Below are 230,686 nucleotides of genomic sequence, written 5' to 3' on the forward strand. Positions count from 1 at the left end.
TTCAACAGGTAGTTCTGTACTTTCAATGCACTTACGCCTTCAGCTGTAACACGCAGACGCTCACCCAGATTTTGAGTTACTGGAGTAACGCCACCAGCTACATAGCCTGTACCGTTAGTTGCTGGAGTACCTGTCAACTTAGCATCGATGTCTGTTGCAGAGAAGTTAGCAGCAGCACGTGGTGCCAGTGTAGTGATCTGGCCCCAACCACCGTAGGAACCATCAGAGTGGATCAACTGACCGTAGATCGTCGCTGTATTGGTTTCACTTGGGTTGATCAAGCGGATGTAAGATGCAAAGCCACTGTTGTTTTTAGAAGTAGCGTAGTTACGAACGTCCACTTTCACGCCACCGACCAGACCTGCCAATGGTTTTGTGCATGAGTTGTTTTGTTCGTTCAGGTATGTTGTTGTACCTGGTGCTTTTGTCAGAGTCGCAGTAGCAGAGAATGTCGATACTGGGATTACTGAAGTACCTGGTACTGTGTAGAACACATACAGAGGTGCAGACAATTCAGCGGTTGTCAGCGTTGTGTTGCTGAAAGTGATCGTGTTGCCAGTAGCAGCAGTGACTGCTGGAGACAGGATCGCGCCAGATACTGGTGCTGTGTATGTATCACGAGTTGTGGACAGACCAACAGTCGAACCAACTGCAAAACCTTGGCTTGCAGTGATAGCGATATCGTAGGATTTCAACTCGATCGCACCAGTTGTTTTTGTCGCTGCACTTGCAACGAAGCTTACACCGCCAGTTGCCAGAGCATACGCTGTGTTAGAACCAGAGTCAGAGCCCAGTGCGTCTTGGTTAACTTTGATGTAACCCAACTGAGCAACTGTAGTAGAACGGAAACCGTTCAGTGTTGCGTCAGATACGGATGCTGCTGCAGTACCTTTGAACAATGTGTTGCCTGTTGATGGATCAACACGAGCCAGGTTAACAGTAGAAGCTGTCAGACCGATAGACAAGTTCGTTGGGAAAGAGAACAGGATACCGTCGTTAGTGCTGCCCACGCGTGTGTGTTCATTCGCTGCGTTAGGATTCAACACGTCAGTTGCTTGTGTGGAAGCGGAAACGTTTGCGAAGTGCTTAACAGATACGCCCAGTGTAGGAACGTTGTTTGTACATGGCTGAACTGCACCAACAACTGTGTACAGGCCAGTTACAGTAGCAGCAACACCTGCTGTACCTGTACTTGTAGGACCTGCAGGAGCAGCGTTAGACACTGTATCGTTGAAACGAACAGCTGGTGTAACGAAAGTAGAACCAGCTGCTTGTGGGAAAGAGATGTTAACAAACAATACTTTACCGTCTGCGCTCAGAGTTGGAGTACCAACTGTGTATTTAGCTACAGGAATCAGGTTACCAGAGTTGTCAACCATAGTGATTGCATCTTTAGTACCAGCTGTTTTGAATGTACCGTTAGTCAGTACCAGTTGGATCTGGAAAGACTGAGCAACCAGAGTCGCGTCGATATCACCAGCGAAACGATAAGAAACTGGAGGAGCGGAAACAGCTTGTGCGTCGTTAACGATAACTTCGTGAGCGATAGCAGAAGATGAAGATTGGATTTGACCTGCGGAAGCTACGTTAGCAGCGAAAGCAGCAACCAGGCTAGCCGCCAGGATACTTAATTGTTTTTGTTTCATTTGAATAGCCTCTCTAGAAAAGACATTAAATTGTTACGTAATAAATGTACAACGTACGTTTGCTACAAGTACTTGTCATACGAGTACTCATATGACTAGCCGATGAAGATTAAAACATGTTTTTTCAATTGCAGCAAGTTCCCATGTGCAGTTATGTCGAAAATATAACTTTCTCTTCTCTCGCCAGGCATATTCCTAAGATCGACAACGATATAATACGTAGCGGCGTGATTCTGCGCTGTGTTTCTTACGTTTGTACACAAGTGTGTTGTGTATAGGATACACTTCCGGACATTAAGTTTGATTCATTCCGGATTTTGGCTTGCTTTCTCATTCTTTTTCAAAATGCGGGAGGCGGTGAAGCGACTTTGACTGAGCGGATATCAGTGTTTCACTATTGTTGTATTCCGTTGTCTTATACAATCCGTGCACGTCTCCTGCGCCATGCCTTGTCAGCCTGGAACGGTTTTTTTTCGCTATATATATATACTGAGTTTTTAATTTCCCCTTATGCCGGAATTTCGTTATCAAGCTACTGACGCGCAAGGTGCGGTGGTGAAAGGCGTGCTGACTGTAGAAGATCAGGCGGAGGCGATGATGCAATTGCAACGTCGCGGTTTAATGGTATTTGACATGCAGGAAGCCGCAGCTTCCCGCCGCAGCCGCATCGCGCAGCCCAAGCGCGCCGGTCGCGATGCCATATTAGTGGTGCTGCAGGAACTCGCTACTTTACTGGATGCAGGTGTGACACTGGCAGACGCAGTAGAAAATGTTGCCAGAGGGTATCAGGATTCGCCACTGGGTCTTGCCTTTAATAAAATCTATTCACAGCTGCGTGGTGGTATTGCTTTTTCTAAGGCCTTAGTCGATGCAGATTTGCGCCTGCCTAATTATGTGGTCGAGCTTTGCCGCGCCGGTGAATCCACTGGTAAATTGGCGGGTTCTCTGCGTTCTGCGGCAGAGCAGCTGGAATTAGAACAAAACTTCCAGCGCGAGGCACGTAACGCACTGATTTATCCTATGGTGCTGATAGTTAGTGGTTTTTTGGCAACATTGCTGGTGTTTGTTTTTGTGGTGCCGAAGTTCGCCAATATTCTGAGTAACCCAAAAGCGGATATTCCTGCGGTTTCGCTGTGGGTACTGGCGACGGGGATGTGGCTGACAAAAAATAAACTGTTGCTCGGTGCCTTGTTGGCAGGTATCGCTGGCAGCGCATTCGCTTTGTTGCGGCAGGAAAAAGTGCAGCAAAATTTATGGAACTGGGCAGCAGGTTTGCCGGTCATCGGTAGCTGGATTATGCATACGGAAATGGCGCGCTGGAGTTCTATGTTCAGTGTGTTGTTGCAAAACCATGTTTCGATACTGGAGGCGCTGGCGCATGCGCAGAATGCCTTGCGCGGTGACGTGTGGCGGCAAAAAGCAGCATTGATTCTGAGTGATGTCCGCGGTGGTAAGACGCTGGCGGAATCTTTGCAGTTGCATCAGTTTATTGATGCAACCGGTGTAAATCTTGTGCGGGTGGGCGAACGTTCTGGTGCTCTGGGTAAGACGACTGCTTCACTGGCGCAGATGCATCGCATGCACAGTCAGCAGCAGATGCGCCAGTTTTTAATTTTGCTGGAGCCTGTCACTATTTTGCTGGTGTCGGTGGTATTGGGCGGCATTATGATTTCGGTCATGCTGGCGATCACCAGCCTGACGAATGTGATTTAAGGCAAAGGCCGGCATCGTCCGCCCTGACCGGGGCAGATCGCTGTCATGTACTCAGTCACTTATATTGATTTTATTTTTTAATACGAAGATTACTTTGAAAGGTTGTGCTATGTATCGCAAGCAACAATTACAAACAGGGCTGCTGAAGAAACACGCAGGTTTTACGTTGCTGGAAATGCTGGTGGTGATGGTCATCATCGGCTTGCTGGCGGGTCTTGTCGGGCCGCGTATTTTTGGTAAGGTCGATACTTCCAAGGTGCAGACCGCACAAACGCAGATCAAGATGTTGGAAAGCGCTCTGAATATCATGCGTCTGGATGTGGGGCAGACGCCGCCGCAGGATCAGGGCCTGCAATGGCTGGTGACTGCACCTCAGGACCCAACGCTGCAATCCTTGTGGAAAGGCCCGTATATTGAGGGTTCCGTGCCGGTTGATCCGTGGGGAAATCCTTATCAGTACAAAACTCCTGGCGTTGATAACAAGGCATTTTCAGTCTATTCGTTTGGCGCTGATGGCAAAGCTGGTGGCGAGGGTCTGAATGCGGATATCGGTTTAGGGGCGAATGCCGCACCGGCGACGAAATAAGCGATATCGTTACTCTGAAGCGCTGCGCCAGTTTATTTTGTTGCTGATTTTGTTGAATCCTTTGTACTCTCTATTCCGTATGTACGGGCGATTCGCTCGCCGCCTATTACTCCCTCCGCAAACGGTGGCGCGAATGTTACGTCCGGCAGCGGCGCGTGAACATGGTTTTACGCTGATAGAAATGATGGCGGTACTGACGCTGGCGGCATTGATGGCGGGTGTTGCTATACCAGCCATGCAGCGTTGGTTTGAGTCTGTCTCTGAGCGGGCGCAACTGACGGAAGTATCGATACAGTTCCAGCGTCTGGCCTCGAGAGCGGCTTTATTATCGCAAACCGTGAAACTCGATAAACAGAGCTGGAATACTAAGTTGAATGACGGCGAACCTGCATTGAGTCTGCCCGAGGGCTGGACTGTCAGCAGCGACAAGAGCGTTATTTTTTATCACAGCGGTGTTTGTGCCGGCGGCGAAGTTGATCTGACTGCGCCGCAAAAACGCCAATTGCGACTTATGATTGCGCCGGTGTCCTGTGATGTCAGTATTGTCAAACGCTAATCCATGAAGAGTCTCCGTTTTCAGCGTCATCATTTATCTGCCGGACAGCAAGGGTTCAGCTTGCTGGAGATGATTGCTGCGCTGACGATTCTCACGATAGGTTCTGTCGTGTTGTTTAGCTGGCTGGGACAGACGATGGGACAACTGACACGGTTTCAATTGCAGGAAACCGAGTCCATGGCGCGCATACAGGCGGTGCAGTTCTTGTCAAATCAGAATCCGGCAACGGCGCCTTCGGGTAAGCAGTTATTTGATCAGTTTTATCTGGAGTGGACTTCGTCACCCATATCTGAAACGCGTGATTCGGTCTCTCCGCAAGAGGGGCTGGGTTTGTATCAGATCACTTTATATAACGTACAGTCCAGGGCATTTCACCATGATGGACGTGAGTGGTTTGCTTTTTCGGTCAGGCTGGCGGGTTATAAGCAGGTTCGTAAACCAGCAACAGAAAAGCCGTTTTAATTGTGAAAATGATTTTCCCTGAGTCTTTATTCAGAATGACATCCCGAGCCGGTTTGCAGAGGCAGGCAGGGTTGACGCTGATTGAATTATTAGTCAGTCTGGTGATTTTGGGTTTTGTAGTTACCATCATGTCGGGCGCTTTTTCCCAGATGGCACAGGTAGTTAGAATTGCCGAAAACGTCAATGGCAATTTTCAGGGTCAATGGGTCAGACTCAATGCGCTCAGGGATTTGGTGGCAAATTTAACTTTGCCTAAAAATATCGAAAAACCGTTTTCCGGTAATGACACTGGCTTTGAAGCCTACACTCTGGCGATGCCTCAGGGAGACTGGGGGCAAGTAACCCAGGCAACGGCGACGCTGAAACCGAATGCGGATGGTGGTACTGACTTGTCCGTCAGTGCTGAAAATATGCAGCCGCTGATAGTCGCTTCCTGGAAAATGCCGGTGGTGATGGAATATCAGACGATACAGGGTACGACCGAATCTATCTGGCCACCGATGTCGGGCAAGGCAGAGGATGTTTTGCCGAGAGCGGTTGTGATTCGCGCAAAATCAGGTGAGCAGCGTGTACAGATGTTAGCGGTGTACGAAGGAAACCGTAAACCTGAAGCAGACGGAACAAAGGATCTGGAACGCTTGTTGGGAATAGGATCAAAATGATCGCGTATCGCATACGTTCAACGATGGAGCAAGGTTTTGCGCTGGCTGCCGTGTTGTGGCTGCTGGCAGGCTTTACGATACTGGCAGCGATGATCAGTCAGTCTAATCAGATACTGGCTGAACGCCAGGCAAAGCTGAAGCAGCGGGCCGATGCGGAGCAGGCATTTTTGTCCAGCCGCAGCGAGGCGTTGTTCTGGATATCCACCAGCCGCGCCACGAAGGATGGGTTTGGCTGGCCGGGAACATATTTGCAAGTGGATGGGCGTGGCTATGCGGGTGCTGAAAAAAGTACAATACAGTTGCAGGATATTAAAGGCTTGCTGTCTTTTAACCGGCCAGACCGGGTGAAGCTGGCGCGCTTACTGGTGGCATGTGGCGCTGCGGAAGCAGATACCGATGCACTGATTGATGCGCTGGAAGATTATCAGGAACCTGGCAAGCTCAAGCGTGTCAATGGTGCGAAGGATTTTGAGTATGCTGCAGCGGGTATGCCACCACCACGGGGTGCACCATTACTGGCGGAGCCTGAAATCTGGCGCGTCTTTGGCTGGGCAGCACTGGAAAAAAGCTGGACTGAACGGGGCTGCTTCGAGGATGTCACGGTATTCGGTGACAAGTCTTTCAATCCGACCACCGCGTCGCCGCGTGCACTGGCTGCGTACGGCCTTACCGCAGAGCAGGTATCCGAGGTTGAACAAGAGCGCGTCAAAAATGAATCGACTTTAATCAACCGGATACAGCAGGCAAATGATGCCGGTGGATTTATGGGCTTCGCGACGAGCAGGGCGCCATCCAGGACTTTGCGGATCACGCATACCGCGCCGGATATGCCGTGGGCTCTGAGATATGAATTAAAAATAGCAACAAATGCAGAGGGCGTGCCGTGGTACATTTTTTCACCACGCAGATTGCCTCTGGCATCGGTTATGATACCGGCTGGTCGCGCCGAATGGCCGAGAATTGACCAAATATCTGAAACGGACAAGAATGCAATTACGCAACCGATTTTACCTTTCTGACATTGCTGAACCAAAAGCAAAAGAAATTATTGCAAAGCAGAATGCGCGAACTGCCTGGTTCAAGCCGCTTTGGATTCTGCCAAGATCATGGTGTGTGACGACTTCGCTGCAGGCGAAGGGCGTGCCCTCTCACAAAACGCAAGCTTTTGTCCAATTACATTTGCATCGTCTGGCTCCTTTTGCTGACAGCGGTGTGTATGCCTGCCGTTCCGGTGACTGGGTACATTTATGGTTTTGGGAAAACCGTAAGGTCAGGGAGATCTGCGAGAAGCATGGCCTTGATATCAATCATATGCAGTTTGCACCGGAAAGCGTCTGTTTCCCTAAGCGCAAAGACGGTGCTGTACTGATTCAGTGTCAGCAAGGTGTGGAAGCACAGTTATGGCATCAGGGTTTATTAGTTGACAGCGCCTGGTGGCCGGAGCGTGTCAGCAACGATGAGTGGCAGGCTTGGCGTCCGGGCTCTGCGGCAATGACAGGCGCACTCGCGCAGATAGCATCGTGGCCGGAACAGGTGCCGGCGCATGTGCAGTTATCCGAATCCAGTCTGAAAGATCCGGTCTATCGTCTGGCGGAGCCATGGGCACGCAATCTTCTGGGCGTGCAATGGTGGCATGCGCTGAAAAATTTCCGTGGTGATGTGCTGGCGGTGATCGCTGTGGTGATACTGGCTTCGTATGGTGCTTATCTCGGAGCGCAATGGTGGTCAATTGATTCGCAACTGAAATCGACCGATCAGGAGATCGAATCTTTGTCTGCCAAAGTCGAACCTATCAATACTGCCCGTAGTCAGGCAATGGCCTTACAGCAGTGGACCACGAAACTGGCGGCCTTGCGCAGTCGCGATGAAGTCAGGGCGTTGCTGAAAAACCTGCGTCCATTATTGCAGAAAGAGGATGCTGCTCTGCGCGAGTTTGAATATCAGGATGGCGAGGTGCGTCTGATGCTGGTTCCGGTGAACACAGAGCTGAATATCGTCGGTGTGACGCAGGACCTGGAGTCGATGAAATTGCTCAGCAATATACGTCTGTTGTCGGATAGCGATGCCCGGCTGATGAAAGTATCGGCCAAAATGGCGCCGAAAATCGTGAAGCCGGAGAGCATTGCGAGCGAAACGCCACAAGCAAAAACAATGGCGACGCCGGCAGCACCTAAATCAACAGAGCAGAAAAAAACAGAACAGATGGATTCTTCGGTAATACCGCGCAGCGGCAAGCGGGAAAAGGGCGAATAAGATGCAAACAGGTGAACGTTTCTGGCAATTGGTTGGTGCTGCCATCTTCATACTCTGCGCCTACAGTCTGGCAGAATTATTCGATAGTAATGCTGCCCGCCAAAAGCAACTGGCGAATCAGCAGCAGTTGTTAGTGCGTCAGCAGGCGGCGTTAAAAGAGAGTCGCTGGGATCAGAAGCTGAAGGACGCTGAGCGTATTCAGAAAGCCTGGCTTGCGTATCTGCCGGCTGAAAAATCTGCGACTTTTGCCAAAGCACGTTTATTGAGTGACGTGCGGAAACTGGCTAAAGACGCGGGCATTGTCGGCGTGACCGTGTCAGCGCAGGATGCAGAAGGCGGTGAGAAGACCGACGCGGCGTTGACCAGTTATGGTACTAAGAGTGCTCAGGATAAGACAAAGAGCAGCCTGCCATCGGGTGTACAGATGATTAAAGTGACCCTGATCGGCCGTTTTGATCCTACGCCTTTCGGGCGTTTGCTCGATACGCTCGAAGATCAGCAGAAATTTACAGTTGTAGAACGCGTGCTGGTACGCGGAACGCAACTGGAAGTGAATATACGCTGCTACTGGCACCTGGATGCGGGAGCGGATCAGTCAGTTGCAGCCACGACAGATGCCGCGCCGCTTGCGAAAGGTATCTGAGCCATGAATATGAAGTTTAATTTCAAAAAAATATCGAGGCAGCAGTTGCTTGCTGCGGGCGTGATTCTGGTCGGTGTTATAGCGGGGGCTGTTGCCGGTTTTTTCTCAATTTCTACTGCCAATATGGTGCAGCAAAACAGCGCAGATGAGACGGCCCAGAAAGATGCCCCGTTTGTCTTGCCCGCTGCCCCGCCGGAAAAAAAAGCAATTGTTCCTGTGAACGAGGATGCGACACCGCAGGCAGCGAAGAGCGCGCAAAAAGCAGAAGAGGAATTAGCGGATCAGCGTATGTGGGAAGTCACGGCGAAGCAGCCATTGCCACCGCGTAAAGAACCTATGACGCCGCCACGCTGGCGTGTGGTCGGTATCACCTCGGTAGGATCAGTAAAAAGCGTATTGCTATTGTTCGAAAATCAGCCAGTTACAGAGGCGAGAGGAATCGGAGATAAGCTTCCTGGTGGCGCAAAAATTGTCGACATCGCTCAAGACCATTTGAAGATTGTGCTCAATGGTCAAACTATGAAATTGAATTTACGTAAGCAATGAAAAAATTTCCTTTTGGCCGTCAAGGCAATAAATCTTTGTACGGTGCCTTGCCCGTCTCTGCACTGGGGCTGATGCTGGCACTGAGCGGATGCGTGGACACGAAACTGGTTGTTCCTAAACGCATCGACTTTGAGCGCAGTCCTCAGACGGATACTGCTTCGTTGCTTGGCGATCAGCAGATGAAACGCACCTATTCTGAGACAGACACACCGAAAATGCCGGCGACGATCAGCGGTGAAAAACGGGCTGCACAGGATCAGCCTGCTCCTGCTGGTGGCAAAGCGGATCTGACGGTTTCATTCGATCAGATGCCTTTACCTACTTTCATTCAGGCAGTCTACGGCAGTGTGCTGAAGGCAAATTATTCTATGGACGGGGCAGTGGCGGCGCGTACCGACCTGGTGACTTTCCATATTCCACAGCCAACGACGAATGCTGAATTATCGCGTTTATCACGCATGCTGCTCAAGAGTTACGGCGTGGCTGTCCAGGATTTTGGTGGTGTGATTCGCATGGTTCCGGATAATGCTTCCAGTAGTTATTCGCCAGCGATACGACGCGGTCGTGCCAGCCCGGAAACGCCGCAGAGCCTGCGCCCTGTCTTTCATTATGTTGAGCTCGATGCGGTACGGGTCAATGATTTCAGCAGCTTGCTCAAAACCATGTTCGGCGCCAAAATTCAGGCGACCGACGATCTGGGTAAGAATGCGATCCTGATCAGTGGCCAGCCAGACGATGTGGCCGCGGCAATGGAAGTGATACAGGTATTTGATCAGCCTGCTATGCGCGGTCAGCGCACCAAGCGCGTCAGTCCAGTCTTCTGGACCGCTGAAGAATTCAGTAAGCGCCTGGTGGAAGTGCTCAGTGCGGAGGGGTATGCCGCCAGCACCAGTGTCAATTCCGGTTCGCCAATTCTGATATTACCGATTCCTCCTATCAACAGCGTGATTATTTTCTCTTCGTCTGAAAAGATATTAAATCACGTTTTGCAGTGGTCCAAAGAACTGGATAAGCCTTCTGAGAGTCAGGCCGGGGGTGCCTTTTTTACCTACCCGGTAAAATATGCTGACGCTCAGGCACTGGCTAAAACCTTGTCTGAACTGATAGGTGGATCAACTTCATCCACGCTGCCGGCAGCGACCGGCCCCGGCGCGAATGCAGCGGCAGCGGCGACCGTGACAGGCAGCCGTGGTGGTTCCAAAATTGTTGTCAACAATGCGACTAACAGCCTGATTATTCAGGGTGGTGGGGCTGATCAGTATCGTCAGTGGATGTCATTATTGGCAGAACTGGATAAACCGACTAAATCGGCATTAATTGACGTGATGGTTGCTGAGGTGACAGCAGGAACCGCGAATACGCTCGGCGTGGACTGGAATTTCCGCAATGCTAAAACCGCGGCTGGCGGCGTATCAGGGACCGTTACCTCTGGCAATGCTGGTTCAGGTTCTGGTGGTCTCACGTTCAGTTTCCTGAATTCTGCAGGATTGATGCGTGCTGATATTTCTGCTCTGGCGTCAAAAAATGATGCTCAGATTTTATCTAGTCCTAAGTTGGTGGCGCGTAATGGTGAGACAGCGACGATACAAGTAGCAGATGAAGTACCTATTCTGACCAGCACAACAACTACACCGGGCTCAATCATTTCAGGTGCGACAACAACGAATACAATTCAGTACCGCACTGCCGGTATGATTTTAAGAGTCAGACCGGTCATTAATTCCGGTAACCGGATTGATCTCGACATTTCTCAGGAAGTGAGTAATGTGAAATCCCTGAGTAGTGGCGCGATCACCTCACCGACGATAGGCACACGTAAAGTCGATACCAAACTGACTTTGCGGGATGGCAGTACGGTCATGCTTGCAGGTCTGATTTCTAATGACAACAGTTCTTCCGATGCGGGCGTTCCTTTACTCAAGGATATTCCGGGCGTCGGAAGCCTGTTTAAAACAGAAACGACTAATAAGAATAAAAAAGAGCTGATTATTCTGATTACGCCATACATCATCAATGATGATTTCGAAGCTGAGTCGATCAGTAATGCGTTTCAGAGTTCGCTTGGTGACTGGGCTAAGGACTTGAAAGAACGCACTGATCTGAATGCACTCAAGCGCGCACCGGTTAATCCGGAAAACGCAAAGCCCGGGACTGAAATTTCTGCTCCGGTACGTGAGCCGAAACTGGTAAGACCGGTCAAGGAAGTGACATCGGCACCGGAACAGCAGGAGCCTGCGCCTGCGACATCTGCGGAGCCGTCTGCCGCGATGCCGGAGGCACCGGCCAAGGATGCACCGAAGAAATCCGATACGGAAGAGCTGGGAGGTGTGATTATGAGCAAACCTGTGCCCGCCCCTGTACAAAATCCTGCTTCGGCGACAAGTGCTGCGGGGCAGGACAAGTCCGCTACGAAACCTGCAGCCAAATCTGCACCGGTGAATAAGCCATCCAACACAGTGATGCCACCGATTCCGGGTGCAAAGGTGGTTGACGATCCTGATCTGTTGGAAGAGCTGCGTCGCGCTGCAGGCTTACCAAAGCGCTGATGTAACGATCGGGCGTGAAGCACGCATGTAAAAAAAGGATGCTGATGGCATCCTTTTTTATTCCTGACGGTTGGTAACGTAAGTCAATCAGAATCAGATCGCTCCGTAACGCTGGCGGTAAGCGGCAACGGCGTCTTTGTGCTGAGCCAGCTGAGCGTCAGCGCCTGCCGCGGAAAGGTAGTCAAACAAATCATTCAGGTTACCAATAGAGACGACAGGCATGTTGTAAGTCTGACTGACTTCCTGCACTGCGGACTGTGCAGAGAGGGCATCATCCTTGCCGGAGCGTTCCATGCGGTCAAGCGCGATCAGCACAGCACATGGCGTTGCACCTGCTGCGCGTATCATTTCCACTGACTCGCGTACGGAGGTACCCGCAGAAATCACGTCGTCGATGATAACGACCTTGCCTTTCAGCTCGGCACCAACGATGGTTCCGCCTTCGCCGTGGTCTTTGGCTTCCTTGCGATTGTAAGCAAACGGTACGTTACGCCCCCGCGCCGCCAGCGCTACGGCGGTTGCGCTGGCCAGCGTGATGCCTTTGTAGGCGGGGCCGAACAGCATGTCAAATTCGACGCCGGAATTAATCAGGGTGTCCGCATAAAATGCGGCCAGTTTGCCCAGATTCGCGCCATCATTGAATAAACCGGCATTAAAAAAATACGGAGAATTACGTCCGGCTTTGGTGACAAAATCACCGAAGCGGATAACGCCGGCCTTGACTGAAAATGCAATAAATTCTTGTCTTAAATTGCTCAAAATAATCTCACTTGATAAAACGGGGATAGAGCGTGCGATCAGCCCGCCAGTTTTTTCTTCAGCAATTCATTCACTTGTGCCGGATTGCCTTTACCCTTGGTTGCCTTCATCGCCTGACCGACCAGCGAGTTGAACGCTTTCTCTTTACCGGCGCGGTATTCATCCACCGATTGCTGATTCGCTGCCATCACTTCATCGATAATTTTTTCGAGCGCACCGACATCGGAAATTTGTTTCAGGCCTTTTGCTTCAATGACCTGATCTGCCAGATTGACGTCTGCCGATGGTGCCTGCCACATTGCGGCAAACACTTCTTTAGCGATTTTGTTCGAGATGGTGCCGTCCGCAATACGCTGCAACAGGACTGCCAGTTGCGCTGCGCTGACAGGAATGGCGCTGATCTCAACACCTTCGCGATTGAGTGTGGATGCCACATCGCCCATCATCAGGTTCGCAGCCGGTTTTGCCTGAGCAACACCTGCCGCTTGTACGATCGCTTCAAAATAAGTTGCGATCCCTTTTGATTGGGTCAGGATGGTGGCATCGTATTCAGGCAGGCCCAATTGCTCAATGAAACGCTGACGCATTGCTGATGGCAGCTCTGGCATGGTGGCACGTACTTGTTCGACCCACTCACGGCTGATTTTCAGTGGTGGTAAATCAGGATCGGGGAAATAGCGATAATCCTGAGAGTCTTCCTTGCTGCGCATAGAGCGTGTTTCTTTGCGATCAGGATCATATAAACGGGTTTCCTGCACTACGGTACCGCCGTCTTCGATCAGTTCGATCTGACGACGGACTTCGATGTTGATCGCTTCTTCGAGAAAGCGGAACGAATTCAGATTTTTGATTTCGCAACGTGTGCCGAATTCTTTCTGGCCGACCGGACGTACGGAAACGTTGGCATCGCAACGGAAAGATCCTTCCTGCATATTGCCGTCACAGATATCGAGCCACATCACCAGCGAGTGCAATGCTTTTGCATAAGCGACTGCTTCCGCAGCGCTGCGCATGACCGGTTCAGTGACGATTTCCAGCAAAGGTGTTCCGGCGCGATTGAGATCGATACCGGTCATACCCTGATAATCTTCGTGCAGGGATTTGCCTGCATCTTCTTCCAGATGCGCGCGGGTCAGTTGGATTACTTTGACTTCGGACTTCCCATCTTTTTCAACGACGCATGAAACTGAGCCACCCTGAACGACCGGGATTTCAAACTGACTGATCTGATATCCTTTGGGCAGGTCAGGATAGAAATAGTTTTTGCGGGCGAAAATTGATTCCGGCGCGACGACCGCACCGACAGCGAGACCAAACTGGATCGCTTTTTCTACCGCACCTTTGTTCATCACCGGCAGCACGCCCGGCAATGCCAGATCAACAGGGCTGGCCTGGGTATTGGGTTCTGCGCCAAATTGTATTGAAGAACCACTGAATATCTTGGAGTTTGTTTTGAGTTGCGCGTGCGTCTCAAAACCAATAACGACTTCCCATTGCATAATCATTCCTTGTTTCGTTGTTGCATGTGGTGTCAGCAAATGCGCGACACACTTCATCCATCAATCGGATGCTGCCGTTGGGGCTGGTTGATGTACCAGCGGCAGCAATGTTTGCCTATTACTTTTATGCCGCTTATTCCGGTGCGCGCTGATGCCAGTCAGTGACTTGCTGATACTGATGCGCGATATTCAATAAACGTGCTTCATCAAAGTAATTGCCTATCAGTTGCAAGCCGACCGGACGTTTTGCATTTTTGTCGCCCTGACCGAAACCGCAAGGGATGGACATGCCGGGCAAACCGGCCAGACTGGTCGATAAAGTAAAAATATCGGCCAGATAGTTAGCGACCGGATCATCGGATTTGGAACCCAGATCCCATGCCACAGTTGGCGCCACCGGTCCCATAATGACATCGCATTGTTCAAATGCAGCAGCAAAATCCTGTGCGATCAGGCGACGGATTTTTTGCGCCTGCAAATAGTAAGCATCGTAATAGCCATGCGATAACACATAGGCACCAACCAGAATACGACGTTTTACTTCTTCACCAAAACCTTCGGTACGCGATTTTTTGTACATATCGTTGAGGTCTTTGTAATCAGCTGCGCGGTGACCGTAACGCACACCATCAAAACGACTCAGGTTTGAAGATGCTTCTGCCGGAGCGATAACGTAATACACAGGAATTGAAAGCTCGGTTTTTGGCAGGGAAATATCCACTAAAGTCGCGCCGAGTTTTTCATATTCGGAGAGCGCCGCACGTACCGCCTGTTCCACATCCGGCGCCAGACCCGCGCCGAAAAATTCTTTCGGCACACCAATGCGCAGACCCTGAATTGATTTGTTCAGGTCGCGATTGAAATCTTCCGGTTTGCGATCCAGCGAGGTGGAATCTTTTTCGTCAAAGCCGACCATGGCATTGAGCAGCAGGCCACAGTCTTCGGCTGTCTGGGCCATTGGCCCACCTTGGTCGAGAGATGAGGCAAACGCGATCATGCCGTAACGGGAAACGCTGCTGTATGTGGGTTTGATGCCGGTGATGCCACAAAATGCGGCGGGCTGGCGAATCGAGCCGCCGGTATCTGTGCCCGTGGCTGCGGGTGTCAGCCGCGCTGCGATCGCGGCAGCAGAACCGCCGGACGAGCCGCCCGGAACGGCGGTTTTATCCCATGGATTTTTGACTGCGCCGAAATACGAATTTTCATTCGCCGAACCCATCGCGAATTCATCGCAATTCAGTTTGCCCAATGTGACCATGCCTGCTTCAGCCAGTTTTGTGACAACCGTTGCATCGAACGGACTGACATAGTTCTCCAGCATACGCGAGCCTGCAGTCGAGCGCAGATCTTTTGTGACAAAAATATCTTTATGAGCAATGGGGACGCCGGTCAGTGCTGTCGCATCGCCTTTAGCAAGACGCGCATCGGCAGCGGCAGCCTGTTGCAGCGTCAGTGCGGTATCAACGTGCAGAAATGCATTCAGATCACTGGCCGCGATACGTTGCAGAAAGTGCTGTGCGAGTTCAGTCGCAGAAATCTGCTTGCTGTGCAGCAGTGCGGATAATTGGGCAAGAGTTTTGGTATGCATAGAATCTTTTCCGTGAAGCTTATTCAATGACCTTAGGCACCAGATACAGACCATCCTGCGTTGCCGGTGCTGGCTTTTGGTATTCGTCGCGATGATTGGTTTCCGTAACCACATCCTCACGCAGACGCAGTGCGAGTTCGGGCAGCAGGGCGCCGATAGGGTGGCTCAGTGGTGCGACGCCAGTGGTATCAACGGCTTTTAATTGTTCCGCCAGTAAAAAAATACCATTCAGCTTATCAAGCGTGGAGTTCGCTTCGGAATCGGAAACTTCAAGCTTTGCCAGATTCGCGATGCGGGTAACATCATTAAGTGTCAGTGACATGATTTAAGGGCGCGGCAAGGCGCAAAAGGGTGTCAGAAATAATGCAAAAAAATACAATTTCCGATACTGTATTTTTAGGTGTTGGTATCGGGTAAATTTAAGAAGATTATAAGGTAGAATGGCGGGTTAATGCCCTATAAGGTGCGCTAAATCCCCGAAGTTACCGCGGTCTGGCCTTGAATATGAGGATCAGCTTGATGCAGACAGGGTCAAATTTTGATGAAATTCAGTGGAACAGCGATCTGCTTGAGACGCTGTACACATAATTGTTAAATACAGGACAATACATGTTTGGTTTTTTACGTAGCTATTTTTCAAATGATCTGGCGATCGATCTCGGTACTGCAAATACCTTAATTTATGTCCGTAGTCAGGGCATCGTGCTGGATGAGCCTTCGGTAGTGGCGATACGTCAGGAAGGCGGCCCTAACGGTAAGAAAACCATCCAGGCTGTCGGTAAAGAGGCGAAGCAGATGCTGGGCAAAGTGCCTGGCAATATCGAAGCAATCCGTCCGATGAAAGATGGCGTGATTGCTGACTTTACGGTGACTGAGCAAATGCTCAAGCAATTTATCCGTATGGTGCATGACACCAAATTCTTTAAACCTTCCCCGCGCATCATCATTTGCGTACCGTGCGGTTCGACACAGGTAGAGCGCCGTGCGATCCGTGAATCCGCACTCGGCGCGGGCGCTTCTCAGGTATTTCTGATCGAAGAACCGATGGCAGCGGCAATCGGTGCCGGTCTGCCGGTTTCTGAAGCGACTGGTTCCATGGTGGTGGATATCGGTGGCGGTACGACTGAAGTTGGCATTATTTCGCTCGGTGGTATGGTGTACAAAGGTTCTGTACGTGTCGGTGGCGATAAATTCGACGAAGCGATTGTCAACTACATTCGTCGTAACTACGGCATGCTGATCGGTGAGCAGACTGCGGAAGCGATCAAAAAAGCGATAGGCTCTGCTTTCCCAGGTTCCGAAGTCAAGGAAATGGAAGTGAAAGGGCGTAATCTTTCCGAGGGTATTCCGCGTTCTTTCACTATTTCCAGCAACGAAATTCTGGAAGCGCTGACCGATCCGCTGAACAATATCGTTTCTGCCGTGAAAAACGCACTCGAACAGACACCGCCAGAACTCGGTGCGGATATTGCAGAAAAAGGCATGATGCTGACCGGTGGTGGCGCCTTACTGCGTGATCTCGATCGTTTGCTGATGGAAGAAACGGGTCTGCCGGTGATCGTTGCCGAAGACCCGCTGACTTGCGTGGTGCGCGGTTCGGGTATGGCGCTGGAGCGCATGGATAAGCTGGGTTCCATTTTTTCCTACGAATAAAATGAGGTGCGACGGGGATGACATGTCACTCCGTCTGTACAACCCAGAGTATGAGCAATATGATCCGGCAAGACGTGAGAACACAATGTCTGTGAATGTAATGCACTGCCTTGTCGGGGATAAGCATCAGTTCTGCAGGTAGCAGAGTCGGCATTTATGTCGGCTTTTTGTTTTTTGAGCGCATGCGCACAGTTTTGGCTGGTGCTGCGGATAGGTCACCGGTTTCTGACGATTGATATAGTATGGATTACAGTCCGCCACCCCTCTTCAAACAAGGTGCATCTGCACGTGTCAGAGCCATTTTTTTTACCGTTTTTGCGATTTTCCTGCTGGTTGTTGATTCCCGTCTGAATACCTTGACGTTTGCCCGTCAGGTTGTAGGAACGGTGTTGTACCCGGCGCAAATGCTGGCTGCAATGCCAGCGGACATTGCGCGGCAGGTGTCACATTATTTTGTGACGATCGCTGATCTCGAAAAAGAAAATTCCCGCCTGAGACGCCAGCATATTATTAATGCTGATTCTTTGCAGAAAACCGCACAGTTACAGTCGGAAAATAATCATTTGCGTAACCTCCTCGGTGCGCGTGAACGTCTGCCGGTGAAATCAGTTATGGCTGAAATCATTTATGACGCCCGCGATGCCTCGACTAAAAAAGTTATCGTTGACCGCGGTATTAAGGATGGTATCGCGCTGGGACAACCGGTCATTGATGACCTTGGTGTGGTTGGACAGGTGACGCGGGTATTTCCGCTCACTGCGGAAGTGACCTTGCTGTCGGATAAGAATCAGGCGATTCCGGTACAGATACTCAGGAATGGTCTGCGCAGTGTGGCGTATGGCCGGGGTAAGTCCTCCTATCTTGATATGCGTCTGACTTCGAATGCGGATGTGAAAGTCGGCGATCAGCTTGTGACATCCGGTATTGATGGCATTTATCCTGCCGGACTGGCGGTCGCGAATGTCGTACAGGTAGAAAACAAGGCGACAACGACACTCGAAAACATTTTATGCGCGCCAGTTGCAGGTATCGATAAAAATAAGCAGCTACTGATTCTGCAAGTATCGACGACGAATCTGCCGCGCCCCGATACTGAAGATATCCGTGCAAAAAAAGAAAAAATCAATCGCAAAGTAACGCGTGATACCGCTCCGCAGGGTACCGACATGAAACCGGTCGATCATCCGGCCACCACCCGGACAGAGACTAAAGAGCCGGCGAAGGAAGAAAAACCGGAAGATAAAAAGGATGCTGCGAAATGAATCAGCCCCACTACATTTTGTTGCCAGTCAATTCGCTGTTTATTGCCTTCAGTTTTATTGTGGCTTTTTTTCTGAATTTCTTACCCTGGGGCGGTATGGCCGGTGTGCCGGATTTTGTCGCACTGGTTCTGGTTTTCTGGAGTATTCATCAGCCGCTCAAGGTTGGTATCGGCGTTGCTTTTGCGATGGGACTGGTGATGGATGTGCATGATGCGATCTATCTCGGTGAAAATGCTCTGGCTTATACCTTATTGTCGTATTTTGCGATCACCATACACCGGCGCGTATTATGGTTTCACCCTGTGACGCAGTGTCTGCATGTATTTCCTTTGTTTTTATTTGTACAGGGACTACAGATGGGTGTCCGTCTGCTGATCGCACCGGAGGCGCACTTTCCGGGCTGGCTGTATTTTTCCCAGAGTCTGGTGACAACTTTATTGTGGCCGGTTGCGACACTGATTTTGCTGGCGCCACAACGAAGAGCCATCGATAAAGACCATAACCGTCCTATCTGAAACGCTGATGCAGCGCGTCAACAGTGTGCCGCATGATGCTGAGTAAATGAAATAAATCATGACTGAACTCAAGAATACCGAGCGCGAGCTTTATCTTTTTCGCCTGCGGCTGATTTTTCTCGGCATATTTGTGCTCGCCTGTTTTTCCGCGTTGATCACACGTTTTGTCTGGTTACAGATAATCAAGCATGATGATTACGTTTTACTGGCGGATGAAAACCGTATCGACGTTGTACCCGTGGTGCCTAACCGTGGTCTCATCTTAGACCGTAACGGCGTCATTCTTGCCAGAAATTATTCAGCTTACACTCTGGAAATTACCGCTTCCAAGATTAATCAGGACATGGATGTGCTGATCGACGAGTTGTCTGCACTGGTTGATATTCAGCCCAAACATCGTAAGCGTTTCCGTAAATTACTGGAAGATTCGAAGAGCTTTGAAAGCGTACCTATCCGCACTCGCTTAACTGATGAAGAAGTCGCCAGGTTCACCGCACAGCGTTTTCGCTTTCCCGGCGTGGACATACAAGCCCGCCTGTTCCGCCAGTATCCTCAGGGAGATGTGGCTTCGCATGTGATCGGTTACATTGGCAGGATCAGTACTAAAGATGCTGAAATGATTGATGGTATGGAAGACAGTGCGAATTACAACGGGACAGACTATATCGGTAAGGAAGGGCTGGAAAAGAGTTACGAAAAAATTTTACACGGAAGCACCGGGTTTGAAGAGGTCGAAGTATCTGCCGGTGGTCGTGCCGTGCGTACCTTATCGCGCACACCGCCGACCTCCGGTAAGAACCTGATTTTGTCGGTCGATATTGAGCTGCAGAAAGTCATTGAAGAAGCCTTTGGCGATCGTCGCGGCGCACTCGTGGCAATTGAACCAGCGACCGGCGACGTGCTGGCATTTGTATCAAAGCCGACCTATGACCCAAATTTATTTGTCGAAGGAATCGATCAGCAAAGCTGGAATGAACTCAATACTTCCGAAGACAAACCACTGTTAAACCGGCCACTGACCGGAGCTTACCCGCCCGGCTCAACCTACAAGCCATTTATGGCGTTGGCGGCACTGGAACTGGGCAAACGAACCCCGACACAAGCGATTGCTGATCCGGGCTTCTTCGCCTTCGGCAATCATATTTTCAAAGACGATAAACCTGGTGGTCACGGTATGGTGGACATGTACCGCTCGATCGTGCAATCGTGCGATACCTATTACTACATGCTGGCTAACGACATGGGTGTCGATGTGATGCATGACTTTATGAAGCCTTTTGGTTTCGGACAAAAAACGGGTATTGATCTTGAACATGAGCGTACCGGTTTGCTACCGTCGACGGCATGGAAACGTGCTGCATTTAAAAAACCTGCGCAGCAACGCTGGATTCCCGGTGACACGATTTCACTGGGCATAGGACAAGGTCAGAATACGTTTACACCTTTACAGATGGCACATGCGATTGCCACTCTGGCGAATAACGGCGTTGTGATGAAGCCGCATCTGGTGAAGATGACGGAAGACCCACAAACCCGCGCCCGTACGCTGACAGTGCCAAAAGAGAGTTTCCGTATTCCGTTGAAGCAGGAAAATATTGATTTCATTAAAAATGCGATGGTCGGGGTGGTGAAAGAGGGAACTTCCGCGCGTGCGTTTGCTAATGCGGAATATGTCTCAGGTGGTAAGACCGGAACAGCGCAGGTGATCAGTATCAAGAAAAACGAGAAGTACGATGCTAAGCGGATGGCTGTCAGACATCTGGATCACTCGTTGTATACCGCCTTCGCACCGGCTGATCAGCCTAAAATTGCATTGGCCATTATCGTCGAGAATGGCGGGTTTGGTTCTGAGGCTGCGGCACCGATTGTGCGTAAGGCACTCGATTACTATTTGCTGGGTAAACGACCTGAGGTCAAGGAAAACAAAGAACCTTCCATGCCGGTGCCGAAAGCGCAAAGCGATATGGCGCTGTACCGCTCTGATGCCGAGGTGAAAAATCCGCCCGAGCCTACACCCGGCCCTAAACCCGGCGGTGAAACAATTGGGAATAAGGACTGATCATGCATAATTTTGGTGTCTACTGGCGTTCCTTACGTTCGCGCATCATGGTATTTGATGCACCGCTGGCCATCATCATTTTTCTGATTTTATCCTGCGGCGTGGTCACGCTGTATTCCGCTGGTATCGATTTTCCCGGCAGACTGGAAGATCAGTTGCGCAATATCGTCGTGTCGTTTGTCATTATGTGGATAGTGGCGAATATCCCGCCGCGGACGCTGATGCGTTTTGCGATTCCGATCTACACATTCGGCGTGGCTTTACTGATTGCTGTTGCAGTGTTTGGTATGGTGAAAAAGGGTTCACGTCGCTGGATCAATGTCGGTATTGTGATCCAGCCTTCCGAAATGATGAAAATTGCGACACCGCTGATGCTGGCCTGGTACTTTCAGAAAAAAGAAGGTGCCCTGCATTTCAAGGATTTTGTCATCGCGACGGTGATACTCGGGGTACCGGTTGGCCTGATTGCAAAGCAGCCCGATCTGGGGACCGCTTTACTGGTGGTAGCAGCCGGATTTACCGTGATTTTTCTGGCCGGATTGTCGTGGAAGGTTTTATTGTCGATCATCGCTTTTGTTGCCGTAGTGACGCCGACAGTGATCTGGCCATATCTGCTGCATGATTACCAGAAAGACCGGGTACTGACGATGCTGGACCCGACGCGCGACCCTTTAGGCAAGGGCTTTCATATTATTCAATCGACGATTGCCGTTGGTTCAGGAGGGCTGACTGGTAAAGGTTTACTTAAAGGAACGCAAGCCCACCTGGAGTTCATTCCGGAACGGACAACGGATTTTATTTTCGCCGTTTTTTCCGAAGAGTTCGGCTTTATCGGTAATGCGATTCTGGTTACTTTGTATTTTTTACTGATTGTTCGCTGCCTGATGATTGCAGCGAATGCGCCCACGATGTTTTCCCGTTTGCTGGCAGGTTCTGTGTCTATGATATTCTTCACTTATGCGTTCGTGAATATGGGCATGGTGAGCGGCATTTTACCGGTGGTCGGCGTTCCTCTGCCTTTCCTCAGTTACGGCGGGACTGCGTTGGTGACCCTGGGAATGGCGGCAGGAATTATGATGAGTGTGCAGCGTAATCGTAAGCTGGTGCAGACATGAAAATCTTCTTTTCTCATACAGGCAGTGTCAGACCACCGGGCTGGTTACTTGCTTCGCTATCCTCTGCATTGCTGGTCGCCTGCGGCTCTGCACCTAAGCAATCCATCATCATTGCTGAACATCCCCGCCCTGCATCAACAAATAAATCTGCCACGACGGCCGCTCCTGTTTTGCCAAAAGCCAATTCGGGTAAGGGCGGCTATTATAAAGACGATGGTCCCGGCGATAACCCACCGGAAGGACTGGAGTTTACGGTCGATCCGATTCCAGTCGTCGAAGATTTTGCGCGGGGAGCTAACAAGCCTTACGTGGTTTTCGGAAAAACCTATACGCCTATTGTCGATACGACCATACCGTATGTGCAGCGTGGTATCGGCAGCTGGTATGGCAAGAAATTTCACGGGCAGAAAACATCGTCCGGTGAGTTGTACGATATGTACAAAATCACGGCGGCACATCCGACCCTACCTATTCCGTCGTATGCCAGAGTGACTAATCTGTCGAATGGCAAGCAGATTATTGTGCGCATCAATGACCGTGGACCATTTCATTCCAGCCGCATCATTGATCTGTCGTATACCGCGGCGCTGAAACTCGACATTCTTGGTAAAGGCAGCACTCAGATTGAAGTGGAGCGCCTGCTTCCCGCCGACATCGAGCGCATGGCGGAAAACCGCAAAAATCAGTCGCAGACAACGACAGTGGCTGTAGTAAGTAATGACAGCATGGTCAGACCTGCAACTGTGGTTCAGGCGAATTCCGCTCCGGCCAGCAATCAGATCACGATAGAAGAATTGCTGGCGGCACAGGATAATCGTCCGGCAGAAAAGCTCACACCGCAGGTGCCGGCAGGCAGCGCTTATTATCTGCAATTTGGCGCTTACGCGATCCGTTCGAATGCTGAATCCATTATGGCGCATCTGAAAAGCCGCGCCGAAGCCCGTTTGCCAGGCTTTGATATTGTGCAGCAAGGCAGTCTGTATCGCCTCGTCAGCGGTCCTTTCAGCAGCCGATCCGAGGCAATGTCGGCGATTGCACAAGCGGGTGATCTGGGTGTCGGACGCCCGCTGGTTGTACAGCGTTAGTCTTCGGCTTTCATTTCCAACGCCAGCTGGTACAGGGTATTTTTTTTCAGTCCGGTCAGTTGTGCCGCTAATCCGGCTGCCTGTTTGACTGAGCACTCTTTCAGCAAAATACTGAGTACACGGCGTGCTTCGCTATCGTCGTTTCCTTCTGCGACTACCTTGGCATCGACCAAAATCACATATTCGCCTTTTTCGCGGTGGCTGTCGGCTCTCAACCATGCCGGAGCCTCATTCAGGGCGCAGCGGTGGATTTCTTCAAATAGTTTGGTGAGTTCGCGCGCCAGTACGATTTGTCGCTCACCACCAAACACCGCGAGCATCGCTTGAACTGTCTCAGTAATACGATGCGGTGCTTCGTAAAAAATCAGCGTTGCATCCGTGTTTTCAAGTTTGTGCAGCATGCTGTCGCGTTGTCCGGCTTTTGCCGGTAAAAAGCCGACGAAATAAAAGCGCTCATGTAACAGTCCGCTGGCGGACAAAGCACTGATGGCGGCCGATGCGCCAGGTAAGGGCGTGACATGAACTCCGGATTGCTGCAGCACTTCGATGATTTTTGCGCCGGGATCAGAAATTCCCGGCGTGCCGGCATCAGACACCAGAGCGATACGTTCGCCGGCTTGCAGACGTGTCAGTATTTTTTCAGCGACTTCGCGCTCGTTATGCTGATGCGCTGCAATCAGCGGCTTGTTGATACCATAGCGCGAGAATAATTGCGCTGTATTTCGTGTATCTTCACAGGCAACGGCATCGACCAGAGACAGCAGATGCAGAGCCCGTAAAGAAATATCGGCGATATTTCCAATCGGTGTTGCGACTACATATAATGTGCCGGCCGGATATTGTTGCCGGGTGACGGCTTCAATAATAGTGTTGCTCGTGAACAGTGTGGATTCTGTGTTATTCATTCCTGTTCATTCCCGTTTAATCAAAACCAGATTGTACGACAATGAAACGTGCGCCGACGCAGTCAGATGCTGACCAGGATAAACGTACCAGTCGCCGCCGTGCCGGTGATGATGGTGAAATGCAGGCGCTGCGGTACCTCGAGCAAGCGGGTCTGCACTTGATACAAAAAAATTTTTTGTGCAAAGGCGGTGAGATTGATCTCATTATGCGCGATGGCAGCAGCGTCGTATTTATCGAAGTCAGAACGCGCACTTCCATGCAGTTTGGCGGCGCGCTTGCGAGCGTCACTCCAGCCAAGCAAAAGAAAATGTGGCATGCTGCCGAGGTTTTTCTGCTTCAGCACGGTGGGCAGCCTGCATGTCGTTTTGATGTCGTTGCGATTGATGCAGGTAAAATCCATTGGTTACAAAACGTAATTCTAGGCTAGTCCCTGCCTTATAATCTGACACACTATGACAAACCAACTAAACCAACGTATTTTGGCGCACTTTCAAGAAAGTGCTGAATTAAAAAACCAGGCGGCCAGTGAACTGGCTGTACCGATTTCACAGGCAGTGGAACTCATGTTTCTGGCACTGTCTAACGGTAACAAAATCCTGGCATGTGGTAACGGCGGCTCGGCTGCAGATTGTCAGCATTTTGCGGCCGAGTTAGTTGGGCGGTTTGAGCGTGAACGTTTGCCGTTGCCGGCGATGGCACTGACAACAGATACTTCCATCATGACGGCGGTTGCGAATGATTACAGTTTTCAGGAAGTATTTTCCAAACAGGTGCAGGCGTTTGGTCAGTCCGGTGATATTTTGCTGGCGATTTCCACGTCCGGCAATTCAGCCAGCGTGGTGAATGCGATCAACGCTGCCCTTGAGCGAGATATGCGTATTATTGCCCTGACCGGAAAAGGCGGTGGTGAGATGAAGAAGTTATTAAGCGAGGCAGATGTACATATCTGTGTTCCGCATGACCGTACCGCGCGGATTCAGGAAGTGCATTTGTTAACGATACATTGTATTTGCGATGGCATTGATGCCGCGCTATTTGGAGGTGATGCTGATGATTAAAAAAAACTGGAACGGAGCAAGTCGGACTCTCGCCACTGTCAGTCTGTGCTGCGCAGCAGCGATGAGCTTGCAAGGCTGTGTTGAACTGGTCGTTGGCAGCGCGGTGATGGGAACTTTTGCCGCAAGTGACCGTCGGACATTCGGCGCACAGACTGAAGATAAAGCGATCGTCATCAAAGGTGAAACACGCCTGGCCCGTTCTCTTGGCGATACTGCGCATGTGAATGTGAATTCTTTTAATCGCCGCGTTTTGCTGACAGGCGAAGTCGCTGATGAGCAAACGAAAGCTGCCGCCGAGCGCGAGTTGCGCGGAGTCGAAGGTGTGCTGTCGGTGATGAATGAAATTCAGATCTCCGGTATTTCCAATTTCTCGGCGCGTTCAAACGATGCCCTGATTACGACCAAAGTAAAAGCGTCTCTGGTTGATACCAAAGATTTATATGCGAATGCATTTAAAGTCGTTACTGAGGGTAGCGTGGTGTATCTGCTCGGTCGCGTGACTCAGCGTGAAGGCAATCAGGCGGCCGAGGTTGCTGCCAGTGTCAGCGGTGTCCGTAAAGTAGTGAAAGTGCTGGAATATATCAGTGAAGATGAGCTCAAAGCGATGACAGTTCAGCCGAATAAAGACGGACAGAACAGAGTTGACTGATGAAGTGAGACAGACCGGCGGATTTTCGCTGGTTTTTTATTTTTATCCGGAGAAATTATGATTGCTTTGCTCGTTTTGCTGGTTATTATTGCGGTTCTCGTCTTCTGGGTGATCGGCGTGTACAACCGTCTGGTCAGTCTGCGTAACCGTTTTAAAAATGCATTTGCGCAGATTGATGTGCAACTCAAACGCCGCTACGATCTGATCCCGAATCTGGTCGAAGTCGCTAAAGGATACATGAAGCATGAGCGGGAGACGCTGGAAGCCGTGATTGCTGCGCGCAATCAGGCAGTGACTGCAAATAGTAAAGCGGTGGTGGATCCATCAGATGCTGCGTCAGTACAGCAACTCGCTGCAGCGGAAGGGACGCTGACTGCCTCGCTCGGAAAAATGTTTGCCTTGTCAGAAGCCTATCCTGATCTCAAAGCGAATGAGAACATGATACAACTGACGGAAGAGCTGACCAGCACGGAAAATAAAATCGCGTTCGCCCGTCAGGCCTATAACGACAGCGTCATGCAATACAACACCGGCATAGAGCAGTTTCCCGGTTCCGTGATTGCAAATTCATTCGGCTTTAAAGCCGGTGAATTATTGCAGGCAACCGAATCCGCAGAAGAGCGTAAAGCGGTCAAAGTTTCTTTTTAATTTCATATCGCCCGGCTCGCAACGGATATGGATTTTTTTGAGCAGCAGGACCAGGCACACCGCCAGACCAGAAAATTACTGTTTCTGTTTTTACTGGCGGTGATTGCTATCGTTATTACTGTTAATGTCAGTCTGGCGCTGATCTGGTCATGGGGTTTTGGCGGAGCGCAAGGCTCGGCTGCTCCGGCATATCCACGTGGTTTTTTTCTCGTCAACACCTTTGTGACCTTGCTGTTTATCGCCGGGGGAACCTTGTTTGAAACCTGGCGCCTGCGCGACGGCGGCGATGCGGTTGCAAAAATGGCTGGCGGCAGATTGGTGATGCCATCGTCGACCGATGTACGGGAACGCCGGTTGCTGAACATCGTTGAAGAAATGGCATTGGCATCAGGCATCGCCTGTCCGCGAGTGTACATTCTGGATAACGAAGACGCGATCAACGCGTTCGCCGCTGGCTATCACCAGAATGAAGCGGTCGTTGCTGTGACGCAGGGGACCTTATCCCGCCTTAGCAGGGATGAGCTGCAAGGCGTCATAGGACATGAGTTCAGCCACATTCTGAATGGCGATATGCGCATGAATGTCAAACTGATCGGTATTCTGTTCGGCATACAGATGATTGCTGGTCTGGGGCAGGAATTGTTGTATTGGGGCGCGCGCTTCGGCAGTTCCCGTAGCCGCAACGATAAAGGTCCGCCGCTGCAAATCATCATGCTGGCGGTGGGCGCTGCACTGTTTGTAATCGGTTACGTCGGTATTTTTTTTGGACGCCTGATTAAATCTGCGGTATCACGCCAGCGTGAATTTCTGGCCGATGCAAGTGCAGTGCAGTTCACGCGTAACCCCGAGGGTATAGGCGGCGCCCTGCGCAAGATAGGTGGGCTGACGGCTGTCAATCAATGCGGTTCGCGCATTGATAATCCTCATGCGGAACAGCTGTCGCATCTGTTTCTTGGGGCAGCAAGACCGCAGTTATTATCCGGCTGGTTTGCAACGCACCCGCCTCTGGAAGAGCGTTTAAGACGTCTCTATGGCAGGAACGTCACCTTTCTTGATGCCAGCGCGAGATCAGAAGATATTGATACTCAGGCAGAGTTACCGCAGGGCGTATTTGGTTTTGGTGCTCGCAACGTCGAGGCGATGCGGCAGTCGGAAAAGTCACCACAGGCAAAAACAAATATAAACGGCACTCAGCAGTCCGGCATTTTCTCTGCACAGACTGATGAGCGGCCTAAGATGAACTTCAGCCCTGTCTTGCTGCAGGCCGCACGTGACAGCCAGTCTGCCAGCGCTCTTGTGTATGCGATGTTGCTTGATCGCAATCAGCCTGAAGCTTTTGCGATTCAACAGAATCTGATCCGTCAGGTCGCGACTTCCCAGGAAAACCTGGCGCAGCAATATCTGCTTGAAATCGAAGCGATGAAAAACAGCGTTCGTCTGCCTTTGCTGGATCTCGCGATGCCGGCATTAAAACTGCTGACGACGCCGGAAAGAGCGCAGCTGTTGTCAGTCGCGGCCAAGCTGATCGCTGCCGATCAGCGTATGACGCAGGCAGAGTTTGTCGTGCTGGCTGTACTGGAGCGTCGCCTCGGGCCGCAGGCCGGGCGCTCAGTGCCGGTGCGCTATACGAATGTTGCCGCGTTGCGTTCTGAGGTGCGTTTGTTGTTATCGCTGGTGGCTCACAGCCACGGCACGCAAAGTGTCGCGGAAACAGCGTTTTTGCGTGCCGCCGCAATGTTGCCTGAGCTGGAATTCAATGCAGCGGACTTACTGGTCACGGCCTCTTTGGATTTCTTTGATGTCAGACAGGCACTCGAAAAAATACATCAGCTTGCCCCACTCGCCAAACCCTTCCTGATACGCGCGATGCTGGCTGCTGCGGCGCGTGCGCCGGATGTGCATATAGAAGCCGGAATTGCGGATTTATTGCGCGGTGTCTGTGCTGCGATTGATGCACCTGTGCCGGAAGCGGTGGTGAATGCCGGTGGTACTTTTCACTGATAGATAAAAAAGCCGGTCAACGTGCTCAGGCAACATTGACCGGCTATTCCGTCTTGGTGTAAACGCTTAATGCGATGACTAATGCGATGACTTCAGGTGCGTCCGACGATCGACGCCGTCGCCATTAATTCATCGATCAGCGACAGCAGCATTTTGCCTGACATACCGTGGGGATCTAGCACGGGCAGCGGAGAATATTTCAGCAGAATGGATGGGTTAATTTTGCTCATATTCGCCTGTCCCATCGTCCAGCCGGCATAACGACGCTCTGTGATTTCTTCGTAATCGAGCAACATCACATCTTTGTGGCGAGGATCGCGCAGGATATGCCCGTACAAGCTGTTGACAGCTTCACGCCCGCCTTCCAGTACTTGCATGAACACTTGGTCAGTATGGCACAGCACACCGGTGATGCCGTTCGCCGGATTATGCTGTCGTGACTGTTGCATAATCAGTTGGACGGTATCGCAAGTTTTTTCATCAACAGCGCGGCTGGCGTATAGCAGGCGGACTAACATAATCTTTCCTGTCTGGATTAACGTTTAATGAGAGATAAAAATTCGCGGCGCAGATTCGGGTCTTTCAGAAACGAGCCGTGCATGACGCTGTTGATCATCTTTGCCTCGGTGTCTTTCACACCGCGCCAGTGCATGCAGAAATGATCTGCTTCCATCACGACCGCCAGTCCGTCCGGCTGCATTTTTTCTTGCAGCGCATCCGCCAGTTGTACAACAGCTTCTTCCTGAATTTGCGGGCGACTCATGATCCATTCTGCAATCCGTGCATACTTGGATAAGCCGATCAGATTGGAGTGCTCATTTGGCATGACCCCTATCCAGACTTTACCCATAATCGGACACAAATGATGTGAGCACGCGCTGCGTACGGTAATCGGACCGATGATCATCAGCTCATTCAAATGCGATGCATTCGGAAATTCAGTCACCGAAGGCATGGGAACGTAACGACCACCAAACACCTCATTGATAAACATCTTGGCGACACGGCGACCGGTGTCCTGAGTATTGTGGTCACTTTCGGTATCGATCACCAGACTCTGTAAGACCGCTCGCATTTTTTCCTCAACTTCCGCCTGCAATTCCGCAAGCTCGCCGGGTTCAATAAAGCTGGCGATATTATCGTTGGCATGAAAACGCGTTTTGCTCGCCTGTATCCGTTCACGGATGCGTTGCGAGACCGGGATATTGACCGCCTTGTAAGCGATGGACGTATCGTTAGACATTGCAGTATTCCTATCAGGAAGGCTGATTACTGGAGCGCATATGGTAACTGAATTCATCCAAGCTTGTTTTTTCGCTGCAATTTCCGCTTTCCATAGCGGCAGACATTCTGGGCATAAACAACTGGCGTCGGCAGGAATTGTGCCACCCGGAAAATGAGAGAAATCAAGCGGTGGTAAGGCTGTGCACCAGCATTCCTGTCCTGTGTTGTCGGCAAGCGCGCAGGTGAATTCGCGGTGACAACGTTGGCAAATGCTCATGGTGATTTTCCTTTTAACAATGGATCTGTTGGCAAAGTCGTATATTCAGGGCTGAATTGGCCATCGGTTTGCCTGCATAATCCTGTAAAATTCCGGCTGACCGAATAAACTTTCATGACCTCCAGGATACCGTCATTATGAGCGATTTGAACGCAAACCCAGCAGCAGAAACAGAAGATAAATTAGCCGGTGTCGAGCCAGTGATCAAAGCCGAAATTCTGGCTGAGGCGTTGCCTTATATCCGTAAGTTTCATGGCAAAACCATCGTCGTGAAATACGGCGGCAATGCGATGACAGAGGAACGTCTGAAACATGGTTTTGCCCGCGACGTGATTTTATTGAAACTGGTTGGCATGAATCCTGTGGTGGTGCATGGTGGTGGTCCGCAAATTGACAACGCCCTGAAAAAAATGGGTAAGCAGGGTACCTTTATTCAGGGTATGCGGATTACTGATGATGAGACGATGGAAGTGGTCGAGTGGGTACTCGGCGGTGAAGTGCAGCAGGATATCGTCATGCTGATTAATCATTACGGTGGTCAGGCTGTGGGGCTGACCGGTAAAGACGGTGGCCTGATCCGTGCCCGCAAAATGATGATGGCGGATCGCGAAAATCCGGGTGAAATGCTGGATATCGGCTTTGTCGGCGAAATCGAGGCGATCAATCCAGCGGTTGTTAAAGCCCTGCAGGACGATGCCTTCATCCCGATTATTTCTCCTATCGGTTTTGGTGACGATGGTCAGGCATACAATATCAATGCGGATCTGGTTGCTGGCAAGATCGCTGAAATTCTGAAAGCAGAAAAGCTGATCATGATGACCAATATTCCTGGCGTACTCGATAAGCAAGGGAATCTGGTGACCGATTTGTCGGCTCGCGAGATCGATGAAATGTTTGCGGACGGCACCATTTCCGGCGGTATGTTGCCAAAAATTTCTTCTGCGCTCGATGCCGCCAAATCCGGCGTGAATACAGTGCATATTATCGATGGCCGTATCGAACACTCATTGTTACTGGAAGTGCTGACTGAACAGGCGTTCGGTACCATGATCCGCAGCCATTAATAAAATGACGGTATTGATTCTGACTGGTCTCCGGCTGTGCACATGAAGAAACACGCATCAGACCGGGTCTGGTTGTTTGATCTGGATAACACACTGCACAATGCTTCGCATGCGATTTTCCCGCAGATTAATCTGAACATGAATGCCTACATTGCCCGTTTGCTGGGTGATGCAGGCGAACAGGCGGACGAGGCGACCGTCAATGCCCTGCGGCTGGATTATTATCAGCGTTACGGTGTGACGATGATGGGACTGGTCAGACATCATGGTGTGCGGGCAGAAGAGTTTTTGCAGCACGCACATACTTTCCATGATTTGCCCTCGATGATCCGCTCACAGCGGGGGCTGGCCAGACGTTTGCGTACTCTTCCTGGTAAGAAAATTCTGCTGACCAACGCCCCGGCGCATTACTCCAGCCGGGTATTGATGCATCTGAATTTACACCGGCAGTTCATACAGCGTATTCCTGTCGAGCAGATGCGCGTTCATGGCAAACTGCAGCCTAAGCCATCACGTCCTTTTTTGCGAAAATTTCTGGCAAAAAACCGCCTGCGGGCGTCTCAGTGTATTTTGGTTGAAGACAGTATTGATAATCTGCGGGCCGCCAAAAAGGAAGGATTGCAGACAGTCTGGTTACACGGCTATATACCTTCGCGCCAGCGTAAAATCGCACATTTACGACCACGCGCGGCCTGTATCGACGTGCAATTGCGTTCGGTTTCCCAATTATTGAAATGCCGGCAGTTGCGGGCATAGACATGGCAGTCATGTTGCGGCACTGTGTTTCCGGTTCAGTCTGATCAGGCGGTATGACCGGTTTTTTTATAAGAGCTCGTTGACGCAGATCTATCACTGCAAGTGTAAACGAGACCGGCCGCTGCCACTGAGTGATGGACAAAAAGCTGTACAAAAAGTCAGTTGTCAAGAGTATTTGAGAAATTAAAGTTTCCAAGATTGCTTCACATGAGCAGCGGGTTTCACATAGAATCTGACTCCCGCTGTCGTTCATCGGCAGCGCATAAGTAAGCACGCAAGATCATGCATCTGCACGGTGCATTTTGTACTTTTGTACCTTTCATTCAGATCAGAGAAAAATGGCTAGTACCAAACCGGGCGAGCGTAAGCACCAAATTTTGCAGACGCTGGCAGCAATGCTGGAAAATCCTAAAGGCGAGAAAATCACCACTGCAGCACTGGCGGCAAAGGTGGAGGTGTCTGAGGCTGCTTTGTATCGTCATTTCGCCAGCAAAGCACAGATGTTTGAAGGCCTGATCGAGTTTATCGAGTCATCGATTTTTGGTCTGATCAATCAGATCAGCGAGCAGCAGGAAGATGGTTTGCTGCAGGTGCAGGCGATTGCTCAGATGCTGTTAAATTTTGCAGAACGGAATCCCGGTATGACACGGGTACTCACTGGTGATGCACTCGTCAACGAGGATGAGCGCTTGCAGTTGCGCATGAATCAGCTTGCCGAACGTATAGAAATGGCGTTTCGCCAGTCTTTCCGTCTGGCTGCCAGCCAGGGCAATGCGATTGAGACGGAAGCGCAGGCGCGTGCCAGCCTGTTATGTAGTTTTATTCTCGGGCGCTGGCTGCGTTTCGCAAAAACAGGATTCAAAAATTTACCCACCGAGCAGGCGGCACTGCAGATCGCCATGATATTGCATTAATTCTATCGCTCTTGGTATTCCACAGATTTCCAAAGTATGATGCTGTACGCAGACAGCGCAACAGATGCTGACTGCTGACAACATCATATAAAAATCGACAAAGCATATGCTGACCTCCCGGAATCTCTTTCCGAGGAGGTGAGCGAAATGACGAATATCTGGAGACAACATGGAACAAACCCAAACGCACGCCAAGCGCCGGCAAGTGGACATCTTGCTGGCCAAATATGCCGAAAGTCATTTGCATCCGGTGAATGAAATCATTCATTGTATTTGCGTACCTGCTATCGTATTTTCTTTCCTCGGACTGATTTGGGCCGGGCACCCGCTGGCGGCATATGCTGCGGTGATGACCAGCCTGATTTACTACTTCTTTTTATCACCGCGATTTGCGCTCGGCATGTTGCTGATGTCGGCGCTGATACTGGCAGTTTTACAGTATTTGCCACAGGACCGAATCTGGCAGATTTCTCTGGTTGTTTTCATTGTCGCCTGGATAGGCCAGTTCATTGGTCATAAGATCGAAGGTAAAAAACCCTCATTTTTTGACGACATCCGTTTTTTATTGATAGGTCCTTTGTTTGTGCTGGGTTTTCTGTACCGGCGTATCGGCATCCGCTATTGATTTCTGCCGGCGGAATATTCATTCACATTCACTGAAGATTACCGTTGCGGCTCTGTGATGAATCAGAATGCATGTTCTGCCCGTCGTTTTTCTTTATTGACCTTCTGATGTGAGCGATAGCTGAGCGGGCTATCGTTGACTGCCATGATCCGGCAAGTTCGTGACATCTGCAAGACGGCTCATCTGCGGTTAAACTGCGACTCTGTTCTATGTTGAAGTCTGACCGTGTCTGATATTTTCCCACCCAATTTTTCTTTATCCCAGCTGTTGCATTCCGCTCAGCCCTTTGCATTACTCGATGATGCCCAAGCGGATGCGGCACAGTCGCGCCTGTATTATGGTTTACAACGAGTAGCGGTGTGCAGAGAGTTATCGGACTGGCCAGGTTTTATTCATACGCTTGAAACAGCGTTGCGGGACGGGTATTACGGCGTGGCTTTACTTTCGTATGAGACTGGCGCGCAGTTACAGGACATTACACCGCACGATGGTGCTGCAGTTTCCAGAGTGGCGATTTTCCGGCATTGTCTGAAGCTGAACAGTACACAGGTAGCACAGCTGTTAAGAGAAATTCCGGCATCTGTGGCTGGCATCGCAGATATCCGTCCTGACATAGATGAGTCTGCATTTTGTGAGGCGATAAAAAAAATACAGACCTATATCGCTGCCGGTGACACGTATCAGGTGAATTACACGTATCGCCTGCACTTCGATGCCTATGGTGACCCGCTTGCTTTATACCGGCGTTTGCGCGAGCGCCAGCCTGTGCCCTACGGTGCGCTGATATGCATGCCCGAGGGTGATATCGTGATTTCCATGTCGCCGGAACTGTTCATCCGCCATCAGCAAGGCAACTTATACGCTAAACCCATGAAGGGAACGGCTGCCGCCACGGGCGACACGCTGCGTGATCAGCAACTGGCTGCCGGGCTCGCAGCAGATACCAAGAACCGTGCCGAAAACCTGATGATCGTCGATTTGCTGCGCAATGATCTTGGCCGTATTGCTGAGACGGGCTCGGTACAAGTGCCGCAATTATTTGAAGTGAATCGTTTTTCCAGTGTGCTGCAGATGACCTCGACGATACATGCGCGTCTGCGTGCTGATCTGGGGCTGGTTGACATACTCAATGCGCTGTTTCCCTGCGGTTCTATCACCGGTGCACCTAAACGCAGAACCATGGAAATTATCCGCGAGATTGAACCTGCAGCACGTGATTTATATACCGGTGCGATAGGCTGGTTCGATCCACCACAGCATACCAATATGCCGGGTGATTTCTGTTTGTCGGTACCTATCCGTACTATGCAATTGCAGGTACCGGACACGGATGCCGGGCCAAGTACCTCTGTACGTAAGGGCGTCATGGGGGTAGGTGCCGGGATAGTGTATGACAGCCGCGCCGATGAAGAATTTGCCGAATGTCAGTTGAAGGCAAAATTTCTGACTGGATTACCGGCACAATTTGAATTGTTCGAAACCATGTATGCCACGCGCGAACTGGGTTGTCGTTACTGGACACGCCATTTGCACCGTTTACGCGGGTCTGCACAGTATTTCGGTTTTGTCTGGAATGAAGCAGAGATCATCGGCGCAGTCCAAGGCTTCTGTGCCAATTTGCCTCCATACACCGCATACCGCTTACGTTTGGCAGTGAATACGCAAGGTCAGGTGGCGATGACGTCGGGTGTGCTGACGCCGCTTAGTGCCGATCCTCGTGCCATGCTGGCGCAACAGACGACATCCAGTGACGAATTATTTTTGCGGCATAAATCAAGCATCCGGCAAAGCTACGACGAAGCCTGGAAGGCGGCGGAAGCTCACGGTGCTTTTGATATGCTGTTTTTCAACGAGCAAGGCTATCTGACCGAAGGTGGCCGCAGCAACGTTCTGATTCAGAAAGACGGTATCTGGCTGACTCCGCCCTTATCCGACGGTGTGTTGCCAGGAGTAATGCGTTCCGTATTGCTGGAAGAGCCTGAGTTTCAACAGCAATACAATGTGCGTGAACAATCGCTGACCCGTGCTGATCTCGACAACGCCGATCAGATCATGTTGTGCAATGCCTTGCGCGGCGCATTTACAGTCAGACTCTTACAACGATAGTGCCTGCAATATTGCCTGTTGAAATCATTACGGGTTGTGCCGCAGGTCGCTGACGGGTTACACTCGGAACGGTGGCAGCAAGTATATGCTGATCAATTCTAACGACAAACAAGAAACAGAAAAGATCATTTGCATGATCTCAACAGGAGATGACCGATGAAAAAACACCACGTTCTCGCAGCTTTGCCCGCATTGATTGCCCTCATGTTCAGCGCCAATGTCGCAGCCCAGATTAAAGTCGGCGTGAATGTTTCCGCTACGGGTGCCGGTGCCTCCATGGGCATACCGGAAAAAAATACTTTTGCTTTGCTGCCGAAAGAAATTGCTGGCAAAAAAGTCGAGTACATTATTCTTGATGATGCCTCCGACTCGACGACCGCAGTCAAAAATGCGCGCAAGCTGGTATCCGAAGATAAGGTGGATTTGCTGATAGGTTCGACCATAGTGCCGACTTCTCTGGCGATGATTGATGTGGCGGCAGAGACTGAAACGCCGATGATATCGATGGCTGCCGCCGCTTCTATTATTTCGCCAGCCGATGCAAAACGTCATTGGATATTTAAAACGCCGCAAAACGATTCGCACATGTCAACCGCGGTCATCAGTCATATGGCCGATGCCGGCATCAAGACCGTAGGGTTTATCGGTTTCAGTGATGCGTATGGTGAGGGCTGGTACAAAGAATTTTCCAAGCTGGCGGAATTACGCAAAATAAAAATTGTGGCAAACGAACGATTTGCCCGCCCGGATACGTCGGTTACCGGACAAATCCTGAAAATTATCGCCAGCAATCCCGACGCGGTGTTCATTGCTGGTGCCGGTACACCTGCTGCCTTGCCGCAAAAGACCTTAAAAGAGCGTGGTTACAAAGGGAAGATTTATCAGACACATGGCATCGCCAACAATGACTTCCTGCGCGTTTGCGGCAAAGATTGTGAAGGTACCTGGTTACCCGCGGGTCCATTACTGGTTGCGGAACAGTTGCCGGCAGATAATCCGGTAAAAAAATCTGCTTTACGTTATAGCACCGTCTATGAAAAAGCATACGGAGCAGGTTCAGTGTCAACTTTTGGCGGCCATGCCTGGGACGCCGGATTATTGCTGGAAAACGCAGTGCCAACCGCATTGAAAAAAGCCCAGCCGGGAACTAAAGAATTCAGAGCAGCGTTACGTACGGCGATAGAAAACACCACGAATTTGGCCGTTTCTCATGGCATCGTCAATATGAATAGCGGCGATCATGTTGGCCTGGATCAGCGTTCCCGCGTGATGGTGCAGATCGCCGGTGGCAAATGGAAACTCGCAGGGCAGGCGAAGTAAGCCTCAGTGTTCATCATACAAGGGAGCTGCGGCTCCCTTTTGCATGGTATTCCGGTTGTCTTAGAAATTTTTATGTAAGTCAGTGACGGTAGTTCAGTTTGTTTCAGCGAGAAAGTTTTTCCATGGATTTTTCGATTGCCGCCATCCTCGCGCAGGATGGCATCACCAGTGGTGCGATATATGCGCTACTGGCTCTGGCGCTGGTGCTGGTGTTTTCCGTTACCCGCATCATTTTTATTCCTCAAGGTGAATTTGTCGCTTTTGGCGCACTGAGTCTGGCGGCGATACAGTCAGGGCAATTTCCACATTCAGTCACATTGTTGCTGGGCTTGGGAACATTGTGTCTGCTCAAAGAAATTTATCAGCATCTGCGCGCGTCGCAGCGAAGCAAAAATGTTTTACGTGCATTGTTTCCGGCAATAGCAAAGCTGTTGCTGTTGCCTTTGCTGCTCTGGGTGTTGATGCGCTATCTGCCATTGCAGCAATTACCCATGCTGGTGCAGGTTATGCTGACCTTGTTGGTGGTGATTCCTATGGGGCCGATGATGTACCGGCTCGCCTATCAGCCGCTGGCGGAAGCTAGTACGCTGGTGCTGCTGATTGTTTCTGTCGGGCTGCATCTGGCGCTGACGGGGCTGGGTCTGGTGATGTTCGGCGCTGAGGGCTCAAGAACTGCTGCTTTCAGTGACGCACAATTACAGCTGGGTTCACTGATGATCTCAGGACAGAGTCTGGTGGTGATTGCCGTTTCTGTCACGCTGATGATCGCTTTGTATGTCTATTTTGAGCGCAGTTTGTCTGGTAAAGCGTTGCGGGCAACCGCCGTCAATCGTCTTGGTGCGCAACTGGTCGGTATAGGCACGACGCAGGCTGGCCGTCTGGTTTTCACGCTGACGGCAGCCTTAGGTGCCTTGTGCGGCGTCTTGATTGCGCCAATGACGACGGTGTATTACGACAGCGGTTTTCTGATCGGGCTGAAAGGCTTTGTCGGTGCGATTGTCGGCGGTTTGTTCAGCTATCCGGTGGCTGCCGCTGGTGCCTTACTGGTTGGTTTGCTTGAATCGTATTCTTCGTTCTGGGCCAGCGCTTATAAAGAGGTGATCGTGTTTACGCTGATTATCCCGGTACTGCTGTGGCGTTCTCTCAGCAGTAAACACAATGACGAGGAGGAATCATGAGTCACCTCCTGCGTTATGGAAAATACGTATTGCTGGCGCTGGTGTTCATTTTTCCGGCATTACCGATTCCCGAATTCTGGATCACTTTATCGAATTACATAGGCTTGTATGCGATCGTCGCGCTGGGTCTGGTTTTGCTGACCGGTGTCGGTGGTCTGACCTCGTTCGGGCAGGCGGCGTTTGTCGGTATCGGCGCGTATGCTACTGCTTATCTGAGTACGACGGCGGGCTTATCACCGTGGCTGGGTTTGCTTGCCGGTTTGCTAATCACTGTTGTGGCAGCTCTGGCAATCGGGATGATTACGATGAGCTTATCCGGCCACTATCTGCCACTGGGGACGATCGCCTGGGGCTTGTCCCTGTTTTTCCTGTTCGGCAATCTCGAATTTCTGGGGAAATACGATGGCATCAACGGCATTCCGTCGATTGCGATCTTCGGCATCAGGCTTGATAGCGGCCGCAGCATGTATCTGCTGATCTGGGCCATATTGTTGCTGGCAACGCTGGCGCTACAGCATCTGTTGCAGTCGCGTCCCGGTCGTGCGATACGTGCGCTCAAAGGGGGCGGTGTGATGGCGGAAGCGATGGGGGTGAATACCGCTCGCATGAAAGTCATCGTTTTCGTGCTGGCAGCCATGCTGGCGAGTATTTCCGGCTGGTTGTACGCCCATTTACAGCGCTCCGTGAACCCGACACCATTTGGCCTGAATGCCGGTATCGAATATTTGTTTATGGCCGTGGTGGGTGGCGCCGCACATGTGTGGGGCGCTTTGCTGGGCTCGGCATTGCTGACCATCCTGAAAGATAAACTGCAAGCGATACTACCCGCGTTGTTAGGCAGTAATGGTAATTTTGAAGTAATCGTTTTTGGCATCCTGCTGATACTGTTACTGCAAACAGCGCGCGACGGTGTATGGCCCTATCTCAGCCGTGCTGCGAAAAATATATTCCAGCCGTGGTTAGCGACAGAACCGGCTATCGTGATCAACATTCATAGTGCGCCACTCGCTAGCCGTATTAAGCCAGCCAGTGGTAACGTGATTTTAGAGATCGTGCAGGCGCGCAAAGAGTTTGGTGGTCTGGTTGCTGTGAATGACATGCAGTTCAGTGTCAGCGCAGGGCAGATTGTTGGCCTGATAGGGCCGAATGGTGCCGGTAAATCGACGATGTTCAATCTGGTGACGGGAGTATTGCCGCTGACCAGTGGTGCAGTCCGTTTTTATAGCGATGGCCAGTTACAGGACATTACCGGTTTTGCGTCGCGCGACATTGTCAGACTCGGTATCGCCCGCACGTTTCAGCATGTACGTTTGCTGGCGAATATGAGTGTGCTGGAAAACGTGGCGATAGGCGCGCACCTGCGACATAAGCAGGGTGATGTCAGCGAAGTGTTCGCCAGTATTTTGCGTCGCGATCGTAACATCGAAGACAGTTTGCTGGCCGAAGCAGCACACCAGATTGAACGGGTTGGCCTGGCACATCTGATGCATGAAGATGCGGGCAATCTGGCGCTGGGTCAGCAACGTATTTTAGAAATTGCACGTGCACTGTGCTGTGACCCTGTTTTGCTGTTACTCGACGAGCCTGCTGCTGGCTTGCGTTATAAGGAAAAACAGGAACTCGCAGAATTGTTGCGAAAATTGCGCGCCGAAGGGATGAGTATTTTGCTGGTGGAACACGATATGGATTTCGTGATGAATCTGACCGATCATCTGGTCGTGATGGAATTCGGCAGCAAAATAGCCGAAGGTTTGCCGCAAGAAATTCAACAACATCCGGCGGTATTGGAAGCGTATTTAGGTGGAATAGACTGATGACACAAGAAAATTCTCAGGCAAATTCACAAGCGCTGCTGTTCACCGATCAATTGCAGGTGTTGTACGGCAAGGTCGAAGCCTTGCAGACGACGAATATCCGGGTGGAGCGTGGACAGATCGTCACCGTTATCGGCCCGAATGGTGCCGGTAAATCAACGATGCTCAACGGCATCGCTGGTGCTTTGCCTGCCAGCGGTAGCCAGCGTGGGCAGGTCCTTTTTAACGGGCAGGATTTACGCGGCATCAGCATAGAAAAACGCGTTTCTATGGGAATGTCGCTGGTGCCGGAAAAACGTGAATTGTTTGCCAGCATGAAAGTGGAAGACAATCTTTTGTTAGGCAGTTATCGGCGTTATCAGGCAGGGGAAAAAAACTATGCCGATCAGCTCAGCGTGGTGTTTGATTTATTTCCGCGTCTGAAGGAGCGGCGTCATCAGGAAGCGGGCACCTTGTCCGGCGGCGAGCGACAGATGCTTGCGCTGGGGCGTGCACTGATGGCAAAACCGCAGTTGCTGATGCTCGATGAACCTAGTCTTGGTCTGGCGCCATTGATCGTCAAAGAAATTTTTCACATCATTCAGCGGCTCAGGCAAACCGGCGTCGCCATATTGCTGGTTGAACAGAATGCGCGTGCTGCTTTACAGGTGGCCGACTATGCGTATGTGCTGGAAACCGGCGCGATCGCACTGCAAGGCAATGCCGCGGAACTCGCCCATGATCAGCGCGTGATTGATACCTATCTGGGGCTGATGAAGAAATCTCACTGAATGTGGCATAAGCATAATGAGGGAACGCGATGCTATCTCATGTATTTATTGGCGTGAATGATTTTCAGCGCGCTTTTCACTTCTATTCTGGAGTGATGACTGAACTGGCATTGCAACTTAAATTTTCAGAAGAAGATAAGGCGTGGGCAGGCTGGGTTGCAGCAGATCAGCCGCGCCCTCTATTTTTGATCGGCAGACCATTTAATGGAGCGCCAGCCTCGGCAGGAAATGGGCAGATGATTGCGTTGCTGGCGTCTGATCGGGCGATGGTCAGACGGGTGTATGCAAAGGCAATACAACTGGGGGCGAACTGCGAAGGTGTTCCGGGACTGCGACCGCAATACCATGCAGATTACTACGGTGCCTATTTCCGGGATCCGGATGGCAATAAATTATGCGTCTGTTGTCATACGCCGGAGTGACAACAGACTGACAACAGACTGACAACAGACAGGCATCACTGCCTATCCTGCATCCAGGCTTTTAACCCGTTAACCCATTTCGCTGCCGGCAATTTCATACTGAGTCTGATCTCCGTTGCCCGCTCATACAGCACATCAAAATCGACTACCGGTGCCTGTTTGAAGGCGATCGCGACGGTGTTCGCGTCATGCACCATCGGTAGCCAGACGACCGCATCAAAGGCTGCGTTCAAGGCATCCAGATTCGCATTGCAATTAGCTTCGTAGTGTTCAGGATCCCCGAATAAATTGACCGTCAGCATGCCGTCATCAGTCAGACAATCGGCGCAAGCCTGATAAAACTCCGGGCTGCTGAGTGCCGGTGCTTCGGCGGCGGCATCGTACAGATCGACCTGCATCACGTCGGCTTTGCCATGATGCGCGGTATCGGTCACATAGGTCATTGCGTCCATAGCGACGACATGCAGCCTGTCGTCGTTGGGGGGCAGGCGAAAATGCTGATAGCAGGCCGCGATCACATTCGGATTCAGCTCGATCGCAGTGACTTGCGTATCTGAGAACTGACGGTAACAGAATTTGGTCAGCGCTGCGGCCCCCAGTCCCAGCTGGATGATATGTTGCGGTGTTTTCTTGAACAGGAGCCACATTATCATTTGCTGCACGTATTCCAGTTCAATCTGATCCGGCATGGCCAATCGCATTGAGCCTTGTATGGCGTCCGATGACAAATGCAGGGAGCGCACACCGTTAAACTCGGAAATACTGACTTGCGGATAAGCGGCAATCTGGGTCGCAGTGTACAAACCGACCGGATTACTCATGCTGTCTTATCCTCAGGCCAGATATCGACGCCTTCTATTTCCATCATTTTTTTCCAGCTCGGGCGATTCGTAATCAGTTGCACCAGATGATTCAGTGCCGGCCATTCCGTTGCCGGATGTGGCATCTTGCGCGACCAGCGCATCAGCACTGTCAGATAGAGATCTGCGACCGAAAATTGCGAACCGAGAAGATAAGGACCGTGCGTGCTCAGACGCTGATCTAACTGATCCCATATTTTTTCTATACGCGCCTGCAAGGCATGGCGTACTTCATCGGGATGTGTTGCGTAACCGAGTTCAGAAGGATAAAACCAGAAACGATAGGTGGCCTGCAGATTGTGACTCAGATAAACCATCCACTGACGCCATTCATCGTATTGTTCCGGCGTGCCGGCCAGACCTGCCGCCGGATGGCGTTCTGCGAGCAGCATCAGTAAAGCAGCCGTTTCTATATATGGCTTGCCATCGCACATGAGCGTCGGCACGACCCCGTTCGGATTCAGACGCAGGTAAGCGGGATCTTTCTGCTGGTTTTTTTCAAAATCGACCAGTTGCAGTTCATAAGGCGCAGCGGTTTCCAGTAAAGCGAGATGTACCGCCATGCTGGCGGTCGAAGGGGAGTAATAGAGTGTGTACATGATTTTCTGGTGAAAATAGGGAGACAACACTTGTCGCTAAAAATTAATCGGGCGAGGAAATATGTGTGCTACCGCATACAGGACAACGCGGATTTTTTTTCATGCCTATCGTTGTCCATTCCATGTTCATCGCATCCAGTAGCAGCAAACGTCCTTGCAGAGATTGTCCCGTTTGCATGATCAGCTTCAAGGCTTCGGCTGCCTGCATGGTGCCGATGATACCGACCAGTGGCGCAAAGACACCCATACTGGAGCACCGGACTTCCTCGAATTTCTGATCCGGTGGAAACAGACATGCGTAGCAAGGCGATTCAGCATGCCGCGCATCGAAGACGCTGATCTGACCGTCAAATGCAATGGCTGCACCGGACACCAACGGTATCTGATATCTGACACAGGCAGCGTTGACTGCATGGCGCGTGCTGAAATTGTCACAGCAATCCAGCACAATATCCGCCTCTTGTATCAGGTCTTCCAGCCTTTGCCCCTGAACCCGTTCCTGCAGGGCGATGATTTGAACATCAGGGTTGATCTGTTGCAGCGCAGCCCGGCCAGAGAATACCTTTGCCATGCCGATACGCTCAGTCGTATGCAGGATTTGTCTTTGCAGATTCGTCAGATCGACGTTGTCGTTATCGACCAGAGTGAGGTTGCCGACACCGGCGCTGGCCAGATACATCGCAGCGGGGGAACCGAGACCACCGGCTCCTACGATCAGAACTTTGGCTTCAGTAATTTTTTGCTGGCCTTCTATGCCTATCTGCTCAAGCAGAATATGGCGCGAATAGCGCAGGAGTTGATTGTCGTTCATGAGATAAAAAAGGCCGCTGTGCAGCGGCCTTGTGAAGGTCAGATTATTTTTTCTTGTGATCAGATTTGCCGTCTTTGTCGGTTTTTTCTGATTTTTCCGCACCATCTTTTGCTGCGTCTTTCGTTTCTTTCACTTCTTTTGGTTCAGTCACTTTGACTGGCAAGCCTTTCAGATGATTCAGCGCTTGCGCTAACTGGAAATCTTCTTTGCTGCCGTATTCCAATGGTTTGCTTTTCTTGGCCAGGGCCAGCAGGCGTTGCTCTTCTTCGAGTTCATCGACTTTCGGGCGGACAACTTCTTTTTCTTTATCGTTCGTGAGATGCTTTTGTAAATCTGCTTCACGTGCGCGGAAACTGTTGAAACCATCACCTTCGGCTGTTTCTTCGACATTCAGATCTGGCACGATGCCTTTTGCCTGTATTGAGCGGCCGTTCGGCGTGTAATAGCGCGCAGTCGTCAGTTTGACTGCTGTATCAGCAGAAATCTGGCGTATGGTCTGTACAGAACCTTTACCGAAACTCTGGGTGCCGATCACCGTTGCACGTTTGTAATCCTGCAAAGCACCGGCGACGATTTCCGATGCGGAAGCCGAGCCGGTATTGATTAACACGACCATAGGCACGGTTTTAATGGCTTCCGGCAATTTAGCCAGCGGGTCACCCATTGCGCGGCCTGCGTAATATTCGCGTTTGGCATAAAAGGTGGCTTTTGAGTCCGGCAACTGACCATTGGTGGAAACCACCGGTACATCCTTAGGCAAAAATGCAGCGGAAACGCCGACTGCGCCTGGCAGTACGCCGCCCGGATCATTACGCAAATCCAGTACCAGACCTTTGATGGCAGGGTCCTGCGCATACAAAGCCTGAATTTTCTTCGCCATATCTTCGACAGTCGGCTCCTGGAACTGCGAGATACGCAGCCATGCATAACCGGGTTCAACAATCTTCGCTTTGACACTTTGCTGTTTAATCAGTTCGCGTGTGATCGTGACGATGATTGGTTTATCTTCTGTTTTACGGGCAATCGTCAGCGTGATTTTTGTGTTCGGTTCACCGCGCATTTTTTTGACAGCTTCATCAAGCGTCATGCCTTTGACTGGCAACGAATCGAGACGCGTGATCAGATCGCCGGGTTTCAAGCCGGCACGGTATGCAGGGGAATCTTCTATCGGGGATACGATTTTGACATAGCCGTCTTCCATACCGACTTCAATACCGAGGCCAACGAATTTACCTTGTGTGCCTTCCTTCAATTCTTTGAAGGACTTTTTATCCAGATAGGCAGAGTGCGGGTCCAGCGATGCCACCATGCCAGAGATCGCCTCTGTCAGCAGCTTGTTATCATCGACAGGTTCAACATAATCTGATTTGATCAGACCGAAGACATCCGCTAACTGACGCAACTCTTCCACAGGCAGGGGGCTGCCGGCATTTTTTTGCGCAAGAGCGGAAAACTGCATGGAAACCGCCACACCGGCGACCATGCCTAAGCCGATTAAACCGAAATTCTTAAATTTACTGCCCATGATTCACCTAAAGCCTATTTAACGACGATCCAGTTCAGTGGATCAAATGCCCGTCCCTGATGACGGATTTCAAAGTATAAACCTGATTCTTCGTTGCCGCCGCTGTTGCCCGCACTGGCAATAATGTCGCCCGCTTTGACGCTGTCGCCGACATGTTTCAATACTGCCTGATTATTGCCATAGATGCTCATGTATTGATCACCATGACCAACAATAATCATATTTCCGTAACCTTTATACCAATCTGCAAAAATGACCTTGCCTGGGGCAATGGCTTTAATTTCACTGCCTTCACTGGCTTTGATGAACAAACCTTTCCAGCTCGGACCATCACCGCGCTTGCTGCCAAACTTTGCCAGAATCTCGCCTTTGACCGGCAACCTTAGCTGTCCCTTGAGACGATCAAATTCTCCGGGGGGCGGTGCTTCCGATTTTGCCTGTTTTGGGGGCGGTTCATCTGCATCAATCGCATTCGGGTTAGGTTTTTTACCGGCTTTCTTGTCCAGCGCTGCTTGCTTCGCTCTTTCCTTCTGCGCTGCAATTCTTTCCTGTCGCTGTTTCTCTTCCTGTTCCGCGCGCAGTTTATCGGCTTTCAACTGCTCTTCTATCAGTTGGTTCAGACGTGAGACAAGATTACTCAGCCTTTGTTCATCTTTTTGCAGATTATCTGCCTGTTTTTTTTGTGCGTAGAGTTTGTTTGATAACTGTCCGACCAGTGCCGCGTGCTTTTTCTTTTCTTTTTCTAACGCGATCTTGTGATCTTTTTCTTCCTCGGCAATTTCATCAAGTTCGGCTTTGGCTTCTTGTGCATCCTGCGTATTTTTTTCTGCGGCTTTCAGGCTGCTGCGCAGACTTTCTATCATTTTTGCCTGCGTCTGCGAGACATAGCCCATGTATTGCAGGTCGCGGTTAATTCGGTTCGGATTGTCGCCAGACAGCAGCAGCTTGATACGATCACTGTCGCCGTGCATGTATTGCCGGCGCAGGAAGGTTGACAGTTGTTTCTTTTGTTTTTCTATCTGAGCGCTTAAAGCTTGTTGTTGCTCGGTCAGCTGCCGGAGTTTTTCTTCAGTCTGCGCTTGTTCGTTCTGCAAATCGCGTAAAGACCGGTTTGCTTCCGAAATCGCTTTTTCAGACTCGGCGAGCGCATCGCTGGCCTGATCTTTGGCACTCTCGGTCTTGTTGATGTCTGTTTTCAGTGCTTTGAGTTTTTGCTGTAACTCTGCGCGCTCAGCTTCTGCTTTGCTTTTTTGCAGGGCGCGCGAGTTACTGGCGGCAAAACCGGATACTGCTGTGCTTGTGATAGACAGGCACAGCAGGCTGGAAAGCAAAAAGCGTGTGTGTTTTTGCATCTAGAATTACTTGGATTTACCCTGGCTGGCAACGGCTTTCAGCGCGGCTTCAATCGCCGACTGATCGCCGAGGTAATAATGTCTGATCGGTTTCAGATCGGCATCCAGTTCATAGACCAAAGGCTGACCGTTAGGAATATTCAGATTGACGATATCATCGTCACTGATGCCATCGAGCATTTTGATCAGCGCACGCAGACTGTTGCCGTGTGCTGAGATCAGGATGCGTTTGCCAGAGCGGATCGCCGGGGCTATGCTGTCTTCCCACGCCGGTACGACACGCGCGACGGTGTCTTTCAGGCATTCTGTCAGCGGGATCTGTTTGCGGTCCAGACCGGCATAACGCGGATCATTGAAGGATGTACGCTCATCGTCTTCTGCCAGTGGATTCGGTGGTGTGTCATAGCTGCGACGCCAGATCAGTACCTGATCATCGCCGTATTTTGCTGCAGTTTCTGCTTTGTTGAGCCCTTGCAGTGCGCCATAGTGGCGTTCGTTCAGACGCCAGTCGTGCACGACCGGTAGCCACATCAGATCCATTTCATCAAGTGTGCCCCACAGCGTGCGGATCGCACGTTTCAGAACAGAGGTATAGGCCAGATCAAATGTCAGACCGGCTTCTTTGAGCAATTTACCTGCCTGCGTTGCCTCTGCGACGCCTTTCGGGGTCAGGTCAACGTCGGTCCAGCCGGTGAAGCGGTTATCGAGATTCCAGGTGGATTCACCATGCCGCATTAATACGATTTTGTACATAATGGTCAGTTTAAGTCGTGGTTAGTATGCATTTAAATATGTTCGCTGCATCTATTTTATAATGACGGGCTTCTGATAACCATTTTTACTACTGGAAACCTGTGAAATTCATTCTTGATAATATTTTTCTGATCGGTATTGCGTTGATTTCTGGTGGTGCTTTGTTACTGCCTTTGTTGCAACGCCGTGGTGCCAAAGTATCGCAATTACAGGCGACACAGTACATCAATCAGGGTAAAACCCTGATACTGGATGTGCGCAGCGCGGACGAATTTGCGACGGGTCATTTGCCGAATGCAAAAAATATCCCGTTGCCGGAAATAAATAATCGCTTGAAAGAAATCGAAAAGTCCAAAAATGCAGTGGTGATCACTGTCTGTGCGACGGGCGTGCGTTCATCGAATGCTGTTTCTGTCTTGAATAAAGCCGGATTTGCGCAGGTATTCAGTCTCGAAGGTGGCACCGAAGCCTGGAAAACCCAGGGTATGCCGATTGTTAAGTAAGCTGTAAAGTAGCAGGAGAAGTCTATGAAACCGCAAGTTCGTATGTATAGCACGGCTGTTTGCCCGTATTGCACGATGGCTGAACGCTTGTTGAAATCCAAGGGTGTCGAGGAAATCGATAAAGTGCGCATTGATCTTGATCCTGCCCAGCGCGAAACGATGATGCAAAAGACCGGGCGCCGCACCGTACCACAGATTTACATCGGTGAGACTCATGTCGGCGGCTTTGACGATCTGTCCGCACTTGACCGTGCCGGTAAGCTCGACGCTTTGCTGAACCCCTGAGCAGAAAATCCGGCTTTAACCGGATTTTCTACGGGCTGGCGATGAAGTGTTTGCATAAGTGCCTGTGAAGTTGTGATTTTTGCAGTCTCCTTGCTACAATAAGGCGGCGCGATCTTGAAATGGCCGGAATTGGCCCTATTTGCTCATCTCGCTGTTCATTATTAATCTTTTAGAATTTTAGAAAGTCTCACATGTCTGACGAAAATCTGCAGCCCGTATTCCAAATCCAACGCGTATATCTGAAAGATTTGTCGCTTGAACAGCCAAATTCTCCGGCGATTTTCCTGGAGCAAGAAGCCCCTGGCATCGAAGTGTCTGTTGATGTCGGTAATGAAAAACTGGCCGATGGCATTTTTGAATCCACAGTGACAGTCACTGTGACAGCGAAAATCGGCGATAAAGTCGCTTTCCTGGTGGAAGGTAAGCAAGCCGGTATTTTTGAAGCGCGCAATATCCCCGAAGATCAGCTTGATCCATTGCTGGGTATCGGTTGCCCGAACATCATCTATCCATATCTGCGTTCTAACGTAGCGGATGCGATCACCCGCGCTGGTTTCCCACCGATTCATCTGTCGGAAATCAACTTTGAAGCTTTCTATGCGCAACGTCTGCAAATCGCAGCAGAGCAGGCTAAAGCAGCTGAAGCACCTGCAACTATCCAGTAATTTTTCCTGATACCCGCCGGATCGCAATCTGATTGACGATCCGCGCTGGTGAAGAAAGACGTCCATGCGCGGCTTGATTTCCATTTCTGCCCTGAGTCTGCTGGCGACGCTGGTGACAGCGCCGGTGCAGGCTCTTGAGTTCCGTTCGGTCGGTGCATCGCCCGTCATCATGTACGACGCACCATCGGTCAAAGGTGGCAAAGTCTATGTGGCACCACGCGGCATGCCGGTGGAAGTGATTTTTACCTCGGGTGCGTGGAGCAAAGTCAGGGATATGGCGGGTGACCTGAGCTGGGTCGAATCCAAGGATCTGATCACCCGCCGCAATCTGATTGTGCGGGTTGCCAATGCGAAAATCCGCGCCAGCGCTGACGATAGCGCCGCACTGGTATTCAGCGCTGAGAAAAATGTCTTGCTGGAAATGGCCGAGCCTGCTTCTGCTGGCTGGGTGAAAGTCCGGCATCGCGATGGCCAGCTTGGTTACGTGAAAGTGAACGAGGTCTGGGGGTTATAATTTCACCCTGATCGCTGGTTTGACGGCAGTAATTCAAAAGAGGACAGCGTGCTGTCCTTTTTTTGTGTGTGACACAAGATGACCGATGGTATTTGCTGGCATCAGGTTGGCCGAACTGATCACCGGAGGCAGCCGGTATTTCAGGGTGAAATTCGCATACTCCCCCTGTTTTTATTAAAAATCCACCGATTGTCGGCATAAATAAAGGGCTTCAAAATATACTGGTGGGAGTATATTTGAGCCGTTTCTGATGAATTTCATCGTAGGTAAGAGCATGAATATCAGCGTATTAGGCGCAGGTGCCTGGGGCACAGCAGTGGCGATTGCCCTGACAGCAAAAAACAAAGTGTTGATGTGGGGTAGAAATCAGGCTGCGATGCAGGAAATGCAGGCGCAGCGCGAGAATGTCGCTTATCTGCCGGGTTTTCCCTTGCCTGAGAATCTGGAAGTGACTGCCGATTTTTCCGCTGCCATGGCGCATGTTGCGGGGAAAGACAGTTTGCTGGTGATCGCGACTTCGGTATCCGGCTTGCGCCCGACCTTAGAGGCCTGCCTCCCGTTTGCACCCCAAAATGTGATCTGGTTGTGTAAAGGCTTTGAAGAATCGACGCAGTTGCTGCCGCATCAGATTGCCCGCGAAATCTTGGGCGACGCGGTGGCCATCGGTGCTTTGTCCGGCCCGTCGTTTGCGCAGGAAGTCGCGCAGGGATTGCCTTGTGCGCTGACGATCGCCTCAACTTCGCCAGCGCTTTGTCAGCGTGTGGTGCAAGCCCTGCACGTCAATGCGATGCGGGTGTATTCCAGCGATGATCTGGTCGGTGTTGAAGTCGGCGGCGCAGTCAAAAATATTCTGGCGATTGCCACCGGTGTGGCTGACGGATTGGGTCTTGGCCTGAATGCCCGCGCGGCTTTGATGACACGCGGTCTGGCAGAAATCAGCCGGCTTGGCGTTGCGCTTGGCGGCCGCGCAGAGACTCTGATGGGGTTGACCGGTGTTGGCGATCTGATCCTGACGTGTACCGGGGACTTGTCGCGTAACCGCAAAGTCGGTCTGGCGCTGGCACAAGGAAAGTCGCTTGCAGTGATCATCGAAGAGCTGGGTCATGTCGCCGAAGGTGTGCGTTGCGCGCAGGCGGTGCGCAGTCTGGCAGCGCGACTGGGCATCGATATGCCGATTACGAATGCGGTGGCGGGCGTCTTATTTGATGGCGTTTCTGCCAGAGAAATGAGTATGCGCTTGTTAGCGCGCGATTCTAAGCAGGAAGTCAGCTGAATCAATAACGGCGGCGTTGCGCCGGATATTCCAGCACCCGCGTGATCACCGGTTCGGCAATTGCGTGGCGTAGCATCAGTTCTCTGATTTTTGTCTGTCCCAGAATGTCCAGATAGTGCAGGCCGATATCCACCAGCAAGCGGGAAATCACATCTTTGCGCCGTGATGGCTGGCGATATTTATATATAGCTTTACGGCGGCGGCTTCCTGGCATGGCGGGCTCCGGCTGGTAGTATGAGCCGAGTATAAAACCAGCTATGCACATTTGGCTACTTACATGTAGTCAAATGTGCAAAGACTTTCATGCAGCCTGGTGTACCGACTGCCCAGAGTGCCCGATCAGATTGCAGGAAAATCTGTAGCGACAACGAATTCCGCCAGCAGCGCTTCCAGCCCTTGCTGATCTTCCGCAGAAAAACGGTTCAGATGAGGGCTGTCGATATCAAATACGCCAACGACCTGACCCTGCACCATCACCGGAATCACGATTTCAGAATTCGATGCAGAATCACAAGCGATATGACCTGGAAACGCATGCACGTCTGGCACCAGCACTGTGCGTTTTTCCGCTGCCGCAGTACCGCAGACGCCACGCTTAAATGGAATGCGTGCGCAGGCGACTTTGCCCTGAAACGGCCCGACCAGTAAATCATGTGGAAATTCTTCTGTGGGGTTTTTGGCTGCTGCGCACAGATAAAATCCGGCCCAGTTCAGCCCCGTCAGGCTGTGATAAATAAAGGCTGAAAATTGCGACGCGTTAGTGCTCAGATTGCGTTCGCCTTCTAAAATACTGCGGATCTGTTTCGCCAGTAAGGCGTAATCCGGTTGTTCACTCGCGGCCGAAGTTTCAAACATGATGTTTTCTCTTGAAATTAAATGTTGCGTTGACTTACTTTTGGTAAGGCAATAAGGCAAGCGTGATAAAAATGCCCAGGCTTTATTCAGCCTTGGCCTTTAGCCTGGGATTTGCTTTTGTTTTTGCTGTTGCGTTCGCTGTGACCGGTGCTGGATGCACTTTTGGCTTTGTGCTGTATGCCAGCTTTGTCGGGAGATGTTGTGCTAAGTGGCGACCGACCTGCGAAGGCTCAACACGGAATTGCATACGCTGCCGTGTTGCCAGTGCTTTGTTTGCCATGTTGAACCCCGCAGAATGATCAGGTACGCCGCTTACAGCACGTAGCGCGACAAGTCTTCATTCACCGACAATGCGCCGAGCCGCTCTTCGACATAGGCCGCATCGATCGACACCACTTTCCCTGCGTTTTCGTGTGCTGCGTAAGAGATTTCCTCCAGCAGTTTTTCCATTACGGTGTAGAGTCGGCGCGCACCGATATTTTCGGTCGTTTCATTGACGGAATATGCGATGCTGGCGAGTTTTTCCACGCCTTCCGGAGTGAAGTCCACCGCAACATCTTCGGTTGCCAGTAAGGCCTGATACTGACGCGTCAGGCAAGCATCGGTGCTGGTCAGTATGCGTTCAAAATCAGCAATCGATAAGGATTCAAGTTCGACGCGGATAGGGAAACGGCCTTGTAATTCCGGGATCAGATCGGACGGTTTGGCGAGATGGAACGCACCGGAAGCGATAAACAGAATATGGTCGGTTTTGATCATGCCATATTTGGTATTGACCGTCGTGCCCTCAACCAGCGGCAGCAAATCGCGTTGCACACCGGCGCGCGAAACTTCGGCGCCACCGGCTTCTGAGCGCGACGCAATTTTATCGATTTCATCCAGAAAAACGATACCGTTCTGCTCGACGTTTCTGATCGCGTCCTGTTTCAATTCTTCTTCGTTAACCAGTTTTGCCGCTTCTTCTTCAATCAGCAATTTGAAGGCGTCCTTGATTTTCAGCTTGCGGGTTTTTTTGCGGCCATTACCTATGCCCGAGAACATGCTCTTGATCTGCTCGGTCATTTCCTCCATGCCCGGTGGCGCCATGATCTCCATGTGTGTCACGGCTTCTGCGACTTCGAGTTCGATTTCTTTATCGTCCAGCGCACCTTCACGCAGGCGTTTACGGAACGTCTGGCGTGTCGCGTTATCAGAAGCTGGCGCAGCTTCACTGCCTTCAGGATGTATCCCGAAATCGCGTGCCGGTGGTAATAAAATATCGAGAATGCGGTCTTCTGCCGCATCTTCTGCGCGCAGGCGCACTTTACGCGTTGCCGCCTCGCGGGTCTGTTTGATACCGATTTCGACCAGATCGCGGATGATGGTATCGACGTCGCGCCCGACGTAACCGACTTCGGTGAATTTCGTCGCTTCAATTTTAATGAAGGGGGCATTCGCCAGTTTCGCCAGCCGGCGCGCAATCTCAGTCTTACCGACGCCGGTCGGGCCTATCATCAGTATGTTCTTGGGTGTAATTTCATGGCGTAAAGGTTCTTCGACCTGCTGGCGACGCCAGCGGTTACGCAGGGCGATAGCAACTGCCCGCTTTGCTTTGGCCTGACCGACCACGTGTTTATCGAGTTCAGAGACGATCTCTTGCGGAGTCATATTCATGCTGTTTCCTATCTGCTTCTCAAATCCATGCCGGCGCCGCAGGCGTACATCAGGCATGGTGAATCAAAATTATTCTAGGGTTTCTATGGTGTGCGACAAATTGGTATAAATGCACAATTCACCTGCAATCGTCAGCGATTTCTTGACGATGTCGACCGGCGACAAATCGGTATTTTCAAACAGGGCAATCGCGGCTGATTGTGCAAAGGTGCCGCCAGAGCCGATCGCGCCTATACCCTGATTGGGTTCGAGTACGTCGCCATTACCGGTGATGACCAGGGTCGTGTCTTTGTCTGCGACCAGCAACATGGCTTCCAGCCGACGCAACATGCGGTCAGTACGCCAGTCTTTGGCGAGTTCCACTGATGCGCGCATCAGATGCCCCTGATGTTTTTCCAGCTTGGCTTCAAAGCGCTCGATCAGGGTGAATGCATCTGCAGTACCGCCGGCAAAGCCTGCCAGCACTTTATTGTGATACAGCTTGCGTACCTTACGCGCTGTGCCTTTCATAACGATGTTGCCAAGGGTGACCTGACCATCGCCGCCGAGGGCGACGACATTGCCGCGCCGTACCGTCAGAATGGTAGTGCCGTGAAATTGTTCCATAAGGACCTCATAAATGGTTGAAACTATGTCGCGAAGCGTCGCAGGCTTGTACCGGCAGACATTGAATCAGAACGGCATTGCGTACTGAAAGAATCTTGTTACGTGAGTGCTTGCTACTGCTGTGATCGTTTTGCAATGGTCTTTATCAGACTGAATATATATCAGTTCAAGAAGCAGCAGCGGCAACGCACAGGCGATGGCGCATCGGAACCCGAAAGAAAATGGGGTGTTTCGGCAGAATTACAAGAAGTCTAGTGCTTACGCAGTGAGATGCTGGCGATATTTTTTAAACCCATCGCGTTAAATAACATCATGACCAGATAATTCACTTCTTCAAAGCGGATAGTGACGCCAGGTTTGCCGACGATAGGTGCGAGACCATTTAATAATTCAGCCGAGGCACTGAATTCCACGCGGTCCAGTTTTGAGCAATCGATGATCAGCGGCTGGTGCAGTGCTGCTTGTTCAGCAATTTTTTTGACCAGCGCATCGACGCTGCCTTCCACTGTGGTGGGCATGAAAAAGCGATCAGAAGGTGCTTCTTCGTCTTCGTGAAGCAGTTCGGGGAAAGCATCCGTGACGTTATTCTTGGGGGCCTCGAAAGACGGAGGTGACACTTCAAATGTAATGCAGTAATCGATGCTGGTTTCTTCGAACGCTTTTTCAAAGTGCAGCAATTGGAGAATTTCCAATAACAGCAGCCACGGTGCTTCTGTCTCATCACGCCGTCCGACCTGCAAAATGGCGCGAATTTTATCTGTCAGGCTTTGTGCGCCGACCAGCATCAGATCATGCCCGGTCTTTTTCAGATTTTTGAGTGTCCGTAACAATAAGCCGCAGCCGACAGGATCAACTTCTTTAATTTTTGAGAAATCCAGACGCAGGCTGGTGCTCTTTGCGCTCGCAGTATTAATTTTTTCCAGTACTTTGACAATCGTGGCGTCAAGTTTGACCGGGAAAAGTATGCTGGGTCGTGATGCATCTTTAGGGTTTGTCTCGGCTTCAGGCTGCGGCGTATTTTCCGGCCATAGCGGAGGAGAGGTTTCAAATTTGTTTGCGTAGTCGAGCGAGAGGCTTTCAAATTTATGCTGATTATTTGTGATCCGGTATAAATCAAACAGCATCTGCCAGCCTATTTCTGTTGCCATTCCTAAATGCTGATGATGTACTGCGGCGTCCAGCATTTGCTCTGCCACGGTATTTTGTCCGCTTGCAAACAAAATCGCAGCTTCTTCGAGCACAGGTACAGATTCACTGTAAGCAAGCGCCGAACCCGGAATCTCGGTGTTATGTCCGAGCAGGTAATCTGAGGGCATAGGCATGGGCAGGGTCGTCTGAAAATAAGCAACTGGAACAGGGCTGGTCAGTGGCTGGGTGTTTTCGGACAGACTTGGTTTCTTACCCTCGTTTTTTTTGGGAAAGTCAGTTTTCGTGAAGGCAGGTGGGCGCGTCTTGACGATATCGCGCGACATTTCAAATTCTATGGCATCAATTTTTCGTTCAGTAGCCCGAGCGACGTGCCGCTGTGCAATGACAGAATTACTGAAAACTTCGCTGTCATGGAAACCTGTAATCACAGTGTTGCCAGATTTTGAGCGAGCTTTTCTTGAAGAAGATTTCTCGGTGGAGCGATCTTCTTTTTTGCCACCTTTTTTACCGAAAAGAGAAAAAATCCCCACGCTATTCCTAAAAAAATACGTCTTAAACGAGTGAAAACTATGCTCGCTAAGTATATTCTTAATTGAGCATAAATAGTAAGCAGCGCTTTTTGGACTTAACAATCTCTTATTTTTTTGAAAGTCATTTTTTTCAAAAAAATATCAGAGAAGTCGACATATTAAGCTTATATAAGAAAAAATGGAGGCTGTTAGCCTCCATTTCATATTTTTCCGTGTTGCTCTTATGCATGTATTTTTACATTTTGTAACAAGCCCGGACTTAAAAGCTGGTTCGGACTCCGGCGATAAAACTGCGGCCCGGTTGCGGAACACTTTCTCTGAGTACTGAAGTGGACAGGCGGATATCCTGATTGAATAAATTTCTTGCCATCAGGAACCAGGTAATTTGCTGTCCCTGATATGGGTGCGAGTAGCTGAGGTTGACATCAGCCCTGGTGTACGACGGCGTGATGTAATTTTCAAAACTGGCCAGCCGATCTTGGCGCTGTGCGTGCAGGATATTCATTGAAGTGCGCCATGGCCCTTGTTTATATCCCAGATCCATGCCTATCCGTGTTGCCGGTTGCAACGGCAAGTTGCCAAGATCAGTTAGGGTGCCGCGCGAGAGATCGGCAAAGGCGCGTGCTGAGAAGCCTTCTCCCAGATGGTTATAACTGATTTCGGCTTCACCGCCATGAATCCTGGCCGTTGCCTGTGACCAGTGACGTAAAGTAAATTCAGCATCGGTCTGAGGGATGCCTTCTGCATCGACTCTGGTGCCATCAGTGTGGCCGTAGATGTAGTTGCTGACCTGATTCAGGAACGCATTCAGTTTCCAGCGCAATAAGCCAGTCGATTTTTGCAGGGTGAATTCGAGATTATGGGAAATCTCTTTCTTCATATTGATATTGCCGATATCAAAAGTCGCTGTCGATTCGTGTGGTCCCGCTGAATACAATTCTTCTGTCGCAGGAGCCCGTTGCGCGAGCGAAAAACTCAGGCCGGCGCTGTATCCCGGGGTAAATTGCCATAAACCGCCGGCCGATGCGGAATACAGATTGAAGTTTCTGCGGGCGAGTGTACTGATTTCATCCGGTTCGCGGCTCACATTTTCAAAGCGGACACCAGCACTGCCGAGCACCTCGCCAAACTGACGTTGCTCAAGGATAAAGGCGGCGACTGAGCTTGATTTTGTGGTTGGAACCGTATCTGCACGACCGCTGGTGGCGGACAATGCAGAAAATCTGGTTTGTTCCGTCTGCAGTCCCCAGCTGCCTTGCCAGCCTGACCAGTTTGCATGTGACAGGACGATGCGGCTTTCCAGCATTTTGTTTTTAAAGTTTGTGACCAGCGTACCATCGTCCGCTTTTTCTGTGTGCTGATAATCGGTGCCGCTGAGTTTAAATTTCAGACTGTCAAAACCTTGCAGTGGAGAATGGAGCTGACCTTCCAGATCCAATCTGTTTTGTCGCAGATCGATAAATGACTTTTCTGCAGTTGGAATGCCGTAACGATCGTTCAGCGTTTGTAATGCCGCACCCAGATAACCCCATGACTGAATCAGAGAAGCGCCTGCTGCAAGGCTGTTGGAGCGGCTGAAACTGGAGGGTAGTTTGCCATCTGCTGAGGCCGGATCTGACTGGTTTGCTTTGCCTGGAATATCATAGTTGCCGGTTTCACGGCTGTTTCCGTCCAGATGCAATCCTATGTTGCCACTGGCACCATCCACGGAGAAGGAGCCACTTTTTTCCTGATTCACAGTGCCGTATCTGAGTTCTGCTTCACCTGTTGCCTTTTTGTTCAGCATTGTAGGAATCCGGTTGTCAATCACGTTGATCAGGCCACCGATGGCACCACTGCCATAAAGCAGAGCAGCCGGGCCGCGCAGAATTTCAATTTGTTGTGCAGTTGAGCTTTCGCTGGCGACGGCGTGATCATTGGACAGACTGGAGATATCCGCGACGGCCATGCCGTTTTGCAGAATTTTGACGCGTGGACCTTCCAGACCGCGGATGATGGGGCGGGAGGCACCGGCACCAAATCCGGATGCGGAGACACCGAGTTCATTACCCAGCGTTTCACCAAGTGAAGTGCCGATTTTTGTGCGCAGCTCAGGGCCGGACAATATCTTTGCCGGTGTCAGCACCTGCATATCTTCGCCGTTTCCCAGTGGGTTAGAGGTGACAGTGACGGTACTGATTGCCTGTGCGTTGGCGTTGTAATGAGCAAATGCGGAGAGTACAGCGGCGGCGGCAATAGTGCGGTGAAATTGCATGATTTTTCCTGAAACATGAAAATGAACAAAGCAGACCGCTCATGCGAGCGATCTGAAAATTGAGCTGAGTGCCGGTCATAGGATTCCGGCTGAGATTTTCAATGCTTCAGAAAAGGCGGGGCGCGTGATGAGAATGGAAGCTGTATGCTGGCGAGCCAGATGGTGCTGGCAGCAAACGCGTTGATGAAATCGGATGCCCTGAGGAGCGATAGTGCCGGTACGCAGGCGTCAAGATAATCTGCAGCCACGGTCGCGTCGAATAAAGCGCATGAATGCAGCGCTCTTTCGTCGGAATCTGATGTGACTTGCCAGAAGGTATAACTGGTGCTGAGTGCGGTAACTTGTGCTTTGCCACTTGGCCAGCCTGCATGTGCCAGTTTATGAGAGAGACTGACCCATTGTGCCAGCAGTAAAGCGGGCAACAGCAGGCACAGCAGCCAGTGGCTGCTGCGTCTGTGTCTGTATGGATAAGATGCGCTCATTTGTACGGCAAACCGGGCTGTTGATTGTTATTGGCATCGCGTTGTAAAAAGCCAACATTCTTTTGTTGAGCGATAACGCAAGGCGCGGTTTTGATAGCGAACTATCTATAAAGTTCCTCATCAATGCAACATTGTTGCAGTTTCCTGATTAAAAAAAGCGTGTAACTGATTACACGCTTTTTACTTTAATGCATTTTTGTGACAGCGGAATTAATCGCCGTACAGTTTTTGTTTCATTTCACGTCGTTGTTGAGCTTCGAGAGACAGTGTTGCTGTTGGACGTGCCAATAAGCGCGGAACGCCGATAGGCTCGCCTGTTTCTTCGCACCAGCCGTAGTCGCCTTCATCAATGCTGGCGATAGCTTGCTGAACTTTTTTCAGCAATTTGCGTTCGCGGTCACGGGTACGTAACTCAAGCGCGTGTTCTTCTTCGATCGTGGCACGGTCTGCCGGATCGGGAACTAAAACGGTTTCGCGAAGATGCTCGGTAGTTTCGTCGGCATTCTTCAATAAATCCTTTTCAAGCTGTTGCAAACGGGCCTTGAAAAATGCCAGTTGTGCAGCGTTCATATAGTCCTTCTCTCCCATCGCGAGGATTTGTTCCTCGGTGAGCAGGGCTTCGGGGGCGCTGACTGTAGCAGTCGATTTAGATGATTTAGTTGCCACTTCGCTTACTTTCGATACAACGGGTTTATACATAGAAAAAGTCTGAAACGATGAAGTTTTCAGATAATTTATCCTCCCCTTACTGATATGAAAAGCAGCATTTTCACTCATGCTACTTGCACAACAGACAATGCCTTATATCAGTAGCCCGACAGTTTATACTAAACAATGCTCCAGACCTTGAATAAATATGTCTTTTGGTAGATTTTTGCCAATAAACACCATTTTGCTTTCTTTTGTCTCTGCATCACCCCATTTGGCACCGACGTCAGTCCCCATGATCTGATGCACGCCCTGAAAGATTACTTTGCGGTCAGCGCCCTGCATGTACAACACTCCTTTATAGCGCAGCATACGCGGACCGAAAACCTGAATCAGGCCACCTAAAAATTCGTCAAGCTGCCCTGTATTGAATGGGCGTGTACTTTTAAACACAAATGCAGCGATATCATCAGAATGATGCGCGTGATGATGATTATGCGCATGTTCATGCCCGTGCTCATGCGTGCAATGTTCATCGCAGTGTTCGCCGTGATGTTCGTGTGCATGATCTTCTTCGCTTAAAAATTCGGGATCAAGATCCAGTTTTGCGTTCAGGTTAAAGCCTTTCAGATCCAGCACTTCAGCAATGGCAATGTTGCCGAAATCGACGGTGCTGATTGGTGCGCGTGGATTGATATGCATCAGACGCGAGCGCAGGATTGCCAGTTGTTGTGCATTCACCAGATCGGTCTTGGATAACAGAATTTTGTCGGCGAAACCTACCTGACGTTGTGCTTCTTCATGTTCATCGAGTTGCTGCATGCCATGACGTGCATCGACTACGGTCACGACAGCGTCGAGCATGTAGTAGGTACCGACTTCTTCATCGACGAAGAAAGTCTGCGCCACCGGGCCGGGATTGGCGAGACCTGTGGTTTCGATAATCACGCGGTCGAAATCTATCTTACCTTCATTCTTTTGCTGTATCAGCTTCGTGAGTGCGAGGATCAGATCGCCGCGTACAGTACAGCAGATACAGCCGTTGTTCATCTCAACGATTTGTTCATTACTGTCCTGTACCAGAATTTCATTGTCGATATTTTCCTGGCCGAATTCATTTTCGATCACGGCGATTTTATAGCCGTGGTTTTCCTGCAGGATGCGGTTGAGCAGGGTCGTTTTTCCTGCGCCCAGAAAGCCGGTCAGAATAGTGGTGGGAATCAGTGCCATAGCGTCAGAAAGAAAAGTTAATCGGAACAGTCAGCACACCAGCCTTTGATGGTCAGCTCAATGTCATGACTTTGAAAACCACGCCCCAGTGTTGCTTGCAGGGTCGCCTGCAATTGTTCGTGTAAAGACGCGGGCTGTTCTGCGTCATCGAGACAAAACACGCGGGCGCAGCGGGTACATTTGAAATGACCGTGCTGGTGTTGAGTCACCCCGGTTTTTGACTCGCCAGACTGTTCACTGCCGGTGCTGTAGCGGAAAACACGGTCGTCGCCGGAGATTTTATGCGTGAGACCGGCTTCAGTCAGACAATCCAGTGCACGATACAAGGTGACCCGGTCCATCTCAGGCAGCGCATCCTGTACTTCCAGATGCGACAGTGCCCGTTTGGTATCGAGTAATACCGACAATACCCCCAGCCTGGCATCGGTGACGCGGACGCCGCTGGCCCGCAGCAAGTCCGAGGCTTGCGCCTGGTCGCTGACAGTGTGACTGTGATGCGCAGATTTCATATCGAATGCAGGAAAGAATAAGCAAGAATAAGCCGGCATTATGCCTGAAACTGCAATTCAGTTGCAAAAGTGTGCCTGTTCAGAATCACGGCACAAAAAAGCAGTAATTAGCGCCGCCTTTTTACTCATCGTTTCCATTCATCGTCTTGTCATATTTGCTTTTTAAACTGCGCGGCGGTGAATCCGCGGATGCGCGCTGTTCTGCGTAGCTGGTTCTCACTGAATTTGTGCGCCGCGCATCGCTGATGCCCTTGTTTTGATGTCATTCACTCTGGGATTATTCTTATGTCAGATCAACCTCAATCAGGTCGCCGCAAGGCATTAAAATTCCTCGCTGGTGCACCGTTGTTACCGCTCGGTGCGATGTCCTCGGCATCACTGCTGTCTGCCTGCGGTGGTGGCTCGACGATTGCAGCGTCGCCGGCGGCTTCGGTCGCTAATTTTGTGTCCGCAGACTTTACCGCGATGGCTGCACCGGCATTGTCAAACGCTGCTGCGATGGCTACCACGACGCTGGCTTCCAGCCTGAACGTCACGTTCAGCGACAATTCCACACAAACATACAAACTCGCTTATCAGCCTTTCTTCCTGACCGGCGATATGGTGCCGAACGGTAATGGTGGCACAGTGCTGGCCGGCGGTTACTACGATATAAATAACAAGCCGATTATCGATGCGACTGTCGCCGGTAAAGAGCGTCAGTACTTCTCCGATTCGCCGGATGGCACTTCCCTGTTGTCGCTGCCAAACCCGACAGTCAGCGGCATCAAAGGCAAGGCAGTATTTGCAGTCGTGCAGTTCGAGTACACGACCTGGGCACAGGACGGCAAAACTGATATGTACGGTAAATTGCCGTCACCGATTGCGGTACTGACGCTGGATCAGGATCAGACAACCGGTAAATTAACTCTGGTGAAATACCATAACGTTGACACTTCCAAAGTGAATGGTTTGTGGATTACCTGCGGTTCCAGCCTGTCGCCGTGGAACACGCATTTGTCGAGTGAAGAGTATGAGCCGGACACATTCACAATCAGCTCAAACACGATGTTTGCAGCGTACAGCACGAATTTGTACGGAGATCCGACCAAAGCAAATCCTTACCACTATGGGCATTTGCCAGAAGTGACGGTCAATCCCGACGGTACCGGTTCAATTAAAAAGCACTATTGCCTCGGCCGTATTTCGCATGAACTGATACAGGTTTTCCCGGACAACCGCACGGCACTGATGGGTGACGATGCAACGAATGGTGGCTTGTTCATTTTCGTCGCAGACAAGGAAAAAGATCTGTCTTCAGGTACTTTGTATGTTGCTAAAATCGGCGCGGGTTTCTCACTTGATCCAGCCGCTGCCGGCGCGCCGCTGAGCTGGATTAAACTCGGCTCCGCAACCAGTGCGGAAATCGAAGCGCTGGCAAATAAGCTGAAACCGACAGACATCATGGATGTCTCGAACACCGATCCTAAAGATCCGACTTACACCAAAATTTATATCGGCGGAAAAATCCAGTGGGTACGCGTCAAAGCCGGCATGGAAAAAGCCGCGGCTTTCCTCGAAACCCATCGTTACGCCGCCCTGATGGGCGGCAGTATGGCGTTGACGAAGCTGGAAGGCACCACCGTCAATGCGAAAGATAAGATTGCGTATTCGGCTCTGCAAAACATGCAAAGTTCCATGGTGCGTGGTAATGCGGCATGGAACGAAGCCTTCGGCGTGACGCTGGAAAAAGCCCTGAACGCGGGTGGTATTCTGGCGCATACGCTGACAGGCGGTCAGAAAGATACTTCCGGTGCGCCGATCAACAGTGAATGGGTACCGACGGTCACCAAGACTTTGCTGATCGGTGAAGATATTGCAGCAGATGCTTTGGGCAATACCTGCAATCCGGATAAAATCAGTGCGCCGGATAATCTGAAATTCTCAGAAAAACTGCGCACCCTGTTCATTGGCGAAGACAGCGGTTACCACGTGAATAATTTCTTGTGGGCTTACAACGTCGATACCAAAAAATTATCACGTGTTGCATCGATGCCTGTCGGTGCCGAAGCGACCGGTTTGTCGGTGGTGGATAATCTGAATGGCTGGACCTACATCACCAGCAATTTCCAGCACGCCGGCGACTGGGGCGGCATCCACAATATCGTTAAGCCTGCGCTCGATCCGTTGGTGCGTGCGAACTATAAGGATCGTTTTGCCTCCGCGGTGGGCTATCTGACCGCTGATGTCAGCAGTGTCAAACTGACGAAATAAAGCTGACGAGCGGAACTTCCGGCACAAAGCTGACCGGAAGTGCAATTTAGCTTTGAATAAAAAAGGACAGATCATTCTGTCCTTTTTTACGTTCAAATATACTGGGGGGAGTATATTTTGAAGCCCTTATTTGATAAGGACGTCAGCGGTATTCATGGCGCAGAAGCGGGGAGTATCTGATCTCTGTGCTGCACGTTCATGCATAAACGGGCGCGCCCAGAGCGCGCTTGATCTGCATGCAAATCAATCAAGAAAATCCGCATATTCTTTTTGCGCATAGCCTTTTAAATTCTGCCATGGCAGCTTAGTGCTGAGCGGAGACTGAAGCTTGACTTCGACGCGTCGGAAGAAGGTACCCGCTTTATCACCGCTCTCGATAATCAGCGGAATTTGTTTTTGCTCATCCCATAATATTCTCTGGAAATTGCCATTCATTTCGCGTTCACGCCATTGAGCACCGCTGACGGTCGGAGTCTTCTTTGACAGTGGCATGGATTTGACGAGTTTGGGATCAACCAGATAAAACGCGTTTTCCCACGAGCCGTCGAAATTCACGTTGTCGTATTCGGAAGCCGGAATCGCGATAATTTCTTTATCTTTGGCATTCACAAATTCGATCTGGGTCTTATTACCCTCCTGAAACACATGACGAGGAAGCACTACATGGTTGAAGTGTTTATGTTTTGCTTCCTTCATTTTCTTATTGTTGCTCTTCTCATCAGCATGATCGCCATCGGCGTGGTCATGCATGCCAGCCGGTAATACGCGGGCGATCCAGACATGTTTCGCGCGGCGTAACAGGGTTTCTTCGTAGCGTGCTTCGCGCGTCACGCCTTCCGGGGTTAACACCCGGCTGTAATTTTGTATTTTCAGATCCAGATCCGGCGCTGTCGTCTCAGGCGTCGCTGGCGCTGCCATTACAAATTGGCTGACGGACAGAGCCAGGCCAAGTGCGGCGATAAGATAGTTGAATTTCATTTTTAAATAAGACTTTCGTGCTCGTGAAGATTGCAATATCAGACGATCTGCGCGGATCGCCGTAAAGATGAAAAAACCAGAGGGCAGTACCCTCTGGTTTTTTTAGACTCAGCGACGGTTCAATCAGAAGCCGTAAGCTGATTTCAGCAGTGTGAATACTTTAGTGTTATCCAGCGTGCCTTTAAATGCTTTTGCACCTGCACCGGTGGCAAACAATTTTACGTCACCGCCGCCGTGGGTTTCACTGGCCAGACGCACGCCGGTTTCTTGCAAGTAGTTATCTGCCAGTACCGTTGCACTATCGAGATTCGAGCGCAGGTTAGGACGGTTAGGACCATTACCGAACACCAGAGTAGTGTAGGTATTGCCATCCGCATCTTTTGTCGGCTGACCTGTTTTGTAATCGCGGTTAATGTCCAGAATAGGATTGCCGCGTTTACCGTAACCATTGAATGCCAGCGTATGGTCATGGTCTGCCGTTACTACGATCAGCGTATTGGCCAGCGTCGGGTCGGTCAGTTTTGCTTTATCTAACGCAGCTTTCACAGCATCATCAAATGCGATGGTGTCGGTCAGTGCGCGTTTCGCGTTTGTGCCGTGCAAGGCATGATCGATACGACCGCCTTCGACCATCAGGAAATAGCCATTGGAATTCTGCGACAGAATATCCATTGCTTTGGTCGTCATTTCCGCCAGACTAGGCTGATTCGCGCCTTCGCCAACCGGTGGTGTTGCAGTACGGTCGAGCTCATATTCCAGATGGCTTTTGCTGCTGTACAAACCGATGAATTTTTTATTCGTCGGGGCTGCCAGCATGTCTGCTTTTGTCGCCGCAACGGTGTAGCCTTTGGCTGCGAATTCATTCAGCAGATTGCGGCCATCGGCACGGCCGAGTTTGCCGATGCTGGTGCTTGCGTCGTAAGGCAGGAAGTGGTTACGGCCGCCACCCATCAGCACATCGACACCGTCCAGCAAGGCACTGTTGTAACCTGCGCCACCTGGTACTGCCTGTGCCGCAATCGCGTATTGCGCATTGCGGTTACAGATGTGTGAGTAAGTTGCTGCTGGTGTTGCGTGCGTCAGTTCGGTGGTGGTGATAGCACCGACTGCTTTACCTTTGGCTTTTGCCAGTTCCAGGATCGTTGGTACCGCAGTGCCGTTACCGGTGGCCGCGCAATTGTTGATACCCAGATTGCCATTCGCATCTTTACCTGGATTCGTGGCAACGGTGTCGGCAGTCATGGAGATGACTTCGTTATTCATCTTCACGCCTGTCATGTAGGCGGCCATCGACGGTGCGCTGTCGGTTGTCTGCGCATCGTTTGAGTAAGTCTTGATACGGGCTGTGCGTTCCAGCTTATCCATATTCAGGCTGCCGTCCTCGCCGTATTTATAGATACGCGATGCCGTGATCGTTGACGGGCCCATGCCGTCGCCCAAAAAGAAAATAATATTTTTTGCTTCGCCTGCAGCGTTTGCAGCATTGGCAAAAGTCATCGCCAGTGTGGCGGCTAAAAGTGTGCGTTTCATAATCAGTTATCCGTTCTCAACAATATTCAATAATCACAAACCAGAGGCCGATTTCACCAGACCGAAGACTTTCGTGTTATCGATCGTACCGAGGAAAGTATCGGCGCCTTTACCAATCGCACCGAGGAATACATCCGTACCGCCGTGTGTTTCGCTGCCTGCTGCCACGCGTACCACCGCTTCCTGATGGTAAGTATTGGCGCTGGTGGTGGTTTCATCGAGACTGATCATGCTGCTGCGGCTGCCTTGTGTGCGGTTTTCACCATTACCGAAACCGATAATCGAATACGGTGCGCCATCCAGATCTTTTTCGACTGCGCCAGTCACATAGTTTTTCACCACGCCGAGCACACCCGGATTACCGCTAGCCGTTTTACCGGTACGTTTGGCGTAGCCGTTCAGTACCAGCGTATGGTCGTGGTCAGCAGTAACGACGATGAGTGTGTTTTTCAGATCAGGGTCGCTGATCTTGGCTTTGGCAATCGCCGCTTTGATGGCGTTATCGAATGCCACTGTGTCTTGCAGTGCCTTCTTGGCAGTTGTTTCGTGCAAAGCATGGTCAATACGGCCACCTTCCACCATCAGGAAATAACCTTTGGAATTTTTTGCCAGCACGTCCATTGCTTTGGTCGTCATTTCTGCGAGGCTAGGTTCTTTGGCCGGATCGCGATCAAGGTCGTAGCTCATATGGCTGGAAGTGAACAGGCCGAGCAGACGATCTGTTTTGGTGCCGTCAATCGCATTGAACTCTGCAGCGTTGCTGGCATAAGCGTAGTTTTTCGCTTTCATTTCAGCGACTAAGTCACGGCCGTCAGCACGTTTGCCACCGTTTTTAGATGGTGTGAAAAATTGCAGACCGCCGCCCATCAGTACGTCCAGACCTGTTGCGCCCAGCGCAGTGTTGTAGCCGGCACCGCCAGGAACGGCAGCAGCAGCGATATCATTTTCCAGATCGCGGTGGCAGATATGTGAGTAAGTGGCCGCTGGTGTTGCGTGGGTAACGCGCGTGGTGGTGACGACGCCGGTCGATAAACCTTTGGCTTTCGCCAGTTCCAGTAAGGTCGGTACGCTGCTGCCGTTTTTCGTGCCGCAGTTATTTCCGAGTTTGTTGCCGTTCGCATCAGCGACAGGATCAACCGCAACGGTGTCCGGTGACATGGAAATCACTTCATTATTCATTTTGACGCCGGTCATGTAAGCCGACATCGACGGTGCGCTGTCAGTGACCTGTGCATCGTTAGAGAAAGTCTTAACGAAAGCGGTTTCCGGCAGCGTATCCATAGTCAGGTCGCCATCTTCACCGACAGAGTAAATACGCGCTGCTGTCATGGTTGTCATACCCATGCCATCGCCCAGGAAAAAAATTACATTTTTCGGTGCGTCAGCAACAGGTGCCGGATCGTTTGTGCTGGTGCCGCAACCAGTGACCGAGAGAGTGAGTGCGGCGCCGAGTACAGCGACGTAAAGAGCCTTGAATTTCATTTTCGTTCGTCCAGAGGGGTTAAAAGTATCCCAATGTAACAAGGCATTATTACGCGTCAGTGACCTGGCCCGGGAATGATACGGACTGCCGTATCCGGTGTGGCTTTTTTGATGCGGAGGAAAACAGGAGACCGTACATGCGCTGCTGACTCGAGCAGGCGTCAGAGGCGGTTTCAGCTGATAAATAAGCGCTAAATATACTGGGGGGAGTATATTTTAATGTCCTTATTTTATATGGACGTTAAGGGGGAAATGATAAAAACAAGGGGGAGTATGCTATTTCTTGGCGCGCGGATGGGCCTGATCATAGACTTTTGCCAGATGCTGAAAATCGAGTGAGGTATACACCTGCGTTGCGGCAATCGAGCTGTGTCCCAGCATTTCCTGTACCGCGCGTAAATCGCCGGACGATTGCAGTACATGTGACGCAAAGGAATGACGCAGCATGTGTGGATGCACGTTGGCAGGGATGTCCAGACTTTGTGCATGGGCTTTGATGCGCAACTGCACCAGACGCGCCGAAATTCGTGTACCGCGCTCGCTCAGAAACAGCGGATGCGGATCGGCTTTGACGAGACTGCCGCGGATGGCCAGCCAGTCGCGTATGGCTTCCAGCGCTGGTGCGCCGACCGGCACAATGCGTGGTTTGTTGCCTTTACCGGTGACGTGCACTTCGCCCTGATCCAGATCGATCCAGCCCGCCGATGCATAGCCAGGCTCTTGTACCGCGGCGACATCCAGGCCGACCAGTTCGGATACGCGCAAACCACTCGAATACAAGAGTTCAAACATGGCGCGATTTGCGCGTGGCGTGGCCTCGTCGCCACCGCGATACGACACCAGACGCACGGCATCATCGGCGCCGAGTGCTTTGGGCAAAGGCTTACTTTTTTTCGGAGCGCGTATGCCTTCGACCGGGTTGCTGTTCAGGTTATGCTGCTCCATCAGCCAACGGTAAAAGCCGCGCCAGCTCGACAGTTTGCGTGCGATGCTGCGGGCATTTAAACCCTGGGCATGGAGTTGAGATGTAAAGCGGCGGATTTGCGCAGTGCTCAGTTCTGTGATCGCCTGTGAGCCGGCGTATTGCTGCAGTTCGCGCAGATCGAGGGCATAACCACTGATCGTGTGCGGTGACAGCTGGCGCTGACTGCGTAAGACTTCCAGATACGCATGCAATAGATTGTCGCCAGCGGCAGTCGTATCCGGCAGGTGAGCTGGCGTTGCCATGGCGACTCCGGTCTGGCGTCAGTGAATTAAATATCGATCAGGCAGGTCAATGCCGCGCTGCTGGTATCGGCGATGTTGACCAGAAAATCGGTAGCCATGTTTTTGGTATAACGCGCCGGATCGGGCGAACCCAGTACCAGCAAACCAAAGGCTGGTGATGTTGGCGACAGACGCAGCGGCAACATCGCGATGGATTGCACCGGCGTGCTGGTTTCTATCCAGCTGGCTGCTTCAAAATCCTGATTCGGACCGCAAAACGGCGTTGTCAGGCCTTTCGCAAACAGAATGGCATCTTCGCTGGCGGGTGCTGCAAACCAGGTGTGAGAAAACTCAGGGGCGACATTCCAGAGGCGTAAGGTGGCGTGCGGCAGCTGGAAAATATCCTGCAGACCCTGCGTCAGAACAAACGGCAGATCAACATCATTGCGCGCCAGCAGCAGGGCACGCGTCCATGCCTGAAACTTTTGGCTGATGTCGTGATTTTCTTCCGCGATCCGCATTAATTCGGACAATCTGAGTTCCAGCGCGCGATACTTTTCACGCACGACTTCCATTTGCCGTTCTTGCAGAGAAATAGTACGGCCCATGACCGGGCTCGTCAGTTTGACCGCACTCAGTAATTCTGCGTGCTCTTCAAAAAAATCCGGATTCTGGATCAGGTAGGTTGCGATGTCAGTTGAATTCATTACATTGATCAGAGATTAATTTCGCCTTCGAAGACCGTGACTGCCGGGCCGCTGAGCATAACAGAGCTGCCTTCGCCTTGCCACGCGATAGAGAGTTCGCCGCCATGGGTGGTGACGCGCACCGGGCTGTCGAGCAAGCCGCGCCGGATGCCGGCAACCACGGCAGCACAGGCACCGGTACCGCAGGCCAGCGTCTCACCCGCACCGCGTTCATACACGCGCAAGCGGATGTGATGACGATCCTTAATTTGCATAAAACCTGCATTTACGCGTTTCGGAAAACGCGGATGATGTTCAATCACAGGGCCATCGGCTGCGACCGGAAACATCTCGACATCATCAACCACCTGCACTGCGTGGGGATTGCCCATCGAGACCACAGAAATCGCGACTGTTTTGCCATTCACATCGATTGGCCATAACACATCATCGGACTGGGGAAAGGCAGTCAGCCCGGAATTGTCGAAAGGAACTTTTGCCGGTTCCAATACCGGTGCGCCCATATCAACGGTGATGCTGCCGTCGCTTTCCATGCGCGGAGCAATGATGCCGGACATGGTTTCAACGCGGATTGTCGATTTGTCGGTCAGTTTTTTTTCAATGACGAAACGCACGAAAGCGCGTGAGCCATTGCCGCACTGCTCGACTTCGCCGCCATCGGCGTTAAATATGCGGTAGCGAAAATCGACATCCGGCTTGTCTGATTTTTCGACCACCAGAATCTGATCGGCACCGATGCCAAAACGGCGGTCAGCAATATGCTGCCACTGTTCGCGGGTGAATTGTATCTGCTGGTGAATTGCATCGATCACGACAAAATCATTGCCGGCGCCATGCATTTTGGTGAATTTGAGTTTCATGAGCGCATTATATCGCGGGATACGCGCGATGATGCGCCCGCCGCGAGGATTTAGCTGCCGTCGGCTTTATATACGCCGCACCCGATAACGATGTCGTTTGCCACTGCTTCGATATACGAGGTTTTACCTTCGACCTGATTCGAGACAGGATTCAGTATGGTGTAATCGACCCAGCCACCCGATGCCGGCAGGCTGAACGCATCTGCCACCAGTTTGCGGCCGTCGAGTCCGCTCAGGTGAAACAGATTCAGCTTCAGTTTTTCCGCATTGCCGCCAAAAGCCAGATACTGACCTTCGCGGTTGAAGGCAAACACATACATGTCTTTATGGCTGAATTGCCGGTCTTTATCGCTGGTGATTTCTGCCAGTGCTGCTTTGCCTCTGCGTTGGAACAGCTCGACCGCTTTCTTTACCATCAGATAGGCTTCGTCGGCCGTTCCTTGCCTGAGGTGAAAACCGGCAACGGCTTTGGTCAGATAGGTAGCGCGCTGTTCCAGATGAATTGCCATGCTGCGCGCTTGTTCTGCCATGCCACCATTGCTTTGCGTGATTTCATCCAGATGCTTGAGTGCTTCAGAAATCTGCGCCAGACCATTGCTTTGCTCGTCTGATGCGCTGGATATTTCATTAATGTTGCCCGCCAGATCGCGTATGCCGGTGACGATGTTACTGAGTGTGGTGTTGACATCGTTGATCTGACCGACGCCATGCTGTACCTGATGAACAGACTGATCGATCAGATCGCGGATCTGTTTCGCCGCATCGGCACTGCGCTGCGCCAGGCTGCGGACTTCGGTTGCCACTACCGCAAAGCCGCGCCCTTGTTCACCGGCACGTGCCGCTTCGACCGCTGCATTGAGTGCGAGGATGTTGGTTTGAAAAGCGATGCCGTCGATCATGCTGATGATTTCATGCATCTTCAGCGCACTTTGCTGTATCCCCTGCATAGATGTGACTGCCGCGTGCATCGCATCACCGCTGGAAGCCGCGATCTGGCTCAGGCTGGAGGCCAGATGATCTACTTCACGGGCGTTTTCAGCATTTTTTTTTACTGTGGCCGAGAGATCTTCGACGCTGGCGGTGGTTTCTTCCAGGCTTGATGCCTGCTGCTCGGTTCTGACTGCCAGATCACCGATATCACTGGACAGATTCTGACCGAGTTGCGATACCTTGCTCGCATTCGTACGTACATTCGCCACCAGCCCTGACAGGTTCAGATTCATTGTCTCCAGAGTGTTCCCGGTTTCTGCCAGCTCGTCTTTGCCATCGATATGAATTTGTCTGGTCAGGTCGCCGGAAGATACTGACAATGCAGACTCACGCACTGCGTGCAGTGCCTGCATAAAGCCGCGATAAAACCCCAGTAACAGATAAGCCGTCGTCATAAATAACAGCAGCAGAATGGAAAAAATCAGATTTCTGCGCAAACTTTGTTTGTCCACGCGTTCACTGAGCAGATCATTCAGGCGCTGATGCAATTGTTGCTGCAGCCTGACGGCTTTTTCTATCGCTTGTGTCCCTTGCTCAAAATAGCTGCCGGCATCACCGCTGATAGTGTCACCCAGTAAATTCTGTCGCGCCAGCGCGGCAAAGTCTTCGCTGGCTTTGATGCTGGCCTGTTGTTCAGCCGGGACGATTTCACCAGCTCGTTTCAGTTGTTGTTCCAGATCGTTGACTGCCTTGATCGCAGATTGCAAAGCACTCAGACGCGAGATGATCGCCGCTTTACCAGAGAAATCTATCGTCCCGGATTTAATGTAACCGGCACCGAGCCCTCGCAGCAGTGCCACTTGCTCTATCCAGGTCGGAATTTTGATGACGGCCGCATCCATCAGAAAATAGGTGGCAGCTTCAGGGTCAAAGAATAAGCCGCTGCGCTCACTCGCATACAAGGAGAAATCCTGGATTCTGGCGATCAGACTGGTGTGCTGAGCAAGGCTGGCGGCAGATGTTTCGGCGACCTGACCCGCGGCTAACTGGCGTAATTCAGCTTCCAGTGGCGTCCAGTTGTCGCTGAGCTGGAATTCCGGATTATTCGAAATTTCCAGGCGTAGTCGTGACAGACTGTCTGACAAGGCTTTTCTGGTGATCGCAAGATCGGCGTCGATATTCCCACCGGATAACTTCAGATTAACCTGGCCGCGATGTTTTTGCGTCTGGATCATCACATCCATGAGTTGACGGTTGATTTGTATGCCACTCAGCTCATTTTGTGCGATTTCAACATCTGTCTGCATCTTCGACAGCATGTACATCACCAGCAGCAGCGTCGGCAGCATCAGGATAATAAACATCGACAGCAGTTTGGTACGCAAGCTGAGCTTGCTCATCATGGCAGCGCTCGGCCGCATGAGTGTGTTCAGCAGTTTGTCTCTTGAGGCTGGCATAGTTATTTTTCGTTGGAGTGAACGCGCCATGGAACGTTGTTGCATTTTCCCAGAAAAGAACCCTCGGATCATTGTACTCAGTATATAAAAACAACAATAACAACAATATAGATCGGGGTCATAGAAAATGGCTATATCATTTCTATTAGTCAACAGTACACTTTGCCGCACTGTCAGTCATACTGTACTGGTGTTTTTGTGCGTGACTGTGCATGGGGGCGTACCATGCTGCATGCTAATGTGCGGCCAGAATTAAAAAGTATATGATTCACTCACAAGGTGATTCTGTTTATTGGCAAATACCAATGCCATACAAAAAAAAGCACGGAGACCCCATGAATGCACCTCTCAGACCCGAGCAGCAGGCGCTGATCGACAATTCTATTTCCCTCGACGATAAATTCACGCTGGAGCGCGGACGCGCTTTTATGACCGGCACCCAGGCATTATTACGCCTGATGATGTTGCAGCGGCAGGCTGATGAAAAAGCCGGGCTCAATACCGCTGGTTTTATTACCGGCTATCGCGGTTCGCCTTTAGGCAACGTCGATCTGACCGCCAGTAAAGCAAAAAAGTATCTGGAAAAAGCACATGTGAAATTTCATCCAGGCGTGAACGAAGATCTGGCCGCCACCTCGGTATGGGGAACGCAGCAGGTGAATCTGTTCCCGGGAGCGAAATACGACGGCGTGTTTGCAATGTGGTATGGCAAAGGCCCGGGTGTTGATCGCTGCGGTGATGTGTTTAAACATGCGAATCTGGCCGGCACATCAAAGCACGGTGGTGTACTGGTCATTGCGGGTGATGACCATGCGGCCAAATCGTCAACCGCGGCACATCAGTCCGAACACATTCTGAAAGCCTGCGGTATTCCGGTGTTGTATCCGTCGTCGGTGCAGGAATATCTGGATTACGGTTTGCATGGTATTGCTTTGTCACGCTACACCGGGCTCTGGGTGTCGATGAAATGTGTGACTGAAGTGGTGGAATCCGGTGCCTCAGTGGAGATTGATCCCGAGCGTATTAAACCGATTATTCCCGGCGATTTCCAGATGCCGGCCGATGGTGTCAACATACGCACGCCTGATCCTGTGCTCGCGCAGGAAGCGCGCATGATTAATTACAAGTGGTACGGAGCATTGGCTTATGCACGCGCCAATAAACTGAATCAGATCATCTGGGATAGTCCGCGTGCCCGAGTCGGTATTATCACCGCAGGTAAGTCGTATCTCGATACCCGTCAGGCACTGGCGGATCTGGGCATTGATGAGCAGGCAGCCGCCGACATTGGAATCCGTTTGTATAAAATCGGCATGACCTGGCCGCTGGAATCGCAGGGTGTGCGCGAATTTGCCAAAGGTCTGGATGAAATTCTGGTGGTCGAAGAGAAGCGTCAGATTCTCGAATACGCGCTCAAAGAAGAGCTGTACAACTGGCAGGATGATGTACGTCCTCGCGTGGTCGGCAAGTTTGACGATACAGGTGAATGGAGCGATCTCGATCATAGCGGTCATGGCGACTGGCTGCTGCCTGCGACGTATGAACTGAGCCCGGCGCAGATCGCCCGTGCGATTGCATCCCGTATCACCAGGTATTTTTCCGGCCATCCTGTTGAACAGCGCGTCAAACAGCGTGTCGCTTATCTGGAAGCCAAAGAGGCAATGCTGAACGTCGCGGCTAAACCTGATCCCAACAAAGATCGCGTTCCGCATTTCTGTTCAGGTTGCCCACACAATACCTCGACCAAATTGCCGGAAGGCAGCCGTGCTTTAGCGGGTATCGGTTGCCATTACATGGTGACCTGGATGAACCGTGAATCGACAATTTTCAGTCACATGGGGGGAGAAGGCGTGACCTGGGTAGGTCAGGCGCCGTTCACGAATGAAAAGCATGTGTTCAGTAATCTGGGTGACGGCACCTATTTCCACTCCGGCTTGCTGGCGATACGTGCAGCAGTTGCCGGACATGTGAATATCACCTACAAAATTTTGTTTAACGACGCCGTTGCGATGACAGGTGGTCAGGAGTTTGACGGTCCGCTGGACCCCGGCATGATTTCGCGCCAGATTGCGGCAGAAGGTGTCAAACCGATTATCGTTGTGACCGATGAGCCGGAAAAATATCCGGCCAATTACAACTGGGCTCCCGGCGTGACAGTGCGTCATCGCAGTGAACTCGATGCAGTACAGCGTGAGTTGCGTGAAATTGAAGGCGTCTCCGCGATGATTTACGATCAGACCTGTGCGTCTGAAAAGCGTCGCCGCCGGAAAAAATTTGACAAAGATGGCAAGCCAGGTTTCCCTGATCCGGCCAAGCGCGCGGTGATTAATGAAGCTGTCTGCGAAGGTTGCGGCGATTGTTCGGTGCAATCAAACTGCCTGTCGGTCGAACCCCTGGAAACCGAATTCGGACGCAAGCGCCAGATCAATCAGTCGTCGTGCAACAAGGATTTTTCTTGTGTGAACGGCTTCTGTCCAAGCTTCGTCACCGTTGAAGGCGGCAAGCTGAAAAAACCAGCGAAGGTGAAAGCAGAACAAGGAACTGCGCTCGATGTTGCCAGCTTGCCTGCACCGGCTTTACCTGCAACGAAAGAACCACTGAACGTACTGGTGACCGGTATCGGCGGCACCGGCGTGATCACGATTGGTCAGATCATGGCGATGGCAGCGCATCTGGAAGGCAAAGCCTGCTCCGTACTCGATATCACTGGTCTGGCGCAAAAAGGCGGCGCCGTTATGTCGCATGTGCGTCTTGCAGACAATGCTGCCGATTTGCATTCCACACGTGTCGGTACCGGCATGGCGGATCTGGTGATCGGTTGCGACGAAGTTGTGACAGCCAGTCGTGATGCCTTATCGCGTATGGGCGAAGGCCGTACCCGTGCGGTCGTCAATTCCTCTATTTCACCGACCTCGACATTCATTAAAAATCCGGACTGGACTTTCCCGGGTGAGAGTGCGGAAGCGGAAATCCGTCACTCTTGTGGTGAAGACCGCGTCGATATGGTCGATGCCACACGGATGGCAACGGCACTGATGGGCGACAATATTGCTTCAAATATGTTCATGCTGGGTTTTGCATGGCAAAAAGGCTGCGTGCCTCTGAGTGAAGCTGGGTTGATGCGTGCAATTGAACTCAATGGTGTTGCGATTGATTTCAACAAGCAGGCATTTAACTGGGGGCGCATCGCAGCGCATGATCTGGCGGCGGTGAAGAAACTGGTAGCTCCGGCGCAGGTGATCGAGCTGAAGCGCGCACCGACCCTGGATGACATCGTCTCCAAACGGATTGCTTTCCTGACGGATTATCAGGACGCTGCTTATGCTTCTCAGTACAGTGAATTCGTCAATAAAGTCAAAGCGGCGGAGGTTGCGATTGCCGATGGTAAGCCATTACGCCTGACCGAGGCAGTGGCGAAATATCTGTTCAAACTGATGGCGTACAAAGATGAATACGAGGTCGCACGTTTGTACACCGATGGCAAATTCCAGAAAAAAATTGCCGATATGTTTGAGGGTGATTACGCAATACATTTCCACCTCGCACCACCATTGTTTGCCAAACACGATGCTCAGGGACATCTGATCAAGCAGCATTATGGACCGTGGATGATGAAAGTATTCGGTGTGCTGGCGAAAATGAAATCTTTGCGTGGCAGTATGTTCGATGTATTTGGATATACAGCAGAACGCAGAACCGAACGTGCGCTGGTGGTTGAATACAAGCAGACGATACAGCAACTACTGCCTTTGCTGAATACGGGCAATCTCGCCAGTGCGGTTGCGGTTGCCAGTGTGCCCGAAGATATCCGCGGTTACGGCCATGTCAAAGAACGTCATTTGCTTGCCGCTAAAAATAAACAAGCGACATTGCTGGCGGAATTTAATACGGTCGCGGCGCCGCAAAAAGCAGCGTAGTTCTGACTACTTAAAAGAATGGTCGACGCAAGTCGGCCATTTTTTATTTCCTGATCCGGAAAAGAGCAGGATGCCAGCGCTCTGCTTTACAATGCAACCGACATTCAAAGGAGCACATTTTGTCCACGATTAAACAAAAGCTTGCCAATATACCTGAGGGCTCGGCAGCCCTGTTTTTCATTCAGATATTTGCAACACTCGGTTTCGCGGTGTTGTATTCGACGCTGGTGCTGTACGCAACCAAGAAGCTGAATTTTTCAGTCAAAGAAGCCACCGCCATCATGGGAGTGTTTGGCGCGTTCAATTATGGTCTGCATTTATTCGGCGGTTACCTCGGCGGACGTTTCATCAGCAATCGCAATCTGTTTGTCGGCGGTATGGTATTGCAGGTGCTGGGCTGTGGTTGCATTTCACTCGGCAGTGCGGAGCAGTTGTACTGGGGGCTGGGATTGTTCCTGACCGGCAGTGGTCTGAATGTGACCTGCATTAACATGATGCTGACCCAGCGCTTTAAGCCAGAAGACGACAGACGCGAGAGTGCGTTTCTGTGGAATTACGCGGGGATGAATCTCGGCTTTTTTGTCGGCTTCAGTGCTGCCGGTCACTTTCAGCTGCTCGAAGATTATGCCGGTCTGTTTGTTTTTGCGACGATAGGCAATTTTATGGCGATTGTGCTGGCGCTGTTGAATTGGAAGCGGCTGGTCGATCTGAATACGCCATTGTTGCAGGTAACGCCTGTGGAATTCAAAAAACGTCTGGCGGTCGGGCTGGCGATTTTGTTTGGTCTGGTACCCGTGATTTATTTCATGCTGCATAAAGCCGAGCTGACCGGCAATCTGGTGCTGATCATCAGTGTCGGTATCGCTTTGGTCATCGCCTATCTGACATTCAGACACAAGGATCAGCGCGAACAGCGGAATATGTCGGCATACATTCTGCTGACCATAGGTTCACTGGTGTTCTGGACTTTGTATCAGATGGCACCGATGGGCTTGCAACTGTTTGCGGTGAATAATGTGGACCGCATGGTCTGGGGTATAGAAATCGCACCGCAATGGATACAGAACATCAATAGCTTCGTCATTATGGTCGGTGGTCCGCTGATGGCGATACTGTTTAAAAAATTACGCGATCAAGGCTGGCAGATTGATGTACCGGTGCAGTTCTCTGCCGCTTTACTGTTGATTGGCGTCGGCTTTCTGGTACTGCCGCTGGGCATAGGTTTCGCTGCCAGCAACGGTCTGGTGGCATTCCGCTGGATATTCATCAGCTACCTGTTGCAAAGCGTTGCAGAGTTGCTGATTTCGCCGGTCGGTTACGCCATGATAGGTCGCCTCACACCGGCGAAGTATCAGGGTGTGATGATGGGCACCTGGATGCTGACGACAGGTACCGCATCAATCCTAGCGAGCTATTTTTCCGGCATGATTCCTGAGGCCAGTGAAGGCATGGCCACTTCCACGAATCCGACGTATCAGCATATTTTTTCTATGCTGGGTTGGGGCGCAGTCGGCGTTGGCGTCGTATTGATTTTACTGATTCCTTTCCTGCGCAAACTGATTACGAAAAGCGCAGATCATGAGGCAATAGCATGAGACCCCATCACTGGATCAGTATTGCCGCGTTGAATATGTTGATTGCAGTCGGTGCCGGGGCATTTGGTGCGCATGGGTTGAAGTCGGTGCTGAGCGCCGACATGCTCGCGATATGGCAGACGGCGGTGCAGTATCAGATGGTGCATGCACTGGGTTTGCTGGGGTTAAGCTTGTTGCAGACACAGTGGAATGAGCGTTTGCTGGGGTATGCGGCATGGGCGATGTTGTCCGGCATCGTTATTTTCAGTGGCAGCCTGTATGCGCTGGCGTTGTCTGGTTTGCGCATCCTCGGTGCGATTACGCCGGTGGGTGGCGTCGCATTTTTGCTGAGCTGGGCAATGCTGGCGTGGTGCGCTTACCGCCGCCAGCATTGATGTTTTGCGCTGTCACAATCTGGCTGCCGGATAGCATGTCAAATTGTGACCGGCTGATAGTGCTTGCTAAGACTGGCGGGTGAAGCGGCAAAGCTTACTCGCCATTTTTTTCGACCGCGCGTTGGTAGGCAGGGCGTGCTTCTATCATATCGACAAAACGCGTCAGATTCGGAAACGCTGCGCGTCCGGCACTTCTGACGCCGATTTGCACCACAAAAGACAGCTGGACATCTGCTCCGGTGAGTTCATTACCGACGAAGAAATCGCGCCCTTCTAATTCTGCATTCAGATAGCCAAGATGATTGGCGATTTCGCTGTTGATACGCGGATGCAATGGCGCACCTGCTTCGCCGAGCCGACCGACGTAGAGCTTCAGCAGCAAAGGCAGCATGGCCGATCCCTCGGCATAGTGCATGAATTGCAGATAGCGGTAGTAATCCGGCGTGCCTTTTTCCGGTACGAATTTGCCGTTGCCATATTCAGTGATCAGGTATTCGAGAATCGCGCCGGATTCGATCAGAATTTCTTCTTTATCGCGCAGCACCGGCGCTTTTCCTAACGGATGAATTTTCTTGAGTTCCGGCGGCGCGAGCCGGGTCTGCGGATCGCGGTCATAGCTGATCACCGCATATTCCTGACCTAATTCTTCCAGCATCCAGGTGATACGGCGTGAACGGGATTCTTTCAGGTGGTGAACTTCAATCATATTAATTCCCAGTGTAAAAAGAGAGTGCTGATTATGCCGATATTTCGGCATCCTCGTTGGTGTCAGCGTGAGATGGCTGAGTCTTTGTTCATTTTTTTTCTGGCATAGGGTAGCTGGCGACGCTGATATTGCCGTCTGTATCGACGGCCTGTACGCCAAAGAAATAATTGTCCTTGGATTTTCCTTTAACGGTATAGGAGAGCACATTCCCCACCATCATACTGCCCTGCCAGACGCTGCTGGTCGTGTCTCGCCAGACAATGCGGTAACCCGCAAGATCGGCTTCAGTATTGGCATTCCAGCGCATGCTGGTGTCATTTTCGAGTTGTGAGGTTTTCATCTGTACCTGTGCCGGAGCCGCCGGAGCCAGCGCCAGGCTGGCTAATGCAGCCGCGTTAACGCGGGCAACATTTGCGGTGTAATCAGCATCGACAAATTCCGGTAAGTCACCCATCTGCACGCCATTTTCTATACGGACATTCTGATGCTGATGATTGAAATCTTCATTCGGTTCAGTAAAGCGCAGTGCGGCATAACCCTGTTCGAGGAAAGGAATATGATCGCCACCGCGCAGATAGCGGTCGCGCCGGTGGATGATATTCACAGTAAAGCCGGGTACATAGCGCTCACCGGTTTCTTTGACGTGGCGCGCCAGCTGGCGCGAGAGCGAATCGCTTTCACCACCGGTGGCAATCAGATTGCGGGTCGCGTCCGGTATTTCTTTGACAGCCGGTATTCCTTCTGCAAACAGGCGCACCGATTTGTTATCGACCTCACCGTGTTCTGAACGTGAACTGCCAATAATGTCATTCGTGAACATACCGGCGATATTCATCTTTTTTTCTCTGGCTTGTTTTGCCCAGTGCGTGGCGCCGTACAAACCTTGCTCTTCCGCCGCGACTGCCATGAAAACGATGTTCGCATCAAAACGATGTTGTGCCATTACACATGCCATTTCCATGACGGCTGCAGTGCCCGACGCATCATCATTCGCGCCGGGCGCAAATGACGTGGCATCCATCACATCAGTAGCGCGTGAATCATAGTGCCCGCTGACGACGTAATAACGGCCGGGGTCTGTTTTCCCCTTCAGGGTCGCAACCACATTCACAATCTCGGTTGGTTTGTTGATGCGGCGGCCACCTGCTTCGACATAGCTGTCGAATTGCACGTCGAGCTGTCCGTTACTGCAGCGCTCCAGTTCCGCTTTGATCCAGCGTCTTGCAGCACCGATGCCTACGGTATCAGACTGTGTTTCTGACATCGTATGGCGGGTATGAAAACTGACTAACTTACGAATGTATGCATCAATGCGCTGTGCAGATATCTGCTGCACGATTTCCTTGATCTGTGGTTGTTGCTGAGTATTTTTTTGTTCGGCAAGCTGCGCACCCGCAGGTAAGGCTGAAATCAGTAAACCGGCATAAAACAATATTGAATAGGAAAAAGACTTCGTGAACATAAGGTGTATTCCTGAGAAAAATGACAGCAGGCCAATAACTCACATACCTGCGAAGGCTGATGGATATTACATGAAGTCGCTTTGACAAGCAGATCATCAGGTTCTTTTGCGCCAGCACAAATTTGGTGCAAATGTCGTTCGCATGACTGCGCTGCAACATGAATTGACGTTAACATGGTCACGAGCAGGAGACCAACTGATTAACACCTTAGAGAGTGCCAAACCATGATGTCTGTACAGGAGTTGTATCGTCAAAAACATCTTTCACCGGAAGACGCCATCCATCAGGTGAGAGATGGTGATTTCATTGTCGTACCAACCGGTGTCGGTGAGCCACCGGCTTTATTGTCTGCCTTATCGGAACAACGTCGCCGCTTCCGCGATGTCAAGGTGGCGCAGATTTTACCGATCAGAAAATTTGGCTATTTTGATCCGTCGACGGCGGAACATGTCCGCCATGTCGCATTCTTTTTCGGCGCAGCATCGCGTGCCGGTGGACAGGCTGGCGATATCGATTTTATACCCAGTTATTTTTCAGAAATGCCGATGCTGATCGAGCGTGGCATGATTCCCTCCGATGTCGTGTTTACGCTGGCTTCTCCTATGGATGAGCATGGCTATTTTTCCCTGAGTCTGGCAGCTGATTACACGATGGCAGCGATTGCCAAAGCGCGTGCAGTGGTGCTGGAAGTGAATCCCAATGTGCCGTTTGCGAATGGCTCCTGTCATATTCATATTTCCCAGGTCGCGGCACTGGTGGAAAGCAATGAAGCCGTCACTGAAGTCGGCCTGCCGGTGATAGGGCCAGTGCAAGAGGTGATAGGCAAATATGTGGCCGATATGATTGATGATGGGTCGACACTGCAGATCGGTTACGGTGGTATTCCTGATGCGGTGGTGATGCAACTCACGAACAAGCATGATCTTGGCATTCATACGGAAATGATCGGCGACGGCATCATGACACTGGTGGAAAGTGGCGCCGTCACTAACCGCAAAAAGACATTCATGCCGGGAAAAATGATCGCCACTTTTGCACTGGGCTCAAAAAAACTGTATCAGTTTATTCATCGCAATCCGGCACTGGAAATGCATCCGGTGGACTTTACCAATGATCCGTATCTGGCGGCCAAAAATGACAAGCTGATCGCGATTAATGCGACCTTGCAAATTGACTTGCTGGGACAGTGCGGATCGGAAAGTCTTGGGCCTGTACCGTATTCGGGCACAGGCGGGCAGGTCGATTTCGTACGGGCGGCGAACCGTTCCCGCGATGGCAAGGCGTTCATCGTCTTACCCGCAACGGCGAAAGACGACAGCATCACCCGTATCGTGCCGACACTGACTCCGGGCACTCATGTTACGACCGGTAAAAATGATATTAACTATGTTGTTACCGAATTCGGCGTTGCACAGTTGCGCGGTAAATCGGCGAAGCAACGTGCGCAGGAAATGATCGCGATTGCTCATCCGGATTTCCGCGCGGAATTGACACAGGAAGCCAGACGCTTGCATCTGCTGTAATGATGATGGCGGTGTGATCTTACTTGACAAGAGTCCACGATTTTATGCGCCTGCTGGCATGAAAATGCTTTGCAGGCCTTATTTTATGCGGGCTTTTTTTAAGAGATGCGCGATTGCAAAATTTGCCCTGATTATCCTGATTTCGGCAGAGAGATGGGGTGCATAGTTTATAATTGCTTAATTTTTAACAAAATGAGGTGTCCGTCCGGTTTGCCGGCGTACGCTATTCGCGGCGATGCGCGCATCCTGCAATATATCAATCAGGTAACGAGAATGAATAAATTACTGAGTGTTCTGGTGTTGTCTCTGGCTTTTCCTATGATCAGTGTGGCGCAGACGCCGGTGTTCAAATGCGAGGTCGATGGCCGCGTCGTCTGGTCGGACAGCCCATGCAAAGGTAAAGGTAAAGTGGTGCAGGTGAAATCTGTTGCGTCGTCCGAAAAGAAAAAAAACGGTGAAGCTGCCGAAGCCCCGCCGTCCGCAAGAAGATAAGCTGATCTTGGTATGCGATGTGCTGGCTGCAAATTTGCCGTGTCGGATAAGCGGTAGTCTCCTTCCGGCATCCTGGCTGTTGGCGAATGATCTCTGACCCGGAATCTGCTTTTCGCTGCAGTCACATGCGGCTACACTGTCGCTCTTTGTTTTGCTCATTTTGCCGGAGCCCCTCCTATGAAAATTTCATCATTACGACGTACCGTTATTGCTGCTGTGTTGCTGGCAACGACAGTGCCTGCGAGTGCCGGTTGGCTGGATTTTTTTCGCAAGGGAAAAACTGTCACTGGTTCCGGCAATATCCAGAAACAAGTCAGAGCGGCCAGTGGGTTTAATGAAATTGCACTCAATATTCCGGCATATCTGGAGTTGCGGCAGGGAGAAAAAGAAAGCGTCGAGATCGAGACCGATGATAATTTACAGAGCCTGATTGAGGTCGCGGTCGAGAGCGGTGCCTTACAAATACGACCGCAGCAGAAAAACGTGTATCCGGACAGCAAGACACTGAAGATTACCGTGTATCTGAAAAATCTGGCGGAGCTGAAAATCAGCGGCTGGGGCAAGGTGAATGCCGAAAAACTACAGATTCCCGGTCTGCATATTGCGATCAGTGGCTCTGCTGATGTCCGCGTACAGGATTTGCGCACTGAAATACTGGAAATCGATATCAGCGGCAGCGGTAGTTTCAGTGCCGCAGGCGCCTCAACCGAAATCAGCGGAAAAATCGGTGGCTCCGGTTCGCTGTTGATGGAAGCGCTGGAAGCCAATGACGTACGTATCCGCATCGGCGGCTCCGGCCATGTCCGCACCTGGGTGCATCATAAGCTGGATGTGACTGTCGGCGGGTCCGGCGAAATCGAATTCTATGGCGATCCTGTCGTTACTAAAACTATCGGTGGTTCTGGTCGCCTCATTCGTCTGGGCGGCGCACCACAGTAATTCTGTTGCACTGCCGGGTTCTTTTTCAGCGAAGAAACCCGACAGGCAAAAGGCGATGCGTCCTATAATCTTGCTCTTTTAATGAATTGTTTTTTTCTGTCATCAATGAGTGTCCGTCATCGCGTTTCTCTGGCTGTCCTGAGTCTCTTTATCTTGTTAGCAGGTGCTTTGTTTCTGGGTTTGGCGATCGCCTGGGCACCAGACAAATCAGTCGATGACCTGAAACAAAAATGGGCACCCGCACCTTCAAAATTCATTGATGTTCATGGTTTGCAAGTGCATGTCCGCGACGAAGGCTTGGCGGATGATCCCGTTCCGGTGATGTTGATCCATGGCACCTCATCCAGCCTGCATACTTGGGAACCGTGGGTGAAAGCCCTGAAAGCAGAACGCCGCGTGATCACCATGGATTTACCCGGTTTTGGTCTGACCGGGCCGAATCAGGAAGGTGACTACAGCACGACGGCGTACGTGCGTTTCATTCTGGATCTGATGGATAGCTTGCATCTGTCTAAAGTCGTGTTGGGTGGTAACTCGCTCGGTGGCGAAATTGCCTGGGAAGTCGCTGCCGCTGCACCGGCGCGGGTCGATAAACTGATTCTGGTGGATGCAGCAGGTTACGCGTTCACACCAAAATCGATACCGGTTGGTTTTCAGATTGCGCGCATGCCGATGATGTCGTGGGTGATGGATCACTGCCTGCCGCGCTCTATGGTTGAATCCAGCGTCAAGAATGTTTATGCGCGTCCGGAAAAAGTTACGCCAGCCTTAGTTGATCGCTATGAAGCGATGATGCTGCGCGAAGGAAACCGCCCCGCTTTACGTCAGCGCATCAGCCAGCTTGCCATCGGCGATCATGCTGAACTGATCAAAACGATCCGTGTACCGACCCTGATACTCTGGGGCGGCAAAGATCAGTTGATACCGCCGGAAAACGCAGAGTGGTTTCAGCGTGATATTGCTAACAGTAAGCTGATTATGTTTGATGAACTCGGCCATGTTCCGCAGGAAGAAAATCCCGTCGTCACCGTCGCTGCGGTTCGCATATTTTTACAGTAATCTGAGGAGCCTGTTATGCCTGCTTTTCGCCTGTATATTTCTTGTGGTCTTGTCGCACTGAGTTTGCTTGGTACCGGTATTGCGGGCGCCGAAGATGTAATAGCCGAAGGAAAGAAAATCTTCAATCAGAAAGCCGAGCCGAAATGTGCAATGTGCCATAGCCTGAAACATGCAGATTCGTATGCAGAAGGCGGCCCCGACCTGGACGAGCTGAAGCCGGATGCGGTACGGGTGGAAAAAGCAGTGCGTAACGGCATAGGTGAAATGCCGGTGATTACCGGATTGACTGATGCAGAAATCAAACTGGTGGCGCGCTATCTGGCGGAAGTCGCTGGTAAGAAATAAGCTGGCAAAAAATAATTCAGTGCAATCTGCACAGACGCACAAACCTTATATCTGCGCTCGTTCTGATCGGCTAAAACAAAAGCGACAGACAACAAAAAGCCCACCATGCGGTGGGCGATCCATTCATTGCAGTGACTCGTCAGCAACCCATGCTATCTGCGTGGTGCCACTGACTGTAACAATGCCCGTGCTATCTGCGCGGTGCTTGTCGTGGTGAGTCACTTTTTTTCTGTGTTGTCAGTCAATACTGGCAACCTCAGAGGGCAAAACGAATGCGTACCTTCGCAAGATCGACCAACGCATTTTTTCATGATGCACACGCATCAGTAAAAAAGAGATGGACGATTGCATAGCAAAAAGCAGATGCTTTCCAGTAAAACTCACTGATCAACTACACCATTTTCCGATAACCCATACTATCTGTATGGTGCCACCAGCCGGTGAGAATTGATTGCCGCCAGAGTGCACTGCGTGAGAGCAGCGTACCGGTATGCGAAGGTTTGCTGTAACGGTCAGACTTTGTTCATCAGCAACCCATGCTATCTGCATGGTGTCACTGGCCGGTATTGCAGAACAAATTTTTCATCACAGCAAAAACGGTTGGCGCTGTTCTGGCAAGCATCGCCTGCCGGAATATGCCGGGAGACTTTAAGCCAGAATCTGGATATTGCCTGCTTTGTCGCCTTTAGGGCCTGTCGTGCGTTCAAAAGAAACGCGCTGATTTTCGCTCAGACTTTTGAAGCCGCTTGATTGAATGTCCTGAAAGTGGGCGAACAAATCTGCACCACCTGCATCAGGAGCGATGAAGCCGAAGCCCTTAGCGTCGTTGAACCATTTTACGATACCTGTTTGATTACTCATTTTTATTCCTTTACGTGAAACATAGGCGAAATTGCCTTCGAGGCACTTGAAACCAAGAAATAAAACCGGAGGAGAAAAAACAGAACAGCCAGAGGATACAGCTATGCGGAATTGGGACCAACAATATAAGGACTTGATGCAAGTACGAGACGGAATATACACGGTAAAACAACAATCACCTAATTTTATTTTCGCTACCTGTCAGTGCTGAGTGCGAAAAATTGACGCGTCGCACGACCAAAAAACCAGCGGTTTTCATAGACAAAAAAAGGCTCAGAGACGGGTGTATAAGTGCTTGTTTTTATTGCGAAAATAAGTCGAAAATATTTTTTATCATCTGGGTTTTATATGATTCTTTCGTGGCTTTTTTCATATTCCATATATCTTTTTCATCTTTTCTAAGTAAAAAAAGGTCGTTGGGCAGCCAGCCCTCAGCACGTAGCATGAATCTCCATCGCGGCAATTTTTTCAGGCTGCATGACAGGTTTTTGTTTTTTCAAATATCAAAGAGGTTATTCATGCGTGCGCAACACACTGTTTCTATCCCTGTTCCCCGTCGTTCCATCAGTTTGCTGATCGGCGCATTGTTTTGCGGTCTGGCAGCTCCGGCTGTACATGCCCAACAAACGCAGCTTGCTGAGGCCGATACCGTCATCGTCACCGGCACGCGCAGCATCAAGCGCACGGTTTCTGATTCTGAAGCACCGATCGATATTCTGAGCAGTAAAGATCTGCAGGCCAGCGGCACTGGTGAACTCGGAACGGCATTAAGCCGCTTGCTGCCTTCCTTGAATTTTCCGCGCCCTGCTGTCGCTGACGGCACTTCTGCGAGTCGTCCGGCACAATTACGCGGCTTGTCGCCGGATCAGACGCTGGTGTTAGTCAACGGCAAGCGCTGGCACACGACAGCGATTGTCAATGTCAATGGCACCGCCGGGCGCGGCTCTTCACCCGCAGATCTGAATACCATTCCGATTTCTGCAATTGAAAAAATCGAAGTGCTGCGCGATGGCGCCGCAGCGCAATACGGTTCAGATGCGATTGCCGGTGTGATCAATATCATCCTCAAAAAAGGTGCGGAGGGTGGCGAGCTGCAGGCCAGCGGCGGACAATACAGCAAAGGCGATGGCACGCAAGGTGCGCTGAGTGCCAACTTTGGTACCCAACTGGGTGACAAAGGCTGGGTACGTTTTACCGCGGAACAAAAATATCAGGGCGAAACCAACCGCGCGGGTGCTGATCTGCGTAATCCGGCCGAGCCTTTGTATGGCAAGGTCACGCAGAAACAAGGCGACCCGAAAGTACAGCAAACTAATCTGGGGCTGAATGCGTCATTGCCGCTGAATAATGATCTTGAACTGTATGCGTTTGCAAACGTCAGCCAGCGTGATTCAGATGCGGCGGCGACCTGGCGCACGGCTTACACCAGCGGCACGACCTTGCGCACACCGCTGTATCCGCAAGGGTTTTTACCGAATGAAGCGGCGAAAAATACGGATGTATCCACTGTCGTCGGAATCAAAGGTCGGGTCGATGGCTGGCGCTGGGATGCGAGTGCGAATTACGGATCAAATGAATTCAGCCTCGATGTGAATAACAGCGTCAACCTCAGTTTAGGTGCGGCCAGCCCGACCAGTTTTTACGCTGGTAAATTGAAAAATTCGCAGACACTGGCGAACTTCGATGCGGCCAAAGAATTTGAATTTGCCGGTCTGGCAAATCCGCTGACACTGGCGGTTGGTGCCGAATACCGGCGCGATCAGTATGAGATCAGCGCCGGTGAGCCGAATTCATATTTCGGCAGCGGTGCGCAAGGTTTCTCCGGCTTCCAGCCATCGAATGCAGGCAGTTATAACCGCCACAGCACATCGGTGTATGCGAACGTTGAAGCCGAACTGACTAAGCAACTCAGCGCCTCAGTCGCTGTGCGGCATGAAAATTACAGCGATTTTGGCAGCGTCACTTCCGGCAAATTATCGGGCCGTTTTGCTGTGACACCGGAATTTGCGTTACGCGGTGCGGCGTCTAATGGCTTCCGCGCACCATCGTTAGCACAACAGAATTACACGATCTCAACTACCAATCTGATCACCATTAACGGTACGTCGCAACTGGTTGATACCGGCACTTTCGGCGTTGCCACGGCAGCCGCAAAAGCCTTAGGTGCGAAACCGCTGGAAGCTGAAAAATCGCGCAACTACAGTCTGGGCGCGGTATTGCAGCCGAATAAAAATGTCTCGCTGAGCGTCGATGCGTATCAGATCGATATTGATAACCGCATTTTGTATTCCGGTAATCTGGTGTTGCCCGCCGCCTTGCAAAGCGTGCTGGCGAAGCAGGGCGTGCTGGTCGGTGCGGCGCGTTATTTCACGAATGCGCTGGATTCACAAACACGTGGTGTCGATATCGTCGGCACTTATCAGCTGAGCCTGACTGGCAGCGATAAACTCGGGCTGACGCTGGGTTACAACCACAACAAAACCACCGTCAGCCATGTGGCAGCAAATCCGGCGGTGCTGGCACAAAATAACCTGTTGCTGATCGACCGGCAATCGTTGTTGCGCGCGACGGATTCGGCACCAAAAGACAAGCTGACTTTCAGCGCTGATTATGCAGTCAATCAATGGACGGCGCGCGCGCAGGCAACCCGTTACGGCAGCTTCGTTTCGCCGCAAAATAATGCAACGCTGGATCAGACTTATGGTGCGAATGTGGTGGTCGATATTTCTGCCAGCTATCGCATCGGTAAGTGGACGCTGACCGGTGGCATCGATAACCTGGGCGACAAATATCCGGATCAGGTGACGTCGAACGGCAACCTGAATACCGGCGGCACTTTGCCTTACAGCACCTTCTCGCCTTACGGTTTCAATGGTCGTTATTTCTATGCGAAAGCCGCTTACGCCTGGTAATTTTCAGGTCAGCAGCCAGAACGAAAAAAGCCGGAAAAATTTCCGGCTTTTTCTGCATTTTTATACATTTAGGGGGAGTATATGGCGATTTGGCATTATTCTCAGCGTCAATGCTGGGCTTAAAAATATACTCCCCCCAGTATTTTTAAGACAAAAAAGCCGTTTTTGAGCCTGTTTTCAGCACATTTTCTAGCTGGTCCGTGACAAAAAATCGCGCAGATATTCCAGCAAAATTTCCGGCTGTTCGAGTGGCGACATGTGGCCGCAATCGTCGATGATGCGGAAAGTCGGATCAGGCAGCGCGGCGACGATATCTTCGGCTTCCTGCAAGCGCCGCATCTGGTCTTCGCGGCTGGCGACGACCAGCACCGGACAAGCAATCTGCGCGCAATCGGCATGTCCATCTTGCCGGATGATGCTTAACTGCTGCATAAAAATATCTGCGCCCAGTGTCAGTGACATTGTTTGCAGATGTTGCAGTAACAAGGCTTTGTCGCTACGCGCCGGGTGCAGTGCGCGCTTCAATGAGGTGATGGTCTGACCTTTATACGGAAAGACCTTGAGCATCTTGATTTGCTGCTGATTACGGGCGATTTCTTCGGCGCTGGTGGCGCGCGCCGAGGTGTTCAGTAACACTAGCTGACTGACGCGTTGCGGCGCTCTCGCAGCAATACGGCGGGCGACATAACCGCCAAGAGAAAAGCCGATCAGCACACATTTTTCGGGCAGATCCGCAATGATACGATCCGCCATCGCGTCGATGTCGGTGCCCTGATTCAGATCAGCAAACGACATCGTGCCGAGTTGCTGCAAGCCGCCCAGCACTTCCTGCCACAGACTGGCATCGCACATGAAGCCGGGAATCAGCACGATATGACGTGGCGTTGTGGCGGTGTTTTCTGAGTTGTGCGTGATGTTTATTTCTGAGCTTGTCATGACTGCGATTTCATTTCATTCAATGCGCCTGCGGCAATGTCGTTTACCGCGCCGAAGGTATAACGCTGTATAAGTTGAAACGGTGCGCCCGGTGCGCTTTCTGTGAACAGCGCAAGGTCGTTCAACTGCAAAGGCGCATCGATCGTAAAGAAGCTTTGCGCAGCCTGCCAGATCGCCTCTGCCTGATCCGTATGAGCTGACTGATGCAAGGCATCGGTCAGCGTCATATGAAAACGGAACTCTTCTTCGGTGTACGGATAACCCCAGCGCTGCAAGAGTTGTATTTGCCGCTCGCTCAGTGGATGCCGCTGGCGGCGGGCGATGTCGGCTGCACTCAGCGGTGCGCGGAAACGGTCGAAGGTACTGACGCAATCCATTGCTAACCGATTGACCGCGCTGACGTCGCCATGCGGACGCAGCGCCAGAAAATTTCCCATCCATTCGACTCGCGGTGCCGGAATCATCAGGCTGTGCTGGTGCTGGCAAAATGCACGTAAGGCAGCATCGAGTTGCGCGGCTGTGCTGCCTTCAGCCAGCCTGAACGGTGCTTTCAGCGTCGCATGAAAGCCATAACGGCGGGCGTCGCTGGTCAGGGCTTGAAATTCTGCGACAGTCACGCCGTCGAACGCAGGTTGCGGCAGTGCTTGTGCCAACGCTGGATCACGCCCGAGCCAGCGGCAGCCAGCCTGCCACCACGGGCTGTCTGGTTCCGGCGCAAAATACAATGCGTAACGTGTTTGCGGAGGGTGGTTGTGACTGGTCGTGCTCATCGGTTGTTTTTTCTCAGTGTTTGCATGTTCATTTTTTTTCATCCATCCGCACCCGGCGCGCAGCCTTGTGGTGTGATGATGACGGCTGATCTGGCGGCCGTTTGGCGAATTTCTAAAATTTTTCAAATTTCTCAATACAGAAAATCAAAGCCTGCGCCTATTCCAGAAGAATATTTTGTGCCTGATATGACATAGTATGAGGTGAATGCGTTGTCATTCAACATTCTTATTCCATAGGACAGACGCAGAGTTTCCCCAGCAAGGCAAAAAAGCTTTTTTCTGCTTTGGGCGACATCGCTGTTAAGCGATGTCCGTTTCGCCAGCAGGCAACATGTTGCCTGAAACCCTGGCTACACCATGGCGAGGAAGACAGTACGCAGAGTACGACTAGGAGTCATAACGCTGTTGGGGCAGCTTTACGTAAGTCCTGTATCTGAAAACCGGGAGAACTCATGATAGATCACCTCAGCACTTATGCAACAGATTATCCGGCAACGAAAACATTTTATGCCGCCGCTTTTGCCCCATTGGGATATACCTTGCAGACAGAATTTGTCGCTGAATGGAACCCCGGTTTTCCGACACAGCGGATGTGCGCGTTCGGTGTGAATGGAAAGTCGACATTCTGGATCATCGAAACTAAAGAAAAATCGACGCCGCGGCATGTTGCCTTCAGCGCTGCCTCGCGCGATGCTGTCGATCAGTTTTATGCAGAGGCGCTGACGCACGGCGGCAAAGATAACGGACAACCCGGCCTGCGTCCTCATTATCATGCCGATTACTACGGTGCTTTCACGATAGATCCTGATGGGAATAATGTCGAAGCCGTGTGCCACGCACCGCTGTGACGCAGGCAGTCAAGGAATAAAATGATTTCACGAAAAGCAGTGCTGCGGGTGGCGCGACCCACCGATCATCTGAGCGTGATCACCAGAATGTACATCGACGGCCTGGGATTTGTTTTGCTGAGCCAGTTTGCCGATCACGACGGTATTGACGGTGCAATCATCGGGCATCCGCAGCACAACTATCATCTGGAATTTACTCAGCATGCCGACTCGTATGCATGTAAGGCACCGAGCCAGGATCATTTGCTGGTCTTTTATCTGCCTGATGAGGCAGAATGGCAGCATGCCTGCGAGCGCATGCTACAAGCGGGCTTTTTGCCGGTGCGATCGGCGAATCCTTTCTGGGATGTGACCGGAAAGACGTTTGAAGATGCCGATGGCTACAGGGTGGTATTACAACATTGCGCATGGACTTTGTGACGATCTGATCGCCGCAGCAAAATCGCAGATATAACCGGGTTTTTTTCCCGGATTTTTAGATGGTTCACCGTTTTTCAAGGATGCAGTACTTCATGAATTTTGCTTCGCATACAGCGTTTTCTATCCGCAATGCGCGTGTTGTCACCGCGGATCGGGTGCTGACAGGCGGTATCGTCGTCAGCCACGGTCGTATTGATGACGTTAATTCAGGCGCGGCAATGCTGACCGGGGCTGACTGGGAGGGGGATTATCTGTTACCCGGTCTGGTGGAATTACATACCGATAATTTAGAAAAGCATCTGATGCCGCGCCCGAAAGTGAGCTGGCCGGTGCTGCCTGCCATCATCGCGCATGACGCACAGATTGCTTGTTCCGGTATCACGACAGTGCTGGACGCGATTGCCATCGGCGATATCGACCCCGACAGCATGCGTACCCAAATGATGCAGGCCAGCGTACAAGGACTGGCCTGTGCCAGGCAGGTGGGCGTACTGCGCACCGATCATTTTCTGCATCTGCGACTGGAGCTGGCAGAGGCGCGTTTGCTGGAATTATTTACGCCGTTTTTAAATGACGAACACTTGCGGCTGGTGTCACTGATGGATCACACGCCGGGGCAACGACAATGGACTGACCTTGAACATTACCGCGTCTACGTCACCGGTAAACGCGGCTGGACGCACCAGAAAGTCGATCAGATGCTGGAAGTGCTGAGCGATCGTCAGCAGCAGTACGCAGAACAAAACCGGGCGCAGATCGTCAGGCTATGCCGCGCTCAGGCGCACGGTATTCCACTGGCGACCCATGATGACACGACCCACACTCACGTGCTTGAAGGCGTGCGTGACGGCGTGACGATTTCTGAATTCCCGACCACGCTGGAAGCAGCGCAGTTTGCGCATCAGCATGGCTTATCCATCGTCATGGGCGCGCCGAACCGGGTGCGTGGTGGCTCACATTCCGGCAACGTCTCGGCGAGTGAATTAGCGCGCCACGATTTGCTCGATATTCTGTCGTCAGATTATGTTCCCGCCAGCTTGCTGCACGCCGCTTTTTTACTGCAGGACGATGGTTACTCTTTGCCGAAAGCCGTGTCCACCGTCAGCCTGCAACCCGCACAGCAGATAGGTCTGCAGGATCGCGGTCAGATCGCCCCCGGACTACGCGCTGATTTTATCCGCGTCCGCATCATTGAAGGCATCCCCGTTGTGATGGGGGTCTGGAAGCAAGGTTATCAGATTGCCTGAGCGTGTCTGACTGCGTTTCTGTCATTTAATTTACCCCCGCTCTTTTTCCTGTCGCTCGCCTGTACCATGAGGTGCAGGCGTAATTTGCTTCGGTGAAACGCATTGTCCAGTCGGAATCGTGTGGTCATCAGCATGTCAAAAAAATGTGTGAAATTACAACAGCTGAGCATTTATTTTTGATGGAAGAAAAACCTGATGGTCAGGCTATTTTGGAGCCATGCGAGAAATTTTCTACAGTGCAGGTAGTGATGCGTATTGTGTTGCGGAAATTTTAAGTCATCGATTTATGTTGAAAATCAAGAAAGCATTTTGTTTTTTAATTTATATTTCCAATTGACAACTAAATGGTGCGCAGTTACGTTCTCAGCACGAGAAAATCTGCCCTGTTGTTTGCGGTATCAGGATACCGGGGTGTTTATATAATATTGGAGATAAAAATGCGCTTACGTTCGCTACTGACTGGTCTTTTATTGTGCCTGAGCGGCGCAGTACACGCGGAAGAACCGCCGATCCGCATCGGCGTTATTGGCCCTTTCACCGGTAAATCATCGACGGATATGGGGGAAAGTATTCGTGGCGGAGCGCGTGTTTTTCAGGCTGATCTGAATCAGATTGGTGGTGTGCTCGGACGCAAAATTGAAATCATCGAACGCGATGATCAGGCGAAGCCAGAGTTGGGTGTGGCGATGGCAAAAGAGCTGATAGAAAAAGAAAAAGTCGTAGCGGTGGTTGGTTATGCTAATACCGGCGTGGCATTACAAGCAGCGAAGGTATTTCAGGACGCAAAAATTCCTCTGATTGTCAGTGTGGCGACTGGTGCTGGTCTGACTAAGTTCATGCCGCCTGCAGTTCCGCACAGTTATGTGTTCCGCTTATCGGCCAGTGACAGTATTCAGCCGGTTGCGATGCTGCACGATGTGGTTGATAAACGTAAGCTGACGCAGATCGCGATTCTGCATGACGACACGCCTTATGGTCAGTTCGGTAAAGATAATCTGGTTGCTGAGCTGCAAAAACGTAAGCTGGCACCAGTCAGCGTGCAGAGTGTGAAAATCGGTGAGCAGGATATGACCAGCCAGATGGCACAGGCGAAGCAGGCTGGTGCACAGGTCATTATCTTGTATTGCCTGTCTTCGGAAGCAGCAGCGGCCGCGAACAGTATGAGCAAGGCGAAAGTGAATCTGCCCTTGGTCGGCAGCTGGATTTTGTCGCAAAAGAGTTTTGCTGATACTGCCGGTGGCAATGCGGAAGGTGCGCGTATGCCAGTGACATTTATCGAAAGTGATTCCACACGCAGCAGCAGCTTTTCTTTATCTTATCTGCGTCTGAATAATGCCAAACACATCCCATCAGCTGTGGCTGCGGCGCAGACCTACGATGCCTTGCGTTTGCTGAGCCTGGCGATTATGCAGGCAAACTCGACTGAATCGGAAAAGATCAAAGACGCACTCGAAGACATGAAATATGAAGCAACCTCGACGGTCGTCACGCGCTATAAAAAGCCTTATACAAAAACAGATCACGAAGCGATTACACAATCCATGATCGTGATGGGTGAAATCCGCAAGGGCAAAGTTTCTTATGCGTATAAAGAGGATGCAAACAGCGGCCTGATGGTACGTACTAAATAAGTTCAGGGAGTTCCCGGTTCTTTTGTATAGGCAGCGGGCAGCTATTTTTCTGCGGTTTTGACGACCGTCACAGTGCAGGCTGCCTCTGCTACCACCTGCGCGGAAACGCTGCCCAGATAACGGCGCAGCGCAGAGGTACCGCGCGAGCCGATGATGATGTGATCGACATCGTTGTTGTGCGCATATTCGATGATCGCCCCAGCGGGATCCGGTGCTTCAATCACGTGAAATGTGATTTTATCGGGGCTGATATTCAAGGGTCTGGCCCAGTGCTTGAGCTCAACCAGTTGCTTAACATGGATGTTTTCGCCTTGTTTGATTAGGCTGTCATCCATGCCGATACGACTGGTTTTGCGTATGGTCAGACAGGCGAGTCTTGCTCCCGGCTCGGTCTGTAGCATGCGCCGTGTGATATTGCGCAGGTTTTCTGCCAGCGCTTCTGAACCTCGCGTCAGATCCAGCGCAGCAACGATAATCGGTGCCTTGGCTAACTGTTCCGAAATACTGTGTTGTAAAACCGGTTCTATGCCAGAGGCTTTCAGACGCCGTTTAATCACAGACAGATAACCGTCTTGCTGCTTTTTTTCTGCACGCCCGGTCAGCGTCAGTTGATCCGGGTATTGCAGCAAAAACGCTAACTGTGCCGCAGTGTCAAAGCGCGCTGCCGGTTCTACTTCCAGACAACGCAGGATAATTTCCTGCAGCCATGCTGGTATATCCGGGCGGTGGCTGCGTGGCGGAACCGGGTCGCGGTACAGACGCTTCTTTAACCCTGAAACCGAGGTCGGATGACCGAAAGGTCGCTCGCCCGTCGCCAGATGGTAGAGTAAAACACCGAGCGAAAATAAGTCACTGCGCGGCTCATTGCGCACACCCAGCACCTGTTCCGGCGAGATATACGGACCAGTGCCCATAGGCAGACGGAATTCTTCGTCCAGCAGATCCGGCAGACGATCATGACGTGATAATCCGAAATCGATCAGCACTGCCACACCCTCGCGGAACATGATATTGCTGGGTTTCAGGTCAAGATGAATCACATTCTGCCGGTGCAGATCCTGCAGGGCATTCGCTACTTTAATCCCGATATTGACAACTTCGCTGATCGGTAACGGTGCTTGGGCGAAACGACTGCGTAACGACTCTCCTGCAATTTGCTCCATCACGATATACGGTTGCGCATCAAAATCACCGGAGCCAAAAAAACGCGGCACGTGTATGCCTTTCAGTTTCGGCATGATCATCTGCTCGACTTCAAACGCAACGATAGCGGTAGGGTCGTCAGAGGAAAGCAGCAGCGGTACTTTCATGATCAGTGGCGGCACACCGTTTTCCAGCCCCGGTTTGCCGACATGACGCTGGCGCAAATCGGTGACGCGCCAGAGCGCCGCCATACCACCGGTATGTAATTTTTCTTCTAAGCGGTAACCATCAAATTCCATGCCGGCTTGCAGGCTGTGCGGGCTCATCTTAATTTCCTGTCAGCAGACGGGATGCCAGCGCGGCAGGCAGACCAGCACGCAGAATTTTGGCGGCAGCAGTTTCGTGATCGTAGGGAACGCGGTAATAGGTCAGTTCCAGTGTCTCGGTATCAAAGGTCGCGTAACACGCCGCTGGGTTGCCGTCACGCGGCTGGCCGACGGAGCCGGGAATCACCAGCCAGCGCCGTTGTTTGCTGAGCGGTATGCCATTTTCCGGCGTCGGCAGAAATTCTCCGGTTTTTCCTGTCATCGTCATGTGATACAGCGTCGGTACATGCATGTGCCCGCAAAAGGTGATCGCTGCTTTGGATGCATGCATGCTGCGCATGGCTTCCATAACGCCGTCGATATATTCCCATTTTTCCGGCGCCCAGGCATTGGCATGGACTAACAACAGATCCTGTAATTCAATCCGGTAGGGCAGCTTTGCAATAAAAGCGATTTGTGCCGGATTCAGCTGTGCACGTGTCCATTCTATGGCTTCGCGAGCAGTCGGATTCATACCTTGTTTATCTCCCTGCAGTATGGCGATGTCGTGATTGCCCATCAGCACGTAAGCGCCTTTGCTCACATAGTCCATCACGGTCTGTACGACCCAGGCAGGATCGGCACCGTAACCTATCAGGTCACCCAGGAAAGCATAGCGCGTTACGTTTTGTTGTTCTGCATGTGCCAGACATGCGGCAAATGCTTCGCGGTTCGCATGCAGGTCGGTCATCAGCGCGAGCAGCATAGGTCTCTTCCATTTATATAATTAGTTTTATCTGTCTTGCGGATATCATTTTAAATTAGCTGGCTAACGGCCAGCTTACAAGCTGATTTTTAAGATTATTTTTGCAATGAGGCCTGATATTGCCGGTAGCCGCGGGCACGTAATTCACAGGCCGGGCAGGTGCCGCAACCATGGCCCCAATCGTGCAGTGCACCACGATCACCCAGATAGCAGGTATGGGTATCGGCGCGGATCAGATCAATCAGGCTTGTACCGCCGAGCTGTCCCGCAAGTTCCCAGGTTTGCGCCTTATCTATCCACATCAGCGGTGTTTCCAGTTTGAGACGGGTTGCCATGCCCAGATTCAGCGCGACCTGCAGCGCTTTCATGGTGTCGTCACGACAATCCGGGTAGCCGGAAAAATCGGTTTCGCACATGCCACCGACCAGTACATTCAGGTCGCGGCGATAGGCGAGCGTGGCCGCAACCACCATGAACATCAGATTGCGCCCCGGTACGAAGGTATTCGGCAAGCCGTTTGCCTGCATTTCTATGGCAATATTTTCCGTCATTGCCGTATGGGATAATTGCGAAATCAGTGACAGATCTATCATGTGATCTTCGCCCAGGCGCGCTTCCCATTCTGGCGAGAAACTGCGGATTTTCTCCAACAAGGTCGGACGTACCGTCAATTCGATCGCATGGCGCTGGCCATAATCGAAACCGATGGTTTCCACGTGGGCATAACGCGACAATGCCCATGCGAGACAAGTGGTAGAGTCCTGCCCTCCGCTGAACAACACCAGCGCACGGTCGTTATTACTAAATTTATTCATTTTGCAAACTAAAAAATTGGATGGATGAAGCAGGGAGAAACCCTTTGTACTTCATTCTGTCATGATGGTAAGGTTCGTGTGAGATGAATGTTATCGCAAGCCCATGAGTTTTCCTAAAAAATTTCTATCCTCCTCGTTTTTGTCCGTCATCGATCAGGGCATGCTGAGTGCCCTGAACTTCTGCATCGGTGCTTTGCTGATCCGCCTGGTTGATAAAGACGATTATGGTTTGTATGGCCAGTTATATGCGGGCGGGTTGCTGGCGGGTCTGATCGTCGATTCCTGGATAGCCGGGCCGTTGACAACGGTCGCCAGCGCGGTGCATGAAAATACCCGCAAGCTATTGTTGCGCCGTTACTGGCAGCGGCAGATATTCTGGACGGTGGCGATGGGTTTAGCCGCGTTTCTGATCGTCGAATTTGTCCCGGCTGCCACGCATCATAGTAATAAAAACTGGCTAATGGCGGCCGCGTTCGGCTTCTACGTGATCGGCAATGGCCTGCGCGAATATGGTCGCACTGTCGGCTTTATACAATCCGACATTCACAGCGTATTGCGGCAGGATCTGGTGTACGTCGCGGCGGTGTTGGCAGGGATGCTCAGTTTGTATTTATTTGAAGTGATCAATGTTGCCCATGTCTTTATCGTGCTGGCCGCATCCTCATTTCTGTGTGCGCTATTTGGTCGCCATCGCATCATGGATCGTACGGCAACGCAGGTCAGTCAGGTTGATGCGGAAGACGCTGATATTCTGCACGAGCATCAGGAAACCATACGCGGCCATGGTCGCTGGGCGGTACTGGGAGTCATCGTTGGCTGGCTGTCGAATTACAGTTACGTCTATCTTTCCGGCGCCTGGCTGGGTCTGGCTGCGATTGCCGACTTGAATGCATCGCGTTTGTTGCTGATGCCGATTCCGTTGGCGGTGGCAGCCTGGTCCAGAGTCGCACGACCGGAAGCAAGCCGTCTGATGGCTGAACATAACTGGAGCGGCTTGCGCAAGCTGACCATTGTTTCTGTCTTGGGCATCGAACTCGTTGTGTTTGCGTATGTGGGCGCGATGTTGCTGACTTTGCCGTGGCTGGAAGCGTATGTGATCGGTAGCAAATACAGTGGCCTCGGCCCTCTGATTATGCTGTGGGGTGGCTATTTCGCAATCAATTCCGTACGTACGATAGGAACGTCATGGCTGATGAGCGGCGGCGCTTTTCGTTCTATGTTCTTTCTGGGGACGGTCACTTTGCTACTGGTGGTGCTGATTACCTATCAGGCGATTCCGTATTGGGGCGCTGCCGGTGCGATCTTTGCGCTGATCGCTGTGGAGTTGTTTGAAACGGTGATGGTCTGGAAATTTATTCTGCCTGCTTTACAGAAACGCCCTCAACCGCAATCACCTGCATAAACAGTGATGTTACGACTGCTGCATCGGTGTGGACGGCATTCTGAAACATTTTTCTGACCGGCTGGAGACCCAATAAATACGCGGGGTTCCAGCGGTCACCCCGTCCATACTCATCGCCTTATTTCTTCACGCTTTCTATGATCTGATCAACATAGTCGCCATCGGCATCACTGAATTTCAGGCGTACAGGATACCAGTCCAGCGCCGGTGCGAGCCAGATATCAAGTGTCTGATCTTTAGAATCCGGTGGCGGTGCTTTACTGATATGAATAGTGGCGAATTCACCCAGCGGCGTGCTGGTTTTTTCTGTTGCCAACACTTTGAAACTCCAGGACTCGGCGTCGCGACGTCCGGCGACAAACATTTTCCATTCGCTGCCCGGTTTGAACTTATCACCAGCGGCACGCGCATACGCAATCAGTTGCCAGGTGGCGCTCGTTCTGTCCTGTTCGCCGCCCTTCAATGTGTAGGTTTCATCTGAGGCGGTAAATCGCAGGATTTTGTTATCGTGCTCGAAGCTGGTAATCGTTTCTGGCTTGCGAAAACGTTTCTCGACAAATTTTTCCGGTGCCAGACCGTAATCACTGATATGACCCTGACTGCTGGCATCGAGGATTTTACCGACCAGCATCGCGCGTGTTTCTGTCACGATGCTGTATTTTTTTTCACTGACTTCCCATTTAACAGTCGCCGCCCCACCCAAGGGAATGCCGCTTTGCTTTGCCTTGATGGTGTATGAAAGTTCTCCTGCCGGTGGCAGATTAAAGGCCATCTTATTGAAATGTTCCGTCGTACCCGCGTTTGCCAGCGTGTTGCCCAGCGCTGCACAGGTAAGTACAGCGGCGATCAGGCGAAGATAAAAAGGGTGGGCCATATCATTTTCCAGAAGTGGATTGAAGTTCGATTTTACTGACCGTCTGTGTCGTGACGGCGCCGTTCGTTTCAGTATTGCGGATTTGTATTGGGTACCACTGATACGCGGGTGCGAACCAGAGTTCCAGCGTAGAGTTATACAGTCCTGTGCGCGGCGGGCGCTTGACGTGCCAGGTCATGACTTTGCCGAGAGGCGTCTCAATTTCTTCCTGGCCGATAACGACAAAGATGAACTGGTTCGCATCGCGATCTTCGGCGACCTGCACCGAAATTTGTCTGCCCGGCTGAAACTGTTCCGGCGAGGCGATTCCTAATCCCGCCAGTTGCATGAAGATTGTCGCCCGGTCTTGCGCACCTTTGCTCAGCTCGGTGTTTTTATTCGATGACGAAAAACTGAGTTGATTGGCATCGTAATCAAAATGCGTGGCCGTTTCGCTGCGCCCGCGCCGTGTTTCGTTCATGCGCTTAGGTTGTATGCCATTGCCTGAGATACTGCCTTCGCTTTGCAGTTTGTACAAATTCAGACTGGTGAACAGCAAATCCAGCGATGCCTGCACCTGCATCTGATATTGGCCGTCCTGCGCTTGCCAGCTGATTTCACCGAGGCCATATACCGGGTTCATGTTCGGCGAAATACGTACGACTTTCATATGCATTTTGCCGGATGGCGGTGCGGTGATTTTCAGCCCGGCTAATTCGGTCACCGGATTATCCGCATTATTGGTGCTGGCTGCCGACGCTGCGGCTGTTGCTGGTACTGGTTCTGGCGCAGATATCTCTTGTGCCGGAGATGCAAGCTCCTGATTTGGCGCGGGTTCGGTGACCGCTGCTGTCGGCGGAGTTTCCGCATCGCTTGCTGCCGTGGGCGGCGTGTCGTTCAGTGTTTGATCCGACTTGACTGCTGTGGTCGCCGGTGTTGCTGTCTTTCTGCGTGCCTGTGGTTTTGGCTTTACTTTTTGGGGAGCTTGAACAGCGTGCGCGATGGTAGCCGGGGCTTCTTTTAACTGAACTTCTATGCTGGTGGTTACCGGTGTCGCCGCTGGCTTTTCGGTAACAAGGCTTCCCGACAGTAAATGCCATAAAAATAGGTGAAAAGCGATCGCCATGCCTGTAAAGATCAGGGCGCGAGAGCGGAAGCGGGCAGGTAAAGTGGAAAGGGTAATGCGATTCATGGCGACAGTGTAAACGCTTGCAGGTTTGGCTGCGATGACATTGCAGGAATTTTATACGGCGTAGAATGCAGGACTTTGCCTCAGTTTTACTTTTGATTATTTATTTCTGGTTATGACATTTTTTCTCCGCATCATAATTGCAGCATTCCTGAGCCTGCCGTTTTCCACATCCTTTGCCGTAACGTCTAAAGAACCTTTGCCACCGATACGCATTGCGATGATCGATGGGATGAGCGCAGCGTTCACGAATGCCGGCGAAGCGGTGCAGCGTAATCTGCAAATCGCGATCGACAACATCAATGCGCGCGGTGGTGTCCGCTTGCCGGATGGCCAGCATGCGCTGAGCCTGAGCGTGTTTGATAACAAGCAGGGGGTGGAAGAATCCCTGACCTTGTTACGGCAGGTGACTGATCAGAAAATTCCTTTCGTGGTGCAGGGCAACAGTTCTGCGGTTGCTGCGGCGCTGATCGATGCGATCAATAAACATAATCAGCGCATGCCTGATCACCGTGTATTGTTTCTGAATTATTCTGCCGTTGACCCCGTGTTGACGAATGAAAAGTGCAGTTTCTGGCACTTTCGTTTTGATGCGCATGCGGATATGCGTATGAACGTGCTGACCGAGGTCATTAAAGACGATAGCCGCGCTAAAAAAGTGTATCTGATCGGGCAGGATTATAGTTTTGGGCGCCAGGTTGGGAAATCGGCACGCGCGATGCTGGCGCGCAAACGGCCGGATATCAGCATCGTCGGCGAAGATCTGCATCCGATTGGTAAGGTCAAGGATTTCGCGCCGTATGCTGCAAAAATCAAAGCCAGCGGTGCGGATACCGTCATCACAGGTAACTGGGGCAATGATCTGACTTTGCTGGTGAAGGCAGTTAAAGAAGCCGGGATGAATGTCAAGTTTTACACTTTCTATGCAAACGGCCTTGGTGCGCCTGCTGCGATTGGCGATGCCGGTATCGGTCGCGTGCGTGCGGTCGCTGAATGGCATCCGAACGTCGGCGGCAAAGCGAGCGACGATTTTTATCAGGCATTCCGTAAGCGCTATCCTTTGGCAAAGGATGATTATGTCCATCTGCGTATGCAACTGATGATGGAAATGCTGGCCAGTGCGATAGAAAAGGCGAAATCTACCGAAGCGACGGCAGTAGCGCGGGCGCTGGAAAATGCGAGTTTCAGCAATGGTTTTCACCAGGCACTGATGCGTGCGGAAGATCATCAGTTATTGCAGCCTTTGTACGTATCCGTCATGCAGAAAAAAGGCGAGGCCGGAACGCGTTTTGACAATGAAGGCAGTGGTTACGGTTTTAAAACCGAGCGATTCTTTGAATCCGGATTGACTGCACTCCCCAGCTCATGCAAGATGGAGAGACGTTAGCAGAACGCTATTCAGTCTTCACATGCAGTGTCATCATGGCGTGCAGACAGCGCCTACATAAGGAGTACACCGATGAGCAATCCTTTTTCTGGTTCTGATATTCCCGGCATGAATTCTATGGGTGATCCGCTTGGGTTCATCAAAAAACTCTGGGGCAGTATGAATGTTCCGGGCATGGTCGCGCCACCGATGTCGGTCGATGAACTGGATAAAAAAATTCAGGATCTGAAAACCGTAGAATCGTGGCTGAATGTGAATATGAATATGCTGCGTGGCACGATACAGGCGCTCGAAGTCCAGCGCGCCACGATTGCGACATTGCAATCGCTGGGTGAAAATTTTGCGCAGCACATGCAGCAGGCAAGTGCACAAGCCAGCGCACAAACCAGTTCGGAACCCGCAGATATCCCGAAACCTGCATCATCGAATGCTTCTGATCATACCAGCTGGCCTATGCCACCGGCAGCAGAACCGGTGTCGCAAGCATCTCCCGAACCTGTCCCTGAGCCCGAACCTGAGAGCGTCTCGCCGCAGGTAACGGAGACCTCAGAGAAACTGGCGAGCGCCGCTTCAGATAAAGATGCCGGCACGCCGTTTGCGAACCCGGCGGCCTGGTGGAATTTACTGCAGAATCAATTCAAACAAGCGGTCAGTCAGGCAATGGAAGGGGACGGCCTGGCAAAAGAAACACTGGGCTCAGTGACGGCGACAAAGGCCAAAGTGAATGGCCGCGCTGGCAAGTCTGCGGCAGCAGCAAAACCAGCGGTGAAAGCAGGCACGGCAGCTACCGGATCAAAAAATAAGACAGGTACAGGCAGTAAAACGGCAGGCAGAGGCGTGCCAAAAACCGCTGCAAAAACCGCTGCAAAAACTGCTACGAAGCCAGCCACAGCAAGCGCTGCAAAAACGCCAGCCAAAAAATAAAGGTCCTGCAATCCGACGCGAAAATCCAACCTGAAGTGACATCATGCGACATATAGAACGACACAAAACGCACCGCATAGGCTGGCTGCGCGCCGCCGTACTCGGAGCAAATGACGGTATTGTCTCCACAGCCAGTCTGGTACTCGGTGTGGCAGCGTCCGGCGCGGGTTCCAAAGATATTCTGATTGCGGGTGTTGCTGCGCTGGTAGCAGGCGCAATGTCGATGGCAGCGGGGGAATATGTTTCAGTCAGCTCGCAATCGGATACCGAAACCGCGGATCTGGAACGTGAGCGCAAGGAACTGGCGGCCGATCCTGCGCATGAACATGAAGAATTGCGCGATATTTATATTGCGCGTGGCCTTGATCCCGAACTGGCGGCGGCGGTGGCGACACAGCTGATGGCACACGACGCACTCGGTGCGCACGGACGCGACGAGCTTGGTATTTCCGAAGCGCTGGCAGCAAAACCCGTGCAGGCCGCATTGTCATCGGCTGCCACTTTTGCTGTGGGCGCAGTGTTACCTTTGCTGGTAGTTTTTTTGTTTCCCGCTCATGGACTGATGTGGTCAGTGGCAATCAGTTCGCTGCTGTTTCTGGCTTTGCTGGGATCGGTCGCCGCTTATGCCGGTGGTGCGGCGGTGACAGTGGCCGCCGCCCGCGTAAGCTTCTGGGGAGCGCTGGCGATGGCACTGACCGCCGGTGTTGGCGCCTTGTTTGGCGTTGCTGCCTGAGACAGCCGACCAGCAGGTTTGCCTCATTACGAACTATATAACGCACACCGGCGGTTTATATCGTAACGGGTAATTCAATAAGGGGAGATGGAATTCATTTCCGTCTCCCGCTTCCTTCATGGCCGTATTCAGCTTCGTGCGCTGCGCAGAGCGCTCTGCACGTCTGTATCACTCCAGTTGACAGTGCGTGATTCACTGGTCGCACTGCAACTGATTTTTACCTGATTGTTGGCCAGCATCTGCACACCGACATTCACACAGCTGGTCGTAGTGCCACCGACGGCAACATTATAGGAGCCGCTTGCAGGACGGTTCGTCATGCCGCTGGTATCGCTGCTGAAGATCAGATTCTGTGTCGTGACCACGCGACTGGCCGCAGCATTGCTTTTGCTGTAGAAAAAGCCAGCATTGCTGTTGAGACTACTGCCATTATTAACTGCGGTACTGCCAACCGATGTCACAGCGTAGCTACTGGCCGCGCCCATGACGAATGTGGCACTGCCGTTGCCGATCTGGCTGGTATCTCCGCTTCCAGTATCGTTGTCGGTACCGTTGAAGCTGGTGTTACTCATTACATACTGCGTCACAGCAGGGTTATCGCCCGCATTGACGTTCAGGTTGCCGGCACTCTGGAAATTCAGGCTTTTCACTGAGCCAGTGAATACTGGTGTGCCACTGAAATTACCGAGATAGGCATTATCTGCTGGGAAGCGCCGCACACAGTTGCTGAGACTGGTTGTGCTGCCGTTAAAGCTGACGCTGCCGCCTTTCGGGCAGTTACCGTTGTTGCCGGCCATAATCAGCAGATCGTGCAGATTCAGCACAGCCTGCATACTGATCCAGCTTTCTGCAAAAACTTTCATTGCTTCCGTCATTCCGGATGATGTACTACCCGTCCCGCTAGTACCTCCGGTGCCACCGGTACCACTGTTATTGCCGGAATTGCTGCCGGAGCCTGAACTGCCGCCACCACATGCACTGAGTGCGCTGATCAGACTCATTACCAGAAGAGCTTTTTTCATGCCGTATCCTTATAAATGAAAAGAAAAACAGGTCGCTGCACCATCGTATTGACAGGCAGGACGACGCTTCCTTTGTATGAACGGAATTCTTTTGAAAAAAGCGCCACGCCGAGGCATTTTTTTTAGAAAGCAGAATAGAGAAGAACGACAGACGTGTTACGCTTGCCCCGCTTAATGCCTGGCTGGCGCTTGCCAGCGACAGGCGGGATATTGTCTGCAAATGGCGTCTGCGCGCTGCCGTAACTGAGCAGATTGCACGGAGTCTTCAGGCTGAATGGCGTCAGCGAGCCGCAGCATGGTCAATGCATACCAAATACCATTGCGGGTATCGTCGGCCTGTTCGCGTATGGCGAGTGCTGCTTTCATTGCTTCTTGTGCGGCTGCAGTCTGGCCTCGCGCCAGATAGACATTGCCGATAGCCTCGCGCATGCTGGCTTCAAATCCTGCCCAGTAGTCGCGCTGGCCCGGCTGCAGGAAAAATTCCAGCTCAGCCTGCATCTGGGGTAAGGGCAGCAATGCCTGGTCACTGCCGGCCAGCAGTGACAGACCAAGCCAGGCCTGAGTGCGGGCGAAATGATTTTTTTTTGCCGCACTGGTCAGCACTGCGCGGTATTCGCGGATAGCTTCGTCACGATGATGTGATGCTCTGGCAATTTCGGCATTCAGCAAATGTATGCCGCTGGCTCTGCTGGGTTGTTGCGGCCAGTGTTGTTTCCATAGCGCGAAATTGTCACGGGCAAAGCGGCGTGCGGTCTCTGTATCTCCGAAATACAGCGCAACACTACCGCAGTGGTTGAACATAATGTTGCGCAGGATGGGATAGCGAATCGGTGTTTTCCAGGGGAACTGGTCGCAAACGCTGCGCATTTCCTGCAGATTACCGCTGCGGTACAAAATTTTCAGATAGCTTGCGCTGGCATTTTCCAGATAATCCAGTTTCTGATTACGCCAGTCAGGCAGTAGCATAATTTCATAGGCCGCCCGCGCATAGGCAAGACCCTCCGGTCGGCGCAGGGCATCGACCAGCATATCGGCCAGATAAGCTTTGCTTTCCGACACAAAATAATGATTTTTGCCCCAGATATCTTCCATGCTTTGTAATGCCTGCAGGCGCGCTGCGGCAGATTCTCCGGTCCTGCCGAGAGTATCCAGCGTGATGGCAACACTTTGCAGCGATTCTGCGGTTTGCCAGGCATGTGCACCATACAGTTGTTGCCGCAGTTGCAGGGATTCGTTAAAGGCCGTTAACGCGTTCTCAGGGCGGTCAGAATTCAGATAAGCGAGCCCCAGATTTTCCAGCGCAGACGAGAGTTCTGCGCGGTCTTTTGCGGTCCTGGATAAACGTACTGCCGTTTCCAGATACTGAATATCTCTCGGAAATCCGGCGGGGTGCAGGTTGACACCGCAATGTCCGGCCTTGCGGTAAGCGACCGCCAGTTTTTCGTCGGGGGCATGGTGACGCCGGTAAATTTCCAGCGCCCGGTCTGCATACTGGCAGGCTTCCTGACTACGGTTATTTCCGCTCAGCCATTCGACCGCATCGAGTAAGACGCCCGCGTATTCATTGCTGTCCTGACCGTATCTCTGCCTTGCCTGTTCCAGACTGACTTGATAAATACGGGCGGCTTCATCCTGCAGTCCCAGTTGTATCGTCAGCTGCCCCAGGTCGTGTAACAGTTTTGCCCGCTCCTCCGGGTGTGCCTGCAATTCGTTAATGAGCCGGTCAGTACCTAGGCGGACTAGATCTTTCAGTGTCATCTGGCGTCTTGCCAGATCCAGATCCGGCTTCTGATCTGGATTGAACAGACTGACGACGAACTGATACATTGCTTTCGCTTTGATTGCTTCGGTCTTGGCAATACGCGCCTGATGCAGGGAAACTGCGGTTGCTGCAAACAGAAAGCAAATCAAAAACAGGCCGCTGGCAGCAATCCAGCGGTGTTTGAGCAAAACGCGGCTGCCGCGGTACCACAGGCTATCTGGCCTGGCACTAACAGTGTCTCACCGCAGATAGCGCTTCAGATCGGCCGATAATGCATCGACCGTGGTGTAGCGCTCCAGCGGTGATTTTCGTAGTGCTTTGAGGATGATCGCATCCAGATCACCGCGCAGCAGACGGCGCTGTTTGTTTTCCTGCAATCGCTCTGAAGGCGGTGCCACCGGATCATGCAGAATTGCCTGCTCCAGCGCGGCGCGTGAACGGTTTGCCAGTTGATATGGTGAGACGAATGTGAGTAACTCATAGAAAACGATACCGAGCGAATAAACGTCACTGGCAATGCCCGGTGCTTCACCGCGTATCTGTTCCGGTGAAGCGTAGCGCCAGGTGACCGGGCCTGTACTTTCTCCGGTCGGTGCCGGCTGAATCTTACCGGCATTGTTACCACCTTGCAGAATTTGTGCGATACCAAAGTCGAGCAGGCGCACATAACCCTCTTCGGTGACCAGAATATTGCTGGGCTTCAGATCGCGGTGTACTACCAGATGCGAGTGGGCATATTGCACCGCTGAACACACCTGCACCATCAGTTGGATACGTGCGTGCAAATCCAGCTTTTGTTCGCGGCACCAGTCAACGATGTGTCTGCCCCTGACGTATTCGAGCGCCAGCCATGCCTGTTGTTCGCTGCTGATCCCGGCATCATATAAGCGGGCAATATAGGGATGTGTCAGTTGCGAGAGGATGTCGCGTTCACGGATAAAGCGCGAGACTATCGTTCCGTTCAGCGTATCCGGATAGGGCAGTTTTAAGGTAATTTCACGTTTAAATTCGCTGTTTTTCTGAACCGCGAGCCAGACGCTGGCCATACCGCCCTGGCCGATTTTCTTGCGCAGTTCCCACGGGCCTATCGTCATTCCTTCTTCATATATCACTGGCAAAGGATTGCGTGTACCCTCATCCAGCGTGATTTTCGGCGTGGTCAGCAGAAAAGCATGTTCTTCCGCTTTGTCATGTGCTGCGAGTAGCTGACAAAGACGACGATGGTGCTGCGGATTCTCAGTCTCCAGCCTTGCCAGTCGTTGTTGTCTTTGCGCCGGGTTCAGATCTATGACTTCATCAAACAGCACCGATATCAGATGCCAGTCTTCACCGGGAAGTACCACCGAATGTCTCCAGAAAAAAAGGGATGCTGATCAGAACGATGAAATCATAGGAAAAGCGTCATCGGATTGGTCAAACGCTTCAGCACAGGGCTTCAAACAGTAAGGCTCTTGCCTTCAGCCAGTCTCGTTGTACTGTGCGTCTGGCAATGCCGAGAAAGTCGGCGGTTTGTTCTTCACTGAGTCCGGCGAAGTAACGCAGTTCCACGACTTGTGCCAGACGCGGGTCGATCTGCTCCAGTTCATTCAGCGCATCATGTACACGTAAAAGCTCAGATTCATCGGGGGCACTGAGATCGGGCTGGGAACTGAGTTCGACATGTTCTGCACTGCCGCCATGGCGTTCCGCCTGACGGCGGCGCGCATAATCAATCACGATAGAACGCATCGCACGTGAGGCATAACCGAGAAAATAATGTTTTTCTGCGAGCTGAAGCTGGGTGTTGGCATTCAGGCGCAGCCACATTTCATTAATCAGGGCGGTGGTATCAAGCAAAGTCAGATGACCGCTCTGGCGCAGACGCGCACGCGCCATGATGTGTAATTCAGGATAGATTTTCTGCATGAGTTGTTCTGCTGCAAGCGGGTCTCCTGCCCGTGCGCGCGTACACAAAGAAGCAAAATCATCCATAAGCGAGTCATTTATCCGGTTCGGGAAAACGGCTATTTTAAAGGACGCTGTCTCTTTGTCAGAGGAAAAAGTATCCAGGATGTCAGGCACTTAGCTTACTGTTGTTGTCGCAATGTGGTCAGTGCCTGTTTTGTCCATGCGACCCGGCTTTCTTCAAAATTGATACCAGCCTGCAAAATCAGATAATGAATTTGTGCTTCACGCGACAAAGGCCTGTGACTGAAATCGCGTTGTTCTATTGCCTTGTAATTTTCTAATTCCTGTTCATGCAGTTTCAGACGACGCTCCATTTCTTCTATCAGGCCGGGCGCACCGACGGCAGCGTCGGCCCTCAGTCGCACCAGCATATCGTCACGCAGGCGCATAGGCGCTGTGCTTTCTGCTGCCCAGCGCTGCAATTCAGTGCGTCCTGCTGGCAATACCTCGAATCGCTTTTTACCCGCGCGGCCACCTTCGACCTCAATCGAGCTGACCCAGCCGTGTTCCTCCATACGTGCGAGTTCGCGATAAATCTGCTGATGCGTCGCATGCCAGAAATAGCCGATGGATTTATCAAAGCGGCGCGCCAGTTCATAACCGGAACAGGGCTTTTCTATCAGCGAGGTTAATAAGGCGTGGGGCAGGGACATAGCAGCACTAGAGTCATTATTCGAGCTTGGTTAGCGACATTTTATATGCAACCAGTTGCATATATAAAGTTGTTTCGTTATTCTCTCGCTATCCCTTGCATCGTCAATTTAACTGACTGCTACTGTTTTTCTCCTTCTTCTATAAGGAAACGCCATGTCTTTCTATCCTCACCTGAGCAAACCGCTTGATCTGGGTTTTACCACTTTGCCGAATCGCCTGTTAATGGGTTCCATGCACGTTGGCCTGGAAGAAGTCGACAATGGTTTTGAACGCATGGCAGCCTTTTATGCTGAACGTGCACGCGGCGGCGTTGCCCTGATCGTGACAGGTGGTATTGCGCCGAATGAGCGTGCGCGTCCTATGCATGGCGGTGCGATGCTGACCACCGAAGCAGAAGCGGCGCATCACCGTATCGTGACTGATGCCGTGCATCGTGAAGGCGGTAAGATCGCGATGCAGATTCTGCATTTTGGTCGCTATTCCTATCAGCCGACGCTGGTTGCACCCAGCGCGATCAAGGCTCCGATCAATCCGTTCAAACCACACGCACTGACGACAGAGGAAGTTGCGCAGACGATCGATGACTTCGTTCGCTGTGCCGGTCTGGCGCAGTCTGCAGGCTATGACGGCGTGGAAGTCATGGGCTCGGAAGGTTATCTGATCAATGAGTTCATCGCTGCGCGTACCAATCAGCGTGACGATGAATGGGGGGGCGCGTATGAAAACCGCATCCGCTTTCCGGTCGAGATCGTACGTCGTATCCGCGAAAAAGTCGGCACCAATTTCATCATCATCTATCGCCTGTCTATGCTCGATCTGGTCGAAGGCGGCTCGACGCTGGAAGAGGTAATACAGCTTGCCAAGGCAATTGAGGCTGCTGGCGCGACGATTATCAATACTGGCATAGGCTGGCATGAAGCGCGTATTCCGACGATTGCCACCAAGGTGCCGCGTGCGGCCTATGCCTGGGTGACCCAGAAACTGAAAGGTCATGTGAACATCCCGCTCGTGGCGACCAATCGTATCAATACCCCGGAAGTGGCAGAACAACTGCTGGCCGATAATTTCTGCGATATGGTCTCGATGGCGCGTCCTTTATTGGCCGACCCGTTGTTCATGCGCAAGGCAGAACAAGGTAAGGCAGATGAGATTAACACCTGCATCGGTTGTAATCAGGCGTGTCTGGATCATACTTTCGGCGGCAAGATCACATCCTGTCTGGTGAATCCGCGTGCGTGCCATGAAACCGAGCTGGTGAATGCAAAGCTGGATAAGGCCAAGCGTATCGCTGTCGTTGGTGCCGGACCTGCTGGTCTGAGTTTCGCAACGACTGCCGCCAGCCGCGGGCACGACGTCACCCTGTTCGACGCTGCTGCCGAAATCGGCGGGCAATTCAATATTGCGAAACAAGTACCTGGTAAAGAAGAGTTTTATGAAACCCTGCGCTATTTTGCAAAACAGATCACGCTGACCGGCGTCAAACTTCGATTGAATACGCCAGTGAAGGCTGATGAATTAAGCGCATTTGACGAAGTCGTGCTGGCAACCGGCATTACACCGAGAGTACCTGAAATTGAGGGCGTGACGCATCCGAAAGTGTTGAGTTACCTTGACGTGCTGCGTGATAAGAAAGTCGTTGGTAAGAGTGTGGCAATTATCGGCGCCGGTGGTATTGGCTTTGATGTGGCGGAATACCTGAGCCATAGCGGTACCAGTCCTAGTCTGGATCCGAAAAAATTCTTCGCTGAATGGGGTGTCGATACGACCTATCAGACGGTCGGCGGCCTGACAGATGCTCACATCGAGACACCTGAACGGGAGATTTTCCTGTTACAACGCAAAACATCGAAAGTGGGTGACGGACTCGGGAAAACCACAGGCTGGATACATCGTACCGGATTGAAAAACCGTGGAGTCCATATGTTTGCCGGTGTCACATACAACAAGATTGACGACGCCGGCTTGCATGTGACGATTGATGGTCAGCAAAAGACACTGCCAGTTGATAACGTCATTCTGTGTGCAGGTCAGGAACCGCGCCGTGATTTGCAGGCGGCTTTGGAAGCAGCAGGAAAAACCGTGCATCTGATCGGCGGCGCTGATGTGGCTGCCGAGCTGGATGCAAAACGGGCGATTAATCAGGGCACACGTCTGGCAGCAACGATCTGATAAAAAAAGGGAGGAGACACTGATGAATCAACTGCACCCACTAGCAGCGGCATCTTTACAGCGCTGGCATCAGATGATTGCTGAGCGTGATCTCAACGGACTGGCGGAGATCGTTCACCCTGAAGCGGTATTCCGTTCCCCGATGGCGCACCAGCCGTATGCCAGTGCGCAGGCGGTCGTGTTGATTCTGGGTACGGTAATCCAGGTATTTCAGGACTTTACTTATCATCGTGAATTCGTGTCTGACGATGGGCTCAATGTGGTGCTTGAATTCAGTGCCAGGGTTGGCGACAAGCAGCTCAAGGGGATTGATATGATTGCTTTCGACGATGCCGGCAAGATACGCGATTTTGAAGTGATGGTCAGACCTATGAGTGGCTTACAGGCGCTGGGACAGGAAATGGGAGCCAGACTGGCGCAGTATTTACCTGCCTATAAAACTGCAAAAGCGGCAGAGTGATACAGGCAAAAACCGGATACTGCAGCAGATGTTACAGCATGTCCGGTATTTGCTTACTTGTTTGCTGCCCGCTTTAAAAAACGCATCAGACCGCCGAGTAACGGGAGTTTTTCGTACAGATCTTCGGCGGCATCCCAGTAATCCCTGTGCATGGTGACGCGGCCATCTGTCGCAAAGCAGATGTGGGTGGCACCGCGTATGCATTGTTCTTCAGTGCTGAAACGCTTCATCGTGAACAGGAAATCCCAGCATAAAAATGCATTGTCGCCTTGCAGTACGGTAGAAGTCACCAGAAAGCGCGGCTGATTTACCTGCTCAAACATATGCAGAAAAATCCGTTTTATATTATTTGAGCCGCGCACTTCATTAAACGGGTCTTTGAAATACGCATCTTCGATATAAATCCGGTCAATATGATCGACTCCGTTGAGGCTGATCGTTTCAAAAAAAGTGACCAGTCGGTCCAGGCTGGCCTGATGTTGCTGAGGGCTCATTTATAGTCCTGTCACTTTGTGTACTAGATAAAAATAACCGCGGTACGGCAACAGACGTGCCAGCCGCAGCCAGTTCGTAAAGCGTTTCGGGAAATGGATATGAAATTCACCTCGCTCCAGACCCCGCACCAGTGCTTGTGCTGCAGCTGGCGCTGTCATTAAGGCCGGCATCTCGAAATCATTCTTTGCCGTCATCGGTGTGGCGACAAAGCCGGGATTAATCATATAGACCGCAATGTTCTTCGGATGCAGATCCACATACAGTGATTCGCACAGATTGATGATGGCTGCCTTGCTCGGTCCGTATGCCAGCGCTTTTGGCAAACCGGAATATCCGGCAACTGAACCGACGATGCCGATACCGCCGGCTCCCTGTTTTAGCAAGCTAGGCAGTACAACCTCCAGACACTGATAGACCCCACGTACATTGATGTCGAGAACATGGTTGGCGTCGGCGAGATTAAAACTGTCTGCCCGCATTTCATTATAGGCACCAGCCACGATCAGAACCAGATCAATTTGTTGCCATTCTGCGATTAACTGCGCATGTGCTGTTTGCAGACTGACGATATCGGTTACATCGAGTGGCAATGCCCGTGCGGCCGGATAGGCTTGCGCAATTTGCAGCAGTTGCTCACGGTTACGTGCTGACAGCGCCACTGTCGCGCCTTTGGTGAGCAGCAGCCGGGCTACTTCGGCGCCGATTCCGGTTGATGCGCCGATGATCCAGACACGCTTTCCTTGCCAGTCACGTATGCGTGGATTCATTTTGTCTGTCCATCGCGTTTTGTGAACGACAAGGTAACACTGCCGAGATCAACGCCGAATTTGCGCATGATCGCCCGGTTCAGCATGACTTTGTCATTCATCAGCACCATCACATCGTCAAAATCAACGTGATACACGGTGCCGTCAACCGGGAGCGCCAGCACGTAATTCCAGTGCAGTGTGTTACCGGAAACGACGCCCTGTGCTTCGCCTATCACATCCGGTGCCGTCCCTGTAAAGCGGTCCGGAGCGGTCTGTTTCAAGGTCCAGATACGCTTTTGTTTTGTGCCATCAGAGTAGGTAAAGTCTTCGTCGAGCGTGCCGGTATCGCCATTCCATTGACAGCGCATGACGACCGTGAAGCGTTTAACTATTTTGCCGGAGCGATCCTGAAACATGCCCCAGGCGTCAAGCGTGCCATTAAAATAGTACTGCAAAGAAAGCTGCGGCTGCTCTTTCGCGTACAGCGCCGGATCGTATTTGCTGGCACAGGATGCCAGCAGCAGACAGGCAGCCAGCACGACAATATTTTTAAATACGTGATGGAGTTTCATAGTGTCTTTCTGAAGAGACTGTCAGTCATTGATAGGTTTTTTCCAGATTCCCCAGCAGCTTGCTGCGCAAATCCGGGGCGGAGGTTTTTTTGTCCAGCCAGATTGCAAAAAAAGAACGCGCAAATTCCGGGTCGCGAATTTCTCCAAGGAATTTCCCATTCAGATAAAAACGCGCCGCCTCATTCGGAATGTGTATGCCGGTAATCCGGCTGCCTTCTCTGACGTCCGGAAATATTCCTTTCATCTGCAGTAACCATCGCTGCCTTTGTTCAGGCGTGCCGAGCTTCAGTTTGTCGATTTCATCGATGCTGGCTTCCGCGATTTTGTTGCCGTATAAATTTCTGGCGTAGGTCAGGTCGAGCGCAAAGCGCTGCCGCGTGTCAGGATTGCTTCCGGCTGGCAGCCACAGGGCAGCATCGTAAATTGTCAGACCAAACCAGCGGTAAGTTCCGGTTCCCTGTAATACAGCCTGCGGAATTTCATCGCGTATTGGCGGCGGTGCCTCATTTGCTGCACCCCGTACGCTACTTGTCAGGCAGCAGGCGCTGAGCAAGAAGGCCGACAGAAAGCAGCGAGCAGGAAAGGTGATCATTTTCTGACCAGAGTGAATTGCGCCACATCGATATTTCCGGCGCGGAATCCGGCTTCGCAATAGGCAAGATAAAATTCCCAGGTGCGCAAAAACTCTTCATCAAATCCCTGCGCTCTGACTTCCGCCAGTTTTTCCATGAATGCTTTACGCCACTCCAGTAAAGTGCGCGCGTAATCAAGACCGAAAGTAAATGTATCTATCACCTGCAAGCCGTGTTGTTCCGCTAGCTGATGAAATTTGCCTATCGATGGCAACATGCCGCCCGGGAAAATATATTGCTGAATGAAATCGGTGCCTTTGCGATAGCGCTCAAATAATTCATCGGCAATCGTGATACTTTGTATGCAGGCTCGTCCACCCGGTTTCAGATTGCGTTGCAGACAGTCGAAATAGCCTGGCCAGTATTCTTCACCGACTGCTTCAAACATTTCTATCGACGCGATGGCGTCGTAGTCACCATGGGCATCGCGGTAATCCTGTATCTGCAGATCGCTGCGCGCATGCAGGCCTGCCCGCTGCAGACGTTCGCGGGCGAAATGCAATTGTTCGGTTGAGAGCGTCAATCCTGTCACGTGGGCTTGTGCATCGCGTGTTGCCATCTCGGCGAATCCCCCCCAGCCACAGCCGATTTCCAGTACACTGGCTTGTGGCGGCAACTGCAATTGTTGCAGGATGCGGCGGTATTTCATCTGTTGTGCATCGTGCAGACTTTCCACCTGATCCGAAGAAAAGATGGCGCTGGAATAGGTCATGGAAGGATCCAGCCACAGACGATAAAAATCATTGCCGATATCGTAGTGTGCATGGATATTTTTTTTGCTGCCTGCTTTTGAATTTCGGTTCAGCAAATGTTTAATGCGGTATAAAAGATTGCCCCACCATGTGCCGTAGATGACCGATTCCAGTTGAGCGCGGTTACGTGTGATCAGCTCGATTAATCCGGCCAGATGTGAGCTGGTCCAGTGGCCGGCAATATAGCTCTCAGCAAATCCGATGTCGCCTGATTTCAGTACTGCCCGATAAAGTTGCCAGTTCTTCAGTTCCAGCGTGACATGCCGGTTACCGTCATCTGCCCGGCCAAAACAGGCTGTTTGTCCATCAGGGAATTGTATGCTCAGACTGCCGTGCTCAAGCTTGTTGAGTAAGCTGATAACAAAACGTGCTTCTGCCGGAAAATGCGTGGTATTCAGTTGTGTCGCCTGACTGTTGACAGGTAAGAGTGTGGGATGCGTTGTGCTCATCGGCTGACCTCTTGCGATGGTGGAACAGGTTTGGAAAAAAAAGGAACGCGTTTTAGCCACAGACGTAATGCCTGCAGATGAATACGGACAACGACGCCGGCGGTCATCAGCGGATAGCGCAGCATAACTTTCAGAATCTGCTGATCTGTCATGGTTTGTTCTTCACCGGAGATACTGGTGAGCAGCACAGGTCCTTGCTGATCATCGTAATCAATTCGGGCGACGTGGCGGATGCTGTGTTCTGCATTCCGTGGCTGCGTCTGCAGAAAACGGAAACGGTATTTGCCTTTGACTTCGCAAAAAGGCGAGACATGGAAGATTTTTTGTGCCTGCATTTCTTCGCCATTGCGCAGTGCGTCGCCGTGCTCAAGTAAATACAGATGCTTCTCGCCGAAGGTATTGCTGACTTCGCAAACTATCGCTCTCAGAGTGCCGTCGCGGCGATGGCAAAACCAGAATGACACCGGGTTAAATACATAGCCCAGGACACGCGGAAAACATTGCAGCCAGATTTCACCGTCAGCGTCATGGATACCCTCGGCATGCAGTAAATCATCGATCCATTTGGACAACGATTGCCGACCATCCCCGTGATCTTTGTCGAAGAAAGAAAGCAGGTTGAAACGATTATGCGAAAAAAAACGGTACGGCAATGACACGGCCTGTGCCGTCAGGGCGCGTACTGGGACGCGGATAAAAAATACGCCATAGCGGAACGCATTTTTGGCCGGACGCAATCGTTTATGCAAGACTTCCCCTGTGCATAAACGGATGCGCAGCGCTGCGGCCTGTGGTTGTAGAGGGGCGGTGTTTGGCTGCGTCATTTTTATGCGGCAAGGACGAGAGGTGATGTCAGCGTCTGACTGGCGATGATATTTTTTGCGGCACGTAAGCCGGATTTCAGACCATCCTCGTGGAAGCCATAACCTGTCCATGCACCGGCGAACCAGATCTGCCTTTGCCCCTGTATCTGATTCAGCATGGCTTGCGCTTTTACCGCTGCTGCGTCGAATACGGGATGAGCATAATCGAAGCTGGCGATGACTTTCTCAGGGGCCGGTTCTTCAATCGGATTCAGACTGACGATGACCGGGGTGGTGAACGGTAGTGGCTGCAATTGATTGATCAGATAATGTACGCAGACTTGCGGTTCTTTTCCATTCGCACTCTGATAGTTCCAGGCGGACCAGGCTTTGCGGTTCTCCGGCAAAAAGCGGGCGTCGGTATGTAGTACGGCGCGATTGGGCTGGTATTTCACCGCAGACAGCACTTGCTGTTCTGCGGTGGTGCTGTCTTTCAGCATTCGCAGCGACTGATCGCTGTGGGTCGCGATGACAACGTGATCAAATTCTTCCGTTCCTCTTGCTGATGTGACGCTGACCCGTCCTGATGCACTGCTCTTTACCGAGCTGACCGGCGCATGCAGATAGGTGTGCGCGATATGGGGCAGTAGCTTGTTGACATAATGGCGTGCGCCGCCTTTGACGGTACGCCATTGCGGTCTGTCGTTGACCTGCAATAAGCCATGGTTGTGGCAGAAATTGACGAATGAGGATAAAGGAAATTCCATCATGGTCGCAGTCGGGCAAGACCAGATGCAGGCAGCCATCGGCAACAGATACCAGTGGATAAACTCGTCGCTGTAACGATGCTGCTGCAAAAACTGACCGAGTGGAATGTGGAAATCATTTGTTGCGTCCGCTTTTGCCATCGCGGTGGTCTGCTTATTGAAACGCAGGATGTCGCGCAGCATGCGCAAAAAGCGCGGGTTCAGCAGATTGCGGCGCTGTGTAAACACCGTATCCAGATTGGCACCTGCCCACTCCAGAGTTTTGCCTCCCACCGGCATTTTGACCGAGAACGACATATCCGTGGCGACGGTTTCTATTTGCAGATCCTGAAATAAGCGAACCAGATTCGGATAGGTTTTATGGTTAAACACCAGGAATCCGGTATCGACGCCATAGGTCTTTTCTTCCAGTGTGACGTCCACCGTATGAGTATGTCCGCCAAAGTAACTGTCAGCCTCAAACAGGCTGACTTCGTGCTGCGCACGGGACAATTCATAAGCGCAGGAGAGACCGGAGATGCCGGAACCGATGACCGCAATTTTCATCATTTTTTAACGATTAATTTTTTTGTAATGAATGCAGCCCAATCAGCTTGCATTCCCGATTTACGCTTATTTCCGGCATATTCTGTTACCAATCTGACCGCAAGGAAATGCAGATTCCTGCCCGATGCCGATACGCTTGAGTTAGAATGTGACCTGATATTTCATTTCGTGACTGATCAGTCACGAAATATACTACAAAGTTTAAAGTTGTACAGAAAAAAATGATAAAGCTAAAAATTCCCTTTAAAAAACAGCAGTTTGACGCGCGTGAAGAAGCCATTATTGATGCGGTCAATCATCTTTTATCCGATAAAGGGTATGACCTGATGACGATGGATGATGTTGCTGACGCGGTTGGTATCGCGAAAGGTAGTCTGTACAAACACTTTTCTTCGAAAGAGAAACTGGCCGCGGCCGCACTGACTCGTCTGCTGAAAGCGACACTGGAAGAATTGGACACTCTGCCGGAAGACATGCCGGCAATAGATAAAATCCGGCATATTCTGGCCTGGTCCTTGCGTTTGCGTTTGCAGGGAGGCGTGCCGCATTTGCCATCGACGAGCCGCGCTTTGCAACGCAGTCTGATGCTCAATTTTGATTATGTAACAGTCGCTTTACGGATCAATAAGCGTTTTTATGCGCTGGTGGCCACCGCGCGTGAACAGGGGGCTTTGACAGCCTTGGTGCCAGATGATGTGCTGGTGTACACCTTGTATTCGCGCGCCTGCGATCCGACGATGGAATTCCTGGTGCGTGACCAGCGTCTGAGTCACGAACAGATCGTTGACGCTATGGTGCACGCCACCATAGGGGGATTTTTGTCAGAGCAGGCGAGAGTACCGGTGGCGTAACATACGCTCTTTTCTGGTTGTTCCTGTACTCCGTGTACGACATCATAAAAAAAGGCTGGAAGCCCTTATAAACAGGGGCTTCCAGCCTTTTTATTAATGGTGTTTGTCTGTAGGTCGCGGGCTTATTCCGCCAGCGCTTTTTCTATATCAGCAACCAGCTTTTTATCGTCAGGTTTAGTCATGCTGCTGTAAGCGCCAACAACGTTGCCTTTACGATCGATCAGATATTTGTAGAAATTCCATTTCGGTGTCGTTCCGGTTGCTTTGACCAACTGTGCATGCAGAGGATTGATGTCTTTGCCGGTGACAGATGACTTGGCAAACATAGGAAACTTCACCCCATAGGTGTTGTAGCAAAAATCGGCGATTTCCTTGCTGTTGCCCGGCTCTTGTTTGCCAAAATCATTCGACGGAAAACCGAGTACCACCAGACCTTTGCTGCTGTACTTGGCATAGGCTTTTTCCAGTCCTTCATACTGATTGGTAAAGCCGCAGTAGCTGGCGGTATTGACGACCAATGCAACTTTACCTTTGTACTGGCAAAGATCCTGCGGAACATCGTCTTGCAGGCGATTGAATTTGTGATTCAGGATGGCCGGGCAGGCTTCTGCCTCTTCAGCAAAGGCCGGGCTGCTGATTGCAGCCAGACTGCCAATGACGGCGGAACAGACAACAGAAAAGACAACAGAACGTCGCAGCATGGAGGTCTCCTTCGTGAAAGATGCACATAGTAGCCTAGGCGAAAAAATGCTGCTGAAACAGGTCTTTATATGAAAATTGAATATAGATCGTAAAAATACTTCGTTTTCAAATATAAAGTCGCGAATTATTCTGAGATCCTCATTCAACACTGATTCCAAGGATTACAGATGAAAGCAAAAAAACTCCTGCTCCTCGCCAGCTTCGCGTTTGCCAGTGCGATTCACGGCGCTTCCCAAGCTGCAGACATCACGCTGCTCAATGTTTCCTATGATCCTACGCGTGAGCTGTATCAGGATGTGAATCAGGCATTTGCAAAACAATGGCAGGCAAAAACGGGCGATAAAGTCACCATCAAACAATCGCATGGTGGTTCAGGCAAACAGGCGCGTTCGGTCATAGATGGACTGGATGCGGATGTGGTCACACTCGCGCTGGCGTATGACATCGATGCGATCGCGAATGCCGGTTTGCTGTCGAAAACCTGGCAAAAACGACTGACTCACAATGCTTCGCCTTATACATCCACGATTGTTTTTCTGGTACGTAAAGGCAATCCTAAAGGGATTAAAGACTGGGCCGATCTGATCAAGCCTGGCGTGTCCGTGATTACCGCGAATCCGAAAACTTCCGGCGGAGCACGCTGGTCGTATCTGGCAGCGTACGGCTATGCGCTGAAATTACCCGGCGGTACCGATGCCTCGGCGAGAGAGTATGTTCACAAGTTGTTTAAGAACGTGCCGGTACTCGATTCCGGTGCGCGTGGTTCAACCGTGACATTCACTGAGCGCGGTATCGGCGACGTGCTGTTGTCGTGGGAAAACGAAGCTTATCTGGGACTCAAAGAATTCGGTGCGGATAAATTTGAAATCATCTCGCCGTCCATCAGTATTCTGGCGGAGCCACCATTGTCCGTGGTCGATAAAGTGGTCGATAAACGCGGCACGCGCAAAGTGGCAGAGGCGTATCTGAATTACCTTTACACCGACGAGGCGCAAGACATTATCGGTAAAAACTTCTACCGCCCTATCAGTGAAAAAGCAGAGAAAAAATACGCCGCACAATTCTCCAAAATCAAGCTCTTCAATATTGATGACACCTTCGGTGGCTGGACTGTTGCGCAGAAAACCCATTTTGCCGATGGCGGTGTGTTTGATCAGATTTATCAGCCGAATAAAAAATAATGATGCTCAACAGCGCATTGAAGGAATCACGATGACTATTCTTTTGCTTTCCGGTAGCCCGTCTTCACCGTCGCGCTCCACTCGTCTGCTCCAGTATGCCGGTGAGAAGCTCAATGTGCTCGGCCAGCGTACCGTCAGTCTGCATGTCCGCGATCTGCCGGCGGAAGCGCTGATGAATGCGGATTTTTCCGACACCGAACTGAATGTCGCCAGATTACTGGTCGAGCGTGCCGATGCACTGGTGATTGCCACGCCGATTTACAAAGCAGCTTACAGCGGTCTGTTAAAAGCATTTTTAGACATACTGCCGCAAGACGGTCTGAACGGAAAACTCATTTTGCCTCTGGCAACGGCGGGCAGCCAGTCGCACATGCTGGCGCTCGATTACGCCCTGCGCCCAGTGCTGACATCGCTGTCGGCAAGGCATGTTCTGCCAGGCGTTTATGCAACCGATGCCCAGGTTCAGTGGCACGAACAGCAAGGCTTGCAGTTGGATGCCGCGATAGCGCAGCGAATTGCTGACGGTGTGCAGTTGCTGACTGAGAGCCTGCATTCCCTGCGCCATGCTCATGCGTCGAAAAATCCGGCAATCAAAGAACTGATGTGTTGTCGCGCCTGATCTGTTCCTGTTGTTGCTGGCGCGGTGCATAAAAATTCGTTGATGAATTTTAAACCGTCGCTGTAGCAGATTTGTAAATCCAGACATTAAGCAGCAATCCCGTAAGCGTTACCACAATGCCAGATTTCCGGCAGGGGTAAGTCTTGCCTATCAATCGAGGAAATGAAATGAGTGAGCATCAGAATAGCAATTCACATCGCCGCTATACACGTTATGTTGAGCAGGTGAAAAAAACCAATGCGCTGCGCCGTCGTGTGCTGACGGGCGTGCTGACATTGGCGGCACTCGTTGCCGCTGGTGGTCAGAACATCGCGCATGCACAGAACAGTGCAGCGAAAAGTGTGCTGCGTATCGGTTATCAGAAATACGGCACGCTGACTGTACTCAAAGGTAATGCCAGTCTGGAAAAACGCCTGGCACCACTCGGTGTGGAAGTGAAATGGACAGAGTTTCCGGCTGGGCCGCAATTGCTGGAAGGTCTGAATGTCGGCAGTGTCGATTTCGGCACCACCGGTGAAGCACCACCGATTTTTGCACAGGCGGCTGGTGCCGATTTGCTGTATGTCGGCAATGAACCTGCGGCACCTGCGGGCGAAGCAATCGTCGTACCGAAAGGCTCTGCACTCAAATCGGTGGCGGATCTGAAGGGCAAAAAAATCGTGCTCAACAAAGGCTCGAATGTGCATTACCTGCTGGTGAAGTTGCTGGAAAAAGCCGGGCTTGCGTATAAGGATGTGGAAGTCGTGTTTCTTGCCCCAGCCGACGCGCGAGCCGCATTTGAGCGCGGTAGTGTTGATGCCTGGGCGATCTGGGACCCGTTTCTGGCGGCCGCTGAAAAGCAGCTCGGCGCGCGCGTGCTGGCCGATGGCAAAGGCGTTGTCAGCAATCACCAGTTCTATCTCGCTTCGCGTTCGTATGCACAAAAACATCCCGCCATCATCAATGTGATTCTGGAAGAGATCGCCAAGACCGGCGAGTGGAGCGCGAAGAACATCAAGGCAACCGCAGCAATTCTGTCGGTGCAGGTCGGTCTGGAACCAACTATCGTTGAACTGTCCGTCGGCCGATTTTCTTATGGTGTGAAACCTTTATCGGAAGCCGTGATTCAGGAACAGCAAAGCATTGCAGATACCTTTGCCGATCTGAAGCTGATTCCGAAACGCATCAGCGTGCGCGATGCAGTTTTCCAGGCAAAGCGCTGAGGCTGATATGCGAATTCATTCGTCCCACCGCCGGCTGCTTTTGTCGCTGACAGCAATGGCTTTAGTGCTGTCAGCCGGCAATGTTGCAGCTGGCAATACAGCAGTCGGCAATGCGGTGCAAACTGGCAGCAGGACTGCCAGTTTGCCGAAAGAAATCCGCATTGGCTTTCAGAAAAGTTCGGTCAATCTGACTTTGCTGAAACACCGTCGTGCACTTGAACAGCAACTTAAAGGCGTGAAGATCAGCTGGTTTGAATTCACTGCTGGCCCGCAGATGCTGGAAGCCTTGTCGGTCGGCAGCATCGACTTTGCAACGACAGGTGAACCGCCGCCGATTTTTGCACAGGCAGCCGGTAGTACGCTGGTATATGTCGGTGCCGAACCTGCGAAACCGGGTGTCAGTGCGATATTAGTGAAACAGGATTCCGCTATTCGGACACTCGCAGATCTGAAAGGCAGAAAAATCGCTTTTCAAAAAGGCTCCAGCGCGCACTATCACGTATTGCGAGCTGTGCAACAGGCAGGATTGCAATGGTCGGATATCACACCGGTTTATCTTGCACCTGCCGATGCCAGAGCAGCGTTTGAACGTGGCAGTGTGGATGTCTGGGCGATCTGGGATCCTTACTGGGCGGCGACCGAGCAAAGTCTCAAGCCCCGCGTACTGGCGAATGGTAATGGGCTGGTGAACAACCTGTCGCATTATTTATCGACTCGTCAGTTTGCCGATCAGTATCCCGGTGTGATCCGGCTGCTGTTTGAAGAACTCACTCGCAGCGACAGCTTCGTACAGAGCAATCGCGCCGAAGCGGGTGCGATCATCGCTGGCAGCACCGGCCTGGATGCTGCCAGCATCGCCAGTTTTCTGGAGCGGCGTCCACGCTCGCCAGTGGTTTATCTGACGAACAACATCATCGAAGAACAGCAACGTGTTGCGGACAATTTTTATCAGCAAAAGCTGATACCTAAAGCCGTCAACATCCGCGATGCAGTCTGGCTGCCGCCAGCAGGCAAATAATTCATATTGAGAGAAATGAAAGAAATTCTATGAGCTTGAATATTTTCTGGTTTATACCTACCCACGGCGATACGCGCTATCTCGGCACCAGCCACGGTGCACGCGACATCAATTACGACTATCTGCGGCAAATCGCGGTGGCGGCAGACACGCAGGGTTACGACGGTGTGCTGCTGCCCACCGGTCGTTCTTGCGAAGATGCCTGGGTCGTTGCATCCAGCCTGATCAGTGCGACGAAAAAACTGAAATTTCTGGTGGCGGTTCGTCCCGGACTCAGCAGCCCCGGGCTAGCGGTACGCATGGCATCGACCTTTGATCGCTTATCGAACGGGCGCTTGCTGGTCAATATCGTTACCGGTGGAGATCAGGGCGAACTCGAAGCCGATGGCGTTTTTGCCGACCACGAAAAACGTTATGAAATCACCGACGAATTTTTACGCATCTGGCGCGCATCGCTGGCGGGTGAAGGTGGTGATGCCGGTTTTGATTTCAACGGCAAACACCTGACCGTGAAAGGTGCGAAGACTTTGTATCCACCGGTGCAAAAGCCGCATCCGCCTTTGTATTTCGGCGGCTCATCGGCACCGGCGCACGAGCTCGCAGCGGAACAGGTTGACGTCTATCTGACCTGGGGCGAACCACCTGCTGCCGTGGCTGAAAAAATCGCCGACATGCGCGCCCGTGCCGCTAAGCATGGCCGCACTTTGCGCTTTGGTATCCGCCTGCATGTGATTGTGCGCGAAACCAATGAAGAAGCCTGGGCAGCAGCGAATGATCTGATCCGTTATGTCGATGATGAGGTGATTGCGCGGGCGCAGAAAGCGTTTGCGAAGATGGATTCGGTCGGTCAGCAAAGGATGACGGCGCTGCACGGCGGCAAGCGCGACAAACTCGAAGTTTCACCGAATCTGTGGGCGGGTGTCGGGCTGGTGCGCGGTGGTGCCGGAACCGCGTTAGTCGGTGATCCGGAAACGGTGGCGGCACGGATTAAAGAATATGCGGCGCTCGGTATCGAGACCTTTATTTTTTCCGGCTATCCGCATCTGGAAGAATCGTATCGCTTTGCCGAACTGGTCTTTCCGCTGATAGGGAAATCGGTACCGCGTGTGACGAGTTCGCTCACAGGCCCATTCGGCGAAGTGATCGCGAATTCGATTGCACCGCAGGTTTCGCAAAGCTAGGAGCACAGTATGGCGTCGCCGCTGACAACTGAAATCAATGAGTTCAATGAATTCGCCGGGCTTGCAGACGACTTGTCGCAGACCTTCCGGCGCCGCGAATCGGCGCGAACAGCCACGCCATGGCATCTTCATGCCTTGCGCATTTTGCGTGCCGTGGCACCGTGGGCGGTACCGCTGTTATTGCTGGTGATCTGGCAGGTGTCGGCGCAACAGGGCTGGTTATCGAGCCGGATTTTGCCGGAGCCGCTGGCAGTCGCGAAGGCGTTCTGGAATCTGAGCGTTTCCGGCGAAATTTTTATCCACGCAAAAACCAGCCTGTGGCGTGCGGTGTCGGGTTTTGTGATTGGCGGCGGTCTGGGCTTGTTGCTCGGTTTGCTGACCGGTACTTTCCGTACCGCTGAAACCCTGCTTGATACCAGCCTGCAGATGATACGCAATATCCCGGCGCTGGCGCTGATACCGCTGGTGATTTTATGGTTTGGGATCGATGAAACGGCGAAGCTGTTTCTGGTATCGGTCGGCGTATTTTTTCCGGTGTATCTGAATACTTTTCACGGCATACGTTCCGTTGATCAGGGCTTGATAGAAATGGCGCGCAGCTACGGCTTGTCGGGCTGGGCTTTATACCGCGATGTGATTTTGCCCGGTGCCTTGCCTTCTATTCTGGTCGGCGTGCGTTTTGCGCTGGGGCTGGTGTGGGTTTTGCTGATCGTCGCTGAAACCATTTCAGCGCAGGCGGGTATCGGTTACATGACCATGAATGCGCGTGAATTTTTGCAAACCGATGTCGTGCTGGTGGGGATTCTGCTGTACGCCCTGCTGGGAAAAATCGCCGACGTCTTATCGCGTGCACTTGAACATTACTGGCTGCGCTGGCATCCGGGTTACCAAAGAAAGTCTGCATGATGCCGGACATTTTATATTCACCTTCACCTGCGGTGGCGCGTATCGCCGCGCTCAGGCAAGAGCTGGACGATGGCGTCAGTCATGCCGGCAGCGCGGATGGCATGCCAGGGCAGAATCCTGCACATCTGCCGCAGCGCGCGCCGCAAGCAGGCACCGCGATTCATGTCCGGCATTTACAAAAATCCTATAACGGCCGCAGTGTGCTGAAGTCGTTGCAACTAGATATCGAAGCTGGTGAGTTTGTAGCGGTGATCGGTCGCAGTGGCTGCGGTAAAAGCACCTTGCTGCGCCTGATCGCCGGTCTGGAAAAAGCCGACAGCGGCAGCCTGGAGTTTGCGCAGCAGGATGGGCAAAACAACAGCCGTCCGGAAACCCGCGTGATGTTTCAGGATTCGCGGCTGCTGCCGTGGAAAACCGTGCTCGATAACGTCGCCCTCGGTTTACGCGGCCGTCGCAGCGATGCGCTTGCGGCGCTGAACAAGGTCGCGCTGGCTGAGCGCGCTGGCGAGTGGCCATCGGTGTTATCCGGTGGTCAGCGTCAGCGCGTTGCGCTGGCAAGAGCGCTGGTGCATGAGCCGACCCTGTTGCTGCTGGATGAGCCACTGGGCGCGCTCGATGCGTTGACGCGCATCGAGATGCAAAGCCTGATTGAGCAACTCTGGCAACAGCGCGGCTTCACCGCTTTGCTGGTCACGCATGATGTGCAGGAAGCGATTGCACTGGCTGATCGTGTGATTCTGATTGAAGACGGTCAGATTACGCTGGATCAGAAAGTCGATCTGCCGCGGCCACGCGCGCGTGGCAACCCGGTCTTTGCCGCGCTGGAAGAACAGATATTGGCGCGGGTGTTGCAGCGTCCGGCGCAGCAGCCGGATGCGGAACTCGGCGACGTGTCGCTGCTCCGCACGGTCAACCAGGTGACCTGGGCGATTTAGGTCTCAGCTCTGCTGGCAGCTTCAAATCAACTTCAAATCAGTATCAAATCGGCATAAAAATACTCAGGGGGAGTATGTTTTAAACCCCAATGAATTCAAGGATGTTAGGGGTGTTTTATTAAAAAAGAGGGGGAGTATCTGTTTCTCGGGATATTTTCCGCATCCAAATCCGCATCACAAAGGAAGAAAAATGACAATTCAGGCGATTAATGTACGTAACCAGTTCCGCGGCAAAATCAAAGCGATTATCGAAGGCGATGTCGTTTCCGAAGTTGATGTTGAAACCCCGGCGGGCATCGTGACATCCGTGATCACGACGCGCTCTATCCGCGATCTGAATCTGGTGGTCGGCAGCGAGGTGGTGGCGCTGGTGAAAGCAACCGAAGTCTCGATCGCGAAACTGTAACTGGCAGCGTCCGGCGCATCACACCGCGTGGCCGCTGAAAGGAGGAAGCATGCAACATCCGAAATTACAGAATTATCTGAGCCGCCTGCAGCATTCTGTTGGCAGCAGTCATCTGTGGCTGGACGAAGAAGGGCGCGCGCGTGGCCGCTATTTCAATGCCAGCCTGACCAGCGCTTTTCAGGCGATACGCGCGGGCGATGACCAGCGCATCCTTGCCTACGAAGCCTATGCCCGCAGCTATGATCCCGGCGATCAGGGGCTCAATATCTGGAAACTGCTGGAATACGTGGCGAATGATGATGAATCGGTGGAGTTGGATCGTCTCTGTCGCTTGCTGCATACGCTGAATTTTTATCGTCAGCAGCCAGAGTCGGGGCTGGATTTGTATCTGAGCGTGCACAGCCGCTTGCTGGCTGCCGTGGAAGGCAATCACGGCAACGCATTTCGCCGCATACTCAATACACTGGAAATACCGCATGAACAGATTATTCTGCAACTGCCGCTGATCACGCCGAGCCAGCGATGGGTGCTGACGCATGTCGCCGAAAATTATCGCCGCAATGGCTTTCGCATCGGCGTGAATGCCAGCACCTTGGAACAAGCGGGTGATTTACTTGACCGCATACGGCCTGACGCGATCAAAATCGACATCAGCGCGGCTAATCATGCGCCAGCGCAGATCAGTTTGCTGCAACGTGCCGATCAGGCGCAGTGCAATATCATTTTCCGGCGCATAGAAAATGAAGCGCGCTTGCTATCGCTGCAACAGGCGAACGACACGGCCAGTCCGTATCTGGTTCAAGGTTTTTTGTTTGACTTACCGAAAGCAACGCTGGTCGGACCAGCAGTGGTGCTGCCAGCGGCCGCATCCCATGCAAGCACGACCGTTGCAGCTACGGGGGCGGAACTGCCGGGCTGAGCCGCATTGTTTCGGTTGCCTCGGTTGCTGCCGTCGTCGCAGTCGCCATGGTGACTGACTTCGGCCTTGCTATATGTGTTTATCATCTAAAGACATAACAAAAAATTCGTTTTTCTTATATCAAAATCCTGCCAATATTTGCCATCTTTAGTTGAATCAGTAATAAAGGCTGACTATGGCATCTGCTGCAATTTCAACAGGCGGTCAACCGACCAGTAAACGTGTGCTTCCCGGTTTTCATCTGTCGCTGGGATTTACCTTGTTTTACCTCGCGTTGATTGTCTTAATCCCACTTTCCGCGGTCTTTCTCAAAACCTTCACCATGACCTGGCAGGCGTTCTGGGAAACCGTGACATCGGATCGTGTCATGGCATCGTATCGCCTGACTTTCGGTGCCTCTTTTCTGGCAGCGCTGATCAATGTGCTGTTTGGCGGTATCGTGGCATGGGTGCTGGTGCGTTACCGCTTTCCCGGCAAACGGCTGATCGATGCACTGGTCGATTTGCCATTTGCCTTACCGACCGCTGTTGCCGGTATCACGCTGGCGACCTTATATGCACCGAATGGCTGGATAGGCAAATTGCTGACGCCGCTCGGCATCAAAGTCGCGTTCACGCCTTTAGGCATTTTGATCGCCCTGACATTCATAGGCTTACCTTTTGTGGTGCGCACGGTGCAACCGGTACTCGAAGAAGCCGAAAAAGAACTCGAAGAAGCGGCGCTGAGTCTGGGTGCCAGCCACTGGCAAGTGTTTACACGGGTGATTTTCCCGACGATATTGCCTGCGATGCTGACGGGCTTTGCACTTGCGTTTGCAAGAGCGACCGGCGAATACGGCTCGGTGATTTTTATCGCTGGCAACATGCCGATGATTTCAGAAATCACACCGCTGTTCATGATCACTAAATTGGAACAATACGATTACGCCGGTGCGACTGCCATTGCGGTTGTGATGTTGTTGCTATCGTTTGTTTTGCTGCTGTCAATTAATGCTTTACAGGCCTGGACGCGCAGCCGGCAGGGAGGAAAAGAATCATGAGTACGACCAGTATTGCAGCACCTTCAGCGGTCTTGGCACAACGTCGCGCAGAGCCTGCGATCAACCCGACAGCCACGCTGGAACCTTTATGGATACGCGTCACGCTGACACTGATCGCTTTCGCGTTTCTGACACTGTTTTTATTTGTACCGCTGGCGGCGGTGTTTGCCGAAGCCTTGAAAAAAGGCTGGCAGGTGTATCTGGAAGCCATCGTCGAACCGGATGCCTTGTCGGCGATTAAATTAACGCTGATTGCGGCGGGCATTGCGGTGCCGCTGAACCTGATTTTCGGTGTTGCCGCCGCCTGGACGATTGCCAAATTTGAGTTTCGCGGCAAGAGCGTTTTACTAACGCTGATCGATTTGCCGTTTTCCGTGTCGCCCGTGATTTCGGGTCTGGTGTATGTGCTGCTGTTCGGCGCGCAGGGCTGGTTTGGCGAATGGTTGCGCGATCACGATATCAAAATTCTGTTCGCAGTTCCCGGCATTGTACTGGCGACGATTTTTGTGACTTTTCCGTTTGTGGCGCGCGAACTGATTCCGTTAATGCAGGCGCAGGGCAGTGAGGAAGAAGAGGCCGCGCTGGTACTGGGTGCATCAGGCTGGCAAACCTTCTGGCATGTGACTTTGCCGAATATCAAATGGGGTTTGCTGTATGGGGTGATCCTGTGTAATGCGCGGGCGATGGGTGAGTTCGGCGCGGTGTCTGTGGTGTCCGGCCATATTCGTGGCGAGACCAACACCATGCCTTTGCAGGTCGAAATTTTATACAACGAATACAACTTCGTGGCGGCGTTTGCGGTGGCTTCATTGCTGACCTTGCTGGCCTTGCTGACGCTGGCATTAAAAACGATCGTTGAATGGCGCACCAATGAGAGTCGCGCCCCCATTTCTGAAGAATAAGCTGGAGCGAAAATTATGAGTATCGCCGTTCATCAATTAAATAAACGTTTTGGCCAGTTTACCGCGCTGAATAATGTCTCGCTGGATTTTCCCGATGGCGAACTGACCGCCTTGTTGGGGCCATCAGGCTGCGGCAAAACAACTTTGCTGCGCATCATCGCCGGTCTGGAATTTGCCGACAGCGGTCAGGTCTTGCTCGATGGTCAGGACGCGTCGCAACAACATGTGCGTGATCGTCAGGTTGGCTTTGTGTTTCAGCACTATGCCTTGTTCAAACACATGACGATATTTGAAAACATCGCATTTGGTTTGCGGGTGAAGGCAAAAAACGTGCGGCCTTCTGAAGCGCAGATCAAAGAAAAAGTCACAAAACTGCTGGAACTGGTGCAACTGGACTGGCTGGCAGACCGTTACCCGCCGCAGTTGTCCGGCGGTCAGCGGCAGCGTATTGCGCTGGCACGCGCGCTTGCCGTGGAGCCGCGTGTGCTGCTGCTCGACGAGCCTTTCGGCGCGCTCGATGCGAAGGTGCGTAAAGAGCTGCGACGCTGGTTGCGTCGTCTGCATGACGAATTGCATGTGACCAGTATTTTTGTCACGCATGATCAGGAAGAAGCGCTGGAAGTCGCTGACAAGATTGTGCTGATGAATCAGGGACAGGTCGAACAGGTCGGTGCGCCTGCCGAGGTGTATCAGCATCCGGCCACACCGTTTGTGTATGGATTTCTGGGTAACGTCAATCTTTTCCGCGGCCGTATTCATGAAGGCATACTCGATGCCGGTGGTGTGCCGTTTGAAGCGCCGGGCCATGCAGACACCAAAGATGCATTTGGCACGGCCTATGTGCGCCCGCATGAATTCGAGATCGACCGCTACGCGCCGGGTGCCGAGGGATTGGTTGTGCAATTGCGGCGCGTGCACAGCATAGGCCCGCTGGCGCAACTGGAAATGGAACGCGACGATAACGGCGATCTGGTCGAAGCGATGATATCGAGCGAGCGTTATCTGCAATTACAACTGAAAGTCGGTGAGGCGCTGGTGGTCAGACCTAAGCGTTTGCATGTCTTTGTCGATAACAACTGAGCCGAGATATACCATGAACTTTCAACAATTACGCTCAATCCGAGAAGCATCCCGACGCGGCTTTAATCTGACTGAAGTCGCCAATGTGCTGTTCACATCACAACCGGGCGTCAGCCGTCAGATCCGCGAGCTCGAAGAAGAGCTGGGCGTGGATATTTTTGAGCGCAATGGCAAACGCCTGACTGGTCTGACTGAGCCCGGGAAAGGCATCCTTCCCATCATAGAACGTCTGCTGCTGGAAGCTGAAAATCTGCATCAGGCAGGCAGTGAATATTCGGATCAGACCAAAGGCACGCTGGCGATTGCGACCACGCATACGCAGGCGCGCTATGTGTTGCCGAAAGTGGTGCAGCAATTCCGTCAGGCGTTTCCGGAAGTACGCATCGCTTTGCAGCAAAGCTCGCCTGAACACATCGCCGAATGGGTGATGTCAGGCAAAGCTGATATCGGCATTGCGACTGAGGGTTTATCGCAATTCAAGGATCTGGTGTCATTTCCGTGCTACGAATGGAATCACGTGATTGTTGTGCCGGAAGGTCATCCGCTCTTGCGTAAAGAAACGCTGACGCTGGACGATCTGGCGAATTATCCGCTGATTACGTATGACGTCGGCTTCACTGGTCGAGGCCATATCGATGCCGCCTTTGTCGATGCCGGTTTGCGCACCGACATCGTGCTGACGGCGATGGATTCTGACGTGATTCAGCAATATGTCGCGCTTGGACTAGGCGTGGGTATTGTGGCGTCAATGGCGATAGAAACCAATCGTACCAATGGCTTGCGCACGATCGCCGCTGATCATTTATTCACGCCGAATGTGACGCGGTTGGCAGTGCGGCGCGGTGCGTATTTACGCACCTACACTTATGATTTTATCCGCCAGTTTGCGCCAGCGCTGAGTAAGGAAGACATCCGCAAGGCAATTGCAGACGCTGACAATAACTGATTTGCCGCAAACGCCGCTTGCGCCGCACGCGTAAAAACGGATATGGGTGTCTGAAGCGTGAAGGCTGAAAGACGCCGTGTACAATGGCCGCTTTTCCGAGCGGCTATTTTTTCGTCGCTCTTTTCTGAATGAACTCGTATGCCTCAATTTGAACAAAAGATCTGTACCCGCGCTGCATTGGCCGAACGTGTTGCGGCATTGCCCAAACCCGTGGTGATGACGAATGGCGTTTTTGATATTTTGCATCGTGGTCATGTAACGTATCTGGCTCAGGCTAGAGAACACGGTGCGTCGCTGGTGGTGGCACTGAATACCGATGCTTCGGTCAGACGTTTGGGCAAGGGCGATGACCGCCCGGTGAACACCTGTGCTGATCGCATGGCCGTGGTTGCGGCATTAGAAGCGGTCAGTCTGGTGGTGGATTTCGATGAAGATACCGCGTTGGAAGCGGTACTCAGCGCGCATCCGGATATCTATGTCAAAGGCGGTGATTACGACATGAGCGCGATTCCGGAAGGGCAGGCAGTGCTGGCGTATGGCGGTCAGGTGGCAGCGATTGACTTTGAACACGATCGTTCGACCAGCAAGTTGCTGGCGAAAGTGCGGGCGCAGACCTGACACCGGCGTCCGGCATTTCTGTAACGCCAGACACCGTTTTTTAAAGGTCAGGCGCCGCCGGCAAAGCCGTTTTGGCGCCAGGCTTCATAAATAACGACCGCTACGGTATTCGACAGATTCAGGCTGCGATTGTCTGGCCGCATTGGCAAGCGTATGCGCTGACTCAGTGGAAAAGATTCACGTAGTTCAGTTGCAAGTCCGCGGGTTTCTGCACCAAAGACGAAATAGTCGCCGGGTTGAAAGGCGACGCTGGAAAATGCCGTCGAGCCATGCGTGGTCATGGCAAACATTCTTTGCGCATCAGGTTGCTCACTCGCCAGAAACGCGTCCCAGTTTTTATGCACTTTCATCGTCGCATAATCGTGATAATCAAGACCAGCGCGTTTCATCTTGCTGTCATCGAGAGGAAAACCCAGCGGTTCTATCAGATGCAGCTGGGCTCCGGTGTTTGCGCATAAGCGGATGATGTTGCCGGTATTCGGCGGAATTTCAGGTTCTACGAGGACGACGTGAAACAAGGCGTTTCCTTAATAAGTATGATGTGGAGTGCGGGCAAAAACATAGTTGCTGACTTTGCGTGCGCCAAAACGTTTCAGCATTGTAGCGATTTCGTGCAGGGTCATGCCAGTGGTGATGACATCGTCGACGATACCGATATGCCTGCCTTTGATGGTTTGCAACAGTTGATCATCGGGAACAAAGGCATTTTTCACGTTGCGCATCCGTGCATCGGGCGCCAGGCTGCTTTGTTTGGCGGTTTCCCGGGTTTTGCGTAATACCTGCGGATGTAAGGGGATACCCAGATGTAGCGACAGTGGTCTGGCTATTTCCAGTGCCTGATTGAATCCGCGCTCTGTCAGCCGGTTTTGGCTTAATGGAACAACGCAAAGCCAATCCGGCAACTCCTGATGCGGCTGGCGCAGAATCGCATCGCGCAGCATCGCTGCAAACACCGGGGCGAGCGCCAGATGATGGCCGAATTTTAACGACAGCACCAGGCGGTCTTGCGGTGCTTCATAATCACAGGCGACGATGGTGTTGTCGAAGGCTGGTGGATTTTGCAGGCAGTCACCGCAACGCGGCGTATTGGCGCCCGGCGGCATGACTAAACCACATTGTTCGCAGCGGCAGAGGCCGCGCGGAAAATAGCTGGTCAGGCATTGTTCGCAAATCACATCCCGGTTCTGGGCATGACATAAAGCACAACTGCACGGTAACAGTTGTGTCAGGGAAGCCTGCCAGCTTTTACGCCATATGTGCTGTAAGTACATCATGCGTTTGCGCCTTCATGCAGCGGCCATAATCACAAGCGTGTAAACTCCCGCATTATCTCATTCAAACAGACGTCAAGATCGTTTTCCTTATGCTCAGTGCACCTATCGACACACGGCTGGTTCGTCAGCTGTTTTCCCATCCGGCAAAAATCGCGGGATCTGATTTTTTACGTCGGGAGATCGCCGGGCGTATGCGCGAAAAGCTGGAACTGGTGCGGATCACACCTGCGCAGATACTCGACGCTGGTTGTGGCGTTGGCGCTGATGTCGCTGAGTTTCAACGCATGTATGCCGGAGCGCAAGTGCTGGCACTGGATGCGGCACCCGCGATGCTGGCAGAAATTCAGGAGCAACAACGGGCAGCGATGAGTGCGGTTGGTCGTTTGTTTGCAAAATGGACGCCGGTCGCCTTACGTGGTGAGCAGGGCGCCAATCTGATTTGTGGTGACTTTGCCAAATTGCCTTTGCCATCGCAGTCACTGGATCTGATCTGGTCGAATCTGGCGTTGCACTGGCATCCGCAACCCGATCTGGTGTTCGCAGAATGGCGCCGGGCCTTACGCACCGATGGTTTGCTGATGTTTTCATGCTTCGGGCCGGATACTCTGAAAGAATTACGCCAGGCTTATGCGGATGTCGACGAATTTCCACATACTTTGCCCTTTGTCGATATGCATGATTTCGGTGACATGCTGGTGAATGCCGGTTTTTCCACGCCTGTCATGGATATGGAAAAAATCACGCTGACGTATCAGGATACAGAAAAATTGCTGGCTGACGTGCGGGCGCTTGGCGGCAATCCACTGCTGAGCCGTCGTCAGGGTCTGACCGGAAAACACGCTCATCAGGCAATGTTGAAAGCATTAGAGCAGCAACGTGCTGCCGATGGCCGTATTGCCTTGAGTTTTGAGGTGGTTTACGGGCACGCTTTCAAGCCAGTCAACAAGAAAACAGCTGCCGGCGAATCCATCGTCCGCTTCGATTTGCCCAAAAAACGACCTTGATTTTGTTTGATCTGGATTAAAGAAGCATCTTAAAGTGATAAGCAAGCGCTATTATTCGTTGTTTCATTTGCGCCAGATCATTGATTTCTTGTTTGTATTCTGCTTGATATCCTTTTAAGTTACACCTTATACTCACGACGTTGTAGAAGTTGCCAGCACGCACTTTGTAACAATATTCCGCGTCCTGGTACGACAAATTCATAAGAATTCTAAACGGGGTTTTGGGGATATCATGAAACATGGAAAGCGATTAAAGTCGTTCATGCTGGGTGCCTCGCTCCTGGCGGCAGGACTGCCCGCGTGGGCAGTGGTCGACAGCCAGGGTGGACCGGCAGTGCGCCAGTTAAATTTACAAACACCTGTCACACAAATAGCGGAACAAATTTACTCGATACATAACCTGATGCTGGTTATCTGTCTGGTTATCTTTGTCGCAGTCTTCGGAGTCATGTTTTACTCCATCCTGAAGCACAGGAAATCTCTCGGCCACAAGGCAGCTTCCTTCCATGAAAGTACCACTGTTGAAATTGCCTGGACTGTCGTTCCGTTTCTGATTGTGATTGGGATGGCGCTGCCCGCGACCAAGACCGTCGTGGCGATGAAAGATACTTCAAACGCCGACATCACAATTAAAGCCACTGGTATGCAGTGGAAATGGGGTTATGACTACCTCAAAGGTGAAGGTCAGGGCATTTCCTTCTTATCCACCTTGTCCACGCCCCGCACACAGGTTGGCTCTCCCGGCGTTGCTCCGACCGAGGCACGCGGCGACAACTATCTGCTTGAAGTCGATAATCAGGTCGTGGTTCCTGTGAATAAAAAAGTACGCATTATTACTACTGCTAATGACGTGATTCACTCATGGACAATTCCTGCTTTCGGTGTGAAGCAGGATGCGATTCCCGGTTTCGTTCGCGATACCTGGTTCAAAGCAGAAAAAATTGGCGTCTATCGTGGTCAGTGCGTTGAGTTGTGCGGTAAAGAACACGCATTCATGCCTATCGTCGTGAATGTGGTCTCTGACGACGACTATAAAAAATGGGTTGATACTAAGAAAAAAGAAATGGCCACCAAAGCGGATGACCCGAATAAAGTCTGGACGGTCGATGAGTTAAAACAGCGTGGCGAGAAAGTCTATGCCGCTAATTGTGTGGCCTGCCATCAGGCGACCGGTAAAGGTGTTCCGGGCGCATTCCCTGCGTTAGACGGATCGCTGATCGTCAATGGCGTCAAAGCGGATCAGGTCGGTATTTTGTTAAACGGTAAAAATGCGATGCCATCGTGGAAATCCACTTTGTCTGACACAGAAATCGCCGCCGTCATTACCTATACCCGTAACAGCTGGTCTAATAAAGCCGCTGAAAATATCGTCCAACCAGCTGAAGTTCTGGCTGCGCGTAAGTAAACGTACTAAACGTACCGGAAACAGGAGACAAGATGAGCACCACAACTGTTGATCACGCTCACGATCATTCGCACGACCACGCGCACGACCATCCTCATGGTTTCCGCCGCTGGTTATTTGCTACCAATCATAAAGATATCGGTAGTCTGTATTTATGGTTTGCCTTCACGATGCTGTTATCAGGTGGTGTTCTCGCCCTGATTATCCGTGCTGAGTTATTTCAGCCCGGGCTGCAACTGGTGCAACCGGAATTCTTTAACCAATTGACGACCATGCATGGTCTGATCATGGTGTTCGGCGCCATCATGCCGGCATTCGTTGGTTTCGCCAACTGGATGATTCCGCTGCAAATCGGCGCATCCGACATGGCATTTGCGCGGATGAATAACTTCTCATTCTGGTTGATGCCGCCCGCTGCAATTCTGCTGGTGTCGTCATTCTGGGTGCCGGGTGGTGCGACCGCTGCAGGCTGGACGCTGTATGCACCGCTATCGACACAAATGGGACCTGGTATGGACATGGCGATTTTCGCAGTCCACATCATGGGTGCATCGTCGATTATGGGCTCGATCAACATCATCACTACGATTCTGAACATGCGCGCTCCAGGCATGACGCTGATGAAAATGCCGATGTTCTGCTGGACCTGGTTAATTACTGCTTACCTGCTGATCGCGGTGATGCCGGTATTGGCTGGTGCGATCACCATGACCTTGACTGACCGTCATTTCGGCACGTCCTTTTTCAACGCGGCCGGTGGCGGTGACCCTGTGATGTATCAACACATTTTCTGGTTCTTCGGACATCCAGAGGTGTACATCATGATTTTGCCAGCGTTCGGTATTATTTCTCAGATCGTGCCTGCGTTTGCGCGCAAGCCTTTGTTCGGCTATGCATCGATGGTGTATGCAACTGCATCCATCGCGATTCTGTCGTTTATCGTCTGGGCGCATCACATGTTCACAACCGGTATGCCAGTGACGGCGCAGTTGTTCTTCATGTATGCCACCATGCTGATCTCGGTTCCTACCGGTGTGAAAGTATTTAACTGGGTGGCAACGATGTGGAAGGGCTCGATGACTTTTGAAACGCCGATGTTGTTTGCGGTTGGTTTCATTTTTGTCTTTACCATCGGCGGCTTTACCGGGCTGATACTGGCTGTGACGCCGATTGATATTCAGTTGCAGGATACCTACTACGTGGTCGCGCATTTCCATTATGTGCTGGTTGCCGGTTCGCTGTTTGCCTTGTTCGCGGGTTACTACTACTGGAGCCCGAAATGGACAGGCTTCATGTACAACGAAACACGCGGTCAGATTCATTTCTGGTTGTCGCTGATTACCTTCAACATCACTTTCTTCCCTATGCATTTCCTGGGATTGGCCGGGATGCCACGCCGTTATGCTGATTATCCGGCGCAATTTACGGACTGGAATACGGTTGCTTCAGTCGGCGCGTTTGGTTTCGGATTGATGCAGGTGTATTTCGTTCTGGCAGTCGTGATTCCTTCGATCAGAGGTGGAAAAGCTGCACCAGCAAAACCATGGGAGGGTGCAGAAGGGCTGGAGTGGACAGTGCCAAGTCCGGCACCGTTCCACACCTTCGAAGAGCCTCCTGTCGTTAAATAATGAATAAAGGCAGAGGTGCCGGATAATTTTCCGGTACCTCTGAATAAAAATGAACAACGACAACAAACCTAACAACTTACGTACTGCATTAATCCTGCTATCTGTCGCGTTGATCTTTTTTATCGGCGTGTTTGTTAAGCAGGGTTTATTGCGGTGAAGCGGAATACCTGATGTCCGGATCAGACGAATACACGAAGACCGAAGCGCATCAGCTGAATGCCAGAATGTTTGGCAAACTGCTGCTGATCGCAGTCATGATGTTTGGTTTTGGCTATGCATTGGTACCGATTTACAAACAGATTTGTGAGTTGACCGGTGTGAATATCCTGACGCCAAAAGATATTTCGTTAAAGGAAGTCAGCAATTCTCAAATCGACAAAACGCGTGAAATTACTGTTGAGTTTGATGCAAACACACAAGGGCCCTGGCGTTTCCGCCCTACGGTTGCCAGCATCAAGGTGCATCCTGGTGAAATGACGCAAGTTGTTTATGAGGTGGTGAACAAGCAGCCTTACAAGATGGACGCGCAGGCAATACCGAGCTACGCACCTCAGCAGGCAAGTAATTATTTTAAAAAGATGGAGTGTTTTTGTTTTCAGCAGCAGACGCTGAATGCGAACGAGGCACGACAAATGCCAGTGGTGTTTTACATCGATCCGGCATTACCGAAGGATGTAAAAACCATCACCTTGTCATATACGTTTTTTGAAGTCGGTGGTAAGAGCAAGGTAGCAAGTTCTGGCACACAAGGAAAAACATGAGTGATCTGAAGCAGGCGACGCAACGCAAGGTATCGTTTCTGGCGACGATGAAAGCGGTGTTCTGGTCGTTTCTGGGTATCCGTAAGAAAAACGATTACGAGCAGGACGCTGCGCATCTGAATCCTGTGCATGTGATCATCGCGGGCATCATCGGCGCCCTGATCTTCATTTTTGTGCTGGTGCTGGTCGTCAAGTCTGTCGTCGCAAAATAATAATTCGAGTAGTACATTCAAATGTATCGGGAGATGAAAATGAGTACTTCAAACGCGAAAGCCCCTTATTACTTCGTGCCTGGACCGTCAAAGTGGCCAGTCTTGGCGGGAGCCTCCTTGTTGCTGACCATGATAGGCGCATCTGCCTGGGTGAATGCGGTAAGCTGGGGCTCGTACGTTAACTTTGCGGGTGTTTTTCTGACGCTGGTCGTGTTGTATAACTGGTTTGGTGACGCGATCGCTGAATCCGAAAGCGGTAAATACAGCGCCCGGATTGATGTCTCTTACCGCTGGAGCATGAGCTGGTTCATCTTTTCAGAAGTTATGTTTTTTGCTGCTTTTTTCGGCGCACTGTTTTATGCCCGCAGTATTTCCATGCCTTGGCTGGCTGATCTGGATCACAAAGTATTATGGCCGGATTTTTCAGCGCAGTGGGGGAATGCCGGCCCTGCCGGTACGGTCGAAGCATTTAAAACGATGGGACCATTTCCTATCCCAACGATCAACACTGCATTGTTGCTGACTTCCGGCGTGACACTGACGATCTCGCATCATGCCTTGCGTGCAGGTCATCGCGGTACAACAGCATTCTGGCTGGCTGCCACAATATTGCTGGGTGCGGTGTTCATGGGCTTCCAGGTCTATGAGTACATGCATGCTTACAGCGAACTGAACCTGAAACTGACCTCCGGCATTTATGGTTCGACTTTCTTTATGCTGACCGGCTTCCACGGTTTCCATGTCACGATGGGCGCGATCATGTTGTCGGTAGTTTTGTTCCGCGTCCTGAAAGGACATTTCACTCCTGAACAGCATTTCGCTTTTGAAGGTGCCGCATGGTACTGGCACTTTGTTGACGTGGTCTGGCTGGGCTTGTATGTCGTTGTTTACTGGCTCTGATTCGCGCAGCAGACTGAGCTGATTCGTTTTTAAATAAAAAAGCCGCACACTTGTTGCGGCTTTTTTATCGGTAAAGCTGTCGCTGAATTATCTGATGCCGGTTGGTTGAATCAACCCGAAATGATTGGCCAGTAATATCAGGATAAATAAGCTGATGGAAAAGCCGACACGGAACGCGAGTGCTTTGACAGTGCGGTTGCTGCGCCCTTTGTCCTTCATCAGATAAACTAATGCTGATCCCATGCTGAAGATGATGAGGAAAAAAGCAATGGCGACGAGAATTTTCATACTGATTCTTTGACTAAGTGTGATGCCGGATTGATCAATTTCTTATTGTAATGCTTTTCATGCCTGTTTCTTTTCAATTCAGACTATTACCTTTTATTGCTACCGTGGCTGTGGTCGTTCTCGGACTGAATCTGGGTCTGTGGCAAAGCCGGCGTGCTGCGGAAAAAGAAGTGATTGCCGCAACGATGGCGGAACGCATGCACGGCGCTGCCAAGCAATGGCGCAGCGATACTCCGCAAGAGCAATTGCAGCCCTACAGCAAGGTGATGTTACGCGGTCAGTTTCTCGATACCTGGCCTATGTATCTGGATAATCGCCCCATGCAAGGCAGGGCAGGCATGTATGTATTGATGCCATTTAAGCTTGAGGGCAGCCGGCGGCATGTACTGGTTGCACGCGGCTGGCAGGCACGCAACCCGCAGGACAGAACCGTGTTGCCGCGCTTGCTCACACCGTCAGGTACGATAGAAATTCAGGGTATTGTCAAAGAGCATCTGGAGCGTGTCATGCAGCTGGGGCAGCCAGAACCGTATAAGCCTGGTGCGATTTTGCAGAATCTTGAGATCGCCAGTCTTGAAAAGGAAACCGGGTTAGCATTTTATCCTTTGATTGTTGAGCAGACGTCGCCATCGGAAGACCATCTGCGACGCGACTGGCCTGCGGCTTCGCTGGGAATTGATAAACACAAAGGATATGCTTTTCAGTGGTATGCCTTGTCATTGATGGCAGGGATTTTTTTTGTAGTGACAGGAATACGTCGTGGAAAAAACGCAGAATCAAAAAACGCAGAATCAAAAAACTAAAGGACGCTGGAAATTATTTATCGTGCTGGCCGTCTGTGCCGCACCGATGATAGCGTCTTATCTCGCTTACTACGTGATCAAGCCCGAAGGCCGAACCAATTACGGCACGATACTCGATCCGCGTCAGTATCCTATGCCGGAGCTGCATGCACGCTTACTCGGTACGACGGATGCGGATAAGGCGGATAAACAGAACGGCTTGACGGCGTATCGCGGTAAATGGATCATGCTGACGATCAGCAGCGGTTCCTGCGACGCCGGATGTCAGAAAAAGCTGTATGACTTGCGCCAACTCAGACTCGCTCAGGGCAAGGAAATGGACCGAATCGAACGGGTCTGGGCAGTCATTGACGAGCAGCCTGTCGATACATTGTTACTGCGCGAATACGATGGCATGCATGTGCTGAAAGCCGATGCGGATGCGCTCAGAAAATGGTTGCCGACCGAAGATGGCAATCAGATCAGCGAACACATTTATATGATTGATCCGCTCGGAAACCTGATGATGCGTTTTCCGAAAAATGCCGATCCGAACAAGATTAAAAAAGATATCAGCAAGCTGTTGCGTGCGTCGGCGATAGGGTGATTCATGTTTTTACAACTTGCTCTGATAGGTTTGTGTGTCGCCATTTTGCCTTTGTCGGTCGTATTCTGGTCGCGGGACACCAACAAACACCGCAAGCTGATTGCGGTAACTGTGGCGCTGACGTTTGAACTGATCATGTTCGGTGCTTTTACCCGGCTGACGGATTCCGGCCTCGGCTGTCCTGACTGGCCCGGTTGCTATGGTCAGGCAAATCCTTTGCAATCGCATGCCGATATCCGCGCTGCAGAGGCAGCGATGCCGCATGGTCCGGTGACCTTGCAAAAAGCCTGGATAGAAATGATTCACCGTTATCTGGCGATGAGTGTCGGCGTTCTGATCATCGCTCAGGTTGTTCTCGCGTGGTGGCGACGTCATGTGACCGGCGTTTCGCCGTGGCTGTCCAGCTTTTTGTTCGTGTTTGTTTGTCTGCAGGGGGCATTCGGTGCGTGGACGGTGACGTTAAAACTGCAACCCGTGATCGTGACCACGCATCTGCTACTGGGGATGGGCTTACTGGCGCTGTTATCGGCGTCGCTCGAGCAGCATAGTCAGGCGCATGTCATTCAGACGGCGCAGGTATCTGGCTTGCGCTGGCCCGCGATGCTTGCCCTAGTCTTACTCTTCATGCAGATTGCCTTGGGGGGCTGGGTCAGTACTAACTATGCAGCCTTGGCTTGCCACGATTATCCCTTGTGTAATGGTGCGGTGATACCGACGATGGATTTTGAACACGGATTCAGTTTGTGGCGCCAACTGGGGCAGACTGTGAGCGGCGATTATCTGCCATTTACGGCTTTGGTCGCTATTCATTGGGTACACCGCAATTTTGCTCTGCTGGTTGCGCTTGTGGTCGCTGCAGTTGCGTGGCGTGCTATGCACTCACCGGGAGTTGAGCGTCTGGGGCTCCAACTCATGCTGGCGATTGCCGCGCAATTCGCGATCGGTGTGTCGACGGTCTTTTTTTCCTGGCCCTTGTTGCTGGCGGTATTACATAACGGCGGAGCGGCTGTCTTAGTGCTGTTGCTGACCATGTTAAACTACCGGGTCAGGCAGACGAAACTGGCTGCCACATACTGATTGATATGACTACATTAAGCCTGACTTCCAACCGTTTTGCTCAATACTGGGCGCTGACCAAACCGCGAGTAACACAGCTGGCGGTGTTTTGTGCCGTCATCGGCATGTTTCTGGCCACGCCTGATTTACCCGACTGGCGCGTCGTGGTTGCTGCGACCATAGGTATCTGGCTGTTGGCGGGAGCCGCCTTTGCGGTGAATTGTCTGGTGGAGCGTGAAATCGATTCGCGCATGGCACGTACCGCGCGTCGCGCCACTGCGGCCGGTGAAATCAGCGTATCGCAGACCTTACTGTTTTCAGGTGTGATTGGCGGTGCCGGTATGTGGGTGCTGTACACACTGGTCAATCCGCTGACGATGTGGCTTACATTTACGACTTTTGTCGGTTATGCCGTGATTTATACCATTATTCTGAAACCGGCGACGCCGCAGAATATTGTGATTGGCGGCTTATCCGGCGCGATGCCGCCAGCACTTGGCTGGGCCGCGGTAGCGAACGATGTGCCTATGCAAGCGTGGTTGCTGGTGATGATCATTTTTGTCTGGACACCACCGCATTTCTGGGCACTGGCGATGTACCGGCGTGATGATTATGCGCGCTCAGGTCTGCCTATGCTGCCGGTGACGCATGGCCCCGAATTTACCCGCTTTCATATCTGGCTGTACACGATTGCTTTATTCGCAACGACGATGCTGCCTTATGCCGTGCAGATGAGCGGTCTGATTTATCTGGTTAGCGCCGTCATTCTCGGGGCCATCTTCCTCTGGTATGCGTGGCAGATTTATCGCAACTACAACGATATTCTTGCACGTAAAACATTTGCTTATTCGATCATTTACCTGTCGCTGCTGTTTGCGGCGCTGCTGGTTGATCACTACATACGACTATGAGCTTACTCAAAAAAATATTCGCCTGCATTCTGATCGCAGGGCTGGCGGCTTGCGGCAAATCCGGAGAGAAATTCAATAATACCGACCTCACCGGGCTTGATTACGCAAAGGATTTTGCCCTGACCGACCACAATGGCAAGGCTCGTACACTGAAAGATTTCCGCGGTAAGCTGGTGGTCATGTTCTTCGGTTATACCCAGTGTCCTGATGTCTGTCCAACCACGATGGTGGAGATGGCGAACGTGATGCAGAAACTCGGGCCGGACGCAGATAAGGTGCAGGTGCTGTTCGTCACGATAGACCCAGAACGCGATACGCAGGCATTGATGGCGGCGTATGTGCCGAACTTTGACCCGCGCTTCCTGGGTTTATATGGCGACGCTGCCGCGACGGCAAAAGTGGCGAAAGACTTCAAAGTCTATTACCAGAAGGTTGCCGGAAAAACGCCGACCAGTTACACCATGGATCATACGGCAGGTAGCTATGTCTTTGACACCGAAGGCCGTATCCGTTTATTCCTACGCCATGGACAAGGTGCGGAGCCTATCGTGCATGATTTAAAGCTGTTACTGAAGTAATTTTGCTGAACAGCTGGCGCGGGCATATAAAACGGCCTGCTGAGCCTTAAATATACTGGGGGGAGTATATTTTAGTGCCCTTTGTTTTCAATGACGCTAGATGCAAAATGGCAGATACTCCCCCGATTTTCATATTTTCAGGGAATAAACAATAAAAAAGGCACTCCGCAGAGTGCCTTTTTTTATGTGCGGTCTGATCAGGAAAAGCTGACCAGCGCACCTTTCATTTTTTTCAGCGCCGCACTTTCAATCTGACGGATACGTTCGGCTGAAACACCGTATTCATCTGCCAGTTCGTGCAGCGTCGCACCAGAACCATCGTCATTTTTCAACCAGCGCGATTCGATAATGTGGCGTGAACGGGCATCCAGTTTTGACAACGCCGATTCCAGTCCTTCGCTTTGCAAACGGTCATACTGGCGCGATTCCAATATTTGCGTAGGCTCTTCTGATTCCGTTTTCAGATAAGCGATCGGTGCGAATTTATCGTCATCGTCATCGGTAGGTGCATCCAGCGCGATATCGCGACCAGACAAACGCATTTCCATTTCGATCACTTCTTCGCGTTTCACATCGAGGGTCTTCGCCAGCGCATCAATTTGCTTAGGCGACATGGTTTCCAGACCTTCTTTGTGGCTGCGCAGATTGAAAAACAGTTTGCGTTGCGCTTTAGTCGTCGCGACTTTGACTAAACGCCAGTTTTTCAGAATGTACTCGTGCATTTCAGCTTTAATCCAGTGCATCGCATACGACACCAGACGCACACCCTGGTCAGGGTCAAAGCGCTTGACTGCTTTCATCAGGCCGATATTACCTTCCTGAATCAGATCAGCATGTGGCAAGCCATAGCCAAGATAACCGCGGGCGATCGATACCACCAGGCGCAGATGTGACATGACCATCTGCTGCGCCGCTGCGAGATCATTGTTGTCACGCAGGCGTGTCGCCAGGTCGATTTCTTCTTCATGCGTCAGCATAGGCAGACGGTTGACGGCTGAAATATAGGCGTCAATATTTCCCAGCGTGCCGCTGAAGCCCAAGGCCAGCGCAGTGCTGTCTGATGCCGGAATAAGTTGTCTTGAAGTCATTATGTTGTTCCTCTCAAATACTGCGGTCCGAGCAAAAATAACTCTGAACAAACGTACTATTTCCCTATATTAGCACTCTCTTGCGAAGAGTGCTAATTCTCGTGAAAATGATCTTTTTAATATGATGAGGCCAGGTGAGAAAGCTGAAATTCCAGACTGCAGCCTGTTGTATCAATAAGCTTTTACCAGGGCTGGTGATACAGCTGACTTTCCCGGTTAATTCCAGCAAGCTTCTCAATTTGCTTACCTTTACTGATTAGACCTGCGATTCCGGGGAAAGTTGCAGATAACGATGGATAACGCTTAGTTTGCTCGTGCCAGTTGCCGGCGGACAGAGAGATAAGCACCGGCCAGACCCAGCAGCATGCTGACACCGAGCAGCAGCAGACTGGGGATCAGCCCCAGCGGTACCAGCCGGAATTCGGACGCATACAGTTTGGCAAATTCGGCAATGGCCTGATTCAATGGCTGCAGAGAGGCAGCGATGGCAGCCAGCGCCAGGCTACCGGCCAGCAGACCCAGTAGCGCACCAGTGTAATAGTAGGGGCGATGAATAAAGCTGTTGGTCGCACCTAATAAACGGGTCACGGAAATTTCAGCCTGATGCGAAATGACTTGCAGACGGGTCGCGTTAAACACGACCACAATCACGACGACTCCGAGTGTCGTTGCCATAAACAGCAAGCCTATCTGCAATATCTGTACGAGTGCAGCCAGTCGTTTTACCCAGGCTGAGTCAACCTGCACCACCTCAACATCGGGCAAGGCCTGGAGTTGCTCGACCAGTTTATCGAGTTTTGCTGCATCGTTATTTGACAGCGAAAGCACATAAGCATCCGGCAGGGGATTACCGCCCAGTGTCGATAACACCTCTGCCAGACTGGAAGCATCCTGCATCGCTGCCAGTGCTTTTTCTTTAGGCGTGAAGCTCAGTTTGCCGCTGATGTTGCTCTCTTTCAGAAGACGCTTGATTGGTATTGACAATGCAGTTGCATTTTCACGCGCGGTATCAGTCGTCAGAAAAATACTGATTTCCGGCTCTATCGATAATTGTGAAGAGACCGGGCGGATATTTTCTATCAATGTCAGACCAGCAATCGGCAGCGCCAGTGCGATGGCGACCACCAGTACATTGAAGATGAAATTTCCGGTGCCGGCGCGCAAGTGGGTGAATGCGCTTTTCAGTGCAAACAGATGTTCACGAAACCAGATGGTCATAGGTATTTCCTTGAAAGCGTAATAGCAGACGGAAGTCAGGCGGCAGCGCCCGTTGTCCATGAGTCCGAGATTTGTCCATTGCTCAGATAGATCACACGGTCGGCCTGATCCAGAAATTGTTCGTCGTGACTCGATATCAGACAGGTGACGCCAGCACTCTGGAATGCTTTCAGCGCGCTCAGCACTTTATTCGCATTATCTCTGTCCAGAAACGCTGTTGGTTCGTCGGCCAGAATGATTTTGGGGCGATTCACGATTGCACGCGCAATCGCAACACGTTGTTGCTCGCCGCCGGAGAGTTCCAGCGGCAGGGCATTGGCTTTATCCAGTAAGCCGACTTTTTCCAGTGCGACGCAGGCGCGCGATTCTGCTTCACCCGAGGCAGCGCCAGTCACAATCAGAGGCAGCATGACGTTGGCGAGAACGCTGCGGTCGGTGAGTAATTTCTGATCCTGTAAAATCAGACCGAGCTTACGACGTAAATACGGCAGGCTGCCGGTTTTGAGCTTGCTGATGTCCTGGCCATTGACGATCACATGACCGCTGGTCGGTTTTTCTATGCCTGCGATCATCTTTAATAAAGTCGATTTTCCGGCACCGGAAGGCCCCGCCAGAAAAATGAGTTCTCCATCCTGTATGGTCAGAGAGATATCACGTAAAGCGTAGGTATCACGCGAATATTGTTTAGTGACGTTATCGAATTCGATCATGGTCGTTGCACTGACTGTCTTTAATTTTAATTAAACAAGGCGTCGACGAATTCCTGCGCGTTGAATGGTTGCAGATCTTCGATTTGCTCACCGATGCCAATGAAATAGACGGGTATCGGGCGTGTCTTTGCAATCGCAGCCAGAACCCCGCCTTTTGCCGTGCCATCTAGTTTGGTGATGATCAAGCCGGTCAGTTGCAATGCATCGTCAAACGCCCGTACTTGCGCCAGCGCATTTTGTCCTGTGTTGCCGTCAATAATCAGCAGCACTTCCTGCGGAGCGCCTTCCATACCTTTACCGATCACACGTTTGATCTTTTTCAGTTCTTCCATCAGATGCAATTGCGTTGGCAAACGCCCTGCGGTATCGACCATCACGACATCTGTGCCGCGTGCTCGTGCAGACGCAACAGCGTCAAATGCCACCGCTGCAGGATCACCTGATTCCTGCGAAATCACAGTCACATCATTGCGCTCACCCCACACCGACAGTTGCTCGCGGGCTGCCGCGCGGAAAGTATCGCCAGCCGCCAGCAACACGGACTGATGGTGCACCTGCATGTGCTTCGCGAGTTTGCCTATGGTGGTGGTTTTTCCGGCACCGTTGACGCCGGCAATCATCATGACCAAAGGCTGGTGACGACCCAGTTCCAGCGGCTTTTGCAAAGGTGTGAGCAATTCCAGCAACAAAGCTTTGAGCGCTGTTTTGACTTGTTCTGCTTCGGTTAATTTTTCTTCTTTGACTTTCTTTCTCAGCGCATCGAGTAAAAACAGCGTAGCCTCGACGCCCGCATCCGAGGTCAGTAAAGCTGCTTCGAGTTCGTCGTACAGTTCGTCGTCTATGCGTGCGCCAACAAACAGAGTGGTCAGATTCGATGAGGTTTTTGCCAGACCAGCTTTCAGACGACTCAGCCATGAACGCTTTTGTTCAGTTTGGGCTGCTGGCACCGGTGCTGGGACGGCTTCTGTGACTGCCACCGGTGGTGTTGTGACACCCGGCTGCGTTACTGGTTCTGCGATCGTCTGCGGCGTCACAACAGGCGTCGCTGCTGACACCGCAGAAGTCTGCGTAGCAACGACTTCCGGTGTTATTACCGGTTCTTCTTTGGGTTTTCTTTTGAAAAAACTAAACATCGGATGATTTTGTCGGAGAGGGGGAGCTGCAAACTGCTGACCCAAGTATTAGAATGCAGCCATTCTAACAGACCGCGCCGGGTAATTTGACTTACCAGTGTCATTCAACTAATGAAAACCAGGACTAAAAAACCCGTATCTCCTCAAAGAACAGCCCATCAGGTGCGTATCATCGGCGGTCAGTGGAAGCGCAGCCTCCTGACCGTTGTCGATGCCGATGGTCTGAGACCAACGCCAGACCGTGTCCGTGAAACCACATTTAACTGGTTGAATCATCTTTTTGATACGAATTGGGCGCAGGTCAGTTGTCTGGACTTATTTGCCGGCAGTGGTGCGCTGGGATTTGAAGCCGCCAGCCGCGGCGCGCGTTTGGTCACGATGGTGGAGTCGCATACGCCGGCGTTTAAACAGCTAGAACAGGTGAAAGCCAAGCTGGAAGCAATCCAGTGCCAGTTGCTCAGAGGTGACGCCGGTAAAGTGATGACGAATGCTGCTGCCGAAGGGAAAAAATTTGATCTGATCCTGCTGGACCCACCATTCGGGCAAGGCTGGCTGGCAAAAATTTTGCCCGTTTGCCGTGACGTGCTGAGTGACGATGGGTATGTGTATGTCGAGGCAGAATTTCCGCTCGAGGAGCAAAGCAGTGCCCCTGAGATGCAGGAATTGCTGTGCGGATGGCAGGTGATACGGGCGGATAAAGCCGGAAGTGTGTATTTCCATATTCTGCGACGCAACATTTTGCAGCATAATGCGCACGGAAATCAGGCATAATGCCAGATCAATTTAGTGCATATCATTATGCAGATAGCGCAAATAGCGAAAAAATAGGGAGTCAAGATGGTCACAGCCGTTTATCCGGGAACATTTGATCCGCTGACCCGCGGTCACGAAGATCTGGTGCGTCGCGCCTCAGGTCTTTTTGATACTCTGGTGGTCGGTGTTGCCGACAGTAAAAACAAACGGCCATTTTTCTCGCTGGAAGAACGCCTGAGTATTGCGAATGAAGTGCTCGGTCATTATCCGAATGTGCGGGTAGAGAGTTTTTCCGGATTGCTCAAGGATTTTGTCCGGAAAAATGATGCCCGTGTGATCGTACGCGGTTTGCGGGCAGTATCGGATTTCGAATACGAGTTTCAGATGGCAGGGATGAACCGTTATCTGTTGCCGGATGTGGAAACGCTGTTTCTGACGCCTTCCGACCAGTATCAGTTTATCTCAGGCACGATCGTGCGTGAGATTGCGATGTTTGGCGGCGATGTATCAAAGTTCGTGTTCCCTTCGGTCGATCGTTGGCTGAAACAGAAGGTCGATGCGCTGAATGAAAGTAAATGAAGTAAAAACTGCGTATTAAATGCATGCGCAGATGAAATGAAAGTGAAGTAAGTATGGCTCTGATGATTACCGACGATTGCATTAACTGCGACGTGTGTGAACCCGAATGCCCGAATGATGCCATTTATATGGGGCCGGAGATTTATGAAATCGACCCGCATAAATGCACCGAATGTGTCGGTCATTACAAAGAACCGCAATGCAAGCAGGTTTGTCCGGTGAACTGTATTCCATTCAATCCTGAGTGGCGTGAGACACCAGCGCAGCTGCAAGCGAAATATGAGCAGTTACAAGCGGCGCAAGCTAAATAATTCCGGCGGAGCCGCTTTGCTATTCGCAACGTACCTGGTTTCTGCCTGAACGTTTTGCGTCATATAAGGCGCGGTCCGCCCGGGAGATCATCTCTCTTGCCACCGCAGCCTCCTCACCCTGATTGTATTTTTCCGGCACCGTCGTCAGGCCGATAGAAATTGTGGTTGAACAAAGCCCCTTATCTGACAGCACAAACGGCTTGCTGGCAATGCTGCGACGTATGCGTTCTGCGACCAGCATCGCATCCTGCAGATTGGCATTGATCAGCAACACCACAAATTCTTCGCCACCGAAACGGCCCAGCGTATCGCTTAAACGTAATTCTGCCTTGATCCGTCGGGCGACTTCGCACAAAACATCATCGCCGCCCTGATGGCCATGCTGGTCATTAATTTTCTTAAAAAAATCGATGTCCAGATACATGCAGGCAATGCCGTAACACTGACGGCGGGCGCGGGCAATTTCCTCTAAAGTGCGTTGTTCGACGTAGCGACGGTTACTGACATTCGTCAGCGGATCGGTCAGACCGATATAGACCAGACGCTCGTTATTAAGGACATTTTCTAAACAGATCGCAATGATAGAGCCCAGACGTTCAATGAAATCGGTTGCCATCGTCGTCAGAAAGCGCTCAGGACTGAAACTGCCCAGATTAAGATAGCCGATCAGGCGATTTTGCCGTACCAGCGGGATCACTGCAATACTCGCCGGTTTTTTGGTACAACTACGATATAAATTGCCGTACAGATGATCTTGATACTCGCCTAATAAGGGCTTGTAAGATAGCAGTGCTTTGGTCTGTAATTCGTGTTCGTGACGGACAAACAGCAGGCCGGGAAACTCATTCAGATTAATACGCAGATCGTTCAGCATCTGCTGTAAGTCCTGCCGCGGATCGACCAGTGCCAGTGTCACGATATCCAGATCAGAAGTGCTCGCGAGTTCACTGAAAATATAGCTGATCAGTTCCTTGAAATGACTCGCACCGATGATTTTTAATTCGAAATTCTGATGACGCGCGAGGATGCTTTGATTCCTGTGCGCCAGTTCCAATATGTTGTCGAGTTGCGTGCGGAGGGCGTGATTTTCCACCCGGAGATTTTCCAGGCTTTGTGCCTGACGTCTGGCATTCACATTGGCTTTGTCCATACTTCCGTATTGTTCTGGAGAAGGTGATAGTCAGAACGCAATTGGCATGTCGATTTCGTCACCGACGCGCACCATCAGACCCGCACCATGGTCGAGAATAACGTTCATGCCAAACGTAATTTCGCCATCAACAATCGGGTTGGCGCGATAGCTTTGTAAAATATCGAGCGGGCTCTCACCGATTTCACCCGTAACCTGATCGATCGCCGGAATCGGGCAGCGCGGGCAGGGTTTAACCGGACGCAGCTGCAGGCCATTGTCCAGCCGGTAGCTGGCTGCATAGTCTTCTTCAAATGCTTCAACGCCATCAATGACAATATTCGGCCGGAAACGGTTCATCGGCAGCGCATGGCGACCCTGAGCAAGCGCTCTGCGATTCAGGTCGTCGAGTGAAGCCTGTGCAATCAATAGCAAAGGGTAACCGTCGGCAAAGCGGGTTGGTGCCAGTGTGTCGCCAGTCCATTTGGTATTGGCATAACGCTGTGCCTGAGCAGAGAAACGCACCAGCCGGCATTTGGTTGCAAGAGCCTGACTGAACCAGTTGGCAGCAGTGTCGCCGGCATCATCGGCAATAATTTCCGTGTCCCACACCTGAACCTTGATCTGCTTTACTTCCTTATTTGCCGCCAGGGGAATACAGAGCGTTTCCATCTTATTCGTATCGATCTGTAATGTGTCAGCAGCGATTGTGATCCGCAGACATGCCATGAGCGGATATTCGCGTTGCGTAAGGAAAAGCCCTCGTTCATCGACCACCATCCATTCACGGTCGCTGACACCGGCATAACTGAGCCCGCTTGCCGTAATAACGGCTTCAGTCAGTGCGATACCTGCACAGGATTTGACGGGATAAATCGTGAGTTCGGCAATAGAAGGCATGCGGTGGTTCAGAGAGTTGCGACGGGGAGTTGAGCTATTTTAATGCCTTCTGGCAAAAGTAGTCAGCTTAACATCAACGGGTATCGTACTGCAAAGTCAAAACAGACTGCAGAATAAAAAAGCGGAACCAGTCAGAGGTTCCGCTTTTGCTATCTGTTCGCTACTTTGAGAGGATCAGATCAGGATCAGACGTTTGTGCTCAGACGTTTGTGCTCAGACGTTGAACAGGAAGAAAGGGCTGGAAGGCTTGATTTCTCTGCTCATGGCGTCGGGGGCTTTCATAAAGTGCCCCCAAATGTGCCCCCAATTTACTCGGATAGGGGCGAACGTCTGCGTACAGTGGGGGCGGAGTTTGTCTCTAATTCAGGGCTGAGAAGCGAATCCCCCAGCCCCGCCATTTTACCCAAAGATGGCTTGCTCCACCTTTCCAAAATCCAAGTAACGGCCGTGTAGAGCATCGGCGGCCTCGGCATCTCCAATGGCCCGGAAGGCGGCGATGCAGTCTTCCAGTGTGATGACTTGGAAGCCCGATTCTTGGGGGGCTGCAGAAACCAAATGCTCCCGGTAGGCATTCACTCCTACCCGGCATTGGTGGTTCTGCTGGGGGTGGATCACGACAAAGCGCCCGGTTGAATACAGGCCATTGTGAATCATGGATCGGCTAAGCATGTGTTCCCGCCACAACTGCTGCACCGGATTCCCCCGCAAGGCTGGAGCATCCGGGTCTTTGTAGATGCTAGCCTGCCGGGAAAGCTCATTGTAGCGAGGGCGTAGCCCGGCCAAAGGTTCGGCCATTGTTTCCGAATACTTCATCTCGATAGCGATAAAGCCGGTTTCACCATCCGGGGTGATGCAGACGACGAAAACATCAAAGGCGCTGTTGTCGTCTGTGAAGGCAGGATCACCGCGCCCTGGTGAATGCTCGAAGTAAATCCCCTTCACTGCCGCGACAAAATCGGGGAACAGGTGGCGGAAGAACTGATTGGCCTTCTCCGCGTCCAGCTTCATCCGGCCGAACAGGTTGAAACACAAGGGCTGGCTGGAGAGCATGTTGGTCCAGAGCCGTTCCTGTTCGATGACTGCGCCGATTTCCCGATAGACCGACTCGCGGAGTGCCAGCTTGGCAATGTCGGTTGTGAGGAAGTTGCTGCCCTGCTTGGCGCTCTCGGCATCGAGGCGACTACCCAGCTTCCGCCGCTTTCCTTTGGGGGAGCGATGGGTGCCAATTGGCAATCCCCTCTCATCTCGCCATAGCGATTGCAGGAATCGTGCGGCAGCCTTGAATCTGGTGTCGCCGGGTTCATTGACCCGATGCGCCTTGAGGATGGCTGCCGGGACAAGGGGAATTCGGTTTAACTGCATGTGTGGCTCCTTGCGTAGTGAAGGCCAACGGTAGCCTTCTCAGCAATGGATTCAGTGAGCCACAGAATTTCTTTATGGCTTGCCCTTCGCAGTAGCAAGCCGAACGTGTCGCACGGCTAGTAGCGGTTTTGCCGAATGCATATTATGATTAATGACAAAAGCACCATAACTCCTAGTTGCCGGAATGGCGCATCTCTTCGTTTCTCAAAAGGAATTTTATGCTTCCAAAAACAACTGCAGAGCTCGATCAATTAAGAGAAGAGTGTAAATCCATGGTTACAAAGCGGGCAACGCTTTCTGCTGGAACTTCTGCCATACCAACGCCGGGGGTAGATATTGCCGCCGATATCGCAATCCTATTGGAACTTATTCCTGCCATAAACAGAAAATTCGGCCTATCTAGCGAGCAAATAGAAGGTTACGACCCTGTTGTCAAGCAAATGATATATCAAGTTATCAAACGTGCCGGATTGGCAATGGTTGGAACTGAGGTAACAAAACAATTAATTGCACAGTCGCTTAAAAAAGTTGCTGGCCGTGCGGTCTCTAAACAAGTCCTAAAATTTGTTCCAGTTATTGGATGGGCTGTGAATGCAGCCATTGGATTTGGCGCGATGAAATACGTAGGGAATTCACATGTTGATGATTGCTATGATGTTTGCAAAAGACTAATGGCATCTTCGACTGCAGGATAGAAATCCTGTCTTAAATTTTTAAAAATACTAGCGGGGTGTATTTTGGGCGCAATTGTTGTTTTTTTAATTGGCGGATTAGTATCTGTAGTTATTGCGATATATCAATTTATTAATGCGGTTTATGCGGGGCTAGGCTATCTTATGGGTCTCCAGCTCGCATCGTTTTCTGGAGACTTGGTAAAAAGTTCGGCAATCTTTAGTCCCAAGTACGAAACTTATGCGTTACCTGCACTGGGGGTGTTATTTTGCATCACGGCATTGGTTCTCCTCGGAGGATTTAGAAAGTGGGTTTTAATCGCACTCTCAATTTCTACAGTTTTATTGTCGTTGATTGGGCTGGCTTTTGGACAAGAACCGGTAAGGTTTCTTATTGGGTTGGCGTTTTTCATAATGATGCCGTTCGTTTTAAAAAAACTGACATTCTCAATAATACTTTGGCGAGATGATGATGATGATTGGGTGGGCTGCCTTATAAATACAATTTTACTGGGGATTGTATCTGGGCCTGCAGTAATAATTGCTTTTACAGAGATTTTTGTCTTCATTGATGGGAGCAGAAAGGCTGCCGAAGGTTACGTGACATACATTCTTGCGCCGCTGTTATATTCACTTCTCCTTTTTGCTAATCTCAAAAGAAATAAAGTTGTCTAGTCAATAATCCGAGTTGATTAATGTCATCTTCTTTCGAACTAAAAATTTCTGATACATTGAAAGAGTTAATTCGTGCCGAGCGCGAGGAAAAAGCCCGCAATCTGATCGAGTCTGGCGAAATGGGGCACGATCACAAAGGTAGGAAAATGCCACGAATGGATGGTGATGGCCTCTATGCCAGTATTTTTCAGGCAGCAATGGGGGTGACAGAAATTATTCGGGCGGAACATCTCAACCACTTACAGAAAGAGGATGAGGCGATGTACCCGGAAATTTACCCGTGGAAGATAACGGGGCGAACGAAACGGGGAAATCAGCGAGTGACAAATCTTGCCGGGCAAGGTGCTGACCAAGTGAGCCCAACCCACATCACCAAGTCCCAGTTCATCGACCTGTACAGCGCTGTCAGTTTTGCCAATGCTCATGGTGTTGCGATGAATGTTCATATCATCATCCAATGGGGGCGGATGGGCTACACCGATCACGTCGAAGCGGCACAAGTACTACAAGATGATTTCTTCCGCCATCTGAATGGCTGGTATGCCTATAAAAACAAGGTGCGCGTGAAGTCCGGGCAGTCAGCATTTCATCCGCTATTCTGGATTTACACGCATGAATGTTCTAGAAGTGCTGGGTTCCATACCCATATTCTTGCGGGGGTCCCCTTGGAAATCCGGCAGGAATTCAGAGAGTGGGTTAAGAACCGTGTTGCCCCACTGTCCAAGCGGAGCCCAACTCCCAAAGGCATCGTGAAGGTAGTCGGCCCTCCCAGTGATCCTATCGGGCGGCAATGGCGATATTTTCAGTATCTGTGTAAGGGGCTTGATCCTGCGGTGTCGGTCAGGATTCCTCGTTATAAATCTCCGGTGCCAATGTCAGGCTTTATTCGCTATGCCTACGCCAGCCCCGGCCGTATTGAGTGTCGGCATCAGGTTGGCAAATCGAGCAATCTCAGCCGGGCTAAGAGAGAAGAGGCCAAGTACAAGTCTGCACTTGAGTGGAAGATGTTTCATAAAGCTCATCTGTATAGCTCGCTTGAATATGACTTCTGGCACCGACGGAACGCTGCTGGTGGCTGGAATAAAGGGGTAACGCTGCCAGAGGGTCTGTTCTAGGGTCTGTTGACGTTTCACATAGGCAGCCATAAAAAAGCACAGGCCATGGCGACGACACTTTCATAATTTCGCTTCAATTTATCAAACCGGGTTGCCAGCGCCCGATATCCTTTGCCAAAGCTTTCAGTTTTTCTCTATCCATTAAAATGTCCATCGGTAATTCCTCGCTCGAGAGGTTAATAGACCGTGGACATTTACACAAATTTATTTACAGGCTCAAAAAAATAAATTAACTACTTTTAATGGTATTTATTTTATTTTTAACGATATTTAAGAGAAGATAAATTATTTTAATGATTTTTTCTTTTTATCAATACTGGCAAATTCTTCATTCAATTCTTTTTGTGCCTGTTTTATTTTTTCCGCCATCGGCTTTAATTTTGCCTGCATTTGCGTCATGGTTTGCTGCATGATCGCAGGGATTTTCTGTACATAAGCTTTGCCGGCGGGAGATTTATAAAACGCCGTAATGCCGTCAACGTCTTCCTGTGTCAGCGAGCTGGCGTAGATGTTGATCAGCATTGGTTCCATTTTTTCCCAGGACAATTCTTCTTTTTGTATTGCAATAATCTTGTCGCGGAATTTATCGAGCGCTTTTTGCTTTTCTTCGTCAACTTTGGTTCCGTACGCTGCATCACGCATGATGGTGGCCGTCATGTTGTCCGTCTGTGACTGTACCGATTGCAGCAATTCTTTGCTCTGCGTTGCCAGTAACAATTCTCTGATGGACGCATCCGTCGGTTTTGCCGTCTGAGCGTGAGCAACGCTCAGTAAAAGACTGAACAACAGACTGAATGTCACGGTATGCCGGAGTTTCATAAATATCCTCAGAAAAAAAGGAGCACCTATTACAAGCGGTGCTGGATTTCTAAGTAACGGATTCTAAAGGAAATTTTTGCTTGCGGGGGTTTCCGTTTTTTTGCTTGTGGATACCTTTAAAGATAATAACTTTATATATACGTAGTAGTAGTTGTTAACATCTTGCCTGTTCTGTGGATAAGTCAGTAAACATCCACAGAATCAATTATTTAAGCAATTGATAAGGCGGTGCAAAAAGTCTGTATATGCACAGGACAAAATCGGGATAGAAAAATGTCTGAACAGCATTTACTTGTTTACGCACAATATATGCAGTGGATATCCGTGAGCTTATCCACAAAAATATTTTTCAATTTCGTGGTTTTTCTGCTTTTTTATGGCTGTTTTTATAAAAAAGTGTCTGCAAAAACGGGGATTTTCTGTCCTCGCTGTCAGCAGCGTTAAAAAAATCTGACTTTTCAACACGTGTTTTTTGTTTTTCCATTGCTGATTGAAAAAAAAGGCAGGCTTTTTTAAAAAAATACATATTCTTGAAATCCGATTGTCGGAATCCGGATCATTTTTTTTAAGTCCTTGCTAATACCGGATCTGGTTTGAGCAATTTTTCAATCTGACTCTGTTTTTGTTTCACCAACGGCAAAAATGCTGAAAAGTATCCGTAACAGGTTTACTTATATGACTTACTTTATATATACATAGTAGTGATAGTTAACGTCGCACTATTTTGTGGATAAGTCTATATTTATTCACATAAACAAAGACTTATCGACTGTATATCTGTTCTGATAAACCTTGTATCGTTTGATGACAGTTTTGGGATAAATAAATGCCTGGGGAAAACTATGCTGGTTTTCCCCAAAGCATACCGTGGATATACAAGGCTTTATCCACAGGGTTTTTGCGTGATTCTGAGCCGGGTTTGCTGAGTACAGATGAACACAGCACTGGCTAGGCAGCTGTTATCTTTTATACGGACCTGGTCAAAAAATGAGGATGCAGGCTGCTTGATTCATCAGGAATAACGCTTATTCTGATCGCCGCTTGATGGTTGCGGCTGATGACCGGAAAACACATTGCTGAAAAACTGCAGAGAACCAGTGGAGAGCGGTTTTCTGAGAAGATGGCAGATGTTGATCGTAAATCGCGGTATATTCAACAGCAACGCTGCCGTTACCGGGATCTGTTTTCAGTTCAGTTCCCCAGTGCACGTTGAGTTGTTTTTGCTTCGCTTCATCGATGAACAGTTGTTGCAGAATGCGATCGGCGTCTACTGCTGCGGGCAGCTTGTGATCCCATGCCATTAATGGCGCACTAAGCCAGCTGCAGCCTGGCTGTGTATAGGTTCCGAGCACACCGGCCCAGCGCCCTCGCCAGCGCAGACCGGTCAGCCCGGCAAAACCGGTTTCCAGACATAATTCAAAAAATGCCAGACTGAAATCAGCCTGCAGATGATTTTTATGCTGCGCCTGGTGCTGCTTGTACAGCGCATACAATTCGTGCAGGTCATGATCAGTGAGCTGATCATGAGGAACAATACTGACGTCAGCCTCAGCTAATAAATTGCTCTGATGACTTTGCTGCGGGTCCGCCAGCATAACCCGGCGTGTCGCTATCATTTTCCAGCCCAGATTACGCAGATGCTGCATCAGTTGCGGGCAGACTTCTGTGCTGAGATGCTGCATCATCAATGGACGTTGCGGATGGGCTGTCTGCAATTTTTCTGTCATCAGTCTGATATCGTCAGCATTCCAGGCTGGATAAAACGTAACCGGCAGCAGGTAATTGCCAACCAGCGCCGCCTGATCCAGCTTGCCAGTGTGCATGAGTGCCGATAGCGGCCCGTAGATCAGGCAGGACAGCGTATCAACCATACGGGCAACGGCGGATACCGGTGACGACCGGCAGTGACGGTTGACACGCAGTAAGGCAGTACGCGGGCTGGACGCGGCGCATTCCTGCCATTGGCTGTGTTCAAGCAGGCTGACGGGATGGCTGTGGCCACCAAATTCTATGGTCTGGATCTGGCAATGGGCATTACTGACCCAATGATTGCCGCCGCGCGAACGTGCGGTTAGCAACCAGAGGGCATCAGCCACCAGACGTGGTGGGATGGAAGTATTCAAATCAGGAAAAGACTCAGTTTTTTTGATAAAGATGCATGCCGCCATAGATGGCCGAACGGTCTGTCGCGTGTAAAGCACGGTTATGTTCCGTATCGGTATGCCATGTGGATAACAATGCTGTTGGTAATGCCGCTTCTAGTGGAGATGACTGACCCGCCGTACGGAACACGACTCTTGCGCCGGGAGCCGCAGTGCGGTTGACTTCTTCCCACAGACTGACGAGTTGCTGTTTGTCCATCCAGTCCTGGGCATCGTGGAACACATAAGCATCCATCGAGGCACGCGGCTGAGTACGCAGGAAATCCGTCAGTGTCAGATGATGCGCATGCAGGCGGTCGATATTACGGCGCAGGCTGAAAAAATGCGCCTGTTGCAAATACATGGGCAAAGCTGCCTGTCGCCGTATGTCATAACACCGGCCAAACGCCTGTTGCGCGAAACAATTCTGATCGAGTGGAAAATCGCAGGATAAATGGCGCATTCTTTCTTTGAACAAGACATGCAAACCTTCTCCTGCATCTTTTTTTAACGCTGCGAACTGCGAGATTGGTACACCCAGGCTATACAGCGCCAGCGGCTGTTGCGCCAGCAGTTTGAACAAACCTGTATCAAATACCGGGGCAATGTCATGGTCAAATATATCGCGTTGTTCCTGCACGCTGCGGGCTTCGAGCATTTTGCTCATGTCGCCGCCCATCAATCTGACAAAACTGTGGGCAACGCTGATGAAGCGGCCCAGCAAACCATATTGATAAGCCTGATCGGTAAAGTAGTAATAACGAGGTTTGCCTGTAATCGTGCGGCTTTCCCAGAAGTTACTCGCATCTTCGGATAAGTGCTGGCGGATATGACGTTTATACCGTTTCAGATTATCGGCATGATTCGCGTCACCGAGATAGGCCAGCACGGCATCATAATCGGGCAGATGTTTGATTGCGGTCTGTTTGATGTTGAGCATCGCCAGATGGGCGGCGTTCAGATCAACCGCGTGTACGGCTGCCGGTTCAGCAGATAAATACGCCAGCGCGTTGCAACCGCCGGAAGAAATCGTGACGATGTTGGCACCGGGACGTAATTGCAGCGCATGCAGATCGGCTTGCGGGTCTTCCCAGACCTGCGCATGGACGAGGCGGCTGAACCAGTGCGCGAACAGTTTGTCAGCGATGCCTTTACGACCCTGGGTCGTCGAGTTAAACACCGCGCTGGCGATCAGTGCTTTGCTGGACATATTGTTCTCCGATTATCGTTATGGATAACAGAGACTGTAGGCCGGGCAGGTGACAGGCTGGTGACAAACAGATGAAGTTTTGGTGAAAAACGATTTGCGTTCGCCGCGTCGGCGAACGTTACGCTCAGTTATCCTGAATATGCCGCACAGCTAAGCGACGGCGACGGGCAACGATGAACAGATACAACTGATACGCGAAATAAAGCGAGGCTAACACCGGCATCGATGCGACCAGAAAAAACAAACCACCCGATAACGGCACTGGGCCAGACCAGACTTGTGCGGCGGTGATACGAGGAGATTCTTTTTTCTTTTCCGGTTCCGGCATTTTTGGCGTATCGATCACGACGCCGGCAGGTTGTTTTGGCAAATCTTCCGGCGCGACGACGAACACGGATTGGGAAACTGATACCGATGGTGAAGCTGGCGTTGACGGCGCGTCAGCAGCAAAGACTGAGACACTGAATAATTGCATGGCCAGAACCAGAGCGGACTTGAGTTTCATGAGTGGAGAGCAGTAAAAAGTACAGAAAATATAAAATGCTGAGCATCAAATGCTGCGTCAATCGCAGGTGAAGCTACGCTGTGTTCCGCAAAACGAAAGCAGATCCGCTTTGTTCATCGTCATTGCCGATGACGAACCAGCCTCCATTTTATCCATAAACCGTGTTCACGGTGACCTTATCGCTGGCTGACTGCCTTGTGCGTTAATGTTCAGCGTACCCGGTTTACCGCCGTTTCCCATTCAGCCATCAGCGATTGCGCCTGCGTACGGCTCATGGTCGGTATAAATTGTCTGTCCATTTTCCAGGTCGCTGCGCATTCATCCTGATTCGCAAAAATACCGGCACCCAGCCCCGCGAGAAAAGCCGCCCCCAGCGCCGTAGTTTCGGTGACTTTCGGTCGTATGACGGGAATGCCGAGTAAATTTGCCTGAAATTGCAGCAACAGATTATTGGCTGCCGCACCACCATCAACGCGCAATTCTGTGATCGGGGAGACCGCATCTTTCACCATGGCCAGCAACACCGCTGTACTCTGAAATGCAATCGATTCCAGCGCTGCGCGGGCAATATGGGCAACGGTGCTGCCACGGCTGAGGCCGACTATCGCCGCTTTGGCATCGGCCACCCAGTACGGTGCGCCAAGGCCGGTGAACGAAGGCACAAAGACCACACCGCCCGAATCCGGCACGCTGCTGGCGAGTTGTTCGACGTCGGTGGAATGTTGTATCGCCTGCAGCCCATCGCGTAGCCATTGCACAACGGCTCCCCCAATAAAGACGCTGCCTTCAAGCGCATATTGGCTGGTGAGGCCCGTCTGACAAGCACTTGTGCTGATTAAACCATTGTGCGATGTGGCGACTTGCGCGCCGGTGTGCATCAGCATGAAACAGCCGGTGCCATAGGTATTCTTTGCCATGCCGGGTGTAAAACACGCCTGCCCGAACAGCGCTGCTTGCTGATCACCAGCGATACCGGCGATGGGGATGGCGCTGCCAAGTAAAGCGCAGTGACCAAATAGATGGCTTGACGGCGACACGTCGGGTAACACCGCAGCCGGAATATCAAACAGATCAAGTAATTCCTGATCCCATTGTCCCTGATGAATATTCAGCAGCATGGTGCGTGAGGCATTCGTGATATCGGTCACATGCAGCTTACCTTCGCTGAGTTGCCACGCCAGCCAGGTATCGATTGTGCCGAATGCCAGTTCACCGCGTGCCGCCCGCTGGCGTGCGCCGGGAATATGATCGAGCAGCCATTTGAGTTTGCTTGCCGAAAAATACGGATCGAGTATCAGCCCGGTTTTTGCCTGGATTTTTTCAGCATAGCCCTGTGTGCGCAGCTCTTCGCAATACGCGGCGGTGCGGCGGTCTTGCCAGACGATCGCATTGTACAAAGGCTGGCCGGTTTTTCTGTCCCATAACACCGTGGTTTCGCGCTGATTCGTGATGCCGATGGCGCTGATGTCATTTGCCTGTAAAGCGGCGTTGCGCATCGCTTGCTGACAAGTCGCAAACTGACTTTGCCAGATCTCGATGGCATCATGTTCAACCCAGCCCGGTTGCGGAAACAGCTGACGGAATTCTTGCTGTGCCGAAGCGATAATCTGACCTTGCTCATCAAAAATTATGCTGCGTGAACTGGAGGTTCCCTGATCAAGTGCGAGCAAATAAGCCATTGGTGATCCTGCTGTGTGGATATTTTAAAACGACGTAAAACTCAAGCCGGGACAATACCATTATGTTATTTTTCTAAGATTACAAAAAATAAAAGGTCTTATTGTGATGGGATTTGTCAGCTTTTTATTATCTCTGTTGGTCATGCTGTTGTTTGCGGCAGCGACCATGCGTCGGTCTGGTCTGTTAATGAATATTTCTTTCGCCACAATGATATTGTCCGGCCTCATTAACTGGTATCAGTTTGTTTTTCCGCTGGGTCTGGAACCGCTGTTTTTTATTGGAACAGCGGTGACCGTGCTGGCGGTCTCCTGTTTTTTCTATGCGGTGTATACATTCTATCCACCGCAACCGGAAGCCCCGCAAGCTACTGACACCAAGTAAGCACATCCGGTTCAGGATGTGCATCAGCAGAATTTTTTTACCGTATTCCGACTAATTCCACATCAAAAATCAGGGTGGCATTCGGTGGTATGACGCCACCAGCACCACGCGTACCGTATGCCAGCTCCGGCGGAATAATCAGGGTACGTTTGCCGCCGACTTTCATGCCGATAATGCCCTGCTCCCAGCCCTTAATCACTCTGCCTGCACCGACAGTAAAACTGAATGGTGGCCGGCCGGATGAACTGTCAAACTGAGTACCGTGTTCTTTCGCAGCAAGAGGATCATGCAGCCAGCCGGTGTAATGAACCAGGGCATTATTTCCGGTCGCAATTTCTTGTCCTGTGCCGATTTTGATGTCGATTTTTTGCAGTGTGCTGGCCACAACGCTGGTATCACTTTGCATCTGTGCAGTGGCAACGCCGCTTGTGAAAAAAACAGATAAGCCAAAAGCAGCAACAAGCAGATGGGATTTCATAAATAAAACATCCTTTTTGAGTAAATCATGACTGGGATAATAAATAACAGACTCATGATGAGCACGTCATGTGTGTGGATTATTTTTTTGCGTTTTGTAATTTTTGTTCAAATGCCTGATCGAGCTTACTGACTTTTTTAGGCGCCTGTTTTTCGAGAGAATTGACGAAAGAGACAAAGGCATCGATTTCCATCGGCTCGCTTAATCTCTCAGGTGTAGCGGTACCGTCAGAACGGGTCAGAAAAAAGCGGCCATCGGCCATGCTGACCATAGAATAGGCTGCACCCTTACTCCGTTCTTTCAGTCTTTGTACGGCATTGCTTGCTTTTGTTGTGCGTGCCATCAGCGGATTCCATATTTACGCATCAGTTTTTCCATCGTGCCGTCGTTCTCTAAGTCGCGGTTGATTTTGTTAAAGAGATCAATGCGTTGTTTATCCATGCGGATATTACACAGCATATTGAGTTCGATATTTTTGTAACGGGCGGCGCGTACGATGTCATTGGCATAGCCCATTTGCTGTGCCAATGACATACCGTGTAATTCAGAAACCACCCAGTAATCGATACGTTTGTTGACGAGTAAACGCGGGTTGTCATCGTCTTCACTGGCGAAAATGATGTGATAACCCTGTTCGCTCAGTTGTATACCTGTTGCCGCATTTTTGTAGGAACCGATAGCGTAGGGTTTTGCATCTTGAAATTTTTTTAATACGCGGCTATCGTTTTTCCGGCCGTACAGTACCCAGTTATCATTGGTCAGCGGGCCGACCCATTTGAATAGATTTTCACGTTCGGGAGTGCGGCGAAAAGCGAACAGGCAAGTGTTATCGTCGTTCAGTGTGGCGTTCAATCCGCGTGCGAGTGAGGTGCTGCTGATCTCCGTTGTTTCACCTGCCCGCCGCATGATTTCCATAATTTTGTCTGTGACGAAGCCGCGGATTTCACCCGTCTTCGGGTCAGTATATGAAAACGGTGCGTATTCCTGTATCAGCAAACGCAGATCTGCCGCTTGCGCGGTCAGCGGCAGAGTGGCGACACAGGCTGAGAGAAGAATAAGAGTCTGGGTTTTCAAAGCATTTACTTTCTGTACGTCCCTGAAGATCAGCACCAGTGCTGAGATTTATTTTTGTCAGTGGCGGTCTGGAGTGGATTGTATACCTTGTATCAGTTTTTTCTGAAAAACAGATGTCCTTAATGGTAATAAAAATGGCAGATAATAAAAACTGCAAATACTATGTGAATCTGATGTAACGAAATTCGGCTGAATGTTATTTTTTGATCGTGTTTTTGCGCGCTCATCATCCACCCGTACAACAGCTAAATCAGTAATTGCCAGCATTGTTTGATCAGCTCAAAACTGGCGGCGATCATCGCTTCGTTCTTGCGTTTTTCCTGACAAATAATACATAGTTGGGTTTCAACGCTGACGGCATCGGCGATGACCAGACCATGTGCATGTGCTTCCCGTATCGCAATCGAATCGCGGATCAGACTCAGACCAACACCCGATTTCACCAGATCCAGCATCGACGGTTCCTGATCGACCAGAGCGACTTTATTCGGCGTCAGATTGAGTCCGGCAAAGATTTTTGTCAGCAGACGATTGTGTGCCGATTCGGGCGGTGTCCATATCCATGGTAGCTGTGCAAGGCTTTGCCAGCTCTGACCGAGCACGCGCTTATTCCAGCCGCTGGGTGCGACCACGCGATAAGTAAAATTAGTCAGCACCACACTGTAGATAGGTGTTTTAACGTCGTCGGGGGCTTCACCTATGTAAAAGCCGACATCAAGACTACCCGCGCGGATTTGTTGTAACACCGAGCCGGACATCCCTTGTTGCAGTCGTGTGGATAACTGTGGATAAGTTTCCACCAGCCGTTTCAGAAACGCACCGAGGCGGGTGAACTCAGGGTCAAGTATCGTTCCTATCGCCAGTTCTCCACTCAGCGTGGAGTGTAAAGAATTCGATGCCTGACGAAATTCAACGATACAACTTAAGACGCGTTCTGCATACGGCAGTAATTTGGCGCCGTCATTGGTCAGTGTCATGCCGCTGGCACTGCGGCTGAACAGTTGCAAATTCAGGCTTTCCTGCAATGCTTTGATTTGCAGGCTGACGGCGGGTTGTGTGACATGCAGACGTTCGGCGGCGCGGGTCAGATTACCTTCTCTGGCGACAGTCACAAAGGCACGTAATTGAGTGAAATCCATGTTGTCTCCATCAGCGTGGGATATAAACTGGTGTTGATAACACTGGCACGCAGAATTTTTTGAATATTATAAGCATGTCTTATGTTGCTATTGAAAATAATTAATTGGATTTGCTATGGGTAGTCTATTAATCTGCGATTGAACTTCCATTTCTGACTAAGGGTTTCTTATGACATCGTTGATACAGCATTTTATGAATGGCCAGGTAGTAAGCTCGGCCAGTGGCCGTCAGCAGGACGTGTTTAATCCGGCAACGGGCGCTGTGGTGGCGCAAGTGGTGCTGGCGAATCAGGACGAGGTGAATGCGGTGGTGGCAGCGGCCAAAGCGGCAGCACCGGCGTGGGCGGATACCGCACCACTCAAACGTGCGCGCATTATGTTCAAATTCAAAGAACTGCTGGATCAGCATCATAAGGAGATCGCTGCGCTGATTACGCGCGAACATGGCAAGGTCTTGTCGGATGCGATGGGCGAAGTCACCCGTGGTATAGAAATCGTTGAATTTGCCTGCGGTATGCCGCAACTGTTGAAAACCCAGTTTTCCGACAACATCGGCGGCGGTATTGATAACTACAATCTGCGTCAGCCGCTGGGTGTGACTGCGGGTATTACGCCATTTAATTTCCCTTTCATGGTGCCGATGTGGATGGCGCCGCTGGCGATTGCGACTGGCAATACGTTTATTCTGAAACCGTCCGAGCGCGATCCTTCCTGCGCATTGCTGATTGCTGATCTGTTGAAAAAAGCGGGCTTACCAGATGGCGTGTTCGGCGTATTGCAAGGCGATAAAGTCGCTGTGGATGGCTTGCTGCAGCATCCGGATGTGTCCGCAATTTCATTCGTTGGTTCAACGCCGATTGCCGAATATATTTACAGCGAAGGCACACGCCTGGGCAAGCGCGTACAGGCACTCGGTGGTGCGAAAAATCATCTGGTTGTGATGCCGGATGCAAATCTGGATCAGGCTGTCGATGCCTTGATGGGCGCGGCCTATGGTTCCGCCGGTGAACGTTGCATGGCGATTTCTGTCGCGGTGGCGGTCGGTGATGTGGCCGATAAACTGGTGGCTGCGCTGGTACCACGGGTGAAATCCCTGAAAATCAAAAACGGTATGGAAGCCGATGCCGAAATGGGCCCGGTCGTGACCGCCGTGCACAAGGCAAAAATCGAAGGCTATATTGCTGACGGTGTTGCTGAAGGTGCGCAATTGCTGGTCGATGGACGCGGTTTTTCTGTACCTGGTCATGAAGCTGGTTTCTTCCTCGGCGGCACACTGTTTGACCACGTCAAAGAAGGCATGAAAATTCATCGCGAAGAAATTTTCGGGCCGGTGTTGTGCATTGTCCGCGTACCGGATTTTGCCTCGGCCGTGGAGCTGATCAACCGCCATGAATTCGGTAATGGCGTGTCCTTGTTCACTTCTGACGGCAACACCGCACGCGAATTTTCACGCCGCATTCAGGTCGGGATGGTCGGTATTAACGTGCCTATTCCTGTACCGATGGCATGGCATTCATTTGGTGGCTGGAAACGTTCTTTATTTGGTGATCAGCATGCGTATGGCGAAGAAGGCATACGCTTCTACACCCGCTACAAATCCGTGATGCAGCGTTGGCCAGACAGCATAGGCAAAGGTGCTGAATTCACGATGCCGGTAGCGAAGTAATTTCCTCTGCTCTCGGTGCGTTGATGTTGTAAAGACGTGCCGGGAGCAGCCCGAATAACCCTCCGCACCCAGATTACTTCTGCGGGATGGGGGAGTATCTTTCGGTTTGCATCTGATGTCCTTATAAATAAAAGAGATAACGGGTGCAGTAACTCATACTCCTCCCCAGTATGTGAAAGAACCACGATGTTCACGATCAACACCTTATGCCAGTACCCGATTATCCAGGCACCGATGGCAGGCGGCGCGACGACGCCGGAACTGGTGGCGGCAGTATCGGAAGCCGGTGCGCTCGGCTCTCTCGCTGCGCCTTTGCTGACGCCGCTGGCGATCATTGAGCAGGCCGAACATATCCGCCGCCTGACGGATAAACCCTTTGCCATCAATCTGTTTGTACAGACGCGCCCGCAAGTCGATTTTGCCCAGATAGAGGCGGCCAAATTATTGCTGCAACCGGTGTGCGCTGAATTAGGCTGGAGCACCTTGCCGACACCGACCCGCTGGTGCGAGGATTTTGAAGCGCAATTAGATGCCTTGATCACCGCACGACCAGCCGTCGCCAGTTTTACTTTCGATGTTTTGCATGGCAGCCAGGTACAGCGTCTGCACGAGGCCGGAATACTGGTGATCGGTACCGCGACGAATCTGGCGGAAGCCGTCGTCTGGCAAGCGATCGGTGCCGATGCGATTTGCCTGCAGGGCACGGAGGCTGGTGGACATCGCGGCACTTTCATCGGGGCGCAGCAGGATGCAACGCTGAGGACCGCAGAATTGCTGGCCGTTTGCCGCCCGCAGATACAGATTCCGCTGATCGTTGCGGGCGGCATCATGGACGGTGGGGATATCGCTGCTGCCCTTGCTGCCGGTGCGCAATGGGTGCAGATGGGCACGGCATTTCTGACCACGAAAGAATCCGGCATTCATCCGGCTTACAAGCATCGCTTACTTGATGCCCGCACTGATGGCGGAGATACCACGCGTCAGACGCGCGCGTTTTCCGGCCGTTTTGCGCGTGGTCTGGATAACCGTTTCATGCAACTGATGGAATCCGTGGCAGATCAGGTGCCGGCCTATCCTGTGCAAAACGCGCTGACCGGAGCAATACGCTCGGCAGCGGCAAAAGAAAATAAAACTGAATTCATGTCGCTGTGGTGTGGGCAGGGCGTTGCCCGCGCGCGTGATGTGCATGCTGCGGATCTGGTCGCCACGCTGGTGCAGGAAATGCAGGCAGCGACTCGTAAAAGCTAAGGAAAAAATACATGGAATCAGCAGGACAGTTTGATTACATCGTGATCGGTGCCGGTACTGCCGGCTGTGTATTGGCGAATCGTTTGTCGAAGAACCCGGACAAGCGCGTGCTGCTGCTCGAAGCCGGTGGTAAAGACGATTATGTGTGGATACATATTCCGGTCGGCTATCTGTATTGCATTAATAATCCACGCACAGACTGGATGCTGCGTACCGAAGCCGAACCGGGTCTGAACGGGCGCAGCCTGATCTATCCGCGTGGCAAAGTGCTGGGTGGTTGTTCATCGATCAACGGCATGATTTATATGCGTGGTCAGCAGCGTGATTACGATGAATGGGCGGCGTTGACCGGGGACGATAGCTGGCGCTGGGATCAGGTGTTGCCGCTGTTTAAAAAGAGCGAAGATCATTACAGTGGCAATGTGGAATTTCACGGTCAGGGTGGTGAATGGCGCGTAGAAAAGCAGCGCTTGTCGTGGGAAATTCTGGATGCATTTCGCGATGCGGCGGCAGAAGTCGGCATCCCGAAAACCGACGACTTCAATCGTGGCAATAACGAAGGCTGCGGCTATTTTGATGTGAACCAGAAACGCGGCATACGCTGGAATGCGTCGAAAGCTTTTCTGAAACCGGCAGCGACACGCAGTAACCTGACGATTATGACCGGCTGCCAGGTCCGGCGTCTGCGTATTGTTGACGGCGAACATGGCAAACGTTGTACCGGCGTCGAATTTATTGGCGGTGGCCGCGAGTGGTTTGCTGATGCCGTTCAGGAAACGGTGCTGGCCGCAGGCGCGATAGGATCACCCGCGATTTTGCAGTATTCCGGAATTGGCAACGGCAGCCAGTTGCAGCAAGCTGGTGTATCGGTGGTGCATGAGCTGGCGGGTGTCGGCGCGAATTTACAGGATCATTTGCAGATACGTTCTGCCTTCAAAATTTCGGGTGCAAAAACACTGAACAAGATGGCCAACAGTTTGCTTGGCAAGGCGCGTATCGGTCTCGAATATGCATTATTCCAGAGTGGTCCGATGTCGATGGCGCCGTCGCAGCTGGGCGCTTTTACGCGCTCAGATGCATCGCAGGCGACACCGAATCTGCAATACCACGTGCAACCTTTGTCGCTGGAAAAATTCGGCGACCCTTTGCATGATTTTCCGGCGTTCACCGCAAGTGTCTGCAACCTGCGCCCAACGTCGCGCGGCTATGTCAGAATTACCGGAGCCGATCCTTTGGCGGCACCAAAAATTGTGCCGAATTATCTGAGTACGAATGAAGACCGTAAGATTGCGGCGGACTCGCTGACGCTGACACGCAAGATCGTTGCGGCACCTGCGTTAAAAAAATATCAGCCGGAAGAAATGAAACCGGGTGCGCAATTCCGCACGGAAGAAGAATTAGCCAAAGCAGCCGGTGATATCGGCACGACGATTTTTCATCCGGTCGGTACGTGCAAGATGGGCAGGCGAGATGATACCAGTGCGGTTGTTGACAGCGCTTTACGCATCATAGGCATCGCGGGACTGCGGGTAGCAGATGCTTCTGTGATGCCGACAATCACATCGGGTAATACCAATTCGCCGACCGTCATGATTGCGGAAAAAGCGGCACAGGCGATTTTGTCAGAAGAAAGGTAAACGCACTTTATTTTCAGGTCGGCTTGCGTGAAACTACGTACAGTAGTTATACCGTATTGTTGAAAAAACCGTTTGATAGGTACTATCAAAAACTCAGAGAAATGCCGGTGCCCTATTTGTTGAAAGGCGCGTCGCATATAGCTTAAATGCATTGACGTGTGGCAACATCAATATCGGTGACCGGAGCTTTCTGAATAAAATAATAAATGCTTGCTGCACGATCAGTAAGTTTGTCATGTTAAAAATACTGGATCCCCGAAGAGGGCCTGAAGCAAGACAATAAGGAGACGCGATGACCAATGTCATCCTCGAGACTAAGCGCTTGACCAAAGAGTTCAAGGGCTTCACCGCTGTGAGCGAAGTGAATTTGCAGGTGCAGCGTGGGCATATCCACGCGCTGATCGGACCAAACGGTGCCGGCAAAACCACCTGTTTTAATTTACTCACCAAATTCCTGGTACCGACTTCCGGTCAGATTCTGTTTAACGGGCGTGATATCACGTCGGCTAAACCGGCACAGATTTCACGCCAGGGCATCATTCGTTCATTCCAGATTTCCGCTGTTTTTCCGCACATGACCGTGCTGGAAAATGTACGTATAGGTTTGCAACGCAGCCTTGGTACCTCGTTTCATTTCTGGAAAAGTGCGAACAGCCTCAACAACCTGAATGAGCGCGCGATGCAGTTGCTGACAGAAGTCGATCTGACAGAGTTTGCCGATACCAAGACCGTGGATTTGCCTTATGGCCGCAAACGCGCTCTGGAAATTGCCACGACGCTGGCGATGGAGCCGGAGATGATGTTGCTGGATGAACCGACGCAGGGGATGGGGCATGAAGATGTGCATCGTGTGACCGAGCTCATCAAAAAGGTATCAGCAGGACGCACTATTCTGATGGTCGAACACAATATGAGCGTGGTGTCCGGTATCTGCGACAAAATTTCTGTGTTGCAGCGTGGTGCCATACTGGCCGAAGGCACTTACGCTGAAGTATCGAAAAATCCTAAAGTCATGGAAGCCTATATGGGAAGCACCAGCGGCGAACTGGAAGGAGCGCACGCATGAGTGTTGCAACGAATCAATCCGGAAAAGTACCTGCGCTGGAGATCACGCATCTGCAAGCCTGGTACGGTGAATCGCATATTTTGCATGATGTGAACCTGGTGGTGAATCAGGGTGAAGTCGTGACTTTGCTTGGTCGGAATGGCGCAGGCCGCACGACAACGATGCGCGCGATCATGGGGCTGACAGGCGCCCGCAAAGGCTCGATCAAAATTAACGGTGTCGAAGCCATTCATTTGCCGACGCATAAAGTTGCGCATCTCGGCGTTGGCTATTGCCCCGAAGAACGAGGGATATTTTCATCCTTATCCACAGAAGAAAATCTGATGTTGCCGCCGCTGGTGTCACGCGATGTGCAGGGCATGTCCGTCGAAGAAATTTACGACATGTTTCCGAATCTGGCCGAGCGTAAAAACAGTCAGGGTACGCGTCTGTCCGGCGGTGAACAGCAAATGCTGGCAGTCGCGCGCATTCTGCGTACAGGCGCGCGTTTGTTATTACTCGATGAAATTTCCGAAGGTCTGGCACCGGTGATCGTACAGGCTTTAGCGCGCATGATTACCACCCTGAAAGCGAAGGGTTACACCATCGTCATGGTGGAACAGAATTTCCGTTTCGCTGCACCATTGGCGGACCGGTTTTATGTGATGGAACATGGGCAGATAGTCGAGACTTTTGCAGCCTCGCAATTGCAGGAAAAAATGCCTGTGTTGAATGAGTTGTTGGGAGTGTGAATTGGTGGTGGTTCCTGCAGCCATAGCAATGGCGCGGGCGTTTATAAAAACGATAGGAGAAGACAAATGAATACAAAATTTAAAATTGCCAGTCTGGCAGTGGGTGCAGCATTTGCGGCTTTCACAGGTTCAGCAAGCGCGCAGGTATCGGGCGATGTTGTAAAAATTGGTTTTATCACGGATATTTCCGGCTTGTATTCTGATATCGACGGTAACGGCGGTGCAGAAGCGATCAGAATGGCAATCGCTGATTTTGGCGGTACCGTACTCGGTAAAAAGATCGTGCTGGTCACGGCTGATCATCAGAACAAAGCGGATATCGCTGCAAGCCGCGCACGTGAATGGTTTGACCGTGATGGTGTGGACATGCTGATCGGCGGCACCAATTCCGGTACTTCTTTGTCGATGTCTAAAGTTGCGGCAGAAAAGAAAAAAGTATTCATTTCTATCGGTGCCGGTACAGCGCGTCTGACTAACGAAGAATGCACGCCGAATACCATTCACTATGCTTACGATACTGTTGCTCTGGCGAAGGGCACAGGTTCTGCTGTCGTGAAACAAGGTGGCAAAAGCTGGTATTTCCTGACAGCTGACTATGCGTTTGGTGCATCGCTGGAAAGTGACACTGCGAGTGTGGTTAAAGCTGCCGGCGGTAGCGTCGCCGGATCGGTAAAACATCCTTTGTCTGCTTCTGATTTCTCTTCATTCCTGTTACAGGCGCAGGCGTCGAAAGCTCAGATTCTGGGCCTGGCCAATGCCGGTGGCGATACGATCAATGCGATTAAAGCAGCGAATGAATTCGGTGTGACCAAGACCATGAAATTGGCTGGTCTGCTGATGTTCATTAATGATATTCACTCTCTGGGATTGAATCTGACGAGTGGTATGTACCTGACCGACAGCTGGTACTGGAATCAGAATGAAGAAGCGCGTAAATGGTCGCGTCGTTATTTTGAAAAAATGAAAAAAATGCCATCCAGTCTGCAGGCCGCTGACTATTCTGCAACCCTGCAATATCTGAACGCGGTCAAAGCAGCCGGCAGCGATGATACCGAAAAAGTGATGGCAAAAATGAAGTCCGCCAAAATCAACGATATCTACGCTAAAAATGGCTATATCCGTGCCGACGGCAGCATGATTCACGACATGTATCTGATGCAGGTGAAGTCACCAGCAGAATCGAAAGAGCCTTGGGATTACTACAAAGTGGCGCAGACTATTCCTGGTGAACAGGCTTTCACTACGAAAGCCGAATCCAAGTGCGCTTTGTGGAAATAAAGAAAAGATTTCCCTGCGCCTGTAACAGGTGCAGGGAAGTTTAAGCTGCTTGTATTGATACATAAACCGGATGTGCGTGGCTGCGTAATTATCGTGAATTGCAACGCAGAAGCACATCCCTTTCCTGACATCTGCCCGCTGATTCTGTGGGTTATTTTCTAAAGAGTGCCATGGAAATATTTGGTATTCCGCTTCAGGCGATGCTGAGCCAGCTGTTGCTGGGCTTGGTCAATGGCTCGTTTTACGCGATGCTGTCTCTCGGACTGGCAGTCATTTTTGGCTTGCTGAATGTGATTAATTTTGCGCATGGTGCGCTGTATATGATGGGCGCATTTCTGGCCTGGATGGGCTTGAATTATTTTGGCGTCAACTACTGGGTGATGCTGATTCTGGCTCCGGTACTGGTCGGTATATTCGGCGTCATCATAGAAAAGACCATGTTGCGCTGGCTGTATAAGCTCGATCATTTATACGGATTGCTGCTGACCTTTGGTATCACCCTGATGCTTGAAGGTATTTTCCGTTCTGTCTATGGTGTGTCCGGGCAACCGTATTCTGTGCCGGATGCCTTAATGGGCGCAACGAATCTCGGTTTTATGATTCTGCCTAACTATCGCGCATGGGTGGTGATTGCCTCGCTCGCAGTCTGTTTTGCGACCTGGTTTGTGATCGAAAAAACTAAACTAGGTGCTTATCTGCGTGCCGGTACAGAAAACCCGAAACTGGTAGAAGCCTTCGGTGTGAATGTGCCGTTGATGGTGACGCTGACGTATGGTTTCGGTGTGGCGCTGGCGGCGTTCGCCGGTGTTCTTGCGGCGCCGGTGATACAGGTGTCGCCGCTGATGGGTTCTAACCTGATTATTACCGTGTTTGCGGTTGTTGTGATCGGTGGTATGGGTTCGATACTCGGTTCCATACTGACGGGGCTGGCACTTGGTGTTATCGAAGGTTTGACGCGTGTGTTTTACCCGGAGTTATCAGCCACAGTGGTCTTCATTGTGATGGCGATCGTACTGATGATTCGCCCTGCTGGCCTGTTCGGCAAAGAAAAATAATCGGAGCTTCTATGAATAAAAAAATTGGCTACGGGATTGCCCTTGCCGTATTGCTGGTGGCACCGTTTTTTGTTTATCCCGTCTTTTTAATGAAGCTGCTGTGCTTTGCTTTGTTTGCTTGTGCTTTTAATTTGCTGATCGGTTTTACCGGCTTGCTGTCATTTGGTCATGCAGCATTTTTTGGTGGTGCAGGTTACATTGCCGGCTGGGCTATCCGTGATGCGGGTTTGCCGACGGAACTGGGTATTGTGCTTGGCGTTCTCGCTGCGGCCCTGATCGGTCTTGTTATGGGGGCATTGGCAATACGGCGACAGGGTATTTATTTCACCATGATTACTCTGGCATTGGCGCAGATGTTGTACTTCGTGTTTTTGCAAGCGAAGTTCACCGGCGGTGAAGATGGCTTGCAAGGCGTCCCACGAGGCAAATTGCTTGGAAGCCTGGATCTGACATCGGATATGGCTTTGTATTACGTGGTGCTGGCAATTGCGATTGCAGGTTTCGCCGTGGTGGTGCGGGCGATTCATTCTCCTTTTGGTCATGTATTGAAAGCGGTGAAAGAAAACGAACCGCGTGCCGTGTCGCTTGGTTACGATGTGGATAAGTACAAACTCGTGGCCTTCGTCTTGTCTGCCGCACTTGCCGGATTAGCTGGCGCGACTAAAACGCTGGTACTCGGTTTTGAGACGCTGACGGACGTGCACTGGACAATGTCAGGCCTCGTGGTGTTAATGACCCTGGTGGGCGGTTTAGGTACCTTGGTGGGCCCGATTGTCGGCGCCATCATTATCATCGCGCTGGAGAATAAACTTGGTGACCTCGGCAATCTGCTGGCGGACTGGACGACGGTTGACTGGTTCCGTAATCTTGGTGATTCCGTCACGATCGTGACAGGGCTGATTTTTATTGTCTGCGTACTGGCGTTCCGTAAAGGAATTGTCGGCGAGTTGAGTGACCGGCTACAGCGCGTACGTAAAGCGAAACTGAGTTGAGCTAGTTCAGATTTTGTCCTGCCGTAAAAAATACCCCGCAAAAGCGGGGTATTTCATTTATGACATCAATTTTAACATAATGTAAAAATAGCAATTAATTTTCATCTTAAGACGAGCCTTCTCTTGCTTATTTCACGTGAAACACGGATGTTATCCACTGCCGGATAAACACAGCTCTTTGTAAAAAACGGATGTCCAATATCCATGATCCCCGCAGCAGGATTATGTAGTGAAACCCACGCAGCTATTCAGTCTTGTCTTTGCTGGTTTTTCAAATAGCTGCAGTTCATAGTGCTGCAGCATAAATTGCCCTTGCGTCGGCGAGGCTGACTTCTCTGGGATTATTTCCCAGCAAACGCGTTTGCAGCATTGCGTCCGCCGCCAGGCGGTCGAGATCGCTCTCAGTAACGCCAACCTGAGTAAGACGGGTTTCGATACCGGTACGCTCAGCGAGGTCTTCCATCGCGGTAATAAGGGCATTGCTGCGTGCTTCTGCGCTGCCCATGGCCTCGGGCGCGATAATTTCAGCGAGTTCCGCATACAGTTCTGCTGCCGCAGGCGCGTTGAAACGCAAGACGTGTGGTAAAACCAGTGAGTTTGATAAACCGTGTGGAACATGGAAGATGCCGCCTATCGGATAGGCGAGCGCATGAACAGCCGCACACGGTGCATTGGCGAATGACTGACCGGCCATCATCGCACCTACCAGCATGGCCTGGCGCGCGGCTAAATTACTGCCATTGCTGCAGGCCTGATCAATGTTATTCCACAATAATTTCAGTGCCTGACGCGCCAGCATGTCAGAAATCGGATTTTTTTTATGGCGCGTTGTATAGGCCTCAATCGCATGCACCATCGCATCAATTCCGGTTGCTGCGGTTACTTTTGCTGGCAATCCTGTCGTTAACGTTGCATCGAGGATGGCGATGTCAGCGTAGAGTTGCGGTGCCACGACCCCCATTTTGGTGGTGTTGCCGGTAGTAACAATAGAGATCGGGGTCACTTCTGAACCCGTGCCTGCCGTTGTCGGAATCTGTATTAAGGGTAAGCGTTCGCCTTTTACATTACCTATTCCATACATGGTCGATAATGGCTGTTCGCTTCCGGCCAGAACGGCGATCAGTTTGGCCACATCCATTGAACTGCCACCTCCGAGGCCGACCACGAGATCGATACCAAGTTTGCGCGCGTTGGCAACCGCCTGCAGGACGACAGCTTCCGGTGGATCGGCAATCACATCCGAAAAAACACTGACCTGGATTTGCTGGCTTTTTATGTTATCGAGAGCCGGTTGCACCAATCCCGTTTTTAGAAATCCGGTATCGGTGACGACCAGCACATGGCGGGCTTCCGGATAGTATTTACGTATGATGTCGCCGCAACGACTGGCCGCACCGGATTCACTGATGAGGTGAGGGACGGTCTGGAATTCGAAATTATTCATGGCACAAGCCTTTCTTGACGGGCAAAAGATAATTGTGTCGGTGTTACCTAAGACTGCGAAGAATTGTTATTCTCCCTAGCTTGCCAGATGTTGTCTGTATTTTGATTAAGGTTAATAAATTTCATGATAGATATGCTTTTGTTGGGACTAGCTGCATTTTTCGCAGGTTTTGTCGATTCGATTGTGGGCGGCGGTGGATTAGTGCAAGTTCCGGCATTGTTTTCTTTTTTTCCAGGCACGACACCAGCAACTTTATTAGGGACAAATAAATTTGCGGGGGTCTGGGGAACGACAGTTGCAGCAAGAAATTATTTGAAGAAGGTGAGGGTGCGCTGGGCAATGTTGGTACCAGCAGCTTTGATGGCTTTTCTTTTTTCTTTTTTTGGGGCGTATCTCGTCACACATATTCCTCCTACCCATTTGCGTAAAACCTTGCCTTTTGTGTTAATCGCTGTTGCTATCTACACGTTTAAAAAAAAGGATTTCGGTTCGGCGGATAAGCCGCTGTTTTCCGGAAATAAGGAAATCCGGTTGGCAATGCTGGTTGCCGCGGCTATTGGGTTTTATGATGGATTTTTCGGCCCGGGAACTGGTAGTTTTTTTATGTTTCTGTTCGTCAGATTTTTTGGCTACGATTTTTTAAGAGCATCGGCTGTCGCGAAGGTATTGAACGTCGCATGTAATGCTGCGGCTTTGTCGTGGTTTGGCTTCAGCGGACATGTCTTGTGGATGCTCGGGGGCTTAATGGCGGTTTGTGGCATAGGCGGGTCTTTACTTGGAACGCATCTCGCTATTAAACATGGTACTGGGTTTGTCAGAAAAATGTTTTTGTTCGTCGTTATCTGCCTGATTTGCAAAACAAGTTACGATGGATTTTTGAGATGATTGTTTCACGTGAAACACAATCTTTGAGATAAAACGAATGTTTATTTATTTAGCCCTATTGTTTCACGTGAAACAGTAGGGCTAAATTTTTTGGCTGTTTTGCTTTGTTAAAAGTGAGTGGGGCGTAAAACAAACTATAATCGAGCCTCGTGCAATCCTTGTTTGTCAGAAGTTAGCTATGTTTTATCCTAAAGAATTCGATGTAATTGTTGTTGGCGGTGGTCACGCCGGTACTGAAGCCGCGCTTGCCTCGGCACGTATGGGGCAGTCCACACTATTATTAAGCCACAATATTGAGACGCTTGGCCAGATGTCCTGCAATCCGTCTATTGGTGGTATTGGTAAGGGACATCTTGTCAAAGAGGTTGATGCACTGGGTGGCGCCATGGCGATTGCGACAGACGAGGCGGGCATCCAATTCCGCATTTTGAATTCATCGAAGGGGCCGGCGGTACGGGCGACACGGGCGCAGGCCGACAGAATTTTATACAAACAAGCGATACGCAGTCGCCTGGAAAATCAGCCTAATCTGTGGTTGTTTCAGCAGGCAGTAGATGATTTGCTGGTGGAGGGTAATCGTGTCGTCGGTGCAGTAACGCAAGTAGGCATACAATTCCGCGCCCGCGCAGTGGTGCTAACCGCAGGTACTTTCTTAGATGGCAAAATTCACGTTGGCCTGAATAATTATTCGGCAGGCAGAGCGGGCGACCCTCCAGCAATTTCTTTATCTGCCAGACTGAAAGAGCTGGCGTTGCCACAAGGCCGTTTGAAAACAGGTACGCCGCCTCGTATTGACGGGCGGAGTATCGATTTTTCTGTGATGCAAGAACAGCCCGGCGATCTTGATCCGGTGCCGGTGTTTTCCTATATGGGTAAGGCCAGTATGCATCCTAAGCAGATGCCGTGCTGGATCACGCATACCAATGAAAAGACACACGATATCATCCGTGCTGGCTTAGACCGCAGCCCGATGTACACAGGGGTGATTGAGGGTGTGGGTCCGCGTTATTGTCCATCTATTGAAGATAAAATCCATCGCTTCGCCAGCAAAGAGTCGCATCAGATTTTCCTTGAGCCAGAAGGTTTGACGACAAACGAGTTCTATCCGAATGGGATCTCCACCAGCTTGCCGTTTGACGTGCAGCTGGATCTGGTACGTTCAATGCGCGGTATGGAAAATGCCTATATCTTGCGTCCGGGCTATGCGATTGAATATGATTATTTCGATCCTCGTGGTTTGAAGTCCTCGCTGGAAACGCGGCAAATTCAGGGCTTGTTCTTTGCTGGTCAGATTAATGGCACCACAGGATACGAAGAGGCTGCAGCTCAAGGGATGCTGGCGGGCCTGAATGCAGCATTGCAAACGCAGGGCAAGGAGGCGTGGGTACCTCGCCGTGATGAGGCTTACCTCGGGGTATTGGTGGATGATCTGATTACTAAAGGTGTACAGGAACCTTACCGGATGTTCACCAGCCGGGCGGAATTCAGATTAAGTCTGCGCGAAGATAACGCTGATATGCGACTGACGGAAATCGGTCGCCAGCTTGGTTGCGTCAGTGATGCGCAATGGCAGATGTTCGAGCAAAAACGTGAAAGTGTTTCACGTGAATTAGAACGCCTGCGCTCAACCTGGGTAAACCCACGTATTTTGGCCGACGCTGAAGCTGAACGTGTCGTCGGTAAGGCTTTAGAGCGCGAATATTCATTGGCAGATTTGCTGCGCCGGCCACAAGTGACCTATGAAAGTCTGATGAGTCTGCAGGGTGTAGAAGGGCAGGCGCTGGCTGGTCCGGGCGTTGACGAAGAGGCCGTCCGAGAGCAGGTTGAGATTCAGATTAAATATGCGGGCTATATTGATCGGCAGGCAAAAGAAGTGGAGCGCCATGCTCATTTTGAAAATCTGAAAATGCCAGTTGGTTTTGATTACATGGAAGTCAGTGGTTTATCGATTGAGGTTCGTCAGAAGCTCAATAAACATCAGCCCGAAACCTTGGGGCAATGTGGGCGTATCTCAGGTGTGACGCCTGCTGCCATTTCTCTGCTGCTCGTGCATTTGAAAAAAAGGGGATTTAAAGAATTTGCGGCAACCCGGGAGCTGGTCGCTGAGGATGCAGGAGACGACGTAGAATGAGTGGTGATTTTTCAGCATTGCGTATGATGCTTGCCAGTGGTATCCAGGAATTAAGTCTCGATTTGAGTGATGCCCAAATCGATAAAATGATTGCCTATTTGATACTATTGTCGAAATGGAATACGGTTTATAACCTGACCGCTATCCGTGATCCTAAAGAAATGGTGAAACAGCATTTGCTGGACTCCCTGTCTGCGGCACCTGCATTTAAAGACGCAAAAAACATTTTGGATGTCGGCGCTGGCGGAGGCTTACCAGGAATGATGCTGGCAATTGCTTATCCTGATATCCGCATTTCCATGATCGATACCGTCAGCAAAAAAACTGCTTTCCTGACGCAAGCAAAAACTGAGCTTGGCCTAAGTAATGTGACGGTCTACACGGGAAGGGTCGAGTCTTTGCAAGTGAAGGAAAAGTTCGACGTCATTACTTCACGTGCATTTTCCGAGCTGTGTAACTTCATTAACTGGTCTGGGCATTTATTGGCTGACGGCGGCGAGTTTATTGCAATGAAAGGCGTTGCTCCTTCAGAGGAAATTGAACGTTTGCCAGAAGGATGGATCGTGACAGATGTGCAAGCGCTGACCGTACCTGGTTTGAAGGCAGAGCGTCATCTGGTCTTTGTCAGGAAAATTGCAGTCTGAAATTCATACGGAACCTTTATGGCGAAAATATTTTGTGTTGCAAATCAAAAAGGTGGTGTCGGAAAAACGACCACCACCGTTAATCTTGCCGCCGGGCTGGCGAAACTGGAACAGCGTGTGTTGCTGGTCGATCTCGATCCGCAAGGCAATGCCACTATGGGAGCCGGCATCAACAAGGCAAAGCTGACAGCGTCTGTTTATGAAGTGTTACTTGGCATGTCCGATGTCGAAACTGCCCGTCAGCGTTCTGAATCGGGCAGGTTTGACGTGCTGCCGGCGAACCGTGAACTGGCTGGTGCCGAAGTTGAGATGGTTGAGCTCGACAACCGTGATAAACGTCTGCGTGATGCGCTTTCTGTCGTTGCCGATGAATATGATTTCGTTCTGATCGACTGTCCTCCTGCTTTGTCTATGCTGACCCTGAATGGTTTATGCGCAGCGCATGGTGTAATTATTCCTATGCAGTGTGAATACTATGCACTCGAAGGTTTGTCAGACCTGGCAAATACCATTAAGAAGGTCTCTGCCAACCTGAACCCTGATCTGAAAATCGTTGGTTTACTGCGTGTCATGTTTGATCCGCGCATGACCTTGTCGCAGCAGGTATCAGATCAATTAGAGCAACATTTTGGCGACAAGGTTTTCAAAACACTGATTCCGCGTAACGTGCGCCTGGCGGAAGCCCCTTCGTATGGTATTCCTGGTGTGGTATTTGACCCTTCATCGAAAGGGGCGCAGGCGTATATCGCGTTCGGTGCAGAAATGGTTGAAAGAATTAAACAATTGGACAAATAAGCATGGTCACAAAAAAACAAAAAGGCTTAGGCCGTGGCTTGGACGCATTATTAGGTGGTGCAGGGGATTTTGCAGAAGCAGTACCCACGGTCAGTGGCGCACCGACGAGCTTGCCGGTAACGCAAATGCAAGCGGGTAAATATCAGCCGCGCACACGCATGGACGAAGGCGCACTGACTGAGCTTGCAGCCTCAATCAAGGCGCAAGGGCTGATGCAACCGATACTGGTGCGTCCGGTAGGGCAAAGTAATGGAGTGATTCGCTACGAAATTATTGCCGGTGAACGCCGTTTCCGCGCCTCACAAATGGCCGGGTTGGATGAAGTACCGGTACTGGTCAAGGATGTTGATGATCAGGCCGCCGCTGCGATGGCATTGATTGAAAACATCCAGCGTGAAGATCTGAATCCTCTCGAGGAAGCGCAAGGCATTCACCGTTTGATTACTGATTTTTCGTTTACGCATGAACAGGCGGCAACGGCAGTCGGACGATCACGCAGTGCCGTGTCGAATTTATTGCGTTTGTTGAACCTGGCAAAGCCCGTACAAACCATGCTGATGGCGGGTGATATTGATATGGGGCATGCACGTTCATTGTTGGCGACGGATGCAGCAACACAGATACAGCTGGCAAATCAGATTGTCGCCAAGCGCATGTCCGTTCGGGAAGCTGAAAAATTAGTTGCAAAAACGACACTTGAGATGAGTTCCGGCGCGAAGCCGCGTGATAAGGCAGAAAAATCGCGCGATATCACCCGCCTTGAGGAAGAATTATCGGATCTCTTAGCGACTCAGGTAAGCCTGAAAATGGGGAGCAAGGGGCGAGGACAGATGTTGATTGATTTCGCCGATCTGGATTCTCTGGATGGCATTATTTTAAAAATTCGTGGTCAATAAATTCAAGATGAAAATTTTTCTTCTGCCGGGTTTGTACAATTCCGGGCCCGGACATTGGCAGAGTTTATGGGAAACATCTTTGCCGGACGCTGAACGTGTCCAGCAAGCGAATTGGGAGCAGCCTGAGCGGGACTTATGGGTGCAGACGTTGTCTACAGCGATTAATGCTTGTGACGACGATGTTGTGTTGGTAGCTCACAGTCTGGGATGCGCGCTGACAGCATGGTGGGTTGCTCATCATTGTAATAGAGATAATTATGAGGGGAAGGTGAAGGGCGCCTTATTGGTCGCGCCACCGGGAGTGAACCGGGAAAATTTTCCTGCACCGAGTTTCGCACCTATGCCTACGGTAAGTTTTCCATTTCCTACGGTCGTCGTTGCCTCTGACGACGATCCCTGGTGTGAAATCGAAGTTGCTGCGAACTGGGCAGGGATCTGGGGGGCTGAATTTCACAATATTGGTGCTTACGGCCACATCAACGGCAGTTCAGGATTAGGCGTCTGGAAGCAAGGTCTGGACTATCTTTCCGGCTTATTGAACAGAATAAAGAAGGGGCAGAAAAATTAAAAATGTCTCATTCTGATGCATTACATCAAACGTTTGACGATGTTACGCACTACCACGTATAATTCCGTGGTTTTGATTGGCGAGGGTTCGCGCTGCCTGATAATATTTTGTGGCTAGCGCTTGAATATCAACAGTCATTTGTAAATAAGCGAGGAAAGCATGGCCCGTATCGTACTGTTGCAGATGGCAACAGCGTTGGTTGTGGCTCTGTTGGCCGGAGTTTTTGGTAACGCTTCACTGGCTTTATCCGCTTTTATTGGTGGAATGTGTTGCTCGCTGCCGAATGCGTTTTTTGCGTTGCGCCTCTATATAGGGACCAAAAAACCTGGTGGAGCAAATCCGATGACATTTTTCATCGGTGAATTTATCAAGATTGCACTGACAATTGCGCTGATGGCTGCGGTTGTCTACTGGTATCACGATGTCAACTGGCCGGCTTTTTTGATCGCCTTCATCGTAGTACTGAAAAGTTATTTTATTTTACTATTTAGACAACGACCATGAGCGCAACTGAGCACGCACCAACCGCGTCAGAATATATTGTCCATCACTTAGGACATTTCTCGACCCATCACCAAGACAAAATCGTTGATTTTTCTATCTTCAATATGGATACCATTTTCTGGTCCATATTTTCCGGCATTGTTGGCAGTCTGCTTTTGTGGCTTGCAGCCCGTAAGGCGACTTCGGGTGTGCCTGGACGCTTCCAGGCTGCTGTTGAGATTCTGGTTGAGATGGTGGAAGAACAATCTAAGAGTATTGTCCACGGTGACCGTAGTTTCATCGCCCCGCTTGCTCTGACTGTGTTTGTATGGGTTGCTCTGATGAACTCACTGGATTTCCTGCCTGTTGATATGTTTTCCGGTTTGTTTGCCCTCTTGGGTGTAGAACATATTTTTACTCACCACCGTGTTGTTCCTACTGCTGACTTGAATGGTACCTTAGGTATTTCTCTCGGCGTACTTGCTCTGATGCTGTACTACAGTGTCAAGATCAAAGGTCTCGGTGGTTTCCTGCATGAATTGGTATCCGCTCCATTCGGTATCAAAATGGCGCCATTTAATCTGATTTTGCAAATGATCGAATTTGCTGCAAAAACCGTTTCTCTCGGTATGCGACTGTTCGGTAACATGTTTGCTGGTGAATTGTTGTTCTTGTTGATCGCTTTGTTGGGTTCGATGGCAACAGTATTTGGTGTGTTTGGTCATCTGGTGGCTGGTTCTATCTGGGCGATCTTCCATATTCTGATTGTGTTCTTACAAGCGTTTATTTTCATGATGCTGACTCTGGTCTACATCGGTCAAGCGCATGAACATCATTAATTGAGTTTTGCAGTAACTGTTTCGATTTGGTTTTTTAGTTTTAGTCTTTTATTATTTTTAACTTTTAAGGAAATGTCATGACTGATTTATCTTTTGTTGCTTTGGCTTGCGGTTTGATCATCGGCTTGGGCGCGATCGGTGCTTGTATCGGTATCGCTCTGATGGGTGGTAAGTACCTCGAAGCATCTGCTCGTCAACCAGAATTGATGAACACATTGCAAACTAAGATGTTCCTGTTGGCTGGTCTGATCGACGCGGCGTTCCTGATTGGTGTTGGTATCGCGATGTTGTTCGCATTTGCTAACCCATTCAAATAATCAGTTTTTCCTTCTACTGCCGGAAGCAATGTGCTTTCGGCTTGATCCATTTAGATAAGGAATTACCGTGAACTTAAACGCAACATTGTTCGTTCAGTTTGGGGTTTTCTTCATCTTGGCAATGTTCACAATGAAGTTTGTGTGGCCGCCACTGATGAACGCTCTCGACGAGCGTGCGAAGAAAATCGCAGACGGACTGGCTGCAGCCGACAAAGCGCGTCAGACTTTGCAAGATGGCGCAAAAGAAGCGCAAGCTGCATTGAACAGCGCCCGTGAAGAAGGCCAGAAGCAGATCATCAACGCTGAAAAACGCGCAGCTCTGATCGTGGATGAAGCCAAAAATACTGCCGCTGCTGAAGCTGCCCGCATTATTGCTGCTGCAAAAGCTGATGCTGAAAACCAGATGACTAAAGCGCGCGAAGAATTGCGTGACCAGGTTGCTACCTTGGCAGTCAAAGGCGCAGAGCAAATTCTGAAACGTGAAGTCAATGCATCCGCTCACGCAGATCTGTTGAATCAACTGAAAACCGAGCTGTAATCATGGCCGAACTCGCAACGATCGCTCGTCCTTACGCAGAAGCGCTGTTTCGTGTTGCCCTGACCGGTAACCTGTCCGCCTGGTCGGATCTGGTTGCCGAAATGGCACAGGCTGGTGCGCATCCCGATGTACAAGCTCTTGCACACAACCCTAAAGTCTCGGCTTCTCAAAAAGCTGAGATTTTCCTGTCTGCGCTCAAATCTCCAGTGACTGCTGAAGCGAAAAACTTCATCAGTACACTCGCTGACTATGATCGCCTGACTTTGCTGCCCGAAATCGCTTTCCAGTTCCATGCATTGAAAAACGCCCACGAAGGTGCGGCAGATGCAGAGGTAACCAGCGCATTTGAATTGTCGGCAGCTCAGTTGAGCGACCTAGCGATTACATTGGAAAAGAAATTTGGCCGCAAGTTGCATCCTACCGTCAAAGTAGATCCTGCTTTGATCGGTGGTGTGCGCATCGTGGTTGGTGATCAGGTGCTTGACACGTCGGTTCGCGCTAAGCTGCAAAAAATGCACTCAGCCCTGACCGCGTAAGAACGTATAAATATTAGGAGTTAGTATGCAACTCAACCCATCTGAAATCAGCGAGCTGATCAAGAGCCGGATTCAAGGCCTTGGTGAAACTGCTGAGATTCGTAATCAAGGTACGGTTATTTCCGTTACCGACGGTATCTGCCGCATCCACGGTCTGTCTGACGCGATGCAAGGTGAGATGCTGGAATTCCCAGGCAATACATTTGGTCTGGCATTGAATCTGGAACGTGATTCTGTTGGTGCCGTTATTCTCGGTGACTACGAGCATATTTCCGAAGGCGATACAGTCAAATGTACTGGTCGTATTCTGGAAGTACCTATCGGTCCTGAACTGCGTGGTCGTGTTGTTAACGCGTTGGGTCAGCCTATCGACGGTAAAGGTCCTGTCAACGCGAAATTGTCTGCACCTATCGAAAAGATCGCTCCAGGCGTTATTGCTCGTCAGTCTGTTTCTGAGCCTATGCAAACAGGTATCAAGTCAATTGACGCGATGGTTCCTGTTGGTCGCGGTCAGCGCGAATTGATCATTGGCGATCGTCAGACTGGTAAAACAGCTGTTGCGATTGATGCTGTGATCAATCAAAAAGGTCAGAACGTTACCTGTATCTATGTCGCGATCGGTCAAAAAGCTTCTTCCGTTAAAAACGTTGTGCGTGCTCTCGAAGCGCACGGCGCGATGGAGTACACCATTGTTGTTGCGGCGACTGCGGCTGAATCTGCAGCGATGCAATACGTCTCCGCTTACTCCGGTTGCGCCATGGGCGAATACTTCCGTGACCGCGGTGAAGATGCATTGATCATCTATGATGACTTGTCTAAACAAGCCGTTGCTTACCGTCAGGTTTCCCTGTTGCTGCGCCGCCCACCAGGCCGTGAAGCTTATCCAGGTGACGTGTTCTATCTGCATTCTCGTTTGCTGGAACGTGCAGCACGTGTTAACCCAGACTACGTTGAAGCATTCACTAAAGGTGAAGTCAAAGGCAAAACAGGTTCATTGACAGCATTGCCTATCATTGAAACTCAGGCTGGTGACGTTTCTGCTTTCGTCCCGACTAACGTCATTTCGATTACTGACGGTCAGATCTTCCTGGAAACATCCCTGTTCAACTCTGGTATTCGTCCAGCGATTAACGCGGGTATTTCTGTGTCTCGTGTTGGTGGTGCTGCTCAGACTAAGGTTATTAAAAACCTGTCCGGTGGTATTCGTACCGACTTAGCGCAGTATCGTGAATTGGCAGCATTTGCTCAGTTCGCATCTGACCTCGATGAGTCCACACGTAAGCAGCTGGATCGCGGTGCGCGTGTTACAGAATTGCTCAAGCAAGCACAGTATGCTCCATTGCCGATTTCTCTGATGGCGGCCTCCCTGTTCGCAGTAAACAAGGGCTACCTGGATGATGTCGAAGTGAAGAAAGTATTGTCTTTCGAAGCTGGTCTGCATAACTACCTGAAGACTAGCCACGCAGCATTGCTCGCTAAGATTGAAGAAACCAAGCAACTCGATAAAGATGGTGAAGCCACTTTGTCAGCAGCTGTTGCTGATTTCAAAAAATCTGGCGCGTACTGATCTTAACTGGAGCTAAACATGGCCTCAGGCAAAGAGATACGTGGCAAGATCAAAAGTGTAGAAAACACGAAAAAGATCACCAAGGCGATGGAAATGGTCGCCGCATCCAAAATGCGTAAAGCGCAGGACCGGATGCGTGCAGCCCGCCCTTACAGTGAAAAAATTCGTAATATCACTGCGAACTTGTCACAAGCGAATCCTGAGTACACGCATCCTTTCATGGTTCAGCAAGATCAGTCCAAGAAGGTTGGACTGATCGTTGTGACAACTGACAAGGGTTTATGCGGTGGCCTGAATACGAACGTATTGCGTTTGGTCACCAACAAACTGCGTGAACTAGAAGCTAAGGGTTCAAAGATAGAAGCGGTCGCAATTGGTAATAAAGGTCTTGGTTTCCTGAATCGTATTGGGGCACCAGTCGTATCGCATGCGGTACAACTGGGTGATACTCCTCATCTCGACAAACTGATCGGTCCGGTAAAAGTATTACTGGATGCTTATCAGGAAGGCAAACTGGACGCGGTTTATCTGAGTTATACCAAGTTCATTAACACCATGAAGCAAGAGCCGGTCATTGAGCAATTATTGCCGCTGACATCGGACAAACTGGCGACAGATAAAAATGCCCATTCCTGGGATTATCTGTACGAGCCAGATGCGGCGACGGTCATTGATGAATTGCTGATACGCTATGTTGAAGCGCTGATTTTCCAGGCAGTCGCAGAAAACATGGCATCTGAACAGTCGGCCCGTATGGTGGCGATGAAGTCGGCAAGTGATAACGCAGGTAACGTAATTGGCGAACTGAAACTGGTTTACAACAAAACCCGTCAAGCCGCTATTACCAAAGAGCTCTCCGAGATCGTCGCCGGCGCGGCAGCGGTCTAAACTGAATACTAATTATTGAAGGAACGAACATGGCTAATGGCAAAATCGTTCAGTGTATCGGCGCTGTGGTGGACGTTGAGTTTCCACGCGACGCGATGCCTAAAGTTTACGATGCCTTGAAAATGGAAGGCTCCGACCTGACTCTGGAAGTTCAGCAGCAATTGGGTGACGGCATAGTCCGTACGATTGCGCTGGGTACTTCTGACGGTCTGCGTCGCGGCATGATGATTTCCAACACCGGCAACCCTATCATGGTCCCAACTGGCAAAGCAACGCTGGGTCGTATCATGGACGTACTGGGTAACCCTATCGATGAATGCGGTCCTGTCAGCCACGCGCAGACAGCATCGATTCACCGTAAAGCACCTGCTTACGACGAACTGTCTCCATCGCAAGAATTGCTGGAAACCGGTATTAAAGTTATTGATCTGGTTTGCCCATTCGCTAAAGGTGGTAAGGTCGGTCTGTTTGGTGGTGCGGGTGTGGGTAAAACCGTGAACATGATGGAACTGATCAACAACATCGCTAAAGCACACAGCGGTTTGTCCGTGTTTGCCGGTGTTGGTGAACGTACTCGTGAAGGTAATGACTTCTATCACGAAATGGCTGACGCAAAAGTGGTTGATCTGGAAAACCCAGAAAACTCCAAAGTTGCGATGGTGTACGGTCAGATGAATGAACCACCGGGTAACCGTCTGCGCGTTGCTCTGACAGGCCTGACGATTGCTGAAGGTTTCCGTGACGAAGGCAAAGACGTTTTGTTCTTCGTGGATAACATCTATCGTTATACACTGGCCGGTACCGAAGTTTCCGCGCTGTTGGGTCGTATGCCTTCTGCTGTGGGTTATCAACCGACACTGGCTGAAGAAATGGGCCGTCTGCAAGAGCGTATTACATCGACTAAAACTGGTTCGATCACATCGATCCAAGCTGTTTATGTTCCAGCCGATGACTTGACCGATCCATCTCCTGCGACAACGTTTGCTCACTTGGATTCCACCGTTGTTCTGTCCCGTGACATCGCTTCTCTGGGTATTTACCCAGCGGTTGATCCACTGGATTCAACATCCCGTCAGCTGGACCCACAAGTGGTTGGTGCAGAACACTATGAAACAGCACGCGCTGTTCAGGGTACGCTGCAACGCTACAAAGAATTGCGTGACATCATCGCGATTCTGGGTATGGATGAATTGGCACCTGAAGACAAACTGATCGTTGCCCGTGCACGTAAAATGCAACGTTTCCTGTCTCAGCCTTTCCACGTTGCTGAAGTATTTACCGGTGCTCCAGGTAAATATGTTTCACTGAAAGATACGATCAAGGGCTTCAAAATGATCGCTTCCGGTGAACTCGATCACCTGCCAGAACAAGCGTTCTATATGGTTGGTACTATCGACGAAGCAATCGAAAAAGCGAAAAAACTGGCTGCTGCTTAATTGTCAGCATCGTGGTGCGACAGAGTTGAATCAACTGAGTCGCACCCCAGCTTTTAGCGAATAAAAAGGGTCGAACATGGCACACACTATTCACGTTGACGTTGTTTCTGCGGAAGAGTTGATCTTTTCCGGTGAAGCCGAATTCGTCGCGTTGCCGGGTGAGGCTGGTGAATTGGGTATTTACCCAAAACATACGCCACTGATTACCCGTATCAAACCGGGCGCAGTGCGCATCAAGGTTCCGGGCAAGACTGAAGACGAATTTGTATTCGTTGCCGGTGGCCTGCTTGAAGTGCAACCAGATACAGTGACTGTTCTGGCAGATACTGCGATTCGCGGTCATGATCTGGACGAAGCCAAAGCCGTTGAAGCCAAAAAACTGGCGGAAGAAGCATTGGTTAATCGTGATTCCAAAATTGACTATGCGCAAGCACAGGCAGAGTTGGCATCAGCGATCGCACAGTTGGCAGCGATACAGAAATTGCGTCAAAAGCGTTAACTCGTTTGCGTTCTTAACTATCGCGACGAAGGCAATACAACAAAAAGGCAGCTTTGGCTGCCTTTTTGTTTTACAGGAGTATGAATGAATTTAGTTACGATCAACGACCCGGACGCTATTTCCGCAATACTTAACTCAAGCAAAAATATTGCTGTTGTCGGCCTCTCCCCCAAGCAACACCGGGCGAGTTATATGGTCGCTGCTTATATGCAAGCGTATGGCTACCGGATTATTCCGGTTAACCCCGTCTATGCTGGCGACATGATACTCGGTGAGCTTTGCTACCCGGACCTGATCGAGGCGGCGGTTGTTAATTCTATCGATATTGTTGACTGCTTCAGAAATGCTGACGATATTCCACCGATTGCCGAACAAGCGAAGACTATATCTGCGCCATGTCTGTGGATGCAATCGGGTATAGTCAATGCCAATATCGCTGCTGAGTTACAGGCAGCAGGTATGTTTGTGGTGATGGACCGATGTTTGAAAATTGAACATCAGATCCGTCACAGCCACCATGCAGATAAATTAAGTGGGTAAATTATGATGATTGCGGATCAGTTCAGGGTGAAATCAGGTTTAGTCCTAAAAGAAACAGATGCGAACCGTAAGCTTCTTGGCGCGGCAGCTACCGCTCAAATTGATGCAAAATCGATAGACAAACTTCAGACATTTAATCTTGCCGAGAAGATTGCAGATTTGCAAAATGTTTTCGTGGCTTCAAAAAATCCCAAATTACTGATCATCTTGCAAGGAATGGATACGTCCGGGAAAGACGGTACAGTCAAGGGTGTGTTCGGACAGATTAATCCGCTGGGTGCGAGGACTGTAGCATTTAAGGCACCGAGTCAGGCAGAGAAAGACCGCGACTATTTATGGCGCATACACCGTGAGGTGCCTGCGAAAGGCGAAATTGTCATTTTTAATCGCAGCCATTACGAGGACGTTCTGATCAGCAAAGTGCACGGCTGGATTGATGAAGCGGAATGTATCAGGCGTTATGCCCACATCCGTGAATTCGAGCGTATGTTGACCGAAACAGGAACCACCATTCTGAAGTTTTTCTTACACATATCTAAAGCGGAGCAAAAAAGGCGACTGGAAGAACGTTTAGCTGATCCCGAAAAACACTGGAAGTTTGATTTACAGGATCTCGCTGAGCGCCAATACTGGGATGCGTATCAACACGCTTACGAGGCAGCCCTCAGCGCTACGGACACCGATGCGGCACCCTGGTATGTCATTCCATCTGATTCCAAGACGCAGCGTAATCTGGCTATCGCCAGTATTGTTCTGGAAAAACTGGAAAGTATGAAGTTGAAATATCCTCCGCCGAATCCCGATTATGCAAAAATCAGGGTCGAGTAAGTCAGGCGGTACAGCAAGGTCATCGTCTGTAATTGAGAAAGGCGCTGTAAAAAGGCGTAAAGCATCCCTGTGATGATAGGTAAGTTTTTTAAAATCTCATTGACAATTGGACTTATGCACAAGCTATTACAAATATGTTTTTGAGGAAATTTTTCTTTATCGCAAGTGATATAAAATAAATCGATTAAAATCAATAAGTTACGATCATATTTTGTTAACTATATTTAACAGTCAAAGCTAAATGCGAAAATAGATAAAGCTATCCACAAAGTTATCCACAATTTATCTCACTGGTATTGCGTAACTATTGCGCCACTTGCGTAAGATCAGATGATGTTCGATGCAGCTTAGGCGATAATGTCAGCTATTCCGAGGTTTCGCAGTGTTTTCGGTAACTTCACAAAATTAAAACAGTGTTCTGAAAGTCAACATGTCCCACAATTTTTCTCCTCTCAAAAACGATACCTTCATCAGAGCTCTGCTGCGCCAGGAGACTGAATATACGCCATTGTGGCTGATGCGCCAGGCTGGACGCTATCTGCCCGAATACCGCGCTACTCGCAAAGGCGCAGGTTCGTTTATGAATCTTGCAAAGAATCCACAATTTGCGACGGAAGTTACTTTGCAGCCGATAGACCGCTTTGCGTTGGATGCGGCTATCCTGTTTTCAGATATTTTGACCGTCCCGGACGCGATGGGGCTGGGTCTTTATTTTGAAGAAGGTGAGGGGCCAAAATTTGAACGGCCGTTAAAAGACGAAAAAGACGTTCTGGCATTAAAAGTCCCTGAAGAAGGCAGCCTGCAATATGTGTTTGATGCCGTAACGCAGATCCGGACTGCACTTGATGGCAGAGTACCGCTGATCGGTTTCTCCGGCAGTCCGTGGACCCTCGCTTGTTATATGGTAGAAGGACATGGGTCACGTGAATTCCATACGGTCAAGACCATGTTGTATAAACGTCCTGATCTGATGCACCACATTTTACGGGTCAATGCAGAAGCGGTCGCCAGCTATTTGAATGCGCAAATCGACGCGGGAGCGCAGGCAGTCATGATTTTCGATAGCTGGGGTGGTGCGTTGGCTGACGCAGCCTATCAGGAGTTCTCACTGAACTACATGCAGGACATCGTCAATAAATTGCAAAAAGAAAAAGACGGAAAACGTATTCCATCGATTGTTTTTACAAAAGGCGGTGGTTTGTGGCTGGAAAAAATTGCGGCTAGCGGTGCCGATGCTGTTGGCTTGGATTGGACCGTCAATCTCGGACAAGCGCGGGCCAAGGTCGGTGATAAAGTAGCGCTGCAGGGCAATCTTGACCCCGCGATTTTATTTGCAGAACCAGAGCAAATTCGTCAGCAGGTTATACAAACACTGGATAGTTACGGTACTCCTGCAGCGGGTCATGGGCATGTATTCAATCTTGGCCATGGAATTTCACAATTTACCTCACCGGATTCCGTGAGCGTCCTGGTCGAGACTGTGCACGACTACAGTCGTAGCCAGCGCCAAAAAGTAGCATAAGTAATGGTATCCAAGTGCTCAATGATTGAAGATGCACTTTGGGTATGCATGACAAAATAAATAGAAAAGCCGGCATTTAAAATTTCGTTTCTTGGATATCCCGGCTGTTGCTGATCAGGTCAGCATGTTGCTTTGCAAAACCTTGTATTCATGCCCTTTTCAAGCCTAAAATCAGTGGAAAACCAAGCCATACAAAGAGATTTATGGCATGAAACCTGGCTTGATTTATCTTACTTATGCACAAATTCAGGGCAATTGGAAAAAACTTTAAAAAATATTTTTAAGTAAGCTAATGATTTTCGTAACTCATTGATTTTAAATGATAAATTAATTTGCCTTCAGAATGAGCATTTTGTTGAAACCCGCGTAAACCTTAGCAAAAAGCGATGTCAATAGACCTTTACCCACAAAGTTATCCACAGAAATTGTGGATAACTGACAAAGTACTCATAAAATCAATGCTTAACGTCATTTTTTACGAAAAAAACTAGACACGTGACAGCTCTTTTCCTGCGTGTCGCGTTAGATACACCGCTTGACACTTTCTTTGATTACCGCTGGGATTCCCCGTCAGATGAGACGAATGTATCCAGTCCTCCACGCGTAGGGCAATTGGTACTGGTGCCGTTTGGTCGCCAGGAAATGACAGGTATCATCGTTGATATCGTAAAAACAACAATGGTGCCAGCAGATAAGTTACGTGATGTGATCGCGGTGCGTAGTGCACTTCCAGCATTGAATGCGGAATGGCTGGCGTTGATAAAGTTTGCGGCGGAGTATTATCAGCGACCCTTGGGGGAAGTGGCTTTACCTGCCTTACCTAAGAATTTAAAAGCATCGAAAACCGTCTCTCTGGACCGCGCACTGAAGAAATTAGCCAAGTTAACGGTTTCTGAAAATACTGTCGCACAAGCGGAACCGGTGCTCAATACAGAGCAACAGGCGGCAGTCGATACGATAACGCACACCCGCGAATTTAGTCCCTATCTGTTGTTCGGCGTGACAGGTAGTGGAAAAACAGAAGTGTACTTGCAGTCAGCAGCCAGAATTCTGGCTGAGTCAGCGACCGGACAAATATTAATTCTGGTGCCGGAAATTAATCTGACACCACAATTTGAGGCCAGGATACGTGACCGCTTTCCCTGCATACTGTTGGCGACTTTACACAGCGGCATGGCTGAGGGCGAACGCTTGCTGCACTGGCTGGCGGCACATCAGGGCAGGGCGCGGATTGTATTAGGCACGCGTCTGGCAATGCTGGCATCGATGCCGGATTTAAGACTGATCATCGTTGATGAAGAGCACGACCCATCGTATAAGCAGCAGGAAGGTTTGCGCTATTCCGCGCGTGATCTGGCAATATGGCGCGCGCATCAGTTGCGAATTCCTGTTGTGCTGGGGTCGGCAACGCCATCGCTTGAGAGTTGGCACGGAGCGCAAAGTGGGCGTTATCGCTTGCTGGAATTACATGAGCGTGCGGTCAAAGACGCTGTGTTGCCAGTTGTCAAAATCATCAATCTGGAACGCGAAAAACCGAGTGAAGGTTTAACGCCAAGATTGATCACCTCTATTTGTCAGCGTTTGGAGAAGGGTGAGCAGTCACTACTTTTTCTCAACCGGCGTGGCTACGCACCTGTGCTGGCCTGTGATGCTTGTGGCTGGATCAGTAACTGCACGCGGTGTACCGCTCATCTTGTGTTACATAAAGGCGATCATCGTCTGCGTTGCCACCACTGCGGGCTGGAGCAACGTATACCCCGTTCCTGTCCGACGTGCGGCAATATCGATTTACAGCCGCTGGGTCGCGGCACACAAAGGTTGGAAGAGACACTGGCAAACATTTTCCCGGAGGCGCGGGTATTTCGCATCGATGCTGATTCGACCCGCCTGAAAGGCAGCGCGGCAGCCGCCTTTGAGCGGGTACATGACGGCGAGGTCGATATTTTGATCGGCACCCAGATGGTTGCCAAAGGACATGACTTCAAACGCCTGACCCTGGTTGCGGCGTTGAACCCGGATGCCGCTTTGTTTTCTCAGGATTACCGTGCCAGCGAGCGCCTGTTTGCCCAACTGATGCAGGTATCGGGGCGTGCCGGCAGAACAGCACAAAAGGAGGGCGGCAGTATCTCTGAAGTGCTGGTTCAGACGCGTTACCCTGATCATCCTTTGTATCACGCGCTGATGGCGCACAACTATCAGAGTTTCGCGACCGATTTATTGCAGGAACGCCAGCAGGCTCAACTGCCACCGTTTATGTATCAGGCTTTGTTGCGTGCGGAGGCGCGTGAGTTAGCGACAGCAATAGAATTTTTGCAGCAGGCTGCAAGCTGCACTCAACATATCGGCATCACGATCAATGATCCGATTCCCATGACCATGACCAGAGTTGCGAATGTCGATCGCGCCCAATTATTGGTTGAGTCGGTTTCGCGTCCTGCATTGCAGGCGTTTGTCAAAGAATGGATAGCGAATTTGCGGGCAATGAAGAGCCGCGTGAAGTGGTCGGTAGAAATCGATCCTGTGGACATCTGAGACCGTTTTGCCAAGCGGTTGCAGTGTCGCCGATTTCATTTTCAGGAATGCCCAGCATACCCGACATTACAGTTATTCTGATCTTTAATTTTCATTAAACCGTAAAGCCATAAAGAAAAAACCCCCGTTATTGCTAACGGGGGTTTTTATTTGAAATACGCATTAACTCAATGCATCAGAAGCCAAAGCGTAAATCCAGTCGGAAGCTGTTATTACGATAAGCATTCGCACCCATCGAACCCAGCCACGCGAAGTTTGCCTGGAAACCCCGGCGGTTTTTGAAATTCAGTCCTAAACCTAAAGACTGAACATCTTCCGGAATACCTGTCACGATCGCGTTATACGTTGGACCGTTCACGCCCATGTCAGTGTAGTACACGGCTTGATTCACATCGCCGCTGGTACGGTGTGACAGTTGCAGTTTCAGTGACGGCGTTACCTGACCGCTGGCAAAGAAGTAGTCTTTAAAGATATCCAGACCACCAGTGACGGTAGAGTTGGTAAAGCTGCTATCTTTAAACGTTAACGCCATCGGACTGCCTTGTTCTGAGTAGCTGTCGAGTTTGACATTGATCACATCAACACGGCCAAACGGATGAACACGGAACTGTTGCAGAATCATTTCACGTGTCAGGCTCAGCGAACCGTAAATGATCTTACCTTTGCGGTCACCAGACAACAGGACATTATTGCTGCTGTCCCAGCGGCGGTTGTCATAGGTCACATGACCGCCACCAAGTACACCATCAATAAACCAACGTTTTTCTGGTTTGTAAGTTGCATACAGCGAGCCAGACCATTGCTTTGCTTTACTTTCGCTACCAAGATTATCAAAAGTAGCGTTGTCTTTAGCGTAGCCGATGGAGCCGCCGGCAATCAACTTGGAATTGACCATCACGTCCATACCCAGCGTCAGACCTGCACTGGAGAATTTAGTACGAGAGCCATCCTGCGCATCCAGAGAGCCGACGTCGATATTGCCCGCAGTCCAGAAACCTGCCGGCATACCGGCAATCCTTGGTACATCATCGCTGATGACTGGTTCCTGATCTGCTTCCTCGTCTTTCGCCATACGTTTTTCTTTCTGATGGCTTGTACCGTCCTGAGCAAACGGCGCTCTTGCACGGCGTTGATTTTCCGCAGTTTTCACTGTTCCGAATTCTCCTGCAAGAACATCTTTCTCCTGGGTACCACTGAAATTATCCAGAATTTTTCCACCCACCAGACGCAACGTATCCAGATACGGCACATTCAGACCTGCCCCGAAACGGTTACGGATATTAAAGTCGCTGTGCAGAATCTGCACATGGTTGTAGATGTTGGTCATCTGCGCCACGGTAAAGCGTTGAGTTGTCGTTGCTTGCGAAACGATATTTTGTTTCACCACCGGATTGCTTACCGGATCTGGTCGGGCATTGACGTTCACAACAATGGCACCGCTGGTGGAACTGGCCAGATTGGCATCACCAGAATACACCACGGTCAGATTGTGGCTGCCGACAGCAAGTGTACTGGTTGACAGATTCGCGATACCGCCGCTGAGACTGACTTTGGCAATCAGCGTTGATCCATCCATAAAGCTGGCAGTTCCTGTTGCCGTACCTGGATTAACCGTCGCGGTCAGATTAACGCTTTGTCCTAACATCGGATTCAGCGAAGAACTAGCCAGAGTGACAGTAGATGTCGCCATACTCAGGATCTGGATACTGACTGTTGCCGTGGCTGCGTTGTAGTTAGCATCCGCCGCCTTCGTCGCAGTAATGACACAGGTTTCTGCAACCGCACCGGCAGTCACCACATTACCAGCAACAGAACAACTACCCGTAGTGACAGCAGTAGTGATGGCGCCGGTACCAGAGCCCCCGGTTGTAGTCAGTGTTGCTGTACCAGTAACTTTAAAGATACTTGATTTATCGCTGACGACACTGAGTGTTGCCTGTGCATTTTTTCCAACCGTCAGTACATAAGTTTGTGTTGCCTGAGCATTCACACCGGCCACAGCAGCCTGTGTTGCCGTGATCGTACTTGTTCCGGCACTGACAGGAGTGATTGTGCCGTTGGCGCTCACTGTTGCCACAGCCGTATTTGAACTACTGTAGCTGATCGTCCCGTAACTACCGCCTGTCAGGGTCGATGTTGCAGGATTGGTCAGCGTGCCGCCCATCACGACTGTTGCTGCATTCGGCGTGCTGAAACTCAGGATACCAACTGGCAGAGGAGCAACCGTCAGCGTATAGGTTTGTGTTGCCTGGTCATTTACACCAGGCACAGCAGCTTGCGTTGCCGTAATCGTGCTTGTGCCGGGGCTGACAGGAGTGACGACACCGGTTGCACTCACCGTTGCCACTGCGGTGTTGGAACTGCTGTAACTGATAGCACCGAAGCCGCCACCACTCAGGTTTGAAGTTGCCACGTTTGTGAAACTTGAACCCATTGTCACCAGAGCTGAGCCGGGTTTGGCAAACGTCAGCACGCCAACCGGCAGAGGATTAATGGTGAATGATTGAACAACCGTTGTCGCCGCTGCGAAGTTTGTATTACCCGCCTGATTAGCATTGATGGTACAAACACCCGCAGAGATAGAGGAAACGACACCGCCCGGGGTAACAGAGCAAACACCGGGAGTTGACGAAGTGAATGTCACTGCTAAGCCGGAAGAAGCGGTAGCTGTCAGTGTCAATGCGTTACCGAGAGTCTGTGTTCCCGGATTACCAAACGTGATCGTCTGCGGTGCTTTTGGTGTGACCGCGGTTGATGCTGTCGATGCTGCGCCGGTACCTGCCAGATTGGTTGCCGTCACTGTGAAAGTGTATGGCGTTCCGTTAGTCAGGCCTGTCACGATCAGTGGGCTGGCTACACCGCTGGCAGTCGCCCCACCGGGACTCGCAGTCACTGTGTAACCTGTGATCGCGCTACCTCCGGTGAAGACTGGTGCAGTAAAGGCGACAGACGCCTGAGCCGCACCGGCTGTGCCCACGACACTGGTAGGCGCACCAGGCACAACAGGATTTACGGTAAATGTTCTGCTGACCGTCGTTGCTGCACCATAAGTGCCGTCTCCTGCCTGATCAGCATTAATCGTACAAGTGCCAGTTGTCACAAACGTCAACGCGCCACCGGAAGTGATCGTACAAACACCGGTTGTGGAGGAGGTGAATGTCGGAATCAGACCGGAAGAAGCAGTCGCAGACAAGGTTGGTGTTGTACCGAAGTTTTGCGCACCGGGATTGGCAAAGGTAATGGTCTGAGTTCCCTTCGGTGTCACTGCCGCAGAAGCGGAGGAGGCAGGGCCAGTACCAGCCAGATTGGTTGCCGTCACAGTGAAAGTGTATGGCGTTCCGTTAGTCAGGCCAGTCACGGTCACTGGGCTGGCCACACCGCTGGCAGTCGCCCCGCCGGGATTCGCAGTCACTGTGTAACCTGTGATCGCGCTACCTCCGGTGAAGACCGGCGCGGTAAAGGCGACTGAAACTTGTCCACCTCCGGCTGTACCAACGGCACCGGTTGGAGCACCAGGAACAACGGCATTCACAGTGAATGTTCTGCCGACGGTAGTTGCTGCCAGATAAGTGCCGTTACCTGCCTGATCGGCATTAATCGTACAAGTGCCTGCCGTGACAAACGTCAATGCGCCACCGGAAGTGATCGTACAGACACCGGTTGTAATTGAGCTGAACGTGGGTGTCAGTCCGGAACTGGCGGTTGCTGTCAGGGTTGGGCTAGTACCGAAGTTCTGTGCACCGGGATTGGCAAAGGTAATGGTTTGATTTGCCTTCGGTGTGACTGCAGCGGATGCGGTAGATGCCGAACCAGAGCCAGCCGAGTTTCTGGCAGTGACGGTAAATGTATAAGCCTGCCCGTTTGTTAGACCAGTGACGGTCAGTGGGCTGGCCGCACCGGTCGCAGTAAAGCCGCCGGGGCTGGATGTGACCGTATAGTCAATGATGGCACTGCCGCCAGTGGAAGCTGGCGCGGTAAAGGCCACAGAAACCTGAGTATCTCCTGGTGTTGCGGTCGCACCCGTTGGTGCACCAGGTGCGACGGCGTTGACAGCAAATGTCTGGCTGACCGTCGTTGCCGCCGTATAGGTGCCGTTACCTGCCTGATCGGCATTAATCGTACAAGAGCCGGCCGTTACAAACGTGAGCGCGCCACCGGAAGTGATCGTACATACACCGGTTGTGGAAGAGGTGAATGTCGGCGTCAGACCGGAAGAAGCAGTTGCTGACAAGGTTGGTGTCGTACCGAAGTTTTGCGCACCGGGATTGGTAAAGGTAATGGTCTGGGTTGCCTTCGGTGTGACTGCAGCGGATGCGGTAGATGCCGAACCAGAGCCAGCCGAGTTTCTGGCAGTGACGGTAAATGTATAAGCCTGCCCATTGGTCAGACCAGTGACGGTCAGTGGGCTGGCCGCGCCGGTCGCAGTAAAGCCGCCGGGGCTGGATGTGACCGTATAGTCAATGATAGCACTGCCGCCAGTGGAAGCTGGCGCGGTAAAGGATACAGAGGCTTGCCCGGCGCCAGCGGCAGCAGTCGCACCCGTTGGTGCACCCGGAGCAATAGCGTTGACGGTAAAAGTTTGCTGGACCGTTGGTGCCGCCGAGTATGTCGCATCGCCTGCCTGATCGGCGTTAATCGTGCAATTGCCTGCCGTGACAAACGTCAACGCCCCCCCGGAAGTGATCGTACAGACCGCAGTTGTTGTGGAGGTGAAAGTCACCGCCAAACCAGAACTCGCGCTTGCCGTCAAGGTCGGGCTGGTACCAAAATTTTTCGTGCCGGGATTGTTAAAGGTGATGGTTTGCGCTGTTTTTGCTGGTGCTTGCGGCGTGGCTGTTGTCGCAGTGCTTTGATCGCTGTCACCTGTCCCATTCGTTGCCACTACAGTAAAACTGTACTGAGTACCGTTGGTTAAACCGTTGACTGTAATCGGGCTGGCCGTACCGGTAACGGTTGCACCGCCTGGGCTGACTATGACCTTATAACCAGTAATCGCACTAGTACCTTTGTATGTTGGCGGGGAAAATGCGACGTCGACCTTTGCATCTCCAGCGGTCGCCGAAGGGAGCCTTGGTACACCAGGTGTGTTGTTGACGGTAACCGTGTACTGCACCAATCCATCATAATCCCAGAAGGAAAATGAATCTGGTAAAGCGTTTCCAGAGTAGTTGGGTGGCGGCGTGTAATAGAACGCATCAATATTTGTGGCAGGTTGACCTGGATTATTAGATACGGTCATAACCCAGACAACAGCCCCTTGGGCACTGGTCGATTGGACATATCTATTACCATCCGTATTGCCATTCGCATTAGGAAAAGCATAAATACCGAGCGCTGATTTTTGTGGAGTAATACCAGTGCTTCCATCCGCTTGCCCGCCCGGATCACAGTTATCGTAATCTGTCTGAGAAAACGTGTATTTATATTCACTGCCAATTTTCGTGACCTGCCCACCTACAGTCGTTGAAAAACTGATATTACAAGCAGCAGACGCTTGCCCATAGGCCAGCAAGGAAAAAATCAGCAGCATCAGTTGAACTAAGCTGCGCAGCATCTGTTTTTGTAAGGTGAATAAAAGCAGGCTGCACCATACGGGATAGCGCATTCTTTCTGCCTGGCTGGCGGGATCATGGCTGGGAGATATCATCATTTTTTCCTCGGGGATGTTCCGTGTTGATTGACTGGTAATGGGTGATGCCGATTGGGATTGAAATATTCTGAAGCAGAGAATCGGATTGCTGATAGTTGCCTGAAATAAACTTTTCCTTGATAAAAAGTGATTTATTAGGCAATTGTTAGCGACGGTAATATTTTAACTATATTGCATAAAAAAAAGGCAAATTAAAACTGAATTGCCTGTAAGTGTCTTCTTTTCGCCCCCTTAGTCTGAATAGATGATTGACGAAAAGTCTTTATCATTGAATCATTCAAAATTGCAAAAGTGAAAATTTGTAAACACTATTCAGCGTCAGCACACTCTTTAAGGAGAACACTGTGGACCCGTTTTTAGGTGAAATTAAGATTTGCGCGTTTCCGTTTGCGCCGAAAGGCTGGGCATTCTGTAATGGTGCCTTAATGAGCATACAACAAAACAATGCCCTGTTTGCTTTGTTGGGAGTGCAGTACGGTGGCGATGGAAAGACGACATTTGCTTTGCCGGATTTACGCGGGCGCGTCGCGATGCACAGGGATGGCAGCACCTATGTACAAGGTCGTACCGGTGGTCAGGAAACGGTTGCCCTGCAGGCCGCACATTTACCTTTGCATAACCATGGCGTTGTCGTCGCCAGTTCGCCGGCAACTTCTCCGCGTGTCGGCGGCACAGCGCAGAACATACTTGCCGCAACGGCGACCAACATCTATGGCGCCGCCACCAATCTGGTCCCAATGGAAGCTGGCATGACCTCGACAATAGGTGCTGGCGCTGCGCATGAAAACATGCAGCCATCACTGGTCATTAATTACATCATTGCCACTACTGGCATTTTCCCATCCAGAAATTAAGGAGAACAGAATGGCTGATCCTTTTGTTGGCGAAATTCGCTTGTTTGCTGGTTCCTATGCGCCACAGGGCTGGTTAGCCTGTGATGGAAGTCAGGTGTTGATTTCAGAAAACGAGATCCTGTTTACATTATTGGGCACCACCTACGGCGGCGATGGTGTCCGCACATTTGCTCTGCCTGATCTGCGTAACCGTTTACCGGTCGGACAGGGAAGTGGACCCGGTCTGACGCCACGCGTTATGGGGCAGACATTCGGGGTGGCAAATGTATCACTGACACAAGCGCAACTCCCTGCGCATAGCCATACGATACAAGGCAGTGCGGATGTTGCCAGTACCGGTACTCCCGGCGCGGCATCTGTGCTAGCAACGCTGGCCAGCGGTACTTTATATGATTCCGGCGTGCCAAATCCCACGCTGGAACGCAAGCTCAGTCCGCAATCAATCCCTGTTGTTGGCGGCCAGGCAGCGCACAGTAATCTGATGCCCACCACGGCACTGAATTACATCATCGCAACAATCGGCGTTTACCCGCAGCAAGCTTAAGGAGAACATGATGGCAGATCCATTTATCGGAGAAATCCGCGCGTTTGGTTTCAATTATGCCCCTTATCAATGGGCATTTTGTGATGGCGCGCTGATACCTATCCAGCAAAATACCCCCCTGTTCTCGATTCTCGGTGTCAATTATGGCGGGAATGGCACAACAACTTTTGGCTTGCCGAATCTGATGGGGCAGGCCGTGATTGGCGCGCAAAATAATCAGGTCGGTGTGCAACAAGGCGACAGCGCGGTGAGTCTGACTATGGGGGAAATGCCTGCGCATACGCATGATCTGGTTGTCAATGCAAGTCAATCCGTATCGGCGGGGCCCGGTGGTCACCTGGTGTCTAAACTGACAAGCGGCAATCTGTATGCCGCCACGACTGATGCACCTGCACCGACGCTGACAACGCTGTCACCACAGGGGATCAGTGTTGTCGGTCAGGGTGCTGCGCACGAAAATCGTCAGCCTTTCAGTGTGTTGAATTTCTGTATTTCTTTGTACGGCGTGTTTCCGTCGCGTCCTTAAATTCCGGCCAGAGCTTGCTCTGGCATTTTTGTTTGTACGTTTGACTATATATGACTTTTACCGCTGCACAATTTTTACCGCATGTCGGTTCCAAATTCACTATTCCATTCGGTGACGGCCTGAGCCTGACGCTGACACTCGATGAGGTCAAAGAAAGCGCGACCACGTCTTCCCCATACCACTTTTTCTCGCTGAATTTTTCCAGTGATGCCAGCACGGCTCTGCCGCAGGGAATCTACGCCTTGCAGCATGCCAGCTTGCCGACGCAGGAAATTTTTCTGGTGCCGTTTTCGAAAACAGAGCGTGGCGTTTCTTATTCCGCGACGTTCAGTATCGAAAAATAAGCAATGCTGTCTGCGATGAATTTTCAGCATCCCCAACTTGCCTTGCGCGCTGTCAGCGACGCCGATTTGCCGTTTTTGCAGGCATTGTATGCGTCGGTTCGTGACGAAGAACTGCGTCCGACAGGGTGGCCTGAGGCTCAGAAGTCCGCGTTTCTGACGATGCAGTTTCAGGCGCAACAACGTGCGTACGCTGCTTATACCGAGACGGACTATTTTATTGTGCAGCGTGGTCAGCAAGACATCGGTCGTCTTTATCTGCAACATCAGCCTGAGGCGATTTCTATCGTCGATATTTCGCTGATGGCCGACACGCGGGGGCAGGGCATAGGCACCGATCTGTTGCAGGCGGTATTTGCACAGGCGCGGGCTGCGCATAAAGCAGTGCAGATTCATGTGGAAAAATTTAATCCGGCGTTACGCTTGTATCAGCGGCTGGGCTTTGTGGAGGTCGAAGATAAAGGCGTGTATCTGCTGATGCGGCGTCCCGCTGAACCGGACTGAGCAGACGATCTGCGCCTTGCATACGCGCAGCGTTTCGCTGTTGGCAGCGCGCAGAAAGCGTCACCACAGGTGTTTTTCAGGCATTTGGGGTTGTAAATATACTCCCGGGAGTATATTTACAGCCCCTTTGTTTATGAAGACATCTTAGCGAAAATGCCGGATACTCCCCCAAAAACAGTAAATTACAGCAATTTTCCGGGCTGCATCGCGACAGTCTTGCGACTTCATGATGATGTGACGATGACGGGGATCACATCGCGCTTAAGCACACATAATTAGACGCTGTCGATCAGGCGCATTTTGAACTGGCGGCCTTTGATATTTGTACGGCTGAGTCTGTCGACTGTTCTGACGGCGACGTGGCGGTCGAGTGCAACGTAGGTCACAAACTCGGAGACATTGATTTTGCCAACCTGTTCTTTTTTCAGCCCAATATCAGCGGTCAGCGCACCGAGTAAATCACCGGGACGCAGTTTGTCTTTTTTGCCGCCCATGATGCACACCGTCATCATCGGTGCCGCCAGAGTTTGTTCCGGCGCTGCGTCGAGTTCGTTGATATCGGCCCAGGTGACGGCTTCACCCTGATATTCCTCAATCAGCCTGACCCATTTTTTTTCATTCGGTGTTGCCAGGCTCAGTGCCAGCCCTTTTTCACCAGCGCGGCCAGTCCGACCGATACGATGGATATGCACTTCGGTATCTTTCGAGACATCAACGTTAATCACCGCGCCCAGCGTCTGAATATCAAGCCCGCGCGCCGCCACATCGGTTGCCACCAGCACCGAACAGCTTTGATTCGCAAAGCGGATCAGTACTTCATCGCGGTCGCGTTGTTCCAGATCGCCATGCAAGGCCAGCGCGCTGATGCCCTGCGCCTGCAATTCTTCGGTCAGCTCGCGGCAGTGAATTTTGGTATTACAAAACGCAATCGTTGATACCGGCTGATAGTGGTGCAGCAAACGCGCGACGGCTTCATTACGTTCTTCCGGTGATACCAGATAAAACTTTTGCTCGATGTGATTGGCCGCATGTTGTGATTCGACCTTGATTTCCACCGGATCGCGCAGCAATTGTTCGCTGGCTTTGCGGATATTGTCCGGGTAAGTCGCTGAGAATAACAAGGTCTGGCGACGCGGTGAACAGGCCGCAACGATGGTGTAGATATCATCGTAAAAGCCCATGTCCACCATGCGATCTGCCTCATCCAGCACCAGCGTCTGCACCGTATGCAGATTGATGGTGCCGCGGCTGACGTGATCAATTAAGCGCCCCGGCGTGCCGACGACAATATGCGCGCCGTGTTCGAGCGAGGCGATTTGCGGGCGCATCGCGGTGCCGCCGCATAAGGTCAGAATTTTCACATTCTCGATTGCGCGCGCCAGACGGCGTAATTCATTCGCCACCTGATCCGCCAGTTCACGCGTCGGGCATATCACCAAGCCTTGTACTGCAAAATACGTGGGATTCAGTTTCGCCAGTATGCCCAGCCCGAAAGCCGCAGTTTTGCCGCTGCCGGTTTTTGCCTGCGCGATCAGATCACGTTGCTGCAACACCACCGGCAGACTTTCTGCCTGAATTGCCGTCATGGTGGTGTAACCGAGGCTCTCCAGATTCGCGAGCATGGCGGCAGATAAAGGTAAGGAATTGAAAGCAGTAGCGTCAGACATGGGGGACTTTTCTTGGAGCAGGTGAAAACAAGGATAAAAAATACGACGGGAAAAACGGGCAGGATGCCAGCGGCTGGCACAGGGTTCATGGCCTGGCTGCTGCGCTCCTTGTTTTGTTCACTTCATGACGCATATTGCGACAAGCGAAGAGCACTTAGGACAAGGGTTGTGTGAACCAACAGGCGCTATTGTAGGCGATCGGGCTGATCACCGCCGAATTGCTTTCGTCGCAAATGCCGCTGCACCGGATGCAGCATAAAAAACGGCACACATCATTACAGAGGTGTGCCGCTGTTGATTATTGCTTACGCTGCTTATTTTGCCGGGTAGCGTATCGTCATTTCTTTCAGCAGATTATCTGCATGATCGACTTCTTTCATCACCCACAGCATGTAACGGATATCGACATGAATCGCGCGTGTGATGGCGCTGTCAAAGTACCAGTCTTTGGTGATCGATTCATAAGTCGAATCAAAATTCAGCCCGACCAGTTCACTGTTTTTATTCATTACTGCTGAACCCGAATTACCACCGGTGGTATCTGCACTCGACAAGAAATTCACCGGTACTGTGCCGAGCACATTGTCTTTGAATACGCCGTAACGTTTTTCTTTAACAGCGGTCAGCAAACTCTCCGGCGCATCGAATGGTGTTTTACCAGTGTGTTTCTCAACGATACCTTCAACCGTTGTGAACGGGCCTTTGCTGATGCCATCACGCGGGCTGTAAGGGGCAACAGTGCCATAAGTCACGCGCAGCGTGGAGTTCGCATCCGGATACACAGGTTTGCCCTGCGATTTTTTCCAGGCGATCACCGCTTGCATATATTGCGGAATCACCCGTTCCAGATTGCCATCGACTTCTTTACGGCGCTCTTCCAGTGACAGGCCGATGTCATGCAGCTTCACTGCCAGACGGATAAACGCATCGTCTGATTGCTGGAATGCCGCCGCATCTTTTTTCAGCCATGCCAGACGCGTCGCTGTATTGCCGAGTTCTGACTGCTGGTACATCGCCGCGACAAATTCCGGTGTCGGCAACAACACATCCAGACCCTGTGGGCGAAGTTTGGCGTCCAGACGGTTATAGCGCTGCAGCGATGCCGTGTAACGTGCCTGATCCACATTGCTGAGATACGACTGTTCCAGACGTGCCAGGCGTGCTGAAATAAACGAGATATCACGTTGCTGATAACCCGCTTTACGCTCTGCATCCGGTTTGGTGCTTTCCAGCGCGAGGCGGTATAAAGTACGTGCCGCTTTCAGCAGATCACTATTGGTGGCGACGCTCCACGCAAACTCTTCTTCATTCAATGCCATGTCACTGGCGATCACTGCATCCAGCTCTTTCAGCAGACTCTGATCGGCACTGTGCTGGCTGAACCAGCTGCGGAATTCGGCATCCTGCGCATCTTTAATCGCTGCAATATCTTTACGCGCAAACCCCGCCAGCAAACCTTCGGTTTTTTTCAGACGGTTGTTGATGCTCTTGACCACGCTTGCATAACGTACTTCAGCATTCGCATTCCCTTGCGTTGCTGCCGCAATCACCGAAAGATCGGATTTTGCCTCGGCCACCCGCGCCGGATAGCTGGCGTCCCGCGCAAAGCGGATTTCTTCCGGTAATTTATAACGGCTGGTCGTGCCTGGATAACCCGCCAGCAAAATCGGGTCGCCATTTTTCAGACCCTGTGCCGACACCACCAGAAAATCTTTGGAGTGATACGGTACGTTATCTGCCGAAGGATCCGCCGGGCGGCCATCTTTACCGACATACGCGCGCAGGAAAGAAAAATCGCCGGTATGGCGCGGCCATTCAAAGTTATCCACTTCGCCGCCATAATTACCGATCTTATCCGATGGCGCATACACCAGGCGCACATCGCGGATCATCATCTGACGTATCCGGTAATATTCCAGCCCGCGATGAAAACTCGGCACCGAGCAACGATACGCCTTATCCTGCTCACAATCCGCGATCAGCGCTTTGATGCGGTTCTGCACATGCTCATGGCGCTGCTTGCCCGACATCGCTGGCGTGATACCGCTCAACACCTGTTCCGTCACGTTTTCCACTTTATCGGTGATATACATGCGCGAATCCGGCCCGGCAGGTAATTCTTCAGCGCGGGTTTTCGCCAGAAAGCCATTACTGATGTAATTTTTTTCGGCTGTCGAATTACGTTGCACCGCGCCGTAAGCACAGTGATGATTCGTCACCACCAGCCCGCTGTCTGACACAAACGACGCTGAGCAACCGCCCAGCGACACCATCGCACTCATCGGGTGCTTAGACAAATCCGCCAGCTTTTCCGCCGGAATCGTGATGCCTATGCGTTTCAGCTCCGCTTTTAATTGCGGCAACTGATGCGGCTGCCATTGGCCTTCATCGGCATAACTCAGCGGGCTGCTGGCCAGACTCAGCCCGGCCAGCGCCAGACTCCATGCATACGATTGTTTCAACTTACTCTCCGTCTATGGTCAAAAGCGCTGGCACAGTGTGCAGCCAGCGCGTTGCAGGTGGGGGCGGGTGAATAGCGCCAAAAAAGTGTCAGGTGCGATGCGAAAACAGTGTCTGGAAAACACCCAGATGCACACACGCAGCAACACGCATCACATCAAAACAGCGCCGTACTCCGCTCATTATTATCGAATTGCGACTCCAGAACCAGACCCGCCGCCGCAGGAAAAGTTCCGGCAAAGAAGGAAATTTGACAGATATCTTTACGACCGTAAAGAAAAATAAGAAAAATTATTTACATTTATGCGGTGTGGTGTTGGTCAGGCAGATGATTGCGGTGATAGCGATGTAGGAGAGCGAAAGCTAAGGTATCTGCTATGCGTACAGTTCTTCCGTGACTAAGCAAAAATTCCGATAAAGCAATCTTCCTGCGTCTGATCGGGTAAACGGGGTTTTGGTGATGTCGGTGATGTTTTTGGTAGTTTATTTATACTGTATTTTTAAGCAGTATAACCAAATACAGCTAATATCCATGCGGTTTTCAAGAGGATTGCAAACTGTTGACAGTTTTATCATCGACGGTTAATGTTGCAAAATGAAAATTAAAACACGTTAGCGGTCATGACACTCACTATCGATTTCAATCTCGCAGGAACTGGTTGGGCAGACTGTATAGTCCAATTCAATGAGACTAAATGTGAAATTTCTGCCTCATATCTTTCTGATGCACTTGGTTCGTTGGTTGTTTGTGGCGTTGCCGTTTTGGCGGGCGTGCATAGCATTTCTGTTGGATTCGATGAAGAGCCTGGCGAATATCGTTGGGCTGTAACTAGTGGCGATGGCAACCAAGTCCGTGTAGTGATTCTTTCATTTCCTCAGTTATGGGGAAATCGCCCTGATTCTGAAGGAGAACCGTTGATTGCCTTCGAGTTGACTCGGCTCGAATTCGGAATTGCCGTTCGTGATGCCGCGTCAAAAGTGTTAGCACAGCATGGCGAGGCTGGTTACAAATCGCGTTGGGTTCAGCATGATTTTCCTACTAGTTCGCTTACCTTATTGAATGATTACATTTCGCGGAGAGAACGTGACCGCTAACACGACGCTCGACACGGAAACTGCGCATGCAGGCATTTCGATGTTCGGCATTTAATCAATCACTTGCTCTTCGGTTTCAGTGCGATGTGCGCAGTTCCGATCAGCTCAGCGTTAGAAGGCTCACAGAAAATGACCTGCGCTAGTTGCGACCAATTCGACATCGAGATTAGCATTCAGTCTCCGATTCAGCTCGCACGAATTTCTGGAAAAATACGCACTGCGATTGCAGATGGCATTCTCGCCTATAACAGTTTCGAGTCTGATCGCGAACTTATTGGACAACCGTCGTTTTTGACCTTAGAGCCGAATGGACCATTTCCAGATGTAATGCGCTATCACTTCCACTGTCCGAATTGTCGCGATTGTTATGGCCTGTTCGTTGAGACATACCACGGAAGCGGTGGCACATGGTCGATAGTGAAAAATCCGCCTTCTAACAGGACGGTCGATCGGGCTGGCCGCAACACGGTTAAGTTTTTTTCTGATTTATGGGCGGCCATCCGCTCACTTTTGCGTTAGACCTCACAACCTATGCCCCGCACCCAAACCCTCCTTGTCGCTCTCTTCGTTCTGCTCGGCCTGTTGGCCTGGTCTGGCTGGCATCCTTATGACCGCGCTACGTGGCTGATGGAGGTGCTGCCGATATTCATTGTCGTGCCTGTGCTGATTGCAAGCTACAAGCGTTTTCCGCTGACGCACTTGCTCTACATCTGCATTTTCGTGCATGCCGTTATTTTGCTGGTCGGTGGCGCTTATACCTATGCCAGAGTACCTTTTGGTTTCCAGATCGCTGAGGCGCTAGGTCTGCATCGCAATCCATACGACAAAATCGGCCACTTCGCCCAGGGCTTTGTTCCGGCGCTGGCGGCGCGGGAAATTTTGCTGCGCGGCGGATATGTCCGTGCGGGAAAAATGCTGGGCTTTCTGGTGACCTGTGTTGTGCTCGCCATCAGCGCATCGTATGAACTCATCGAGTGGGCCGCTGCCATCTCGCTCGGGCAGGGCGCTGACGAATTTCTTGGTACTCAGGGCGATCCTTGGGATACACAATCCGACATGCTGTTCGCGCTCATCGGGGCAGTTGTCGCACAGGCAGCGCTGGCACGAACGCAAGACCGTCAGATAGTGCGCATGTACCCCACTCAATCGAGTTGAATATGACTCCCTATATTTGCATCACAAGATACCCTTACGAAGAGCCGTATCACTTGAATCTGGTGATGTCGGTGTCGAATGGATCGACCTCTAGTGCGCTTGAGTTTTACCTTGGTGCAGATACGCTGACCGAATGGGCGGATGCATACGAGAAGTTTCCCCAGCATGCGCAAAGTGTTTATCTGTGGGAGCTTGGTTCTGAGCGCGCCGAAGACAGGTTTGCCTATTACCTGCGTATGCAATTGTTCACGACCGATGCCTGGGGGCACAGCGCACTGCAAATCCGACTCAATAATAATCAGGATTTGCCGTATCGCGAAATCGTCGATATGTGTATCCGGACAGAACCGGCGCAGATCAATCAACTTGGCGCTTTGTTCAGGTGGTTTTCAAGACTGGAGCATCAGGTTCTTTTTTGGTCGCCTTCAGAAGGCCAACTGTTTGAAACGATAGAACAGGCGGAACAATGTCTTCCGGTTGACGTTTTGCGACCCAGCTAGCGGTTTATTTCCGTCACAGGAGAGGCATAAGTTCGGGGCTCGCACCGTCATCGGGATTTCTGCATGATGGACTTGCTGCCATTGGTGTACCCTGATTCTGATTTCATCGCCGCAAGGCGATGACCGATCGTTTTTATACTCATTCATGAGGTGAACAATGGCTAAAAACAGTGCATCTGAAAAAATTGTATGGCTGCCTGATGTTGAGGAGCATGACTATCCGGCGGCTGATTCTTATCTGAGAATTATCTACAACGATAAGAAGGTCGCTGACATGGTCGCTCGCCTCAGAAAGGCGGCGATCGTTGAGTTTAAATCCAAGGATATTTTCAGGGCGTCACAATTGTCTTTGCTCGGCATCAGTAATTCGCACGTAGAGAAAGACAGAAAGAAAATCGCGAACGGCGTTGCGTTGTCGCCGCTGTTACTGGTCAGAGATGAAAGCAACGGCAAAGTGATTATTGCCGATGGCTACCACAGGCTGTGTGCGATTTATGGATTTGATGAAGATGCGGTTATCCGTTGCAAGATCATCTGACGTGGGCCGGTTCACGACCTTGCTCGAGCTGGCAGTGTTGATTCAGTTATTTGTTTTCCGCCGTTGATGTCCGTGGTCTGCGTGCCACTTCAGAAAAAGGAGTAACAAAATGGGCAACGAAAATCTTTTCCTTCAATTTAATAACGGTACGGCTGCGAGTTATGAACTCGCCAGTCAGGGGGATCTGAAAAATTTCCAGAATGATTTTCTGGCTTATCTGTCCGCTGGAAAGTTACCGCCGTCTGCGCTCAAACGCTATGAAGTAAAGCAAAACGGCGTGAAGCTTTTTCTGGCGATTGATTTGTCGAAGATCACGTCTGTGGCGATTACGGATGATGGTGGTCGCCCTGCATAAAACAAAGCGGCGATGATGTGAAAAAGCGGGCACATCTGAGATGCCCGCTTTTCAGAACTCTTCCTATGGATGAGATGCGTTCCGGTTTTACTCCGCCAGCATTTCGCGTTTTACGCGGCGGGCGATTTCCCAGTCGAGTTCTTTATCGCGCTTTTTTTCCAGCGCGTCGATGTGGCGTAGTTTTTTGCCTTCGACAAATTCACCCGACAAAATCAGGCGCGGTTTGCTGTCGGCAGAGATCATACCTTGCTTTGCCCACGCCGAACGTGGCAGCGTGGAGCCAGCGAAAATGCCGTAGTCTTTACCGCAGTGGATGCCTTTTTCACCGATCACCGATTCACCTGCCTTGATATATTTCGCCGCGTATAAAGTGGCGGCGGTGGCGATCCAGCGCCCGGCGTGGATTTCACCAAACAGGCTGCTGAGTTCGCCTTTGGCGCGGATGCTGCCCCAGGCGCTGATGTCGCCCTGACAGCCGATCGCACCTGCCGCGACGTTGCCCTGACAGACGATTTCACCGGCAAACAGGCTGCCTTCGACTTCGATATTGGTTTCGCTGAACACTTCGCCCTGGCAATTGCAATCACCGGCAACGTGGATCGCGCTGGCAGCCAGATGGCCGCCGACGAATTGCACTTCGCCAGCTTCGAGGTCGTCATCGAGTTGCAGGTTGCCCTGGCAATCGAGATCGGCACAGGATAAATAACCCAGCCCCTGAATATCGCCAAAGCCACCGAACACGTCGTTGTGTTGCTGGCGGTCGAGGATTGCCGGATGCACCAGCAGATCGATAAAGTTTTCACCTTCTTTGAGTTTGCGCTGATCGAGTTCCAGCACACGCGCCATCCATTCGGCATTGCAGCCGGTTTTGACGAGGAATTCGACATCGATATTGCCGCCCGCATCGAGCGTCTGGCCGATGTACAGCGATTGCACTTGAATATCGCCGGTGACGGTGAGTTTGCCGAGGCAAAACACTTCTTCGGCAATCAGATCGCCATCCACCAGCAGATCACCGCCAACGATGAGTTGCGTGGTGATGGTCACATCGCCCTGAATATGCACGTCGCCAGTGCTGGCGAATTGCTTGCGCTTGAGCGTTTTTGCCTGAAATGGTTCGGGTGCTGCCGGAATCTCAGCAACAGGTTGGGCGGCAGATTTGGCGGCACGTTTCATCATGATGAACCTTAGAAGGTGAGGTTGGAAACAGGAATTCGCGCCATTATCCCAGAATCCGGCGGGCAGACGAAGAAATCCCGCCTGACACGCGCAGGCGGGGCAACAAAGGGGATGCGAATTTGGTCGCACGCTGCTTGCTTGTGGGTCATTGCGGCGTTGATGCGGAGTCGCTGCCTTACGCGGTTTTAGCGTTGGTTTATCGCAGCCTGGTACTGCTGATGATGATGCTGGCGACGTTGTTGATAGCGGCGTGTTTTGCCTGTATATACCCAGCAAAAATGAAAAAAATGGGGAGTATCTGCCATTTTGCCCCTTATGTCCTTATAAACATTGGGCTTTAAAATATACTCCCCCCAGTATTATTTGACCTTACAGCCGCGTTTTTGGGTTCGGTGCAGGTCAGCGCAAGCCAGTTCAGGCCAATACAGATCGGCGAGATTGCGGGCGGCGCTTAACTTGGCAAGGCGTCGAGGCGACCTGCTTCGGCAAATTCGCGTATCTGCCGTATCGTGTCGATGTCGGCGGCCTGATAGGCGGAACGGCGATAGTCGTTATACATTTCGTTCTCTTTGTCCTGCTCTTCGGTCGCACCATCGTCGTATTGAAAGCGCACAAACAGCGAGTCTGGCTGCGGTTCTTCTATCGTCATACGCAACGATGACTGGCGTATCTCGCCCTGCGCGGGGACATCGTAATGCACGTGCTCCAGATGCACAAAACGCACGGTGTCGGTGACGCTCAGCTCACCGTATTTCAGGGTGCGCGTCATGCTGGCTTCGGTGCGGTCTTCGATCAGCGCATCGTCAAGGTAAGACACAAACAGCTTCGGTGACTCGGCACGCAGCACCAGCCCGCGCCACAATTGTTCGCGGGTGATGACTTCGGCTAAGGGATTCAGGATGTCGTTAATTTCGATTAAATGTTCGAATTTCATGGCAATGCCTCAATAGTGAATGCACATTAGTTTACTCTTCTTCTCTGATTGGGAAGTCTTATTGATTTGCCGCTTCTTCAAACCCTAGATATAAAAATCTGCTTAAGAGGAAATTGTCTCCCGTATAATGCCATCAGGTTTTTGCATGCCAAAACGAGTTGAAAGTTTAGGACTGATGATGAAAAAATTTTTACCAAAAGACTGGATCAATTCCGCCACATGGATTGATCAGGAAAATGCCAATATTGATGAATACGTTAAACGTCATGGCGATAGCGTTGATTTTGACTTACATGAAAAATTAACGTCCTGGCGGGAGAAAGGATATGTCGCATTTGAACAAGTGGTTCCGCATGACTTAATTGATGCTCTGGTCGGCGACATAGAGTATCTGCGCAAACATTATCGTGATTTCGAACTTTACGCTGAACTCAGAGGCGTGATCAAACCGATTGGCGAGTTTTCTGAAGAGGAATTGAGTCTGGATGGGGTGAAGTTCAACAGCATACAGACAGTTTCTTTGGCTGCTGCGCGGCTCAGTCTGGTAAAAGAAGTATCTTCTTTTTTAGGACATGTATTTCAATCACCTGCCTGTGCTTTGCAGTCACTGACTTTCTACAAGGGAAGTCAGCAGTCGATCCATGTCGACTATCCGTATGTGCGATGCCAGACGCAATTGGCAAAATTGGCGGCGAGCTGGATTCCTCTTGAAGATATTCATCCGGAATCAGGTCCGTTGGTCTACTATCCAGGTTCACACAAAACAGAGATCAGCGATTTTTTTGATTGGGGTGAAGGTAGCATCTTATTCGAGCAAGACAGTCAGCGTCAGCCCCACGAATTATCGGTTTATTTGGCTGAGCGGATGAAGAATGCCGGTATCGAACCAGAAGTATTCTGTCCTAAGAAGGGCGACGTATTTATCTGGCACGGCAATTTATCTCACGAAGGAAGCAAGATTCTGAATGAGGAATTAACACGCAGATCCTACGTGACACACTTTACCTCGCTTGACGCATATCCACCGGAACACAAGCATCCATCTGCGAAAAACGGTAGCGGTGCAGTAGTGGAAAACGGTGGCTATTGCTTTGATTATCCATGGCTGAAACAAACCAATAAATTGCCGAGCTGGACTATCTGACGATCCCGCTGAAGCACTGATGTCGTTTGCTTGTCGAAAATATGATGATTTGTATCTGAGTCTGAGCGTACACAATAATATCTCCATGAAAATTCATGGAGATAATCCGGATATAACCCCATTTTTTCGATGACCACGATGTCCCACGGCCTGAATACTCCCCAGCGCAATGCAGTGAACTACATGGACGGCCCTTGTCTGGTGCTGGCCGGGGCGGGTTCGGGCAAAACGCGGGTGATCACGCAGAAAATCGTCAATCTGATCGAGCTGCATGGCTACGAGCCCAAGCATATTGCGGCACTGACCTTTACCAACAAGGCCGCGCATGAAATGCAGGAACGGATCGCCAAACTGCTGGCGGAGCCGCGTCAGGCCAAGCAATTGACGGTCTCGACGTTTCACTCGCTGGGCGTCAAAATTTTACGGCAGGAAGCGCAGGCGCTGGGGCTGAAAGACCGGTTTTCGATTATGGACAGCGACGATTGTTTTTCGCTGGTGCAGGATTTGGCCATCACCACCGACAAGCAATTAATCCGCCGCATACAGACCGCGATGTCGCTGTGGAAAAATGCGCTGATCACGCCAGAGCTGGCATTGAAACAGGCCAAAGATGACGACGAAGCCACGGCGGCGCGCATCTACGCAAGCTATGTCGCCACGCTGTCGGCGTATCAGGCGGTGGATTTCGATGATCTGATCCGGCTGCCGGTCGAGCTGTTCCGCAGCAACGAGCAGGTGCGCGACAAATGGCAGCGCCGTCTGCGTTATCTGCTGGTCGATGAATATCAGGACACCAATACCTGCCAGTATGAGCTGGTGAAATTACTCGTCACCGGCATCGGTAAAAAGCCGATGTTTACTGCTGTGGGCGACGATGATCAGGCGATTTACGCGTGGCGCGGTGCGACCATAGAAAATCTGAAAACCCTGCAAGTCGATTTTCCGGATCTGGAAATTATCAAGCTGGAACAGAATTACCGTTCCAGTACCCGCATATTGCAGGCGGCGAATGCCGTGATCGGGAATAATCCCAAGCTGTTTGAAAAATCGCTGTGGTCGGAACATGGCCTCGGCGATCCGGTCAAAGTGCTGGGCATGCAGGATGATGAGCAGGAAGCGGAACAAGTCGCGATCATGATCTCGGCGCATCGCTTTGAGCGGCGCGCCAAGTATTCTGATTACGCGATCCTGTATCGCGGCAACCATCAGGCGCGCGTGATCGAACAGGCGCTGCGGCGCGAACGGATTCCGTACACCATTTCCGGCGGCCAGAGTTTTTTTGACCGCGCCGAAATCAAAGACATCATTGCGTATCTGCGCCTGATTGCGAATGAAGACGATGACCCCGCGTTCATCCGCGCAATCACGACGCCGAAACGCGGGGTCGGTCAGGCGACGCTGGAAGTGCTGGGCGCATTCGCTGGGCAATGGCAATGTTCGCTGTTCGCGGCGGTGTTTAAGGGCGGTATCGAAGCGAAACTGACTGATCGCCAACTGCGCCCGCTGCGCGAATTCTGCACCTTCATCAATCAGGTTGAAGCGCATGCCCACCGCGAGGGTCATGCCAGCGAATTGCTGGATGATCTGATGAAGGAAATCAATTACGAAGGCTATCTGTACGACAGCTTCGATGACCGCGCCGCGCAAAATAAATGGCAAAACGTGCTCGATTTTACGCAGTGGCTGAAAACCAAAGGCAGCGGCGGTAAAGACGGCACCGACGATCACCGCAGCCTGCTCGATCTGACGCAGATGGTGGCGCTGATGTCGATGATGGAAGGCAAGGACGAAGAGCCCGATGCGGTGCGCATGTCCACCTTGCACGCGTCGAAAGGGCTGGAATATCCGCACGTGTTTCTGGTCGGCGTCGAAGAAGGCATTTTGCCGCATAAAGGCGACCCCGATACGCCGATAGAAATTCTGGCGGCACGCATAGAAGAAGAACGCCGCCTGATGTATGTCGGCATCACACGCGCGCAGCGCAGCCTGCATATCACCTGGTGCAAAAAGCGCAAGCGGGCAGGTGTGCCCGTACATTGCGATCCGTCACGCTTTATTAAAGAAATGAAACTCGACGAAGGCGACGCCGTTCCCACAGAAGCCGAAGCCCTGACACCAAAAGAGCGGCTCGCCAATCTGAAAGCTTTGCTGAGCCAGCCTAAATCAGAATAAGAGAAAATCTATCATGCCCCTTTTTCATCTTCCGCGCCCCTTAATCAAACGCGCCATTGGCGTACTGGCAGGTGCCGCCATCGCATTTCATGGTCTTGCGCAGGCAGCGGATGAGACGCCTGCGAATGGCATTATGTGGGAAGTGAAATCGGCGACGAATACAGCGTATTTATTTGGCTCATTTCATCTTGCTAAAGCCAGTTTTTATCCTTTGCCAGCCGCAGTGCAAAACGCGTATCAACAAGCCGATACGCTGGCTGTCGAGGTGGATGCTAGCGATACGCAATTCAGCCGCAAGATGATGCCTTTGCTGACGTATGCTGCGCCGGACAAGCTGGAAAATCATGTGCAGAAAGCGACCTGGGAAAGCATGCAGAAATTTTTAGGGGCTTCTGCCGCGCAGTTTCAGAGCCTGAAACCGGCGATGGTGGCGACGGGTCTGATGATAGGTATCGTGGCGCAGCAGGGCTATGATCCGGCGCAGGGTGTGGATCTGCATTTCATCAAAAGAGCAAAGAAAGACGGCAAGCAACTGGTGGAATTAGAAAGTCTGGAATTTCAGGCGCGCATGCTGGGTGGTCTCAGTGATGAAGATGGCGATGCGATGCTGTCTATGACTTTACAAAGCCTGAGTAATGGCGATGCCGCGCGGGATACTGCGCAGATGGTGCAGGCTTGGAAAGCCGGTGACGCCGAGGCATTGGCAACGATGCTGGAAGACACGGCGAATAAGGATGCCGGTTCGCGTAAGCTCATGAAGCTCTTGCTCGATGACCGCAACCCGGCAATGGCAGATCAGATCGTGGCATTGATGAACGCGGGCAAAAAAGTAATGATCGTGGTCGGTGCCGGGCATATCACCGGCAAAAACAGCATTACCGATTTACTCAGACAACGTGGTTTGCAGGTGCGTCAGATGAAGCCGGAAGCCGGCGCATCGACGGTTTCATCCGCAACGACAGCACCAAAAAAGTAAGGAATGACATTGAACGCTATTTCTACAGAAAAAAATTATCCTGATCTGCCGTGGGTTTCGCTGGAATCGGTCAACGATGTCGAGGCCTGGCTCGATTTGTATGATCGCGAATTGCAGCAGCTGGCAGGCAAAAATCCGCAGGCCGGTTATGGCGTGTGTTTTACCTTACTGCACGGTGGCGAAGTCTATCTGCACACCAATAGCGACGGCGATATTTTGCTGGATGTGACGCCGGATGCGGCATGGGTCACGCCGGTACTGACCACGGTAACACAGGTGTCGCCGCCGCGCGGGCAGATCTGGCTGGTGCCGGGGCAGGTGCTGATGCAACTGATACTGGGGTTAAATAGTCTGATTGCTACCAGCCGTCTGGTGGTGCAGCATGAGTACCGGATTGTGAAGCGTTGAACTTGTCATGTGGCGTAAAAAAAGCCTGATCTGATGCGATCAGGCTTTTTCATTTCTGCGTCAGTATCTTCGTTATAACAATCAGCTGACAACGCCGTTGCGATCCACCTTCACCACCCGTGAGCCGCCCGCTTTTTTGACATTCACCTGTGCTTCACAATTGCCGGTGACTTTAACGCTGGCGGTGTCGAGTATTAATTCCTGTGCGTGCAAATCACCGGTACCGCTGAGTCTGGCCACCAGCCGTTTCGCCGTGCCGTCAAGAGTGACATCGCCGCTGCGCGACATAATCAGTTCCGCGAACATCGCATTGTCCAGCGTGGTATGCAGATTGCCTGAGCCGGACAGGTCTGCTTTCAGACTTTCGCGTATGCTGTTAAAACGCAGGTCGCCGCTGCCATGACTTTCGATGCGCACATTATCGGCGCTGAGCTGGCTGGCCTTGACTTCGCCGGAACCGCGCAGATTAAGATTGAGCACGGCGATATGACCACGCAAGATCAGATCACCGGAACCATTGAGCTGGACGTTGGCCAGTGCTAACTGCGGGCTATCGATATCGAGATCACCGGAGCCCGACGCATCGACCTGCAATTGTTGCAGGTCTCCGTGCAGACTGATGTCGCCGGAACTGTTGCGATGAATGTTAGCAGAGGCATTTTGCAGTGCATCGACTTTCAGGCTGCCACTGCCACGAACTTCGGCAACCAGGGCATCGGTCAGCTGATGCATCCTGACTTCGCCGGAACTGTGCATATTGACGTTGGCGCTGCCTAACTGCACTTGCCGCAGATCGATATCGCCACTGCCGCCGACGCTGAGTTCGAGTTGTTTGATGTGTCCGCTGACTTTGATATCGCCGGAAGAACTTTGTGTCAGTTCAAATTTTTCGGCCTGGACATCGTTCAGTTCGATATCCCCGCTACCGGATTGCAACAATTGTTGCAGCTGATTGGCGCTGATGCGGATATTCCCTTGCGGACTGTTACCTAGGGTTACCGTCACATTTTTTTTACGGATGATCAGGCGCTGGTTTTCGACCACGGTTTCGATCTCCGGCAGCAGTTTTTCATCGGCAGTGATCTCGAGTGCCGGTTGTCCGGGCGTAATTACGAGATCAAGAAAACTGCGGTTTTCTATGCTGGTAAAAGCGGTCAGCGTTCGTTTTTCGGTCACGGTTTTACCGCTGCTGATGTGTTTGCCATCAATCTGTATGTCGCATCCGGCGAGCATGAGGATGAACAGGCTGGTCCAGGTGATAGATTTAAGCATGATATGAATGTGATCAATAGTAGAAGTTACATCGGGCTGACATCTGTTCGAGGTCAGATCTCGCAGGATCAAATTTCCAATATTGCTCAGTGTAATGTGAAAACGGCAATGGCCGGGAGCTGTTTGCGACAGAATGCAGAATCAGGATTATCAACGGTCAATTTTGCAGACAGATTCACATCTGCCAGCCAGAGAAGTACACTATATAGAACTCATCCCTATTGATGAAATGAGTTCTAAGAACTTCACCAACGGATTTATCAGGCTCATGACAACCCGCCGCCACATACTCAAAAGCAGTTTAGTTCTGACCACACTTGGTTTATTTCGCGAAACCGCCTTCGCAAACGGCAATGACAGCAATGCCGGGAAATCGACGCAATTAGCACCACCGCCGGATTTATTCGATTCACAGGCACTCGATCTGGATTTCTGGGTCAAGCCGCGTACTCTCGACCTGATACGGCCGCAATCCGGCGAACGCAGTAAATTACTGTACTGGAAAGACGGCGAGATGATTGACTCTGCTTATCAGGAATTGTGTCACTTATTGCGCGATGTGAATGGCAAAAAGTCGGCACCGATGGACCCGAAATTACTCGAAACCCTGTGGGCGACACAGGCATATATCGCGCGCTTCGGCATGACCAAGCCGCTGGAAATTTTGTCCGGCTACCGCACGCCGGAATCGAATAAGCGCCTGATAGAGCAGGGCGTGCCTGCAGCGCGTAAATCACTGCACATGGATGGCAAGGCGGCCGATATCCGCATTTCTCAGTTGCATGAAGAAGTGCTGGGCGGCCTGATCAGCAGCTTCCGTCAGGGTGGCGTCGGCTTTTATTATCGCGCAACGGCAAACGGCGGCTGGATACACACCGACACCGGTTTGCAGCGCAGCTGGAAAGGCTGATTAAAAAAATCCCGGTGCATTGACCGGGATTTTTTAATGTGCTGTTCGTCTTGCCGTTACCTCGCTATTACTTTGCCGCTGCTTTCGCTTTGGCTTCATCCAGCGCAATAAACACGCTGATTTTTGAAGGATCAATATAACGGCGGAATGCGGCATTGACCTGGTCCAGCGTCAGCGCCTGAAGTTTTTCGTCCAGCGCCTGCGCTTCAGACCAGTTCTGCTGGCGATACAGATAGTGAATCCAGTCGCCGGCAATACCGCTGTCGCTGGTACGGCTTTGCTGACGCTTTTGCAGTATGCCGGATTTTGCTTTAGCGAGTTCTTCCGCAGTGAAACCGTCTTTCAGTGCTTTGCTGAGTTCTTCCTGTATCGCCTTTTCCAGTTTTTCCATATTCTGCGGCGCTGCGGTGGCTCTGATGCCGAAACTGCCGACCGGGTCGATATTACCCGCACTCAGGCTGGAACCACCACCATACGATAGACCATCTTTCTGACGGATGCGCTCCATCAGACGGGAATTCAGACCTGCACCGCCGAAGATATAGTTGGCAACACTCAGCGCTGGATAATCTGCATCGTCTTCGCGCAACGCCAGCGTCATTTTGCTGCTGTAAACGGCATTTTCCTTGTCCGGTGTGTTGAATACCTTGCGTATCGCCGGTGGATCAATTCGTTTGCTGACCATGCGGGTATAAGGCGCTTTGCTGACCCAGCGATCAAACATCTGTGCGATCACGGCTTTGGTACTATCGGCATCGAAATCACCGACCACGGACAACTCGCCTTTGGAGGCACCGTAGAATTCTTTATAAAAGGCTTTTACATCGTCGAGTTTCACTGCCTTAAAATCAGCAATGAGTTCGTCTAGTGTTTTTGCCTCACGATAATCGCCTTTCGGATACGGATTGAAATACTGAGACATCTCACGCGAGAGTATGCTGCCAGGTTCTTTGCGCGAAGCTTCCAGATTCACAAGGGCGCGTTCTTTCATCTGTGCAAATTCATTGTCCGGGAAACTGGCCTCGCGCAGCACATGCGCTACCAGCGCCAGTGCTCCAGGCAAATTGGCTTTGGTGGTCTGGAATGAGAAGATACTGCCGCTCATTTTGAGTTTGGACATTTCATCCGAGAGTTGGGCGCGGCTGTATTTGCTGGTGCCTGTGCTTAACATGCTATTGGCGATACCGCTGATGACGGCTTTGCCGCGCAGGCTGGTTTCATCGCCCCAATGCAGGTTCAGCGCGACATTCACGGTTTCGCCGCGGGTTTTTTTCGGTAACAGGGCGATTTGCAGATTGCCCGCTTTGCCTACTTGTGTGCGCTGATTAATATTTGCCGGCGAAGAATCAAACGCCTCGCCGCTCAGCGTTGATGGTTTGGCTTTGAAGTCTCTCATGAATTCTGCTACGTCCGGTGCCGCCGGAATCTCGGCGCGTTGTGGCTTGTCTTCCGGAATGAACATGCCTATGGTGCGGTTGTCGCGCACCAGATAACGTTTTGCGGCTGCAGCGACACGCTCGGCACTCACTGCATCGATTGAATCACGTTCTTTGAACATATAGCGCCAGTCGCCCAGAGCGATCGCTTCGGACATACCGATACCGATGGCTTCGTGGTTGTTCAGGAATTTTTCATACGCATTGATCGAATTGCGTTTGATCCTGTCGATCTCTTCCCTGGTCGGCGGATTATTTTTAAATTCCTCGATGCCGGCCAGCAAAGCCTCTTTGGCAGCGTCGACGGATTCGCCTTTTTTGACGATCGCGCCTATGGTCAGCAAGCCGGGTGCCGCCATCCCTATACTGTCGGAAAATACCTGTACTACTTTGCCGGTTTCCACCAGTTGTTTATGCAAACGGCCATGCGGGGAGCTGGTCAGAATACTGCCCGCAAAACTGATATCGGTGCGGTCGCTGTGCAGACGGGCGGGGACTTTATAGCCGAGCATGACGATCTGAATATCACCGCTGCGGCGCACGACGAAACTGCGTTCACCATCCTGCGTCGGTTCGGTCGTCCAGAATTGCGGCAGTGTGCGGGTTGGCTTGGCGATTTTGCCGAACGCAGCACTGATCCATTGCAACACTTTATCGGTATCGAATTGACCGGCGACCAGCAGCACCGCATTATCCGGCTGGTAGTACATGCGATAAAACGCCTGCAGGTTTTCTATCTTGACGTTTTCGATATCGCTGCGATTGCCTATCGTCGAATTGCCATAATTGTGCCAGTCGAAAGCCACGCTTTGCATGCGTTTTTGCAAGACATTGAACGGTGAATTTTCGCCGCGTTCATATTCATTGCGCACCACGCTCATTTCGGTATCGAGATCTTTTTTCGCGATAAAGGAATTGACCATGCGGTCGGCTTCCATCGTCAGCGCCCATTTCAGATTGTCATCGTCGGCCTTGAACAATTCAAAATAATTGGTGCGGTCGAGCGAGGTCGTGCCGTTCGAGCGCATGCCGCGCTTGTTGAACTCGTCATCGATTTTCGGATTTGTCGGCGTGCCTTTGAATAACAGATGTTCGAGCAAATGCGCCATCCCGGTTTCGCCATAGTTTTCATGACGCGAGCCAACCAGATAAGTCATGTTAACGGTGACGGTGGGTTTGGTCGCATCCGGCATCAGCAATACCCGCAAGCCATTCGGCAGGCGATATTCGGTCAGACCTTCGACACTGGTGATCTGGCTCACACCTTTCGGCAGCGCATCGGCCAGCACGGCGGGCGTGGTGAACAGAACGGCACCGCCCAGAACCAGCGCGCGCAACACCGGCGTGAGTGAAAACGGAAATACAGCAGAACGAGATGACATAGTGATCCTGATAGCAGAAACAACAAAATAAGCGTGAAATATACGGGTTAAATACTGGGGGGGAGTATGTTTCACACGTCCTTTAAATATGAGGACAACAGAGCAATTTTTTTAGAAACAGGGGGGAGTATCTTAAAAAATGGCAATAATAGCCACTAATGGTCATAGTGGCAACGGTGCCGATAATAATGGCAAATCACGCGATGCATTTCAGCATGCATATTTTTTAGCCGATTTTTACGCCGACTGCACGCTGGCTATCAATGTCTGACTTCCGGTCCAGCTGGCACCTGCGGCCAGATGTAACGGTTGCAGAACGGTGGCGGCTTCCACGCATAACATGCGCTGTTCGCCACCGCTTTCCAGGTCACTGAGTCCGGCTGCAGCGTTGCCGGGATTCCATACCACCACGTCGGCGAAACCCTGTTTGCGTATCTGTACATGCTGATGTGGCTGCTGCAAACGGAGAAGGGCAGGGGCATTGGCATAAATGCGGTCGGTTTCGCCGTCGATGTGCAGATATCCGGCATGTTCGACGCAATCATCGGTATTGGTGAGGCTGTCGCGGTAACGGCATCCCTGCAAACCATGCAGGGATGCAGCGTGAATGTCAGTGACTGCCAGATAAGTGTGGAGTGCGCTGGTAAAGCTGAACGGCTGCCCGCCGGTATTGTGGATGGTCAGCGCGATTTCCATGATATTACCTAGTACGCTGACCCTTAACTCTGCACGGAAAGGATGCGGCCACAGCGCCAGCGTGGCTGTGTTGTCCTGCAAACCGAATACGGCAACTGCTGCTCCGTTATCGTGCTGAGACTGGCTTAATAATTGCCATTCAGCGGTACGCGCGAAACCGTGTTTGGGTAAAGGACCGGTACTGGCGAATTGCGGAAAAATCACCGGAACGCCGCCACGGATTGCCACGCCCGGCGCGTAGCCGGAGGTTTTGCTCAGAAACAGTTGCTCGGTACCATGCGCCGGTATCCATGAGCATACATGCGCGCCCTGTGTGCAAATCCGGCTGCTGGCGCCATCGCTGGCTGTCAGTGTATAAAACTCCATATCGCCCCATTCCGTCAGAAGAAAAGAATGGCTATTCTATGCGAAGCCAGCACTGCTGTTGGCAACTGGACCGAGCAATTTACGCGCGCAGTGCGGCCTTGATCATGTCCGCCGCTTTCTCGCCTATCATCATGGTAGGTGCATTGGTATTACCGCCCAGCAGGGTAGGCATGACCGACGCATCGACGATGCGCAGACCATCGACGCCGATCACCTTCAGCGCAGGATCGACCACCGCCATGCTGTCTGTACCCATTTTGCAGGTACCGACCGGGTGATACACGGTGTCAGCGGTCTGGCGGATGACGGCGCGGATCTCATCGTCGGTATGCACATTGGCGGTCTGGTAATCGCTGCTGCGGGCATTCGCCAGTGCCGGTGCATCCATCAGTTTGCGGGTCAGTTTAAAGCCTTTCAGCATGACTTCCATATCGTCCGGATGTTCGAGGAAGCGCGGGTTGATCAGTGGCGCGGCCATAGGATCGGGGTTCGCCAGCGTCACTTCGCCTATGCTTTTCGGGCGCAGCAGACAGACGTGGCAGGAGTAACCATGACCGAGATGTAATTTGCGCGCGTGGTCATCGAGCATCGCCATGACGAAATGCAACTGAATATCCGGCGCTGACAAAGACGGATCGGTTTTCAGAAAACCACCGCCTTCGGCGCCGTTCGAGGTCAGCATACCGCGCCGTTGCGAACGGTAACGCCCCAGTTCACGTAGCAGACGCAGACTGCCAGCGGCGGAAACGCCAAGCAGATCAAGGCTTTTCGCGCGATATTTGAACACGAAATCCGGATGATCCTGCAAATTCTGACCAACCCCGGGCAGGTCGTGCACCACAGGAATTCCCATGCTTTGCAGCGCATTCGCATTGCCGACGCCGGACAGCATCAGTAATTGCGGCGTTTGCAGCGCACCGCCTGCTAGCAAGACTTCATGCCGTGCGCGCAGGGTTTTTTTCTGACCGTTTTGCAGCATTTCGACGCCGACGGCGCGCTTGCCTTCAAACAGAATTCTGGTGACATAGCAGCCGGTTTCCACGCGCAGATTTGGTCGCTTGCCCATGTGCGGCCGCAGATACGCGCGCGACGCACTCCAGCGTTCGCCATTGTGCTGGGTCAGCTGATACAGGCCTATGCCTTCCTGCTCTGCACCATTGAAATCGGTATTGATACGAAAGCCCGCCTGCTTGCCGGCTTCGATCAGCAATTGCTGATACGGGTTATTGGTGCGCAGTTCGCTGACATGCAGCGGCCCGGCGTTACCGTGGTAGTCGTCATGATGGGTTTCATTGTTTTCTGAACGCTTAAAATACGGCAAAACCTCGTCATATGACCAGCCGGTGTTGCCCAGCGCAGCCCAGTGATCGTAATCCTGCCGGTGGCCACGGACATAGATCATGGCATTGATGCCTGACGAGCCGCCCAGCATTTTGCCGCGCGGCTGATAGCCACGGCGACCATTCAGGCCCGGTTGCGGCACGGTTTCAAATGCCCAGTTATTCAGTTTGCCCGGCAGCATCGCAACGACGCCGGCCGGTGTATTCACCACCAGGCTGTCGCCACCGCCACCGGCTTCCAGTACGGTTACGCTGAGATCCGGGTCTTCCGTCAGGCGTCCGGCCACGGCACAGCCGCCGGAGCCACCGCCGACAACAATATAGTCGCTGATATGATTCATCTGTCTCTCTCTTTGGATGAGGCTGCACGCAGGGGCATCGCCGGCGTCAGGCCTGTCGTTTTATTTTCAGGGTGAGTCTGTTTCATAATGCATGACATTTCACATGCTCACCTTGCTGATTTTGTTTTTCCGATGTACGGTATGGCGATATTAGTATGCGCTTTCGCGTAAAGTAAGGACATTTACTGCCACGTTGTCTTGCCATCACAAATGAATCCGTCTGTGTCATCCATATCTGCGCTCTTGTCGGTACAAGACGCGGTCTTTCCCGCTCATCCGTTCAGCGGAGTGCTGGCGATCGCCCGCGAGCAGGACTGGCGCTGGCAGGAGATGTTTCCGGCCTTTGCCGATCATCACGATAACCGTATCAGTTATGCCCAGGCACGCGAAGGCTTGCTGCAGGCGCGATACCGTGGCGGCGCTGATCTCGGGTTGCAATCCGGCGCGCGGAAAGCGCTGCCGCAACTGGGGCAGATGGCTGCCGGTATGCGCGCCCAGCCGACGCTCGCAGAGGCGTTGCAATTCGGTCTCGACTATCAGCTGATCGCCGGTTCCATGGTGCATCTGCAACTGCAAGCTGGGCCGCAGCAATCGGCATTGCTTGCCTCGCCCTTATTCGACGATGCGGAATTGCAGGATTTTCTGGAAGTCGATCATCTGGTCACAGCCATCAATGCGGCGCGCCAGTTGTGCGGCGGCAGTTTTCCTCTGGTTCGCGTCGAACTGCGTTCACCGCCCGGCGCAGGCCTGACGGCATATCAGCAGTTTTTTGCCTGTCCTGTAATTACCGGTGCCGATGTCAGCCGTATCGTTATCGACAATCAGGTATTGCAGATGGCTTTACCGGAACCGGATGCCGCACTGGTCGATGCATCACGCGATGCCTGTCAGGCTGAGTTATCTGCGCTGGGCGTGCTCGGGAGGCAGAGCCTGCTGTGCGCTTTGACTGCACTTCAGTGTGAATTACTCAGCGTCGCAGAAACGGCCTCTGCACTGGGAACCAGTGAACGTTCTCTGCACCGTTTGCTGGCACGGGAAGGAACTTCGTATTTTCAGATCACTGAACATATCCGTACCGGAAGGGCCAGGCAATTATTGCAAACCGGTCTGAGTCTGGAACGCATCGCGGAAGAACTCGGCTATTCCGACAGTCGCAGTTTCAGGCGCGCATTCCGGCGCTGGACGACACAGACACCGGCCGAATTCCGACGGAGTCTCGCCACAACCGGCCTGCGCTGAATCCCGCTCTTCAGCTTGCGGAAGGAGTTGGCGGCAGGTACGCCGGCAAGCTGAACCAGAACGTCGAACCTTCGCCGGGGCAACTCAGGAAAAAGATTTCACCCTGCATTTTTTCCACCAGAGCCTTGGTGATAGCCAGCCCCAGGCCTGTTCCGCCTTGCCGGCGCGTATTGGTGCCATCGGCTTGTGTGAACGGCGCAAACAGCTGGCTCTGGAAATTCAGCGGAATTCCCGGGCCGCGGTCACTGACGGCGATGTGATAGCGTTCCTGTTCCTGGTAAATTCGGACGGTGATGCTTTCACCTTCAGGTGAGAATTTGGCCGCGTTAGAGATCAGATTCGCCATCACCTGCATCAGCCTGTCGTGATCGCCAAGACTCCATGCCTGCATCACCTGCTGTTCCATAATCAGGCCGACACGCAGGGAGCTGGCGTAGGCTTCGTTCGCTTCCATCGCGTTGTGGAGCATCTCGATCAGATCGACAGGCTCAGAACGGATATTCATTTTGCCATTACTCAGTTTGTCGATGTCGAGAATATCGTTGACCAGATTGACCAGACGCTTACTGTTATTGTGCGCAATCCGTATCAGTTGCCGGGCTGATTCGGGCAGACTGCCGGCGACGCCGGATTCCAGCAAACCGAGTGAGCCGCGTATCGACGTCAGCGGCGTACGCAGTTCGTGACTGACCACCGAGACAAATTCGGTCTTGAGCTGATTGATCCGCTGCCGTTCACTGATGTCCATGACAAAAACGACCCACTCACGCGGCGAATTTTCCAGATAACCCAGACCCACCAGCACGGGTATGGCGGAACCATCGGCACGCCGCAGCATGACTTCAAACGGCGAGGTGGTACCGGTGCTGAGCATTTCGGTGTATGCCTGATGCACCAGATACTGATCCGGTTCTGATAACACGACCCGCCACAGAAACTGCTCTGCCAGCAGATGTTCACGTGTGTATCCGGACATCTGACAAAACATGCGGTTGACATCCGTCAGCCTGGGACCGTCACTGCCATACAAAATACCGATCAGGCTGGAATTCATGATGCGCTGCAAGCGGCTTTCGCTTTCGCGCAGCGCATCAAGGGTCTGGCGCTGTCCGGTAATGTCTTCGACCATCCAGACCGCACCCTGTTCATAGGATTCGGCCGGCAGTGCCCGTCCGGCAACCCGGGCCATGAAGGATTCGCCATTGGCGCGGCGCAGATACCATTCCAGCTCTACCAGTTCATCCGCAATCAGGCTGGGTATGACCGCTTCACTGAATGAACGGTAGTCGTCATCGTCATGGTACAGAAACGTGGTTCTGATTCCTATCATCGATTGCGCATCTGGGAAGCGGCATAATTCTGCGAGCGCATCATTGGCGCGGATGATGACGCCTTTGCTGACGAACATAATGCCCACCGGTGCATTGGCGATCAGGATTTCCAGTTCGCGCGCCAGTTCCTTATAGCGGGCATTATTCGATCGCAACAATTCCTGATTCAGACGTAATTGCTCTTCCGTGCGTTTGCGTTCCGTAATGTCGATATGGGTGCCGACAATACGAACAGCACGTTGATTTTCATCCCATTCAACGGCGGCCCCCAGCGACATAATCCAGCGCCATTCACCGGCACGGTTTTTCTGCCGGAACTCGGCGTGGTAATCGGTTTTTCCTTTGGACGCAAAATGAGTCCGATAGGCATTTCTGACAGCATCTACATCATCCGGATGGATACTGTGTTTCCAGAAGTAATCCCAGAATGCAAACGGATCGGCAAACTCGTCGATCGAGTGTTCGATCATGTTGCTGTATTCGGGGCTGAAGGTGGCGGCGCCGGTGTTCAAATTGATGTCGTACAAACCCTGATTTGACGCCTGCATCACGAGGCGTCGCTGTTGTTCGGCGGTGATTAAATTCTGTTCAGTTTTTTTACTCCGGGTCTGATCCATGAAACAGCCGTGCCACAGCAGACTGCCATCTTCCTGGCGTTCCGGGCTGGCCTCGCCCGCCATCCAGCGTTCCTCGCCATTCCTGAGAACGATGCGGAATTCATGCGTCCACAGACGCAGGTCTTTCGCAGCGGTACGCACGCTGAGCATGAATGCAGGCAGATCTGCCGGATGGACTTTGCTGAACAGAATATTGATGTCTGCGCACAGTTCCGCCGCAGTAAATTCAAACAAGCGTTCGACCGCATCGCTCGCGTAATTGAAACAAAAGCGTTCGTCTGAAAAACGCTGATACTGGAAAAAGACTGCTGGCAGAAAGCGCGAAAAATTATTCAGCAAGGTCTGACTGGCCTGCAGCGCTTTCAGCTCTGCTGCCGTGATCTCTGCAGCAAGCGGATTCGGTGGCGGTGGTGTGACAGACATCTGCTTGCTTAAAAATAGACAGAAAAAACGGACAGAAAAAAGGGGCGATCAACGTAAAACCGCTATTCTGCCCCTGACCGGCAACGCCGGCGATGCATGTCTCAGATGACAGCCGCAGTTGTGATTAAGGGTGCTGCGTCACGATCTGATTGAAGAAATCATACACGCCTTGTTCACTCATTTTGCGCGCATTTGATAATTCGCCACCTTTAGAGGCAAATAAGACACTGTTATCTGCTTTTAATACGACAGCAGCAGGAATACCTTTTTTAATCGGATTGCCGTAACTGTTTGCCAGCGTCAGGTTTTTATCAAACTGACCGACGTCCACTTTCACCACGATGAATTTACTGGCGATCAGCGCAGCGCTTTGTCCTTGCATAGAGCGGTCGAGCTCCAGACAATCCTTGCACCAGTTCGCACCGAAAATCACCAGCACTTTTTTGTTGCTGGCCTGTGCCTGTGTCAGTGCCCTGGCGACTGCGGCGGGCGCGTCGGCGGTTTCATCATATGGCCTGGCAACGTCAGCATGTGCAAGGTTGAACGCAAGACCAATAGCGCACGCGGAAATGAGTCTGGAGAGAAAGGAGAAAGTTTTTTTCATGCTGAAGCAGGAGGAAAGGAAAATTCTCAGATAGTGACGTAATTTTTGCGCTTTGTCATCGCTGATCTGGCGCAAAAAAGGTGTAATTAACTGTATGTTTATACAGTTTTGTGACAAAAAACGGATAAAATAGACATATTCAGAACAATGATACGCAGGCTCAAAATTTCATTCATTGAGATTTCAATCAATGTATCCCGTACAGGAAAATCAGATGTCCGGGTTACTGACGTCTTGTCCATCGCAGATGCAACCTTCTTCCTATTGTCATTATGACGCCGACTTCAACGCTGAATCCTGAGTTGATTCATACGCGCCGCATTGCGCATTTAGATATGGATGCATTTTATGCATCCGTAGAGCTGTTGCGTTATCCGGAACTGAAAGGGCATCCGGTTGTGATCGGCGGGCGTCAGGAGTATGCGCCTATCGTTGATGCAGATGGCAGTCGCCGGTTTTTTTACCTGAAAAATTATGCGGGCCGTGGTGTTGCGACCACCTCTACATATGAAGCGCGCGCACTTGGTGTTTTTTCTGCGATGGGTCTGATGAAAGCGGCGCAATTAGCCCCGGATGCGTTTTTATTGCCAGCGAATTTTGATGCTTATCGCCATTATTCGAGGTTGTTTAAAAATGCCGTTGCCAGTATCGCGCCTGAGATTGAAGACCGGGGTATCGATGAAATCTATATTGATTTGAGCAGCATTCCTGAAGAATCGGCGACGCTCGCTGCAAGAATTAAACAAGCGGTCGTCGCGGCAACGGGCTTGTCCTGCTCAATTTGTGTCGCACCGAACAAGTTACTGGCCAAGATCGGTTCCGAGTTAGACAAACCCAATGGTTTGACGATTTTAAATGAGGCCGATATCCCGCAACGGATATGGCCTTTACCTGTAAAGAAAATAAATGGCATCGGCCCAAAAGCGGCGGAACAGTTGCTGCGCCTGAATATCGTCACCATCGGGCAATTGGCTGATGCAGATCCAGAGTTGCTGCAGAATACCTTCGGGCGAAATTATGCGCTATGGTTGTATAACAGTGCGCGCGGTATCGACGAGCGGGAAATCACGACAAGTTCGGCCCCTAAAGTGATTAGTCGTGAGACGACTTTTGAGCGTGACTTGCATGCACATCGTGATCGCGAAACGCTGTCGGTCATCTTTACCGATCTCTGTAAGCGTGTGAGCAACGATCTCAGAAATAAAGGCTATGTCTGTCGCACGATAGGCATCAAGGTCCGGTATGCGGATTTCCGCGTTGCGACCCGGGACATCCGATTGCCAGCGACAACGGCAAGCGCAGAAGTGATCCGCCGGTATGCCGGTGAGTGTGTACGCCGCTTACCTTTGGATCAAAAACTGCGATTGCTCGGCGTGAAGGCCAGCAATTTATCTAAAGCTGGAGCAGATGAAGACAAAACAAAGCAATTGCAAATTGATTTGTTCAACTGATCATCGTCACCTATTCGGATGTATGCGCATCAGACGGCCTGACGAAAGCGCTGTATTGCGGCATTGACCACTCCTTCTGTACTGCCACTTTCATCATATTGATGACGAAGATAATGGGCGTCGTTGCCTTCATGCGTAATTTGTTCCAAATGCGAGAGAGCTTCCTGGCTGCCGAGCGTTGCAGCATAAGGTTCCATGCGTCGCAGACTGGTTAAAATGTCTTCGCGTAATGAACAACCGACATAAGTCTTAGGATGCACCACGGTTCCGTCGAGGCCGAAGCGGCATGCCTGGAAGCGGTTATAGTTGTAGACAAGGTAGTCGTCTTCTTCGGGCGCTGCTTCGCGTTTTTCTAACAAATAGGCGCATAGCATTTGCAGATAGGCGGCCAATGCTGCTGCCCGTTCCACTGTCAGCGGTGTATCGCAGACGCGGAGTTCTATCGTTCCGTATTCAGGTTTTGGCCGGATATCCCAATAAAAATCTTTCATGCTTTTGACGACACCGGTCTTTTCCATTTTCGCGAAATACTGATGTTCAAAATCGTCCCACTTCAATAGAAATGGTGCGCGGCCCGATAAGGGAAACGCAAACACCGAGTTCAGCCTGGCGGAGGTGAACAGGGTATCGCCGCCCTGAACGTAGGGCGATGACGCCGATAACGCGATGAAATGCGGAACATAGCGGCTCAGTGCATGCAACAGGAACAAAGCATTGTCGCCAGAAGTGCAACCGATATGAACGTGCTGCCCGAAAATCGTGAATTGTTTGGCCAGATAGCCATACAGTTGCGAAACCTCTTTAAAGCGTGGCTTGGAATAAATTTTCCGGTCGGTCCATTTTTGAAACGGATGCGTACCGCCACCGCAGATACCGATATTGAGCCGGTCTGCTGCCGTGACGAGTGTGTCGCGTATCTCTTGCAGTTGTTTTTCTATGCCGTTGTGATTGCGTTGAACATCGGTACAAATCTCTATCATGCTTTCCGTAATTTCGGGCGTGACGTTTCCCGGAAACGGCGCACGTTTCAGGAGATGCAATAAATCAGGGCTGGCGGGCG

Annotated in this window: 222 protein-coding genes and 2 pseudogenes (2 of these 224 cut by a window edge); 134 read left to right on the plus strand and 90 right to left on the minus strand. The window is 51.3% G+C overall.

The annotated features are described in order from the left end of the window. Positions 1–1,646, minus strand: partial view of a hypothetical protein gene (locus tag ACOTSW_RS09990; protein WP_423678928.1) — the 5' portion only. The gene continues 124 nt to the left of window position 1, outside the view; only the first 1,646 of its 1,770 coding nucleotides appear in the window; it begins with the start codon at positions 1,644–1,646; its stop codon lies off the left edge, out of view. Positions 1,647–2,156: 510 nt separating this feature from the next. Between ACOTSW_RS09990 and ACOTSW_RS09995 the strand changes: the two genes are divergently transcribed. The 10 genes from ACOTSW_RS09995 to ACOTSW_RS10040 all read left to right on the plus strand — a co-directional run bounded on the left by ACOTSW_RS09995 (position 2,157) and on the right by ACOTSW_RS10040 (position 11,613). Continuing rightward, the gene (locus tag ACOTSW_RS09995; RefSeq protein ID WP_423678929.1) at positions 2,157–3,359 is read left to right on the plus strand and encodes a type II secretion system F family protein; all 1,203 of its coding nucleotides are present in this window, start codon (positions 2,157–2,159) and stop codon (positions 3,357–3,359) included. Between the two features lie 109 nt (positions 3,360–3,468). Then, entirely contained in the window at positions 3,469–3,945 is a 477-nt protein-coding gene (gene gspG / locus ACOTSW_RS10000) for a type II secretion system major pseudopilin GspG (RefSeq protein ID WP_212680053.1), read from the plus strand. A gap of 133 nt (positions 3,946–4,078) precedes the next feature. Continuing rightward, positions 4,079–4,501 carry a pilus assembly FimT family protein gene (locus ACOTSW_RS10005; RefSeq protein ID WP_212680055.1) on the plus strand — a complete coding sequence of 141 codons (423 nt, stop codon included), beginning with the start codon at positions 4,079–4,081 and terminating at the stop codon, positions 4,499–4,501. A gap of 3 nt (positions 4,502–4,504) precedes the next feature. Continuing rightward, a complete protein-coding gene (locus tag ACOTSW_RS10010; protein ID WP_423678930.1) occupies positions 4,505–4,963 on the plus strand; it encodes a PulJ/GspJ family protein in 459 nt (152 codons plus the stop codon). A 35-nt stretch (positions 4,964–4,998) separates the two neighbouring features. Beyond that, positions 4,999–5,625, plus strand: coding sequence for a type II secretion system protein (locus tag ACOTSW_RS10015; protein WP_423678931.1), 627 nt, complete (start codon positions 4,999–5,001; stop codon positions 5,623–5,625). Beyond that, on the plus strand, positions 5,622–6,644 hold the full coding sequence (locus ACOTSW_RS10020) for a hypothetical protein (RefSeq protein ID WP_212680061.1): 1,023 nt from the start codon (positions 5,622–5,624) through the stop codon (positions 6,642–6,644). The genes ACOTSW_RS10015 and ACOTSW_RS10020 overlap by 4 nt, the downstream gene beginning before the upstream one ends. A gap of 94 nt (positions 6,645–6,738) precedes the next feature. After that, positions 6,739–7,878 carry a hypothetical protein gene (locus tag ACOTSW_RS10025; RefSeq protein ID WP_423678932.1) on the plus strand — a complete coding sequence of 380 codons (1,140 nt, stop codon included), beginning with the start codon at positions 6,739–6,741 and terminating at the stop codon, positions 7,876–7,878. 1 nt (position 7,879) lies between these two features. Then, positions 7,880–8,521, plus strand: coding sequence for a hypothetical protein (locus tag ACOTSW_RS10030; protein ID WP_423678933.1), 642 nt, complete (start codon positions 7,880–7,882; stop codon positions 8,519–8,521). Positions 8,522–8,530: 9 nt separating this feature from the next. Next, positions 8,531–9,067: a hypothetical protein gene (locus tag ACOTSW_RS10035; RefSeq protein ID WP_423678934.1), complete on the plus strand. Its 537-nt coding sequence runs from the start codon at positions 8,531–8,533 to the stop codon at positions 9,065–9,067. Next, a complete protein-coding gene (locus ACOTSW_RS10040; protein WP_423678935.1) occupies positions 9,064–11,613 on the plus strand; it encodes a secretin N-terminal domain-containing protein in 2,550 nt (849 codons plus the stop codon). The genes ACOTSW_RS10035 and ACOTSW_RS10040 overlap by 4 nt, the downstream gene beginning before the upstream one ends. Before the next feature lie 93 nt (positions 11,614–11,706). On the opposite strand, the gene pyrE is transcribed toward ACOTSW_RS10040, so the two are convergent. From pyrE to gatC, 4 genes are all read right to left on the minus strand, one after another. Then, a complete protein-coding gene (pyrE, locus tag ACOTSW_RS10045; RefSeq protein WP_423678936.1) occupies positions 11,707–12,372 on the minus strand; it encodes an orotate phosphoribosyltransferase in 666 nt (221 codons plus the stop codon). 38 nt (positions 12,373–12,410) lie between these two features. Then, complete coding sequence (gene gatB / locus ACOTSW_RS10050) at positions 12,411–13,877, minus strand: Asp-tRNA(Asn)/Glu-tRNA(Gln) amidotransferase subunit GatB (protein WP_423678937.1); 1,467 nt, start codon at positions 13,875–13,877, stop codon at positions 12,411–12,413. A gap of 127 nt (positions 13,878–14,004) precedes the next feature. After that, a complete protein-coding gene (gene gatA / locus ACOTSW_RS10055) occupies positions 14,005–15,459 on the minus strand; it encodes an Asp-tRNA(Asn)/Glu-tRNA(Gln) amidotransferase subunit GatA (protein WP_423678938.1) in 1,455 nt (484 codons plus the stop codon). A gap of 19 nt (positions 15,460–15,478) precedes the next feature. Then, a complete protein-coding gene (gene gatC / locus ACOTSW_RS10060) occupies positions 15,479–15,781 on the minus strand; it encodes an Asp-tRNA(Asn)/Glu-tRNA(Gln) amidotransferase subunit GatC (RefSeq protein ID WP_212680075.1) in 303 nt (100 codons plus the stop codon). Between the two features lie 287 nt (positions 15,782–16,068). On the opposite strand from gatC, the gene ACOTSW_RS10065 reads away from it, so the two are divergent. The 6 genes from ACOTSW_RS10065 to ACOTSW_RS10090 all read left to right on the plus strand — a co-directional run bounded on the left by ACOTSW_RS10065 (position 16,069) and on the right by ACOTSW_RS10090 (position 23,148). Then, positions 16,069–17,112, plus strand: coding sequence for a rod shape-determining protein (locus ACOTSW_RS10065; RefSeq protein ID WP_186884353.1), 1,044 nt, complete (start codon positions 16,069–16,071; stop codon positions 17,110–17,112). Between the two features lie 242 nt (positions 17,113–17,354). Then, positions 17,355–18,374 (plus strand): rod shape-determining protein MreC, encoded by a 1,020-nt coding sequence (gene mreC / locus ACOTSW_RS10070; protein WP_423678939.1) that lies wholly within the window; start codon positions 17,355–17,357, stop codon positions 18,372–18,374. Continuing rightward, a complete protein-coding gene (gene mreD / locus ACOTSW_RS10075; protein WP_423678940.1) occupies positions 18,371–18,889 on the plus strand; it encodes a rod shape-determining protein MreD in 519 nt (172 codons plus the stop codon). The genes mreC and mreD overlap by 4 nt, the downstream gene beginning before the upstream one ends. Before the next feature lie 58 nt (positions 18,890–18,947). Beyond that, positions 18,948–20,948 (plus strand): penicillin-binding protein 2, encoded by a 2,001-nt coding sequence (gene mrdA, locus ACOTSW_RS10080; RefSeq protein WP_423678941.1) that lies wholly within the window; start codon positions 18,948–18,950, stop codon positions 20,946–20,948. Positions 20,949–20,950: 2 nt separating this feature from the next. After that, the gene (rodA, locus tag ACOTSW_RS10085; RefSeq protein ID WP_423678942.1) at positions 20,951–22,063 is read left to right on the plus strand and encodes a rod shape-determining protein RodA; all 1,113 of its coding nucleotides are present in this window, start codon (positions 20,951–20,953) and stop codon (positions 22,061–22,063) included. Next, entirely contained in the window at positions 22,060–23,148 is a 1,089-nt protein-coding gene (locus ACOTSW_RS10090) for a septal ring lytic transglycosylase RlpA family protein (RefSeq protein WP_423678944.1), read from the plus strand. The genes rodA and ACOTSW_RS10090 overlap by 4 nt, the downstream gene beginning before the upstream one ends. Here ACOTSW_RS10090 and rsmI read toward each other — a convergent pair. Beyond that, the gene (rsmI, locus tag ACOTSW_RS10095; RefSeq protein WP_423678945.1) at positions 23,145–24,053 is read right to left on the minus strand and encodes a 16S rRNA (cytidine(1402)-2'-O)-methyltransferase; all 909 of its coding nucleotides are present in this window, start codon (positions 24,051–24,053) and stop codon (positions 23,145–23,147) included. The two genes, ACOTSW_RS10090 and rsmI, sit on opposite strands and share 4 nt — an antisense overlap. Before the next feature lie 41 nt (positions 24,054–24,094). On the opposite strand from rsmI, the gene ACOTSW_RS10100 reads away from it, so the two are divergent. The 5 genes from ACOTSW_RS10100 to ACOTSW_RS10120 are packed head-to-tail and all read left to right on the plus strand — an operon-like array spanning position 24,095 to position 28,410. Further along, positions 24,095–24,481 carry a YraN family protein gene (locus tag ACOTSW_RS10100; protein ID WP_423678947.1) on the plus strand — a complete coding sequence of 129 codons (387 nt, stop codon included), beginning with the start codon at positions 24,095–24,097 and terminating at the stop codon, positions 24,479–24,481. 25 nt (positions 24,482–24,506) lie between these two features. After that, a complete protein-coding gene (locus tag ACOTSW_RS10105; RefSeq protein WP_423678949.1) occupies positions 24,507–25,112 on the plus strand; it encodes a phosphoheptose isomerase in 606 nt (201 codons plus the stop codon). Beyond that, a complete protein-coding gene (locus tag ACOTSW_RS10110) occupies positions 25,105–25,761 on the plus strand; it encodes a BON domain-containing protein (RefSeq protein ID WP_423678950.1) in 657 nt (218 codons plus the stop codon). The genes ACOTSW_RS10105 and ACOTSW_RS10110 overlap by 8 nt, the downstream gene beginning before the upstream one ends. A gap of 57 nt (positions 25,762–25,818) precedes the next feature. After that, entirely contained in the window at positions 25,819–26,409 is a 591-nt protein-coding gene (locus tag ACOTSW_RS10115) for a LemA family protein (RefSeq protein WP_423678952.1), read from the plus strand. 27 nt (positions 26,410–26,436) lie between these two features. Further along, complete coding sequence (locus ACOTSW_RS10120; protein ID WP_423678953.1) at positions 26,437–28,410, plus strand: M48 family metallopeptidase; 1,974 nt, start codon at positions 26,437–26,439, stop codon at positions 28,408–28,410. Between the two features lie 92 nt (positions 28,411–28,502). Here ACOTSW_RS10120 and ACOTSW_RS10125 read toward each other — a convergent pair whose 3' ends face one another. The 3 genes and pseudogenes from ACOTSW_RS10125 to ACOTSW_RS10135 form a co-directional block, all read right to left on the minus strand. After that, a complete protein-coding gene (locus tag ACOTSW_RS10125; RefSeq protein WP_423678955.1) occupies positions 28,503–28,928 on the minus strand; it encodes a BLUF domain-containing protein in 426 nt (141 codons plus the stop codon). 17 nt (positions 28,929–28,945) lie between these two features. After that, a complete protein-coding gene (gene folE, locus ACOTSW_RS10130; RefSeq protein ID WP_423682292.1) occupies positions 28,946–29,653 on the minus strand; it encodes a GTP cyclohydrolase I in 708 nt (235 codons plus the stop codon). A 111-nt stretch (positions 29,654–29,764) separates the two neighbouring features. Beyond that, positions 29,765–29,911 (minus strand): annotated as a pseudogene (locus ACOTSW_RS10135) (cysteine-rich CWC family protein); the annotation flags it as partial. 137 nt (positions 29,912–30,048) lie between these two features. On the opposite strand from ACOTSW_RS10135, the gene argB reads away from it, so the two are divergent. From argB to ACOTSW_RS10185, 10 genes are all read left to right on the plus strand, one after another. After that, the gene (gene argB / locus ACOTSW_RS10140) at positions 30,049–30,975 is read left to right on the plus strand and encodes an acetylglutamate kinase (protein WP_423678957.1); all 927 of its coding nucleotides are present in this window, start codon (positions 30,049–30,051) and stop codon (positions 30,973–30,975) included. A gap of 42 nt (positions 30,976–31,017) precedes the next feature. Continuing rightward, on the plus strand, positions 31,018–31,731 hold the full coding sequence (locus ACOTSW_RS10145) for an HAD-IA family hydrolase (protein WP_423678958.1): 714 nt from the start codon (positions 31,018–31,020) through the stop codon (positions 31,729–31,731). 338 nt (positions 31,732–32,069) lie between these two features. Next, positions 32,070–32,645: a nucleoid occlusion factor SlmA gene (gene slmA / locus ACOTSW_RS10150; RefSeq protein ID WP_423678959.1), complete on the plus strand. Its 576-nt coding sequence runs from the start codon at positions 32,070–32,072 to the stop codon at positions 32,643–32,645. Between the two features lie 169 nt (positions 32,646–32,814). After that, positions 32,815–33,270 carry a DUF962 domain-containing protein gene (locus ACOTSW_RS10155; protein WP_423678961.1) on the plus strand — a complete coding sequence of 152 codons (456 nt, stop codon included), beginning with the start codon at positions 32,815–32,817 and terminating at the stop codon, positions 33,268–33,270. 225 nt (positions 33,271–33,495) lie between these two features. Beyond that, a complete protein-coding gene (pabB, locus tag ACOTSW_RS10160) occupies positions 33,496–35,376 on the plus strand; it encodes an aminodeoxychorismate synthase component I (protein ID WP_423678963.1) in 1,881 nt (626 codons plus the stop codon). Between the two features lie 204 nt (positions 35,377–35,580). Beyond that, positions 35,581–36,696, plus strand: a complete 1,116-nt coding sequence (locus ACOTSW_RS10165) for an ABC transporter substrate-binding protein (protein ID WP_423682293.1) — start codon at positions 35,581–35,583, stop codon at positions 36,694–36,696. 122 nt (positions 36,697–36,818) lie between these two features. Further along, positions 36,819–37,874 (plus strand): branched-chain amino acid ABC transporter permease, encoded by a 1,056-nt coding sequence (locus ACOTSW_RS10170; RefSeq protein ID WP_423678964.1) that lies wholly within the window; start codon positions 36,819–36,821, stop codon positions 37,872–37,874. Next, a complete protein-coding gene (locus tag ACOTSW_RS10175; RefSeq protein ID WP_423678965.1) occupies positions 37,871–39,688 on the plus strand; it encodes an ABC transporter permease subunit in 1,818 nt (605 codons plus the stop codon). Before ACOTSW_RS10170 ends, ACOTSW_RS10175 begins: the two co-directional genes overlap by 4 nt. Then, the gene (locus ACOTSW_RS10180; protein WP_423678966.1) at positions 39,688–40,458 is read left to right on the plus strand and encodes an ABC transporter ATP-binding protein; all 771 of its coding nucleotides are present in this window, start codon (positions 39,688–39,690) and stop codon (positions 40,456–40,458) included. The genes ACOTSW_RS10175 and ACOTSW_RS10180 overlap by 1 nt, the downstream gene beginning before the upstream one ends. 29 nt (positions 40,459–40,487) lie before the next feature. After that, the gene (locus tag ACOTSW_RS10185) at positions 40,488–40,880 is read left to right on the plus strand and encodes a VOC family protein (protein ID WP_423678967.1); all 393 of its coding nucleotides are present in this window, start codon (positions 40,488–40,490) and stop codon (positions 40,878–40,880) included. 35 nt (positions 40,881–40,915) lie between these two features. Here the strand turns inward: ACOTSW_RS10185 and ACOTSW_RS10190 are convergent, their stop codons facing one another. From ACOTSW_RS10190 to gpmA, 6 genes are read right to left on the minus strand one after another with little or no spacing between them, the layout of a single operon-like run. Continuing rightward, a complete protein-coding gene (locus tag ACOTSW_RS10190) occupies positions 40,916–41,701 on the minus strand; it encodes a spermidine synthase (protein ID WP_423678968.1) in 786 nt (261 codons plus the stop codon). Continuing rightward, positions 41,698–42,339, minus strand: a complete 642-nt coding sequence (locus tag ACOTSW_RS10195; RefSeq protein WP_423678969.1) for a glutathione S-transferase family protein — start codon at positions 42,337–42,339, stop codon at positions 41,698–41,700. The genes ACOTSW_RS10190 and ACOTSW_RS10195 overlap by 4 nt, the downstream gene beginning before the upstream one ends. Before the next feature lie 43 nt (positions 42,340–42,382). After that, positions 42,383–43,150 carry a HesA/MoeB/ThiF family protein gene (locus ACOTSW_RS10200; RefSeq protein WP_423678970.1) on the minus strand — a complete coding sequence of 256 codons (768 nt, stop codon included), beginning with the start codon at positions 43,148–43,150 and terminating at the stop codon, positions 42,383–42,385. A gap of 43 nt (positions 43,151–43,193) precedes the next feature. Further along, positions 43,194–44,675, minus strand: coding sequence for a S41 family peptidase (locus tag ACOTSW_RS10205; RefSeq protein WP_423678971.1), 1,482 nt, complete (start codon positions 44,673–44,675; stop codon positions 43,194–43,196). 14 nt (positions 44,676–44,689) lie between these two features. Beyond that, positions 44,690–46,027, minus strand: a complete 1,338-nt coding sequence (locus tag ACOTSW_RS10210) for a murein hydrolase activator EnvC family protein (RefSeq protein WP_423678972.1) — start codon at positions 46,025–46,027, stop codon at positions 44,690–44,692. Positions 46,028–46,033: 6 nt separating this feature from the next. After that, on the minus strand, positions 46,034–46,780 hold the full coding sequence (gpmA, locus tag ACOTSW_RS10215) for a 2,3-diphosphoglycerate-dependent phosphoglycerate mutase (protein ID WP_423678973.1): 747 nt from the start codon (positions 46,778–46,780) through the stop codon (positions 46,034–46,036). Positions 46,781–46,881: 101 nt separating this feature from the next. Here gpmA and ACOTSW_RS10220 point away from each other — a divergent pair, with 101 nt between their 5' ends. From ACOTSW_RS10220 to ACOTSW_RS10240, 5 genes are all read left to right on the plus strand, one after another. Continuing rightward, positions 46,882–47,283 (plus strand): rhodanese-like domain-containing protein, encoded by a 402-nt coding sequence (locus ACOTSW_RS10220; protein ID WP_423678974.1) that lies wholly within the window; start codon positions 46,882–46,884, stop codon positions 47,281–47,283. Between the two features lie 24 nt (positions 47,284–47,307). Then, positions 47,308–47,568: a glutaredoxin 3 gene (gene grxC / locus ACOTSW_RS10225; protein WP_423678975.1), complete on the plus strand. Its 261-nt coding sequence runs from the start codon at positions 47,308–47,310 to the stop codon at positions 47,566–47,568. 191 nt (positions 47,569–47,759) lie between these two features. Continuing rightward, positions 47,760–48,233, plus strand: coding sequence for a protein-export chaperone SecB (secB, locus tag ACOTSW_RS10230; RefSeq protein WP_423678976.1), 474 nt, complete (start codon positions 47,760–47,762; stop codon positions 48,231–48,233). Between the two features lie 64 nt (positions 48,234–48,297). Further along, a complete protein-coding gene (locus ACOTSW_RS10235; RefSeq protein ID WP_423678977.1) occupies positions 48,298–48,747 on the plus strand; it encodes an SH3 domain-containing protein in 450 nt (149 codons plus the stop codon). A gap of 274 nt (positions 48,748–49,021) precedes the next feature. Continuing rightward, entirely contained in the window at positions 49,022–50,020 is a 999-nt protein-coding gene (locus ACOTSW_RS10240; protein WP_423682295.1) for an NAD(P)H-dependent glycerol-3-phosphate dehydrogenase, read from the plus strand. A 1-nt stretch (position 50,021) separates the two neighbouring features. Here the strand turns inward: ACOTSW_RS10240 and ACOTSW_RS10245 are convergent, their stop codons facing one another. The 11 genes from ACOTSW_RS10245 to ACOTSW_RS10295 form a co-directional block, all read right to left on the minus strand. After that, the gene (locus tag ACOTSW_RS10245; RefSeq protein ID WP_423678978.1) at positions 50,022–50,234 is read right to left on the minus strand and encodes a hypothetical protein; all 213 of its coding nucleotides are present in this window, start codon (positions 50,232–50,234) and stop codon (positions 50,022–50,024) included. A 125-nt stretch (positions 50,235–50,359) separates the two neighbouring features. Further along, positions 50,360–50,875 (minus strand): GAF domain-containing protein, encoded by a 516-nt coding sequence (locus ACOTSW_RS10250; RefSeq protein ID WP_423678979.1) that lies wholly within the window; start codon positions 50,873–50,875, stop codon positions 50,360–50,362. Positions 50,876–50,957: 82 nt separating this feature from the next. After that, positions 50,958–51,155 carry a hypothetical protein gene (locus ACOTSW_RS10255; protein WP_423678980.1) on the minus strand — a complete coding sequence of 66 codons (198 nt, stop codon included), beginning with the start codon at positions 51,153–51,155 and terminating at the stop codon, positions 50,958–50,960. Between the two features lie 32 nt (positions 51,156–51,187). Further along, on the minus strand, positions 51,188–52,528 hold the full coding sequence (gene hslU, locus ACOTSW_RS10260) for an ATP-dependent protease ATPase subunit HslU (protein ID WP_423678981.1): 1,341 nt from the start codon (positions 52,526–52,528) through the stop codon (positions 51,188–51,190). Between the two features lie 69 nt (positions 52,529–52,597). Continuing rightward, positions 52,598–53,134: an ATP-dependent protease subunit HslV gene (gene hslV / locus ACOTSW_RS10265; RefSeq protein WP_423678982.1), complete on the minus strand. Its 537-nt coding sequence runs from the start codon at positions 53,132–53,134 to the stop codon at positions 52,598–52,600. Between the two features lie 251 nt (positions 53,135–53,385). After that, complete coding sequence (locus ACOTSW_RS10270) at positions 53,386–54,813, minus strand: hypothetical protein (RefSeq protein ID WP_423678983.1); 1,428 nt, start codon at positions 54,811–54,813, stop codon at positions 53,386–53,388. Positions 54,814–55,072: 259 nt separating this feature from the next. Continuing rightward, positions 55,073–57,067, minus strand: coding sequence for a TonB-dependent receptor (locus ACOTSW_RS10275; protein WP_423678984.1), 1,995 nt, complete (start codon positions 57,065–57,067; stop codon positions 55,073–55,075). A 98-nt stretch (positions 57,068–57,165) separates the two neighbouring features. Continuing rightward, complete coding sequence (locus tag ACOTSW_RS10280; protein WP_423678985.1) at positions 57,166–57,549, minus strand: hypothetical protein; 384 nt, start codon at positions 57,547–57,549, stop codon at positions 57,166–57,168. A gap of 210 nt (positions 57,550–57,759) precedes the next feature. Next, positions 57,760–58,248, minus strand: coding sequence for an RNA polymerase-binding protein DksA (gene dksA, locus ACOTSW_RS10285; RefSeq protein ID WP_423678986.1), 489 nt, complete (start codon positions 58,246–58,248; stop codon positions 57,760–57,762). Between the two features lie 123 nt (positions 58,249–58,371). Next, positions 58,372–59,427, minus strand: coding sequence for a CobW family GTP-binding protein (locus tag ACOTSW_RS10290; protein WP_423678987.1), 1,056 nt, complete (start codon positions 59,425–59,427; stop codon positions 58,372–58,374). 17 nt (positions 59,428–59,444) lie between these two features. Next, positions 59,445–59,936, minus strand: a complete 492-nt coding sequence (locus ACOTSW_RS10295; protein WP_423678988.1) for a Fur family transcriptional regulator — start codon at positions 59,934–59,936, stop codon at positions 59,445–59,447. A gap of 285 nt (positions 59,937–60,221) precedes the next feature. On the opposite strand from ACOTSW_RS10295, the gene ACOTSW_RS10300 reads away from it, so the two are divergent. Beyond that, positions 60,222–62,189, plus strand: a complete 1,968-nt coding sequence (locus ACOTSW_RS10300) for a PhoX family protein (protein ID WP_423678989.1) — start codon at positions 60,222–60,224, stop codon at positions 62,187–62,189. Between the two features lie 243 nt (positions 62,190–62,432). Here ACOTSW_RS10300 and ACOTSW_RS10305 read toward each other — a convergent pair whose 3' ends face one another. The 7 genes from ACOTSW_RS10305 to ACOTSW_RS10335 all read right to left on the minus strand — a co-directional run bounded on the left by ACOTSW_RS10305 (position 62,433) and on the right by ACOTSW_RS10335 (position 71,339). After that, positions 62,433–63,167, minus strand: a complete 735-nt coding sequence (locus ACOTSW_RS10305; RefSeq protein ID WP_423678990.1) for a hypothetical protein — start codon at positions 63,165–63,167, stop codon at positions 62,433–62,435. A 123-nt stretch (positions 63,168–63,290) separates the two neighbouring features. Beyond that, positions 63,291–64,697, minus strand: a complete 1,407-nt coding sequence (locus ACOTSW_RS10310; RefSeq protein ID WP_423678991.1) for an alkaline phosphatase — start codon at positions 64,695–64,697, stop codon at positions 63,291–63,293. A gap of 33 nt (positions 64,698–64,730) precedes the next feature. Beyond that, the gene (locus ACOTSW_RS10315; protein ID WP_423678992.1) at positions 64,731–66,179 is read right to left on the minus strand and encodes an alkaline phosphatase; all 1,449 of its coding nucleotides are present in this window, start codon (positions 66,177–66,179) and stop codon (positions 64,731–64,733) included. Between the two features lie 276 nt (positions 66,180–66,455). After that, on the minus strand, positions 66,456–67,406 hold the full coding sequence (xerC, locus tag ACOTSW_RS10320; protein WP_423678993.1) for a tyrosine recombinase XerC: 951 nt from the start codon (positions 67,404–67,406) through the stop codon (positions 66,456–66,458). A 26-nt stretch (positions 67,407–67,432) separates the two neighbouring features. After that, positions 67,433–68,092, minus strand: coding sequence for a DUF484 family protein (locus ACOTSW_RS10325; protein WP_423678994.1), 660 nt, complete (start codon positions 68,090–68,092; stop codon positions 67,433–67,435). A gap of 8 nt (positions 68,093–68,100) precedes the next feature. Further along, on the minus strand, positions 68,101–68,952 hold the full coding sequence (dapF, locus tag ACOTSW_RS10330; RefSeq protein WP_423678995.1) for a diaminopimelate epimerase: 852 nt from the start codon (positions 68,950–68,952) through the stop codon (positions 68,101–68,103). Positions 68,953–69,002: 50 nt separating this feature from the next. Next, on the minus strand, positions 69,003–71,339 hold the full coding sequence (locus ACOTSW_RS10335) for a methyl-accepting chemotaxis protein (protein ID WP_423678996.1): 2,337 nt from the start codon (positions 71,337–71,339) through the stop codon (positions 69,003–69,005). A gap of 335 nt (positions 71,340–71,674) precedes the next feature. Between ACOTSW_RS10335 and ACOTSW_RS10340 the strand changes: the two genes are divergently transcribed. The 3 genes from ACOTSW_RS10340 (at position 71,675) to ACOTSW_RS10350 (ending at position 77,225) form a co-directional block, all read left to right on the plus strand. Then, positions 71,675–75,256: an indolepyruvate ferredoxin oxidoreductase family protein gene (locus tag ACOTSW_RS10340; RefSeq protein WP_423678997.1), complete on the plus strand. Its 3,582-nt coding sequence runs from the start codon at positions 71,675–71,677 to the stop codon at positions 75,254–75,256. A gap of 119 nt (positions 75,257–75,375) precedes the next feature. Then, the gene (locus tag ACOTSW_RS10345; RefSeq protein ID WP_423678998.1) at positions 75,376–76,851 is read left to right on the plus strand and encodes a peptide MFS transporter; all 1,476 of its coding nucleotides are present in this window, start codon (positions 75,376–75,378) and stop codon (positions 76,849–76,851) included. Further along, positions 76,848–77,225 carry a DUF423 domain-containing protein gene (locus tag ACOTSW_RS10350; RefSeq protein WP_423678999.1) on the plus strand — a complete coding sequence of 126 codons (378 nt, stop codon included), beginning with the start codon at positions 76,848–76,850 and terminating at the stop codon, positions 77,223–77,225. The genes ACOTSW_RS10345 and ACOTSW_RS10350 overlap by 4 nt, the downstream gene beginning before the upstream one ends. Before the next feature lie 94 nt (positions 77,226–77,319). Here ACOTSW_RS10350 and ACOTSW_RS10355 read toward each other — a convergent pair whose 3' ends face one another. Continuing rightward, positions 77,320–77,931, minus strand: coding sequence for a glutathione S-transferase family protein (locus tag ACOTSW_RS10355; RefSeq protein ID WP_423679000.1), 612 nt, complete (start codon positions 77,929–77,931; stop codon positions 77,320–77,322). Between the two features lie 88 nt (positions 77,932–78,019). After that, positions 78,020–79,393: a M20/M25/M40 family metallo-hydrolase gene (locus ACOTSW_RS10360; protein WP_423679001.1), complete on the minus strand. Its 1,374-nt coding sequence runs from the start codon at positions 79,391–79,393 to the stop codon at positions 78,020–78,022. A gap of 228 nt (positions 79,394–79,621) precedes the next feature. Here ACOTSW_RS10360 and ACOTSW_RS10365 point away from each other — a divergent pair, with 228 nt between their 5' ends. The 5 genes from ACOTSW_RS10365 to ACOTSW_RS10385 all read left to right on the plus strand — a co-directional run bounded on the left by ACOTSW_RS10365 (position 79,622) and on the right by ACOTSW_RS10385 (position 83,752). Next, positions 79,622–80,917: an acetyl-CoA hydrolase/transferase family protein gene (locus tag ACOTSW_RS10365; RefSeq protein WP_423682296.1), complete on the plus strand. Its 1,296-nt coding sequence runs from the start codon at positions 79,622–79,624 to the stop codon at positions 80,915–80,917. Between the two features lie 273 nt (positions 80,918–81,190). Beyond that, the gene (locus tag ACOTSW_RS10370) at positions 81,191–81,409 is read left to right on the plus strand and encodes a hypothetical protein (RefSeq protein ID WP_423679003.1); all 219 of its coding nucleotides are present in this window, start codon (positions 81,191–81,193) and stop codon (positions 81,407–81,409) included. A 177-nt stretch (positions 81,410–81,586) separates the two neighbouring features. Beyond that, positions 81,587–82,348, plus strand: coding sequence for a head GIN domain-containing protein (locus tag ACOTSW_RS10375; RefSeq protein ID WP_423679004.1), 762 nt, complete (start codon positions 81,587–81,589; stop codon positions 82,346–82,348). Between the two features lie 105 nt (positions 82,349–82,453). Beyond that, a complete protein-coding gene (locus tag ACOTSW_RS10380) occupies positions 82,454–83,407 on the plus strand; it encodes an alpha/beta fold hydrolase (RefSeq protein ID WP_423679006.1) in 954 nt (317 codons plus the stop codon). Between the two features lie 15 nt (positions 83,408–83,422). Beyond that, entirely contained in the window at positions 83,423–83,752 is a 330-nt protein-coding gene (locus ACOTSW_RS10385) for a c-type cytochrome (protein WP_423679007.1), read from the plus strand. 648 nt (positions 83,753–84,400) lie between these two features. Here ACOTSW_RS10385 and ACOTSW_RS10390 read toward each other — a convergent pair. After that, the gene (locus tag ACOTSW_RS10390) at positions 84,401–84,613 is read right to left on the minus strand and encodes a cold-shock protein (protein ID WP_200179576.1); all 213 of its coding nucleotides are present in this window, start codon (positions 84,611–84,613) and stop codon (positions 84,401–84,403) included. A gap of 518 nt (positions 84,614–85,131) precedes the next feature. On the opposite strand from ACOTSW_RS10390, the gene ACOTSW_RS10395 reads away from it, so the two are divergent. Beyond that, positions 85,132–87,525, plus strand: a complete 2,394-nt coding sequence (locus ACOTSW_RS10395; RefSeq protein ID WP_423679008.1) for a TonB-dependent receptor plug domain-containing protein — start codon at positions 85,132–85,134, stop codon at positions 87,523–87,525. A gap of 189 nt (positions 87,526–87,714) precedes the next feature. Here ACOTSW_RS10395 and ACOTSW_RS10400 read toward each other — a convergent pair whose 3' ends face one another. After that, positions 87,715–88,461 (minus strand): alpha/beta fold hydrolase, encoded by a 747-nt coding sequence (locus ACOTSW_RS10400; protein ID WP_423679009.1) that lies wholly within the window; start codon positions 88,459–88,461, stop codon positions 87,715–87,717. After that, positions 88,458–89,231 (minus strand): DUF1045 domain-containing protein, encoded by a 774-nt coding sequence (locus tag ACOTSW_RS10405; protein WP_423679010.1) that lies wholly within the window; start codon positions 89,229–89,231, stop codon positions 88,458–88,460. Before ACOTSW_RS10405 ends, ACOTSW_RS10400 begins: the two co-directional genes overlap by 4 nt. 452 nt (positions 89,232–89,683) lie before the next feature. Here ACOTSW_RS10405 and ACOTSW_RS10410 point away from each other — a divergent pair, with 452 nt between their 5' ends. The 4 genes from ACOTSW_RS10410 to ACOTSW_RS10425 all read left to right on the plus strand — a co-directional run bounded on the left by ACOTSW_RS10410 (position 89,684) and on the right by ACOTSW_RS10425 (position 93,377). Beyond that, the gene (locus tag ACOTSW_RS10410; protein WP_423679011.1) at positions 89,684–90,079 is read left to right on the plus strand and encodes a VOC family protein; all 396 of its coding nucleotides are present in this window, start codon (positions 89,684–89,686) and stop codon (positions 90,077–90,079) included. Between the two features lie 21 nt (positions 90,080–90,100). Next, positions 90,101–90,499, plus strand: coding sequence for a VOC family protein (locus ACOTSW_RS10415; RefSeq protein ID WP_423679013.1), 399 nt, complete (start codon positions 90,101–90,103; stop codon positions 90,497–90,499). 92 nt (positions 90,500–90,591) lie between these two features. After that, on the plus strand, positions 90,592–91,746 hold the full coding sequence (locus tag ACOTSW_RS10420; protein ID WP_423679014.1) for an alpha-D-ribose 1-methylphosphonate 5-triphosphate diphosphatase: 1,155 nt from the start codon (positions 90,592–90,594) through the stop codon (positions 91,744–91,746). Between the two features lie 437 nt (positions 91,747–92,183). After that, complete coding sequence (locus tag ACOTSW_RS10425; RefSeq protein WP_423679015.1) at positions 92,184–93,377, plus strand: ABC transporter substrate-binding protein; 1,194 nt, start codon at positions 92,184–92,186, stop codon at positions 93,375–93,377. Positions 93,378–93,418: 41 nt separating this feature from the next. Here ACOTSW_RS10425 and ACOTSW_RS10430 read toward each other — a convergent pair whose 3' ends face one another. From ACOTSW_RS10430 to queC, 3 genes are all read right to left on the minus strand, one after another. Then, a complete protein-coding gene (locus ACOTSW_RS10430) occupies positions 93,419–94,846 on the minus strand; it encodes a protein kinase domain-containing protein (RefSeq protein ID WP_423679016.1) in 1,428 nt (475 codons plus the stop codon). A gap of 1 nt (position 94,847) precedes the next feature. Then, positions 94,848–95,591 carry a metallophosphoesterase family protein gene (locus ACOTSW_RS10435; protein WP_423679018.1) on the minus strand — a complete coding sequence of 248 codons (744 nt, stop codon included), beginning with the start codon at positions 95,589–95,591 and terminating at the stop codon, positions 94,848–94,850. Between the two features lie 95 nt (positions 95,592–95,686). Then, positions 95,687–96,406, minus strand: a complete 720-nt coding sequence (gene queC, locus ACOTSW_RS10440) for a 7-cyano-7-deazaguanine synthase QueC (protein ID WP_423679019.1) — start codon at positions 96,404–96,406, stop codon at positions 95,687–95,689. Positions 96,407–96,509: 103 nt separating this feature from the next. Between queC and ACOTSW_RS10445 the strand changes: the two genes are divergently transcribed. Further along, positions 96,510–97,808, plus strand: coding sequence for a lipopolysaccharide biosynthesis protein (locus tag ACOTSW_RS10445; protein ID WP_423679020.1), 1,299 nt, complete (start codon positions 96,510–96,512; stop codon positions 97,806–97,808). A gap of 118 nt (positions 97,809–97,926) precedes the next feature. Here the strand turns inward: ACOTSW_RS10445 and ACOTSW_RS10450 are convergent, their stop codons facing one another. Further along, positions 97,927–98,682, minus strand: a complete 756-nt coding sequence (locus ACOTSW_RS10450) for a DUF3108 domain-containing protein (RefSeq protein WP_423679022.1) — start codon at positions 98,680–98,682, stop codon at positions 97,927–97,929. Position 98,683: 1 nt separating this feature from the next. Beyond that, positions 98,684–99,853 carry a DUF3108 domain-containing protein gene (locus ACOTSW_RS10455; protein ID WP_423679023.1) on the minus strand — a complete coding sequence of 390 codons (1,170 nt, stop codon included), beginning with the start codon at positions 99,851–99,853 and terminating at the stop codon, positions 98,684–98,686. A 112-nt stretch (positions 99,854–99,965) separates the two neighbouring features. Between ACOTSW_RS10455 and ACOTSW_RS10460 the strand changes: the two genes are divergently transcribed. The 3 genes from ACOTSW_RS10460 (at position 99,966) to ACOTSW_RS10470 (ending at position 102,894) form a co-directional block, all read left to right on the plus strand. Continuing rightward, complete coding sequence (locus ACOTSW_RS10460) at positions 99,966–101,237, plus strand: branched-chain amino acid ABC transporter substrate-binding protein (protein WP_423679024.1); 1,272 nt, start codon at positions 99,966–99,968, stop codon at positions 101,235–101,237. Positions 101,238–101,309: 72 nt separating this feature from the next. Then, positions 101,310–102,161, plus strand: coding sequence for a PhaM family polyhydroxyalkanoate granule multifunctional regulatory protein (locus ACOTSW_RS10465; RefSeq protein WP_423679026.1), 852 nt, complete (start codon positions 101,310–101,312; stop codon positions 102,159–102,161). A gap of 43 nt (positions 102,162–102,204) precedes the next feature. After that, on the plus strand, positions 102,205–102,894 hold the full coding sequence (locus tag ACOTSW_RS10470; protein WP_423679027.1) for a VIT1/CCC1 transporter family protein: 690 nt from the start codon (positions 102,205–102,207) through the stop codon (positions 102,892–102,894). A gap of 128 nt (positions 102,895–103,022) precedes the next feature. On the opposite strand, the gene ACOTSW_RS10475 is transcribed toward ACOTSW_RS10470, so the two are convergent. The 5 genes from ACOTSW_RS10475 to ACOTSW_RS10495 all read right to left on the minus strand — a co-directional run bounded on the left by ACOTSW_RS10475 (position 103,023) and on the right by ACOTSW_RS10495 (position 108,278). Continuing rightward, the gene (locus ACOTSW_RS10475; RefSeq protein WP_423679029.1) at positions 103,023–103,916 is read right to left on the minus strand and encodes a hypothetical protein; all 894 of its coding nucleotides are present in this window, start codon (positions 103,914–103,916) and stop codon (positions 103,023–103,025) included. Between the two features lie 171 nt (positions 103,917–104,087). Then, on the minus strand, positions 104,088–105,866 hold the full coding sequence (locus ACOTSW_RS10480; protein WP_423679030.1) for a tetratricopeptide repeat protein: 1,779 nt from the start codon (positions 105,864–105,866) through the stop codon (positions 104,088–104,090). A gap of 51 nt (positions 105,867–105,917) precedes the next feature. Next, positions 105,918–107,021: a serine/threonine protein kinase gene (locus ACOTSW_RS10485; protein ID WP_423679032.1), complete on the minus strand. Its 1,104-nt coding sequence runs from the start codon at positions 107,019–107,021 to the stop codon at positions 105,918–105,920. Between the two features lie 79 nt (positions 107,022–107,100). Then, the gene (locus ACOTSW_RS10490) at positions 107,101–107,649 is read right to left on the minus strand and encodes an ECF-type sigma factor (protein ID WP_186884433.1); all 549 of its coding nucleotides are present in this window, start codon (positions 107,647–107,649) and stop codon (positions 107,101–107,103) included. A gap of 95 nt (positions 107,650–107,744) precedes the next feature. Further along, positions 107,745–108,278, minus strand: a complete 534-nt coding sequence (locus tag ACOTSW_RS10495) for a PadR family transcriptional regulator (protein WP_423679034.1) — start codon at positions 108,276–108,278, stop codon at positions 107,745–107,747. A gap of 154 nt (positions 108,279–108,432) precedes the next feature. Between ACOTSW_RS10495 and ACOTSW_RS10500 the strand changes: the two genes are divergently transcribed. After that, positions 108,433–110,448 (plus strand): FAD-dependent oxidoreductase, encoded by a 2,016-nt coding sequence (locus ACOTSW_RS10500; protein WP_423679036.1) that lies wholly within the window; start codon positions 108,433–108,435, stop codon positions 110,446–110,448. 22 nt (positions 110,449–110,470) lie between these two features. Next, entirely contained in the window at positions 110,471–110,908 is a 438-nt protein-coding gene (locus ACOTSW_RS10505) for a nuclear transport factor 2 family protein (protein ID WP_423679037.1), read from the plus strand. Between the two features lie 53 nt (positions 110,909–110,961). On the opposite strand, the gene ACOTSW_RS10510 is transcribed toward ACOTSW_RS10505, so the two are convergent. From ACOTSW_RS10510 to ACOTSW_RS10540, 7 genes are read right to left on the minus strand one after another with little or no spacing between them, the layout of a single operon-like run. Further along, entirely contained in the window at positions 110,962–111,402 is a 441-nt protein-coding gene (locus tag ACOTSW_RS10510) for a nuclear transport factor 2 family protein (RefSeq protein ID WP_423679038.1), read from the minus strand. Then, entirely contained in the window at positions 111,403–112,170 is a 768-nt protein-coding gene (locus tag ACOTSW_RS10515; RefSeq protein WP_423679039.1) for an SDR family NAD(P)-dependent oxidoreductase, read from the minus strand. Then, the gene (locus tag ACOTSW_RS10520; protein ID WP_423679041.1) at positions 112,167–112,724 is read right to left on the minus strand and encodes a DUF3833 domain-containing protein; all 558 of its coding nucleotides are present in this window, start codon (positions 112,722–112,724) and stop codon (positions 112,167–112,169) included. Before ACOTSW_RS10520 ends, ACOTSW_RS10515 begins: the two co-directional genes overlap by 4 nt. A 25-nt stretch (positions 112,725–112,749) precedes the next feature. Continuing rightward, on the minus strand, positions 112,750–113,316 hold the full coding sequence (locus ACOTSW_RS10525) for a chalcone isomerase family protein (RefSeq protein ID WP_423679042.1): 567 nt from the start codon (positions 113,314–113,316) through the stop codon (positions 112,750–112,752). Further along, positions 113,313–114,557, minus strand: coding sequence for a class I SAM-dependent methyltransferase (locus tag ACOTSW_RS10530; protein WP_423679044.1), 1,245 nt, complete (start codon positions 114,555–114,557; stop codon positions 113,313–113,315). Before ACOTSW_RS10530 ends, ACOTSW_RS10525 begins: the two co-directional genes overlap by 4 nt. Continuing rightward, positions 114,554–115,381 carry a DUF1365 domain-containing protein gene (locus ACOTSW_RS10535; protein ID WP_423679045.1) on the minus strand — a complete coding sequence of 276 codons (828 nt, stop codon included), beginning with the start codon at positions 115,379–115,381 and terminating at the stop codon, positions 114,554–114,556. Before ACOTSW_RS10535 ends, ACOTSW_RS10530 begins: the two co-directional genes overlap by 4 nt. A gap of 2 nt (positions 115,382–115,383) precedes the next feature. After that, entirely contained in the window at positions 115,384–116,673 is a 1,290-nt protein-coding gene (locus ACOTSW_RS10540) for an NAD(P)/FAD-dependent oxidoreductase (RefSeq protein ID WP_423679046.1), read from the minus strand. A gap of 221 nt (positions 116,674–116,894) precedes the next feature. On the opposite strand from ACOTSW_RS10540, the gene ACOTSW_RS10545 reads away from it, so the two are divergent. Beyond that, positions 116,895–117,524 carry a TetR/AcrR family transcriptional regulator gene (locus ACOTSW_RS10545; RefSeq protein WP_423679047.1) on the plus strand — a complete coding sequence of 210 codons (630 nt, stop codon included), beginning with the start codon at positions 116,895–116,897 and terminating at the stop codon, positions 117,522–117,524. A 122-nt stretch (positions 117,525–117,646) separates the two neighbouring features. Here the strand turns inward: ACOTSW_RS10545 and ACOTSW_RS10550 are convergent, their stop codons facing one another. Further along, positions 117,647–118,225: a glutathione peroxidase gene (locus ACOTSW_RS10550; RefSeq protein ID WP_423679049.1), complete on the minus strand. Its 579-nt coding sequence runs from the start codon at positions 118,223–118,225 to the stop codon at positions 117,647–117,649. 168 nt (positions 118,226–118,393) lie between these two features. On the opposite strand from ACOTSW_RS10550, the gene ACOTSW_RS10555 reads away from it, so the two are divergent. From ACOTSW_RS10555 to rfaE2, 14 genes are all read left to right on the plus strand, one after another. Next, positions 118,394–119,407, plus strand: coding sequence for a sulfate ABC transporter substrate-binding protein (locus ACOTSW_RS10555; RefSeq protein WP_423679051.1), 1,014 nt, complete (start codon positions 118,394–118,396; stop codon positions 119,405–119,407). Positions 119,408–119,438: 31 nt separating this feature from the next. Then, positions 119,439–120,026: an NADPH-dependent FMN reductase gene (ssuE, locus tag ACOTSW_RS10560; RefSeq protein WP_423679052.1), complete on the plus strand. Its 588-nt coding sequence runs from the start codon at positions 119,439–119,441 to the stop codon at positions 120,024–120,026. A gap of 167 nt (positions 120,027–120,193) precedes the next feature. Further along, positions 120,194–121,228: a sulfonate ABC transporter substrate-binding protein gene (locus ACOTSW_RS10565; protein WP_423679053.1), complete on the plus strand. Its 1,035-nt coding sequence runs from the start codon at positions 120,194–120,196 to the stop codon at positions 121,226–121,228. 7 nt (positions 121,229–121,235) lie between these two features. Beyond that, positions 121,236–122,246, plus strand: coding sequence for a sulfonate ABC transporter substrate-binding protein (locus ACOTSW_RS10570; RefSeq protein WP_423679055.1), 1,011 nt, complete (start codon positions 121,236–121,238; stop codon positions 122,244–122,246). Between the two features lie 35 nt (positions 122,247–122,281). Continuing rightward, entirely contained in the window at positions 122,282–123,427 is a 1,146-nt protein-coding gene (ssuD, locus tag ACOTSW_RS10575) for an FMNH2-dependent alkanesulfonate monooxygenase (RefSeq protein WP_423682297.1), read from the plus strand. A 9-nt stretch (positions 123,428–123,436) separates the two neighbouring features. Beyond that, positions 123,437–124,333, plus strand: coding sequence for an aliphatic sulfonate ABC transporter permease SsuC (gene ssuC / locus ACOTSW_RS10580; RefSeq protein ID WP_423679057.1), 897 nt, complete (start codon positions 123,437–123,439; stop codon positions 124,331–124,333). A gap of 101 nt (positions 124,334–124,434) precedes the next feature. Then, positions 124,435–125,268 (plus strand): ATP-binding cassette domain-containing protein, encoded by an 834-nt coding sequence (locus ACOTSW_RS10585; RefSeq protein ID WP_423682298.1) that lies wholly within the window; start codon positions 124,435–124,437, stop codon positions 125,266–125,268. A gap of 190 nt (positions 125,269–125,458) precedes the next feature. After that, positions 125,459–125,674: a TOBE domain-containing protein gene (locus tag ACOTSW_RS10590; RefSeq protein WP_200179498.1), complete on the plus strand. Its 216-nt coding sequence runs from the start codon at positions 125,459–125,461 to the stop codon at positions 125,672–125,674. A 49-nt stretch (positions 125,675–125,723) separates the two neighbouring features. After that, a complete protein-coding gene (locus tag ACOTSW_RS10595; protein ID WP_423679059.1) occupies positions 125,724–126,593 on the plus strand; it encodes an EAL domain-containing protein in 870 nt (289 codons plus the stop codon). A gap of 175 nt (positions 126,594–126,768) precedes the next feature. Beyond that, on the plus strand, positions 126,769–127,632 hold the full coding sequence (cysT, locus tag ACOTSW_RS10600) for a sulfate ABC transporter permease subunit CysT (RefSeq protein ID WP_423679061.1): 864 nt from the start codon (positions 126,769–126,771) through the stop codon (positions 127,630–127,632). Continuing rightward, a complete protein-coding gene (cysW, locus tag ACOTSW_RS10605; protein WP_423679062.1) occupies positions 127,629–128,534 on the plus strand; it encodes a sulfate ABC transporter permease subunit CysW in 906 nt (301 codons plus the stop codon). The genes cysT and cysW overlap by 4 nt, the downstream gene beginning before the upstream one ends. Before the next feature lie 15 nt (positions 128,535–128,549). After that, entirely contained in the window at positions 128,550–129,614 is a 1,065-nt protein-coding gene (locus ACOTSW_RS10610) for a sulfate/molybdate ABC transporter ATP-binding protein (protein WP_423679064.1), read from the plus strand. Positions 129,615–129,627: 13 nt separating this feature from the next. Further along, on the plus strand, positions 129,628–130,560 hold the full coding sequence (locus tag ACOTSW_RS10615; protein WP_423679065.1) for a CysB family HTH-type transcriptional regulator: 933 nt from the start codon (positions 129,628–129,630) through the stop codon (positions 130,558–130,560). A gap of 138 nt (positions 130,561–130,698) precedes the next feature. Continuing rightward, positions 130,699–131,178 carry a D-glycero-beta-D-manno-heptose 1-phosphate adenylyltransferase gene (rfaE2, locus tag ACOTSW_RS10620; protein ID WP_212680184.1) on the plus strand — a complete coding sequence of 160 codons (480 nt, stop codon included), beginning with the start codon at positions 130,699–130,701 and terminating at the stop codon, positions 131,176–131,178. Positions 131,179–131,225: 47 nt separating this feature from the next. Here rfaE2 and trmL read toward each other — a convergent pair whose 3' ends face one another. Both trmL and ACOTSW_RS10630 read right to left on the minus strand, forming a co-directional pair. Next, on the minus strand, positions 131,226–131,696 hold the full coding sequence (trmL, locus tag ACOTSW_RS10625) for a tRNA (uridine(34)/cytosine(34)/5-carboxymethylaminomethyluridine(34)-2'-O)-methyltransferase TrmL (RefSeq protein ID WP_423679066.1): 471 nt from the start codon (positions 131,694–131,696) through the stop codon (positions 131,226–131,228). A 9-nt stretch (positions 131,697–131,705) separates the two neighbouring features. Beyond that, the gene (locus ACOTSW_RS10630; RefSeq protein WP_423679067.1) at positions 131,706–132,449 is read right to left on the minus strand and encodes a phosphoribosyltransferase family protein; all 744 of its coding nucleotides are present in this window, start codon (positions 132,447–132,449) and stop codon (positions 131,706–131,708) included. Positions 132,450–132,541: 92 nt separating this feature from the next. Here ACOTSW_RS10630 and ACOTSW_RS10635 point away from each other — a divergent pair, with 92 nt between their 5' ends. From ACOTSW_RS10635 to ACOTSW_RS10665, 7 genes are all read left to right on the plus strand, one after another. Next, complete coding sequence (locus tag ACOTSW_RS10635) at positions 132,542–133,456, plus strand: methyltransferase domain-containing protein (protein WP_423679068.1); 915 nt, start codon at positions 132,542–132,544, stop codon at positions 133,454–133,456. A 232-nt stretch (positions 133,457–133,688) separates the two neighbouring features. Beyond that, entirely contained in the window at positions 133,689–134,861 is a 1,173-nt protein-coding gene (coxB, locus tag ACOTSW_RS10640; protein WP_423679069.1) for a cytochrome c oxidase subunit II, read from the plus strand. Positions 134,862–134,893: 32 nt separating this feature from the next. Further along, on the plus strand, positions 134,894–136,489 hold the full coding sequence (gene ctaD, locus ACOTSW_RS10645) for a cytochrome c oxidase subunit I (RefSeq protein ID WP_423679070.1): 1,596 nt from the start codon (positions 134,894–134,896) through the stop codon (positions 136,487–136,489). Between the two features lie 49 nt (positions 136,490–136,538). Further along, the gene (locus tag ACOTSW_RS10650) at positions 136,539–136,646 is read left to right on the plus strand and encodes a cytochrome oxidase small assembly protein (RefSeq protein WP_212680188.1); all 108 of its coding nucleotides are present in this window, start codon (positions 136,539–136,541) and stop codon (positions 136,644–136,646) included. A gap of 13 nt (positions 136,647–136,659) precedes the next feature. Then, positions 136,660–137,250, plus strand: coding sequence for a cytochrome c oxidase assembly protein (locus tag ACOTSW_RS10655; protein WP_423679071.1), 591 nt, complete (start codon positions 136,660–136,662; stop codon positions 137,248–137,250). Further along, the gene (locus tag ACOTSW_RS10660) at positions 137,247–137,462 is read left to right on the plus strand and encodes a DUF2970 domain-containing protein (protein WP_186884461.1); all 216 of its coding nucleotides are present in this window, start codon (positions 137,247–137,249) and stop codon (positions 137,460–137,462) included. The genes ACOTSW_RS10655 and ACOTSW_RS10660 overlap by 4 nt, the downstream gene beginning before the upstream one ends. Positions 137,463–137,501: 39 nt before the next feature. Then, entirely contained in the window at positions 137,502–138,362 is an 861-nt protein-coding gene (locus ACOTSW_RS10665) for a cytochrome c oxidase subunit 3 (protein WP_423679072.1), read from the plus strand. Between the two features lie 87 nt (positions 138,363–138,449). Here the strand turns inward: ACOTSW_RS10665 and ACOTSW_RS10670 are convergent, their stop codons facing one another. After that, on the minus strand, positions 138,450–138,650 hold the full coding sequence (locus ACOTSW_RS10670; RefSeq protein ID WP_186884463.1) for a twin transmembrane helix small protein: 201 nt from the start codon (positions 138,648–138,650) through the stop codon (positions 138,450–138,452). Positions 138,651–138,709: 59 nt separating this feature from the next. On the opposite strand from ACOTSW_RS10670, the gene ACOTSW_RS10675 reads away from it, so the two are divergent. The 5 genes from ACOTSW_RS10675 to ACOTSW_RS10695 are packed head-to-tail and all read left to right on the plus strand — an operon-like array spanning position 138,710 to position 142,584. Next, positions 138,710–139,453: an SURF1 family protein gene (locus ACOTSW_RS10675; RefSeq protein WP_423679073.1), complete on the plus strand. Its 744-nt coding sequence runs from the start codon at positions 138,710–138,712 to the stop codon at positions 139,451–139,453. After that, a complete protein-coding gene (locus ACOTSW_RS10680; RefSeq protein WP_423679074.1) occupies positions 139,410–140,039 on the plus strand; it encodes an SCO family protein in 630 nt (209 codons plus the stop codon). The genes ACOTSW_RS10675 and ACOTSW_RS10680 overlap by 44 nt, the downstream gene beginning before the upstream one ends. A 3-nt stretch (positions 140,040–140,042) precedes the next feature. Continuing rightward, on the plus strand, positions 140,043–141,116 hold the full coding sequence (locus ACOTSW_RS10685; RefSeq protein WP_423679075.1) for a COX15/CtaA family protein: 1,074 nt from the start codon (positions 140,043–140,045) through the stop codon (positions 141,114–141,116). Positions 141,117–141,121: 5 nt separating this feature from the next. After that, positions 141,122–142,006, plus strand: a complete 885-nt coding sequence (gene cyoE / locus ACOTSW_RS10690) for a heme o synthase (RefSeq protein ID WP_423679076.1) — start codon at positions 141,122–141,124, stop codon at positions 142,004–142,006. After that, the gene (locus ACOTSW_RS10695; RefSeq protein ID WP_423679077.1) at positions 142,003–142,584 is read left to right on the plus strand and encodes an SCO family protein; all 582 of its coding nucleotides are present in this window, start codon (positions 142,003–142,005) and stop codon (positions 142,582–142,584) included. Before cyoE ends, ACOTSW_RS10695 begins: the two co-directional genes overlap by 4 nt. 197 nt (positions 142,585–142,781) lie before the next feature. On the opposite strand, the gene rpoH is transcribed toward ACOTSW_RS10695, so the two are convergent. The 4 genes from rpoH to ftsY all read right to left on the minus strand — a co-directional run bounded on the left by rpoH (position 142,782) and on the right by ftsY (position 146,733). Continuing rightward, positions 142,782–143,672, minus strand: a complete 891-nt coding sequence (rpoH, locus tag ACOTSW_RS10700; protein ID WP_423679078.1) for an RNA polymerase sigma factor RpoH — start codon at positions 143,670–143,672, stop codon at positions 142,782–142,784. Between the two features lie 303 nt (positions 143,673–143,975). Further along, positions 143,976–144,890 carry a cell division protein FtsX gene (locus tag ACOTSW_RS10705; protein ID WP_423679079.1) on the minus strand — a complete coding sequence of 305 codons (915 nt, stop codon included), beginning with the start codon at positions 144,888–144,890 and terminating at the stop codon, positions 143,976–143,978. A 35-nt stretch (positions 144,891–144,925) separates the two neighbouring features. Beyond that, positions 144,926–145,600, minus strand: coding sequence for a cell division ATP-binding protein FtsE (locus ACOTSW_RS10710; RefSeq protein ID WP_423679080.1), 675 nt, complete (start codon positions 145,598–145,600; stop codon positions 144,926–144,928). Between the two features lie 26 nt (positions 145,601–145,626). Next, positions 145,627–146,733, minus strand: a complete 1,107-nt coding sequence (ftsY, locus tag ACOTSW_RS10715) for a signal recognition particle-docking protein FtsY (RefSeq protein ID WP_423679081.1) — start codon at positions 146,731–146,733, stop codon at positions 145,627–145,629. A gap of 111 nt (positions 146,734–146,844) precedes the next feature. Between ftsY and rsmD the strand changes: the two genes are divergently transcribed. The 3 genes from rsmD (at position 146,845) to ACOTSW_RS10730 (ending at position 148,376) form a co-directional block, all read left to right on the plus strand. Further along, positions 146,845–147,504 carry a 16S rRNA (guanine(966)-N(2))-methyltransferase RsmD gene (gene rsmD / locus ACOTSW_RS10720; protein ID WP_423679082.1) on the plus strand — a complete coding sequence of 220 codons (660 nt, stop codon included), beginning with the start codon at positions 146,845–146,847 and terminating at the stop codon, positions 147,502–147,504. A gap of 66 nt (positions 147,505–147,570) precedes the next feature. Beyond that, a complete protein-coding gene (coaD, locus tag ACOTSW_RS10725) occupies positions 147,571–148,065 on the plus strand; it encodes a pantetheine-phosphate adenylyltransferase (protein ID WP_186884474.1) in 495 nt (164 codons plus the stop codon). 53 nt (positions 148,066–148,118) lie between these two features. Then, positions 148,119–148,376: a YfhL family 4Fe-4S dicluster ferredoxin gene (locus tag ACOTSW_RS10730; RefSeq protein ID WP_423679083.1), complete on the plus strand. Its 258-nt coding sequence runs from the start codon at positions 148,119–148,121 to the stop codon at positions 148,374–148,376. Positions 148,377–148,395: 19 nt separating this feature from the next. Here ACOTSW_RS10730 and ACOTSW_RS10735 read toward each other — a convergent pair whose 3' ends face one another. The 3 genes from ACOTSW_RS10735 to ACOTSW_RS10745 all read right to left on the minus strand — a co-directional run bounded on the left by ACOTSW_RS10735 (position 148,396) and on the right by ACOTSW_RS10745 (position 151,767). After that, a complete protein-coding gene (locus ACOTSW_RS10735; RefSeq protein ID WP_423679084.1) occupies positions 148,396–149,526 on the minus strand; it encodes a DUF484 family protein in 1,131 nt (376 codons plus the stop codon). Between the two features lie 30 nt (positions 149,527–149,556). Continuing rightward, entirely contained in the window at positions 149,557–150,405 is an 849-nt protein-coding gene (locus ACOTSW_RS10740) for an MOSC domain-containing protein (protein ID WP_423679086.1), read from the minus strand. A 399-nt stretch (positions 150,406–150,804) separates the two neighbouring features. Beyond that, positions 150,805–151,767 (minus strand): PGN_0703 family putative restriction endonuclease, encoded by a 963-nt coding sequence (locus ACOTSW_RS10745; RefSeq protein ID WP_423679087.1) that lies wholly within the window; start codon positions 151,765–151,767, stop codon positions 150,805–150,807. A 218-nt stretch (positions 151,768–151,985) separates the two neighbouring features. On the opposite strand from ACOTSW_RS10745, the gene ACOTSW_RS10750 reads away from it, so the two are divergent. The 3 genes from ACOTSW_RS10750 to ACOTSW_RS10760 are packed head-to-tail and all read left to right on the plus strand — an operon-like array spanning position 151,986 to position 154,228. Further along, on the plus strand, positions 151,986–152,462 hold the full coding sequence (locus ACOTSW_RS10750) for a hypothetical protein (protein ID WP_423679088.1): 477 nt from the start codon (positions 151,986–151,988) through the stop codon (positions 152,460–152,462). Between the two features lie 42 nt (positions 152,463–152,504). Next, a complete protein-coding gene (locus ACOTSW_RS10755) occupies positions 152,505–153,113 on the plus strand; it encodes a hypothetical protein (RefSeq protein ID WP_423679089.1) in 609 nt (202 codons plus the stop codon). 20 nt (positions 153,114–153,133) lie between these two features. Next, on the plus strand, positions 153,134–154,228 hold the full coding sequence (locus tag ACOTSW_RS10760) for a hypothetical protein (protein WP_423679090.1): 1,095 nt from the start codon (positions 153,134–153,136) through the stop codon (positions 154,226–154,228). A gap of 14 nt (positions 154,229–154,242) precedes the next feature. Here the strand turns inward: ACOTSW_RS10760 and ACOTSW_RS10765 are convergent. The 7 genes and pseudogenes from ACOTSW_RS10765 to glpK all read right to left on the minus strand — a co-directional run. After that, a pseudogene (locus ACOTSW_RS10765) lies at positions 154,243–154,341 on the minus strand (IS5/IS1182 family transposase); the annotation flags it as partial. 172 nt (positions 154,342–154,513) lie between these two features. After that, complete coding sequence (locus ACOTSW_RS10770) at positions 154,514–155,047, minus strand: DUF2059 domain-containing protein (RefSeq protein ID WP_423679091.1); 534 nt, start codon at positions 155,045–155,047, stop codon at positions 154,514–154,516. A 349-nt stretch (positions 155,048–155,396) separates the two neighbouring features. Continuing rightward, the gene (locus ACOTSW_RS10775) at positions 155,397–155,531 is read right to left on the minus strand and encodes a hypothetical protein (RefSeq protein ID WP_423679092.1); all 135 of its coding nucleotides are present in this window, start codon (positions 155,529–155,531) and stop codon (positions 155,397–155,399) included. Between the two features lie 541 nt (positions 155,532–156,072). Beyond that, entirely contained in the window at positions 156,073–157,170 is a 1,098-nt protein-coding gene (locus ACOTSW_RS10780) for a hypothetical protein (RefSeq protein WP_423679093.1), read from the minus strand. 13 nt (positions 157,171–157,183) lie between these two features. Then, positions 157,184–158,398 (minus strand): DUF3419 family protein, encoded by a 1,215-nt coding sequence (locus ACOTSW_RS10785; protein ID WP_423679094.1) that lies wholly within the window; start codon positions 158,396–158,398, stop codon positions 157,184–157,186. Positions 158,399–158,522: 124 nt separating this feature from the next. Continuing rightward, complete coding sequence (locus ACOTSW_RS10790) at positions 158,523–158,903, minus strand: hypothetical protein (RefSeq protein ID WP_423679095.1); 381 nt, start codon at positions 158,901–158,903, stop codon at positions 158,523–158,525. A 209-nt stretch (positions 158,904–159,112) separates the two neighbouring features. Then, complete coding sequence (glpK, locus tag ACOTSW_RS10795; RefSeq protein ID WP_423679096.1) at positions 159,113–160,582, minus strand: glycerol kinase GlpK; 1,470 nt, start codon at positions 160,580–160,582, stop codon at positions 159,113–159,115. 103 nt (positions 160,583–160,685) lie between these two features. On the opposite strand from glpK, the gene ACOTSW_RS10800 reads away from it, so the two are divergent. Then, positions 160,686–160,964: a hypothetical protein gene (locus ACOTSW_RS10800; RefSeq protein WP_423679097.1), complete on the plus strand. Its 279-nt coding sequence runs from the start codon at positions 160,686–160,688 to the stop codon at positions 160,962–160,964. Between the two features lie 37 nt (positions 160,965–161,001). On the opposite strand, the gene ACOTSW_RS10805 is transcribed toward ACOTSW_RS10800, so the two are convergent. From ACOTSW_RS10805 to ACOTSW_RS10820, 4 genes are all read right to left on the minus strand, one after another. After that, positions 161,002–161,442: an FKBP-type peptidyl-prolyl cis-trans isomerase gene (locus ACOTSW_RS10805; RefSeq protein WP_423679098.1), complete on the minus strand. Its 441-nt coding sequence runs from the start codon at positions 161,440–161,442 to the stop codon at positions 161,002–161,004. Positions 161,443–161,521: 79 nt separating this feature from the next. Beyond that, positions 161,522–161,785 (minus strand): hypothetical protein, encoded by a 264-nt coding sequence (locus ACOTSW_RS10810; protein WP_423679099.1) that lies wholly within the window; start codon positions 161,783–161,785, stop codon positions 161,522–161,524. Continuing rightward, complete coding sequence (locus ACOTSW_RS10815) at positions 161,785–162,516, minus strand: substrate-binding periplasmic protein (protein ID WP_423679100.1); 732 nt, start codon at positions 162,514–162,516, stop codon at positions 161,785–161,787. The genes ACOTSW_RS10810 and ACOTSW_RS10815 overlap by 1 nt, the downstream gene beginning before the upstream one ends. A gap of 245 nt (positions 162,517–162,761) precedes the next feature. Further along, a complete protein-coding gene (locus ACOTSW_RS10820; protein WP_423679101.1) occupies positions 162,762–163,655 on the minus strand; it encodes a LysR family transcriptional regulator in 894 nt (297 codons plus the stop codon). A 169-nt stretch (positions 163,656–163,824) separates the two neighbouring features. Between ACOTSW_RS10820 and ACOTSW_RS10825 the strand changes: the two genes are divergently transcribed. The 8 genes from ACOTSW_RS10825 to ACOTSW_RS10860 all read left to right on the plus strand — a co-directional run bounded on the left by ACOTSW_RS10825 (position 163,825) and on the right by ACOTSW_RS10860 (position 173,328). Further along, on the plus strand, positions 163,825–165,321 hold the full coding sequence (locus ACOTSW_RS10825; RefSeq protein WP_423679102.1) for a CoA-acylating methylmalonate-semialdehyde dehydrogenase: 1,497 nt from the start codon (positions 163,825–163,827) through the stop codon (positions 165,319–165,321). 186 nt (positions 165,322–165,507) lie between these two features. After that, positions 165,508–166,569 carry an NAD(P)H-dependent flavin oxidoreductase gene (locus ACOTSW_RS10830; RefSeq protein ID WP_423679103.1) on the plus strand — a complete coding sequence of 354 codons (1,062 nt, stop codon included), beginning with the start codon at positions 165,508–165,510 and terminating at the stop codon, positions 166,567–166,569. An 11-nt stretch (positions 166,570–166,580) separates the two neighbouring features. Next, positions 166,581–168,206, plus strand: a complete 1,626-nt coding sequence (locus ACOTSW_RS10835; RefSeq protein WP_423679104.1) for a GMC family oxidoreductase — start codon at positions 166,581–166,583, stop codon at positions 168,204–168,206. A gap of 292 nt (positions 168,207–168,498) precedes the next feature. Then, positions 168,499–169,272 (plus strand): ABC transporter ATP-binding protein, encoded by a 774-nt coding sequence (locus ACOTSW_RS10840; RefSeq protein ID WP_423679105.1) that lies wholly within the window; start codon positions 168,499–168,501, stop codon positions 169,270–169,272. After that, positions 169,269–170,003, plus strand: a complete 735-nt coding sequence (locus ACOTSW_RS10845; protein ID WP_423679106.1) for an ABC transporter ATP-binding protein — start codon at positions 169,269–169,271, stop codon at positions 170,001–170,003. The genes ACOTSW_RS10840 and ACOTSW_RS10845 overlap by 4 nt, the downstream gene beginning before the upstream one ends. 66 nt (positions 170,004–170,069) lie before the next feature. After that, the gene (locus tag ACOTSW_RS10850) at positions 170,070–171,281 is read left to right on the plus strand and encodes an ABC transporter substrate-binding protein (RefSeq protein ID WP_423679107.1); all 1,212 of its coding nucleotides are present in this window, start codon (positions 170,070–170,072) and stop codon (positions 171,279–171,281) included. 170 nt (positions 171,282–171,451) lie between these two features. Then, positions 171,452–172,336, plus strand: coding sequence for a branched-chain amino acid ABC transporter permease (locus ACOTSW_RS10855; RefSeq protein WP_423679108.1), 885 nt, complete (start codon positions 171,452–171,454; stop codon positions 172,334–172,336). Between the two features lie 11 nt (positions 172,337–172,347). Continuing rightward, positions 172,348–173,328 carry a branched-chain amino acid ABC transporter permease gene (locus tag ACOTSW_RS10860; protein WP_423679109.1) on the plus strand — a complete coding sequence of 327 codons (981 nt, stop codon included), beginning with the start codon at positions 172,348–172,350 and terminating at the stop codon, positions 173,326–173,328. A gap of 286 nt (positions 173,329–173,614) precedes the next feature. Here ACOTSW_RS10860 and ACOTSW_RS10865 read toward each other — a convergent pair whose 3' ends face one another. Next, entirely contained in the window at positions 173,615–174,772 is a 1,158-nt protein-coding gene (locus tag ACOTSW_RS10865) for an iron-containing alcohol dehydrogenase (protein ID WP_423679110.1), read from the minus strand. A gap of 123 nt (positions 174,773–174,895) precedes the next feature. On the opposite strand from ACOTSW_RS10865, the gene ACOTSW_RS10870 reads away from it, so the two are divergent. The 19 genes from ACOTSW_RS10870 to ACOTSW_RS10960 all read left to right on the plus strand — a co-directional run bounded on the left by ACOTSW_RS10870 (position 174,896) and on the right by ACOTSW_RS10960 (position 193,216). After that, positions 174,896–175,657, plus strand: a complete 762-nt coding sequence (locus tag ACOTSW_RS10870) for a sulfite exporter TauE/SafE family protein (RefSeq protein WP_423679111.1) — start codon at positions 174,896–174,898, stop codon at positions 175,655–175,657. A 178-nt stretch (positions 175,658–175,835) separates the two neighbouring features. After that, positions 175,836–177,788 carry a tRNA uridine-5-carboxymethylaminomethyl(34) synthesis enzyme MnmG gene (mnmG, locus tag ACOTSW_RS10875; protein WP_423679112.1) on the plus strand — a complete coding sequence of 651 codons (1,953 nt, stop codon included), beginning with the start codon at positions 175,836–175,838 and terminating at the stop codon, positions 177,786–177,788. Beyond that, positions 177,785–178,432 carry a 16S rRNA (guanine(527)-N(7))-methyltransferase RsmG gene (gene rsmG, locus ACOTSW_RS10880; RefSeq protein WP_423679113.1) on the plus strand — a complete coding sequence of 216 codons (648 nt, stop codon included), beginning with the start codon at positions 177,785–177,787 and terminating at the stop codon, positions 178,430–178,432. Before mnmG ends, rsmG begins: the two co-directional genes overlap by 4 nt. 18 nt (positions 178,433–178,450) lie before the next feature. Beyond that, positions 178,451–179,227, plus strand: coding sequence for a ParA family protein (locus ACOTSW_RS10885; protein ID WP_423679114.1), 777 nt, complete (start codon positions 178,451–178,453; stop codon positions 179,225–179,227). A gap of 2 nt (positions 179,228–179,229) precedes the next feature. Beyond that, entirely contained in the window at positions 179,230–180,123 is an 894-nt protein-coding gene (locus ACOTSW_RS10890) for a ParB/RepB/Spo0J family partition protein (RefSeq protein ID WP_423679115.1), read from the plus strand. Positions 180,124–180,130: 7 nt separating this feature from the next. Then, positions 180,131–180,691 carry an RBBP9/YdeN family alpha/beta hydrolase gene (locus ACOTSW_RS10895; protein WP_423679116.1) on the plus strand — a complete coding sequence of 187 codons (561 nt, stop codon included), beginning with the start codon at positions 180,131–180,133 and terminating at the stop codon, positions 180,689–180,691. A 159-nt stretch (positions 180,692–180,850) separates the two neighbouring features. After that, the gene (locus ACOTSW_RS10900) at positions 180,851–181,195 is read left to right on the plus strand and encodes an ATP synthase subunit I (RefSeq protein WP_423679117.1); all 345 of its coding nucleotides are present in this window, start codon (positions 180,851–180,853) and stop codon (positions 181,193–181,195) included. Further along, complete coding sequence (gene atpB, locus ACOTSW_RS10905; RefSeq protein WP_423679118.1) at positions 181,192–182,013, plus strand: F0F1 ATP synthase subunit A; 822 nt, start codon at positions 181,192–181,194, stop codon at positions 182,011–182,013. The genes ACOTSW_RS10900 and atpB overlap by 4 nt, the downstream gene beginning before the upstream one ends. Before the next feature lie 77 nt (positions 182,014–182,090). Beyond that, positions 182,091–182,330 carry a F0F1 ATP synthase subunit C gene (gene atpE, locus ACOTSW_RS10910; RefSeq protein WP_423679119.1) on the plus strand — a complete coding sequence of 80 codons (240 nt, stop codon included), beginning with the start codon at positions 182,091–182,093 and terminating at the stop codon, positions 182,328–182,330. A 67-nt stretch (positions 182,331–182,397) separates the two neighbouring features. Beyond that, positions 182,398–182,868, plus strand: coding sequence for a F0F1 ATP synthase subunit B (locus ACOTSW_RS10915; RefSeq protein WP_423679120.1), 471 nt, complete (start codon positions 182,398–182,400; stop codon positions 182,866–182,868). A gap of 2 nt (positions 182,869–182,870) precedes the next feature. Next, positions 182,871–183,404: a F0F1 ATP synthase subunit delta gene (locus ACOTSW_RS10920; RefSeq protein ID WP_423679121.1), complete on the plus strand. Its 534-nt coding sequence runs from the start codon at positions 182,871–182,873 to the stop codon at positions 183,402–183,404. Between the two features lie 25 nt (positions 183,405–183,429). Further along, positions 183,430–184,971 carry a F0F1 ATP synthase subunit alpha gene (gene atpA / locus ACOTSW_RS10925; RefSeq protein ID WP_423679122.1) on the plus strand — a complete coding sequence of 514 codons (1,542 nt, stop codon included), beginning with the start codon at positions 183,430–183,432 and terminating at the stop codon, positions 184,969–184,971. An 18-nt stretch (positions 184,972–184,989) separates the two neighbouring features. Continuing rightward, a complete protein-coding gene (gene atpG, locus ACOTSW_RS10930) occupies positions 184,990–185,859 on the plus strand; it encodes a F0F1 ATP synthase subunit gamma (RefSeq protein WP_186884086.1) in 870 nt (289 codons plus the stop codon). A 29-nt stretch (positions 185,860–185,888) separates the two neighbouring features. Then, positions 185,889–187,295 carry a F0F1 ATP synthase subunit beta gene (gene atpD, locus ACOTSW_RS10935; RefSeq protein WP_423679123.1) on the plus strand — a complete coding sequence of 469 codons (1,407 nt, stop codon included), beginning with the start codon at positions 185,889–185,891 and terminating at the stop codon, positions 187,293–187,295. Between the two features lie 76 nt (positions 187,296–187,371). Further along, positions 187,372–187,794 (plus strand): F0F1 ATP synthase subunit epsilon, encoded by a 423-nt coding sequence (locus ACOTSW_RS10940; RefSeq protein ID WP_186884084.1) that lies wholly within the window; start codon positions 187,372–187,374, stop codon positions 187,792–187,794. A gap of 84 nt (positions 187,795–187,878) precedes the next feature. Beyond that, the gene (locus ACOTSW_RS10945; protein WP_423679124.1) at positions 187,879–188,334 is read left to right on the plus strand and encodes a CoA-binding protein; all 456 of its coding nucleotides are present in this window, start codon (positions 187,879–187,881) and stop codon (positions 188,332–188,334) included. A gap of 3 nt (positions 188,335–188,337) precedes the next feature. Beyond that, positions 188,338–189,162 (plus strand): PPK2 family polyphosphate kinase, encoded by an 825-nt coding sequence (locus tag ACOTSW_RS10950; RefSeq protein WP_423679125.1) that lies wholly within the window; start codon positions 188,338–188,340, stop codon positions 189,160–189,162. Positions 189,163–189,592: 430 nt separating this feature from the next. Then, on the plus strand, positions 189,593–190,684 hold the full coding sequence (gene hemE, locus ACOTSW_RS10955; protein ID WP_423679126.1) for a uroporphyrinogen decarboxylase: 1,092 nt from the start codon (positions 189,593–189,595) through the stop codon (positions 190,682–190,684). Positions 190,685–191,179: 495 nt separating this feature from the next. Then, positions 191,180–193,216 carry a primosomal protein N' gene (locus ACOTSW_RS10960; protein WP_423679127.1) on the plus strand — a complete coding sequence of 679 codons (2,037 nt, stop codon included), beginning with the start codon at positions 191,180–191,182 and terminating at the stop codon, positions 193,214–193,216. A gap of 175 nt (positions 193,217–193,391) precedes the next feature. Here ACOTSW_RS10960 and ACOTSW_RS10965 read toward each other — a convergent pair whose 3' ends face one another. Beyond that, complete coding sequence (locus ACOTSW_RS10965) at positions 193,392–198,866, minus strand: fibronectin type III domain-containing protein (RefSeq protein ID WP_423679128.1); 5,475 nt, start codon at positions 198,864–198,866, stop codon at positions 193,392–193,394. Between the two features lie 344 nt (positions 198,867–199,210). Here ACOTSW_RS10965 and ACOTSW_RS10970 point away from each other — a divergent pair, with 344 nt between their 5' ends. From ACOTSW_RS10970 to ACOTSW_RS10990, 5 genes are read left to right on the plus strand one after another with little or no spacing between them, the layout of a single operon-like run. Then, entirely contained in the window at positions 199,211–199,720 is a 510-nt protein-coding gene (locus ACOTSW_RS10970; protein ID WP_423679129.1) for a phage tail protein, read from the plus strand. 10 nt (positions 199,721–199,730) lie between these two features. Further along, entirely contained in the window at positions 199,731–200,264 is a 534-nt protein-coding gene (locus ACOTSW_RS10975; protein ID WP_423679130.1) for a phage tail protein, read from the plus strand. Positions 200,265–200,274: 10 nt separating this feature from the next. Further along, positions 200,275–200,790, plus strand: a complete 516-nt coding sequence (locus ACOTSW_RS10980; RefSeq protein WP_423679131.1) for a phage tail protein — start codon at positions 200,275–200,277, stop codon at positions 200,788–200,790. Between the two features lie 50 nt (positions 200,791–200,840). After that, a complete protein-coding gene (locus ACOTSW_RS10985; protein ID WP_423679132.1) occupies positions 200,841–201,134 on the plus strand; it encodes a DUF6916 family protein in 294 nt (97 codons plus the stop codon). A gap of 15 nt (positions 201,135–201,149) precedes the next feature. Continuing rightward, positions 201,150–201,635, plus strand: a complete 486-nt coding sequence (locus ACOTSW_RS10990; RefSeq protein WP_423679133.1) for a GNAT family N-acetyltransferase — start codon at positions 201,150–201,152, stop codon at positions 201,633–201,635. 275 nt (positions 201,636–201,910) lie between these two features. Here ACOTSW_RS10990 and dbpA read toward each other — a convergent pair whose 3' ends face one another. Both dbpA and ACOTSW_RS11000 read right to left on the minus strand, forming a co-directional pair. Next, positions 201,911–203,302: an ATP-dependent RNA helicase DbpA gene (dbpA, locus tag ACOTSW_RS10995; protein ID WP_423679134.1), complete on the minus strand. Its 1,392-nt coding sequence runs from the start codon at positions 203,300–203,302 to the stop codon at positions 201,911–201,913. 314 nt (positions 203,303–203,616) lie between these two features. Next, positions 203,617–205,740 (minus strand): S46 family peptidase, encoded by a 2,124-nt coding sequence (locus ACOTSW_RS11000; protein WP_423682299.1) that lies wholly within the window; start codon positions 205,738–205,740, stop codon positions 203,617–203,619. Between the two features lie 643 nt (positions 205,741–206,383). Here ACOTSW_RS11000 and ACOTSW_RS11005 point away from each other — a divergent pair. From ACOTSW_RS11005 to ACOTSW_RS11025, 5 genes are all read left to right on the plus strand, one after another. Further along, positions 206,384–206,857 (plus strand): hypothetical protein, encoded by a 474-nt coding sequence (locus ACOTSW_RS11005; RefSeq protein WP_423679135.1) that lies wholly within the window; start codon positions 206,384–206,386, stop codon positions 206,855–206,857. 531 nt (positions 206,858–207,388) lie between these two features. After that, complete coding sequence (locus tag ACOTSW_RS11010) at positions 207,389–208,012, plus strand: DUF2238 domain-containing protein (RefSeq protein WP_423679136.1); 624 nt, start codon at positions 207,389–207,391, stop codon at positions 208,010–208,012. 2 nt (positions 208,013–208,014) lie between these two features. Beyond that, positions 208,015–208,512 carry a hypothetical protein gene (locus ACOTSW_RS11015; RefSeq protein ID WP_423679137.1) on the plus strand — a complete coding sequence of 166 codons (498 nt, stop codon included), beginning with the start codon at positions 208,015–208,017 and terminating at the stop codon, positions 208,510–208,512. A gap of 157 nt (positions 208,513–208,669) precedes the next feature. Then, on the plus strand, positions 208,670–209,050 hold the full coding sequence (locus ACOTSW_RS11020) for a hypothetical protein (protein ID WP_423679138.1): 381 nt from the start codon (positions 208,670–208,672) through the stop codon (positions 209,048–209,050). A gap of 109 nt (positions 209,051–209,159) precedes the next feature. Then, positions 209,160–209,405 carry a hypothetical protein gene (locus ACOTSW_RS11025; protein WP_423679139.1) on the plus strand — a complete coding sequence of 82 codons (246 nt, stop codon included), beginning with the start codon at positions 209,160–209,162 and terminating at the stop codon, positions 209,403–209,405. 87 nt (positions 209,406–209,492) lie between these two features. Here the strand turns inward: ACOTSW_RS11025 and ACOTSW_RS11030 are convergent, their stop codons facing one another. Further along, positions 209,493–210,584 (minus strand): hypothetical protein, encoded by a 1,092-nt coding sequence (locus ACOTSW_RS11030; protein WP_423679140.1) that lies wholly within the window; start codon positions 210,582–210,584, stop codon positions 209,493–209,495. A 451-nt stretch (positions 210,585–211,035) separates the two neighbouring features. Next, positions 211,036–211,518 carry an AtaL-like protein gene (locus ACOTSW_RS11035; RefSeq protein ID WP_423679141.1) on the minus strand — a complete coding sequence of 161 codons (483 nt, stop codon included), beginning with the start codon at positions 211,516–211,518 and terminating at the stop codon, positions 211,036–211,038. A gap of 178 nt (positions 211,519–211,696) precedes the next feature. Between ACOTSW_RS11035 and ACOTSW_RS11040 the strand changes: the two genes are divergently transcribed. The 4 genes from ACOTSW_RS11040 to ACOTSW_RS11055 all read left to right on the plus strand — a co-directional run bounded on the left by ACOTSW_RS11040 (position 211,697) and on the right by ACOTSW_RS11055 (position 216,218). After that, a complete protein-coding gene (locus ACOTSW_RS11040; protein WP_423679142.1) occupies positions 211,697–212,662 on the plus strand; it encodes a phytanoyl-CoA dioxygenase family protein in 966 nt (321 codons plus the stop codon). Positions 212,663–212,791: 129 nt separating this feature from the next. Then, entirely contained in the window at positions 212,792–214,834 is a 2,043-nt protein-coding gene (locus ACOTSW_RS11045) for a UvrD-helicase domain-containing protein (protein WP_423679143.1), read from the plus strand. A gap of 13 nt (positions 214,835–214,847) precedes the next feature. Beyond that, the gene (locus ACOTSW_RS11050) at positions 214,848–215,810 is read left to right on the plus strand and encodes a TraB/GumN family protein (RefSeq protein ID WP_423679144.1); all 963 of its coding nucleotides are present in this window, start codon (positions 214,848–214,850) and stop codon (positions 215,808–215,810) included. Positions 215,811–215,819: 9 nt separating this feature from the next. Then, positions 215,820–216,218, plus strand: a complete 399-nt coding sequence (locus tag ACOTSW_RS11055; protein WP_423679145.1) for a hypothetical protein — start codon at positions 215,820–215,822, stop codon at positions 216,216–216,218. An 81-nt stretch (positions 216,219–216,299) separates the two neighbouring features. Here ACOTSW_RS11055 and ACOTSW_RS11060 read toward each other — a convergent pair whose 3' ends face one another. Then, a complete protein-coding gene (locus ACOTSW_RS11060) occupies positions 216,300–217,490 on the minus strand; it encodes a GIN domain-containing protein (RefSeq protein ID WP_423679146.1) in 1,191 nt (396 codons plus the stop codon). Positions 217,491–217,758: 268 nt separating this feature from the next. On the opposite strand from ACOTSW_RS11060, the gene ACOTSW_RS11065 reads away from it, so the two are divergent. Next, a complete protein-coding gene (locus tag ACOTSW_RS11065) occupies positions 217,759–218,400 on the plus strand; it encodes a YcbK family protein (protein ID WP_423679147.1) in 642 nt (213 codons plus the stop codon). A 67-nt stretch (positions 218,401–218,467) separates the two neighbouring features. On the opposite strand, the gene ACOTSW_RS11070 is transcribed toward ACOTSW_RS11065, so the two are convergent. From ACOTSW_RS11070 to ACOTSW_RS11080, 3 genes are all read right to left on the minus strand, one after another. After that, entirely contained in the window at positions 218,468–221,218 is a 2,751-nt protein-coding gene (locus ACOTSW_RS11070; protein ID WP_423679148.1) for a M16 family metallopeptidase, read from the minus strand. A 237-nt stretch (positions 221,219–221,455) separates the two neighbouring features. Then, a complete protein-coding gene (locus tag ACOTSW_RS11075) occupies positions 221,456–222,280 on the minus strand; it encodes a D-hexose-6-phosphate mutarotase (protein WP_423679149.1) in 825 nt (274 codons plus the stop codon). 79 nt (positions 222,281–222,359) lie between these two features. After that, complete coding sequence (locus tag ACOTSW_RS11080; protein WP_423679150.1) at positions 222,360–223,961, minus strand: GMC family oxidoreductase; 1,602 nt, start codon at positions 223,959–223,961, stop codon at positions 222,360–222,362. A 222-nt stretch (positions 223,962–224,183) separates the two neighbouring features. Here ACOTSW_RS11080 and ACOTSW_RS11085 point away from each other — a divergent pair, with 222 nt between their 5' ends. Beyond that, the gene (locus ACOTSW_RS11085; protein ID WP_423679151.1) at positions 224,184–225,200 is read left to right on the plus strand and encodes an AraC family transcriptional regulator ligand-binding domain-containing protein; all 1,017 of its coding nucleotides are present in this window, start codon (positions 224,184–224,186) and stop codon (positions 225,198–225,200) included. Between the two features lie 10 nt (positions 225,201–225,210). Here the strand turns inward: ACOTSW_RS11085 and ACOTSW_RS11090 are convergent, their stop codons facing one another. Beyond that, positions 225,211–227,571, minus strand: a complete 2,361-nt coding sequence (locus tag ACOTSW_RS11090) for a PAS domain-containing sensor histidine kinase (protein ID WP_423679152.1) — start codon at positions 227,569–227,571, stop codon at positions 225,211–225,213. Positions 227,572–227,695: 124 nt separating this feature from the next. Then, positions 227,696–228,175: a thioredoxin family protein gene (locus ACOTSW_RS11095; RefSeq protein WP_423679153.1), complete on the minus strand. Its 480-nt coding sequence runs from the start codon at positions 228,173–228,175 to the stop codon at positions 227,696–227,698. Positions 228,176–228,447: 272 nt separating this feature from the next. Here ACOTSW_RS11095 and dinB point away from each other — a divergent pair, with 272 nt between their 5' ends. Beyond that, positions 228,448–229,626 (plus strand): DNA polymerase IV, encoded by a 1,179-nt coding sequence (gene dinB, locus ACOTSW_RS11100; RefSeq protein ID WP_423679154.1) that lies wholly within the window; start codon positions 228,448–228,450, stop codon positions 229,624–229,626. A 29-nt stretch (positions 229,627–229,655) separates the two neighbouring features. On the opposite strand, the gene ACOTSW_RS11105 is transcribed toward dinB, so the two are convergent. After that, a protein-coding gene (locus ACOTSW_RS11105) for a YbdK family carboxylate-amine ligase (RefSeq protein ID WP_423679155.1) crosses the window boundary here: on the minus strand, positions 229,656–230,686 show its 3' portion. The gene runs 91 nt beyond the window's last position; only the last 1,031 of its 1,122 coding nucleotides appear in the window; its start codon lies beyond the right edge, outside the window — the gene reads right to left on this strand; the stop codon is at positions 229,656–229,658.

Origin of the sequence: Undibacterium sp. WLHG33 (assembly GCF_049544815.1) — a bacterium.
Lineage (GTDB): Bacteria > Pseudomonadota > Gammaproteobacteria > Burkholderiales > Burkholderiaceae_D > Undibacterium.

Bases quoted from the DNA above. Each gene is read 5' to 3' on its own strand.
- ACOTSW_RS10280 (WP_423678985.1), bottom strand. From the start codon at position 57,549: ATGAGCGCATCTTATCCATACAGACACAGACGCAGCAGCCACTGGCTG.
- ACOTSW_RS10670 (WP_186884463.1), bottom strand. From the start codon at position 138,650: ATGAAAATTCTCGTCGCCATTGCTTTTTTCCTCATCATCTTCAGCATG.
- ACOTSW_RS10040 (WP_423678935.1), top strand. From the start codon at position 9,064: ATGAAAAAATTTCCTTTTGGCCGTCAAGGCAATAAATCTTTGTACGGT.
- ACOTSW_RS10190 (WP_423678968.1), bottom strand. From the start codon at position 41,701: ATGAGTAATCCGGTCGGTTTGTACACTGCGACCCAGATTGCCGCTTAT.
- ACOTSW_RS10665 (WP_423679072.1), top strand. From the start codon at position 137,502: ATGAGTACTTCAAACGCGAAAGCCCCTTATTACTTCGTGCCTGGACCG.
- ACOTSW_RS10630 (WP_423679067.1), bottom strand. From the start codon at position 132,449: ATGTACTTACAGCACATATGGCGTAAAAGCTGGCAGGCTTCCCTGACA.
- ACOTSW_RS10655 (WP_423679071.1), top strand. From the start codon at position 136,660: ATGTCCGGATCAGACGAATACACGAAGACCGAAGCGCATCAGCTGAAT.
- hslU (WP_423678981.1), bottom strand. From the start codon at position 52,528: ATGAATATGACTCCGCAAGAGATCGTCTCTGAACTCGATAAACACGTG.
- ACOTSW_RS10465 (WP_423679026.1), top strand. From the start codon at position 101,310: ATGAGCAATCCTTTTTCTGGTTCTGATATTCCCGGCATGAATTCTATG.
- ACOTSW_RS11030 (WP_423679140.1), bottom strand. From the start codon at position 210,584: ATGATGAAACGTGCCGCCAAATCTGCCGCCCAACCTGTTGCTGAGATT.
- ACOTSW_RS10210 (WP_423678972.1), bottom strand. From the start codon at position 46,027: ATGCAAAAACACACACGCTTTTTGCTTTCCAGCCTGCTGTGCCTGTCT.
- ACOTSW_RS10775 (WP_423679092.1), bottom strand. From the start codon at position 155,531: ATGGAAAAACAAAAAACACGTGTTGAAAAGTCAGATTTTTTTAACGCT.
- ACOTSW_RS10155 (WP_423678961.1), top strand. From the start codon at position 32,815: ATGGAACAAACCCAAACGCACGCCAAGCGCCGGCAAGTGGACATCTTG.
- cysW (WP_423679062.1), top strand. From the start codon at position 127,629: ATGAGTACGACCAGTATTGCAGCACCTTCAGCGGTCTTGGCACAACGT.
- ACOTSW_RS10550 (WP_423679049.1), bottom strand. From the start codon at position 118,225: ATGCTGCGACGTTCTGTTGTCTTTTCTGTTGTCTGTTCCGCCGTCATT.
- ACOTSW_RS11035 (WP_423679141.1), bottom strand. From the start codon at position 211,518: ATGAAATTCGAACATTTAATCGAAATTAACGACATCCTGAATCCCTTA.
- ACOTSW_RS10370 (WP_423679003.1), top strand. From the start codon at position 81,191: ATGAATAAATTACTGAGTGTTCTGGTGTTGTCTCTGGCTTTTCCTATG.
- atpB (WP_423679118.1), top strand. From the start codon at position 181,192: ATGAGCGCAACTGAGCACGCACCAACCGCGTCAGAATATATTGTCCAT.
- ACOTSW_RS10525 (WP_423679042.1), bottom strand. From the start codon at position 113,316: ATGATCACCTTTCCTGCTCGCTGCTTTCTGTCGGCCTTCTTGCTCAGC.
- gpmA (WP_423678973.1), bottom strand. From the start codon at position 46,780: ATGTACAAAATCGTATTAATGCGGCATGGTGAATCCACCTGGAATCTC.
- ACOTSW_RS10105 (WP_423678949.1), top strand. From the start codon at position 24,507: ATGACAAACCAACTAAACCAACGTATTTTGGCGCACTTTCAAGAAAGT.
- ACOTSW_RS10145 (WP_423678958.1), top strand. From the start codon at position 31,018: ATGAAGAAACACGCATCAGACCGGGTCTGGTTGTTTGATCTGGATAAC.
- rsmD (WP_423679082.1), top strand. From the start codon at position 146,845: ATGAAAACCAGGACTAAAAAACCCGTATCTCCTCAAAGAACAGCCCAT.
- atpE (WP_423679119.1), top strand. From the start codon at position 182,091: ATGACTGATTTATCTTTTGTTGCTTTGGCTTGCGGTTTGATCATCGGC.
- ACOTSW_RS10865 (WP_423679110.1), bottom strand. From the start codon at position 174,772: ATGAATAATTTCGAATTCCAGACCGTCCCTCACCTCATCAGTGAATCC.
- ACOTSW_RS10335 (WP_423678996.1), bottom strand. From the start codon at position 71,339: ATGCCAGCCTCAAGAGACAAACTGCTGAACACACTCATGCGGCCGAGC.
- glpK (WP_423679096.1), bottom strand. From the start codon at position 160,582: ATGGCTTATTTGCTCGCACTTGATCAGGGAACCTCCAGTTCACGCAGC.
- ACOTSW_RS10175 (WP_423678965.1), top strand. From the start codon at position 37,871: ATGAGTCACCTCCTGCGTTATGGAAAATACGTATTGCTGGCGCTGGTG.
- ACOTSW_RS10980 (WP_423679131.1), top strand. From the start codon at position 200,275: ATGGCAGATCCATTTATCGGAGAAATCCGCGCGTTTGGTTTCAATTAT.
- ACOTSW_RS10805 (WP_423679098.1), bottom strand. From the start codon at position 161,442: ATGAAATCCCATCTGCTTGTTGCTGCTTTTGGCTTATCTGTTTTTTTC.
- ACOTSW_RS10205 (WP_423678971.1), bottom strand. From the start codon at position 44,675: ATGGGCAGTAAATTTAAGAATTTCGGTTTAATCGGCTTAGGCATGGTC.
- ACOTSW_RS10275 (WP_423678984.1), bottom strand. From the start codon at position 57,067: ATGCAATTTCACCGCACTATTGCCGCCGCCGCTGTACTCTCCGCATTT.
- ACOTSW_RS10255 (WP_423678980.1), bottom strand. From the start codon at position 51,155: ATGGCAAACAAAGCACTGGCAACACGGCAGCGTATGCAATTCCGTGTT.
- coxB (WP_423679069.1), top strand. From the start codon at position 133,689: ATGAAACATGGAAAGCGATTAAAGTCGTTCATGCTGGGTGCCTCGCTC.
- ACOTSW_RS10745 (WP_423679087.1), bottom strand. From the start codon at position 151,767: ATGCAGTTAAACCGAATTCCCCTTGTCCCGGCAGCCATCCTCAAGGCG.
- atpG (WP_186884086.1), top strand. From the start codon at position 184,990: ATGGCCTCAGGCAAAGAGATACGTGGCAAGATCAAAAGTGTAGAAAAC.
- ACOTSW_RS10325 (WP_423678994.1), bottom strand. From the start codon at position 68,092: ATGAATTCAACTGACATCGCAACCTACCTGATCCAGAATCCGGATTTT.
- ACOTSW_RS10705 (WP_423679079.1), bottom strand. From the start codon at position 144,890: ATGACCATCTGGTTTCGTGAACATCTGTTTGCACTGAAAAGCGCATTC.
- ACOTSW_RS10245 (WP_423678978.1), bottom strand. From the start codon at position 50,234: ATGCCAGGAAGCCGCCGCCGTAAAGCTATATATAAATATCGCCAGCCA.
- ACOTSW_RS10500 (WP_423679036.1), top strand. From the start codon at position 108,433: ATGTCTTTCTATCCTCACCTGAGCAAACCGCTTGATCTGGGTTTTACC.
- ACOTSW_RS10770 (WP_423679091.1), bottom strand. From the start codon at position 155,047: ATGAAACTCCGGCATACCGTGACATTCAGTCTGTTGTTCAGTCTTTTA.
- mrdA (WP_423678941.1), top strand. From the start codon at position 18,948: ATGACTGAACTCAAGAATACCGAGCGCGAGCTTTATCTTTTTCGCCTG.
- ACOTSW_RS10020 (WP_212680061.1), top strand. From the start codon at position 5,622: ATGATCGCGTATCGCATACGTTCAACGATGGAGCAAGGTTTTGCGCTG.
- ACOTSW_RS10730 (WP_423679083.1), top strand. From the start codon at position 148,119: ATGGCTCTGATGATTACCGACGATTGCATTAACTGCGACGTGTGTGAA.
- ACOTSW_RS10405 (WP_423679010.1), bottom strand. From the start codon at position 89,231: ATGAGCACGACCAGTCACAACCACCCTCCGCAAACACGTTACGCATTG.
- rsmI (WP_423678945.1), bottom strand. From the start codon at position 24,053: ATGAATAACACAGAATCCACACTGTTCACGAGCAACACTATTATTGAA.
- ACOTSW_RS10015 (WP_423678931.1), top strand. From the start codon at position 4,999: ATGACATCCCGAGCCGGTTTGCAGAGGCAGGCAGGGTTGACGCTGATT.
- ACOTSW_RS10895 (WP_423679116.1), top strand. From the start codon at position 180,131: ATGAAAATTTTTCTTCTGCCGGGTTTGTACAATTCCGGGCCCGGACAT.
- ACOTSW_RS11050 (WP_423679144.1), top strand. From the start codon at position 214,848: ATGCCCCTTTTTCATCTTCCGCGCCCCTTAATCAAACGCGCCATTGGC.
- grxC (WP_423678975.1), top strand. From the start codon at position 47,308: ATGAAACCGCAAGTTCGTATGTATAGCACGGCTGTTTGCCCGTATTGC.
- ACOTSW_RS10750 (WP_423679088.1), top strand. From the start codon at position 151,986: ATGCTTCCAAAAACAACTGCAGAGCTCGATCAATTAAGAGAAGAGTGT.
- coaD (WP_186884474.1), top strand. From the start codon at position 147,571: ATGGTCACAGCCGTTTATCCGGGAACATTTGATCCGCTGACCCGCGGT.
- ACOTSW_RS10515 (WP_423679039.1), bottom strand. From the start codon at position 112,170: ATGAATCCACGCATACGTGACTGGCAAGGAAAGCGTGTCTGGATCATC.
- ACOTSW_RS10035 (WP_423678934.1), top strand. From the start codon at position 8,531: ATGAAGTTTAATTTCAAAAAAATATCGAGGCAGCAGTTGCTTGCTGCG.
- ACOTSW_RS10890 (WP_423679115.1), top strand. From the start codon at position 179,230: ATGGTCACAAAAAAACAAAAAGGCTTAGGCCGTGGCTTGGACGCATTA.
- ACOTSW_RS10920 (WP_423679121.1), top strand. From the start codon at position 182,871: ATGGCCGAACTCGCAACGATCGCTCGTCCTTACGCAGAAGCGCTGTTT.
- slmA (WP_423678959.1), top strand. From the start codon at position 32,070: ATGGCTAGTACCAAACCGGGCGAGCGTAAGCACCAAATTTTGCAGACG.
- ACOTSW_RS10415 (WP_423679013.1), top strand. From the start codon at position 90,101: ATGATTTCACGAAAAGCAGTGCTGCGGGTGGCGCGACCCACCGATCAT.
- ACOTSW_RS10410 (WP_423679011.1), top strand. From the start codon at position 89,684: ATGATAGATCACCTCAGCACTTATGCAACAGATTATCCGGCAACGAAA.
- ACOTSW_RS10855 (WP_423679108.1), top strand. From the start codon at position 171,452: ATGGAAATATTTGGTATTCCGCTTCAGGCGATGCTGAGCCAGCTGTTG.
- ACOTSW_RS10760 (WP_423679090.1), top strand. From the start codon at position 153,134: ATGTCATCTTCTTTCGAACTAAAAATTTCTGATACATTGAAAGAGTTA.
- ACOTSW_RS10200 (WP_423678970.1), bottom strand. From the start codon at position 43,150: ATGAACGACAATCAACTCCTGCGCTATTCGCGCCATATTCTGCTTGAG.
- ACOTSW_RS10610 (WP_423679064.1), top strand. From the start codon at position 128,550: ATGAGTATCGCCGTTCATCAATTAAATAAACGTTTTGGCCAGTTTACC.
- ACOTSW_RS10450 (WP_423679022.1), bottom strand. From the start codon at position 98,682: ATGGCCCACCCTTTTTATCTTCGCCTGATCGCCGCTGTACTTACCTGT.
- mreC (WP_423678939.1), top strand. From the start codon at position 17,355: ATGGATTACAGTCCGCCACCCCTCTTCAAACAAGGTGCATCTGCACGT.
- ACOTSW_RS10825 (WP_423679102.1), top strand. From the start codon at position 163,825: ATGACATCGTTGATACAGCATTTTATGAATGGCCAGGTAGTAAGCTCG.
- ACOTSW_RS10445 (WP_423679020.1), top strand. From the start codon at position 96,510: ATGAGTTTTCCTAAAAAATTTCTATCCTCCTCGTTTTTGTCCGTCATC.
- ACOTSW_RS10520 (WP_423679041.1), bottom strand. From the start codon at position 112,724: ATGAAACTCCATCACGTATTTAAAAATATTGTCGTGCTGGCTGCCTGT.
- ACOTSW_RS10195 (WP_423678969.1), bottom strand. From the start codon at position 42,339: ATGTACACACTCTATTACTCCCCTTCGACCGCCAGCATGGCGGTACAT.
- ACOTSW_RS11090 (WP_423679152.1), bottom strand. From the start codon at position 227,571: ATGTCTGTCACACCACCGCCACCGAATCCGCTTGCTGCAGAGATCACG.
- ACOTSW_RS10975 (WP_423679130.1), top strand. From the start codon at position 199,731: ATGGCTGATCCTTTTGTTGGCGAAATTCGCTTGTTTGCTGGTTCCTAT.
- ssuC (WP_423679057.1), top strand. From the start codon at position 123,437: ATGGCGTCGCCGCTGACAACTGAAATCAATGAGTTCAATGAATTCGCC.
- folE (WP_423682292.1), bottom strand. From the start codon at position 29,653: ATGTCTAACGATACGTCCATCGCTTACAAGGCGGTCAATATCCCGGTC.
- cyoE (WP_423679076.1), top strand. From the start codon at position 141,122: ATGACTACATTAAGCCTGACTTCCAACCGTTTTGCTCAATACTGGGCG.
- ACOTSW_RS10650 (WP_212680188.1), top strand. From the start codon at position 136,539: ATGAACAACGACAACAAACCTAACAACTTACGTACTGCATTAATCCTG.
- ACOTSW_RS10010 (WP_423678930.1), top strand. From the start codon at position 4,505: ATGAAGAGTCTCCGTTTTCAGCGTCATCATTTATCTGCCGGACAGCAA.
- ACOTSW_RS10300 (WP_423678989.1), top strand. From the start codon at position 60,222: ATGTCAGATCAACCTCAATCAGGTCGCCGCAAGGCATTAAAATTCCTC.
- ACOTSW_RS10830 (WP_423679103.1), top strand. From the start codon at position 165,508: ATGTTCACGATCAACACCTTATGCCAGTACCCGATTATCCAGGCACCG.
- cysT (WP_423679061.1), top strand. From the start codon at position 126,769: ATGGCATCTGCTGCAATTTCAACAGGCGGTCAACCGACCAGTAAACGT.
- ACOTSW_RS10120 (WP_423678953.1), top strand. From the start codon at position 26,437: ATGGATTTTTTTGAGCAGCAGGACCAGGCACACCGCCAGACCAGAAAA.
- queC (WP_423679019.1), bottom strand. From the start codon at position 96,406: ATGAATAAATTTAGTAATAACGACCGTGCGCTGGTGTTGTTCAGCGGA.
- xerC (WP_423678993.1), bottom strand. From the start codon at position 67,406: ATGGCAACGCCAGCTCACCTGCCGGATACGACTGCCGCTGGCGACAAT.
- ACOTSW_RS10595 (WP_423679059.1), top strand. From the start codon at position 125,724: ATGCAACATCCGAAATTACAGAATTATCTGAGCCGCCTGCAGCATTCT.
- ACOTSW_RS10455 (WP_423679023.1), bottom strand. From the start codon at position 99,853: ATGAATCGCATTACCCTTTCCACTTTACCTGCCCGCTTCCGCTCTCGC.
- ACOTSW_RS10430 (WP_423679016.1), bottom strand. From the start codon at position 94,846: ATGAGCCCGCACAGCCTGCAAGCCGGCATGGAATTTGATGGTTACCGC.
- ACOTSW_RS10355 (WP_423679000.1), bottom strand. From the start codon at position 77,931: ATGATTGAAGTTCACCACCTGAAAGAATCCCGTTCACGCCGTATCACC.
- rsmG (WP_423679113.1), top strand. From the start codon at position 177,785: ATGAGTGGTGATTTTTCAGCATTGCGTATGATGCTTGCCAGTGGTATC.
- ACOTSW_RS10565 (WP_423679053.1), top strand. From the start codon at position 120,194: ATGAGTGAGCATCAGAATAGCAATTCACATCGCCGCTATACACGTTAT.
- rpoH (WP_423679078.1), bottom strand. From the start codon at position 143,672: ATGACTTCAAGACAACTTATTCCGGCATCAGACAGCACTGCGCTGGCC.
- ACOTSW_RS11045 (WP_423679143.1), top strand. From the start codon at position 212,792: ATGACCACGATGTCCCACGGCCTGAATACTCCCCAGCGCAATGCAGTG.
- ACOTSW_RS10590 (WP_200179498.1), top strand. From the start codon at position 125,459: ATGACAATTCAGGCGATTAATGTACGTAACCAGTTCCGCGGCAAAATC.
- ACOTSW_RS10835 (WP_423679104.1), top strand. From the start codon at position 166,581: ATGGAATCAGCAGGACAGTTTGATTACATCGTGATCGGTGCCGGTACT.
- ACOTSW_RS10850 (WP_423679107.1), top strand. From the start codon at position 170,070: ATGAATACAAAATTTAAAATTGCCAGTCTGGCAGTGGGTGCAGCATTT.
- ACOTSW_RS10340 (WP_423678997.1), top strand. From the start codon at position 71,675: ATGAATGCACCTCTCAGACCCGAGCAGCAGGCGCTGATCGACAATTCT.
- ACOTSW_RS10810 (WP_423679099.1), bottom strand. From the start codon at position 161,785: ATGGCACGCACAACAAAAGCAAGCAATGCCGTACAAAGACTGAAAGAA.
- ACOTSW_RS10090 (WP_423678944.1), top strand. From the start codon at position 22,060: ATGAAAATCTTCTTTTCTCATACAGGCAGTGTCAGACCACCGGGCTGG.
- ACOTSW_RS10165 (WP_423682293.1), top strand. From the start codon at position 35,581: ATGTTCAGCGCCAATGTCGCAGCCCAGATTAAAGTCGGCGTGAATGTT.
- ACOTSW_RS10675 (WP_423679073.1), top strand. From the start codon at position 138,710: ATGCCTGTTTCTTTTCAATTCAGACTATTACCTTTTATTGCTACCGTG.
- ACOTSW_RS10490 (WP_186884433.1), bottom strand. From the start codon at position 107,649: ATGGATGATTTTGCTTCTTTGTGTACGCGCGCACGGGCAGGAGACCCG.
- ACOTSW_RS10390 (WP_200179576.1), bottom strand. From the start codon at position 84,613: ATGAGTAATCAAACAGGTATCGTAAAATGGTTCAACGACGCTAAGGGC.
- ACOTSW_RS10250 (WP_423678979.1), bottom strand. From the start codon at position 50,875: ATGTTTGAAACTTCGGCCGCGAGTGAACAACCGGATTACGCCTTACTG.
- ACOTSW_RS10395 (WP_423679008.1), top strand. From the start codon at position 85,132: ATGCGTGCGCAACACACTGTTTCTATCCCTGTTCCCCGTCGTTCCATC.
- gatB (WP_423678937.1), bottom strand. From the start codon at position 13,877: ATGATTATGCAATGGGAAGTCGTTATTGGTTTTGAGACGCACGCGCAA.
- dksA (WP_423678986.1), bottom strand. From the start codon at position 58,248: ATGTATAAACCCGTTGTATCGAAAGTAAGCGAAGTGGCAACTAAATCA.
- ACOTSW_RS10475 (WP_423679029.1), bottom strand. From the start codon at position 103,916: ATGAAAAAAGCTCTTCTGGTAATGAGTCTGATCAGCGCACTCAGTGCA.
- ACOTSW_RS10545 (WP_423679047.1), top strand. From the start codon at position 116,895: ATGATAAAGCTAAAAATTCCCTTTAAAAAACAGCAGTTTGACGCGCGT.
- secB (WP_423678976.1), top strand. From the start codon at position 47,760: ATGTCTGACGAAAATCTGCAGCCCGTATTCCAAATCCAACGCGTATAT.
- ACOTSW_RS10290 (WP_423678987.1), bottom strand. From the start codon at position 59,427: ATGGCACTGATTCCCACCACTATTCTGACCGGCTTTCTGGGCGCAGGA.
- ACOTSW_RS10845 (WP_423679106.1), top strand. From the start codon at position 169,269: ATGAGTGTTGCAACGAATCAATCCGGAAAAGTACCTGCGCTGGAGATC.
- ACOTSW_RS11080 (WP_423679150.1), bottom strand. From the start codon at position 223,961: ATGAATCATATCAGCGACTATATTGTTGTCGGCGGTGGCTCCGGCGGC.
- ACOTSW_RS10785 (WP_423679094.1), bottom strand. From the start codon at position 158,398: ATGTCCAGCAAAGCACTGATCGCCAGCGCGGTGTTTAACTCGACGACC.
- ACOTSW_RS11005 (WP_423679135.1), top strand. From the start codon at position 206,384: ATGACACTCACTATCGATTTCAATCTCGCAGGAACTGGTTGGGCAGAC.
- ACOTSW_RS10535 (WP_423679045.1), bottom strand. From the start codon at position 115,381: ATGACGCAGCCAAACACCGCCCCTCTACAACCACAGGCCGCAGCGCTG.
- ssuE (WP_423679052.1), top strand. From the start codon at position 119,439: ATGACTATTCTTTTGCTTTCCGGTAGCCCGTCTTCACCGTCGCGCTCC.
- ACOTSW_RS10985 (WP_423679132.1), top strand. From the start codon at position 200,841: ATGACTTTTACCGCTGCACAATTTTTACCGCATGTCGGTTCCAAATTC.
- ACOTSW_RS10435 (WP_423679018.1), bottom strand. From the start codon at position 95,591: ATGCTGCTCGCGCTGATGACCGACCTGCATGCGAACCGCGAAGCATTT.
- ACOTSW_RS10180 (WP_423678966.1), top strand. From the start codon at position 39,688: ATGACACAAGAAAATTCTCAGGCAAATTCACAAGCGCTGCTGTTCACC.
- gatA (WP_423678938.1), bottom strand. From the start codon at position 15,459: ATGCATACCAAAACTCTTGCCCAATTATCCGCACTGCTGCACAGCAAG.
- ACOTSW_RS10295 (WP_423678988.1), bottom strand. From the start codon at position 59,936: ATGAAATCTGCGCATCACAGTCACACTGTCAGCGACCAGGCGCAAGCC.
- ACOTSW_RS10380 (WP_423679006.1), top strand. From the start codon at position 82,454: ATGAGTGTCCGTCATCGCGTTTCTCTGGCTGTCCTGAGTCTCTTTATC.
- ACOTSW_RS10685 (WP_423679075.1), top strand. From the start codon at position 140,043: ATGTTTTTACAACTTGCTCTGATAGGTTTGTGTGTCGCCATTTTGCCT.
- ACOTSW_RS10530 (WP_423679044.1), bottom strand. From the start codon at position 114,557: ATGAGCACAACGCATCCCACACTCTTACCTGTCAACAGTCAGGCGACA.
- ACOTSW_RS10585 (WP_423682298.1), top strand. From the start codon at position 124,435: ATGCCAGGGCAGAATCCTGCACATCTGCCGCAGCGCGCGCCGCAAGCA.
- ctaD (WP_423679070.1), top strand. From the start codon at position 134,894: ATGAGCACCACAACTGTTGATCACGCTCACGATCATTCGCACGACCAC.
- ACOTSW_RS10310 (WP_423678991.1), bottom strand. From the start codon at position 64,697: ATGAAACGCACACTTTTAGCCGCCACACTGGCGATGACTTTTGCCAAT.
- dinB (WP_423679154.1), top strand. From the start codon at position 228,448: ATGACGCCGACTTCAACGCTGAATCCTGAGTTGATTCATACGCGCCGC.
- ftsY (WP_423679081.1), bottom strand. From the start codon at position 146,733: ATGTTTAGTTTTTTCAAAAGAAAACCCAAAGAAGAACCGGTAATAACA.
- ACOTSW_RS10365 (WP_423682296.1), top strand. From the start codon at position 79,622: ATGTCTGTACAGGAGTTGTATCGTCAAAAACATCTTTCACCGGAAGAC.
- ACOTSW_RS10660 (WP_186884461.1), top strand. From the start codon at position 137,247: ATGAGTGATCTGAAGCAGGCGACGCAACGCAAGGTATCGTTTCTGGCG.
- ACOTSW_RS11060 (WP_423679146.1), bottom strand. From the start codon at position 217,490: ATGCTTAAATCTATCACCTGGACCAGCCTGTTCATCCTCATGCTCGCC.
- ACOTSW_RS10360 (WP_423679001.1), bottom strand. From the start codon at position 79,393: ATGTTCACGAAGTCTTTTTCCTATTCAATATTGTTTTATGCCGGTTTA.
- ACOTSW_RS10820 (WP_423679101.1), bottom strand. From the start codon at position 163,655: ATGGATTTCACTCAATTACGTGCCTTTGTGACTGTCGCCAGAGAAGGT.
- ACOTSW_RS10065 (WP_186884353.1), top strand. From the start codon at position 16,069: ATGTTTGGTTTTTTACGTAGCTATTTTTCAAATGATCTGGCGATCGAT.
- ACOTSW_RS10375 (WP_423679004.1), top strand. From the start codon at position 81,587: ATGAAAATTTCATCATTACGACGTACCGTTATTGCTGCTGTGTTGCTG.
- ACOTSW_RS10510 (WP_423679038.1), bottom strand. From the start codon at position 111,402: ATGAGCCCTCAGCAACATCAGGCCAGCCTGGACCGACTGGTCACTTTT.
- ACOTSW_RS10425 (WP_423679015.1), top strand. From the start codon at position 92,184: ATGCGCTTACGTTCGCTACTGACTGGTCTTTTATTGTGCCTGAGCGGC.
- ACOTSW_RS10940 (WP_186884084.1), top strand. From the start codon at position 187,372: ATGGCACACACTATTCACGTTGACGTTGTTTCTGCGGAAGAGTTGATC.
- gspG (WP_212680053.1), top strand. From the start codon at position 3,469: ATGTATCGCAAGCAACAATTACAAACAGGGCTGCTGAAGAAACACGCA.
- ACOTSW_RS10735 (WP_423679084.1), bottom strand. From the start codon at position 149,526: ATGGACAAAGCCAATGTGAATGCCAGACGTCAGGCACAAAGCCTGGAA.
- ACOTSW_RS10460 (WP_423679024.1), top strand. From the start codon at position 99,966: ATGACATTTTTTCTCCGCATCATAATTGCAGCATTCCTGAGCCTGCCG.
- ACOTSW_RS11075 (WP_423679149.1), bottom strand. From the start codon at position 222,280: ATGGAGTTTTATACACTGACAGCCAGCGATGGCGCCAGCAGCCGGATT.
- hemE (WP_423679126.1), top strand. From the start codon at position 189,593: ATGTCCCACAATTTTTCTCCTCTCAAAAACGATACCTTCATCAGAGCT.
- mreD (WP_423678940.1), top strand. From the start codon at position 18,371: ATGAATCAGCCCCACTACATTTTGTTGCCAGTCAATTCGCTGTTTATT.
- ACOTSW_RS10185 (WP_423678967.1), top strand. From the start codon at position 40,488: ATGCTATCTCATGTATTTATTGGCGTGAATGATTTTCAGCGCGCTTTT.
- ACOTSW_RS10965 (WP_423679128.1), bottom strand. From the start codon at position 198,866: ATGATGATATCTCCCAGCCATGATCCCGCCAGCCAGGCAGAAAGAATG.
- atpD (WP_423679123.1), top strand. From the start codon at position 185,889: ATGGCTAATGGCAAAATCGTTCAGTGTATCGGCGCTGTGGTGGACGTT.
- dbpA (WP_423679134.1), bottom strand. From the start codon at position 203,302: ATGTCTGACGCTACTGCTTTCAATTCCTTACCTTTATCTGCCGCCATG.
- ACOTSW_RS11065 (WP_423679147.1), top strand. From the start codon at position 217,759: ATGACAACCCGCCGCCACATACTCAAAAGCAGTTTAGTTCTGACCACA.
- ACOTSW_RS10400 (WP_423679009.1), bottom strand. From the start codon at position 88,461: ATGACAAGCTCAGAAATAAACATCACGCACAACTCAGAAAACACCGCC.
- ACOTSW_RS10695 (WP_423679077.1), top strand. From the start codon at position 142,003: ATGAGCTTACTCAAAAAAATATTCGCCTGCATTCTGATCGCAGGGCTG.
- ACOTSW_RS10420 (WP_423679014.1), top strand. From the start codon at position 90,592: ATGAATTTTGCTTCGCATACAGCGTTTTCTATCCGCAATGCGCGTGTT.
- ACOTSW_RS11015 (WP_423679137.1), top strand. From the start codon at position 208,015: ATGACTCCCTATATTTGCATCACAAGATACCCTTACGAAGAGCCGTAT.
- ACOTSW_RS10350 (WP_423678999.1), top strand. From the start codon at position 76,848: ATGAGACCCCATCACTGGATCAGTATTGCCGCGTTGAATATGTTGATT.
- ACOTSW_RS10305 (WP_423678990.1), bottom strand. From the start codon at position 63,167: ATGAAATTCAACTATCTTATCGCCGCACTTGGCCTGGCTCTGTCCGTC.
- ACOTSW_RS11010 (WP_423679136.1), top strand. From the start codon at position 207,389: ATGCCCCGCACCCAAACCCTCCTTGTCGCTCTCTTCGTTCTGCTCGGC.
- ACOTSW_RS10495 (WP_423679034.1), bottom strand. From the start codon at position 108,278: ATGTCCCTGCCCCACGCCTTATTAACCTCGCTGATAGAAAAGCCCTGT.
- gatC (WP_212680075.1), bottom strand. From the start codon at position 15,781: ATGTCACTGACACTTAATGATGTTACCCGCATCGCGAATCTGGCAAAG.
- ACOTSW_RS10470 (WP_423679027.1), top strand. From the start codon at position 102,205: ATGCGACATATAGAACGACACAAAACGCACCGCATAGGCTGGCTGCGC.
- ACOTSW_RS10990 (WP_423679133.1), top strand. From the start codon at position 201,150: ATGAATTTTCAGCATCCCCAACTTGCCTTGCGCGCTGTCAGCGACGCC.
- ACOTSW_RS10170 (WP_423678964.1), top strand. From the start codon at position 36,819: ATGGATTTTTCGATTGCCGCCATCCTCGCGCAGGATGGCATCACCAGT.
- ACOTSW_RS10570 (WP_423679055.1), top strand. From the start codon at position 121,236: ATGCGAATTCATTCGTCCCACCGCCGGCTGCTTTTGTCGCTGACAGCA.
- ACOTSW_RS10900 (WP_423679117.1), top strand. From the start codon at position 180,851: ATGGCCCGTATCGTACTGTTGCAGATGGCAACAGCGTTGGTTGTGGCT.
- hslV (WP_423678982.1), bottom strand. From the start codon at position 53,134: ATGGAACAATTTCACGGCACTACCATTCTGACGGTACGGCGCGGCAAT.
- mnmG (WP_423679112.1), top strand. From the start codon at position 175,836: ATGTTTTATCCTAAAGAATTCGATGTAATTGTTGTTGGCGGTGGTCAC.
- ACOTSW_RS10030 (WP_423678933.1), top strand. From the start codon at position 7,880: ATGCAAACAGGTGAACGTTTCTGGCAATTGGTTGGTGCTGCCATCTTC.
- ACOTSW_RS11070 (WP_423679148.1), bottom strand. From the start codon at position 221,218: ATGTCATCTCGTTCTGCTGTATTTCCGTTTTCACTCACGCCGGTGTTG.
- ACOTSW_RS10860 (WP_423679109.1), top strand. From the start codon at position 172,348: ATGAATAAAAAAATTGGCTACGGGATTGCCCTTGCCGTATTGCTGGTG.
- ACOTSW_RS10710 (WP_423679080.1), bottom strand. From the start codon at position 145,600: ATGATCGAATTCGATAACGTCACTAAACAATATTCGCGTGATACCTAC.
- ACOTSW_RS10945 (WP_423679124.1), top strand. From the start codon at position 187,879: ATGAATTTAGTTACGATCAACGACCCGGACGCTATTTCCGCAATACTT.
- ACOTSW_RS10790 (WP_423679095.1), bottom strand. From the start codon at position 158,903: ATGAAACTCAAGTCCGCTCTGGTTCTGGCCATGCAATTATTCAGTGTC.
- ACOTSW_RS11040 (WP_423679142.1), top strand. From the start codon at position 211,697: ATGAAAAAATTTTTACCAAAAGACTGGATCAATTCCGCCACATGGATT.
- ACOTSW_RS10235 (WP_423678977.1), top strand. From the start codon at position 48,298: ATGCGCGGCTTGATTTCCATTTCTGCCCTGAGTCTGCTGGCGACGCTG.
- ACOTSW_RS10870 (WP_423679111.1), top strand. From the start codon at position 174,896: ATGATAGATATGCTTTTGTTGGGACTAGCTGCATTTTTCGCAGGTTTT.
- ACOTSW_RS10100 (WP_423678947.1), top strand. From the start codon at position 24,095: ATGAAACGTGCGCCGACGCAGTCAGATGCTGACCAGGATAAACGTACC.
- ACOTSW_RS10240 (WP_423682295.1), top strand. From the start codon at position 49,022: ATGAATATCAGCGTATTAGGCGCAGGTGCCTGGGGCACAGCAGTGGCG.
- ACOTSW_RS10005 (WP_212680055.1), top strand. From the start codon at position 4,079: ATGTTACGTCCGGCAGCGGCGCGTGAACATGGTTTTACGCTGATAGAA.
- ACOTSW_RS11095 (WP_423679153.1), bottom strand. From the start codon at position 228,175: ATGAAAAAAACTTTCTCCTTTCTCTCCAGACTCATTTCCGCGTGCGCT.
- ACOTSW_RS09995 (WP_423678929.1), top strand. From the start codon at position 2,157: ATGCCGGAATTTCGTTATCAAGCTACTGACGCGCAAGGTGCGGTGGTG.
- ACOTSW_RS10840 (WP_423679105.1), top strand. From the start codon at position 168,499: ATGACCAATGTCATCCTCGAGACTAAGCGCTTGACCAAAGAGTTCAAG.
- atpA (WP_423679122.1), top strand. From the start codon at position 183,430: ATGCAACTCAACCCATCTGAAATCAGCGAGCTGATCAAGAGCCGGATT.
- rfaE2 (WP_212680184.1), top strand. From the start codon at position 130,699: ATGCCTCAATTTGAACAAAAGATCTGTACCCGCGCTGCATTGGCCGAA.
- ACOTSW_RS10505 (WP_423679037.1), top strand. From the start codon at position 110,471: ATGAATCAACTGCACCCACTAGCAGCGGCATCTTTACAGCGCTGGCAT.
- ACOTSW_RS11025 (WP_423679139.1), top strand. From the start codon at position 209,160: ATGGGCAACGAAAATCTTTTCCTTCAATTTAATAACGGTACGGCTGCG.
- ACOTSW_RS10885 (WP_423679114.1), top strand. From the start codon at position 178,451: ATGGCGAAAATATTTTGTGTTGCAAATCAAAAAGGTGGTGTCGGAAAA.
- argB (WP_423678957.1), top strand. From the start codon at position 30,049: ATGAGCGATTTGAACGCAAACCCAGCAGCAGAAACAGAAGATAAATTA.
- ACOTSW_RS10540 (WP_423679046.1), bottom strand. From the start codon at position 116,673: ATGAAAATTGCGGTCATCGGTTCCGGCATCTCCGGTCTCTCCTGCGCT.
- ACOTSW_RS10950 (WP_423679125.1), top strand. From the start codon at position 188,338: ATGATGATTGCGGATCAGTTCAGGGTGAAATCAGGTTTAGTCCTAAAA.
- ACOTSW_RS10635 (WP_423679068.1), top strand. From the start codon at position 132,542: ATGCTCAGTGCACCTATCGACACACGGCTGGTTCGTCAGCTGTTTTCC.
- ACOTSW_RS10740 (WP_423679086.1), bottom strand. From the start codon at position 150,405: ATGCCTTCTATTGCCGAACTCACGATTTATCCCGTCAAATCCTGTGCA.
- dapF (WP_423678995.1), bottom strand. From the start codon at position 68,952: ATGAAACTCAAATTCACCAAAATGCATGGCGCCGGCAATGATTTTGTC.
- ACOTSW_RS10615 (WP_423679065.1), top strand. From the start codon at position 129,628: ATGAACTTTCAACAATTACGCTCAATCCGAGAAGCATCCCGACGCGGC.
- ACOTSW_RS10125 (WP_423678955.1), bottom strand. From the start codon at position 28,928: ATGTTAGTCCGCCTGCTATACGCCAGCCGCGCTGTTGATGAAAAAACT.
- ACOTSW_RS10315 (WP_423678992.1), bottom strand. From the start codon at position 66,179: ATGAAATTCAAGGCTCTTTACGTCGCTGTACTCGGCGCCGCACTCACT.
- ACOTSW_RS10385 (WP_423679007.1), top strand. From the start codon at position 83,423: ATGCCTGCTTTTCGCCTGTATATTTCTTGTGGTCTTGTCGCACTGAGT.
- ACOTSW_RS10110 (WP_423678950.1), top strand. From the start codon at position 25,105: ATGATTAAAAAAAACTGGAACGGAGCAAGTCGGACTCTCGCCACTGTC.
- rodA (WP_423678942.1), top strand. From the start codon at position 20,951: ATGCATAATTTTGGTGTCTACTGGCGTTCCTTACGTTCGCGCATCATG.
- ACOTSW_RS10115 (WP_423678952.1), top strand. From the start codon at position 25,819: ATGATTGCTTTGCTCGTTTTGCTGGTTATTATTGCGGTTCTCGTCTTC.
- ACOTSW_RS11020 (WP_423679138.1), top strand. From the start codon at position 208,670: ATGGCTAAAAACAGTGCATCTGAAAAAATTGTATGGCTGCCTGATGTT.
- ACOTSW_RS10555 (WP_423679051.1), top strand. From the start codon at position 118,394: ATGAAAGCAAAAAAACTCCTGCTCCTCGCCAGCTTCGCGTTTGCCAGT.